Here is a 212,265-nt window from a genome sequence, read left to right on the forward strand (position 1 = left end):
GCAGCCTCATTTGCTGTCAAGTGGTTATTTTCCGAAGCTTTCAAAGTTTCCTCTGCAACTTCAACCACTTGCGCTGTCGATCTCTCGTCAGCTGGAGGCGAATTCTACAGCGTTACTCGCTGCTGTCAACACCTCTTTTTCAACTTCCTTTCGACTTCGATGACCTGAAGCAACTCACTGTCGAAAACTGCGTAACTCATTGTTTACCAAGGAGTTTTCCGTTTCGACTGCGCCGGAAGTGGGGCGAATTATAGGCCTCCAGAATCTGCCGTCAAGCTCTAATTTGGCTGACCTATCAATTACGTGCAGAAAACCGGAAGCAATCTATTTCCTTCTATATAGAAGGAGTCAGCGATCGCTACACCGAATGCTTGGGCAGCCCGATAGAAATCAAGGCTGCGAGCAGCACGAATGCGCTTGATATCCACAAGCACGCGCCCAGCCCATACACCTGATAAACCCAGCCGGAGAGCACCGTGCCGATCAGGCGCCCCATGGCGTTGGACATGTAATAAAACCCCACGTCCAGCGACACGCCGTCTTCCTTGGCATAGGACACGATCAGGTAGCTGTGCAGCGACGAATTCACCGCGAACATCGCACCAAAGACCATCAATCCGCCGAGCAGCACCGTCTGCTGCGACAAACCAGTGTTCAACCCGAGCGCAATGGCCGCAGGCAAGCCTGCCAGAGCCAGTGCCCACAGAAACGCCGCACGACCGTCCGGTACATGCCCACGTTTCTTGCCGGTGATGTTGGGCGCGAAGGACTGCACGATGCCGTAGCCAATCACCCAGGCTGCCAGGAAGCCGCCAACCTCCCAGAAGTCCCAGCCGAAGACACTGCTCAGGTAAACCGGCAACGCCACCACAAACCAGACGTCGCGGGCGCCGAACAGAAACATCCGTGCCGCCGAGAGAATATTTATCGCTCGGCTCTTGGACAGGATGTCACGAAACTTTGGCTTGGCTTTCGCTTTACCCAGATCCTTCTTCAGCAGGATCAGGCTGCAGATCCAGATCAACGCCAGGACACCCGCCATGGCCAGCAAGGCGCCTTTGAAGCCGATCAGTGCCAGCAAGGCTCCACCCAGAAAGAAGCCGACACCCTTGAGTGCATTCTTCGAGCCGGTGAGGATGGCCACCCACTGGTAGAGCTTGCCCTGCTGACCATCGGGAACCAACAGCTTGATCGAGCTTTTGGCACTCATCTTGTTCAGGTCTTTGGCAATTCCTGACAACGCCTGAGCGCCCATCATCCAAGGGATGGTCAGCAAGGCCGAGGGCACTGTCAACATAAGCAGCGCCGCGACTTGTATGCCCAGCCCGATGTTCATGGTCCGGTTCAAGCCCAACCGCGCGCCGAAATAACCACCCACCAGGTTGGTGATCACGCCAAACAGTTCGTAGAACAGAAACAATGCCGCGATTTGAAGCGGGCTGTAGCCCAACGCGTGAAAGTGCAGCACCACCAACATGCGCAGAGCGCCGTCGGTGAGGGTGAAGGCCCAGTAGTTACCGGTCACAAGCAGGTACTGCCGCACTTCCGGAGCGAGGGCTGACAACGTTTTCATGACCACTCCTCAGACTGCCAGACCGACCATTCTGGCCAGTTCGACGGTACGGTTGGCATAGCCCCATTCGTTGTCGTACCAGGCATAGAGTTTGACCTGGGTGCCATTGATAACCATGGTCGACAGCGCATCGATGATCGATGAACGCGGGTCGGTGCGGTAGTCGATGGACACCAGTGGACGCTCCTCGAAACCGAGGATGTCTTTCAGCTCGTTCTCGGAAGCGTCCTTGAGGAGTTGATTCACCTCCTCCACAGTGGTGGCTCGCTCGACCTCGAAGACACAGTCAGTCAGTGAAGCGTTGGCCAGCGGCACACGTACGGCATGACCATTGAGGCGTCCACGCAGCTCCGGGAAAATTTCGGCGATGGCGGTGGCCGAACCAGTGCTGGTTGGAATCAGGCTCATGCCGGAAGCGCGCGCACGGCGCAGATCCTTGTGTGGCTGATCGAGGATGCTTTGAGTGTTGGTCAGGTCGTGGATGGTGGTGATCGAGCCGTGACGAATGCCCAGCTTCTCGTGGATGACTTTCACCACGGGCGCCAGACAGTTAGTGGTGCACGAAGCGGCGGTGACGATTCGATGTTCATCTGGCTTGAACAACTGATGGTTGACGCCCATGACGATGTTCAACGCACCTTTTTCCTTCACTGGAGCGCAGACCACCACACGTTTAACGCCCTGATCCAGGTAAGCCTGCAACACCTCCACGGTTTTCATCTTGCCGCTGGCCTCGATCACCAGATCGCAACCCGACCAGTCGGTGTCGGCAATCGCTTTGTTCGCAGTGACCTTGATGCGCTTGCGGCCAATCACCACCTGATCGCCTTCTGCGCAGGCTTCGTTGTGCCAACGACCGTGCACAGAGTCGAAGTTGATCAGGTGTGCATGGGTTGCTGCATCACCGGACGGATCGTTGATCTGCACAAATTCAAACTCTGGCCAGTCCCAGGCAGCTCGCAGAGCGAGGCGACCGATCCGACCGAAACCATTGATGCCAACTTTGATAGTCATGTTGTTGTGCTCTGTATCTGTTGTCAGAGGGAGTTCAACTGCGTGTTGAACTGGCTGATGTATTCGATATGGACAGGGTGTTGAATGGCGCGTGGAAGGAGGAATCAAACGATCTGCCTTTAACAGCAGGCAAGTGCCCGCTCAGGCCGATCACCCATCTCATCAAGGCGTTTTGCATCAGGGCTTAACCAATGCTTGTTGTTTTCGAGCACCGTAGTCAGCACTTGATGAACCCAGTCCGGCAGATTTGGATGCAGCCGGTAATAGACCCATTGGCCTTGCCGACGGTCAGACAACAGGCCGCAGGTCCGCAGTTGCGCGAGGTGCCTCGAGACTTTTGGCTGACTCTCGTTCAACGCGCAGGTCAACTCGCAAACACACAGCTCACCTTCACGGGTGATGAGCAGCATCGTGCGCACCCGAGTATCGTCAGCCAGGCATTTGAAAACAGTGGTCGGTGTCAGATGGTCAGTCATATCGTTTCTCAGCGCTTGTTTTTGACCAAGACGAACATCTTGATGCGCTCATGAATTTCGTGGAGGGCATGACGGAAGTCCTCGGGTTGGTGCTGGTCACTGGCTCCTCAAAACTTCAGGCCAACGCCTCAACTGCTTCAGGTAACGAGAGGCAATCGGCTGCGGCCTTATCACACAAGGTGATGACGCAATCGAAACGCTCACCTCGGAATTCGTGTATCGACTTGCTGCGTAATCCTTCGCTACTCATACCGATATGTGAGAACACCCTGTGAGGCTTCAGCTCGTATATGGTTTTTCGAATATATGGTTTTCCATATATTAAGTAAAGGCGGTGGACGCCGATCCGCGAGCGACTCTTATCGAAGCGAAGGGCGCAAGATGGTTTTTCGACAGGGAAGCAGACTCCCCAATCAGAACTGATTGAGGTTGCGTATCGTTGGTAAATCGCGAAAAGCCACCCGCTATTGCACCCGCCCTGCCCCATGGACGCATAGCTGATAAATGATGAATGCTGGAGGTAGCGAATAATATGGTGTCCCAGGGCAGGTTCGAACTGCCAACCTTCCCCTTAGGAGGGGGATGCTCTATCCAATTGAGCTACTGAGACACAAATGTCTGCGAGGATACGCAGAGCGGTAGACGGCGAGCATGTTAACGGGCAAGCCTGCCTTTGTCATGTCGTCCGTGGGCTTTTTAAGTGTAGGCAGATGCTCCACTGAGCCGCGAAGTTTTACCGGGCAAACCAAGAAGCGACTCACTTCCCTTAATGACGGAAGCAGAAACGCCAGGTATTTACTGTTCGAGCGAGCCAGACGGTTCCGTCGCGGTCGACCCCGCCCCCCTCCCCCTCTAACAGATTATTTGCCATCCATCCTAAATAGGTCTCACTGCACACGCACCTCTAGTAAATCGGCCATTTGCCACTATCCTGTAAAAGGTAAGGAACAGCCGCATGACATGCCCTCAGATATTTCGACTTCGGCTGGAGGGCTGAGGACGCGGTCAGCGATACGGACCCAGACAGCTTTCCAAACCAGTCCGCATTTCTGATAATTGGTGCTGGCATAACGCCTTTATCCAGTTCAATATTTGTCACAGAATTGACGCCAATGATCTGGCTACTTTGAGGCATGATGCCAGCCTCTATCAATTCAGGTTGAACATTTGGCCATTGCGCTTGTCGTATCAGACATCCTGCGGCCAATCCCGAGAACCGCTCCCCTGAACTAACCGGTTAAATATATGCGCCCATTGAAACAGGCAATTTATTCCAGCCGTACGGCTGACAAGTTCGTCGTACGTCTGCCAGACGGAATGCGTGAACGCATTGCCGAGGTGGCTCGCAATCATCACCGCAGCATGAACTCCGAAATCATCGCGCGCCTTGAGCAAAGCCTTATTCAGGAAGGCGCACTGGGCGAAGAATTAAGCATGCGCCTGGACAGCCCAGAGCTCTCGTTACACGAACGTGAATTGCTGCAACGCTTCCGCCAACTCTCCCACCGCCAGCAAAACGCTCTCGTCTCACTCATTGCCCATGATGCCGAGATGGCTGCTGACGCCTCCTGATTCAAACACTGAAAGCTCAAGCCAGCCTGATCGCTGGCTTTTTTTTGCCTGAAATTCGGGCATAAAAAAACCCGCGGATGGCGGGTTTTTTTCTCGCAAGAAACTCAGAGCAGGAAGATCGTGGCCAGCCCGAGGAAAATGAAGAAGCCACCGCTATCGGTCATAGCCGTGATCATTACACTCGCGCCCATCGCCGGGTCGCGCCCAAGCCGCGCGAGCGTCATCGGAATCAAAACCCCCATCAACGCCGCAAGCAACAGGTTTAGGGTCATGGCAGCAGTCATCACCACTCCCAAAGACCAGCTGCCGTAAAGCAGGTAAGCAACAACGCCGATCACCCCACCCCAGACCACACCATTGATCAGTGCAACCGCCAATTCCTTGCGCATTAGTCGCGAAGTATTACCGGTGCTCACCTGATCCAGCGCCATGGCTCGAACGATCATGGTGATGGTCTGGTTACCGGAGTTGCCACCGATACCCGCCACGATCGGCATCAACGCCGCAAGCGCCACAAGCTTCTCGATGGAACCCTCGAACAGACCAATCACCCGAGATGCAACGAATGCGGTGATCAAGTTTATCGCCAGCCAAGCCCAACGGTTGCGCAGCGATTTCCAGACCGATGCGAAAATATCTTCTTCTTCACGCAGACCCGCCATGTTGAGAACTTCGTTTTCGCTCTCTTCACGAATCAGGTCGACCATCTCATCGATGGTCAGACGACCAATCAGTTTGCCGTTTTTATCGACCACTGGTGCGGAAATCAGGTCATAACGCTCAAACGCCTGGGCGGCATCGTAGGCCTCTTCGTCCGGATGAAAACTCACCGGGTCGCTGGCCATGACTTCAGAAACCTGCTTCTCCGGATCATTGACCAGCAAACGCTTGATCGGAAGCACACCCTTGAGGACACCGTCGTAGTCGACCACGAACAGTTTATCTGTATGGCCGGGCAACTCCTTGAGTCGCCGCAAGTAACGCAGAACCACTTCGAGACTGACATCCTCGCGGATGGTCACCATCTCGAAGTCCATCAATGCACCGACCTGCTCCTCGTCATAGGACAAAGCAGACCGTACGCGCTCGCGCTGCTGGGCATCGAGGGTTTCCATCAACTCGTGGACGACGTCTCGTGGCAGCTCGGAGGCCAGGTCAGCAAGTTCGTCTGCATCCATGTCCTTGGCAGCGGCCAGGAGCTCGTGATCGTCCATGTCGGCGATCAGGGTTTCACGGACCGAGTCGGATACTTCGAGAAGAATGTCGCCGTCGCGATCAGCCTTGACCAATTGCCAGAGTGTCAGACGATCGTCCAGCGGCAAGGCTTCAAGGATGTAGGCAACGTCGGCGGAGTGCAGATCATCGAGCTTGCGCTGCAGTTCGACGAGGTTCTGCCGGTGAACCAGGTTTTCGACCCGGTCATGATGCGGGCCTTCCTGGCGGTGAGTCAGGTCTTCAACCACTCGCTGACGCTGCAACAGCTCAACAACTTGAGCGAGGCGGTCCTGCAAGCTTTCCTGTGTTTTCTTTACTTCAATTTCAGACATAGGCGAACTCCACTCCCAGCAGTGGAGCACGCCGGAAGGATCAATCAGTCAATTCATGATTGGAAAAACGGTTTACTGAGTAACTACTGGGTAAGTCCATGGAGGTATTCCACAAGCCCCGGCGGGGCTGACGGGCGCAATGATACACCGCCTGACGGTTTTAAATGTTAAAAAATCGCGGCTGAAACAAGCGCTTGCAAGACAAACTTGAGCGCCGTCCTGATCCTTAAAAGTGCGACGACTCATCCTGAAAAGAAAACACACCACAGCGGAAAAATGTGGCGGCTACCCTTGAAGCCAACCGTCACGGAGGACGCTTGATGTCATCGAACACGCAGTTCTGTTTTCTTATTGCCCTGCTCTGCCCGCCCTGTGCGCTTGCCACGACCATTCACCGATGCGAGGCACCCAACGGGCATATCACCTACACGACGCTAAGCTGTGCGATCGGCGAAAGCGTTACGGCCCATGAAGTCCGCACACCAACAGCCGGCAGCGTGGCACCCACCCTCATGCCCGAAGCCGAATCTCGCGCAACTTCAGGCGTGAAGATTCAAGACAGAGATCCAACCGTTGTCGGTAAGACAGAAGACAAATGTGGAAGCCTGATCAGTGCGAGAGAGCGGCGCGAAGCCATTCTCAATCAACGGATTGTTGCAGGCATGACTCAGCAAGACGTTGAAAGTGCTCTCGGCAAGCCGAGCAAGATCAGTATTCGGAATTCGAGCACGAGCTATCGTTACGCAACCAAGCGAAGTCGTAGCGCCTACATAGAATTCGATGAGAGAGGATGCACGAAGGGAAAAGCCAAATCCCAGACGGCAAAAAGCCCGCATTAAATGCGGGCTTTCTGTTGTATGGTGCACTCGACAGGATTCGAACCTGTGACCGCTCGGTTCGTAGCCGAGTACTCTATCCAGCTGAGCTACGAGTGCATTTTGTGTTTTTAGACCAGACCACAACTGGTTGAAACAGAGTAGCTCACATCACTGCAAACAACTCTTAAATGGTGCACTCGACAGGATTCGAACCTGTGACCGCTCGGTTCGTAGCCGAGTACTCTATCCAGCTGAGCTACGAGTGCATTTGTTGCCGCGCATTATAGGCCGTCTAATCTCTATGTCAAACACTTTTTCTAGTAATTTCAACAACTTACCGAAGAAGCCAGATTACAACGTACTACGCAAATAATGGCGGAGAACGGGGGATTCGAACCCCCGACACCCTTTTGAGGTGTACTCCCTTAGCAGGGGAGCGCCTTCGGCCACTCGGCCAGCTCTCCGCAACACGGGGCGTATATTAACCAGCTTCTTCCCCGTTTGCAAACATAAAAAACGATAAAAATTAATGGCTTGGTTCTTCGTCCTTCTCTTTCTTGATGCGCAGGTAAATTTCCTCACGGTGGACAGCCACCTCTTTAGGCGCGTTCACCCCAATGCGCACTTGATTTCCTTTGACGCCGAGCACGGTCACGGTGATTTCGCCATCACCAATAATCAGGCTTTCTGCGCACCGACGAGTCAGAATCAACATACCTTTCTCCTCACGCCTTACATTTCAGGGACAACAGTCTGCAAAAAAAAGGCACTCGACCTACAACCAAAGCGGTCGTTGGCCTACATGCCTGAGTATTGACTAGCGCGAGCAAAAGAACAGCCTCGGGGTCACGCCATTCAAAAAAACAAAGGGCGCGGTCAGACCGCGCCCTTTGGCAAACGCATCACTCGCCCTGGCGGGCCGGTGCGTCCAGATCGAAAGCTGTGTGCAGGGCGCGCACAGCCAGCTCCAGATACTTCTCTTCGATCACTACAGAGACTTTGATCTCCGAAGTCGAGATCATCTGGATGTTGATGCTTTCCTTGGCCAGGGATTCGAACATGCGGCTGGCTACGCCTGCGTGAGAGCGCATGCCAACACCAACGATCGAAACCTTGGCGATCTTGGTGTCGCCAACGACTTCACGGGCACCGATCTCACTGGCGGTGTTTTCCAGAACGGCTTGCGCAGCCTGGTAATCATTACGGTGCACGGTGAAGGTGAAGTCGGTGGTGTTATCGTGCGCAACGTTCTGCACGATCATGTCGACTTCGATGTTCGCGGCGCTGATAGGGCCGAGAATCTTGAACGCTACGCCCGGGGTGTCTGGCACGCCACGGATGGTCAGCTTGGCTTCATCGCGGTTGAAAGCGATGCCGGAAATGATCGGCTGTTCCATGGTTTCCTCTTCATCAATAGTAATGAGGGTGCCCGGACCCTCCTTGAAGCTGTGCAATACGCGCAGCGGAACGTTGTACTTGCCGGCGAATTCCACCGCACGGATCTGCAACACCTTGGAACCGAGGCTGGCCATTTCCAGCATCTCTTCGAAGGTAATCTTGTCCAGGCGCTGTGCCACGGACACCACACGCGGGTCAGTGGTGTAAACGCCGTCGACGTCGGTGTAAATCTGGCATTCGTCAGCCTTCAGGGCTGCCGCCAGGGCCACGCCGGTGGTGTCGGAGCCGCCACGACCGAGGGTGGTGATGTTGCCGTGCTCGTCAACGCCCTGGAAACCGGCGACAACCACCACGCGACCGGCCTTCAGGTCGCCGCGGATCTTCTGGTCATCAATCTGCAAGATACGCGCTTTATTGTGCGCGCTATCCGTCAGGATCCGTACCTGGTTGCCGGTGTAGGACACCGCAGGCACGCCGCGCTTGATCAGCGCCATGGCCAACAGGGCAATCGTCACCTGCTCACCGGTGGACACGATCACGTCCAGTTCACGCGGAACCGGCTGGCCGTCGCCACTGATTTGCTTGGCCAGATCGATCAGACGGTTGGTTTCGCCGCTCATTGCAGACAGCACAACCACCAGGTCATCGCCGGCATCGCGGAATTTCTTAACCTTGTCGGCGACCTGCTCGATTCTCTCGACAGTACCGACCGAGGTGCCTCCAAATTTCTGTACGATCAAAGCCATTTCAAAGCCGCCTCTGCCCATGAAGGGCGCCCAAATAATCACTCAAACAGCGTTGCGGCCCGCCACTAGACTGCGAGCCGCAAGCACTGCCTTATAAACCCTGCTCTACAAACGGAACGGTCAGCGCCAGTGCCGCATCCAGTGCGCCGGCGTCAGTACCGCCGCCCTGCGCCATGTCTGGACGACCACCGCCCTTCCCGCCCACTGCCGCAGCGGCTTGCTTCATCAAATCACCGGCTTTGAGTTGGCCAGTCAGGTCTTTGGTTACGCCTGCAACCAGAACGACCTTTTCCTCATGGACACTGCCGAGCAGGATCACTGCGCGACCGAGTTTGTTTTTCAGCTGATCAACCAGCGCCAGCAATGCCTTGCCGTCCTGACCGTCCAGACGTACGGCCAGCACTTTCACACCTTTGACGTCCAGCGCTTGCGCCGACAGATCGTCGCCGGCCGCGCTGGCTGCCTTGGCTTGCAACTGCTCGAGTTGCTTCTCCAGCAGACGGTTGCGCTCCAGCACAGCCGACAGCTTGTCGATCAGGTTGTCGCGGCTGCCCTTGACCAGATTGGCCGCTTCCTTGAGTTGTTCTTCCGCCGCATTCAAGTAGGCCAGTGCCGCAGCACCGGTGACTGCCTCGATACGACGCACACCCGAAGCCACACCGCCTTCGCTGATGATTTTCAGCAGGCCAATGTCGCCGGTACGGTTGGCGTGGATACCACCACACAGTTCGACGGAGAAATCGCCGCCCATGCTCAGCACACGCACGCTGTCGCCGTACTTCTCGCCGAACAGCGCCATGGCGCCTTTCTGCTTGGCGGTTTCGATATCGGTTTCTTCGGTTTCAACTTCGGAGTTCTTGCGAATCTCGGCGTTGACGATCTCTTCCAGTGCTTTCAGTTGTTCAGGCTTGATGGCTTCGAAGTGGCTGAAGTCGAAGCGCAGGCGCTGACTGTCGACCAGCGAGCCTTTCTGCTGAACGTGATCGCCCAGCACCTGGCGCAATGCGGCGTGCAGCAAGTGAGTTGCCGAGTGGTTCAGCGACGTCGCGTGACGCACTTCGGCATCGACATGAGTCTCGACCGGCGCACCTACAATCAGGCTACCCGAGTCAAGCACACCGTGGTGCAGGAACGCACCGCCGGTCTTGGTGGTGTCGCGCACGTCGAAACGCGCAGCGCCAGCCTGGAGGAAGCCACAATCACCGATCTGACCACCGGATTCCGCATAGAACGGCGTCTGGTTCAGAACCACCACGCCTTCTTCGCCTTCATTCAAGACGTCGACCGATTGCCCGTCCTTATAGAGAGCAACGATCTTTGCCGAACCGCTGTGAGCGGTATAACCGGTGAACTCGGTGTCCACATCGACCTTGACCAGGCTGTTGTAATCCATGCCGAAGGAACTGGCAGAACGCGCACGGACGCGCTGGGCTTCCATTTCGCGCTCGAAGCCTTCTTCGTCGATGGTCAGGCTGCGCTCACGGGCGATATCGCCGGTCAGGTCCATCGGGAAGCCGTAGGTATCGTAGAGTTTGAACACGACATCGCCCGGCACCACGTCGCCCTTGAGCTCGGCCAGATCCTGCTCGAGGATTTTCAGCCCCTGCTCCAGGGTCTTGGCGAATTGCTCTTCTTCGGCTTTCAGCACGCGTTCGATGTGTGCCTGCTGGGATTTCAGCTCCGGGAAGGCTTCGCCCATCTCGGCGACCAGGGCCGCGACGATCTGGTAGAAGAAGCTGCCCTTGGCGCCCAGCTTGTTGCCATGACGGCAAGCACGACGAATGATCCGGCGCAGCACGTAGCCGCGGCCTTCGTTGGACGGCAGCACGCCGTCGGCAATCAGGAAACCGCAGGAACGAATGTGGTCGGCCACGACTTTCAGGGAGGCCTGAGCATCGTTGGTGCAACCGATGGCCTTGGCCGATGCGCTCAGCAGGCTCTGGAACAGGTCGATTTCATAGTTCGAGTGAACGTGCTGCAGCACGGCACTGATCCGCTCCAGGCCCATGCCGGTATCCACCGACGGTGCTGGCAGCGGGTGCAACACGCCATCGGCGGTGCGGTTGAACTGCATGAACACGTTGTTCCAGATTTCGATGTAACGGTCGCCGTCTTCTTCCGGCGAGCCCGGTGGGCCACCCCAGATGTCAGCGCCGTGATCGTAGAAAATCTCGGTGCAAGGACCGCACGGACCGGTATCGCCCATGGTCCAGAAGTTGTCGGAAGCGTACGGCGCACCCTTGTTGTCGCCGATGCGAACCATGCGCTCGGCTGGCACACCGATTTCCTTGGTCCAGATGTCATACGCCTCGTCATCGCTGGCATAGACAGTGACCCACAACTTTTCCTTCGGCAGGTTCAGCCACTTGTCGGAGGTCAGGAAGTTCCAGGCGTAGGTGATCGCGTCACGCTTGAAGTAATCGCCGAAGCTGAAGTTGCCCAGCATTTCGAAGAATGTGTGGTGACGAGCGGTATAACCGACGTTTTCCAGGTCGTTGTGCTTGCCGCCGGCGCGCACGCATTTCTGGCTGCTGACGGCGCGGGTGTACGCGCGTTTTTCCTGGCCCAGGAAGCAGTCCTTGAACTGGTTCATCCCCGCGTTGGTGAACAGCAGGGTTGGGTCGTTGCCCGGAATCAAAGAGCTGGAGGCTACACGGGTGTGGCCTTGCTCTTCGAAGAAGCGAAGGAAGGCTTCACGGATTTCTGCGCTTTTCATTAGGTTCTTCCACGGAGGCTGCGGCCAAAGGCCTGTTCGAAACGTCAACAGACGAAACGACGGCAAAGGGCCGCATTATATCGGCCCTGCGCGCGGGGTACAGCGTGTTTATACGATAGAAACGGTCAATTGGACGGCTAACGCTATCACTTACGTGAAAAGTCGACGAATGTCGCGACGACCTGCTCGATTTGTACTGCGCTGACGTCCATGTGCGTGACCATCCGCAGACGTGCGGCGGCGCTGAGCCTGACCCCGCGTTCGGCGGCAAAGGCCTTGATCGCCTCGGCCCGGTCACCCATGTTCACGTAAACCATGTTGGTCTGCACCGGCTCGACTTCATAACCCGCCGCGCGCAGGCCTTCAGCCAGCAATTGGGCGTTGGCGTGGTCGTCAGCCAGGCGCTGAACGTTGTTGTCCAATGCATACAAACCTGCCGCTGCCAGGATTCCGGCCTGGCGCATGCCGCCGCCGACCATCTTGCGCAGGCGCCGCGCCTTAGCGATCAACTCCGCCGAGCCGCACAACACCGAACCGACCGGCGCGCCCAGGCCCTTGGACAGGCAGACTGAGACGGAATCGAAATGCCGAGTGATTTCCTGGGCATCGACCCCCAACTTGACCGCCGCGTTGTACAACCGCGCGCCGTCCAGATGCAATTGCAGCCCGTGCTCGCGAGTAAAGCCGCGGGCCCGGGCCAGGTATTCCAGGGGCAGAACCTTGCCCTGCATGGTGTTTTCCAGCGCCAGCAGTCGGGTGCGGGCAAAGTGGAAGTCATCCGGCTTGATCGCGGCGGCGACTTGCGCCAGATCCAGCGAACCATCGGCTTGCACTTCCAGTGGCTGCGGCTGAATCGAGCCAAGCACCGCCGCGCCGCCCCCTTCGTACTTATAGGTGTGTGCTTGCTGGCCGACGATGTACTCGTCACCGCGCTCGCAATGGGCCATCAACCCCAGCAGATTGCTCATGGTGCCAGTCGGGACAAACAACGCCGCGGCAAACCCCAGGCGCGTTGCCAATTCAGCTTCCAGCCGATTGACCGTCGGATCTTCGCCATAAACATCATCTCCGGTGGCCGCGGTGGTCATCGCGTCGAGCATGCCGGCGGTGGGTTGGGTGACTGTATCGCTGCGAAGATCGATAACGCTCATGAATCTGGCCTCGGTTAGCAGGGGAAAATCCCTTTCAGGTAGGAATTACTGCGGTCACACCGCTGAATAATCAACCCTTGTGTAGGAAAAGGCTTCTTGAACCGACGAAAAAGTCGATAAGAATCATCAGATAGCAGCGATGCACAGGTGAGAAATATGTGTTAAAAACGCTGCGCCGCCAAACAATCTGGCGGCAAAACGTTCTCAGGGCGGGGTGCAACTCCCCACCGGCGGTAATTGCGCGCAATGCGCATAGCCCGCGAGCGCTTGGTGACAGCACGGCTTCGGCGGTGACTGGCGGCAAGGTCAGCAGACCCGGTGTGATCCCGGGGCCGACGGTCATAGTCCGGATGAAGAGAGAACGGGATTGTTACCGATGGGCCCTGCGCAGCATTCGTGCGAGCGCACGTACCCTGAAATCCCCTTCGATTCATAACGCCCTGTTTTTCACACAAACAGGAGTCAGAACATGCAACCCACCGCAATCGACAGCAAAAGCAAACACCATCAGGGCGAGCGCGTTGCGTTCATTCAGGCCTGCTGGCACAAGGATATTGTTGACCAGAGCCGTAAAGGCTTCGTCGCCGAAATGATTGCCCAGGGTTATCAGGAGTCCGACATCGATTTCTTCGAAGTCGGCGGCGCCTTTGAAATGCCCTTGCACGCCAAGTTGCTGGCCAAGACCGGCCGTTATGCCGGCATCGTCGCGGCAGCCCTGGTGGTGGACGGCGGCATCTACCGTCACGAGTTCGTCGCCCAGTCGGTAGTCAGCGGCTTGATGCAGGTTCAGCTGGAAACCGAAGTGCCGGTGTTCTCGGTGTCCCTGACCCCGCACCACTTCCATGCCGGCGAAGAGCACCACAAGTTCTTCTTCGAGCATTTTGTGCATAAGGGTCAGGAAGCGGCGAGGACTTGTGCGGATACATTGAAAAAAATACGAGCATTGCGTCGCACTGAACACCGCGCAGTAGCAGTTTAAGCACTGTAAAACCTGTGGGAGCGAGCCTGCTCGCGAAGACGGATTGTCAGTCAGCAATTATGTCGACTGATACACCGCTTTCGCGAGCAGGCTCGCTCCCACAATGTTTAGTGTTGTGCTCAGGCCAGGTTATCGTCGCTGGTCGGCACGATCAGGATGCCGGCGCGCAAGCCATTCTTCACCTTGGGGTTCGGGAAGATAATCCGGGCACCCTCCTCCTCGATGATCCAGCGGGTATTGGCGATGTCTTCCGCCAGCAAATACCCCACGTCCAATTCGGAAAAGTTCTCGATGTCCGCTGGCAGGTTCAAGCGGAAGCTATCGCTGTGCTTGATGATTTCCCGTGCCACGCTGAACAGTTGCAATCCGTCCAGCGCCGCCTCGGTCGACTCCGGCTCGTTGCCTTCGATGATTTGCTTGAGACGGTTTTCCAGCAGAGAGACGTTAACGCCGTCGTTCTGCCCGAACGGCCGCGCCTTACCCAGTTCGAGGGTAAAAGACTCTGCCCCGAGTTTGTCGTAGGTGTAGGAACTGAAAACGATGGACGGCTTGTTCTGCAGCAGCACCGCCTCCATGCCGGCGGCGCGCAGGCGGGCCAATTCCTGGCGCGAATGCTGGCGCCCTTCTTTCCAGGGGTACAACGCGAACTGCTCGATTTTCGAGCCGCGGATCGCGGTGTGCAGGTCGTAGTGCAGGCGCTGGCGATCCGGCAGGCTGAAGAAACTGGCGGCCAGCCGCTCGAGTTCACAAGCGCGCAAGGCTTCGGAGCCGCTGCTTTGTTCGTGACGGCCATTGAATAGCCGATTGACGTCCTGCTCGACGAAACGCTCGCCCTTGCGAATCGCTTCGGGGTTGCCGAACAGGAACAGAATACGGGCGCACGGCTTCAGATCGCCGCGAGCGATGTCATGCAACAACCGATCAAGCAATTCGATCGGCGCTGTTTCGTTGCCATGGATCCCTGCAGACAGCAGCAGATCCAGGCCATTGTCGCGCGCTTCGGGCGGCCGGACTTCCAGCGCACCCTCGCTCAACCAGCGCATGCGCACGCCTTCGACAGTCAGTTGAGTCTTCTCCGCCGGTTCGCGGCCGGCGAGGGTCAGTTCAAGCAGTTTGCCGAGGGCGAGCATAGAGCGGTTTCCTTAGTGATCGTGATTGCAATCCGGGCCGTGAACGTGGTCTTCGTCGCCGACTTCAGCCGGTTCCATTTCCAGTTGCAGACTTACCAGATTAGTCGCCAATGGGCGCAACAGCAGGTTGGCGTATTCGGCGTCGCCTTCTTCCACGTCCACGCCGATCAGCAACTGGCCGCGGCCATCGTGCTGGATCCACAGCTCTTTGCCTTGCCACATGACCGCGACGCGGGTGCAGGAGGTTTCCAATTGCGTGCCGTCGGTGTCTTCAAGGATCAGCTGCAGTTTGTCGCTCATGTAGTTACGCTCTCGTTTGAGATGAAGCGGCGCGCTGTCGTGTCCGACAGCGCGCCGTCGATCAATTGATCTGGAATGGATAAACCGCGCCCAGTTTAAGGATTTGCGTCAGTTCATCCAGTGCCGTCCGGCACTCAAGCAGCAATTGCGGGTCCGCGAGATCGTTTTCGGTCATGCGGTCGCGGTAGTGCTTGTTAACCCATTCGGTCAACGTGCCATACAACGGTGCCGTCATGATAACCCCTGGATTGACCGCCGCCAGTTCGGTTTCGTTGAGCGCGACGCGCAACCTCAGGCAAGCAGGGCCCCCGCCGTTCTGCATGCTTTGCTTGAGATCGAAAACCTTCACCTCGCGGATCAGGCCGCCGGAGCTGGTCAAACTCTGCAGGTATTGCCAGACACGCTCATTGCCACGGCATTCTTCCGGCACGATCAACAGCATGGAGCCGTCAGCACGCGACAGCAATTGGCTGTTGAACAGGTAGGACCGAACCGCGTCTTCGACAGTTACCGCGGAACGCGGCACACAGATCGACTGAAATTTCCCACCGACTTTGGCGAGTTTGCTCTGCAACTCAGCAAGCATCTGTTCGGTCTCGAGGAACGCGTCCTCGTGATAGAACAGCACTTCGCCGTTGCCGACCGCAATCACATCATTGTGGAACACGCCCTGATCGATCACCGACGGGTTCTGCTGGGCGTAGACCACACCGGCATCCTTCAAGCCGTGCAGGCGAGCGACGGCCTGGGACGCTTCAAGGGTTTGGCGTGCCGGGTACTTCTGCGGAGCCGGGTAGCGGGTGTCGAACGCGCTGCGGCCGAAGACGAAGAACTCGACGCCGGCTTCGCCGTATTCACGGCAGAAACGCGTGTGGTTGGCCGCGCCTTCGTCACCGAATTGCGCCACGGCCGGCAACGCGGCGTGGTGAGCGAAATGTTTCTGGTCGGCGAACATCGCCCCCAGCACGCGGCTGGTGGTCGGGTGTTCGATGCTGCGGTGGTATTTGCAATTGAGGTTGGCGGCCGTGAAATGCACGCGGCCATCCGCGGTGTCGGCACTCGGGCTGACGGTGGCAGCATTGGCGACCCACATGCTCGACGCCGAGCAACTGGCGACCAGCAACGGCATCGCTTCTTTGGCAGCGCGCTGGATCACTTCAGCGTCGGTGCCACCAAAGCCCAGGCGACGCAGAGCCGCCACATCCGGGCGTTCCTGAGGTGCCAGCACGCCTTGCTGAAAGCCCATGTCCATCAGCGCTTTCATCTTCGCCAGGCCTTGCAGGGCCGCTTCCTTCGGGTTCGAAGACTGCTGGCTGTTGCTCTGGGACGCGACGTTGCCGTAGGACAGGCCGCCGTAGTTATGGGTCGGCCCCACTAGACCGTCAAAATTGACTTCATAGGATTTCATCAGCGAGGCTCCACGAGAATCTGTTTGTTATAGGCATCAAGTAACTGTTCTTTGAGACCGCGTCGCGGCCATCGCGAGCAGGCTCACTCCTACAGGTTCGGTGGTGTTCACACTGTAGGAGTGAGCCTGCTCGCGATTCGGCACTACGCCATCTTCACGCCAGGCGTCAGGGCCGCTGGCAGGACCAGGTTCGGCGTTTCCAGCGAGGCCACCGGGTACGCGCAGTAATCCGCCGCGTAGTAAGCGCTGGCGCGATGGTTGCCCGAAGCGCCGACGCCGCCGAATGGCGCGCTGCTCGCGGCACCGGTCAGTTGCTTGTTCCAGTTGACGATACCGGCACGGCTTTCCAGCCAGAATTGCTGATAACGCGCTTCGGAGTCCGAAAGCAGGCCGGCGGCCAGGCCGTAGGCCGTGTCGTTGGCTTCAGCGATCGCCGCTTCAAAATCAGCGTAGCGGATCACTTGCAGCAATGGGCCGAACAGCTCTTCATCCGGGCGCTCGGCCACGGCGGTCACGTCGAGAATGCCCGGGGTCAGCAATGCGGCCTGGGCCTGGGGTTGAGTCATTTCCAGCAGCGCCACCGCGCCGTTGGCCAACAGATGCTCCTGGGCCTCCATCAGTGCCTTGGCCGCACCGAGGGAAATCACCGAACCCATGAATGGCGCCGGTTGCTGATCAAAAGCGCCGACCTCAATCGTCGAGCTGACGGCCACCAATCGCGCCAGCAATGCATCGCCCCAGGCACCTTGTGGCACCAGCAGGCGGCGTGCACAGGTGCAACGTTGACCGGCAGAAATGAACGCCGACTGAATGATGGTGTACACCGCGGCTTCAACATCGGCGACCTGATCGACCACCAGCGGGTTGTTACCGCCCATTTCCAGCGCGAGGATCTTGTCCGGACGGCCGGCAAACTGATTGTGCAGGTGATTGCCGGTGCGGCTGGAGCCGGTGAAGAACAGCCCGTCGATCCCCGGATTCGCCGCCAGGGCGATACCGGTTTCGCGGGCGCCTTGCAGCAGGTTCAGCACACCGGCAGGCAGACCGGCCTCGATCCAGCACTTGACCGTCAGTTCGGCGACTTTCGGTGTCAGTTCGCTGGGCTTGAACAGCACACTGTTACCGGCCAGCAGTGCCGGCACGATATGACCGTTGGGCAAGTGGCCCGGGAAGTTGTAAGGGCCGAAAACGGCGACAACACCATGAGGTTTGTGGCGCAGCACGGCGGTGGCGTCGCCCAGCGGGCCGCTCTTCTCGCCGGTGCGTTCACGGTAGCTCTGCACCGAGATCGCAATCTTGTTGACCATGCTGGTGACTTCGGTCGCCGCTTCCCACAGGGGTTTGCCGGTTTCCTCACCGATGGTGCGGGCCAATTCGTCAGCGTTGTTCTTCAAGGCTGCGGCAAAGGCTTCCAGAACCGAAATGCGCTCCTCCAGGGTCCGACGGGCCCAGCCCGGGAACGCCTGACGCGCCGCTTGCACGGCCGATTCAACCTGAGCGGCGGTGGCGCCTTCACCGGACCACAGCACTTGCTGGGTCACCGGGTTCAGCGACTGGAACGTTTCGCCCTGACCGGCCAGCCATTCACCTGCAATGTATAGCGACTTCATTATTTCGACTCCCGAGCTGCGGACAACGCCACGGCGCGCACTTGATCGCCAGCGTTGAGTTGAAGACGTTTGGCGGTCAGCGGGTCGACCACCAGAGTACCGGCGGCCAGACGTGCCGGAGCGGCAGTGATGCGGCAGTCTTCGCGCTTGCGGTTGTGAATGATGAATGGCGTGGCATCGTCACCCGGCGTGCCAACGGCCAGTACCAGCGCCTGGCTGTCACGCACGGCGCGGATCTTGCCGGTTTCGCATTCGATGGCCGGGCCGGCGTCGAAAATGTCGACGTAGCCCTGGTAGCTGAAACCTTCGCTCTTGAGCATGGCCAGCGCCGGCTCGGTATCCGGGTGCACCTGACCGATCACGTTGCGTGCATCCGGCGACAGGAAGCAGGTGTACAGCGGGAATTTCGGCATCAGTTCGGCGATGAACGCCTTGTTGCCCACGCCGGTCAAGTAGTCGGCCTGGCTGAATTCCATCTTGAAGAAGTGCCGGCCCAGGCTTTCCCAGAACGGCGAGCGCCCGGCGTCATCGGACACGCCGCGCATCTCGGCAATGATCTTGTTGCCGAACAGTTGCGGGAATTCGGCAATGAACAGCATCCGCGCCTTGGACAGCATGCGGCCATTGAGGCCACTGCGGTAATCGGCGTGCAGGAACAGCGAGCACAGCTCGGAGTTGCCGGTCAGGTCGTTGGCCAGGAACAGCGTCGGGATTTCGCGGTAGATGTTCAGTTCCTGGGACGCGCTGACGGTCAGACCGACGCGGAAGTTGTACCAGGGCTCCCGCAGGCCGACAGCGCCTGCGATGGCGGAAATGCCCACCACGCGAGCGTTGTCGTCTTCGAGCACGAACAGGTAGTCCGCATCGCCCCGCCCGGCTTCGCCACGGAAGGTCTTCTCGGCCCAGCCAACCCGATGGGCCAGACGCTCTTCGTTGGCCGGCAAGGTGGTCAGGCCGGTGCCGGTGCTGCGGGCCAGGTCGATCAGAGCGGGTAAATCGCTGCTGCGTACGGGACGAACGATCATGCTATCTCCTCAAACGGGCCGCCAACGCCACCCGCGAAACTTCGCTGCTTTGCAAGACTCTTTTCAGTCAGGCGTCAAACCGCTACCAGGCGCACGCTGGCACCTTCACCGACACCCAGGGCTTCGGCCGCTTCCAGGTCGAGAGTGACGGGTTTGCCCGGCGCGTAATCGAGCTCGAGCATGACCGCGCGGTAATCCTGCAACTGCGCGTTGGACACCAGGTACTGTCGACCGACACCTTTGACCGGCTCGCCGATTTTTACCGGCACCACGCGGCTCTGGGCGATCGAACGGATCCCCGAGACGCGGGCGTGCAGGGTCGGGCCGCCGTCGAAAATGTCGATGTAGTGATCGGTCTCGAAGCCTTCGCGCATCAGGATGTCGAAGGTGATCTGCGCCCGTGGATGCACCTGGCCCATCGCTTCTTGCGCGGAGTCCGGCAGCAACGGCACGTAGATCGGGTAATGCGGCATCAGTTCGGCCAGGAACGTACGGCTCTTCAGGCCGCACAGGCGCTCGGCTTCGGCGTAGTTGAGGTCGAAGAAGTTGCGGCCGATGGCATCCCAGAACGGCGAGTCGCCATTTTCATCACTGTAGCCGACGATCTCGGTCACCACGGAATCGGCGAAACGCTCCGGATGGCTGGCCACGAACAGCAGGCGGCCACGGGAATTGAGCTCGGCCCAGGGCGAACCCACCAGCTCGCGCTGTACGTAGAAACTGGTCAGCAAGCTGTTGCCGGTCAGGTCGTGGCACTGGGAGAGCACGTGAATCTTGTTATGAATTTTCAGCTCGCGGGAGGCGTGCACGAAGGTTTCATTACGGAAGCTGTAGAACGGCTCGGAATAACCGGCGGAAGCGACGATCGCCGAGCAGCCCACCAGTTTGCCGGTGGCCGTGTCTTCGAGGACGAAGAAATAGCTTTCTTCACCGTTGAAGCTCACTTCGGCAGCGAACGACGCTTCGCTCGCGGCGATCTTATCGCTCAGGCGTTCAACGTCATCCGGCAAGGAAGTGACACCAATCGGGCTGTCCGCAGCCAGACGCTGTACCTCGCCCAGATCAGCCATTTGCGCGGGGCGCATCACCAGCATGGTGTCACTCCTTTCTAAAACTCTTGAGGGAAAATAAGCCGGGCCTTTTGTAGGAGCGAGCCTGCTCGCGATGGTGTATCAGCCACATCGGTGTCGACTGACACACCATCGCGAGCAGGCTCGCTCCTACAGAAAAGCGGCCCGGCATAAAAATTGGGTTCGACGCCTGAACTGTCAGGCGTCGAAGGGACTATCAGGCTTGGGTCAGTTTTGCCGCAGCGCGTTCGAAACGATCCAGACCGGCATCGATATCGGCGTCTTCAACCACCAGGCTAGGCGCGAAACGGACCACGTCCGGACCTGCTTGCAACACCATCAGGCCTTCTTTCTCAGCGGCGTTGAAGATGTCCTTGGCCTTGCCTTTCCAGGCGTCGCTCAGCACGCAACCGATCAACAGGCCCAGGCCACGCACTTTGGTGAACAGGCCGTACTTCTCGCCGATCTGCTCCAGGCGAGCCTTGAACTTGTCGTGCTTGGCGTTGACGCCGGCCAGCACTTCAGGAGTATTGACCACGTCGACCACCGCTTCGGCGACCGCGCACGCCAGCGGGTTGCCGCCGTAGGTGGTGCCGTGGGTGCCGACGACCAGGTGCTTGGCCAGGTCTTCGGTGGTCAGCATCGCCGCGATCGGGAAACCGCCGCCCAGGCTCTTGGCGCTGGTCAGGATGTCCGGGATCACGCCGTAATGCTGGTAGGCGAACAGTTTGCCAGTACGGCCCATGCCGGTTTGCACTTCGTCGAAGATCAGCAGCGCGTTGTGCGCGGTGCAGAGTTCGCGGGCGCCTTGCAGGTATTCGAGTTCAGCCGGGATCACACCGCTTTCGCCCTGGATCGGCTCCAGCACCACCGCGCAAGTCTTGTCGGAAATGGCGGCTTTCAGCGCGGCCAGATCGTTGTACGGCACGTGGGTGATACCGGTGATTTTCGGACCGAAACCGTCGGAATACTTCGACTGGCCACCGACGTTCACGGTGAACAGGGTACGGCCGTGGAAGCTGTTGAGCGCGGCGATGATTTCGTACTTCTCGCTGCCAAAACGATCGTGACCGACACGACGGGCCAGCTTGAAAGCGGCCTCGTTGGCTTCGGCGCCGGAGTTGCAGAAGAAGGCACGCTCGGCAAAGGTGGCATCGATCAGCTTATGGGCCAGGCGCAGGGCCGGCTCATTGGTGAACACGTTGGACACGTGCCACAGCTTGTTGGCCTGTTCGGTCAAGGCGCCGACCAGCGCCGGATGCGCATGGCCCAATACGTTTACGGCAATCCCGCCGGCGAAGTCGATCAGCTCGCGACCGGACTGGTCCCAGACGCGGGAACCGGCGCCACGCACGGGAATGAAGGCGGCAGGCGCGTAGTTGGGAACCATTACCTGATCGAAATCGGCGCGTTGTACCGCAGCGTGCTCAACGGACATCGGAGTCTCCTGAAGAGAAAACACTCGCCTGAAACTGGCGAGCGATGGGGGGATTGTAAGGACAGTTTTCAGCCCGGCCTTGCCGCCAAGCGACAACTTCTTATAGCGCAAACCCCGGTTTTTCCCGGGTTTACGGCAATGCGACATATAGGGTCGCAAAGGCGCAGTTTAACTGGACCAGACAGTTAACGGCAGGCTTGGCGGGATTTGATTTACCGAGGCATCGCGAGATGCCGACAACGGCCGGACATCTATAAAGAAGAATGAGCGAAGGCTTTAACAGGTTATCCATGGCAATAGCGCCATGGATTGATCAGGCAGAAATCAGCCGCGCTCCGACGGCACCGACGACAATTCGAACGGGCTGCTGCTGCGTCGCTGGTTGCGATCTTCCCGCGGCGTGGCGCCGAAGAAGTTGCGGTAGGCGCTGGAAAAATGCGGCCCCGAGGAGAAGCCGCACGACAGGCCGATCTGAATGATCGACTTGCTGGTTTGCATCAACATCTGCCGGGCCTTGTTCAGGCGCAGTTCCAGGTAGTACTGGCTCGGCACACGATTGAGGTATTGCTTGAAGATCCGCTCCAGCTGTCGACGGGACACGCACACGTGCTGGGCGATTTCGTCGGTAGTCAGCGGCTCTTCGATGTTGGCCTCCATCAGCAGCACCGCCTGGGTGAGCTTTGGATGGCTGGAGCCGAGGCGATTCTGCAACGGAATGCGCTGACGTTCGCCGCCTTCGCGGATGCGCTCGACCACCAACTCTTCCGACACCGCACCGGCCAGTTCCGCACCGTGATCGCGAGCCAGCACCGCCAGCAGCAAGTCGAGCACCGACATGCCGCCGCAGGCGGTCAGGCGATCGCGATCCCAGTCGAACAGATGGCTGGTGGCGATGACTTTCGGGAAGCGTTCAGCGAAATCGTCCTGCCAGCGCCAATGCACGGCAGCACGGTAACCATCAAGCAAACCGAGTTGCGCCAACGGATAGACACCGGCGGACAAGCCACCAATCACGCACCCCGAACGCACCAGTTGTTTCAGCGCACTGCTGAGTGCCGGCGCCAGGGTGGTCGGTGGCTCGTCGGCGAGCAGGAACAGTTTCTGGAAATTTTCGAGCTTGCCGGTCCAGGCTTCGCCGGGCAATTGCCAGGCGTTTTCGGCCGGTGGTTCGGCCTGCAGGAATGACAGTTCGTAGACCACGTCCGGATGCACACGCTGGGCAACACGCAAGGCCTCCTCAGCCAGCGCAAGCGTCAGTGCTTTAGTGCTGGGCCAAATCAGGAAACCAATTCGATGGGCAGTCATGGGTGGGCGATCCGAAGCGAAAAACAGTGATGAAGGCATGGGCCAATGCTAGCCCGTAAAAGAACACAAATCGCAAAACCAGCAAAGATCGAATATAGGAGCTGGCTTGCCAGCGAAGGCGGCGTATCAGTCAACACTCATGGTGACTGACACTACGCCTTCGCTGGCAAGCCAGCTCCTACAGGGGATCGGGGCCAGCCTTTAGACTGCGAAGCATGCACTATCTCGGTGCATAACGGCAGTTCTGATTACTTCAGGCTGCCCGAGAGGAATTGCTGCAAGCGTTCCGATTGCGGGTTCACCAGCACTTCACGCGGGTTGCCGCTTTCTTCGACGACACCTTTGTGCAGGAACACCAACTGGTTCGACACTTCACGGGCGAAGCCCATTTCGTGGGTCACCACCACCATGGTCCGGCCTTCCTGGGCCAGGGCCTGCATCACTTTCAACACGTCGCCAACCAGCTCCGGGTCGAGGGCCGAGGTCGGTTCGTCGAACAGCATCACTTCGGGTTCCATCGCCAGCGCACGGGCAATGGCCACGCGCTGCTGTTCGCCGCCGGACATGTGACCCGGATAGGCGTCCTTGCGATGACCGACACCGACCTTGTTCAGGTAGTGCTCGGCTTTCTCACGCGCTTCAGCCTTGGACATGCCCAGCACGTGAACCGGCGCTTCCATGATGTTTTCCAGCGCAGTCATGTGCGACCACAGGTTGAAATGCTGGAACACCATCGACAGGCGCGAACGCATGCGTTGCAGCTGTTTCGGGTCGGCGGCCTTCAGCGCGCCGTCCTTGTTCGCCACCAGCTTCAGCTCTTCGTTGTTGAGCAGAATCTTGCCCGCGTGCGGCTGCTCCAGCAGGTTGATGCAGCGCAGGAAGGTACTTTTGCCGGAGCCACTGGAGCCGATGATGCTGATCACATCGCCAGCCGCCGCTTTCAGGGACACGCCCTTGAGCACTTCGTGACTGCCATAGCGTTTATGCAGGTCTTGGACTTCAAGTTTGTACATGCGGTCGGTTCTCACAAAAAGCAGTCAGTCAGTCGTTGAGCAAGCGCCCGTGACGCAGCGCTTCGCGCCCCGCCACCTTGGCCAGCCAGAAACCGGGTTGGGCATAACGCAGCCGTTCAATGGCAAACAGCACCCCGGACGTACCAGCACACACCGTGCTGACCCGATCCGCCAGCGGATCGATCACTTCAAAAATCTCATCGCCAGCATCAACCCATTCACCGGGTTTACGCAGAAAACTCACCACGCCCGGATGCGGCGCGAACAGCAATTCGGTGCCTTCGAACGGCAGGCCTTCGCAAGCGTCCTGCGCAGGTGCAGGCCAGTCGCCGCTGATCAGGCCCTGCTCGGCGAGGAACGCCAGAATGCCCTCGGCATGCGCCTCGGTCTCGAGGCGACCGGTGTCGGCCTGACCACCCAGTTCAATGGTAGTCGCCAGGCACGCCAGTGGAATCTGCGCGTCCGGGAACAAACGGGACAACCGCAACCACGGCAGCGAACAGGCTTCGTCGAAGGAGCTGCCGCCGGAATCTTCCGCCAGCAGACCGACCCGCACATTCAGGTGCGCGGCCAGCGAACGCCATTGCGGCCAGTGCTGCGGCAAGGCGTACATGTGCAGCGCCGCTTCACAATCGCAATGCAGGTCCAGCACCACATCGGCGGCGCAGGCATGGCTGAGCAGCACACGCTGCATGCCTTGCAACTGGCTGCTCGCCTCTGGCAAGGCCGCCAGATGATCACTCATGGCCTGGCGGATCAAACGGATGTTGGCGTGCGGGTCATCACCCAGATGCCCATCGAGTTGCGCGGCCACTGGCACGCTGAGTTCGACGAAATCCCGGTTGAAGTTCTTGCCGCTGCCCGCCTCGAAACGCCCTTGATGATTGCCCTGCAGCAACTGACCGAGGCCCAGTGGATTGGCCACCGGCACCAGTTCGATCACGCCGTTGAGCAAGCCTTGGGCTTCGAGTTCGGCCAGGCGCTTTTTCAGCGCCCAGGCCGTGCGCATGCCCGGCAATTCATCGGCGTGCAGGCTGGCCTGAATGTAAGCCTTGCGCTCGCCACTGCCGAAGCGAAACACCGAAATCTGGCGTTCGCTACCGAGGTGACTCCACGGCAAAGCATGATCGATGCGTTCCATATCAGTGCTTCCGCGGGGCCAGGTAGCCCAGCCAGCGGCGCTCGGCCAGTTTGAACAGCTTCACCAGAATGAAGGTCAGGCACAGGTAGAACACGCCGGCGGTGATGTAGGCTTCGAACGGCAGGTAGAACTGAGCGTTGACCGTGCGCGCGGCACCGGTGATGTCGATCAGGGTCACGATGGACGCCAGACTGGTGGTCTGCAACATCATGATCACTTCGTTGCTGTATTGCGGCAGCGCACGACGCAGGGCCGACGGCAACAGGATGCGCTTGTACATCTTGACCCGCGACATGCCCATGGCCTTGGCCGCTTCGATCTCGCCGTTCGGCGTGGCCCGCAGGCTGCCGGCGATGATTTCGGCGGTGTAGGCGCTGGTGTTGATGGCGAACGCCAGGCACGCACAGAAGGTCGCGCTGGACAGCCACGGCCAGAGGAAGCTGTCGCGAACGGTTTCGAATTGCGCCAGACCGTAGTAGATCAGAAACAGCTGCACCAGCATCGGCGTGCCGCGGATCACGTAGGTGTAGAGCCACGCGGTCATGTTGACCACCGCGTTTTTCGAGACGCGCATCAAGCCCAGCGGCAACGCACACAGCAGGCCGAAGAACAGCGACAGTGCGAGCAGTTTGAGGGTGGTCACCAGGCCGCCGAAGTACAGCGGCAAGGCCTCCCAAATGACGTTGTAGTCGAAGATCATAGATCAGCCGCCCTTACGCCTACCGAGTAGCGCTTCTCAAGGTGACGCAATGCCAGCAACGAGACACTGGTGATCACCAGGTACATCGCCGCCACTGCGAGGAAGAAGGTGAAAGGTTCGCGGGTGGCATCGGCCGCCTGCTTGGCCTTGAACATCATGTCTTGCAGACCCACCACCGAAATCAGCGCGGTGGCCTTGGTCAGTACCAGCCAGTTGTTGGTGAAACCCGGAATCGCCAGGCGAATCATCTGCGGTACCAGTACCCGGAAGAACACCTGGAAACTGCTCATGCCGTAAGCCATGCCGGCTTCGGCCTGACCCTTGGGGATCGCCATGAAGGCGCCACGGAAGGTTTCCGACAGGTAGGCACCGAAGATGAAGCCCAGGGTGCCGATACCGGCAGCCAACGGGTTCAGGTCGATGTATTCGTCAAAACCGAGCAGCGGTGCGACACGGTTGAGCAGGTCCTGGCCGCCGTAGAAAATCAGCAGGATCAGCACCAGGTCGGGAATACCGCGGATCACTGTGGAGTACAGATCGCCCAGCCAGGCCAGCCAGCGCACCGGCGACAGGCGCAGTGCCACGCCGATCAGGCCCAGAACAATGGCCAGGGCCATGGACGACAAGGCGAGCTGAAGCGTCAGCCAAGCGCCATCGAGGATGACAGCCCCGTAGCCTTTCAACATGATTCAGGTCCTCGAAAGTTGGGATGAAAAAATGGCGCAAACCTCAGAGATCCTGTTGCTTGCGCCATTTCGGACTTGTCGCCGGGACGTGTTACTTGCCGTAGATATCGAAGGCGAAGTACTTGTCCTGGATTTGCTTGTACTTGCCGTTTTCGCGGATGGCCGCGATGGCAGCATTGAGCTTGTCCAGCTCAGCCTTGTCGCCCTTGCGCACGGCAATGCCGACGCCGTCGCCGAAGTATTTGACGTCGGTGAACGCAGGACCGACGAAGGCGAAGCCTTTACCGGCGTCGGTTTTCAGGAAACCGTCATCCAGCAGCGTAGCGTCTGCCACGGTGCCGTCGAGGCGGCCGGCGGCCACATCCAGATAAATTTCGTTCTGCGAGCCGTACGGCTTGATCTCGGTACCCAGCGGGGCCAGGACTTCACGGGCGAAACGCTCGTGGATCGAACCGCGTTGCACGCCGATGTTCTTGCCCTTGAGCTCGGTCAGGTTGTCGCTGACCTGAGTGCCGGCCTTCATGACCAGGCGCGCCGGAGTGTTGTAGTACTTGTTGGTGAAGTCCACGGACTTCTTGCGATCTTCAGTGATCGACATGGACGACAGGATCGCGTCGATCTTGCGCACCTTGAGCGCCGGGATCAGACCGTCGAACTCTTGCTCGACCCACACGCACTTGACCTTCATCTCTTCGCACAGGGCGTTGCCGATGTCGTAGTCGAAACCCACGATGCTGCCATCCGGTGCTTTGGATGCGAACGGAGGGTAAGCCGCTTCAATACCGATTTTCAGAGGTTTTTCATCGGCGAAGGTTGGCAGGGACAGCACGGTGGACAGTGCCAGGGCGCCAAGCAGCACGAGTTTCTTCATCTTGGGACTCCATCGGAAAAGGGCTAAAACGGCAGAGTGAGCGACAGCCCAATATGCGAATGAGTGGAACCGGAAAGCGTTGCTGCGTCCTGCATTGCGTGTGCGAATTTTCAACACGGGCAACGACGAGCGAATGATCGGCATTCTAACGACAGGCCCGAAGCCGATATTTCTTCAATGCGACAACTAGTTACAGAAGCACCGAGAAAGCCGTTTGGGCACGTTGACAGCCTTGCAAAATCATGCAAGAGCAAAAGATGGCAAACCGATCTATGTAGCAAATTGCGGGCCTATTATTGGCAAACCCTTCTAATCCGGCAAGCGTAGCGTGGGGAGTTATTTTTTGAGCGTGCGAAATGCACCATTGCTGGCCGATGGCGTTTCGCAATGCCCCGACTCTGCGCGAGCGGTTACACATTCAGTTACTTGAAAGCAGATGGGTAACAGTGGGAAAGCGCCTACAGAGGAAGCCGATAATTATTGGCTGATGTTTATGCGGTGTCTGACAGGCCGTCATCGCGGGCAAGCCTTGCTCCCACGGAATCGGCGTCGTGCCCAAGATCGGCGAACAACACAAAACCTGTGGGAGCAAGGCTTGCCCGCGATGAGGCCAGAACTGCCAACACAAACCCCTCAGGCAATAAAAAACCCCACCCGACTCAACATCGGGTGGGGCTTCGATGACGCCAAACGCTACTTACGCAACATTCATCGTCTTGTGCGTATCAATCAAATGCTGCACCACACCCGGGTCCGCCAGGGTGGAAATATCGCCCAACCCGTCATATTCCGCGGTGGCAATCTTGCGTAGAATCCGCCGCATGATCTTGCCCGAACGGGTTTTCGGCAGCCCCGGCGCCCACTGGATCACGTCCGGTGAAGCAATCGGGCCGATCTCCTTACGCACCCAGTTCTTCAGCTCCAGGCGCAACTGCTCGCTGGTCTCTTCGCCGGCGATCAGGGTGACGTAGACATAGATGCCCTGGCCCTTGATGTCGTGCGGCACACCGACCACCGCCGCTTCGGCGACTTTCGGGTGCGCGACCATGGCGCTTTCGATCTCGGCGGTGCCCATGCGGTGGCCGGAGACGTTGAGCACGTCGTCCACGCGACCGGTGATCCAGTAGTAACCATCGGCATCGCGACGGGCGCCGTCACCGGTGAAGTACATGCCGCGGAAGGTCTTGAAATAGGTATCGACGAAGCGGTCGTGGTCGCCATACAGCGTGCGCGCCTGGCCTGGCCACGAATCGAGAATCACCAGGTTGCCCTCGGCCTCGCCTTCGATGATGTTGCCCAGGTTGTCCACCAGGGCCGGCACCACGCCGAAGAACGGACGCGCCGCCGAACCCGGCTTGAGGCCGTGGGCGCCCGGCAACGGGCTCATCATGTTGCCGCCGGTTTCGGTCTGCCACCAGGTGTCGACGATCGGGCAACGGGACTGGCCGACGTTCTTGTAGTACCAGTCCCAGGCTTCCGGGTTGATCGGCTCGCCGACCGAACCCAGCAGGCGCAGGCTGCTGCCATCGGCGCCTTCCACCGCGGCGGTGCCCGAAGCCATCATCGCGCGGATCGCCGTTGGCGCGGTGTAGAGGATATTGACCTGGTGCTTGTCGACGATCTTCGCCACCCGGGTGATGTCCGGATAGTTCGGCACGCCTTCGAACAGCAGCGTGGTCGCGCCGTTGGCCAGCGGACCGTAGACGATGTAACTGTGGCCGGTGACCCAGCCGACGTCGGCGGTGCACCAGTAGATTTCCCCCGGACGGTAGTCGAACACGCGCTCGTGGGTCATGGCCGCGTACAGCAAGTAGCCGCCAGTGGTGTGCTGCACGCCCTTCGGCTTGCCGGTGGAACCGGAGGTGTAGAGGATGAACAGCGCTTCTTCGGCGCCCATCTCTTTCGGCGCGCACACGGTGCCGGCCACTTTCATCAGGTCTTCGTACCAGATGTCGCGGTGCTGGTTCCACTTGATGTCGCCACCGGTGCGCTGGCAGACGATGACTTTCTGGATGCTGCTGGTTTCCGGGTTGGTCAACGCGTCGTCGACGTTGGCCTTGAGCGGGATCTTCTTGCCGGCACGAATGCCTTCGTCGGCGGTGATCACCACTTTCGAGCGGCAGTCGATGATGCGACCGGCCAGGGCTTCCGGCGAGAAGCCGCCGAACACCACCGAGTGAATCGCGCCGATCCGGGTGCAGGCCAGCATGGCGACCACGGCTTCGGGGATCATCGGCATATAGATCGTCACCACGTCGCCGCGGTGCACGTCCTGGCCGCGCAGGGCGTTGGCGAACTTGCAGACTTGTTCATGCAGCTCGCGGTAGGTGATGTGGCGGCTTTCGGCAGGGTCATCCCCTTCCCAAATGATTGCGACTTGATCGCCGCGCTCGGCCAGATGCCGGTCGAGGCAGTTGTAGGAAACGTTCAGGGTGCCGTCGGCGAACCACTTGATGTCGACATGGTGATCGTCGAAGGAGGTCTGTTTCACCGTGGTGAAAGGCTTGATCCAGTCGAGGCGCTTGGCTTGCTCGCGCCAGAAACCGTCCGGGTTGACGACCGACTGCTGGTACATGGCCTTGTAGGTCGCCTCGTCAGTCAGCGTATTGGCCAGGACCTCGGGACGAACGGGATACAGGGAAGCCGCACTCATCTTTCTTACCTCGGTGGAATTAGTTGTTTTTGTATGGCCCTCGTTTTAGCCGGGCCGGGCCTATAGAACCATTCGACGATGGTAGTAACAAGCCCATACAAATTGTCGTGAATAGCTCTAAACCGCCCACCGCCCCCTTGTAGGAGCGAGCCCTGCTCGCGATGGTCGCCAACGATTACGCGCCGAGCCTGACACCCCGCGGCGCCCTCAGGTTCATCGCGAGCAAGCTCGCTCCTACAGAGAAATAGAGGTTATTCAGGGATTGTTACAGGATCTGTCAAAGGTGTTTATCAAAACCACGTCTATATGAACGTATCCGCCCCCCCTAAAATCTGCCTCGCCAACCCGGCAACCTGAGTTAACCAAGTTACAGCCCCCACGAAGGCAGTTAACCCAAACCAAGTAGTTCAGCTCCACACGCAACCCCAAAAAGGTTGCGTGAACCCACTCGACCTTAGAAAGGTAAAACTCAAATGAAAGCTTTATTGGTTCTGGCCCTCAGCAGCGTGTGCGTAAGTGCCATGGCAAGCGAGGTCCCGACTGATGTCGCGCAGCAACAACCGCCCATTGAGGAATACACTTACTCGATGAATCTGGACATCGCCAAAGTGATCTCCATGAGCGAAGCCCCGAATGTTTGTGAAGTTGTGCCAATGAAAATGGAATACGAAGATTCCAACGGTCAACGGCATATCCTGCGTTACAGCGCGATGGGCAACGGTTGCTCTAACGGCTGATCCCTGCTTCACCCCTCCCCCGAAAAGGTTCGACCCACCCGCCGCGATCAGGCAGATGAAGCGCCGAACCTTACCAATCGAATATTTCGATTATTTTAAGCATTTATTTGCGCTTTTTAATCTAAATAGTTGGCGTAGTATCAGTCTCACCCAAGACAAACGACGCCCAAGAATCTGGAGCACTGACCATGAAAACCCAACTGATCCTCGCCCTGACCCTCTCCGTCCTGGCTGCCAACACCTTCGCTGCCGATGGTTACGACCGCACCGGCTCGGCCGCCTACACCAACGAAGCCTCTGTCGCTTCCGACGGTTACGACCACACCGGTTCAGCGTCCTTCGCAGCCGATGGCGCAGACCACGTTGGTGCAGGCAAACTCGCTGCCGACGGCTCTGATCACACTGGCGCCGCCCGCCTCGCTGCCGATGGTGCTGATCACGTCGGTGCCGCTCGCCTGAGCTGAGCCGCCTGTGCGACTTCATGGCCCGACTTCGGTCGGGCTTAGTTGTGTCTGGAGCCTGAGAAACCACTACAGAAACACAAGATGTAGTGAAAAAAGCCTTTTTTGGTTATTTCTTGAGCAAAAATAATCCAGGGCAAAAAATCAGGAAAAAAAATCTTTCCTCGCCAACATCGTTCAAAGCCCTGTAAACCCTCGCTCTGACCGAACAACGGTCGCCGTCGACCGATCCGCAAGCCATTTCGTCGCACCACAGCACGCAAAACTTCCCTATAATGCGGCCGTAAACGGGCCTGCAATATTCCCTTACAGGGAAGAAAAGCCAGTCTGAAGCCCCGCACAAGCAATCAAAGCTTGCTGCGCCCATCAGTGGCTCTCGGAACCCCGTACAAAATTCTGTTTGATGCCTGCGTATAGCTGCTGCAAAAAACGATTCCTTTAGATCCAACGCGGCCAGTAAGGCCGTGTGAAAAACCGACCTATTCATTTTCACACGGGCAACTGGCCCTCACGCAGGAGACGACACGTCATGCTGAGCTGGGACGAATTCGACAAAGAAGACACGGAAGTAGTGGCCAAGAGCGCCAACGCCGGCCACGCCACCGAAGCCAATATGGACCGTCTCGACAGCGCTGGCGGTGCCGCCGCCCTGGAAGCTCGCGCCGTGACCGCCTCTGACTCCGCTGCCGTGGCCCGCGCCAAGGCCGCCCTGGATTCGCTCGACGTGGCCGAAGGCCTTGCCGAACTCGAAGGCGCCTCCGCCCGTGTCGCCGTTGACGAAAAGCGCATGATCAACTGCCGCGCCGACCTCAACCAACTCGTACCCTTCAAGTACGACTGGGCCTGGCAGAAATACCTGGACGGCTGCGCAAACCACTGGATGCCGCAAGAAGTCAACATGACCGCCGACATCGCCCTCTGGAAAAACCCGGAAGGCCTGACCGACGACGAGCGCCGCATCGTCATGCGCAACCTCGGCTTCTTCTCCACCGCCGACTCCCTGGTAGCCAACAACCTGGTCCTGGCCGTGTACCGCCTGATCACCAACCCGGAATGCCGCCAGTACATCCTGCGCCAGGCTTTCGAAGAAGCGATCCACACCCACGCCTACCAGTACTGCATCGAATCGCTGGCCATGGATGAAGGCGAAATCTTCAACATGTACCACGAGATCCCATCGGTCGCGAAAAAAGCCACCTGGGGCCTGAAATACACCCGCTCGATCTCCGATCCGAAGTTCGAAACCGGCACCGTCGAAACCGACAAAGAACTGCTGCGCAACCTGATCGCCTACTACTGCGTCCTGGAAGGCATCTTCTTCTACTGCGGCTTCACCCAAATCCTCTCCATGGGCCGCCGCAACAAAATGACCGGCGTCGCCGAGCAGTTCCAATACATCCTGCGCGACGAATCCATGCACCTGAACTTCGGCATCGACGTGATCAACCAGATCAAAATCGAAAACCCGCACTTGTGGGATGCTGAAATGAAGGAAGAAGCTTCGCAGATGATTCTGCAGGGCACTCAACTGGAGATCGAATACGCTCGTGACACCATGCCTCGCGGTGTGTTGGGCATGAATGCGGCGATGATGGAGGACTACCTCAAGTTCATCGCTAACCGTCGTCTGTCGCAGATTGGTCTGAAGGAAGAGTATCCGGGGACGACTAACCCGTTCCCTTGGATGAGCGAGATTATGGACTTGAAGAAGGAGAAGAACTTCTTTGAGACTCGGGTTATTGAGTATCAGACTGGTGGGGCTTTGAGCTGGGATTGATTTCTGAGCTTGCCGTGATTTGACGATGTAAATCGACGAATCGAATTACAAAAGGCCCCGATCTGATCGGGGCCTTTTTATTGGGTAAGAAAACTCTTACTCATCTCGATGCGTGTAGGAACACTCGCAAGATCCGTCGCTATTTTCTGTAGGAATTTTCGTAGACAGGCGTGATGGCCACTCAGTATCGTCCGAGGGTTTTCCATCCTCGGCGACTGTATGAACGAAAAGAAAAAAGACAGCGACTGGAGTGCTTCTGAGATTAAGGCCGCTGTAGATGCCTATCTGAAGATGCTCGCGCTAGAGCTAAGCGGCCAGAAATTCGTTAAGACTGAAGAGAATCTTGCTCTGCGAGAAACGGCTTTGCCAACCCGCACCAAAGGCTCTGTCGAATTCCGGATGCAGAACATCTCTACTGTTCTAATGAAGATGGATCGGGAATTCATCAAGGGCTACAAGCCTGCCAAAAATGTCGGTTCTAATGTTGAGCAGTCAATTCGAGCAGTGCTCATTGAACGAGGCGTTCAGCCTGGTGACCCCAAAGCTCCAACAGCCGACGAAGAAGCCCTAGAACGTCGTGCTGCTGCGCTTCAAAAACAGAAGATAAAGGAACCGCCGAAAGGCATTAAGAGACCGAAGCGAGCGGCAAGCTCCCGTACGGTTTATGTGCGTGATCCCGAAGTGAGAGCTTGGGTTCGAAATGAAGCCGCAGGGCATTGCGAAGGCTGCGATGAGCCCGCTCCGTTTCAAAAGCTTGATTTACCTTATCTGGAAGTCCACCACGTTAAGCCGCTCGCCGAAAAAGGCTCAGATCAAGTCAGCAACGCGGTAGCGTTGTGCCCGAACTGCCATCGACGATGCCATCATTCCAATGACAGTGAGGCATTCACTAAATTTCTTTATAAAAAGATTGGACGGTTAACTCCCGAGTAACGACCACGTCGAACATTGTGGCGAGGGAGCTTGCTCCCGTTCGAGCATCAGCGACATTTCCCTGAGTCATTAGCGACCCGTCCTACAGCCACAAAATGTCCCGTTCGTTAACGTCGCGCAGCCCTATCCGGGGTTGCCGATGGACGAACACACAAGGACAGTCAGTGGCTCGCAACAAGCACATTCCCCTCATTAGAAACCCACCCTCCGGTGATGGGCATCACGTCACCTACCGCCCTATGACGGCCCGCGAACTGGCCGAGCGCGAGGCCCGGCAAAAAGACCACGAGGCCATGCTCGCCCGGCAAGACGCATACATGCGCAAGCGCCAGATCGTCGAGGCCGAACAAAAAACGGTTCAAGCGGGATGCGTCTTCGCTAAGTCCTGCAAGCTGCCGGATGCGGTCATCAACTACGCCAACCCTTCGGGCATGGTGCCCACCGACAGCCTTGAGGACTACGGGGAAATTGTCTGGCTCGGCGCTCGCGAGGTGGACGATGGCGGGCTGCTGAATCTGCAAACGATCAGCGGCTCGACCCTTTCGCTGGGTGCTGGCCGACTGGCGCGCCCCAGCCATTCAGGTCTTGCTAGCCATCGGCGCTGCGGCAAGCGCTGCCTTGGCCGGCCTGGTCGCGGTGTTCTGGACACCCAGCTTGGGCGATAGCGCCCTCTACTCCGAAGACCAACTACGCGCCCTCAAACAGGCCCGCACCCGCGTGCGTCTGCAAATCGAGCAACAGGCGGATGGCAGTCTGAAGGGCTACGGCTTCTACACCGGCAACAACCGCAACTGGGAAATGGTCGATGTCGTGCAGATTGGCATGCGTGGCAGCCAGTACGTTGCCGACCTCGGTGAAGGCATCGAACTGATCTGGACCCCGGCCGTCGACGGCGCCGACATTCTCGGCATTCCCAAACTGGAGGCCGCTCCACAGGCGCCGCATATCTGGGTTTTTCCGCCGACGAAGCAGGCTGACACCATCATCGTGAATCCGATTTATCCGCCTGAGTACAAGGACTTCATTCTTGTATTTCCAGCGGGGTCGGGGGTCAGGCCGGTTTATATTGTTGTAAGTGTTTCAGGCAGAAAACTACCCAATCCCGACCACGACTACCATTCGGCGCCAGAAACAGAAGAAATTACCGGTTTTCCGGGTTTGAACCAGGTGAAAGGCAAAACCCCCAAGCAAGGCGGTGGAGGCATCCGGGAGCGTTGGAGTGATGCAAAGGGTAGAAAAGTATATGAATGGGATTCACAGCATGGAGAGCTAGAAGCTTACCGCACAAGTGATGGAAGCCATTTAGGTTCCTTTGATCGTTTAACTGGTGAACAGATAGATCCCCCCAAGAAGAACCGCAACATTAGTAAGTACTTGTGAGGCTAAAATGGGGCTAAAAGTCCGATTGAATTGGTATGACAAAAAAACCGAAGTTTTAGAAGGAAAGGAATACTCGGCCGATCTTGGTGACGACGGCTCGATAATTGATGCTTTGGGTCTTATGGAAGAGCTTGAGATTTATGACGGTTGTTTCGATGTAAAAAATGCCTGGATACCCAAAATTCAACCCTTGTTTGATCACAAAATTGAGCCAAACACATTCGACTACCAAGTATCTTTTCGATACAGGAATACTTGGTGAAAATATTTCTGTATCACCTACTGGGCTATTGCCTAATCCTGAGTGCAGACGATTTGCGGATTGAAAAGGGCGTGGGATTTTCTACCCGGTGAGCTGGAGGCATATCGCGCAAGTGATGGTAGCGAGCATGCTCGCGAAGAACATGAACAATAACGCGTAGAACCATATACCCAGTGGTGACCTTTGGTTTTTTTCGCGAGCAAGCTTGCTCCTACAGGATGGGTAAGTATGTTGCGGGGGATTTTGCGATGTGTTGCAAAGAGTGAGTGCAACCCGCCCCGCCTCCCGCTATTAATACCCTTCCCCATCCCGGACCGAGCCCGCATGAAATTCGACCTCGCCTACTGCCTCAGCCTCGACAACAAGCTGTCGATCTATGACGTGCGTGATCTCAATTTCGACGAGACGATGGCGTTCGATTCCGCCCTGGAGCATTTCCAGTGCCCCAACGATGCCTGCCGCTTGGCGTTCGACGCGGCGAATGGGTTGGGGACGTTCAATGCCAAGAATGTGAATTACATGCGCACGCCGCATTTCAAGAATCTGCCGAGCACGCGGCATGTCGAGGGCTGTGCTTATGCAAGTCTGAAGGCGCCGGCGTCGGGTGTAGACGCAGAAGTAGATGATGGTCGTGAGGAGCATTTTCCGTCGGAGCTGTTGCTGACCCGGCGTCAGTATGTACGCAAGCCGCACGGCCCGGAGGTGACGGCGGACGTTGCGAGGGATGAGGCGCTAACTTCTCCAGCGACCAGTAGCGTCGAGCATCCCGCCCAGGATTCGACGCCGGACAAGACCAGCGTCTTCGCCCACCCCGTCGAGTGTTTTGTCTCGAACTTCGAGGACAAGGACCTGCTCAAGCGCATGCCGCTGAAGATCGGTGAGCACGCGGCAACCTACGGGGCGTTTTTCAAGAAGATCGAATATCTGCAGGACAACAAGGGGCTGATCTACTGGGGCCGGATCAAGGAAATCAAGGACTACACCCAGAGCTTTCGCATCGATTTCGAGAAGAAGGTCTGGTTCGAGAAGAAGCCCTACTCGGTCAATGTTTACCTGAGCAAGAAGCTGATCGACACCTACCGCAAGCGCAAGGCGTTTCTGGAAGAGATCAAGCATGCCATCGAGAGCAGGCGGGAGTTGTATTGCTTCTTCTATGGGGTGACACCCGAGTTGAAGCAGGTGCCGAGCAAGAAAAACCCCGAGCAGACGTTCGGGGTGTTCAGTGCCAACATTGAGAATCTGGATCACCTCATTGTACGGGAGGCGCCGGGGTTGGAGGGGACGTAACCGTCCGTCCGGCTGAAGGCACGGGATAGAGAAAATCAAAAAATCAATTTGCTCCCGGCTCAAAACAACTGTACAAAAACACAGTATATTTTGATCAACACCCCCGAGCCCGGAGAACACCATGGCCTCTCAAGCGATGAAAATCACCCTGGAGCGTATCGCCCTTTTCCAATTCACCCCGGCCCACTGCGCCCAGGCCCGAGCGATGCTGGGTTGGAGTGTAGAAGAGCTGTCTCGGGAGGCCGGGGTTTCAGTGGATGCCATTCAGCGTTTCGAGGCCAAGCGCGAGGTGCTGGATGTGACGCGGTTGACGTTGGCGTATCGGTTTGAGTCGGAGGGGTTGGTGTTCTTCCCGGGGTTTGCGCCGGGGCGGGGGATGAATGTGAAGGGGTCGACGCGGAATCCGATGGGGCGGGCGGATTTTGCGATGGTTGAGTGAAGCAATAGGTCATGGGCATCGACCCCTGTAGGAGCGAGCCTGCTCGCGATGGACGTTAACGATAACGCGGGCTTCCTGATTGAACGCGCTGCCCTCAAGTCCATCGCGAGCAAGCTCGCTCCTACAGGACCGTTTTATGCCCTCTCACTACGGCTTGAACGCCGGTGCCCGCCGCGCATGGGACACCTGCTCATAGCCATACGCCAACGCCAGAAGCCTGGCGTCGCTCCAGCGAGGTCCGAAGAAGTAAACCGAAGTGGGCACGCCGTCATCGTCTATACCGGAAGGCACCATGATGCCGGGATATCCTGCCAGCGGTACGACGTTCATGGCCGGTGAAGCGACGTCTGATACGAGGGCATCCAGTTGATGGGTTGCCAGTAATTGATCGATGGCAGCGGCATTTTCGCTTTGGATTTTATGCCAGAGCTGATTGTAGGTTTGCTCGTCAAAGACAACATTGCTGGCTGCGATCAAAGTATCCTGGTTATGACCTTCGGAGTTAGGGGCATTGAACAGCAGTAGATCTTCCAGTGTCTTGGCAGGAACGCCGGTTCGAGTCGCGAGGTAACGAGGCAAGTCTCGCTTGATCCCCATTTGCAACGCCTCCTCTACCCGTTCTGAAACCGGGTCGATCAATTCCACGGGAATCAACGTTGCACCTGCTGCCTGCATGAATTCCAACGCTTTAGAAAACTGCGGATCGATCAGGAGCGGCAAATTGCTGCGATCAAATTTAGCGGGGTAGCCGATTCGCCGCCCTACCAATACGTTAGGACGCAACAAGCTGGTGAAATCCACCGTTCTCAGGTTCTGCGGCTTTGGGACCGGATCGGCGGCATCGCTGCCCACCATGGCATTCAACAGGAGTGCAGCCTCGCGAACCGTGCGCGCCATCGGCCCGGGTGTGTCCAGTTTGCTAGTTACCGGAATGATGCCGCTCCGACTCAGCAGACCCACCGTGGGCTTGATACCCACCACACCATTCATGGACGCCGGGCAGCTGATCGAGCCAGAGGTTTCCGTTCCGACGGTCAGGGGTGCAAAACCTGCCGCGACGGCTGTGGCAGAGCCTGAACTGGAACCGCAGGGGTCGCCACTTAACAGGTGTGGATTTTTGGTTTGGCCGCCGCGCCCGCTCCAACCGCTGGTGAGTCCAGGATCGCGGAAGGCAGCCCATTCACTGAGATTGGTTTTTCCAAGAATCACCGCGCCCGCCGCCCGGAGGCGTTGCACGATGAAGGCGTCCTGCGCGGCGGGTTGCCCGACCATGGCCAGTGAACCGGCAGTGGTCTGCATTTGATCGGAGGTATCGATATTGTCCTTGAGCAATACCGGAATGCCATGCAGCGGCCCTCGGATGTAGCCGCCCTTTCGCTCCCGGTCCAGCGACTCGGCCATGGCCAATGCATCGGGGTTGAGTTCGATGATCGCGTTGATGGCCGGCCCGTTTTTGTCCAGCCTTTCGATCCGCTGCAATAAGTGCCGAACCAGCGTTACAGCGTTCAGTTGACCGCGATCCATCCGCTGATTGATTTCATCGACACTCAAATACTCCAGCCTGGTTTCGGGCGCGGGAGACTGCGCAGTGGCTGCACTCGCCGCCATCGAAATCAGGGCAATCCCGGCCAGCCGCTTCATGCAGCCGTTTAACGTTACGTCCATGTACAAATCCTTCTGACTGATTGCGAGTGAATGATTTCACCCGTTTTTCAGCCTACAGAAGCGGCCGAAATTATCCGTCATCACGACTCACCGCGACTCGTACGAAGGTTCGCCCCTGTTGGTAGTCGCCTTACCCGACGCTCTGTTGATCCTCGAACACCTGCTGCTCAACCGCCAACCACCACGCCCCGCCCCGCTGTGGATGCATCAGGTTGAAGGCCTCGCCCATTTGCGGCGTGGTAATCGAAACGCTGCGCTCCCAGGCCAGGGCCAGGATGCGGTCGAAGGGTTCGTACCAGGCGTGCATCGACAGGTCGAAGGTGCCGTTGTGGATCGGCAGCAGCCAGCGACCCTTGAGGTCGAGATGGGCTTGCAGGGTTTGCTCGGGTTGCATGTGCACGTGCGGCCACTCGACGTTGTAGGCGCCGGTTTCCATGAGGGTCAGGTCGAACGGGCCGTATTGTTCGCCGATACGTTTGAAGCCATCGAAGTAGCCGCTGTCGCCACTGAAGAAGATTCGCGTATCGCCGTCGATCATCACCCACGAGGCCCAGAGCGTGCTGTTGCCATCGAACAGGCCACGGCCGGAAAAGTGTTGAGACGGTGTGGCGACGAAGCGGATGCCTTCGACTTCGGTGCCTTGCCACCAATCCAGTTGCCGGACTTTGCTGGCGTCGATGCCCCATTTGATCAGGGTGTCGCCCACACCCAGCGGGGTGAGGAAATATCGGGTCTTGTCGGCGAGCTTCAGCACCGCCTGATGGTCCAGGTGGTCGTAGTGATCATGGGACAGGATCACTGCTTCAATCGGCGGCAATTGTTCCAGGCTGATGGGTGGCTGGTGAAATCGCTTCGGGCCGGCCCACTGCACCGGTGAGGCGCGTTCGGCGAAGACCGGGTCGGTGATCCAGAACTTGTCCCGCAGCTTGAGCAATACCGTGGAATGACCGAGGCGATAGACGCTGTGGTTCGGCGCGGCAATCAGTGCCGCTTGCGTCAGGGGTTGCACCGGGACCGGGGCGCTGGGGCGAGTATCACGCGGTTTGTGGAAGATCACGTTCCACAGGATGCGCAAGGTCTTGCGAAAACCTTCGCGCTTGACCGGCGCATGGTTGCGGTATTGCCCTTCTGTTCGACGAGAAGCTTCGGCTGTGTCAGCGACATCCGCCGGGGAAGTTGAGTTGGCCATGACTGAATGACTCCAGAAAAACCGCTCGTTTCACGATTTTCCGCTTGGGACGATAAATGGCCAAGGCACGCACGCATCAGCCGAACACTCTAGTTATCACCGCGCAGGATTAACAAAACATTACACTGCACAGTGTAGTTTCAAGGTTGCATCAAAGCCGTTCACAAGTAAACTACCGAGTGTAATTTTCTATCCACTCTGCCGAAGCCGCATTTATGACAGCTCCACAGCGCCTGACCGACCGAAAACGCGAAGCCATCATCCAAGCGGCGATTGCCGAATTCCGTGCCAACGGTTTCGAGATCACCAGCATGGACAAGATCGCCGCTACCGCCGGTGTGTCGAAGCGCACGGTGTACAACCACTTCCCCAGCAAGGAAGAGTTGTTTGCCGAAATCCTCAATCAATTATGGGCGCGGGTGACGGCCGAACAGGAAACGCCCTACCGCTCCGATTTGCCGCTGCGTGAGCAACTGCGTCCGATATTGGCGGCAAAGGTGCAAATGCTGGGCGATGACAATTTTCTCGACCTGGCGCGGGTGGCGATTGCGGCGGCTATCCATTCGCCGGAACGCGCGCAGAACATGGTGGCGCGTATGGGTGAACATGAAGAAGGCCTGACCGTGTGGATTCGCGCCGCCCAGGCTGATGGTCGCCTGAAAGCGGCCGCCCCCGACTTTGCTGCGCAACAGGTTCAGGGCCTGCTGAAATCCTTCGCCTTCTGGCCGCAGATTTCCATGGGTTTTCCGGGTCTGTCGGCCGAAATGCAGGGCACCGTGGTGGAGTCGGCGCTGGATATGTTTCTCGCCTGTTATCAAGTGCAATAAATGACAATTCTGGCCAAGTGATCGACCTGTCCGCCGTTCCAAATCAGACACGGCAATGTGTTTCTGAATGAAACTGGCGTCGGGGCTATAGTGAGCCTCTGTCCCAGCGTCATCCAGAGAGCATCATGACCAGCACGACCAGCGAAACCCAAGCCCCCGCCGCCGTCGATCACCTGCGTTTTCACCGTCCTCATGCCCACTTGGCCCCCACCTTCGGCAACGACAAATTTGCCCTGCGGGCAGAAGCCTTTGCGCGGTTCTTCGGCACCCCGACCTTTCTTGGCGCGCAAACGCTGATCGTGGTGGCCTGGGTGTGCCTTAATCTTTCCGGCTTCACCCACTTCGACGTCTACCCGTTCATCCTTCTCAACCTGGCATTCAGTCTGCAATCGGCCTATGCCGCGCCTTTGATTCTGCTGGCGCAAACCCGTCAGGCGGCGCGTGACAAAGCCCAGTCCGAAGCCGATGCGCAGCACCGCGAAGCGCTGGCGATTGCCAACAGTGAACGTCAGGCGCAAGCGGCGCAAAATACCGCGCAACTGCTTCAGCTGCTTGAGCAAAACACCCAACTGACACAAATGACCAAGGAACTGACCGAGCGTATCGAAACCCTGACCACGGAGATGCATCAGCATTTCGTACGCAAGGATCAGCCAAAGGCCTGAGTGGCCTCACGGCAGATTCGAGGCGGCGATTTGGTGTGGAAGCATCATCCGGAGCACAGTGAAATTCGGGAGCCGGGGCGGTCGACCTGGTATGCGCAGTGTCATACACGGGTGTGTCGGGTTGAGCGAGCCTGTGAGTTCAGTCTGTAGTTGATGGGGTGTTGTTGAGGCCGTCTTCGCGGGCAAGCCCGCTTCCACAGGGATCGGTGTCGTTCACAAAATTTGTATCCGACATATATCTCTGTGGGAGCGGGCTTGCCCGCGATGTCGCCAGAACAATCAACACAAATCCATCAGCCCCGCACCAAACTCCGCAGCGCCGTAATCTCCGGCACATCCCGCCGGTTCATGTACACCCGCAACGGTTCGGTGATGTTGATCCGGTCGTCGATGTTCTGATCCAGCAGCAGCTGAATCAACTCGCGCTTGAGGGTCATGGTGTGCTCGGGGCCGGCGACCCAGACGAATTCGCTGGTGGGGATGATGCCGTCGTCCGCCACGTCCATGCCGAAGGAATCTTCGCTAAAGCGGACGATGTAATGGCCAGTCTTGCGATTGAGTCCGACAAAGCCCTTGAGTTGGTCAGCCGCCTGGCAAATCAGCTGGGAAGTGATGCGCATGGTAAACCTCACACGATGTGATTTGTGGTTTACACGCAGGGCCAGCGAAAGGCTTTCCCTCTGCCGGGGAAATTGCCGGGGGCAAGCGTACTGCAAACGAGCCCACAAAAGCCCTGACGAACATCAGCTTCAAACAGGTTTATGTCGGTCTCGCGATAGCGCCGGCAACGTTCAGTTGTTAAAAGGGACGTCTTTGAAAACCATCGCGAAAGGATCTCGACCATGCCTGTCACCTTCACTAAAAACGCTCTGCTGCTGAGTCTGCTGCTCGCCCTCGGCCAGGCCCAGGCCGCCAGCGAGCCGGCCCCCTCGGCGCTGGCGACCCGATCGGGCATCCCGCACCCAGCCGTGATCGCCCACCGTGGCGCGTCCTTCGATGCCCCCGAATCCACCGCCGCGGCTTACAAACTGGCGCGAGATCTCGGTGCCGACTATCTGGAACTGGACCTGCAACGCAGCAAGGACGGCGTGCTGTTCGCCCTGCATGACAACAACCTGCAACGCACCACCGACGTCGCCCGCAAGTTCCCCGAGCGCAAGGACAGCCCCGCCAACGCCTTCACTATGGCCGAGCTGAAAACCTTGGATGCCGGTAGCTGGTTTAACACCGCTTACCCGGATCGTGCACGCGCTTCCTACGCTGGCCTGAACATCCTGACCCTCGATGAAATCATCGACATCGCCCAGGGCAATCCCCAGCACCAGCCGGGCCTGTACATCGAGACCAAGGAGCCGAAGCAATTTCCCGGCATCGAGCATGACCTGAAAGCGAAACTTCAGGAGCGTGGCTGGCTGATTCCGGTCGGTTCGGCATTGGCGAAAAGCGAGCCGGCGGTCGGTCAGGGACCGGGCAAGGTGATCCTGCAAACCTTCGAGAAGAGCAGCCTCGAACTGCTGCAAAAGGAAATGCCGCAGGTGCCGAAGATCCTGTTGCTGTGGGTCGGCGAGGGCAACATTGAACCTGCTTCGAAAGTCACCTTTGCCGAGTCCGGCGAGAAGGACAAAGCCGCCTACTACGCCAAACAAGAACCGAAAGACAAAGCCGAGTTCCAGCGCTGGGTCGACTACGCCAAGGCTCAGGGCGCGATCGGCACCGGGCCGTCTGCGGCGCTGACCCAGGGTGGCGATCAGAGTTACGCGGACCTGGTGCAACCGTGGATGAACCGGTACACCCATGATCAGGGCCTGCTGGTGCACGTCTATACCATCGACGATGCCGTGGATTATCAGAAGGTCATGGAGGCAGGGGTTGATGGGATCTTTACCAACCGCGCCAGTGAGTTGTTGAAGTTCTACAAGCGCCCGGCGGCGGTGAGTGTTGATCAGGTGTTGAAGAATAACGGGTACTGACCCGAGACCGAGGTGCCTGCATCGCGAGCAGGCTCACTCCCACAAGGGATCATTGGCATGCACAAAATTTGCGGCCAACCGGGATCACCTGTGGGAGCGGACTTGCCCGCGAAGGCATGGGTTCAGGCAACAGGGGATTTAAGGCTGAATTAAGTTGCCACGGATAACCTGATCCCACTTAAACAGCTCCCCCAGGAAAGACGCTCATGAAAACGTTGACTGCCCTGTTCGCGGTTGCAACCCTGACCCTCGCTGCCGGTCTCGCCCAGGCCGATGTACGAGTGGACGAAATTCCACAACTGGTCAAGGACGGCAAGATCAAGCCGCTGGAAGACCTGAACCAGATCGCGCTGCAACTGCATCCGGGCGCGACCATTACCAAAACCGAACTGGACAACCACTTCAACGGTTTCGAGTATGAAATCGAACTGCGCGATGCCCAGAATGTTGAGTGGGACGTGGACATCGACGCCGCGACCGGTAAGGTTCTGAAAAACCGGCAGGACAAATAAATCCGCTTCAACACCAGCCGCACGATGTTCCGATCGTGCGGCTTTTTTGCGTCAGAACAATTGATCAGGCGCTCAAGCGCGCCGTCACCTCGTTCAACTCCCCCGACAAGCCATGCAGATTGTTACTCGCCGCTTCGGTGCGCTGCACGTTGTCCAGGTTGGTACTGGCGATGCTGGTGATTTCGGTGAGGTTGCGCGAGATGTCTTCGGCCACCGAGGTTTGCTCCTCGGCGGCGGTGGCGATCTGGCGGTTCATGTCGCGGATGGCTTCCACGGCCAGGGTGATGCGTTCGAGCATGGCGCCGGCCTCGGTCACTTGCTGGACACTTTCTTCGCTGCGCGACTGACCACTTTCAATCGCCTGCGCGGCATCCACCGCACCGGTTTGCACGGTCTGAATGATCTGGTTGATCTCGATGATCGACGCCGCCGTGCGTTGCGCCAGGCTGCGCACTTCATCGGCCACCACCGCAAAACCGCGCCCGGCTTCACCGGCACGGGCCGCTTCGATGGCGGCGTTGAGCGCCAGCAGATTGGTCTGTTCAGCGATGCCGCGGATCACTTCCAGCACCTTACCGATACGACCGCTGTCGGTTTCCAGCTGACGGATAACCGTGGCGGTGTTGGCGATTTCGCCGCGCATCCGGGTGATGGTGTGAATGGTGCCCTGCATGACTTTTTCGCCCTGCTGCGCCGAATGGTCGGCGTCATCGGCGGCACGCGCCGCATCGGCGGCATGACGGGCGACTTCCTGCGCGGTGGCGGACATTTCGTTCATCGCCGTGGCCACCTGATCGGTACGGTTGAACTGCTCGTTGGTGCCAGACGCCATCAGGGTCGCGATCGCATTCAGTTCACCGCTGGCGCTGTCCAGATTCGTGGCGCTGCGCTGCAACCGGTTGAAGGTTTCGGCGAGAAAATCGCGCAGGGTATTGGCGGCCATCGCCAGTTTGCCCAGTTCGTCCTGACGGGTGCTGGCCACGCGCTCGGCAAACTTGCCCCGGCTGAGTTGCGCCACGTATTCGATCAGTTGGCGAATCGGCTCGACCAGGTTGCGGTTGACCAGCCACAGGCTCAGCAGGCCGATCAGCAGACCCGAGACCAGCATCACGATGATCCCCAGCATCACAGTGTTGTCGGCACTGGCGCTGATCAGCTTCGATTGCTCGGTGCCCTGCTTGCGCAACTCATTGACCAATTCGCTCATCTGATCGCTGGTCGCGCGGTCAACACCTTTGACCGCGGTGTCGCCCGCCGTCGGGTCGGCTCCGGCCGCCACGTAGGCATCACGGCCCTTCTGGTAGGCGACGCCCAACTGGCGATGTTCATCGCGCAGGCGCTCGATACGAGTCTTGAGTTGTGGCTCGATGTCCTTCTGCCCTGCCAGTTCACCGAGGATGCCCTGCACTTCGCGCTGGCGGTCTTCGAACTGCTTCCAGTATTTGTCTAGGTCCGCCGGTTGCTTGCCGCGCAACAGAACGTTTTTCCACTCTTGCACCTGCACCTTGAATTGCAGGTTGGCTTCGTCGATCAATTGCGAAGTGTGCAACGGTCCTTCGATCAGGTTGGCGTAGCGCTGCACGCCGCTGGAGAGAAAGTGAAAACAGGCCAGGGCAATCAACAGCATCGCGAACAGGCTGCCGCTCAACAGGGCGAGAATTTGCGCTCTCAAGGACTTTTGCAAAAGCATCGGAAGGTACTCGTGGCAGGAATGAGACACGCCCGGTGAAGGCGTGAAAGGTGTTCAAACATCCCTGTCTGCGGTATTGGCTTTTGGCCAAGGGCGCGCAACTTACCTCAAGCGGGATCGGCGTGCCAGAGCGGTTCTTTAGCTGAATCCGACCGCCGGTATGGCCGTTTTTTGCATTCACTTTGTCGTCACAAAAACGTCATGAAGCCTTGCGATGATGCGGCTCATGTGAACCTGCAATCCAGCGACAGGCGCCCTCCCTTGCGAGCCCTCATGAACCACAGCATCGATCAAAGCCATCGCGATCCGGATCTGTTCGGTCTGCTCTACGGCTTCAGTTTCCGCCCCGGCGAGCGCGGACGGGAGATCGACTCGGCCAGGGCGTTGCAATGCCTGCAACAACCGGACGACAGCGACGAATTCCTCTGGCTGCACCTGAACCTCGCCCATGCCGCGTGCGAGCGCTGGATGAAAAGCCATCTGGAATTGCCCGACGAGTTTTTCGAAGCACTGCACGAAGGTTCACGCTCGACGCGCATCGAACATGTCGATTCGGCATTGTTGGCGGTGGTCAACGATGTGGTGTTCAACCTCAGCAGCATGGTCTCGTCGGATGTCTCGACGCTGTGGGTGTGCGTGCGCAGTCGCTTGATCATCAGCGCACGCCTGCAACCGCTGCACTCGGTGGACAAGTTGCGCTCGTCGGTGAAGGCCGGCGAGCGCTTTCGCTCGCCCCTGGAGTTGCTGGTGCACCTGCTGCGCGATCAGGGCGAAGTGCTGACGCAGATCGTGCGCAAGACCAGCCTGAGCGTGGATCAGATCGAAGACGAGTTGCTGTCCTCGCGACTGTCCACCAACCGCGCCGAGTTGGGCGCCAACCGACGGGTGCTGGTGCGCCTGCAACGGCTGCTGGCGCTGGAACCGGGCTCGCTGTTGCGGCTGCTCAATCGCCCGCCGCCGTGGCTGCAAAAGGAAGACGTCAAGGAGCTGCGCAAATCCACCGAGGAGTTCGCGCTGATCATCAACGACATGACGGCGCTGAGCGAACGCATCAAGCTGTTGCAGGAAGAAATCGCCGCCAACCTCAACGAGCAGAGCAACCGCACGCTGTTCACCCTCACCGTGGTCACGGTGCTGGCACTGCCGATCAACATCATCGCCGGCTTTTTCGGCATGAACGTCGGCGGCGTGCCGCTTTCCCAGGATCCGGAAGGGTTCTGGATTCTGGTGGCGCTGGTGGCCACCTTCACCCTGATTGCGGGACGCTGGGCGTTTCGTAAGCGACGGGATTACTAAGCGAACACGATCCCTTGTAGGAGCAAGGCTTGCCCGCGATTGAGACGACGCGGTGCAACAGAATCACCGCGTTATCGTTCATCGCGGGCAAGCCTTGCTCCTACAGGGACGTCGTTGTATTCAGATCAATGGATCCACAAAAAGCCCAAACCCTGACCCAAAGCAGCCTACCTGTAACATTTCGCAACGATCATGTCGGATACCCCCTTCCCTCCAAAGGAATGTCCGGCATGGCTACGCCTTCCTTCTCCCCCGCCCAGGCACCCACCAGTAGCGGCAAACCGCAGTTCGATAAAAAACCCGGCCTGCTCACCCTCGTGGTGTTTTTCGCGGTGCTGGCCTTGGGGCTGTTGTTTACTGCCTACAGCCTGATGCACGACATGAACGAACTCGGCACCGTGGTGACCACCTGGACGCCGTTTCTGCTGTTGGGCGTGGCGTTGGTCATTGCCCTGGGCTTCGAGTTCGTCAACGGTTTCCATGACACCGCCAACGCCGTGGCCACGGTGATTTACACCCACTCGCTGCCGCCGAATGTCGCGGTGGTGTGGTCCGGGTTCTTCAACTTCCTCGGGGTGTTGCTGTCCAGTGGTGCGGTGGCGTTCGGCATCATCGCGCTGCTGCCGGTGGAGCTGATTCTGCAAGTCGGTTCCTCCGCCGGTTTCGCGATGATCTTCGCCCTGCTGATCGCGGCGATCCTGTGGAACCTCGGCACCTGGTGGCTGGGCCTGCCGGCTTCGTCGTCGCACACCCTGATCGGTTCGATCATCGGTGTCGGCGTGGCCAACGCGCTGATGCACGGGCGTGATGGCACCAGCGGCGTGGACTGGGCGCAGGCGACCAAGATCGGCTATGCGTTGCTGCTTTCACCCCTGGTCGGCTTCGGTTGCGCCGCGTTGTTGCTGCTGGCCCTGCGCGCTTTCGTCAAGAATCGTGCGCTGTACAAGGAGCCGAAGGGCAACACGCCACCGCCATGGTGGATTCGCGGCCTGTTGATCCTGACCTGCACGGGCGTGTCCTTTGCTCACGGCTCCAACGATGGACAGAAAGGCATGGGCCTGATCATGTTGATCCTGGTCGGCACGCTGCCGATGGCCTACGCACTGAACCGCACCATGCCCGCCGATCAGGCATTGCAGTTCGCCGCCGTGGCGGAAGTCACCCAGCAAGCGCTGGTCAAGAGTGCGCCACTGCCGGCCCCGGCCGATCCGCGCCCGGTGCTGTCCGACTACGTGCGCAGCAAGGAAGCGACGCCACAACTGGTGCCGGCGCTCGCCGCGCTGACCGGCAGCATCGGTGCGCAGGTCAAGAGTTATGGCTCGTTGTCGAAAGTCCCGGCCGAGGCCGTGGGCAACGTGCGTAACGACATGTACCTGACCAGCGAAACCATTCGCCTGATGGACAAGAACAAGGTCGGCAATTTCGACGCCGACACCAACGGCAAGCTGCAACTGTTCAAGCAGCAGATCGACAGCTCCACGCGGTTCATTCCGTTGTGGGTGAAGATCGCCGTGGCCATCGCTCTGGGCCTGGGCACCATGGTTGGCTGGAAACGCATTGTGGTGACAGTTGGCGAGAAGATCGGCAAGACCCACCTGACCTACGCCCAGGGCGCCTCGGCGGAAACCGTGGCCATGCTGACCATCGGCGCCGCCGACATGTTCGGCCTGCCGGTATCGACCACCCACGTCCTGTCGTCGGGCGTGGCCGGGACCATGGTCGCCAACGGCGGCGGCTTGCAGATGAAGACCATCCGCAACCTGCTGATGGCCTGGGTCCTGACCTTGCCGGCGGCGATCCTGTTGTCGGGGAGTTTGTATTGGTTGTTCACCCAAATCTTCTAAACGCTACACGACTTGTAGGAGCAAGGCTTGCCCGCGATAGCAATCTCAAGGACGCCATCGCGGGCAAGCCTTGCTCCTACAGGGTTTTGTGATGTTGATCAGATCGCGGAACGCACTACCTCCCCCAACCAATCCATGAACACCCGCACCCGCAACGGCAAATGCCGTTGCCGGGCATACAGCAGCGAGACCTCCATGGACGGCGCGTTGAACTGCGGCATCACCGCCACCAGCGCACCGCTGTGCAGGTACTCGTGCATGCCCATCCGCGGCGCCTGGATCAAGCCGAAACCGCCCAGGCATGCCGACTCATAGGCATCGGTGTTGTTGACCGTGATGCTGCCGGTCATCGGCAGTCGCTGCACCTTGCCGTCGACCTCGTACACGAAGCCTTCGGAGCGCGCGCCCAACACACCGACGTAATGCACCAGCCGATGCTGCGCCAGATCTTCCGGGCGCTCGGGCATGCCATAACGCTGCACATACCCGGGGCTGACGCAGTTGATCATGGCAAAGTCGCACAGGTGGCGGGCGACCACCGATTGATCCGGCTGCGCACCGACCCGCACCACGCAATCAAAGCCTTCGCTGAGCAAATCGACCCGACGGTCGGTGCTGCTGATTTCCAGCTCAAGCAGCGGGTGTCGCGCCATGAATTCCGGCAGGCGCGGCATCACCACGCGCCGGGCCAGGATGTTCGGCATGTCGATGCGGATCCGACCCACCAATGACGCTTCGTCCTGACGAAACAACCCTTCGATTTCATCCATGTGCGACAGCAAATCCTTGCTGCGCTCATACAACACCAGGCCATCCTGGGTCGCCTGAACCTTGCGCGTGGTGCGTTGCAACAGGCGCGTGCCGAGCAATGCCTCCAGCGCCTGCACCTGTTCGGACACCGTCGAGCGCGGCAACCCCAGACTCTCCCCGGCCAGGGTAAAACTCGACATTTCGCTGACCCGGACAAAAGTGCGCAACAGTTCCAGCTTGTTCATGGCCTGACCTTTTATTGTTCGGCTGTACCGACCAGTGATTCCGATTTCGCCATGTTTATCACCGACAACCGGATAAATAAACTTCCTCACATCAACAGCCACTGCTCCTGAGGAAGTCCCATGACCCGCAAAATCGCATTGATCACCGGCGCCAGTCGCGGCCTCGGCAAAAACGCAGCCCTGCACCTGGCCGCACAAGGCATCGACATCATCGGCACCTATCACAGCCGCGCCGACGAGGCCCAGGCACTGGTCGCCGAAATCGAAAGCCTTGGCGCTCGCGCCGCCATGCTGCAACTGGATGTCGGCCAGAGCGAACACTTCGCCACCTTCGGCACCGAGGTTGACCAGGTATTACGTACACACTTCGATCAAACGCACTTCGATTTCCTGATCAACAACGCCGGCATCGGCCTGCACGCGAACTTCGTCGACACCACGGTCGAGCAGTTTGATCTACTGATGAATGTCCAGCTGAAAGGGCCGTTTTTCCTCACCCAAACCCTGTTGCCACTGCTCAATGACGGCGGACGCATCATCAATGTGTCCAGCGGACTGACTCGCTTCAGCCTCCCAGGTTACGGGGCATACGCGGCGATGAAAGGTGCGATGGAGGTGTTGACGCGCTACCAGGCCAAGGAGCTCGGCGCCCGCCAGATTACGGTGAACATCCTGGCGCCGGGGGCGATCGAAACCGATTTCGGTGGCGGCGCCGTGCGCGATAACGCAGCCATCAACCAGTTGGTGGCGAGCAATACCGCGCTGGGTCGTGTCGGTCAGCCGGACGACATCGGCGCCGCGATTGCCCTGCTGGTGGCGCCGGGTAGTCAGTGGATCAATGGGCAGCGGGTCGAGGCGTCGGGGGGAATGTTTCTATAAGACCTCACTGCCCTTGTAGGAGCTGGCTTGTCGGGTCGCCGCATCGCAGCGAAGAGGCCGACACATCCAACAATCATGTCGGCTGACGATCCGTCTTCGCTGGCGAGCCAGCTCCTACAGGTCCTGTATTTTTCAGTGGATGACGTGCTTCCGCATCAGCATGCGCTCGCGCACCACGTCATACACCCAGTGGTAAACGTAGGTGTACGGCAGGAAAAACAGCAGCACGCCGATGTCCAACAGGAATGCCTGCCACAGGCTGATGTTCAGCCACCAGGCAATCAACGGTACGCCAAGGGCCACCAGGCCGCCTTCGAAAAACAACGCGTGCACCACACGGACCCAGGCGTTATGCGCAATGGCCAGGCGCTTGAGCACCCGGTCGAACAGGGCGTTGAACACCACGTTCCAGGCCAGGGCCAGGGCGGCAATGACGACGGTGACCACGCCCATTTCCATCATCGGCTTGTCCATGATCCAGGCCAGCAACGGGGTACAGATCAGGATGGCCAGCAGTTCGAAACCGATGGCCTGGAAAATACGTTCAGTGATGGATTTGTTGGCGCTCATGACCAGACTCCTCTGAGTGACTGTGGTTGCCATGGTCCGCCATCACACCGATACTTCATAACCAATAACCATCGATCAAGGCGATAGTTCATGGCCTCCCAGGAAGTGTTGCAGGCGTTTGTCCAGGCGGCGACGCAGGGTTCGTTTTCCGCCGCGGCGCGCAAGTTGGGCCGCAGCCAGTCGACCATCAGCGCCGCGGTGGCCAGCCTGGAAATCGACCTGAACCTGGTGCTGTTCGACCGCAGCAGCCGCAAACCCACATTGACCCCGGCCGGGCACGTGATGTTGCAACGGGCCGAGGACATCCTGGCCGCTACCAGCCGTCTGGAAATGAGTGCCAGCCAATTGTCTCAAGGGGTCGAGGCCAAGTTGACCGTGGCGCTGTCCGACACCTACCAGTCCGACCGTTTCGAAGCGTCACTCAGTGCGTTCGAGCAGCGTTATCCGGACCTGGAACTCGAGTGTCTGATCGCCGAATGCGACGACCTGGTGGCGCTGGTACAAAGCGGCCGGGCACAGGTTGCCTTCGCCGAAATGCAGGACAGCTATCCGCCGGACCTGGTCAATTCGACGGTGGACGAACGCACGGAAATCGCCCTGTTCGTATCACCCGCCCATCCCTTGGCCACGCTGGCCCACATCGATCAGGACGTGCTGCAACAGCACCGCGAACTGCGCCTGGCAACCATCGTCAATCCCTATGAAAGCCGGGCAAAGGGCCGTGTCTGGTCGGCGCCGAGCTACTTGATGCTGCTGGAAATGGCCCAGGGCGGATTCGGTTGGGCGCCGTTGCCGCGCTGGCTGGTGGAACGTTTCGGTCCGGGATCGCTGCAGGAACTGCAGGTGCGCGGCTGGCCGAAAACGGTGTCGGTGGATGCCTTGTGGTCGCGCCTGAATCCGCCGGGGCCGGCGGGGAGCTGGTTGTTGGGCAAAATGCTGGAATAGCGGTGTCTGTTCGGACGCCATCGCGGGCAAGCCCGCTCCCACAGTGTCCGAGTCGTACACAAAATATACGCACACCGCCGAACCTGTGGGAGCGGGCTTGCCCGCGATGAGGCCCGCAAGATCACATCATTCCAACGCCTTGAGCCGCCCCTCGATAAACCGCCGCTCCGGCTCTTGTTGTGTCAACTCAAGCGCCCGCTCATACGCCGCTCGGGCCTGTTCCACCCTTCCCAGCTGCCGACAAAATTCCGCTCGCGCCGAATGCGCCAGGTGGTAATCCAGCAGCTCACCGCGATCCAGTATCGCTTCGACCAACGCCAACCCCGCCAACGGACCGTCGCGTTTCGACAGTGCCGCCGCCCGGTTCAACTCGATCACCGGTGACGGCACGGCCCGCAGCAGCACGTCATACAGCCCGACGATCTGCGTCCAGTCGGTCTCATCCACCGACGGCGCTTCGGCATGCACCGCGGCAATCGCCGCTTGCAGGCAATACGGACCGAAGCGTCGGGTACCCAGCGCCCGCTCCACCAGTGCACAGCCTTCGGCAATCATCTCGCTGTCCCACAAGGTTCGATCCTGCTCATCCAGCAAAATCAATTCGCCAGTGGTGGAGGTCCTGGCCACCCGTCGCGACTCGTGCAACAGCATCAGCGCCAGCAGGCCCATGACTTCCGGTTCCGGCAACAGCTCCATCAATAACCGGCCGAGACGAATCGCTTCACGGGTCAGGTCCTCGCGGGTCACTTGCGCGCCGATGGACGCCGAGTAGCCTTCGTTGAACACCAGGTAAATCACCCGCAGCACGCTGTCCAGGCGTTCGGGCAACTCCGCCAGGGACGGCACTTGATAAGGGATTTTCGCATCGCGGATTTTCGCCTTGGCGCGCACGATGCGCTGGGCGATGGTGGCTGGCGCCGAGAGAAAGGCCCGGGCGATTTCTTCCGTGGTCAGGTCGCAGACTTCCCGCAAGGTCAACGGCACCTGAGCGTCTGCCGCCAAGGCCGGGTGGCAACAGGTGAAGATCAGGCGCAAGCGATCGTCTTCCACGTCTTCGTCACTCCAGTCGGCCTGCTCCAGCGCCTCCAGTTGCGCGATCAATAGTGGTCGCGAGGCGGCGAAGCGGGCGCGCCGCCGCAACACATCGATGGCTTTGAAACGCCCGGTGGACACCAACCAGGTACGCGGGTTGTCCGGAACGCCATCCTGCTGCCAGCGCTCGACCGCGACGAAAAACGCTTCGTGCAGGGCCTCTTCGGCGAGGTCGAAATCGCCGAGCAGGCGAATCAACGTCGCCAGAATGCGCCGCGACTCCTGGCGATAAACCTGCTCGACCCGCGCCTGTACCGAAAGCCCCGGCATCTCAAGGATTCAACTGGCGAACGGGGCGCACTTCGACACAGCCGACCCGGGCCGCCGGAATGTCCCCGGCGACCTGGATCGCTTCGTTCAGATCCCTGGCATCGATCAGGTAGAAACCGGCCAACTGCTCCTTGGTTTCAGCGAACGGGCCATCGGTGATCGACAGCTTGCCGTTGCGCATGCGCACCGTGGTGGCGGTCTGCACCGACTCCAGTGCCTCGGCGGCGACCATCCGGCCGCTGCCCTGGACCGACTCGGCGTACGCCATGCACTCTGAATCGTGCGGGCTTTCCGGCAGCGAATGCAGCAGGTGCTCGTCGCTGTAGACCAGACATAGGTATTTCATGGCGTTCTCCTGATCGAACGGAACAACTATGGTCGCAGATGGGCATTCTGGCGCGGCTTGCCGATCAACAGCCGGATAATCAAGGCTGCAGGTCGAACAGGGTCGCGCCACTGGTCATGTCGAACGGGGCCGACCAGTGTTCGTGGACGATCTGCCACAACCCGGCTTCCTGCCGATAGCACTGGGTAACACGCATCCAGCAGGCCTGGGTTTCCCCCTTCTCGTTGGTGCCGCCGCAATGTGCCAGAAAGTGGGCGAAAGCGATCTCCTGGGACGGTTCGATGGTCACTTCGTGGAACTCGAAAATGTGCGGCCCGGGGCACATTTCCATGCAGGTCTGCCAATGGGCCCGATAGGCTGGCTTACCCTTGAATTGCAAGGCCTTGACTGCGTCGAAAGAGACGATGTCCTCGGCATACAGGGCCATGACTTTATCCACGTCCTTGGTCATGACGGCCTGGCGATAGCTCTCGATCAGGTTCTGGATCTGGGTTTGTGAGTTCATGGTGGTTCTCCGTGGTTTTTATTGTGAAGACACCCTTAGTCGTCCGGCGATCCGGCAAATCGACAGACGAAATAAAAATAATCCACCCACGCAATATCGCTAGAATTCGAGACTCATTTTTGTTGGAAAAAGGACACTCCAGTGACAGCCCGACTCGTGCCTTACGAAAGCCTGAACGCGCTGCAGCGCCAACAGGTCGAGGCCATCGAAGTGCATCCGGATCAAATCAGGTTTTCCGGTGACATCCACGGTGCATTGCACACCTTGCTGTCCCGGCCAGGCCCCGGCGTCAAAGGCTTCGCCCTGCTGGCCGATGACATTCCCGTGGCCTTTTTGCTGCTCAAGCGCCCGCCGGTGCTGCCGGTCTGGGCCGACGAACACAGCGCCACGCTGCATGCCTTGCAGGTCGATCAAAAGGTTCAGGGCAAAGGCTATGGCAAGGCCTGTCTGCAAGCGCTGCCTGAAGCGGCCCGTGAGGCCTGGCCGGAAATCAGGGGGCTGGAATTGTCGGTGGATGCGGACAATGAATCGGCGATTGCCCTGTATGCCAAGTATGGATTTGTCGATAGCGGCGAGGCGTACAAGGGGCGGATCGGGTATGAGCGCAGGATGGGCCTGAGATTCTGAGATTCAACACAATCCATTGTAGGAATGAGCCTGCTCGCGATAGCGGNNCAGGCTCACTCCTACAGGGGATCTTCGTTGGGTTTAGAGATTGAGCACCATCTCATGCCACGCCATGCCGCCATGGTCGGAAGCGGAAGGCTTGATGTAGGCAAAGCCGAAACCGGCATACAACGGAATATGCCGTTCCTTACACATCAGATGAATCGTCGCCTTGCCCATGCCGCGCATGCGCTCGATAAACTCGCCCATCAGGCGCTTTGCCAGGCCCTGCCCCTGATAATCCGGATGCACCACCACCGACATGATCACCACGTGCGGGCCGGCCGGGTCGTGGCCGATCAGTTCCTTGAACGCCTCGTCCGACACTTCCACCTGGAACGCCGCGCCGGAGTTGATGAATCCGGCCACCACGCCGTCCACTTCGGCAACGATGAAACCCTCGGGCCAGGTGGCAATGCGGGTGGCGATTTTCTCCCGGGTCGCGGCTTCGTCGCCTTCGTAGGCAACGGTTTCGATGGCGTAGCAGCGGTCCAGATCGGCAGGCGTGACGTTGCGAATGACGGTGTTCATGGCAGCTCGGAATCGGCGGGGAAAGGCTGGGGATCTTAAATCAGCAGCGGCGTGACATCGAGAGGCGAATCCTTTGATGCGCCTCCCGACGCCGGGGTCATTGCTTGATCGGCATCCAGATTTCCAGCTTGCCGGTGTTCAACTTCGGGTTGAAGTCTTCGCTGTAGCGCTCGAATTCCGGGGCATCGGTCGCCGTGTACCCGGATTGCGGAAGCCAGGTGTCACAAATGTAGCGGAAGGTCTGCGGCAGGCTGGTCAATGGCCCTTTGTGCTCAAACACCGCGTAATACTGGGGCTGAATTTCTACCCAGCGGTAGGTATCGGGCAGGTCGTCGAGCTTGCTGATCTCGACCCCCGCGATGTAGTCAAAACCGCCCCTGCCGTCGAAGTTGTAACCGACGCCGTACATCACTTCGTTTTTCTGGCCCGGAATCTGCCCCAGATGGGGCATGAGCTTTTCCCAAAGGGCCGGGATGCGCGGAATAGTCTGCTGGGTGAACCGGTCGCCAACACCGGCAATCAGGAAAAAGTGCCCGTGTTCGAAGCGAGGTTCCGACAGTTCGAAGCCTTTTTGTTCATCCATGATGCAACTCCTGGAAGGAAAAAGTGGGTTCGGCTGGGAGTATAGAAGCAACAATCTACTCCAAACTGCCGAGATAGAGGGCTACAAGCCAGATACTGCTTGGGCTTTCGCCGTTTTCATTGTCCAGCTAAGTACAGCTAAATTTCGTGGTAGCCAGCAAAAAACAGTGGTAGAAAAAAGACAGTTACCACGAGGAGCGCCGCCATGAGCAAGCCCAACCTCACCGACCTGCAAGCTGAGAATGCCTCCGGCCCAGACGGACAGAGGATCAAAAAGCACATCCTCACCGACCCGGAAATTAGGAACTTCACCGGGCCTATCGGGAAGAAGATCAAGAAATACCACGTTGGTGACGGCCTCTATTTGTGGTGCATGAAAGAGGGTGGCCGCTGCTGGCGCTTCCGTTATTACCTTGACGGCAAAGAGCGCGGTATGGCGCTAGGAACGTATCCGAAGGTCAGCCTAGCTGACGCCAGAAAGGCCGTCGAGAAACAGCGCGAGATCCTAAAGGCTGGCACCGACCCGGCAGTGGAAAAGAGAAAGGCCAAGCAAACCGACAAACTGGCAAAGGAGGACACCTTCGAAGCGCTAGCCAAGGAGTGGTACGACAGCCGTTCGCACACATGGTCAAGCAAGTATGCCGCCGATGAGTGGACACGCCTTGAACAGCATGCGTTCCCTAACCTCCGCAAGCTGCCGGTCAGTCAGATCCAACCCCTCGACCTGATCGCCGTACTGCGCAAAGTGCAAGCCACCGGTGCCACCTCGTCCGCCTTCCGCCTGCTCTCAACCATCCGCCAGATCCTCGACTTTGCGATCAACAGCGGGCGGCTGGCCCACAATGTAGCCATCGGTCGTGAGGGCGCGTTGAAGGTTCACAAGCCTAAAAACCGCGCCCATGTCAGCCTTACAGAATTCCCTGATCTGGTGAAAGCGATTGCCACTTACGATCAGATCGGCACTCGCGAGGTTATGCTCGCGCTGCAATTGATTACGTTGGTTTTTACTCGTGCTAATGAATTGCTCCAGGCTGAATGGACGGAATTCGATTTCGATAAATTGCTGTGGGAGATCCCCGCTTCCAGAATGAAAATGGAAAAAACCTTGTTGGTCCCGTTAGCACCGCAAGTGGTGGCAATTTTAAAAGAGCTAAAAGCAATGCACCCGGACAGTAAATTTATTTTACCGGGACGCGACGGTAAAAAAGGACTGTCCATTAACGCTCTGCTAGGAGCGCTCGATTCGCTGGGGTATGGAAAAAAACAAACGGTACACGGCTTCCGCCACATCGCCTCTACGATCCTCAACGAAGCGCGCAATGGTGATGAAAGGTTGTTTGACGGCGATGCCGTCGAGGCCCAGTTGGCGCACACCAGCGGCGGCACTCGCGGTGTTTACAACAAAGCGAAGTATCTACCTGAAAGGAGAAAAATCATGGGCTGGTGGGCCGACTACCTTGATGAAATAGCTAGGAAAGGTGCCGTTGATAATTAAAGGGTATATCGATTGTGGAAAGCGTGGTTGGATTCACAAACCGTGCAAGTACAATGTAGGACACCGGGCAACGCAACGCACGCGCCTGTGCTCCCCAGCCTTTGAACGCGTGTGGCCCAGATAAAGAGTAAAGGTAAAGAGTAAAGGTAAAGAAGCGCGTAAAGGCGCGGTATCGCTGGGGATGCGACACAAGCTTCGATTGCGTAACGGATAGCGGCCATTGGTCGCTGAATCAGTTCTCGTGTCGGAGCTTTTTTATGTCCACGATTTCTTTCGAAGACCTCCCTGCTTGGGCCGTCATGCGCCTGCCTGTCGTTAAAGCTGTCACCGGCCTTAGCCGCGTTTCTATCTGGAACGGCGTCAAAGCTGGAACCTTCCCTAGACCTGTACAAATCGGTCCGCGCTGCGTTGGCTGGCGTGTCTCTGACGTCCGTGCGTTTTTGGAGTCGCTCACTTCCAAAAAAGAAATCGACGGCAACGTCCTCAAAGCGACTGCGGAAAAAGCCCGTCGCCGCGCCGAGAAAGCCGCAGAACTGATCTAGGGGGTGATGCTATGAGCCCTATCAGTAATGCACAGTTTCTCGGTGCCCTCTTCCATCCCAATGAGACGTGCTGGACCACCCACTTTCGCGAAAATCCCAGTGATGCCAACGGAGGGCACTGGGGCGGGCAATCCTGTCAGCCGGGGCAGACCGTCGATGCACCTGACCGGAACGCCTACTTCAGCGTGGCGAGCTTCAAAGCCAGTTCAACCGGACGGACTAAAGACAATTTCAGCAGCTTAGTCGTGGTGGTGCTGGATGATGCCCAAAAGTGCCCGCTGGTCCCTACCTGGCTGCTGCGCACGTCAGCCGACAAAGTACAGGTCGGCTATTGCCTGAGTGACCCCGTCGCTGACCTGGGGATTGCCAAGCGACTGCATGAACGGCTGGCGAAGGCAGGGCATATCCCCTTGGATCGCAACGGTAACAATCCTGTGCGCTATGTCCGGTTGCCGGTGGGAGTGAATACCAAGCGTGACCCGCCGTATGCCTGTCAACTGGAAGTGTGGCAGCCCGAGAAAACCTACAGCCTGAGCGAGTTGATCGAGGGACTGGGACTGGATGCTGCCTACATCCTGCATGGCAATTCAGAGGCGGCCCCAAAGCCGAGTGCCACCTTCGGCGGGGCTATCCCCGAGGGCGCCCGCAATTCGACCTTGACCAGCCTTGCAGGCACCATGCGGCGCAGGGGCATGGGTCGGGAAAGCATGGAGGCGGCCCTGTTGATAGAGAATGCCAGCCGGTGCTCCCCGCCGTTACCTGAAAGTGAAGTCGCCACCATCGCCCGCTCCGTCGCCGCGTATACCCCAGCGGATGTTCCAAGCGATCCCCGGTCCACCCCCGGTTCGTCCGGCCATGGTTTCGAGGCGCCGTACCTGTCTGCGCTGTGGGACGACAAGCTGGCCATCGACTGGATGATCAGTGGCGTCCTCGAAAACAAGGTCATTGCCGAAATATGGGGGCCGGCTGGCGCCTATAAATCGTTTACCGCGTTCGACATGGCCGTCGCCATCACCAGCGGCCAGGAATGGCACGGGCACAAGATCACTCGCCAAGGCCCGGTGCTTTACGTCCCCGGCGAAGGTGGGCGGCGGAATATCGTCCGGCGCTTGAAGGTGTTGTGCCAGGAGCGGGGGCTAGGACCACAGCAAATAAGAATCTCCAACATGCCGATGCTGCTTTCCAAGGCTGAGCAGTACGAGTTCCTGCGTGATGAAATCGCCAAATTCGATATTCCACCGGTGCTTATTATCATCGATACGTTGGCAAAGAATTTTGGCGGCAACGAAAATTCAGCCGAAGACATGGGTGCCTTTCTGGATAACCTCGGCAAGCTGTCCAGAGATTTTGAGGCGACGATATTAATCATTCATCACTGTGGTTATGACGGCACGCACTCGCGGGGTTCTTACGCCTTGCACGCCGGAGTAGACGTGGAATATCAGGCGATAGCTGATAAGCACACCAAAACTCTGATTCTTAAAAACGAAAAAATGAAAGATGCCGAGGAAGGCAAGAGCTTTTACTTCAATATAAAAGTGGTTGGACTGAAAAACGAATCGACTGGCGAAGTTATCAACGACGACGAAGGCAACGCGATTACCAGTATCGTTTTGCATACCAGCAGCTCGCAATACGCGGCGGCCAGAGACGCTTTCTTTAGCAAACATCAGGTCTTCAAAAGCACACGGGGCAGCAAGATCGAGAAACGCTTGCCGAAGGTACTGAAACAGGCGCGCTTTCACCCGGAATGCAGTGATCGGCAAATGGCACAGGTGGTCGACCCCGCAGTAGCGGACCATTCATGGGTGGGCACCATGCGTGCATTGATGCTGAGCGAAGGGCTGGTGGAAGGTGAACACTTCAAGCTGACCGAGGAAGGGGAACAGGCGGCGATCATGTTCGATTCTCTAGTGCAGTTGGTCGATGTGGCGAAGCAGATTTTCAAGAAGTGATGATTATATGAATCGTTATCTTCATATCGAAATGAGTGGATGGGCAGGCCATCCACCCCTACTGGATGGGCAGACCATCCACTGCCCATCCACAAGGGCTTTGAAATACCTGTTGGTGGGCCCTAGAACGCGGTTTGTAGGGTGGATGCCCAGACCATCCACAACCCATCCAGACCATAGTGGATGGTTGGGGGGTTCTGGAAGAACCCCACCCTCCACAGGCCAATTTTGACCTTTGAAAAGCCCCAACGGGAGGGACTGTGAATGAAACCAAAACTGCTGGTACATCCATCACAAGCCAGGACCATTAGTAACCCGGTGGAAGTCGAACGGCTACTGGCAATGGGTTGGCTCATTGGCTCACCAAAGCCCAAGACGCCGATGGCTGCCAAGATGCGCTCACTGCGCGCTCGCCGCAGAGCCGAGGGCTGGGTGAACCTGACGCTTTGGCTTTGTCCTGAAGACCATGAAGCTATCAGGGCCGCTCAAAGCCCCGGTGAAACCGTCGTGGAGACGATCACAAGGCTGTGTAAAAAACAGAGTTTGATGTAGCTGATAGCGATTGTGGACGTACAGACAATAGAAACTGGTGAGTTCCGTAATCGATCCAGAGCGTCTAGAGCGTACTTTCAAGGATGCAGGAATGGCCTAAAACCATACTTCCGCTGTTCTATCAGCAGCCTAAATGTGGAATTAAACGCTTTAAAAACAGACAGTTAGAGAAAGAAAACGTGGTAACTCACGAGATTGCTACCACTTCCAAACTGCTTATTGACCTACAAGTCAGCTTTATTGGGAGTGGTTGTAAGGCTCTACAGGACGCGCAGACGTCGAGGCTGCCAGATTCAGTGGGCACGATTCTAGAACGGCCCACACGCGACGACGCGGTCAGGACGGGGGTGATTGGAGATAGATGACATGATAATTGCACCAGTCCGGCACACAATTCTGGATCTTCATGAGTCGTATCGGGATTTCGTGTGGCACCCCAAAGGCCACAAAGTCTTCAACGGCATAAGACAGAAAAACGTTAGAGGATTCCGGTATGAAAGCCACTAGTGAATCGTCGGCACCTTACCAGACCGCGCTTGACTGGTCGGTCCCAAGCCAGTGGCAGCCCCAGCTTCGCGCTGACCTGAATGAACTCCAGGCGTACCGGACTGCTCAACAAGATCCTGCCAAGGTCGCCGCCAAGAAAGCGCGTGCGCTGCACGCCGGGTCTACTAAGTCCAGCCGCCTGCATGATGCGATAAACGCCATGGTCGAACAGCGCCGTCCACAACTGGAGAAATGGACCGGCAGTGACACCAGCCGCGCTTGCTGGCTGACAAAGCTGATCCATCCAGACGCCAAGTTGGATAGATCCGGTAGACCTTCGGGCTGGCGCACTGTTTACAACCACCTTAAAACATTGTCGTTTTAACTTTAGAACAGCAGCCTATTTACTTTTTGGGCCATACAACAACTTCGCTTCGCAGTATGGTTACTCCAGATAAACCAACTGGAGTTCCATCCATGTCCCGATCAGATGTCAGTACCGAACAGCGCCAGCCCGTCGTCTCTTTGTCCCCGAAAGACGTAAAGCTGCGCGAATCGGCGGGTAATGAGTTCCGTATCATCGTGCCCGCTGGTACTCCCGTTGAAAGACTAAGTGAATCAAGCTTCTACGCCGTTGTGGCCCATCAGTTTCATGCCAATGACGAACTAATTCTGATCGGTGCTGATCGTACTTTTTGGGCACGCTACTTGGTACTACAAGCCGGACAGGGCTACTGTGAAGTCTTCCAGCTTAGTTATAAAAAACTCCCTGCAATGCTCTGCTCAATCGGCGAACAACTCCCGTCCAATCATCGACTGGTGTACATGGGCAGTGAAGAGCTGTGGTCAGCGGTGCGCAATAGCGACGGCATCGTCATTATTAAGAATGCCATCAGCCAACAGGACTGCCTGCAACAACTGCTCCAGCATGCGAGCCTCAGAACATGAACAACGAGTTGATAAATCGTCACGTCCAGGCGGTCGCGATTCAGTTTATAAGCTATCGCGGAACCCTGGACGCGCTCGCTAATTTCGTTGCCCACTCAATAGGTGACAGTGCGGCAAACATGGCAGAACTGACCCATTATTTGGGCAAGGAAGCCACGCATAAAGATTTACTTAATTGGGATGTCGGCCTGTTTAAAAATACAGCCGGTGATTGGTCCTTAGTCTCTCTCGCCACGCCGCCGACTATCGAGGGAATGCGCTATCGACTGGAGCACTTCCCCACCAGTAATACGCAGTGCCGCTGGTGTCTGCAAGATGCCAAGCGTCTGGCGGATATCGACTTGGCCCCCGAAAAAGATATCCACGGCTTACCAGTGCTGCGCTCTCTGTTACATCCGGGTGGCTGCATGAAAGCGTGGCTAACGATGCGCAATCAAGTAGCTCGCGCCCAAACTAAGGAGTCCCTACTGTGAAACTTCCTCTACCGACTTATAAGAATTTCATAAACCTTTACGCTATTGGTGAGGCCTTGCACATGTTTGTGAATCAGATCGACGAAGCCATTAAAACCCTGACCGCCGATGGTGTGCAATTCCACACTAAAAACCACATGATCCAGCTGATCATGCGCGAAGCAAAAATGTTTCCGTGTGAAGAAAGTTTTAAAGATGTGGAAACTTATCTTGGCGATGGCGCCGATGCGCTGTTACGTGACTTCGGGGTAGCGCATCATGGCTAACGAAATCGATCTCTACGAAGGCGGTGAAGTCGGCCCGGTAAATGACCAGCCACTAGCACCCGCGCCAAGTCCTGACAGTACCGACATGACCCATCGCGAAGCCCTGCCGGACACGCCTGATGTTCCGGATGGCCAAATCCTTGATCCGCAGGCCTATCAAAACTGGGTGGACTCGGTCGGGGACCTTCCGGTGGGGCAGGCCGCTGAATACCTGCCCGGAATGCAATTGCCGGACGGTCGGGTGATCCGGGTCTTCGGCATGAGCGGCCCCCACCCCAACGCAAAACCTGCGCGGAAATCGGCCATGACCACGCTACTGGCGAGGGCGAAAAAATGAGCAATGACATAGATGCCTACAGTGATAATGACATTCAGCCGTATAACCCTGGCATGCCAGTGCTCGCGCCGTTGTCACCAAGTCCTGACACCTGGGGAACACTCACCAATCGCGAGATTGACGAGTATCAACGGCAGCCCCAAAGCCAAGGGCCAATGCTATGGGGCGCGGCCTTGCCTGCCGGAACCACGCCGCAACAGATAAATGCCGTACTAGGCGAAATTTCCGGGGTCTATTTATCTGATTTTACAAAACTTGGATATCCGTCCGCTCTAATCCATTCCAGCATCCAGTTCTTCACCGACAATGCGACGAAGGCACCGCAACAGGTTCAACGTCGACACTCCTTTACACTTCCAAAAGATCTGAGCAACGACTGGCTGGCGATCTTATTTGCTAATCACTTGCAAGGTCTGGCCGGGACGCAAGCGCAAAAGCAGCAGTTCCTTAATGCTTCGTTACAATGGCTGGATAAACTCAACGCCCGGTTAAACGCTCAACAAACTGGTACGAGCCAAGAGCCAAGGACGGCCCCCGCCTCCACTGAGGCTGTGCTCAATAGCCTTTCCGATGCGGACTACGCGAAAGTGGTCGCCATCAACAACAAGGCCCAAGCCGAAACAATGCAGAAGCTTGCAGCGAAATATGGCCAATATTCGGTACAACAAGTTGTCGAGATTGCGCAGAATCATCTGAACAGTCTACCGGCGAATGAGCGGGCGTACTTCGATCAGCTCTCGACTGGCGGAGTTGCACTGATGAACTGTGTTGAAACGCTCGAATTTTTATATAACGCCGCCATCGGTGCGAACAGTATTCCGAAAGATGGCGCCGGCATTGCCCATGAAATCGCTTCTTTTGAGGCGATGTTAAAGATCCCGAGCGAAAGACAAAAATACATGCGTGACCCTGCTATGCAGGCTCGTTTGCGTGAGCTGTATATGAGGCGTGGCTGATATGAAACCCGCCAATGTGAGAAAGATCGACAAGCAAATCGCTAAAGAGCAACGCCGTGTCGAGAAACGGCAAAAGGCTCGCAAACCCAAAGAGGGTAAATGAAATGACAGCCAGACCAGTAAACAGAGCAAGACCAAGTTACCGCGCCGACTGTAGTGTCGAGATCGCCAACGGTGCTTCCGTCTCCGACCTCATCAACTTAACCGGCCACGTCCTTAGTGCGGTACAGGTGAGTTCCTCTTGGACGACTGCTGTGCTCGGCTTCAAAGCGTCGATAGATGGGAGCACCGCCGTGATGTATGACGTGAAAAACTCCAACGGCGATTTCCTTACATTCCAAACTTCGGCCAGTCAGATTTTAGTCTTCGACCCTGCGACCTTGATCGGCTTGCAGAAAATCCAGTTGGTAAGTTGCACTACGGCTGGAGTAGCGGTGAACCAAGGCGCTCTTCGATCCCTGGTGTTATCACTGACACCGGCCTACTTTTAAGGGGAAAGACTGATGGACAATATTATTAGTGGCAGCAATTCGTTAATTCTGGACGGACGCACCCTACGTGATCAACTAACCCGTACCGGTGAACATCCAGAAATCTTACGCAAGCTTAACGATCTTGTGGACTTGTCTTATCTAGATTCCCCGCAAGCCGAAAAGCTGAAGAACCTCATTGCCAAGGTAAATTCAAAATGAGTCCTAAGTTAGCGTTAATCGCCAGACAGATGGAACGCCGGCAAAGCTTGGAACAAGCCCCCGCACCGGAAGGTCACGGCCTCGGTGCTGCCATCGAAAAACTGATCGCTGATGAGGTTGAAAGGCGCGTTGGTGAAGCGCTGGAAGAACGGGCAAAACAGCAACGTTTGGACCGTCAGTTCAATAAGCCACCGATGCCTACGGACTACAAGCAGATCCCACCGACGCCACGTACACCCGCGCCGAAGATCACGGAAGCAACAATCGAACGCGATGGTGCAGGATTAACGCGGGCCATCGTGGTTAACGGTCAGCGCTTTCTGGCGCAGCGGGACGGTGCTGGATTGCTGGTGCGGATGGTGAGCGACGATCTGGTCAGCGAAGTCACCTACAACGGCCAGCCGGTGCCAAGAAAATTATTCGGCAACACCCCGGAGTAACGACCATGGCCATGCTCTGGTTCACCCCTTTCAGTGATCAATACAGCGAAGCCGCCGCGTTGGCGCAAGCCTTGACCGATTGGATCGCCAAACAGCCGGCACAGCCACAGCAGCCGCTGAAGGTCTTGTTCGTCAAGTACGACGACGGCTCGCTGAGTGCAATGACAACGGAGCCGCTGATGAGGTTGGTGAAATGACCACGCGCATCAAGACCGGTGGCCGTAAACGCGGCTCGATAGATCGTGAAGAACGGAAAGTCCTCACGGACCTGATGGCTGGTGACTTGATGTACTGCTACGCCAAACTCGGGGGGCGTTCCTGGCTGCTGGAATACGCCAAAAATAATCCAAAGGAATTTATCCAGTTTGGGCTAAGCCGCTTATGGCCAGCGCCGCAAAAAAGTGAAGATCCCGAAGTGGTGAATAACAACACCCAAATCAATATCGACAACCTGAGTGAACTAGAAATCGCGCGCCGAATAGCGTTTGTTTTAGCAAAGGCCACGTACTCCAACCCTGCCATAGCACCGCATGTGATCGACATCACGCCTCAAGAAGCACCGCCTGAAGGCTACGCCAACCCAAACATGTGGACACCGCCTGTTGAGGCACCAGACATGCTGCCGGTGGACGAAGATCGGGCCCGTTGGGCCAGTGAGATACCGCTGACACCGCAGGAAAGGGCTGATCAAGCTTTGGTGCGAGAAACCAAACAGACGTCTATCGAGACTTACCGTGGCGGCAACAGTCTCGAGCAAAGCGGCCACGGCATGGCCCAACAACCTGTTGGTAAAGATCCGCGATCCGGGCCGAGGGATCGGATGTTGGCGGCACGGCGGCGCAGAGATTTGCTGTAAAAAGGCCGTCATTGCGACGGCCTTTTTTCGTTACAGGGCCAATCTCTCCTGCCGATTCCGTTGCAGATCCGCCAGCACCAGGGCACCGACATCTTGCATCAGGTGTGGGTCGAATAGGTCGTCTCCCCGGTCGTCAATCAGGCAGAAAGCCACGTTGCCGGCATGCGCTAGCATCAGCAGGCTATCGCCGTCTGGGAGCAGGATCAGGGCGTAGACATCACCGTAGGAGCTTTCAACAAGGGCTTGGCGAATTTGTTGGCGAGCTTGTGCATCGATATTCAGGATCATGGCGGGGCGCTCCTGTTTAGCCTGCATTTATCAAGCGCCCGGCAAGTGGGAATAAATCGGCGCATTTTTATTTTAGACCCACTCAAATCACCCAGTAGAAAAACCGACAGCAGGTGCCGCGCTGCTACTCAATTTCTTTCGTTATCGATTGGATTTTTACCGTAATTTTTAAGTCGCCGAATGGTTTGATGTTGTCCTGAATTCCGGTCACTAAGTTAGTTGAGGCGGCTTTAAACATACCCTGCATCAGTTTTAATCTGGCTTCCTTCATCTCCTGTATTTCAGTTAGCTTAAAATGAGGTAGTAGCGGGGTGTAAAGTTGATCTGCCAATTGAACTGGTCTTGGAAAACAGTTTGGGCTGTAGTATTCATCAACAACCCCCCAGACTCGAATAATAAAGTTAATAGTGCTTACGAAATCCGACCACTCTATGCCTATGCTGTTTGAGTTGTGTGCAACGGATTTATTGCGAAAATTCAAAAAGCGCTTAATTGATGGGTCTCTAGTGGCTTCATCTCTAGCAAACTGTGCAGTTATGTAATGAATTTCGTCAGAGTCAATTATGTTGGACTTCTTAATTTCATCGACATCATGTTTCCATATGTTGGCCAGCGAAAAGTCACCTTCATCATGATTGAATAGCTTTGCTAGCTCACAGCTAATCATAAACGTGATACTTACATTTATCAGGTTGTGAACATAATTATCTTGCGTTAAGAAGAATTTTGAATCTACTTCATTTATAGAGTGCCAAAACGTATAACTTTCCATAATCTGAAGAATGATTTTTTCAATTCCTCTAGGCAAATTCCCGCTTTGATAGTGCGGATCAGCTTTGAGCTTATTTAAATAATCAAGCTGGCCCTGGGTTTGACCAGTTGTATCATAGCCACCGTCAACGATTTCTTGGTTACGCTGAATTTCCTGATCGATTATTTCTTTATCGATGGTGCCGTACAGAAGAAGGATAAAATTATCTTTTATCTTTTCCATATTTTTGAAGTTGATGGCAGTGCAATTTTGCTTAAGGCTTATCATGGCTTATTTACTCTCGGAGAGTATTATTTTTTGGATGTGTACATGATGTATGTAGATTTATCTGTCGGGGTTGGGTGAGCTATTTTGATATATGGTTGTATCTTTGCCATTCTAGTCCTGTGTCTGTTCTGACTGCGTGGAAGTGATTGGTAAATGTTTTAAAGTGGTCTTCGTGCTTTATTTTGTTTGTTGTGTTTGGGTTGTGGTAAAAAACTAGCTCTTTAGTTGCTTTGTACATAACTGCGACTGCGCTTATGTATTTCATTCTATTTGTAAGTAAGCCGTTATGCCTCTTAATTTCTTTAAGGGTGCCATCTTGGGTTTGCATATATTCGGCTGTGCCAAGCATTGCGCTTTTTATGTAGGTTTCAAACAGCAAGTCCTTGGTGCAAAAATCGCGAGCGTCAAATAATACAACGATGCATATGTTGCCCTTGTTACCATAATCTCTGAGCTGGCCGGATGCGGATTTAATGCACTCCGAAACGCGAATAGAGCCTATGCTGTAAATTTCAACGGCTTTAGACTCTACTTTTTTTAAAATTGTTTTCTCAGAAGGATTCTCGTCAAGCTGCTTTATTTCCCAATAGCTCTTTTTACCGCCAATTATAACCTCATAGTCAGGTGTTCTATCTGCTGACTCGACAATTTTGGTATGAGGAATAGCTCTGTTAGAAAGTATGGCCTCAAATAAGATTTCGGATTCAGTCATGTCCATATGAGTTACACCTACTATTAGAAGCGCGAGAGCTAACGAGGGAAAACGCTACACGGGTGACGGTAATCGCACCGTCTGTGAAGGTAGCAGGACACCACCTATTTGCCACTGGTTTGTCGGCTCGTAGCAGCGCGCCTGAATCTGCACCGCGACAGATGCCGACCAGCGGCAGTGTGACCCTGAAGTAACCCCAACTAGAAACGACAAGGGCCTGCATCGCTGTAGGCCACCGTGGTAACTACTCGTGGTAAGCACTAAATGACCAATGGTTGAAATCTATAAAATTCAATAACTTAGATCGATACCGGGTCTGGGAGTATAGAAGCCAAACCCGATTCGCCCAGTTACAGGGCGTGCAACTGCTCGACGGCAGCGGCGCCGACGAACTCGTTGTAACCCGATAGGATCACGTATACCGCGAAATAGCAGAAGATCGCCGCAGATGCCATGTAGGAATAGCGCAGCAACTTGTCGCCGAGCAACTTGCCGCCGTGGCTCGCCACGAAGCACAGGCCGGCGGACCACAGCAATCCGGCGCAGAGAAACCCGCCGAGAAACAACGCCGAGCTGAGGGCTCCGCCACCGCCTGATCGGGCGATCAGCGTGCCACCCACCGCGGCGAACCACAGAATCGCACTGGGCGACGACATGGCGAGGAAAATCCCGCGAAAGAACTCCTTGCGGTGGGAGTTGTGGCCGACCTCGGGGGTCTCGGCCAGCAGCGCCTCGTGGTGGATCGCCGAATAAATCATCTTCGCCGCGAAGTACACCAGCAGCGCCGAGCCGCCGATCCACAACACCCAGCGCACGGTTTCGTATTGCAGCAAAACGGTCATGCCGGCCAGCGCCAGCACGGCATAGATCAGGTCGCCGACGCAGGTACCCAAGCCCAGGGCAAAGCCTTGAAAGTAGCCGCGCTGCATCGCCAGGGTGATCATCGCGATGTTGGCGACCCCGATGTCCAGGCACAGCGAAAGGCTCAGCAAGAAGCCACTGGTAAATTCCATCGACCCAATTCCTTCGGAAAAATTTGTTTACATGGAGGCTGGACAGTCTGCCACAGCTGCCCGTACATTCCGCCACAGGTCACCGCAGTGACCAGCGTCGCTCGGACGGTTCCGGGCGCTTACGTTATCGAGGCAACAATGGCCGAACAAGGTTCGCCGCGCCGCTTTGCGCGCATAGATCGACTCCCCCCTTACGTTTTCAACATCACCGCCGAGCTGAAGATGGCCGCCCGTCGTCGTGGCGAAGACATCATCGACTTGAGCATGGGCAACCCCGACGGCGCCACCCCGCCGCACATCGTCGAAAAGCTGGTGACCGTTGCCCAGCGCGAAGACACCCACGGCTACTCGACGTCCAAGGGCATTCCGCGCCTGCGCCGGGCGATTTCCAATTGGTACAAGGATCGTTATGAGGTCGACATCGACCCGGAAAGCGAAGCCATTGTCACCATCGGTTCCAAGGAAGGCCTGGCGCACTTGATGCTGGCCACCCTCGACCAGGGCGACACCGTACTGGTGCCGAACCCGAGCTACCCGATTCACATCTACGGTGCCGTGATTGCCGGCGCCCAGGTGCGTTCGGTGCCGCTGGTGCCGGGCGTGGATTTCTTCGCCGAGCTGGAACGGGCAATTCGTGGCTCGATCCCGAAACCGAAAATGATGATCCTCGGTTTCCCGTCCAACCCCACCGCCCAGTGCGTGGAGCTGGACTTCTTCGAACGGGTGATCGCCCTCGCCAAGCAGTACGACGTGCTGGTGGTGCATGACCTGGCCTATGCCGACATCGTTTACGACGGCTGGAAGGCCCCGTCAATCATGCAGGTGCCGGGCGCCAAGGACATCGCGGTGGAGTTTTTCACCCTGTCCAAGAGCTACAACATGGCAGGCTGGCGCATCGGTTTCATGGTCGGCAACCCGGAACTGGTCAACGCCCTGGCGCGGATCAAGAGCTACCACGACTACGGCACCTTCACCCCGCTGCAGGTCGCGGCGATTGCCGCACTGGAAGGCGATCAACAATGTGTGCGCGACATCGCCGAGCAATACCGGCAGCGGCGCAACGTGCTGGTCAAGGGCCTGCATGAATTGGGCTGGATGGTGGAAAACCCGAAAGCGTCGATGTACGTCTGGGCCAAGATTCCCGAAGCCTATGCCCATCTGGGCTCGCTGGAATTCGCCAAGAAACTGCTGGCCGAAGCCAAGGTCTGCGTCTCGCCGGGCGTGGGCTTCGGTGAGTACGGGGACGATCACGTGCGCTTCGCCCTGATCGAAAACCAGGACCGGATCCGCCAGGCCGTGCGCGGGATTCGCGGGATGTTCCGGGCGGATGGATTGGTGCAAAAAAACATCTGACGACACGTCACCCTGTGGGAGCGGGCTTGCCCGCGAAGGCGTCGTGTCAGTCGACATCAATGTTGTCTGACCCACCGCATTCGCGGGCAAGCCCGCTCCCACAGGTTTCATTGTTCAGCCTGGAAATTGCTCACCCACAAAAAAACCGCATCGCTGCGGTTTTTTTGTATCTAGCGGATCGCTTAAACGAACAACGACAACAACAGAATAAAGCCCAACCCCACCACCGACAGAATGGTCTCCATCGCCGTCCAGGTCTTGAACGTCTCTGCCACGGTCATGTTGAAGTACTGCTTGACCAGCCAGAAACCGGCATCGTTAACGTGCGACAGGATCAACGAACCGGCACCGGTCGCCAGCACCAGCAGCTCACGGTTAACCCCCGGAATCATCCCCACCACCGGCACCACGATGCCTGCGCCCGTAATGGTCGCCACCGTCGCCGAACCGGTGGCGATACGGATCACCGCCGCCACCAACCAGGCCAGCAGGATTGGCGAAATTTGCGCGGCGACAGCCATATGACCGATCACATCACCCACGCCGCTGGTTACCAGCATCTGCTTGAAGCCACCACCGGCACCGATGATCAGGATGATCGCGGCGGTCGGTGCAAGGCTGGCGTCCAGCCATTTGAGGATCTGTTGCGAGCCGATGCCCTGCTTGTAGCCGAAGGTGTACAGCGACAGCAGCAACGCGATCAGCAGTGCCGAAATCGGGTGACCGATCAGGTCCATGAAGGTGCGGAAGAAATTACCGTCCGGCAGCACCACATCGGCGAAAGTCTTGAGCAGCATCAGGAACACCGGCGACAGCACGGTGACCAGGGTGATGCCGAAGCTCGGCAGATCGGCTGAATCCGTCTCGCGCGCCAGTTGATCCACCAGTTCCTGGTTCGGATGACCGGGGATGTGCTTGGCGATGAACGTACCGTAAATCGGACCGGCAATGATCGCCGTCGGCAGCGCCACGATCAGGCCGTAGAGAATGGTCTTGCCGATGTCGGCACCGAACACGCCGATGGCCAACAGCGGACCTGGGTGCGGTGGCACCAGGCCGTGAACGGCGGACAGGCCGGCCAGCAGCGGGATACCGATCTTGATGATCGACACGCCGGTGCGGCGGGCGACGATGAACACCAGCGGGATCAGCAGCACGAAGCCGATTTCGAAGAACAACGGAATGCCCACCAGGAACGCGGCGAACATCATCGCCCACTGCACCTTATCCTTGCCGAAGGCGCGGATCAGGGTCTGGGCGATCTGATCAGCCCCACCCGATTCGGCCATCATTTTGCCGAGCATGGTGCCCAACGCGAGGATGATCCCGACAAACCCGAGCACGCCACCGAAGCCGTCCTGGAATGCCTTGATGATGGTGCCGATCGGCATGCCGGAGGTCAGCCCGAGGAAGGCGGCGGCGATGATCAGGGCAATAAAGGGGTGAAACTTGAACTTGGTGATCAGGACGATAAGCCCGATCACCGTCACCACTGCATCGAGCAGCAGGAACGTCTCGTGGGACATGCCAAACATTAGGGGTGTCTCCTGGTTGTTGTTGTTATTAAAGCGGGTAATTCGAAGGCCATAAGGACAGCGCTATCTCTGCAAGCAAAATTTAACCGGCGCGTTTCAGGCCGTGCTCGAGCCACCAGTGGTGCGCTTGCACGGCCAGCTCATCGACGCTGTGGGTCGACGCATCGAGGGCCAGGGTCAACGGCTCGCCGATGGGGGATTCGAGGGTGGCGAACTGGCTGGCGATCAGGGTCGACGGCATGAAGTGGCCAGGCCGATGGGAGACACGGTCGGCGGCGACTTCGGGGGTCAGTTCCAGGAACACGAAGCCCAGGCCCGGCAAGGCGCTGCGCAGACGTTCGCGATAAATGTGTTTGAGGGCCGAGCACGTCAGCACGGGGCGCTGGCCCGTGGCGTCGACACGGCGCAGTTCATCGCACAGGCTGTCGAGCCAGCCGGCACGGTCTTCATCGTTCAGGGGGATTCCCGCGCTCATCTTTTCGATGTTGGCGGCAGGATGGAAAGTGTCGCCTTCAATGGCAGTGGCGCCGCTGAGTTGGCACAAGGCCTCGCTGACGCACGTCTTGCCGCAACCGGCAACGCCCATGATGACCAGGGCGGTGATGGGATGATTCATGTAACACCTCAGCGCGCAGACAGCGCTACCTTTGCCAGTTATGACACTAGACCAAAAGCAGGAGTTGCCGACGCCTTTCTTGTCATTTTATGGGTTGCAGCAGGTTAAGTCTCAACGCCAAAAAGCGAGGATCAGGCGAACCCCCGCTCACGCATTTGCAGCTGCATCGAGACAGCGCTACCTTAGTGCCTTGAATTTTGTTTGGCAAGCCGTCGATGAACTCAACCAAGAACGATAAAAATACGCGCACCACTGGCCGCCCTACCCTCAACGAAGTTGCGCGCCTGGCCGGTGTCAGCCCGATTACCGCGTCCCGCGCCTTGCGCGGCGTCAGCACCGTGGCCACGGAACTGGTGGAAAAGGTGCAGAACGCGGCGCTTGAACTCAACTACGTGGTCAACTCTGCTGCCCGCGCCCTGGCCTCGGCCCAGAGCCACTCGGTAGTGGTGTTGGTGCCATCGTTGTCCAACCTGCTGTTCATCGACACCCTGGAAGCCATTCATCAGGTTTTGCGCCCCAAGGGCTTCGAAGTGCTGATCGGCAACTTCCATTATTCGCGCGACGAAGAAGAAAACCTGCTGCGCAACTACATGGCCTATCAGCCCCGTGGCTTGCTGCTCACCGGTTTCGACCGCACCGAAAGTTCGCGCCGGATGATCGAGGCGAGCAACATTCCCTGCGTGTACATGATGGAACTGGACAGCGCCGCCGGCCTCAATTGCGTCGGTTTTTCACAACTGTCTGCCGGCGAAACGGCCGCCGAACATTTGCTGTCCCGCGGCCGCAAACGCCTGGCCTACATCGGCGCGCAACTCGACCAGCGCACATTGTTGCGTGGCGAAGGTTACCGCCGCGCCCTGCAAAAGGCCGGTCTGTATGACCCGGCTCTGGAAGTGCTGACGCCGCGCCCGTCTTCGGTCGGCCTGGGCGGCGAGTTGTTCCTGCAGATGATGGCCAGTCATCCCGACGTCGATGCAATCTTCTTCGGCAACGACGACCTGGCCCAGGGGGCATTGCTCGAAGCCATGCGCTGCGGGATCAAGATCCCCGAGCAGGTGGCGATCCTCGGTTTCAACGACCTGCCTGCCTCGGCCCACATGGTCCCGCGCCTGAGCAGCATCAGCACCCCGCGCGAAGCCATCGGCCGTCGCGCGGCAGAGCAGATGCTGACGCTGATGGCCGGCAACACCGTGGCCAAGCCGGTGCAGGACATGGGGTTTGAGTTGAAGGTGCGCGAGAGTACCTGACCGCCCGTTTACTGTAGGAGCGGGCTTGCTGGCGAAAGCGGTGTGTCAGGCGCCATGCGTGTCGTTTGATGCGCCGCCTTCGCCAGCAAGCCGGCTCCTACAGGTCGGCGATCAATCCTGCGGGTCGAGATTATCCAGCGCCCGATTCACCGCCAGCTCGGCCAGCATGACAATCTGTGCAATCGCCAGTGCCGTGTTGCGATGGCTGCCCTCCAGAAAAGTAGCAAAGTCATTGGTCATGACACTCGCCGAGGCCAGCGATTCGCAGGCATGGGCCAGCAGTGTTTCATTATTGATGTCCGGAGCGATCTGGAACATGGGACTGGGATTGCGCGGGGGGTTTGGCGTGGGTTTGAACATGGCAATGCTCCTAGAGTGATGGAGCTGCCACAGTTCGCTGCTAGACGAACATAAGGTGGCAGCCGCGCGTGGGCTAGCAGACCAGGACTCTAGAACCCGGTAGACCCGAAGGTCTTCCCACGCACAGCCGCCATAACGTGAACCCATCACGAACGGTGGACGCCATGCGTCTAAAGTGTCCGGGCTGCTAGACCCGATCGCTGATTTTCAGCGACTCGGAACAATAGAACCCGGATACCAGACGCACAAGTCGGCGGATTCTGGCTTAGTTGTAGGCAAGGGTGCAAGAAATCGCCGCTTGCGGAAATCCTCTGAAACCCCTTGCCTACAGACCATTTTACGTACTTGAAGTCGACCGTTGGCAGGCTCACTATGATTTTCCGACGCCTTGATTCGCTGACGGAGTAGCAACATGGACCATGCACTGAAAATTCTTGGCAAAGCCTCGTCGATCAATGTCAGAAAAGTCCTGTGGACCTGCGAGGAACTGGGCCTTTCCTACGAGCGCGAGGATTGGGGCAGCGGATTTGGCTCGACCCACAGTCCCGAGTTCCTCAGGTTCAATCCCAACGCCCAGGTGCCGGTGATCATCGATGAGAACGGGGTGCTCTGGGAGTCCAACACCATTTGCCGCTACCTGGCTGGCAAGCACCACCATCATCACAATGAGCTGTTGCCTGTCGAGCCGGCCGCCCGCGCCGGGGTGGAGCAGTGGATGGATTGGCAGGCCACCGATCTCAATTCGTCCTGGAGCTACGCGTTCATGGCACTGGTGCGCAAAGACCCGGAGTTCCAGGACCCGCATCGCGTGGAAGTCAGCGTGCGTGGCTGGAACCAGAAAATGGGCATCCTCGAACATCAACTCGCGACCACCAAGGCGTATGTCGCCGGGGCCCGATTTACCCTGGCCGATATCGTCATCGGCCTGTCCGTCAACCGCTGGCTGATGACCCCCATGGAGCGTCCCGACTTCCCTGCCATCGATGACTATTTCAAGCGTCTGGCACCACAAACCGGATTTCTCAAACATTGCTGCAATGGCTTGCCCTGAATGCCACGTTTGCCGTTCGTCGGCAAACATCTGCCGATATTGCCCGTCGACATTTGCAAAATTTATCTCAACCAATTGATTTTTAAGGAGTTAATTTTAAGGCACAGTATTTGCTGAAAACACTGCACCGCCATCACCCACAAGGTCTGCTCATCATGTTGGTCAGTGCAAAATCAACCCTGGTAACACCACTCCCCAAACGTCCCGGCGAAGACCCGACCACCGAAGCCGCCGCCGGGCTTCAAAGTGCCATGGCCCAGGCGCTGCAAAACAATGTGCAGGCGCAAACCGCGCAAGCCAGCACGCAGGTCCAGGAATCCGCCACCGGGCAAGCCACGCAACAGGTCAGCGAAGCCACGCGGATCAGCGACAACGTCGATGAGGCGTTTGCCAAGACCCGCGTGAACCTGCAAGCCGTCAATGCGCCGCTGCCGGATGGGGTCAAGGATCGGATCAAGGATGGCTCGGCCACTTCCGAATTCAAGGAGTACATGAGCAAGACCCCGGAACAACGCATGCGCGATGCGGTTCTGCAAGAAATGGGGCTGACCCAGGAAGAGGTTGATCAAATGCCGCCGGAGAAGCAAAAAGCTGTGGGTGAGGAGATTGCCCAGCGCATGGAAGACAAGCGCCAGATTGCAGAGGCTGAGAAAGCCCGGGGCAGCGAAAAAACCGGTGCCCAGGTGGTGGATAAGTTCCTGGCTTCGCTCTGATCGGTGGCTACAACCCCGCACCTGTGGGAGCAAGGCTTGCCCGCGATGGCGATTTCACTGACGCTATCGCGAGCAAGCTTTGCTCCCACAAAAAAAGATCCGGTGACCTAGCAGCGTCAGTTCAACTGCAACGTCGAGTTGAACTGGCTGATCGCATCCACCACGTGCCGCGAGCCCTGCTGAATCTCCAGAATCACCTCCCCCGCCTCGTTCGCCAGTTCCACGCCGAGCCCGGTTCGACTCAGGCTCGACTGCATGCTCGACACTGCGCTCACCGATAAATCGTGGTTCTTGCGCACCACATCAACGATCTCCACCGTCGCCTGGCTGGTGCGCGCGGCGAGGCTGCGCACTTCATCGGCCACCACCGCAAATCCGCGTCCATGCTCGCCAGCGCGGGCCGCCTCGATGGCGGCGTTGAGCGCCAGCAGGTTGGTCTGATCGGCGATGCCCCGGATGGTTTGCACAATGGTGCCGATGATGTCGGACTGCTTGCTCACCGCATCGATGCTCAGCGCCGCTTCGTTCAAGTCTTTGGAGATGTCCTGAATGATCTGCACCGTCTGCTGCACCACCTCGGATCCCTTGCGCGCGCAGGCGTCGTTTTGCACCGAGGTGCTGTGGGCCGATTCTGCGGCAGTTTGCAGGGTGGTCATTTGGCTGGTGATATCGCTGGCGAACTTCACCACCTTGTACAGCCGCCCCTTGGCGTCGAACAGCGGGTTGTAGGACGCCTCCAGGAAAACCGTATGACCGTATTTGTCTTTGCGTTCGAAACGGTGCGAGTGATATTCGCCGCGATTGAGTGACGCCCAGAATGCCTTGTAGGCCGGCGACTCGGCTTCGGCACGGTGACAGAACAGGCTGTGGTGCTGCCCGATGACTTCATTGAGCGAGTAATGCATGGTCTTGAGGAAGTTTTCGTTGGCCGTGATCACCTTGCCGTCCGGGGTGAATTCGATCACCGCCATGGATCGCCCGATCGCCGCCAGCCTGCTTGCGTTTTCGTGTTCCTTGTTGACCCTGTCGGTGATGTCCGTGGCGACTTTGATCACGCTGCGCACCTGGCGATCAGGGCCATACACCGGCATATAACTGGCTTCGAGCCAGATTTCCCTGCCGCTTTTGTTCAGGCGCAAAAAGGTCCCGCTGACCGCTTCGCCACGGGCCAGATCACGCCACAATTTGGCGTACTCCTCACTGCGGTAAAAGGCTTCTTCGCAAAATATCCGGTGGTGTTTGCCGCGTACCTCGTCGGCGCCGTAACCCATGGCGTTGCAAAAGTTTTCGTTGGCATCCAGTACGAAGCCGTCGGGCGTGAACTCAATCATTGCCATTGAACGACTGACTGCAGCCAACTTGGCATTGGCTTCGGTCAGCGCACAACTGAAGCGTTCGATTTCCAGCAAGTCAGCCTTGTTATGCAGGTTGAACATGTTCGTTTCACCCCAAGCGCGGTCTTTTGATTAATGAAAGTAACGGTTCTTTCATATCCACCACTACGTTAGCGGGAACAGGTGCGCGCGCTCCCCCCCAAAAGAAGGAGACTTGTCAGGTCATTGTTTGATGTTGAATCGGAGGGTCCCTATTGCGACGTCCTCATCAAGGCATCCTTTTCTCGATAGCCCGGAGCCGGGCAAGCCCTAACGCGCTCATAAGAAAATTCCATTTAGCGTTTCGCTCCCTGTCGTTCCGTGTGGGTGCCTTGGCTTGCGCACTCTCGGCGGTCTCAATCCTTGTCATCCGATTGCGGCCGACATATTTAGTTACGAGTGAGCATAGACAGCGGTCCGGGCTTAGCAAGGCCACTAGTCGGCCACTATTCAGGACAAAATCGGTTCAGCTAGAGGTTTGCCTGGGCAGCGTTAGCCGTAGATTCGGTGCAAGCCGAAAAATCGCTTCGCGGGCAAGCCCCTTGCTCCCACAGGTACAGCGCAATCCCGTAGGAGCGAGCGGTACGATGGTCCGACTTGCCCGCGAAGGCTATTGACCAAACATCATTGAATTACAGACTTGCACTCACCTTGCTGGCCACCTCCCCCGGCACCCAACCCTTCCACACCTGCGGCTGCTCACGCAAAAACGCTTCGGCCACTTCACGGGGCTTCTGCCGTTTTTCGCTCATCTGCCCCAGGGTCTGATTCAACAGATCGATCGGCAAGTCGACCTTTTCGAAGAACGCCACCAGGTCTGGGTACTGCGCCTTGAACGGCGCGGACACGCCGATTGCCAGGCTGGCCGGCATCGAACGGGTGCCTTTGGGGTTCGGGTTGTTGGCATCGGCCAGGGTTTTCCAGGCTTCGGCATCGAACGGCGGTTCGTCGAGCTTCACCAGTTTGAAGCGCCCCAACAGCGGCGTCGGCGACCAGTAGTAGAACAGCACCGGTTTGCCGCGACGAATCGATGAGGCCACTTCGGCATCCAGCGCTGCGCCGGAACCGGTGCGGAAGTTGACGAAGCTTGCCGTCAGGTCGTAGGCCTTGAGTTTCTGGCTGTTGACGATCTCCGAGGTCCAGCCGGTGGGGCTATTGAGGAAGCGCCCGCGATTCGGGTCTTCGGGGTCGCGGAACACGTCCTTGTACTTCGCCAGGTCAGCCACGGACTTCAACTGCGGCGCCAACGGTTTGATGCCGCGCTCCGGGTCACCCTTGATCACGTATTCCGGCACCCACCAACCTTCGGTAGCGCCCTTGACCGTGTCGCCCAGGCCAAACACTTTGCCCTCCGCGGCGGCTTTGACCCAGGCCGGACTGCGCCCGGCCCACTCTTCACCGATCACTTGAATGTCATTTTTGGCCAGCGCCGCTTCGAGGCTGACGGTGCTGCCCGGCAAGGTATCGGTCGGGTAGCCATAACCTTTTTCGACGATCAGGCGCAGGATCTCGGTGATGAGGCTACCGCTTTCCCAGGTGATGTCACCGAAGTGGATAGGCGCGGCTTTTTCTGCCGCCGGTGCCTGGTTGGCCATCAGGCTCAGGGCCAGCAGCGAACTGCCGAGCAGGGTTTTGATCGATCTCATGCGGACCTCTTGTCAGTAAGGCGGTTCAGGAATTGATTGGCGCTGTGGCGGTCACACAAGGCCTGGGAGCGGGTCATGTAGACGCTGACCGAACGCAGGGAAATGCCCAGCTCGGCGGCGATTTGCGGGTAGGTCAGGCCGTCGACCCGCGACAACAGAAACGTGGCCCTGACCTTGCCCGGCAGGCGCGCCAGCGTACGGTCGAGGCCATGCAGCGCCTGGGTCAGTTGCGCCAGTTCTTCGGGCGAAGGCATTGAAGGTTGATCAACCTGTTGCAGTTGATCCAGGTGCCGGCGCTCCAGATCGTGGCGGCGCCACAGTTGATAAATCAATCGACGGGCGATGGTGGTTAGCAAGGCGCGGGGTTCGCGGATCGATACCGGCTGCGGCGCTTCGAGCAACTGCACGAAGGCTTCGGCGGCGATGTCCTCGACACTGGCGGCGGTGCCCAGGTAGTGGCGCAATCGAGCGCATAACCAGGGGTAATGGGCGCGGAACAGTCGGCCCACGTCATGGCGATGGGAAAGGTCGGTGCCGGACATAGTGGCTCCAGGGGTTAGGGGTCGCTGAATGTCCGGTCGTCCGGTGACGCGATCCTAGCAAGGAGCCTTATTCATTAATAATATTTAAAATTCATTTTTATATTCACTTTGGGAATATAAATTTGTGATGTTTGCGAGATTGCTTTCGCGGGCAAGCCTTGCTCCCACAGGACTGCGATGTGCCTGTGGGAGCAAGGCTTGCCCGCGATAAATCGTCCAGTCACCGCAACCTTTCGAAGCCCAACGCCTGCGCTTGCTGCTGGTAATCCAGAACGATCTGATAGTCGCTTTCACTGGCCGGCAACACTTCCCGCAAACCAAGCACCTCTGCCACCTCCGGCAAATCGCCCAACGCCTGATTCATCACCCGCCGAATCTCCTCAACCTGTTCATCACTGACACCCGCAGCGGTGATGTACGGCAACGTCGGGCTCAATGCACTGCGAGCGACAACCCGCAACCCGGCCACCTCCTCGGCGGCGTAACGGGCCAGATACGCGTAGGTCACACTGTCGATGGACGCCAGGTCGGCAAGGTCTTCGCGCAACCAACGCAGGCTTTCGCGGTGGCTGCCGCTGATACCGACCCGGGCAAAAAACTGCCCGTCCCGATGCAACGGCGCCAGTCGATGGCGCAACAAGTTCATGCCGCTGTTGGAGTCCTCGCCATTGATCACGCCACGGCTGCCATGAAAGTCCGGCAGGGTTCGCCGTGGATTGTCGACGCGACTGAGCAACAGACTGCAATGGTTGCCGTCGCTGCTGTCCGGCAGTTCGTAGCGTGGGCGCCCGAGGATCCGGACCTGGCCGCGCAACGCGGTCATCAGCGGATAGCCGCAGGTTTGCGTCAGGAGTAACTGCGGTGACAGCCAGAGGTCCATCAAAGACAAACCTTCAGCGTCGCGGCGGGTGACACCGAGTCGCTCGAGGATGCGCGTCAGCCAGCGCTCGTTGGCCTGGTGGATGGGTTCAGGGGCGACATACATCAGCAATTCGGCGAGGTGTTGAGTCATCAAGAAAATCCCATACAACGATGATCCCCCTGTAGGAGCGAGCCTGCTCGCGATGGCGGCGAGTCAGTCGACATCACTGGCGTCTGACACGACGCCATCGCGAGCAGGCTCGCTCCTACAGGGGAATGTGTTTGCAATCAGTGAAACGGATGCCGAGGGCTGTCGATCGCCTTCACCCCGTTCTCCCGCCACAACTGCCCATATCCCCGCACCAGAAACCCGCCGCTGCGCGCCAGCCATTGCTCGCGACGCGCGCGGTAGGCCCGTGGCAAGTCGTACCAGGGCAACCCCGGCAAGTCGTGATGCACCAGGTGCAGATTGAGGTTGAGGAACAGCCAACGCCAGGGCCACGCCGCTTCGTTGATCACGGTGCGCTGCTCCGGCGCCGTGTGCGGCCGATGTTCATAGTAGGAGCGAACCATTGCAACCGACAGCGCCGGCACACTGACCAGCAACAGGTAATGCCACACCGGCAATGCGCTGTAGCGCGCGATGAACAACAGCATCAGCCATGTCAGCGCACCATGGCTGAGCCACATCAGCCAGGCCCGGCGCTCACCGGTCTTGAGTCGATGCAACTCCTCCCGAGCCAGTCCCAGCAACGCCAGCGGCGCACCGAGCACGAAGCGGCCGAGCACGGTTTTGTTCAGCCAGTGCAGGCCCCGTTCGAACAGCGAACTGCCCTGCCATTGTTCGCTGCTCAAATAGCGGCTTTCCGGATCACGGCCCGGGATGGTCAGGTCTTCGTCGCGGTGATGCAGCAAATGGCTGTCGCGATACAGCGTATAGGGATACCACACGGCAAACGGCGCATAGCCGAGGACCTTATTCAGCGCCGGCCAGCGGGTCGGATGACCGTGCAGCAGTTCGTGCTGCACCGACAGCCAGAGCACCACCACGGGAATCAGCAACAGGGTGCTCCACCACAGGCCCAACGAATGGCTGTTCAGAACGATGGCGAACCAAGCGCCGTACACGCTGATCAACAGCAACCAGGTCGGCCACTCGGTGCGGGCGGTCAGGCGCTGGCGCAGGGTTTCGATGTCTTCTCGGTGGGCGTTATCGAAGTAATGGGGCATGGCGTTGCTCGGATCGGGGACCAGTCCCCTTCTGTGCAACGACACTGGGATTTCTTGCAGATTATTTTCAAATGACCGCTCCCATGCAGAGCGAGGGAGCGGCCCATCGGAGCAGGATCAATGCCCGAATACGTTCAACTTTTTGGCCTTTTTGTCGGCACGTTTTTCAATGGCGGTTTTCGCCGGTTTTTTCTTCAGCTCTTTTTTTGATTCCATACCTTTAGACATGATGCGTACTCCACTCGCGAGGGATGTGAGATCAGGTATACACCTATCCCGGCGTGCGCGTTCTTTTATAATCGCGCGCTTGCCCTCCAACAGTTTAGTCCTATGCACAGCACCCATTACGCCCAACTCGATGAGCCCCTGTGGCCGTTGATGAACAAGTTCTATCGCGCCCACCAATCGTCGATGAAAGCGGTACGCGACGCGCAACTGTGGGTCGCAAGGCGTGACGAGATCATCGCGGCGCTGTGTTTGCGCCCGGTGTCCGGGGGGCATTGGCTGACGGGACTGTTTGTCGATCCGGCCTGTCGCGAACAGGGTGTCGCCGCCGCGTTGATTGCGGAGGCGGTGAAAGGACTTGAGCTACCGGTGTGGTTGTTCTGCCATCCGGACTTGCGTGGTTTCTACGAACGTCGGGGATTCAGCTTCGACCCGCCGATGCCTTACGCCATGGTCGAGCGCTTGAGCCGTTATGCGCGCAGCAAACCGATGATCGCCATGGGCCTGGAACCGTTAAACCGGTGAAATAACCTTGGCCTGCAGGAGCCGGCTTGCTGGCGATAGATCCTGACCCTTGTGCTGATCAACCGGTCGCCATCGCTGGCAAGCCAGCTCCTACCGTTATCCGCGTCGTCAGTCATCCGCATTCGGATCAAGGTCCGGGAACATCACTTCGGTGAACCCGAACTTGCTGAAGTCGGTAATGCGCGACGGGTACAAGCGCCCGATCAGGTGATCGCATTCATGCTGCACCACCCGTGCATGGAACCCGGAGGCGATGCGCACGATGGGCTCGCCCTTGGGGTCGAAACCTTCGTAGCGGATCTGTTGATAGCGATCCACCGCGCCACGCATGCCAGGCACCGACAGGCACCCTTCGAAACCCTCTTCCATGATCGGGCTCAGCGGCGTGATCAAGGGGTTGATCAGGATCGTCTGCGGCACGGCATCCGCGTCCGGGTAACGCTCGCTGTGCTCGAAACCGAAGATCACCAGTTGCAGGTCGACACCGATCTGCGGTGCGGCCAGGCCGACCCCGCCAACGCTTTCCATGGTCTGGAACATGTCGTCGATCAGTTGCCACAACCCGGGGCTGTCGAACATGTCCGCCGGCACCGGTGGAGCGATGCGCAGCAGGCGCTCATCGCCCATTTTCAAAATTTCACGGATCATTTTATGACTTCGTCAGTGGGTGGCTTCACGGAGTGATCCCGGCCCAGCCCGGAAACGTGATGCTTCTCTTCATGGCCGGGACCGTGCTCACCGGCGACTTTTTCGCCAGGTTCTTTGCCTTCGCGCGACATGTGTTCGATCACCGCATTCATCTCGGCCCCGAGCAGCAGCACCGCGGCGGAAATGTAGAAGTACAGCAACAGCACGATGATCGCGCCGATACTGCCATACATGGCGTTGTAGTTGGCGAATTCCTTGACGTACAGGCCGAAGCCCAGGGACGCGATGATCCACACCACCACTGACAGCACCGAACCTGGCGTAATGAAGCGAAACTCCTGTTTGACGTCGGGCATGACGTAATAGATCAGTGCCACGGCGACCATCAGCAGGATCACGATCACCGGCCAGCGCGCGATGTTCCACAGCGTGACGATGAAGTATTCAAGACCTACTTGCGCCGCGATCCAGTTCATCACCTGCGGCCCCAGCACCATCAGCGCGGCGGCGATCAACAGCATGCCGGCGATGCCGACGGTGTAGATGATCGATAGCGGAAAACGCTTCCACGCCGGCCGGCCTTCAACCACATCGTAGGCGGCGTTCATCGCACTCATCATCAAGCGCACACCGGCCGAGGCCGTCCACAGGGCAATCACGATACCCACGGACAACAGTCCGCCCTTGGATTGCTGGAGCTGGTCGATCACCGGGTTCACCTGCTCCAGCGCCTGGGGCGGCAGCACCAGTTCCGATTGCACGCGCAACCAGGAAAAGAAGTCGGGCAAATGCAGGAAACCGATCAGGGCGATCAGGAACAGGATGAAGGGGAACAGCGAAAACAGCATTTGATAGGCCAGCGCCGAGGCATAGGTCGACATCTCGTCGTCGACGAACTCGGTGACCGTGCGCATCATCACACGGTGCAAAGGCAGGCCTCTCATGTCCGGGAAAATCATTCGCGTCTCCATTCGCCGCATTACAGGGTGGGTGGAATTGGTGCGTCTCAGGGGCCGTTTTCTTTCATCAAGGTAGCCTACCTGGCGACTTTGAAACAATTTCGTCGATCTAGTTCAGGCTGACACAAAAACGGCCATCCGTGGATGGCCGTTTCTTCCGCGCATTGAAGGCCGTATCACGCTTTATCGACACCTTTCTTAATCGCGTCCTTGGCTTTGCCGATGGCTTGCTGGGCCTCGCCTTTCCTTTCCTGAGCCTTGCCTTCAGCTTGCAGATTGGGGTTATTGGTGGCCTTGCCAACGCCTTGTTTGACGTTGCCAGCGGCTTCGTTGGCCATGCCTTTTACTTTATCGCCAGTGCTGCCCATGGTGTTTCTCCTGTGAACAATTCAATGAGAAAAGTCGTTACATGAGGTTGACCGGGGGCGTTTGCACGGAGTTTCATTTATTTTCACCCGGACATTTCATCGTTCAATGCAGGTTGGGCTTTATGTTTGCCCGGCAACCCCCGAGAATGCGCAACGTATTCAGGCCCTGGCGCTGAAGATCCAATCCCGTAGGAATGTTATGAAACTCGATAAAAAGCAGGCCATTGCCCGCAGAAATCAGGAACTCGGCGGTGCTGTGCTTGGCGTCAACAACTGCCACTTCACCGAACTGAACCGCAACCGCAACATCTGGTGGTTCGACATCCCGGTGTCGCGCCTGGCCGTTGGTCAGTACGAGTGGATTCACCTGCTGATGCACACCCCCGATACCGACGAACTGCTGCACCTGAAAGTGCCGACGGTGTTCCTGCGCGAGAAGCTCGAAGGCCTGGTGGTGCGTAACCAGGGCAAGCGCAAGGCGGCCCTGAGCCTGGAGCTGAGCGCCGACAAGGACTCGTACCTGCAGGACATGCGCCCGGCGGGCACCAACGTCAATTTCGCGCCGTTTCGCATGTAGGAGCGAGCCTGCTCGCGATGGACGTCAACGATGACGCGGACTGCCTGGATGTCCGTGTTGTCTGGGCCTATTTCGCGAGCAGGCTCGCTCCTACAGAGGATCGCGTTGCCAGCCGATCAACAAAAAGCCCCGCATGTGCGGGGCTTTTTTTGATCACACAGTCGCTTTCTTCGCGTTGAGCTTTTTCAGTTCTTCATCGCGCAATTCCCGACGCAGGATCTTGCCGACGTTGGTGGTCGGCAGTGCATCGCGGAACTCTACAGAGCGTGGGACCTTGTAGCCGGTGACGTTGGCACGCATGTGCGCCATCACCTGCTCCTTGGTCAGGGTCACGCCCGGTTTGGCGACGATGAAAATCTTGATCGCCTCGCCCGACTTCTCGTCCGGCACGCCGATGGCCGCGCATTGCAGCACGCCCGGCAGGGTTGCCAGCACGTCTTCCAGCTCGTTCGGGTACACGTTGAAACCGGAGACCAGGATCATGTCTTTCTTGCGATCGACGATGCGCATGTAGCCATCGGGCTGGATCAGCGCGATGTCACCGGTCTTCAACCAGCCTTCGCTGTCGAGGATTTCATCGGTGGCTTCCTGGCGCTGCCAGTAGCCCTTCATCACTTGCGGACCTTTCACACACAGTTCGCCGATTTCGCCCATGGGCTGTTCAGCGCCAGAATCACTGATGACTTTGCACAGGGTCGATGGAACCGGAATGCCAATGGTGCCGACCTGAATGTTCTGGATCGGATTAACGGTGGCTACCGGGCTGGTTTCAGTCATGCCGTAGCCTTCGCAAATGGCACAACCGGTGACTGCTTTCCAGCGCTCTGCCGCCGCCAGTTGCAGGGCCATGCCGCCGGACAGGGTGACTTTCATCGCCGAGAAATCCAGCTTGCGGAAACCTTCGTTGTTGCACAGGGCCACGAACAGGGTGTTGAGACCGACAAAACCGCTGAACTTCCACTTCGACAGTTCCTTGACCATCGCCGGCAAATCGCGCGGGTTGCTGATCAGGATGTTGTGGTTGCCGATCAGCATCATCGCCATGCAATGAAAGGTAAAGGCATAGATGTGGTACAGCGGCAGCGGCGTGATCAGGATCTCGCAGCCCTCATTGAGGTTGGAGCCCATCAGCGCCTTGCATTGCAACATGTTCGCCACCAGGTTGCGGTGGGTCAGCATGGCGCCCTTGGCCACGCCGGTGGTGCCGCCGGTGTATTGCAGGACCGCAACATCGCTGCTGGCCGGGTTGGCTTCGGCCACTGGCTGGCCGTGGCCCTTGCTCAATACGTCGTTGAACTTGACGGCTTTTGGCAAGTGATACGCCGGCACCATCTTCTTCACGTACTTGATCACGCTGTTGACCAGCAGACGCTTGAGCGGTGGCAGCAGGTCCGCCACTTCGGTGACGATGACGTGCTTGACCCCGGTTTTCGGCACGACGGCCTCGGCCAGGTGCGCCATGTTCGCCAGGCAGACCAGGGCCTTGGCACCGGAATCATTGAACTGGTGCTCCATCTCCCGTGCGGTGTACAGCGGGTTGGTATTGACCACGATCAACCCGGCACGGATGGCACCGAAGACGGCGACCGGATACTGCAGCACGTTGGGTAATTGCACGGCGATTCGATCGCCCGGTTGCAAATCGGTATGCTGTTGCAGGTACGCGGCAAAGGCACCGGACAATTCGTACAGTTCACCGTAGGTGATTGTCTTGCCCAGGTTGCTGAAAGCCGGTTTGTTGGCGAAGCGTTGGCAGGATTGCTTCAACACTGCCTGAATATTCGGGTACTCGTCTGGATTGATGTCGGCAGCAATTCCAGCTGGGTACTTATCCTTCCAAAAGTCTTCGTTCATGGAAGCCCACTCCTCAGCAACGCGAATTCAACACCGCATTTGATGCGATTATTATTGGTGTTTGTCTATAGGTGAGTCTGGCTTTTTACTAGGCCGAGAAGTCACAAAGCGCGCCGAGAGTAGCAGCTTTGAATAGGGTCGACTAGAGCCAAAAGCGGCCTCTACGGTCACATTTATGACTCAAGAATGGTAACCAGTCATTTTAGAGCAAAAAACCTATATATCGCTGAAAGCCCCGTAAAACGGGGCTTTCGCTTTAAACGCATCGCGGGCAAGCCTTGCTCCTACAGGTTTTGTGTCGCTCACTGCCTTGTGAACGACACCGCCCCTGTGGGAGCAAGGCTTGCCCGCGATCCGCGCGAAGCGCGGCCATTCACCGCTTATGCGATATCCCGCAACTCCCGCCGCAAAATCTTGCCCACCGGCGTCATCGGCAACGACTCACGCAAGACAATGTGCTTGGGCACTTTGTACGCCGTGAAGTTTTCCTTGCAGTACGCCTTCAGCTCTTCAAGGCTGACCCCCGCTTCACGGGCCACCACGAACAACTTCACCGCCTCCCCCGAACGTTCGTCGGGCACACCGATCACTGCGCAGTTGGCGACTTTAGGGTGAGCCATGACCACGTCCTCGATTTCGTTCGGGTACACGTTGAAACCCGAGACGATGATCATGTCTTTCTTGCGATCGACAATGCGCACGAACCCGTCCGGGTCAATCACCGCGATGTCGCCGGACTTGAACCAGCCCTCGGCGTCCAGTACTTCGTTGGTCGCCTCGGGTTTCTGCCAGTAGCCCTTCATGATCTGCGGGCCTTTGATGCACAGCTCGCCACGCTCGCCCAGCGGTTGTTCGACGCCCTCGTCGTTGATCACCTTGAGCGTGGTCCCCGGCACCGGCAGGCCGACCGTGCCGATGCGCGATTGATCGCCATAGGGGTTGGTGCAAGCCACCGGCGAGGTTTCGGTCAGGCCGTAGCCTTCGGTGATGCGGCAACCGGTCAACTGCTCCCAGCGCTCGGCGGTGGCCTTGACCAGCGCGGTGCCGCCGGAATTGGTGAGTTTGAGGCTGGAGAAATCCAGGGTCTTGAAATCCGGATGGTCCATCAGTGCAACAAACAGCGTGTTCAGCCCCAGCAGCGCCGAGAACCGCCAGTTTTTCAGTTCCTTGATGAAGCCACCGATGTCCCGCGGATTGGTGATCAGCACGTTGTGGTTGCCAGTCACCATCATGCACATGCAATTGGCCGTGAACGCATAGATGTGGTAAAGCGGCAGCGGCGCGATCATCACCTCCTGCCCTTCGCGCAGCAGCGACTGGCCGTCACTGGCAAACTGACTGAGGCAGGCCCGCGCCTGCTGCATGTTGGCCACCAGATTGCCGTGGGTCAGCATCGCACCCTTGGCCAGGCCGGTGGTGCCGCCGGTGTACTGCAATACGGCGATGTCTTTGAGTCCGGCATTCAGCCGCTTGATTGGCTGGCCCTTACCCAGACGCAGTGCACTCTTGAAGGAAATGGCCTGGGGCAAGGAATAAGCCGGGACCATTTTTTTGACCGTGCTCACCATAGTGTTGACCAGCCAGCCTTTGGCGGTCGGCATCAGGTCGCCCATTCTGGCTTCGATCAGGTATTGGATGTCGGTGTCGGTCAGCACTTCCTGGACTTTCTGGCCGAACATGTTCAGGTACACCAGCGCCCGGGCACCGGAATCCTTGAACTGATGACGCATCTCCCGCGCGGTATATAGCGGGTTGGTGTTGACCACGATCAGCCCGGCGCGCAAGGCGCCGAACACGGCGATCGGGTATTGCAGGACGTTGGGCATCTGCACCGCGATGCGATCCCCCGGCACCAGATCGGTGTGAGCTTGCAGATAACCGGCGAACGCTGCGCTGTAGCGTTCCAGTTCGGCGTAGGTCAGGGTGACACCCATGTTGCTGAACGCCGGGCGATCAGCAAATTTCTTGCAGGAACGTTCGAACACCTCGATAACCGACTTGTACTCAGCGACGTCAATGTCCAGGGGAACGCCGGCCGGGCGCTTGTCATTCCAGAAATCAGGTTGCATTGTTCTTGTCCTCTTTACCTGAGCCTATCCGGGGCCGCTTTTCTGTCATTTCTCTTTCTTGTTGCTCAAAAAGCAGAAAGCGAAAAGCGGAGCTTCACGGACACTAGCAGCTATGTCGAATCAGGCAAATATGCGGATGTGTGTCATAGATTTTGTGAATCTTGCTGCCGCGACGCGGCCTGATCAGGCGTCCCGCCGAAGATGCGCTATACACTGCAATCGGCTAACTGTAGGAGCGAGCTCGCTCGCGATGAACGACTGAACACCGCGGGGCGTCAGACTGCCAGCGTCTTCGTTGACGACCATCGCCAGCGAGCTCGCTCCTACCGTTGTGTATGAACAGGCACCCAGCAAAGGAACCGCGATGATCCACGATACATTCTGGCTGACCACCAGCGACCGCAGCCGTCTCTTCGTCAACCAGTGGTTGCCCGCTGACACCCCCCGGGCCGTGATCCTGCTGGCCCACGGCATGGCGGAACACAGCGCTCGCTACGGGCGCCTGGCAGAAAAGCTCTGTGCCCAGGGCTACGGCGTGTACGCCCCGGATCTGCGCGGACATGGCAAAACTGCCGAAAACGGGACGCTCGGCCATTTCGCCGACAACGACGGTTGGGCCAAAGTGGTGGGTGACCTGGCGTGCCTCAACCAGCACATCGGCCAGCAGCATCCCGGCACACCCATCGTGCTGCTGGGCCACAGCATGGGCAGCTATATCGCCCAGGGGTACCTGTTGCATCACAGCGCCAGCCTGCACGGCGCCATTCTCAGCGGCTCGAACTTCCAGCCCGTGGCGCTTTATCGCGCGGCCCGCCAGATTGCCCGTTTCGAACGTCTGCGCCAGGGCCCCAAGGGACGCAGCGCACTGATCGAGTGGCTGACGTTCGGTTCATTCAATAAGCCATTCAAACCGATACGCACCCAGTTTGACTGGCTCAGTCGCGATCCGGCCGAAGTCGACCTATACGCCAACGACCCCCTTTGTGGCTTCCGTTGTACCAATCAGCTGTGGATCGATTTGCTCGGCGGGTTGCAGCAAATCAGCAAAGCGTCCAATCTCGCCCAGATCGACCCGGGCCTGCCGTTGCTGGTGATCGGCGGCGAATGTGATCCGGTAAGCGAAGGCAAGCGTCTGAAAGATCTGGCCGGCGCCTTGCGCGAGGCCGGCAGCCGGAACCTGCAACTGACCGTTTACCCGCAGGCGCGGCACGAATTGTTCAATGAAACCAACCGCGATGAAGTGATCGCCGATGTGCTGGCCTGGATCAACCAGACACTGAGCAAACCCCGGCCACACCGAACCGAATAGTTTTTTTGTGAATTTTTTATTCGTCACAGGAATCGAGACAGATGACCCAGGTTACCAACACCCCCTACGAAGCCCTCGAAATCGGCCAGACCGCCAGTTTCAGCAAGACGGTCGAAGAGCGCGATATTCAGCTGTTCGCCGCGATGTCAGGCGACCACAACCCGGTGCACCTGGATGCCGAATACGCCGCCAGCACCATGTTCAAGGAACGTATCGCCCACGGCATGTTCAGCGGCGCGTTGATCAGTGCGGCAGTGGCCTGCGAACTGCCTGGGCCGGGCACTATCTACATTGGTCAGCAGATGAGCTTCCAGAAGCCGGTGAAAATTGGCGACACCCTGACCGTGCGTCTGGAAATCCTGGAAAAACTGCCGAAATTCCGCGTGCGCATTGCCACTCGCGTGTTCAACCAGCGTGATGAGCTGGTGGTGGATGGCGAGGCGGAAATCCTGGCGCCGCGCAAACAGCAATCGGTGACCTTGACCGAGTTGCCGGCGATCAGCATTGGCTGATTCGGCGCGCAATAAACTGTAGGAGTGAGCCTGCTCGCGATAGCGCCAGCCCAGTCAACATCAAAGTTGAGTGGCAGGCCGCCATCGCGAGCAGGCTCGCTCCTACGGGTGTTATTGGTGGGGCTTATGAACGTGCACGCGCCTGGTTACGCAGGGCTTTTACCTGATCGTGGTTACGTTGCACGCCGTGATACTGACGTTCAACGATGTCACGAATACCCACCAGGTTGTGTTTGTTGATTTTTTCCATGGCTTCGCGATAAGCCTTCAGCGCATGGTCTTCACCACGCTCGGCTTCGTTGAGCACAGCCTCTTCGCCCTTGCCGGTGAACATCGACTTTACGTCGACCCAGCGACGGTGCATGTCGCCGCTGACACTGGTGGATGTTTCCGGATCGCCACCCATCGAACGCACGGCACTTTGCAGTTCCGCGGCAGCCTTTGCACATTCGGCGGAACGTTGTACGAACAGGGTTTTGAGTTCAGGGTGTTTGATGTCTTCAGCGCAAGTCTTGAACCCTTCCTGACCGTCCTTGCTGGTTTCAATCAGGTCATTGAGTACAGAAATCGCTTCTTTATTCATATCGGTCATTTTTCAATTCCTTGCGGTTGATGAAAGATGCAATTAAACGATGCACCCTACATGCCAGCTTCTGACCGATAAATTAACCGTTATTTATCAAATAGTTAGATTCAATCAAAAAATCTGTATCCGTTTTTTTTGCATGATCTGTCAATTGGCCTGCATGCAGAATGCCTGTATTTTCCCGACCATTGAATCAAGACGACTGAGCCATGAACCCTGAAAAGCTCGAACTGCTGGTAACCCGTGAAATGCCCTTCGGCAAATATAAAGGCCGAATCATTGCCGACTTGCCGGGCCCGTACCTGAACTGGTTCGCCCGGGAAGGTTTCCCCCATGGCGAATTGGGCGGTCTGCTGGCGCTTATGCAGGAAATCGATCACAACGGCTTATCGGAACTACTCGAACCGCTACGCGCCAAACATGGCAAACCCGCGCCTCGCCACTGATTCACTCATCCCGCCCCTGATTGAGCAGCCCCATGCCCGATAACACCCGCCGCGCCCGTGATGAAGACTTCTGGCAAACCTTTGCCGACCGCTACGACCTGCAACCCGGCCCGATCAATCTGGAAAACGGTTACTTCGGACGTATGTCACGCACCGTGGTCGAGGAGTATCAGCGCAACATCGAACTGATCAACCGCGGCAATTCGGTTCATGTCCGTCAGCGTTTCGAACAGGGTGAAAGCCTCAAGATACAAGCGCAAGTGGCCGGGTTGATGGGTGTGCCTGCGCAGGCCGTCGCCCTCACCCGCAATGCGTCGGATGGCTTGCAGTCGCTGATCCGCAACTACAATCGCCTGCAACCGGGGGACCAGGTGCTGATTTGCGATCTGGAGTACGACACCGTCAAGGGCGCCATGCGCTGGCTGGCGAAACATCGCGGTGTCGAGGTGATCGAGATCGAACACCTGCACCCCGCCAGCTTCGACAGCTTGCTCGCCTCCTACCGTGAAGCCTTCGCCCGTTATCCGCGACTCAAGCTGATGGCCCTGACCCACGTCACCCATCGCACCGGCCTGGTGATGCCGGTACAGGCCATTGCCGCTGCCGCCAGGGAGCATGGCATCGATGTGATCCTCGACGGCGCCCACGCCCTGGGCCAGTTCGAGTTCAACCTCGATGACCTGGGTATCGCATTCGCTGCCTATAACCTGCACAAATGGATCGGCGCACCGCTGACCCTGGGCTTCCTGTACATCGCCCCCGAGCGCCTGCCTGACATCGACCCGGACATGGGCGAAATGCATTTCCCGATCACCGACATTCGCGCCCGCACACCCTACAGCACACCAAACATTCCCGCGCTGCTGACCCTGCCGCTGGTGCTTGAAGAGCATCACGCCATGGGCGGCGCTGCGGCCAAGGGATCGCGACTGAACTACCTGCGTAACCTGTGGGTACGTGAAGTCCGTGAACTGCCGGGCATCGAAGTCCTGACACCGGATGATCCGCGACTGTATTGCGGCATCACGTCGATGCGCTTTACCGCGCAGGATGATCAACTGGCGATGGTCGAGCGGCTGCTCAGCGAGTACAACCTGTTCACCGTGGTGCGCAGTGGTGCGGCGTGCGGCCCGTGCATCCGGATTACGCCGGGGTTGACCACCACGGCTGAGCACATGAAGCGGCTGACCACCGCCCTCACAGCACTGCGTTGACCTGTAGGAGCGAGCCTGCTCGCGATGGTCGTCAACGATGACGCTGGAAACCTGATACCCCGCGGTGCTCTCTGGTTCATCGCGAGCAGGCTCGCTCCTACAGAAGATCCCTGCCACACGCCGATCTCCTGTGGGAGCAAGCGGGCGGCGTTCCGACTTGCCCGCGATGGCGATTTCAATGACGCCATCGCGGGCAAGTCGGAACGCCGCCCGCTTGCTCCCACAGGATGTATTTTTGGGCAAAAAAAAACGGTGCACCGACCAAGCGCACCGTTAAAGCCGTAAAACACACAACTACGTGTCGGGTGAAGCGATCAGTCCAGCAGTGCCAAGGCCTCGGCGGTGCATTCCTGAATGCGGGCCCAGTCGCCGTTCTTGATCCATTCCGGATCAAGCATCCAGCTACCGCCCACGCACATGACGTTTTTCAACGCCATGTAGCTCTTGATGTTGGCAGGTCCCACGCCGCCGGTCGGGCAGAATTTCACCTCGCCGAACGGGCCGCCCAGGGCCTTGATGGCCGCAACGCCGCCGCTGACTTCCGCCGGGAACAGCTTGAAGCGGCGATAACCCAGGCCATAGCCTTCCATGATGCCCGAGGCGTTGCTGATGCCCGGCAACAGTGGAATCGGGCTGGCGACGCTGGCTTCCAGCAGGTCGCGGGTGATGCCCGGTGTGACGATGAACTGCGAGCCCGCCGCTTCGGCCGCAGCCAGCATGTGGCGATCGAGCACAGTGCCGGCACCGGTCACCAGTTCCGGACGCTGTTCACGCAGGATCTGGATGGCCTTGAGGCCGAACTGCGAACGCAGGGTCACTTCCAGGGCGGTCAGGCCACCGGCCGCGAGGGCATCGGCCAGTGGCAGGATGTCCTGCTCGCGGGCGATGGTGATCACCGGCAGGATTCGCGCCTTGGCGCAGAGGCTGTCGATCAGGACAACTTTATCCGCCATGGAAACGGTCGGGGATGGGTTTGTCATAGCGGCTGTTCCTTGGCTCATGGGCACCAGTAAATCTCTAACGTGGGTTGCAGAAATGCGCGCACCGGCATTTCGGCGACATCGTCACCGGCCAGCGCGAAACTCAGGGTGGTCAGCTTGGACTGACCGGAAATCGACAGGATTTTATGTTTGGCCGAAGCCAGCAGCGCACGACTCATGGTCAGGCGCTGATGCGGTACGGTCGGTGCCAGCATCGGGTAGCAGCGACGAGTGCCATCAGCCTGAAGGGCTTCGGCCAGGTTCGGGCTGCCGGGAAACAGCGACACCGTGTGGCCGTCGTCGCCCATGCCGAGCACCAGCACGTCGATCGCCGGCAATTCCGCCAGCAAGCGATCGGCGTGTTCGGCCGCCTGTTCCAGGTTGGCGCTGGCGCTGTACAGGCTCAGGAACTGCGCCTTGGCCGCGGGGCCTTGCAACAGATATTTCTTGATCAGGCCGGCATTGCTGTCGGCGTGTTCCACCGGCACCCAACGCTCGTCGGCCAGGCTGACCACCACGTTCGACCAGTCCAGCGCCTGCTTGGCCAGGTGCTGGAAAAACGCCACCGGGCTGCGGCCACCGGACACCACCAGGGTCGCGGTACCCCGGGCATCGATAGCCTCGCTCAGTTGTTTGGCCACGTTCAGTGCCAGGCCTTCGGCCAAGAGCACGGAGCTCTTAAACGAATGGGCGCTGACGCCCCGGGGTAGTTTCAAATCAGATATCGCCATACCACGACCTCCCGTCCCGCGTGATCAGAGCAATGGAACTCATCGGTCCCCAGGACCCTGCCGCGTACGGCTTGGGCGCATCACCGGATTTTTTCCACCCGGCGATCAACTGGTCACACCACTTCCACGCGGCTTCGATTTCATCTTTACGGACAAACAGGTTCTGATTGCCGCGCATCACTTCCAGCAACAACCGCTCGTAGGCATCGGGAATCCGTGCGCTGCGCCAGGTGTCGGAAAAATTCAGCTGCAACGGGCCGCTGCGCAGCTGCATGCCCTTGTCCAGGCCTTGATCTTTGGTCATCACGCGCAAGGAAATGCCTTCGTCCGGTTGCAGGCGGATAATCAGCTTGTTGCTGATTTGCAGGCGCTGCTCGGGAGCGAAGATGTAATGCGACGGTTCCTTGAAATGGATGACGATCTGCGACAGCTTTTGCGGCATGCGCTTGCCGGTGCGCAGGTAGAACGGTACGCCGGCCCAACGCCAGTTACGGATATCGGCACGCAGGGCAACGAAGGTTTCGGTGTCGCTCTGGGTATTGGAATTCGGTTCTTCCAGGTAACCCGGCACCGCCTTGCCTTCGCTGTGGCCGGCGATGTACTGGCCGCGCACCACTTGGGTGGTCAGGCCCTCCGGACTGATCGGCGCCAGTGCCTTGAGGACCTTGACCTTTTCGTCGCGGATGCTGTCGGCGGACAAATCGGCCGGCGGGTCCATGGCGATCAGGCAGAGCAGTTGCAGCAGGTGATTCTGGATCATGTCCCGCAGCTGGCCGGCCTTGTCGAAGTAGCCCCAGCGGCCCTCAATGCCGACCTTCTCGGCCACGGTGATTTCCACGTGGGAGATGTAGTGCTGGTTCCACTGGGTTTCGAACAGGCTGTTGGCGAAACGCAGGGCAATCAGGTTCTGTACCGTTTCCTTGCCCAGGTAGTGGTCGATGCGATAGGTGCGGTTCTCCGGGAAGTACTGCGCCACGGCGTCGTTGACCTTGCGCGAGGATTCCAGGTCCGAACCGATCGGCTTTTCCAGCACCACGCGGGTGTTTTCCGCCAGGCCGACCTTCGCCAGGTTCTCGCAGATCGCACCGTACACCGCTGCCGGCGTGGCGAAATAGGCAATGACCCGTTGCGCGCTACCGGCCAGCTCAGCCAGGGCCACATAGTCTTCGGCCTTGAGGAAATCGACGTGCAGGTAGCTCAGCCGCGCAAGGAAGCGCTCGACCACGGCCTCGTCCAGCTCTTTGGCACCGACGTAGCGGCGCAACTCGGAGGCAATGAACGCCAAATGCTCCTGCTCGCTGCCGGCCTCACGGGCCAGCGCGATGATCCGCGTGTCCTCGTGCAGCAGGCCTGCGCCATCGAGTTGATAAAGGGCAGGAAACAGCTTGCGCAAGGCCAGATCGCCGAGGGCGCCGAACAAGGCAAAGGTGCACGGTTCAACCGTAATCGAAGGCATGATGTTTGTTCTTTTATCAAGTTAAGCTACAAATACCTTTTTTCAAGGCATCACTCAAGGGAAAATGTAGTAATAACCACAACATTTTCGCAAAATACAGATTCCGAGTGGTGGTCGGTCGGAGCCATCAGTAGGATAGGCCACCGTTACGGGCCGCATCAAAGGCCCTTTTTGCATTAGCCGTGCGCTTATCGGCGCAGGTGAATCAAGGAAAACCATATGGACCGCGTGCGAAATCTCCTGGAGCAGATCCAGAATCGCCTTGAAGAGCTGAACAAGGCCGAACGCAAAGTCGCCGAGGTGATCCTGCTCAACCCACAGCAGGCCACCCGGTTCAGCATCGCCGCCCTCGCCCAGGCCGCATCGGTCAGCGAACCGACGGTCAACCGTTTCTGCCGTTCGTTCGGCGTCAGCGGCTACCCCGAACTCAAATTGCAATTGGCCCAGAGCCTGGCCAGCGGCGCGGCGTACGTCAGCCGCGCGGTGGAGGCCGACGACAATCCGGAAGCCTATACCCAGAAAATCTTCGGCAGCGCCATCGCGTCCCTGGACAGCGCTTGCCAGGCACTGGACCCGAACCTGATCAGCCGCGCCGTCGACCTGTTGATCCAGGCCCGGCAGATCCACTTCTTCGGTCTCGGCGCCTCAGCCCCCGTGGCGCTGGATGCGCAGCACAAGTTCTTCCGTTTCAACCTGGCCGTGACCGCCCACGCCGACGTGCTGATGCAGCGCATGATTGCTTCGGTGGCACACACCGGCGAGCTGTTCGTGATCATTTCCTACACCGGCCGTACCCGCGAACTGGTGGAAGTGGCACGCATCGCCCGGGAAAACGGCGCTTCGGTGCTCGGTTTGACCGCAGAGAACTCGCCCCTGGCCAAGGCCAGTACCTTGAGCCTGAACATTCCGCTGCCGGAAGACACCGACATCTACATGCCGATGACCTCGCGGATCATCCAGCTGACCGTGCTGGACGTACTGGCGACCGGCATGACCTTGCGTCGGGGCGTGGATTTCCAGCCACATCTGCGCAAGATCAAAGAGAGTTTGAATGCCAGTCGGTATCCGGTGGGAGACGAGTTCAACTGATCCGGCATTTCCATTGCCTGCTCGGGCCTCATCGCGGGCAAGCCTTGCTCCCACAGTGTCTACGTCGATCACAAGACCTGTAATCGCCGCTAAACCTGTGGGAGCAAGGCTTGCCCGCGATGGCGTCAGCGGCAACACCGCAAAATCATGCCCCCACCCGCGCCTGCAAACTCAAATGCGCCCGCTCCCCAGGCTTCAGGCACAGACTGTCAGTCCCGCCGCTCGCCGCTTCCACGCAGACGAATTCGGATATTTCATTCCAGCTCACACCCAGCAACGGCCGCGAGCCCGGATGCCAAACCACCGTGTCCGCCGTATCGCCGGTATCGATGCATAACGCCCGCTGCCAGGCGTGATCATTGAGCTGCAGTTCGCCGTCATGCTGGAACACCCGCTGACAGCCGCCATCGACGCGCAACTCACCTTCCTGCTGACAAACCTGCCGATTCAACTGGTCGTAACCTTGCGCGCCGTCGAGTCCAGACAGCGCTACCTCACCGACGTCACCAATACGCCAGTAAGCGTGCAACGCCTGACTCAATTGGCAGGGAAGGCTGTCGTGATGCTCGGTGCTCAAGCGCAGGTCCATGCGCTCCCCGAGGTGCGCATGCAGGTCCACTTGCCAGTCGCACAACTGAAGTTGCCAGTGCAGGCGCACGCCGTCGTTTTCACTGCTGCTGTCGATCAGCTTCCAGTCGAGCAAGCGTGCCCAGCCGTGGGAAGGCCAGGCATTTTCGCTCGGATGGCGGCCATACCAAGGCCAGCACACCGGCACGCCACCGCGAATGGCCCCGACCTGCGGCCACTTCGCCGCGCACCACAGCCAGGGTTTCTGGCCCTTGGGCTGGAAATGCAACAACTGCGCGCCCTGACGACTGAACACCGCCTGACACAGCGGATGATCGATCACCAACACGTCGCGCTTCTGATAGCGCTCCCATGCAAACACCGGCCGTTCGCGCAAGGATTTGAAGAAGCGTTGTAGCGGATGCTCAAGCATGTGCCACGGTCCTGAAAATCATCTTTACCTGGGTGCGCCACCCCAAAAAAAAGCGGACAGCCATGGCTGTCCGCAAAATGCGCACATAGAGAGGAGCTTATCGCAACAGCGTCAGAACACCGACTGAATTTTCAGGCCAGCGACCAGTGCGTTATCCACTTCATCCACACCGCCCGGGTGAGTGATGTATTGCAGGTTGGGACGCACGGTCAGCCAGTTGGTCACGTGGAAGCCGTAGTTGAGCTCGTAGTTGTACTCGGTCTCACGCAACGGGGAGAACAGTGGGTCCTCGTACTCGGTGACACCATTGGCAGCGTTGGTCAGCTCGGCGTTTTTCTTCACGTCATCGTTGACATGGATACGGGCGAAACCAATGCCGACGTCATCTTTGGGACGCGCATCGAACGGGCCCTTGTACACAAACATCAGCGACTGGTAGTTGTCGACGATGTTGGTGTCCTTGTCGTGGAACGTGGCGTTGGCGGCAACGCTCAGACCGCGGGACTTGTCACCGTTGTGGCTGGTCAGCTGTTGCTGCGCAACGAACCAGTAGCCGTGCTTGCTGTCGTGGCTGCGAAAGGCGTTGCCGGTGGTGGCCGCATCATTGCCGTTGTCGTCTTTGCGAACGTCGTCGGCGTTGGACGTGCTTTTGTAGTAACCGATACGGTACTCGCCCGGCAGGTTGCCAGGGTTCGGCAACCACACCAGTTCGACCGGCAAGACGGTGCCATTGGTCCCGCTGCCACTGAGCTTGAAGCCGTTGCCGTGCTCCAGTTGCGAGGTGTTCTGGTTGTACGCGCCGATCTGCGCATAGAACTCAGGCGAGATGTTGTACTTCACACGGATCGCGGCCTGGCTGACCGGCCAGTTGTACCAGATGTTGGTCGCCCAGTTACCCACCTGGGAGCCGCAGAACGCCAGGTTCTGGAACTCGCAAGGGAAGGTGTTGAAGTCTTCGCCTTCGCCGAAGTAACCGGCCTTGACGTCCAGTTTGCCGTCGAGGAACTGGTGCTTGATCCACAGCTGGGTCAGCCGGACCATGTGGCCACGGCCGAAGACTTCCTGGGAGGAACTCAAGGTGCCGGCACGCGGATCGCCGACGCGGTCATTGGAGATGTTCTCACCATTACGGTTGGTGAGCTGGATCTTGGCCTGGGTGTTATCCCACCCCAGCAGCTTTTGCAGGTCCAGCGCCGCGCCCAGGCCAAACTGGTCGGAGTAACGCGCAGTCTTGTCGTTGTTGAAACCGCCGTGAAGGTTGGCGCCCACCTCACCGACATAGTCCATCTTGATGTCGATACCCTGCTCGATCAGCCGGGTCCGTTCACCACCCCAATCACCGGTCATCCATTCGGAATCGGCGCTAAACGCATCAGCCGCGTGCACGCTACCGGCCAGCATCATGGCCGCAACGGCCGATAACTGGCAGATAAGCTGAGCGTTGTTGTTCTTCTTCATCCCTACATCCTCGTCTTATTGTTATTAACTGTTTTTATCTAACGCGGTTACATCCCCTGTGGGAGCCCACATTTTTTGATCTTCAGCGGCCTTTGAATTGGGCGACGTTGTCAGCGTGGCTCTCGGCTTTCGGCAGGCCGGCAGCCCCCAGGCGTTCACCGGTCTTGGCATCGAACAGCAGCACTTTCGCCGGATCGAATTGCAGGGTCAGGGTCTCGCCCACCGCCGGTGCAACGTCGGGCGCCAGGCGGCAGCAGACCTTGGTGTTGTTGAGATTGACGAACACCAGGGTGTCCGGCCCGGTCGGTTCGGTGACCTGCACCTCGGCGCGGATGGTCGGCAAACCGTTCGCCTCACCGTTGGCCAGGACAATCTGTTCGGGACGCATGCCGAGGATCACTTCGCGGTCTTCAAGACCGGCGTCCTGCATGCCCAGCGGCAATTCGCAACGGGCCTGGCCACTGTCGAGCAGCGCCAGCAGGCGACCGTCCTTGCGCTGCAAACGCAGCGGGATGAAATTCATTGGCGGCGAACCGATGAAGCTCGCCACGAACAGGTTGGCCGGGTTGTTATAGATGTCTTTCGGCGTGCCGAATTGCTGAATGATCCCGTCCTTCATCACCGCCACCTTGTCGCCCAGGGTCATGGCTTCGATCTGGTCGTGGGTCACATAGACCGTGGTGGTTTTCAAGCGCTGGTGCATCAGCTTCATTTCGGTACGCATCTCGACCCGCAGCTTGGCGTCGAGGTTGGACAACGGTTCGTCGAACAGATAAATCTTCGGCCGCCGCGCCAACGCACGGCCCATCGCCACCCGCTGTTGCTGACCACCGGAGAGCTGGCCGGGTTTGCGGTTGAGCAGGTGTTCGATCTGCAACAGCTTGGCGACGCGAGCGACTTCTTCGTCGATGTCGGCAGTCGGCATTTTGCGAATCTTCAGGCCGAAGGCGATGTTGTCCCGCACGCTCATGGTGGGGTACAGCGCATAGGACTGGAACACCATGGCGATGTCACGATCTTTCGGGCTCATGCCGCTGATGTCGGCGTCATCCACCAGGATCGCGCCGCCGCTGATGGTTTCCAGGCCCGCGATGCAGTTCATCAAGGTGGATTTGCCGCAACCGGACGGGCCGACCAGGATCAGGAACTCCCCGTCATCGATCTTCAGTTCGATGTTCTTCAGGGTGTCCGGCAAACCGGCACCGTAGGTCTTGTTGACGTTGCGTAATTCGAGAGTTGCCATGTTTCTACCCCTTGACCGCGCCGGACGTCAGCCCACGCAGGAAATACTTGCCAGCGAATATGTAGACCAACAGTGTCGGCAGCCCGGCGATCATCGCGGCGGCCATATCAACGTTGTATTCCTTGGTCCCGGTGCTGGTATTGACCAGGTTGTTCAGGGCCACGGTAATCGGCTGGGCATCGCCACTGGCGAACACCACGCCGAACAGGAAGTCGTTCCAGATCTGGGTGAACTGCCAGATCAGGCAGACCATCACGATCGGGATCGACATCGGCAGCAGGATCTTCCAGAAAATCGTGAAGAAGCCCGCGCCATCCAGGCGTGCAGCCTTGACCAGGGCATCCGGAATGCTCACGTAGTAGTTACGGAAGAACAGCGTGGTGAACGCCAGGCCGTAGACCACGTGCACCAGCACCAGGCCGCTGGTGGTGTTGGCCAGGCCGAACTTGCCGAGGGTGAACGAGGCTGGCAGCAGCACGGTCTGGAACGGCAGGAAGCAGCCGAACAGCAACAGACCGAAGAACAGTTGCGAACCGCGGAAGCGCCACATCGACAGCACGTAACCGTTCATGGCACCGATGAAGGTCGAGATCAGCACCGCCGGTACGGTAATTTTCACCGAGTTCCAGAAGTAGCCGCCCACCACATCCCAGGCCTTGATCCAGCCAATGCCGTCGATCACGGCCGGCCAGCTCAGCAGGTTGCCGGTGCGGATGTCTTCCGGGGATTTGAAGCTGGTCAGCAACATCACCACCAGCGGGATCAGGTACACCGCCGCCGCCAACAACAGGGTTGTGTAAATGGCGATCCGGCTGAAGCTCAGGCCGCGCTTTCCGAATTGATCAGTCATGGCGTTTGCCTCGCAGCTCGGAGTACAGGTACGGCACGAGGATGGTCAGCACGGCACCGAGCATCAGCATGGCGCTGGCCGAACCGATGCCCATCTGGCCACGGCTGAAAGTAAAGGAGTACATGAACATCGCCGGCAGGTCGGACGAATAACCAGGACCGCCAGCGGTCATCGCCGCCACCAGGTCGAAGCTCTTGATCGCGATGTGCGCAAGGATCATGAAGGCACTGAAAAACACCGGGCGCAGGCTCGGCAACACGATCTTCAGGTAAATGGTCGGCAGGCTCGCACCGTCGACTTGCGCGGCACGAATGATCGACTGATCGACACCGCGCAGGCCGGCGAGGAACATCGCCATGACAAAGCCGGAGGCTTGCCACACGGCGGCGATCACCAGGCAATACACCACGCGATCCTGATCCACCAGCCAGTCGAGACGAAAACCTTCCCAGCCCCAGTCCCGCAGCATCTTGTCCAGACCCAGGCCCGGGTTGAGCAACCATTTCCACGCAGTGCCGGTGACGATCATCGACAGCGCCATCGGGTACAGGTAGACGGTGCGGATGAAGCCTTCCTTGCGGATGCGCTGGTCCAGCAGCACCGCGAGGAACACCCCCAACACCAGGCTGATGCCGATGAACAGGCCGCCGAACAGCGCGAGGTTCTTGCTCGCGACCCACCAGCGGTCGTTGTCCATCAGGCGCATGTATTGCTGCAGGCCGACCCACTTGTAGCTCGGCATGAAGCTGGAATTGGTGAAGGACAGAATGAACGTCCAGATGATGTAACCGTAAAAGCCAACCAACACGATCAGCATGCTCGGCGCCAGTACCAACTTGGGTAACCAGCGTTGCAGCGCATCGAACGGTGAGGCTTTGCTGAAAACCGCCACAGAGCTCATCGGGATAATCCAGGTTTAGAGGAGTGAAACTGGCACGGTGCTCCCTTGTGGGAGCAAAGCTTGCTCGCGATAGCGGTGTAACTGTCGACATCTGTGTTGAATGTCAGTCAGCCATCGCGGGCAAGCCTTGCTCCCACAGGGATGCGGCGGTGTCAGGGATTACTGGGCCGCTTTGACCGCCGACGCCAGTTGGGCACTGGCCTTGGCCGGATCAGCGTCCTTGTCGTTCATGAAGTTGGTGACCACGTCGAAGATCGCGCCCTGCACGGCCAGGGAGGTGGCCATGTTGTGCGCCATGCTCGGTTGCAGGCCGCCGGTCTTGTCGTCCGCGATGAAGTCCTTCGCCGACTTCTGGGCACACTCGTCGAAACCGAGCTTGTCCATTTCGTTCAGCATGTCGTTACGCACAGGGATCGAACCCTTGTTCATGCTGAAGACTTTCTGGAAGTCGGTACCCAATGCGACCTTGGCCAGGTCTTGCTGGGCAGCGATGTCACCCTTGCGATCGGCCTTGAGCTTGAACACCGCCAGGGAGTCGATGTTGTAGGTAAAGGCTTTTTCGGTGCCCGGGAACGGCACGCACTCGTAGTCCTTGCCGGCGACTTTCTTCGCGGCGGTCCATTCGCTTTTCGCCCAGTCGCCCATCATCTGCATGCCGGCCTTGCCGTTGATGACGTCGGCGGCGGCGATGTTCCAGTCACGACCGGCGCGGTTCGGGTCCATGTAGCCGGTGATCTTTTTCAGCTCGGCGAACGACTTGGTCATCTCCGGGCCGGACAGGGTTTTCTGGTCCAGGTCGACCAAGGCTTTCTTGTAACCGTCGGCACCCATTACCGAGAGCACCACGTCTTCAAACACGGTGCTGTCCTGCCAAGGCTGACCGCCGTGGGCGAGCGCGATGAAGCCGGCGGCCTTGAGCTTGTCGCCAGCGGCATAGAACTCTTCGAGGGTAGTCGGGGCTTTTTCGATCCCGGCTTTCTTGAACACCTCAGGGTTGATCCACAGCCAGTTGACGCGGTGGATGTTCACCGGCACGGCCACGTAATCGCCTTCATATTTCACGGTGTCGGAGACTTTCTTCGACAGCAGGCCATCCCAGTTTTCCGCCTTGGAAACGTCTTTCAACGCGTCGGTGCTGAGCAGACCGGTGCTGCCCCACTCCTGGATGTCCGGGCCCTTGATCTGGGCAACGCCCGGCGGGTTGCCGGCGACGGCGCGGCTCTTGAGAACGGTCATGGCCGTGGAACCGCCACCACCGGCGACTGCGCCGTCCTTCCAGGTGAAGCCGTCTTTTTCGACTTGAGCCTTGAGGACATCGACCGCTGCCTTTTCACCACCGGACGTCCACCAGTGAACGACTTCAACGGAACCTTTGGATTCGGCAGCGAGGACACTGAGGGGGAGCGCAGACAGGGAAGCGAGAGAAATGACAGTAGCGAGGCGAGAAATCGCATTCATCTAGGAGCACCTTTCTTGTTGTTATGCATGCAAGTCTGTTGCTTGCGCTGCATAGGATTTTAAACAGGCGCCAACCCTTGGCAGGTAACGAAGGGACGCGCGAATGTCACCATATGGTTACACAGGAGCGCTCTGGGACAACGCTGCCAGAGCACTGGCCATGCTCGGCGCCAATGGCAGGCGCGGGATCAACAGGGCTTGCCAGGCGTGATAAAGATCCGGTTTGCCCGCCCATATATCGGCACTCGGGCGGTTCAACGGATCGAGTTCGTGGTGCCAGCTACCCTCGCAGCGGTCGATGAAATGACGGTCACAGAACTCCCAGAATAGTCGGTACCAGTGTTCGTATTGCGCATCGCCGGTGCGCTTGAGCAAGGCACTGGCAGCGGCGCTCGCTTCGCAATGAGTCCAGTGCAGGCGGTGGCGAACCACGGCGCGATTGTCCCAGTCGAGGGTGTAGACAATGCCCGGCGCACCATCGACGTCCCAGCCATGCAGGCAGTTTTGCTCGAAGAGTTTTTGCGCATCGGTGGCCAGCCAGCCCGGTGTGAGCATCCCGACTCGCACTCGCGCCGCTTCGAGGTGCAACAACAGCCGTGCCCATTCGAAACCGTGCCCAGGCGTGGTGCCGTACGGGCGAAAACCGTCGGCCGGGTTGTCGCGGTTGTATTCACGCAACGGCTGCCATTCGCGGTCGAAATGCTCGATCACCAGGTAGCCGTTGGGGGCCGCATGACCATGAATCACCCGTTCAACGATGCGCTGGGCCCGGCACAGCCAGCGCTTGTCGTCGGTGACATCGGCCAGTGCGAGAAAGGCTTCGGTGGCGTGCATGTTGCTATTGGCACCGCGATAGACTTCCTCTGCTGTCCAGTCACGGTTGAAGGACTCGCGCATCGCGCCCTCCTCCTCGCTCCAGAAATAACTGTCGATGATGTCGATGGCATCATCGAGCAAGGCTTGCGCGCCGGGACGTTGTGCGACCAGTGCGGAACTGGCGGCCAGCGCCACGAAGGCATGCAGGTAGGCGTTCTTGCCGGTATTGCCGTCACGGTGTTCGGCGACGGCGAACCAGCCACCGTGCAGCGCATCGCGCAACGGCCCGCGCAGGGCCTGGATGCCGTGATCCACCAGCTCGGCGAACCCCGGCAGGCCCTGGATGTGGGCCAAGGCGAAGCTGTGGGTCATGCGCGCGGTGTTCATGGTTTCGGCTTGCGCATCGGCCGGCAAACGACCTCGTTCGTCGAGATTGCCGAAGCCTTCAGGCAGCTTCGAAGCCTTGGCAAACGCCAGCAGGCGAATTCCTTCGGCGGCGAGCCATTGCTGATGGGCGGGTGCATTCAGCCAACTGCTGAAGGCGGGTTGGAAGGTGTGCATGGGGGGCCTTTTTTGTTGTTATGACTGAGGGGAGTCTAAACAACGGGCCGGGGCGGGCTTGTAACGAAGGGGGCGAGTTATGTCACCAACTTGTGACAATCGCCTTGAGGAGTGTGTCGGCTGGTCTGACGCCATCGCGAGCAAGCTTTGCTCCTACAGGTAAGCGCGCACAACTGTGGGAGCAAAGCTTGCTCGCGATGAACGATAACGCGGTATCGCTATTCAATACTGCGGGGCAACTGCAACGTCACCCGCAACCCACCCTCACGCAAATTCTGCAAACTCACTTCCCCCCCATGGCTATGGGCAATGTTCCGGGCGATCCCCAGCCCCAACCCATACCCCTGTTGCTGCCCGGCCAGACGGAAGTGTGGCTCGAACACCTGCTCCAGCCGCTGCTCGGGAACCCCCGGCCCTTCGTCGTCGACATGCAGCACGAACGCACTGTCGTCGTCATCGATGTGCAGGTGCGCGTTCTGTCCGTATTTCAAGGCGTTGTCGATCAGGTTGCCGATGCAACGCTTGAGCGCCAGCGGCTTGCCCGGATAAGCCGCCAGTGCCCGCCCCTGCTGGGTCACGCGGCCGTTGCCGTTCGGTGCCAGATAAGGTTCCACCAGACAATGGAGTACATGATTGAGATCCACCGGCTCGATGTTTTCGTGGATATCGGTGTCTTTCACGCATTGCAGCGCGCCTTTGACCAGCAACTCCAATTCGTCCAGATCACGGCCGAACTTGGCTTGCAGTTTTTCGTCTTCGAGCAATTCGACCCGCAGCCGCAACCGGGTGATCGGCGTGCGCAGGTCATGGGAAATCGCACTGAACAACTGGCTGCGCTCGGTCAGGTAGCGGCTGATGCGCTCGCGCATGGTGTTGAAGGCACGGCCGACTTCGACCACTTCACTGCCGCCGCCCTCGGCTACCGGCTCGACGTCGGCGCCCAGCGACAGGTCCCGCGCCGCCCGCGCCAGACGCTTGAGCGGACGGCTCTGCCAATGCACCAACAGGCCAATGAACAACAGCAGAAAGCCGCTGGTGAGCACGATGAACCACACCTGTTGCGCCGGCAGGCCTTGTTCTTCAAGACTGGTGTAGGGTTCGGGCAACAACGAGGCGATGTACAGCCATTCGCCGGGCGCCATCTGGATCTGCGTCACCAGCACCGGCGGGTTCACCGGTTCCAGCGTCAACGCGTAGTGCGCCCAGGAACGTGGCAGTTCGTCGAGTTTCAGGCCGCCATTGAAGATCCGCAGGTCTTCGGGACTGACAAAGGTCACCGAGATATCGGTGTCCTGGCCCAGGGATTGACGCAACACTTCATCCACCGCTTTGATCACCGCCGCCTTGCGCGGCGTGATCGGCAAGACTTCCATGCCCAGTGGTTTGTCGTTGAGCGTAACCACGAACCGCGTGCCGCCCATGCTGCGCAACTGATCGAGCACCAATGGCCGGAATGCCACCGGCAACGAACGGAAGTAGCTGACACTGGCGGTCATCGAATGGGCGAGGCTGCGGGCGCTAGTGACCAGGCCTTCAAGCTGCGTGGCGCGCAATTGCGACACCCAGATCACGCTCGACAACGCCTGGGCGAACAACACTGCCAGCAGGGTCAGCAGCAACATGCGCCCGAGCAGCGAGCGCGGCACCGGCACCCGTCGAGTCAGTTTGCGCAGGGACTCAGTGACCATTGCTGGCAATCACATTGGCGGCCAATTGGTAACCGCTGCCACGCACGGTGCGAATCAGCCGCGGCGGTTTTTCCGTATCGCGCAGGCGCTGGCGCAGGCGACTGACGGCCATGTCGACGATGCGATCGAGCGGCATCAGTTCACGGCCCCGGGTGGCGTTGCCGATGGTGTCACGATCGAGGATTTCCTGGGGATGATCGAGGAACAGTTTCAACAAGGCGAAATCGGCGCCGGACAGAATCACCTCTTCGCCATCGATGTGAAACAACCGGTGGCTGACCATGTCCAGCCGCCAGTCATCGAAAGCCAGCACTTCACCGCCGTTGCGCTCCTGGCCGAACTGGGCCCGGCGCAACAGGGCTTTGATGCGTGCCTGCAATTCACGGGGGCTGAAGGGTTTGCCCAGGTAATCGTCAGCACCCAGCTCCAGACCGATAACCCGGTCGGCCTCGTCGGAGCTGGCGGTGAGCATGATGATCGGCACCTGCGCTCGCTTGGGGTGCTGGCGAATCCAGCGACACAGACTGAAACCGTCCTCGTCCGGCAGCATCACGTCGAGGATCACCAGGTCGCTCGGCTGATCGTTCAACGCCTGCCGAAACCCGGCGCCATCGGGTGTGGTGCGGACCAGGAAACCGGCGCGGGTCAGGTAGGTGTCCAGCAACTCGCGTATCTCTTGATCGTCATCGACCAACAATATCGACTTGTTGACTGAGCTCACGGGGCGGCGTCCTTGTTGTTGGAATTGGGCGGATTATGCCTGATGGAGCGTAAATCTATGTTGTCTGTTCCGGCCCCATCGCGAGCAAGCTTTGCTCCCACAGGTTTCGCTGCAGCCCCTGTGGGAGCAATGCTTGCTCGCGATGAAGGCAACTCGGTCTTACATCTGGTCCAGCGCCACACCCGCGCCCACCAACCCGGAATACGGCGCCGTCACCAGCCACACCGGTATCCCCTTGAAGTAATCGCTCATGCAGCCCTTGTCGGCAAAGCACCGGGCGAAACCGCTTTCGAGGAAGAAATCGGCGAAGCGCGGAATCACGCCACCGACGATGTACACGCCACCGCGCGCGCCGGTGGTCAGTACGTTGTTACCGGCCACGCGACCGAGCCAGCAGCAGAACTGTTCGAGCACTTCCAGGGCAATCGGGTCGCCCGCCAGACCGGCAGCGGTGATCGCTTCCGGGGTGTCGAGCACTGGCGTGTGGCCGTCCACCGCACAGATCGCCCGGTAGACCCGAGGCAAGCCGCCGCCGCTCAACGCCGTTTCGGCGCTGACATGGCCGATCTCGTTGAAGATGTGTTGCCACAATTGAGTTTCACGCGGGCTGCTCAGCGGCAAATCGACGTGACCGCCCTCCCCCGGCAGCGCGGCAAAGCGCCTTTCGCCGAGGTCGAGCAAAGTACCGACGCCCAGGCCTGTGCCCGGACCGATCACCACCGCCGGGCGCAATGGCTCCGGCGTACCTTCGCAAACCACGCGAAATTCGCCCGGCTGCAAACGGGTCATGCCCAGGGCCATCGCCGAGAAGTCATTGACCAGCAACAGTTGCTCGACCTGCAAGGCCCGGCAGAAACCCTGCCGACTCAGGCGCCAGTGATTGTTGGTGAACTTGAATTCGTCGCCGCTGACCGGGCCGGCCACCGACAGGCACACCGAGCCGATCGAACCCGGCGCCAGCCCCAGCCCGCTCAGGTAAAGGCTGATCGCCTCTTCCGGGCTGGCGTGGTCGGCCGTCGCCAGTACCTGGACCGATTCCAGTTGCTGGCTTTTCCACAACGCAAACCGTGCGTTGGTCCCACCGATGTCACCGACCAAAGCCAGTTTCAATTAAGCGTCTCCAGGGCAGAAGTAAAGGCGCTGGCGCCCTGCTCCGCCGAGCTGAAGGCCATACGCATGAAACCGAACAGCTCGCGACCGGTGCCGATGTTGTTGCCCAACAATCCCTTGGCCGGCGTGCGCGCTGCGAATTCTTCGGCGTCCACCTTAAGCTCCAAAGTGCCTTTGACGCCATCGACGCGGATGATATCGCCCTCTTGCACCCGCGCCAAAGCGCCGCCCACATAAGCTTCGGGACTGACGTGAATGGCTGCCGGGATTTTCCCCGACGCGCCGGACATTCGCCCGTCGGTCACCAGTGCAACCTTGAAGCCGCGATCCTGCAGCACGCCGAGGAACGGCGTCATCTTGTGCAGTTCCGGCATGCCGTTGGAGCGCGGGCCCTGGAAGCGCATCACCGCGACGAAATCCTTCTCCAGCAAACCGGCCTTGAACGCGTCGGCCAGATCCTGTTGATCCTGAAACACCATGGCCGGCGCTTCGACGATCTGGTTTTCCACGGCCACGGCCGACACCTTCATCACACCACGACCGAGGTTACCTTCCATCACCCGCAAGCCGCCCTCTGGCGAGAATGCACGAGCGACCGGACGCAGGATGGTTTCATCGAGGCTTTCGGTCACGCCTTCGCGCCAGACCAGTTCGCCGTTATCGAGGAACGGTTCCTGGGTGTAGCGGCTCAGGCCATGGCCCAGCACGGTGTTGACGTTTTCGTGGAGCAGCCCGGCTTCCAGCAGTTCGCGGATCAGGAACGACATGCCGCCCGCGGCCTGGAAGTGGTTGATGTCGGCCTTGCCGTTCGGGTAGACGTGGCTCAGGGTCGGCACCACCTCGGAGAGGTCGGCCATGTCCTGCCAGGTCAACTGGATGCCCGCCGCCATGGCGATGGCCGGCATGTGCAGAGTGTGATTGGTGGAACCGCCGGTGGCGTGCAGGGCGACGATGGAGTTGACCAGCGAACGCTCGTCGACGATTTCGCCGATCGGCAGGTAGTTGCCGTTCTGCTTGGTCAGGCGCGTGACCTGGTGCGCGGCTTCGCGGGTCAGGGCATCGCGCAACGGCGTGTTCGGGTTGACGAAGGAAGCGCCCGGCAAGTGCAGGCCCATGACTTCCATCAGCAACTGGTTGGTGTTGGCGGTGCCGTAGAAGGTGCAGGTACCGGGGCTGTGGTAGGAGTTCATTTCCGATTCCAGCAGCTCTTCGCGGCTGGCCTTGCCTTCGGCATAGCGCTGGCGCACATCGGCTTTCTGCTTGTTGGAAATGCCCGACACCATCGGCCCGCCCGGCACGAAAATCATCGGCAGATGACCGAACCGCAACGCGCCCATCATCAGGCCGGGGACGATCTTGTCGCAGATGCCCAGCATCAGCGCGCCATCGAACATGTTGTGGGACAACGCCACGGCGGTGGACAACGCAATCACTTCACGGCTCGGCAGGCTCAGCTCCATGCCCGGCTCGCCCTGGGTCACGCCATCGCACATGGCCGGGGTGCCGCCGGCGAACTGGCCGACCGAGCCGATCTCGCGCAGGGCTTTTTTGATCAGCTCAGGGAAGACTTCGTACGGCTGGTGCGCCGAGAGCATGTCGTTATATGACGAAACTATTGCGATGTTGGCGGAGTTCATCATCCGCAGGCTGTTCTTGTCATCGCTGCCGCAACCGGCCACGCCGTGGGCGAAGTTGGCGCATTGCAGTTTCCCGCGCATGGGACCGTCGCTGGCCGCACCGCGAATCAGTGTCAGGTAAGCCTCACGCGTGGCGCGGCTGCGGGCGATAAGCCGTTCGGTGACCTCAAGGACGCGGGGATGCATGTGTAGAACTCCAGGCTAACGGATGTGGCGACCTGATTGTCTATGCTGATCAACAACCGTTGTCGATGGGATGACAGACGGCGTTTGTTGATCATTGGGACCAGTTGATTCAGGTCACTCGTTGTAGATTGAACAAAATATTGCCATTAAAAAGGCTTGTTTTCTATTTTTTTGCGAATAATCTTGTAATTCCAACAACAAAACGACGGCGGCGCTGACAAATGACTCTACGAATAGCAATCAATGGTTTTGGCCGCATTGGCCGTAACGTTCTGCGCGCACTCTATACCCAAGGCTATCGTCAGGATCTGCAGATCGTCGCCATCAACGATTTGGGGGACAGCGCGATCAACGCGCACCTGCTCAAGTACGACACGGTTCATGGCACGTTCGACGCCGATGTCCAGCATGATCAGGAAAGCCTCACGGTCAACGGCGACCGTATCTCCGTCAGCGCCATTCGCAATCCGGCCGACCTGCCCTGGGCCGCGGAAAAGATTGATGTGGTATTCGAATGCACCGGTCTGTTCACCGACCGCACCAAAGCCGCCGCGCATATTACGGCCGGCGCACGCAAAGTGATTATCTCGGCCCCGGCCAAGGGCGCCGACGCCACCGTGGTTTACGGGGTCAACCACGACATTCTGCGCCAATCGCACCAGATTATTTCCAACGCGTCGTGCACCACCAACTGCCTGGCCCCGGTGGCCCAGGTGCTCCACCGCGAACTGGGCATCGAAAGCGGTCTGATGACCACGATCCACGCCTACACCAATGACCAGCACCTGACCGACGTCTACCACGTCGATCCGTACCGTGCCCGTTCGGCTACCCAGAACATGATTCCGAGCAAGACCGGTGCGGCCGAAGCAGTCGGCCTGGTGTTGCCGGAACTGGCTGGCAAGTTGACCGGCATGTCGGTGCGCGTGCCGGTGATCAACGTGTCCCTGGTGGACCTGACCGTGCAGCTCAAGCGTGAAGCGTCGGCCGAAGAGGTCAACGAACTGCTCAAGCATGCCAGCCAGCACTCGAAGATCCTCGGCTACAACACCCTTCCGCTGGTCTCCAGCGACTTCAACCACAACCCGCTGTCGTCGATCTTCGACGCCAACCACACCAAAACCAGCGGCAAGCTGCTCAAGGTACTGGCCTGGTACGACAACGAATGGGGCTTCTCCAACCGCATGCTCGATAACTGCCTGGCGTTGTGTAACGCCGAATAAGCCTCGCCCCCCTTCCTGTAGGAGCGAGCTCTGCTCGCGATGGACTCAAGATCGCCGTGGGGTGTCAGGTTTCCCGCGTCATCGTTGACGACCATCGCGAGCAGGCTCGCTCCTACAAGTACGTATGATTTCCGGAGCAGCACCCGATGATCGGAATCACCTTTACCGAAAAGACCATCGCAGCGCGCAAGCGCATCGCCCTGGTCGCCCACGACCACTGCAAAGTGTTTCTGCTGGAATGGGCCGAGCGGCAGAAAGACAAGCTCGCGCAACACGAACTGGTGGCCACCGGCACCACGGGATTGTTATTGCAACAACGCCTCGACCTGCCCGTAGAGAGCATGATCAGCGGCCCGCTGGGCGGCGACCAACAGCTCGGCGGGCGAATCGCCGAGCAACGGGTCGACATGCTGGTGTTCTTCTGGGACCCCTTCGAACCGCAACCCCACGACCCGGACATCAAGGCATTGCTTCGCGTTGCGGCGGTCTGGAACATTCCGGTGGCGTGCAACGAATGCAGCGCCGACTACTTGCTCAGCAGTCCGTTGATGGATCAGGCGCACACGCACCGGATTCCAGATTACGCGACGTATTTGTCGGGGCGCAGTTAAGAAGCCGAGCGGGATGGGCCTGGGCAATCGGCCCTGAATTACACCGCGGTTTTTCTCGTTTTTTTCCGCTTTTCGGCACATTTTCCCCCGCAAACGTTCAACCATGACCGTTCGTCGGCATCGGCCTCATGCACCACATGCCGACGCCGATGTGCCATGAATGGCGCTGAATGGATTTGGCGTAACGAGTAGTTCCCGACTCCAGCCAACACCTCACCCATTCGCGAGTTCGCCCTATGTTCGACTCACTGTCCATCCGCCTGAAAACTGTCCTGCTCTCCGGTCTGTGCCTGCTCGGCGTAGTCACGTTGATCGTGGGCATGAACTTCTACCAGACCAACCAGAACGATGAATTGGTCAGCGCCTCCAGCCGCAAGATGCTCACCGAAAGTGTGCAAAACCTGTTGCAGGCCAAGGCGGCCGAGCAGTCGGTGCGGGTGCAGAAGACCTTCGGTGAGACCCTGACCGTGGTGACCGCGCTGGCGGATCAGATCAAGGACATGCGTGCCATGGCCGCCAAGCGCTCGCTCGAGCCCGGCGCCCTGCGTGAAGAGTTGAACCAGAGCCTGAAAACCGCTTTCGAGCGCAACGGCAAAGTGCTGGGTATCTGGCTGGCGTTCGAACCCAATGGCCTGGACGGCAAGGACAGTGAGTTCGTCAGTGACGCCGCCCGCCAGTCCAACGAGATCGGCCGATTCGCGACCTATTGGAGCCGTGCCGGGGGTGAAGCGCTCAACACGATCATGGTCGAAGAGGACATGACCAAAACCACCCTGAACCTCAGCGGCACGCCCTACAACGTCTGGTACACCTGCCCTCGGGACAGCAAGCGCACCTGTCTGCTCGACCCTTACGCCGATACGGTGGGCGGCAAGGAAGTGTTGATGACCACCATTTCCGTGCCGCTGCTGGTGGATGGCAAATCCATCGGCGTGGTCGGTATCGATATCGCCCTCGATGCCCTGCAAGCCGCGGCGGTCGACGCCCAGCGCGAGCTGTTCAACAGTGCCGGGCACATGTTGATTGTTTCCGGCACCGGTGTCATGGCTGCCTACAGTGTCGATGCAACGAAGGTCGGCAAAAGCATCGGCGATACTCTCGGCGCAGTTGGCAAGGACGCGCTGCAATTGCTGGGTGCCGGCGCACCGAAGGTGCTCGAACAAGGTGACCTGATCCGCGCGGTGTACCCGGTCAGCCCGATTGCCGACGCCAAGGCCTGGGGCGTGGTGATCGACCTGCCCAAGCAAGTATTGCTGGCCGACTCGGTGAAACTGCAGGCGGTGCTCGACGACGCCCGGCAAAGCGGCACGATCAAGGCAGTGGGTGTAGCGATCATCGCCGGGCTGATCGGTTTGCTGCTGATCTGGCTCACCGCCTCGGGCGTTACGCGGCCGATCAACAGCGTGGCCGACATGCTCAAGGCGATTGCCAGTGGCGACGGCGACCTGACCCAACGCCTGCACTACGGCAAAAAAGACGAACTGGGCGAGCTGGTCAGTTGGTTCAACCGCTTCCTCGACAAGCTGCAACCGACCATCGCGCAGATCAAGCAAAGCATCACCGACGCCCGCGGCACGGCCGACCAGTCTTCGGAAATCGCCCGCCAGACCAGCGAGGGCATGCAGGTGCAGTTCCGCGAAATCGACCAGGTTGCCACCGCGTCCAACGAAATGAGCGCCACCGCCCACGACGTTGCCAACAGTGCGTCGAACGCCGCCAATGCCGCCAAGGGCGCCGACCAGTCAGCCCGCGATGGCATGCAGATCATCGAGCGCAGTACCCGCGACATCAATCAACTGGCCGACGAAGTCAGCAAGGCCGTAAGTGAAGTGGAAGCACTGGCGGTGAACAGCGAGCAGATCGGTTCGGTGCTGGAGGTGATCCGCAGCATCGCCGAACAAACCAACCTGCTGGCACTGAACGCGGCGATTGAAGCCGCCCGTGCCGGTGAGAGCGGTCGCGGGTTTGCGGTGGTGGCCGATGAAGTGCGCAACCTGGCCAAACGCACCCAGGATTCGGTCGAAGAAATTCGCCTGGTGATCGAGCGCATCCAGTCCGGCACCCGCGGCGTGGTCGCCACCATGCATTCGAGCCAGACCCAGGCCCACAGCAACGCCGGACAGATCCAGCAAGCGGTCCAGGCCTTGAGCAAAATCAGCGACGCGGTCACCGTCATCAGTGACATGAACCTGCAAATCGCCAGCGCCGCCGAACAGCAAAGCGCCGTGGCCGAAGAGGTCAACCGCAACGTCTCGGCGATCCGCACCGTCACCGAAACCCTGACCGGACAGGCCACCGAATCGGCGCAGATCAGCAGCCAACTCAACAACCTGACGACCCACCAGATGAAACTGATGGATCAGTTCCGGGTGTAATGAACAACACAATACTGTAGGAGCAAAGCTTGCTCGCGATGGCGCCGGGTCAGGCCCCGCATGGTTGACTGTCACGACGCCATCGCGAGCAAGCTTTGCTCCTACAGGGGATTTCATCCGATCGACCCGGATTTTGATCTATGCTCGGGCTCTCGCTCCGGAGGGCCTTCGATGACTGATTTACTCACGTCCATTCAAGCCGCACTCGGCTTGCCGCACACACCAATCCCCTTCACTTCCACAGGTGCCCTGCCCTCGGCGTTTGCCGTCACGGACCTGGCCTGTGCCAGTATCGCCGTCGCCGGCCAGGCCATCAGTGAATTGTTGCACCAACGAACTGGACGCTTGCCCAGCCTCGAAGTCGACCGGCGCCTGGCGTCTTTCTGGTTCGCGAGTTCGATCCGTCCGTTGGGCTGGAGCGTTCCGCCACTGTGGGACCCCATCGCCGGTGACTATGCCGCCAAGGATGGCTGGATTCGCCTGCACACCAATGCCCCCCATCACCGCGCGGCCGCCGAATCGGTGCTGGGCGCCTGCGCTGACCGTGCAGGGATGGCGAGCAAAGTGGCGCAATGGGCCAAGAGCGATCTGGAGCAGGCCGTGGTCGATGCCGGTGGCTGCGCCGCCGAGATGCGCAGCCAGGAGCAGTGGCAGGTCCATCCACAAGGTCAGGCTGTGAGCGCCGAACCGTTGATTCAGTTCGCCGCCCACAATGGCCATAACACCAAACCCTGGCAGGGATCGGTGGCGCAGCCGCTGGCCGGGATCAAGGTGTTGGATTTGACCCGCGTACTCGCCGGTCCCGTCGCCAGCCGTTTCCTCGCCGGCCTGGGTGCCGACGTCTTGCGCATCGACCCGCCCACCTGGAACGAACCGGGCGTCATACCGGAGATGACGCTGGGCAAGCGCTGTGCTCGCCTGGACTTGCATGACACAACCGATCGCAGCGTGTTCGAAAGCCTGCTCAAGGACGCCGACATCGTGATCCACGGCTACCGCGCCGATGCTTTGGAAGGATTGGGGTACGGTGTCGGTGACCGGCAAAAACTGGCCCCCGGGCTGATCGACGTTTGCCTCAACGCCTATGGCTGGAGCGGCCCATGGCAGAATCGCCGCGGGTTCGACAGCCTGGTGCAGATGAGCAGCGGCATTGCCCAAGCAGGTATGCAGTGGAAAAAAACGGATAAACCGACGCCCCTTCCACTGCAAGCCCTCGATCACGCCACCGGGTACCTGATGGCGGCTAGCGCGATCATCTTGTTGGCAGAGCGCTTGCGCAGCGGACAAGGTGGTTCGGCACGGCTGTCGTTGGCGCGCACGGCGAAGTTGTTGATCGAGAATGGGACCGGTACCGGGCAGCCGTTGCGGGCAGAGGATGAAAGCGATCAGGGGATGCTGGTCGAACAGACACCTTGGGGGCCGGCGCATCGGTTGCAGGTACCACTGAAAATCACCGGTACGCCGTTGCAGTGGGCGATTGCCGCCTGCGAATTGGGCTCCCATCGCGCGCAGTGGTGGTGACCTTCCGGACGCCATCGCGGGCAAGCCATGCTCCCACAGTCGATCGTCTTCGCTCCTACTGTGGGAGCAAGGCTTGCCCGCGATGGCGTCAGTTCAATCAACACAAAAGCAGGGCCAGCCTCAATCCGACCGACTCAACGAAGTCCAAAGCAACTGCGCCGCATACCCCCGATACGGCCGCCACCCTTCAGCCCGCAACAACAACTGCCGCGCCGTCACGCCCGGCCCCTCAAGCGCTGTCAAGGCATTGATCAACCCCACATCCCCCGTGGGAAACCCATTCATCTCGCGCAACTGCCGCAGGGCAATGTATTGCGCCGTCCAGTCACCTATGCCGTACAAGGCCAGCAAGCGCGCCACACCGCCCTGCCGACCCGGCTCGAACAGCAACGGATCATCGAGCAATGCCTGGGCCACACCCGACAATGTGCGGCCACGGCTTTTCGGCATCCCCAGTGTTGCCAGGTCCGCTTGCGCCAACACCCCAGCCTCGGGAAACACGTGACTCAAGCCACCCTGCGGCGTGTTCAATGGCGCGCCATATTGCGCCACCAGCTTCCCCGCCAGTTTGATCGCGGCACCCACCGTAATCTGCTGGCCCAACACCGCGCGAATCGCCAATTCCAGTCCGTCCCAGGCCCCCGGCACACGCAGTCCCGGACGTTCGGCAATCAACCGCGCCAGCAGCGGATCAACCGCCAGATGCTGATGAATCGGGGGCAGGTCGGCATCCAGGTCAAACATCCGTCGCACTCGCGCGACGATCTCGGGCACGGCCGCCGGGTCGGGGAAGTCGAGTGTCAGCTCCAGTGAGTCCGCTGTCGCGGGCTTGATCGACAGGCTGCCGTGAGCACCTTTCAAGCCGATGCTGCGCGAGTAGACGCCGTCGACCACCGCCTCCATTCCGACAATTGCCCGCGCCGACAAAAAGCCGAGCATCGCCGGCCAGTCATAGGGTGGTTGAAATTTCAGTGACAGCTTCATAAACCCACGAGCCTTTTCATTCCCGGTGTGATTCGACAGCTCGGTGAATGTTACCCAAGATTTCACCAAACGCCCGCCCCAAGGCATACTTGCCACCCTCCGCACTCCAGAACCTGAAACCGCCCCATGCGTATCCACGTCAGCTTCATCGACCGCGTCGGTATTACCCAGGAAGTCCTGGCCTTGCTCGGTGGGCGCAATCTCAATCTGGATGCGGTGGAAATGATTCCGCCCAACGTCTATATCGATGCGCCGACCCTCAGTCCGGACGTCCTCGAAGAGCTGCGCGATGCGTTGCTCAGCGTGCGCGGCGTGCAGGCGATGACAGTAGTCGACATCCTGCCCGGCCAGCGTCGGCACCTGCAGCTCGATGCACTATTGGCGGCCATGACCGATCCGGTGCTGGCTTTAGACAGTGCCGGCAAGGTGCTGCTGGGCAATCCCGCGCTGATTGCCCTGTATGGCCGCGAACCGGCCGGTGAAAGCGTTGCCGACCTGTTCGGCGACCCGGCGCTGCTCGACACCCTGCTAGAACACGGCTTTCGCCTGCCTCTGCGGGAAATCACGGTGAACGGCCAGACGTTGTTGCTGGACGCCACACCGATCACTGACGCCGGCGCCCTGCTGACCCTGTATCAACCGAACCGCATCGGCGAACAGCTGTCGGCGCTGCACCACGACCACGCCGAAGGTTTCGATGCGCTGCTGGGCGAATCGCCGGTGATCCGCACGCTCAAGGTCCGCGCGCAACGGGTGGCGGCCCTTGATGCGCCGCTGTTGATCCAGGGTGAAACCGGCACCGGCAAAGAACTGGTGGCCCGGGCCTGCCACGCCATCAGTGCGCGGCACAGTTCACCGTTTCTGGCCTTGAACTGTGCGGCGCTGCCGGAGAATCTCGCCGAAAGCGAATTGTTCGGCTACGCCCCCGGTGCCTTCACCGGCGCACAACGGGGTGGCAAGCCGGGGCTGATGGAGCTGGCGAACCAGGGCACGGTGTTCCTCGATGAGATTGGCGAGATGTCGCCGTACTTGCAGGCCAAGTTGCTGCGCTTCCTCAACGACGGCAGTTTCCGCCGGGTCGGTGGCGATCGCGAAGTGAAGGTCAACGTACGCATTCTCAGCGCGACCCACCGCAACCTGGAAAAAATGGTCAGCGAAGGCCAGTTCCGCGAAGACCTGTTTTACCGACTCAATGTCCTTAATGTCGAAGTCCCGCCGCTGCGTGAACGCGGCCAGGACATTCTGCTGCTGGCCCGCTACTTCATGCAGCAAGCCTGCGCGCAGATCCAGCGCCCGGTGTGTCGCCTGGCGCCGGGCACTTATCCGGCCCTGCTGGGTAATCGCTGGCCGGGTAACGTGCGTCAGCTGCAAAACGTGATTTTCCGCGCCGCGGCCATTTGCGAAAGCAGCCTGGTGGACATCGGCGACCTCGACATTGCCGGCACGTCGGTGGCGCGCCAGAGCGACCAGGACATCGACAGCCTGGAACAGGCCATGGACGAGTTCGAAAAAAACCTCCTGGAAAAACTCTACGTCAGCTACCCCTCGACCCGGCAACTGGCGAGCCGCCTGCAAACCTCCCACACCGCGATCGCTCATCGATTGCGCAAGTACGGCATCCCCAACAAACCGTAAACGCTGATTTCCTCAACACCGCAGCTCCCTGTGGGAGCTGGCTTGCCAGCGATGGCGTCGGAACTTCAACATTTACGGTGACTGTCACTCCGCTATCGCGAGCAAGCCCGCTCCCACAGTGGCTTTGTGTTGCCTTCAGGTGTGCATCAAAAACGACCTCCACCTGTACTGAAAGCGCTACAGCGGAACGATATCGCTACACCCCTCCCCGATCACCGCCATGCAAGGCTTTGATCCACTTCAGCTTTTATCTTCACTTGCATCTGTAGCGATTTCGCTACAGCGAGGAAATCAACGGCCTCTTGAAATCATCGTATGTTGTTGATTTTTAACGATAAAAAAACTTTGGCCGTGTTCTTGCTTACTTACCTTTCATAAATCAGGGCAAATGCCCAAGCATTCAATCGCGTCCACCAGACGAGTCTGGCCCCTTAGGAGTTTTCCATGAGCGAATTGCGTTTTACTGAAGATCACGAATGGCTGCGCACCGAAGCTGACGGCACTGTCACAGTCGGCATTACCGCTTTCGCACAGAACGCACTGGGCGACGTGGTTTTCGTACAACTGCCGGGGCTGCAGTCCTACGACAAGGGCGCTGAAGCAGCCACCGTGGAATCGGTAAAGGCGGCCAGCGGCGTGTACATGCCTCTGGACGGTGAAGTGCTGGAAGTGAATCCGGCGCTGGACAGCAGCCCGGAACTGGTCAACGAAGACCCGCTGGGTGAAGGCTGGTTCTTCCGCTTCCAACCCGCTGACGCTTCGGCTGTCGCCAAACTGCTGGATCAGGACGCTTACGACCGTCTGATCAAAGCCCAAGCCGAAGCCTGAGGAGCACCGACATGACCCAGGTCAACCTGACTACCGCCAACGAATTCATCGCCCGTCACATCGGCCCGCGCGCCGGCGACGAGCAAGCCATGCTCAACAGCCTCGGTTTCGACTCCCTGGAAGCCCTGAGCGCCAGCGTCATTCCCGACAGCATCAAGGGCACCAGCGTCCTCGGCCTCGAAGACGGCCTGAGCGAAGCCGACGCCCTGGCGCTGATCAAATCCATCGCCAGCAAAAACCAGTTGTTCAAAACTTACATTGGCCAGGGCTACTACGGCACCCACACGCCGTCGCCAATCCTGCGCAACCTGTTGGAAAACCCGGCCTGGTACACCGCCTACACCCCGTACCAGCCGGAAATTTCCCAGGGCCGTCTCGAAGCGCTGCTGAACTTCCAGACCCTGATCAGCGACCTCACCGGCCTGCCGATCGCCAACGCCTCCCTGCTCGACGAAGCCACCGCCGCCGCCGAAGCCATGACCTTCTGCAAGCGCCTGAGCAAGAACAAGGGCAGCCACAAATTCTTCGCGTCCGTGCATTGCCACCCGCAGACCCTCGACGTACTGCGCACCCGTGCCGAGCCGTTGGGCATCGAAGTAGTGGTGGGCGACGAACTTGAACTGACTGACGTGACCCCGTTCTTCGGTGCACTGCTGCAATATCCAGCGAGCAACGGTGACCTGTTCGACTACCGCGAACTGACCGAACGCTTCCACGCCGCCAACGCACTGGTAGCGGTAGCCGCCGACCTGCTGGCCCTGACCCTGCTGACCCCACCGGGCGAATTTGGCGCCGACGTGGCCATCGGCAGTGCACAACGTTTTGGCGTGCCGCTGGGCTTCGGTGGCCCGCACGCTGCCTACTTCTCGACCAAAGATGCCTTTAAGCGCGACATGCCGGGCCGTCTGGTCGGCGTCTCCGTGGACCGTTTCGGCAAGCCGGCCCTGCGCCTGGCCATGCAGACCCGCGAACAGCACATCCGCCGCGAGAAGGCCACCAGCAACATCTGCACCGCGCAAGTGCTGCTGGCCAACATCGCCAGCATGTACGCCGTGTACCACGGCCCGAAAGGCCTGACGCAGATCGCCAATCGCGTGCATCACCTCACCGCGATTCTGGCCAAGGGCCTGAGCAGCCTCGGCCTGCAAGTTGAACAAGTCAGCTTCTTCGACACCCTGACCCTGAACACCGGCGCCAACACCGCCGCGCTGCACGAAAAAGCGCGCGCGCAACAGATCAACCTGCGCGTGGTCGATGCCGAGCGTCTGGGCCTGTCCCTCGACGAAACCAGCACCCAGGCCGACATCGAAACCCTGTGGAGCCTGCTGGCCGACGGCAAAGCGCTGCCGGACTTCGCCGCTGTCGCCACTTCAGTACAAAGCACCATCCCGGCCGCACTGGTGCGCCAGTCGCCGATCCTCAGCCACCCGGTGTTCAACCGTTATCACTCGGAAACCGAGCTGATGCGCTACCTGCGCAAACTGGCCGACAAGGACCTGGCGCTGGACCGCACCATGATCCCGCTGGGTTCGTGCACCATGAAACTCAACGCCGCCAGCGAAATGATCCCGGTGACCTGGGCCGAGTTCGGCGCCCTGCACCCGTTCGCCCCGGCCGAGCAAAGCGCCGGCTACCAGCAACTGACCGATGAACTGGAAGCGATGCTCTGCGCCGCCACCGGTTACGACTCGATCTCGCTGCAACCGAACGCCGGTTCCCAGGGTGAATACGCAGGTCTCCTGGCCATTCGTGCCTACCACCAGAGCCGTGGCGAAGACCGTCGCGACATCTGCCTGATCCCGTCGTCGGCCCACGGCACCAACCCAGCCACCGCACAAATGGCCGGCATGCGTGTGGTCGTCACCGCCTGTGACGCCCGCGGCAACGTCGACATCGAAGACCTGCGCGCCAAGGCCATCGAGCACCGCGAACACCTCGCCGCGCTGATGATCACCTACCCGTCCACCCACGGTGTGTTCGAGGAAGGCATCCGCGAAATCTGCGGCATCATTCACGACAACGGCGGCCAGGTGTACATCGACGGCGCCAACATGAACGCCATGGTCGGCCTCTGCGCGCCGGGCAAGTTTGGCGGCGACGTGTCGCACCTGAACCTGCACAAGACCTTCTGCATCCCCCACGGCGGTGGCGGTCCGGGTGTCGGCCCGATCGGCGTGAAATCGCACCTCACTCCTTTCCTGCCGGGCCACGCGCAAATGGCACGCAAGGAAGGCGCGGTCTGTGCGGCACCGTTCGGCAGCGCGAGCATTTTGCCGATCACCTGGATGTACATCCGCATGATGGGTGGCGCCGGCCTGAAACGCGCTTCGCAGTTGGCGATCCTCAACGCCAACTACATTTCCCGCCGCCTCGAAGAGCACTACCCAGTGCTGTACACCGGCAGCAACGGCCTGGTGGCGCACGAGTGCATCCTCGACCTGCGTCCATTGAAAGACAGCAGCGGCATCAGCGTCGATGACGTGGCCAAGCGCCTGATCGACTTCGGCTTCCACGCCCCGACCATGTCGTTCCCGGTGGCCGGCACCTTGATGATCGAGCCGACCGAAAGCGAATCCAAAGAAGAACTGGACCGCTTCTGCGACGCCATGATCCGCATCCGCGAAGAAATCCGCGCGGTGGAAAACGGCACCCTGGACAAGGACGACAACCCGCTGAAAAACGCCCCGCACACCGCGGCGGAGCTGGTCGGCGAGTGGTCGCACCCGTACAGCCGCGAGCAGGCGGTGTATCCGGTCGCTTCGCTGATCGAAGGCAAGTACTGGCCGCCGGTCGGTCGCGTCGACAACGTGTTCGGCGATCGCAACCTGGTTTGCGCCTGCCCGTCGATCGAAAGCTATCAAGACGCGTAAGAACTACGCTTAACCCTGTAGGAGCAAAGCTTGCTCGCGATGGCCGTTATGCGGTCTATCTGATGAACCGTGTCATCGTTCATCGCGGGCAAGCCTTGCTCCTACAGGTTCGGTGTGCTCCTCATAACAAGAAACCGGAGAACAACCATGTCGTTAAGCGTGTTCGACCTGTTCAAGATTGGCATCGGCCCCTCCAGCTCCCATACCGTCGGTCCGATGCGCGCGGCCGCGCGTTTCGCCGAAGGCTTGCGCCGTGAAGGGCTGCTGACGGCCACCACCTGCGTCAAGGTCGAGCTCTACGGCTCACTCGGCGCCACCGGCAAGGGCCACGGCAGCGACAAAGCGGTGCTGCTCGGCCTGGAAGGCGAACATCCGGATACCGTGGACACCGAAACCGTCGCCGCCCGCCTTCAAGCCATTCGCGGCAACGGGCGCTTGAACCTGCTCGGCGAACACAGCATTGCGTTCAACGAGAAAGAACACCTGGCGATGATTCGCAAGCCGTTGGCCTATCACCCTAACGGCATGATTTTTCGCGCATTCGACGCCGCGGGCCTGCAAATCCGCAGTCGCGAGTACTACTCGGTAGGCGGCGGTTTTGTCGTCGATGAAGACGCCGCCGGCGCCGACCGCATCGTCGAAGACGCTACTCCCCTGACCTTTCCCTTCAAAAGCGCCAAGGACCTGCTCAGTCACTGCGCCACCTACGGCTTGTCCATCAGCCAGGTGATGCTGACCAACGAAAGTGCCTGGCGTCCGGAAGCGGAAACCCGTGCCGGCCTGTTGAAGATATGGCAGGTCATGCAGGACTGCGTCGCCGCCGGTTGCCGTAACGAAGGCATTCTGCCCGGTGGCCTGAAGGTCAAGCGCCGGGCGGCCGCGCTGTATCGGCAATTGTGCAAGAACCCGGAATCGTCCCTGCGCGATCCGCTGTCGGTGCTGGACTGGGTCAACCTGTACGCCCTGGCGGTCAACGAAGAAAACGCCAATGGCGGGCGTGTCGTCACGGCCCCCACCAACGGTGCGGCCGGGATCATTCCGGCGGTGTTGCATTACTACATGCGCTTCATTCCCACGGCAAACGATGACGGGGTGGTGCGCTTTCTGCTGACTGCCGCGGCCATCGGCATCCTGTACAAGGAAAACGCCTCGATTTCCGGCGCCGAAGTCGGTTGCCAGGGTGAGGTCGGCGTGGCGTGCTCCATGGCGGCCGGGGCCTTGTGCGAAGTCCTCGGCGGCACGGTGCAACAAGTGGAAAACGCTGCGGAAATCGGCATGGAACACAACCTGGGCCTGACCTGCGACCCGATTGGCGGGCTGGTGCAAGTACCTTGCATCGAGCGCAATGCCATGGGTTCGGTCAAGGCCATCAATGCGGTGCGCATGGCCATGCGGGGTGACGGACAGCATTTCGTCTCCCTCGACAAGGTCATCCGCACCATGCGCCAGACCGGCGCCGACATGAAAAGCAAATACAAGGAAACCGCCCGTGGCGGTTTGGCGGTCAACATTATCGAGTGCTGATGTGCGCTCACCTGCATAAGCACTTTTTCAGGAGCTGAATATGTCCACCGAACAACTGTTGAAAACCCCATTGCACGCACTGCACATCGAACTGGGCGCGCGCATGGTGCCCTTCGCCGGCTATGACATGCCCGTGCAATACCCGTTGGGCGTGATGAAAGAGCACCAGCACACCCGTGATCAGGCCGGGTTGTTCGATGTTTCGCACATGGGCCAGATCCGCCTGACCGGCGCCAATGCCGCCAAGGCCCTGGAAACCCTGGTACCGGTGGATATCATTGACCTGCCGGTGGGCATGCAGCGCTACGCAATGTTCACCAACGAAACCGGCGGCATCCTCGACGACCTGATGGTTGCCAACCTGGGTAACGACGAACTGTTCCTGGTGGTCAACGCGGCTTGCAAGGATCAGGACCTGGCGCATCTGCGCAAACACATTGGCGAACAATGCACGATCGAGCCGCTGTTCGAAGAGCGCGCCCTGCTCGCCCTGCAAGGTCCGGCGGCGGTCACTGTGCTGGCACGCCTGGCACCGGACGTGGCGAAGATGACGTTCATGCAGTTCGCTCGCGTGAAACTGCTGGGTGTGGACTGCTTTGTCAGCCGCTCGGGCTACACCGGTGAAGACGGTTTTGAAATCTCCGTGCCGGCCGCCAGCGCCGAAGCCCTTGCCCGCGCCCTGCTGGCGGAGCCGGAAGTCGAAGCCATTGGCCTGGGCGCGCGCGACTCGCTGCGCCTGGAAGCCGGCCTGTGCCTCTACGGCCACGACATGAACACCGACACCACCCCGATCGAAGCCAGCCTGCTGTGGGCCCTCTCCAAGCCACGTCGTGCCGATGGCGCGCGTGCTGGGGGCTTCCCGGGCGCTGAAAGCGTATTCGCCCAGCAGCAGGGCGGTGTCAGTCGCAAGCGCGTCGGCCTTCTGCCACAGGAACGCACCCCGGTGCGTGAAGGTGCCGAGATCGTCAACGAAGCGGGCGAGATCATCGGAAGCGTCTGCAGCGGCGGTTTCGGGCCGACCTTGGGCGGTCCTTTGGCGATGGGTTACCTCGACAGCGCTTATATCGCTCTCGACACACCGGTATGGGCAATTGTTCGTGGGAAAAAGGTTCCTTTGCTTGTAAGCAAAATGCCATTTGTTCCACAACGCTACTATCGCGGCTGATTGACTGTTCCTATAAGTAACGCGGTTGCGTTAACAGTGCACTAATGTGTAACGCAACCGCCATAAAAGAGTGCATTGTTTGGCTCTAAGCTTCGATTATGAACTTTGCTTATAACGTTCGAAAACAATTGAACAAGCGTATCGAATAAGCAGCCACCATGGGCCGACAAACTGCCAGCAACCTGAGGAAATCCGGGGCTTGGCAGGGGCTTGTTTTTTCTCCCATAGTTGGCGTAGAGTTTGTTCACTGTGTTTGCATGGGTCGCTTGGAATCGTGACCTGGGCAGTAGCCTACAAGTTAGCTACATCCCGTTCGACGTCTTCTTACTCTCCTGCAACCAGCCCCAGTACTCTTTCATGAGAAGGAGACTGTCATTAATTTTAGCGTCAAAGGAAATAAGAAATGTCCCAACGTCAGAGCGGTACCGTCAAGTGGTTTAACGACGAGAAAGGTTTTGGTTTTATCACTCCAGAAAGCGGTCCGGATCTGTTCGTACATTTCCGCGCTATTCAGGGCAACGGTTTCAAGAGCCTGAAAGAAGGCCAGAAAGTGACCTTCATCGCCGTGCAAGGCCAGAAAGGCATGCAGGCTGACGAAGTACAAGCAGAAGCCTAATCTTCTGTTACGAAAAAGCCCCTGATGCTGACATCAGGGGCTTTTTTGTGCGCGCAAATCCGTAAAATGGTTTCTTTTTTCGCCGAGAGCCGCCATGTCGAAACACCTGCTTAACCCCCAGGGCGAATTTCCTGCCGCTGGCCTGGGTCGTCGTCTGGCCGCGATGTTCTATGACTTCCTGCTGTGCACCGCCCTGCTGATCGTCACCAGCGGCATTTACAAAATGATCCAGATGGCAATCATCGGCGAAGACAAAATGCGCACGCTCACAGAGGCCGGGGCGCTCGATGGCGACCCGCTACTCTCGACGGTGCTTCTGTTCGTGCTGTTTGGCTTTTTCGCCAAATTCTGGACCTGGTCCGGCCAGACCCTGGGCATGCAGGTCTGGTGCATCCGTGTGCAGAACGCCGACGGCTCCTCCATCAGCCTGTGGCAAGCGCTGTTGCGTTTCGTGGTGTCGATCGCCTCGCTACTGTGCGTTGGCCTGGGGTTCTTCTGGTCGCTGTTCGACAAGCAGAACCGCAGCTGGCACGACATGTATTCCAACACGCAGCTTGTTCGCATCCCAAAGAAGACCAAGTAATTCAGCCGTACAAAAATCACTGTGGGAGCGAGCCTGCTCGCGATGATGGCTTATCAGTCAACACGCATGTGACTGACAGACCGCTATCGCGAGTAGGCTCGCTCCCACAGTTTGCTACTCGCTGACAAATCTCAGGCGTTACCCGCCAACTTCATCCGTGCAGCCTGGGTAAAGTCCAGCATGCGCTTGAGCGGTCGAATCGCCTGAGGAACCAGCGCAGGATCGACAAAGATCTCATTCGCCCCCTCCTTCAAGCTCTTGAGCGTGCGCTCAAGGGTGTTCATCGCCATCCACGGACAGTGCGCGCAACTGCGGCATGCGGCACCGTTACCGGCCGTAGGCGCTTCGATAAACACCTTGTCCGGGCACAACTGCTGCATCTTGTAGAAAATGCCGCGGTCGGTGGCGACGATCAGGGTCTTGTTCGGCAGACTCTGCGCCGCCGCAATGAGCTGACTGGTGGAGCCGACAGCGTCTGCCAGTTCGATCACGGATGTCGGCGATTCCGGGTGCACCAGGATCGCGGCATCGGGATACAGCGCCTTCATGTCTTCGAGCTGCTTGGACTTGAACTCTTCGTGAACGATGCAGGCACCGTCCCACAGCAGCATGTCGGCACCGGTCTGGCGTTGAATGTAGGTGCCCAGATGCTTGTCCGGCCCCCAGATAATGGTTTCGCCGTTATCCATCAGGCTTTCGACGATCTCCAGCGCGCAGCTCGAAGTCACCACCCAATCCGCCCGTGCCTTCACCGCCGCCGACGTATTGGCATAGACCACCACCGTGCGCTCGGGATGCTGGTCGCAGAACGCGGAAAACTCGTCGACCGGGCAACCCAGGTCCAACGAGCACGTCGCCTCCAGCGTCGGCATCAGGATGCGTTTTTCGGGATTGAGGATCTTGGCGGTTTCGCCCATGAACTTCACACCGGCGACCACCACGGTCTTGGCCGGATGTGCATTACCGAAGCGGGCCATCTCCAGCGAGTCGGAGACGCAACCACCGGTTTCTTCGGCCAGGGCCTGAATGATCGGATCGCAATAGAAGTGGGCGACCAGCACCGCGTCTTGAGCCTTGAGCTCGGCAGCGATGGCGGCGCGGTAATAGGCCTCTTCGTCGGCTGTCAGCGGCTTGGGCTGCTTGGCGTCGAGGTGGGCTTGAACCAGAAGGCGTTCGGAAATCTGCGTCATGTTCGCAAGACCTGCAGGCGCATTCGCGCGAAAGTCGAGTATACACCCGGCTCCGGACCCATCAGGGTACCGCCGGGAAAGTGAGTATTCATCAGGCACGGACAGCGTTGAAGCTGCGCAAGGCTACAGAATATCCCGTGGATGCAAAAGATGATTCTGACCTGTGTCGTGCAGTGCTGCCCAAGAACCGGGCGGAGTTAAATCGCGGGCAAAAAAAAATCCGGAAATCCTCACTTTCGTGGGCCTTCCAGACTTTTAAAACAGCTTGAAAATGGTGGGTCGTGTGGGATTCGAACCTACGACCAATTGGTTAAAAGCCAACTGCTCTACCAACTGAGCTAACGACCCGCTGTGTGGTGGCGCGTATAATACTGATTTTTAAGGACTATTCAACACCTATTTTGAAATAAATCAAAAATAAGGTGTTGGGTCGCTGATTCCGGCCGCCGCAAAGCCTTCAGCACGCAGACGGCAGCTATCGCATTTGCCGCAGGCACGGCCGTTATCGTCGGCCTGATAGCAGGAAACGGTCAGGCCGTAATTGACCCCAAGCTTCACACCTGCCTGAACGATCTGCGCCTTGCTGAGGTTTTGCAGCGGTGCCTGGATACGGAAGCCATTGCCTTCCACACCCGCTTTGGTCGCCAGATTCGCCATGCGCTCGAACGACTCGATGAATTCGGGACGGCAGTCCGGGTAGCCGGAGTAATCCACGGCATTGACGCCGATGAAGATGTCCCGTGCGCCCAGCACTTCAGCCCAGCCGAGTGCCAGGGACAGGAATACCGTGTTGCGCGCAGGCACATAAGTGACCGGAATGCCCTCACCCAACTCTTCCGGAATATCGATGCTGCTATCAGTCAGCGCCGAGCCCCCCATTCCGTTCAGGTTGAGGCCGATTACCTTGTGTTCCACGACACCCAAGTCACGGGCAACACGTTCGGCAGCGTACAGTTCGGCGTGAGAACGCTGACCATAATCGAAGCTCATGGTGTAGCAGCTGTAACCTTCGGCACGTGCCATGGCGACGACAGTGGCCGAATCCAGGCCACCGGACAGCAGGATGACCGCACGTTTTTCCGCAGTGTTCAGTTGTTCCGTCATTTCAGCGCCCCGGCTCATCATTCCAAAGATATTTATGCAGCTGCAGTTGCAAACGTACTGGCAGGTTGTCCGCTACCACCCAGTCGGCCAGATCCCGAGCATTGAGGTCGTGATGGCTTGGCGAGAACAGAACCTCACCAGCGCGCTGGTCCAGACCATATTGAATCAGCTTGGAAACAGACCAGTCATAGTCTTCCCGCGAGCAGATGACAAATTTCACCTGATCGTTGGGCGTGAGCAGTTCAATGTTTTCGTAACGATTGCGATGCGCTTCTTTAGAGCCCGGGGTTTTCAGGTCGACGACGCGACTGACCCGAGGATCTACAGCCGATATATCGAGCGAACCACTGGTTTCCAGCGACACTTCGTAACCGGCATCACACAACCGCTTGAGCAAAGGAATGGCATTGGGTTGCGCCAGGGGCTCGCCGCCCGTAACGCAGACATAACGCGGGCGGAATCCGGCCACTTGCTCGAGGATATCGTCGAGCGTGCGAATGGTCCCGCCGGTGAACGCGTAGGCGCTGTCGCAGTATTGGCAACGCAACGGGCAACCGGTCAGGCGCACAAAAACCGTGGGCAGGCCGGCAGTCCGAGTTTCACCCTGCAACGAGTAGAAAACTTCGGTGATTCTCAATGTGTCTTGCATAGTCGCCACGGGCGTAACAGCTAAACAGGCTGTCCGCCTCCGTCAGGCACTTCAAGGAACCCCGGCAATGCGCAGATCCCAAAAAGCGTGTTTCAGAAAAAGGGTGTGAATTCTAACGAAAAAACCCGCGACAAGCGCGGGTTTCTTTGAAACGGGTCAAGCAGGCTTACATTTTCTGCAGATCGCGCTGGGCCAACTGAGCGGCGGAAGTGCCCGGATATTGGGAAACCACCTGCTGCAAAATGCCTTTGACCCGGTCGGTATGACCGAGGCGACGCTCTACATCAGCGAGCTTGTACAGCGAATCAGGCACCTTGGCGTGCTTGGGATAGAGCTGCGAAACCTTGGCAAATGCCTGACCTGCACCTTGCAGATCGCCTTTGGCCAGGTTCACTTCGCCCAACCAGTACTGGGCATTGCCCGCGTATTGGCTATTCGGGTATTTGCGCAGGAATGCGGAGAAAGCCTGGCTGGCCTTGTCGAAATCCTTGGCTTTGATCAGGTCGAAGGCAGCGTCGTAATAGAGCTTTTCCTTCGCCGGGTCAGCCGGTTCGCTACCCGCGGCAGGTGCCTGAGCGGCTGCCGCCCCCGCGGCTGCGCCTGCTGCTGCACCAGGGGCATTCAATTCGCCACCGGTGGAAGAATTTTCTGGAGTCGCGGCTGGTGCAACGCCCGATCCTATGCGCCGATCAAGATCCTGATATCGCTCCAGGTTCTCTTGCTTCATGCGCGCTACATCATTTTGCAGAACTTCGATCGCACCTTGCTGGCGCTCGATTTGTTGCTGCATTGATTGCAGTTGGTTGAACAGCTCGCCCTGTGCCGAGACAGGGGCCGAAACCCCTCCCCCGGCATAGGCGCCGTTCGTACCGTAACCCGCAGGCGGATAACTACTCCCGCTATTGTTATAGCCGGAGTTGTCCTCGACCACAGGAACCGCAGCCCACACCGCAAGCGGTGCGAGACTGAGAGCCAAAACAGTTACAGCACGACGGCACGTTCGCATGACGAATTACTTACGCAGTTCGACGCGACGGTTTTGAGCCCAGGACTGCTCGTCGTTGCCGGTAGCAACTGGACGCTCTTCGCCGTAGGAAACCAGTTCCAGCTGAGCTGGGGAAACACCTTGCAGTACCAGGTAGCGCTGAACGGCTTTCGCACGACGCTCGCCCAGTGCCATGTTGTACTCACGAGTACCACGTTCGTCGGTGTTGCCTTCCAGAACAACGCGAGCGCCGTTTGCTTTCAGGTCTTTGGCGTGAACGTCCAGAGCGCGCATGGCTTCTGGCTTCAGGTCCGAACTGTCGTATTCGAAGTAGAAAGTGGTGATAGCGCGCAGTGCAGCTTCTTCGCTCAGGGAGCCGTCAACTGCACCAGTGTTTGCGCCGTAACCAGCGTTTGGATCTACTGCGCCTTCACCGGCATTGTCGCCGCCTTTGGACGAGCAACCTACAGCTACAGCCATGGCGAGAGCCAGCGCAGCAAATTTACCAAACTTCAGCATTTCCATCGTGAAACTCCTAATGAACCCCAGTGTGTTAAGTAAAACGTATAGCGCCGCGTCAGTTCAGGAAAGGGGACCAGGAAGGTTCTCTGACTTCGCCTTGTGCGGTAGGAAGTGGGAGCCTTACGCGTCCATTGATGGACACGAGCATCAAGACTCCCCGGCCCTGCTGGCGGGTGGCGTAGATTACCATGGTGCCGTTGGGCGCAACAGTAGGCGACTCGTCCAGAGTGCTATCAGTGAGGATCTTTACACTACCGCGCTGCAAATCCTGAGCCGCCACTTTGAAATTGGTAAAACCGTCCTGGCGGTGAATCATCACCAGGGTCTTTTCGTCCGCCGACAACTTGGGGTTGGCGTTGTAGTTACCGACGAAAGTTACTCGCTCGGCACCGCCGCCACCGACGCTGGTTTTATAGATCTGCGGTTTGCCGCCACGGTCTGACGTGAAGTAGATGGTCGAGCCATCCTTGCCCCAGAACGGTTCGGTGTTGATACCAGGACCGTTGGTGACACGGGTGATCTGACGCGAACCGAGGTTCATGACATAGATGTCCGGGTTGCCGTCTTTCGACAGCACGAACGCCAGGCGATTGCCGTCCGGCGACCAGGCTGGCGCGCCGTTCAGGCCTTCGAAGTTAGTAATCTGTTCACGGCGACCGGTATCGATGTTCTGCATGAACACCCGTGGACGCTTCTGTTCGAACGAAACGTAGGCGATGCGCTTGCCATCCGGCGCGAAACGTGGCGACAGGATCGGCTCGCGCGATTGCAGCAGGGTCACGGCACGGGCACCGTCATAGTCGGAACGTTGCAGCGTGTAGCGAGTGTTCTTCTCGGAGAAACGCTCGGCTGTCACGTACAGCAGGCGAGTCGAAAACGCACCTTTGATACCGGTGAGTTTTTCGAACGACTGGTCGGCGATGTAGTGCGACATGTCGCGCAATTGATCGACGCCACCCGACACACTGCCGGTCAGCACTTGCTGCTCGGTAGCGACGTTGAACAGTGCATATTGCACCTGCAGGCGACCGCCCGCAGGAACAATGCTGCCCACCATGACGTACTGGGCGCCCAGCGCCTTGAAGTCACGGAAGATGATTTCGCTGGCCTGGCTTGGCTGGCTGATCATGTTCTGCTTTGGAATCGGCGAGTAGTAACCCGAGTTGCGTAGGTCGTTACCGATGATTTCAGCCATGTCATCCGGCAACACGCTGCCGCCCTGATTGCCGAATGGCACGACTGCAATCGGGGTGGCCCGATCACTGCCGCTGGTGACCAGAATGTTTTTCTCATCTGCCATCGCGATCCCTGCCATGCAGCAGATCACGACGAGCATTCCTCGAAGGAGGTTTCTCACGGGGCTAGATCCTCAGGTGTGAATGTCATCTTGAATGAACGATACGGAGCAAAATCGCTCGGCTTCATTCCCTGCATTTCTGTCAAACGTCCAATATTCTTCACTGCCGCTACGGCTGAAGCGTCAAACGGACCGTCGCCACTGGACTTGAGCACCTTGACCGAAGTCACCGTACCGTCCGGCAACATTCCGATTTGCAGCTGAACCGTCATGCCTTTGCGGGCCGAAGGTGGACGAGCCCAGCCTTCCGCTGCACGTAGTCGAATCAGGTCATCGAAACTGCCGGCGACTTCGTCACCTCGCTCATCGGCCAAGGCCTGCTGACGCTGCGGCGTGTCGGAAAGCAAATCTGCCAGGGCCTGAGCCTTTTTGTCTTCGGCGGACTTTTTCGCCGCGTCCTGCGATTTCTTCTTCGCAGCATCGGCAGCAGCTTTCTTCTTCGCTTCTTCGGCGACTTTCTTCTTCGCCTCCTCAGCTTCAGCTTTCTTCTTGGCGTCTTCCGCGGCTTTCTTCTTCGCGTCTTCGACGATCTTTTTCTTCGCTTCTTCAGCGGCCGCTTTCTTGGCCTCTTCTTCAGCAGCCTTCTTGGCTTCTTCTTCAGCTTTCTTCTTGGCTATATCAGCCAATTGTTTCTCTTCTGCCTTCTTGGCTTCGGCGGCCTTTTTCGCGTCGTCGGCTTTCTTGGCTTCATCAGCCTTTTTCGCCTCTTCCGCTTTCTTGGACTCGTCGGCCTTCTTGGCTTCCTCGGCCTTTTGAGCCGCTTCTTCTTTCTTTTGTTCCGCAGCCTTCACCGCTTCCTGCTCGACCTTCTTTTGTTCCAACTGCTCTTCTTCGGTCTGGCGCGCGGCGGATTTCTTCGCCTCACCCGCAATCTTCTGATTGGTCTGGGTGGTTGCCTGACTTTTGGACTTCAGCTGGTACAAGGTCGCCTGGACAATCGGCTTGGCCGGCGGCAGCTCCGGTGTGAAGGCAAAACTGACGAACAGCATGCCAAACACCAGCACGTGCAAGCCAATCGCCCAGACACTAGGCCAGAAGTAGCTTTCCGAGGCGGACGGCTCTCGCTGTTGCTGCATCAGGGCGCCTCGGTAATCAAGCCAACATTACCGACCCCGGCTTTCTGCAACCCGCCCATGGCACCCATGACCGCTCCGTAGTCGACGCTCTTGTCGCCACGAATGAAGACCTGGGTACGCTTGCCGCCTTCGTTGCCGGCGCGAATGATCTTGGTCACCGCGTCGGTCATCTGCGGCAGGGTCATGGCGCGATCTTGTTGCTTCTCTGTGTCGACTTCGCTGCCAAGGTTCCAGTAGTAGGTCTTGTCAGCCTTGATCGAAATGGTCAGGACCTGGGTGTTGTTGTCCTGCGGCAAGGCTTCGCTGGAAACCTTCGGCAGATCAACTTTCACGCCCTGATTGAGCATCGGCGCGGTCACCATGAAGATGACCAGCAGCACCAACATCACGTCGATGTAAGGCACCACGTTCATCTCGGCGACCGGCTTGCGCTTGTGTCGAGCTCGAGCGATTAAAGCCATTGGAAATTACCTGCTTATTCTTCGCTGGTGTGCACTTTGCGGTGCAGGATCGCCTGGAATTCGTCGGCGAAGGTGTAGTAACGGCTCAGCAGGGTTTCGCTGCGAGCAGAGAAGCGGTTGTAAGCGATAACGGCCGGGATGGCGGCGAACAGGCCGATCGCGGTGGCGATCAGGGCTTCGGCGATACCTGGCGCCACAGTGGCCAGGGTCGCTTGCTGGGCAGTCGCCAGACCGCGGAAGGAGTTCATGATGCCCCAGACGGTACCAAACAGACCGATGTACGGACTGACAGAGCCGACGGTGGCCAGGAACGGCAGGCTCTGCTCGAGCTTTTCTTCTTCGCGGGAAATGGCTACGCGCATGGCACGGGCAACGCCTTCCATGACCGCTTCCGGGTCAACACCTGGCTGCTGGCGCAGACGGGAAAATTCCTTGAAGCCGGCACGGAAGATCTGCTCGACGCCCGAATCCGGGTCCGGGTTGCTCCCAGCCTGACGGTAGAGTTTGGACAGATCGATGCCCGACCAGAAGCGCTCTTCAAAGCTCTCCAGGGCACGTCGACCGGCACGTATCAGATTGCTGCGCTGAAAGATCATGATCCATGAGGTCACCGATGCGGCTACCAGGGTCAGCATTACCAGTTGCACCACGATACTGGCATTGCTGACCAGGCTCCACATGGAGGAATGGTCGACGACGTTAGCTTCCACGCTTTATCTCCTGCTTTGAGTGTGTACCCGCGCCGCTCACGTCGGCGAAGGCCGCTCGTAGAGCTTCGGGAATGGCCCGGGGTTTTAAACTTTCAGTGCGCACACAGGCCACCAGAAACTGCCCTTCACAGAGCAGTGCATTATCCGTAGCCCGCCTGACCTGCTGCTTGAAGCGCAGGCTGGCCCGGTTCAATTCGATTACTTCAGCGCTTACCAGCAGCTCGTCGTCCAGTCGCGCCGGCGCGTGGTAGCGCGCTTCGCTGGAATGCACGACGAACAACAGGTCCTCCCCTGCCAGCTGCGATTGGGCAAAGCCCAGCTCTCGGAGCCGCTCGGTTCGAGCCCGTTCCATAAACTTGAGGTAATTGACGTAATACACGATGCCGCCCGCATCGGTGTCCTCGTAATAAACGCGACAACGATGTGCGAAAGGCTCAAGCCCGTTTTGCGCGCGCATACTCTAGTGCTTACTCCTCGGGTTGCCAATCCGGCCAGGCAACTGTTTTTCATTGTTCTGCGGCTTTCTCGCAAAAGTACGGTCCTGGGACAGCACAATGCCCGAAAAGTCAGCGCGCAAAAGTTAATTAATCGTCCACGGCATCGAGAAACTCGTCTACCACGGGCATCTCGCCCAATCGTGACGGAATGTTTAAACCGAAGTGCAGGTACGCATGCCGTGTCACCACTCGCCCTCGCGGGGTGCGCATGATGTAGCCCTGCTGGATCAGATAGGGTTCCAGCACATCTTCAATGGTGTGGCGCTCTTCGCTGATGGCTGCGGCGAGACTGTCGACCCCGACCGGCCCGCCATCGAATTTCTCGATCATGGTCAGTAGCAGACGACGGTCCTGGTGATCAAAGCCACGCTCATCGACATCCAGCAGATTCAGGGCCAGATCGGCAATCGGCTTGGTGATATGGCCTTTGGCGCGAACTTCGGCAAAGTCTCGCACCCGGCGCAGCAAGCGGTTGGCGATCCGCGGGGTACCACGGGCACGCCGGGCGATTTCGAAAGCGCCTTCCGGGTCCAGTGGCAATCCGAGAATGCTCGCCGAACGGCTGACAATCGTCGACAGATCGGCGTTGCTGTAGAACTCCAGGCGCTGGACGATCCCGAAACGGTCACGCAGCGGATTGGTCAGCATCCCCGCCCGCGTGGTGGCGCCGACCAGTGTGAATGGCGGCAAATCGAGCTTGATCGAACGCGCGGCCGGCCCTTCGCCGATCATGATGTCGAGCTGGAAGTCCTCCATGGCCGGGTACAGCACCTCTTCGACAATCGGCGAAAGGCGATGAATTTCATCGATAAACAGCACGTCATGCGGCTCGAGATTGGTCAGCAACGCCGCCAGATCACCCGGGCGCTCGAGGACCGGCCCCGAAGTGCTTTTGATCGAGACACCCATTTCCTGGGCGATGATGTTGGCCAGGGTGGTTTTACCCAATCCCGGAGGACCGAAAATCAAGGTGTGGTCCAGGGACTCGTTGCGCCCCCGGGCAGCCTGGATGAACAACTCCATTTGCTCGCGAACCGTCGGCTGGCCAATGTATTCGGCCAGGCTGACAGGACGAATCGCCCGGTCCTGGACTTCCTCGCGGTCACGGGGAGCACCCGTGGCGGCGATCAGACGATCAGCTTCAATCACTTAGATCATTCCCTTCAGGGCGCGACGAATCATGTCTTCACTGCTCAAGCCTTTCTCCTTGATCGCGGAAATCGCCTTGCTGGCTTCCTGCGGCTTGTAGCCCAGGGAAATCAGCGCGCTGACCGCATCGTTCTCGGCGGTATTGACCGGCGCAGGCCCGTCCGGCTGGTTCGGCACCAAGGCAAACATGGCTGGTACTGTTTCCCACGCCTTGAAGCGATCCTTGAGCTCCACCAACAGGCGTTCGGCGGTTTTCTTGCCCACGCCCGGTACCTTGGTCAGCGCCGAAGTGTCCTGGGATTGCACGCAACGAACCAGTTCGTCGACTTCAAGGCTCGACATCAAGGCCAGGGCCAGTTTCGGCCCCACACCATTGAGACGGATCAACTCGCGAAAAAAGTCTCGCTCGCGCTTGCCGGCGAAGCCATAGAGTAACTGCGCGTCTTCGCGCACGACCAAATGGGTATGCAATGTCAGCGGCTCACCGACCGACGGCAAGCGATAAAGCGTGGTCATGGGCACTTCAAGCTCATACCCCAGGCCGTTTACATCCAGAATCAGGTGCGGCGGCTGTTTCTCAGCCAGTGTGCCGCGCAAGCGTCCAATCACGTTACAGATCCTTGAGCGTTGGCCAGCACAAGGCCGGCGACTGACAGAGCAGGGATTGCGCGCCGACAAAACAGGCGCAAATCCCTCACCTCCTAAAATTGACTGCCGATGCTATCAGAGACGCAAGCGTCCGCCACGACTGCGTGCCGAACCCAGACCATGGGGTAACAGACTGGAACGGGTGTGGGCATGGCAAATGGCAATGGCCAGGGCGTCCGAGGCATCGATTTGCGGTTTGCTGGTCAGTTTCAGCATGTGCATGACCATCATTTGCACTTGTTCCTTGTTGGCGGCACCCGTGCCAACCACCGCCTGCTTGACCTGCGTCGCGGTGTACTCGGCAATCTCCAGGCTTTCCTCCGCACCCGCCACGATGGCGGCACCGCGGGCCTGCCCCAGTTTCAGGGCGGAATCGGCGTTGCGCGCCATGAACACCTTTTCGATACCCATGGTCACAGGCTTGTAGGTCTGAATGATCTCCCGCACCCCGCGATAGACAATCTGCAAGCGCTCATGCAGCTCACCGGCACCGGTGCGAATGCAACCGGAAGCCACGTACTCGCAGCCACGACCGGTATCGCGTACCACGCCATAACCGGTGATGCGCGAACCGGGGTCGATACCAAGAATTAAAGTCATAACGCCTGCAACGCTGATGCGAATATTCGAAGGAACTGTAGGAGCTGGCTTGCCAGCGAAGAGGCCCTTGAACTTGTGCAAGTCTTCAGGCTGTCTTCGCTGGCAAGCCAGCACCTACGAGGGCGTAGCATTCAACCTAGCTGCTGGGCCACCGATTCCGGGATATCCGCGTTGGAGTAGACGTTCTGCACATCATCCAGGTCTTCGAGCATGTCGATCAGCTTGAGGACTTTTTCCGCGCCTTCCAGATCCAGCTCGGCGCTGGTGGTCGGCAACATGACGATTTCCGCGTCATTGCCCTTGAACCCGGCCGCTTCCAAGGCGTTACGCACGGAATAGAACCCGGCAAACGATGTAAACACGTCGATGGACCCGTCTTCGTTGGTCACGACGTCATCGGCATCGGCTTCCATGGCCGCTTCCATCAACGCATCTTCATCGACGCCGGGCGCGAAGGAAATCTGCCCCTTGCGCTCGAACAGGTACGCAACCGAACCGTCGGTACCGAGGTTGCCGCCACACTTGCTGAACGCATGGCGGACAGCTGCCGCGGTACGGTTTCGGTTGTCGGTCATGCACTCGACCATCACCGCCACGCCGCCAGGGCCGTAACCTTCGTAGGACAGCTCAACCATATCGTCGGTATCGGCAGCACCGGCACCACGGGCCACCGCGCGATCAATGATGTCACGACTCATGTTTGCACCGAGGGCCTTGTCCAGCGCGAGGCGCAGACGCGGGTTGGAGCCTGGGTCACCGCCACCCTGACGGGCAGCGACGGTCAGCTCACGAATCCACTTGGTGAAAATCTTGCCCTTTTTGGCATCCTGACGTTCTTTGCGGTGCTTGATGTTCGCCCACTTGGAATGACCTGCCATAACTCGCTCCGAATTCTCTTTGAAACATTGCCCGCCACGCCATGATGCGCCAGCCGGCAAACAAAAATATCGACCCTATCCATAAAGAAAAGGCGCATCCGAAGATGCGCCCTTCAGGTCGGCCTTACTCGGCCTTAGGCGTTTCGCGCAGACGAATGTGCAATTCGCGCAATGCCTTGGCATCCACCTGACCCGGCGCCTGAGTCATGACATCCGCCGCGCTCTGGGTTTTCGGGAAGGCGATCACTTCACGGATCGACTGGGCGCCGGTCATCAGCATCACCAGACGGTCCAGGCCGAAGGCCAGGCCACCGTGCGGCGGTGCGCCGTATTTCAGCGCGTCGAGCAGGAAGCCGAATTTCTCTTCCTGTTCCGCTTCGTCGATACCCAGCAGACGGAACACAGTCTGCTGCATCTCTTTACGGTGGATACGGATCGAACCGCCACCCAGCTCGGTGCCGTTCAGGACCATGTCGTAGGCACGGGACAGCGCGGTAGCCGGGTTGGCTTCCAGCTCTTCCGGGGTGCACTTCGGTGCGGTGAACGGGTGGTGCAAGGCAGTGAAGCTGCCGTCGTCGTTTTCTTCGAACATCGGGAAGTCGACGACCCACATCGGTGCCCACTCACAGGTCAGCAGGTTCAGGTCGTGACCAACCTTGATGCGCAGCGCACCCAGGGCTTCGCTGACGATCTTGAACTTGTCGGCACCGAAGAACACGATGTCGCCATCGACCGCACCCACGCGATCGAGGATCACGTTCAGGGCAGCTTCAGGGATGTTCTTGACGATTGGCGACTGCAGGCCTTCGACGCCTTTGGCACGCTCGTTGACCTTGATGTACGCCAGGCCCTTGGCACCGTAGATGCCGACGAACTTGGTGTAGTCGTCGATCTTGCTGCGCGGCATGCTCGCCCCGCCCGGTACGCGCAGTGCAGTCACGCGGCATTTAGGGTCGTTGGCCGGGCCACTGAAGACCTTGAATTCAACGTCCTTGAGCTGGTCGGCAACGTCAACCAGTTCCAGCGGGTTACGCAGGTCCGGCTTGTCGGAACCGTAACGACGCATGGCTTCTTCGAAGGTCATGTGCGGGAACTCACCGAACTCCAGACCCAGCACTTCCTTGAACAGGTTGCGGATCATGCCTTCGGTCAGGCCAATGATGTCTTCTTCATTGAGGAAGCTGGTCTCGATGTCGATCTGGGTGAATTCCGGCTGGCGGTCGGCACGCAGGTCTTCGTCGCGGAAGCATTTGGCGATCTGGTAGTAACGATCGAAGCCGGCGACCATCAACAGCTGCTTGAACAGCTGAGGCGATTGCGGCAAGGCGAAGAACGAACCGGCGTGGGTGCGGCTTGGCACCAGGTAATCGCGGGCGCCTTCCGGGGTCGCACGGGTCAGGATCGGCGTCTCGACGTCGAGGAAGCCGTTCTCGTCCAGGTAGCGACGGATACTGGTGGTCATGCGCGAACGCAGACGCAGTTTCTCGGCCATTTCCGGACGACGCAGATCGAGGAAGCGATAGCGCAGGCGGGTTTCTTCGCCGACGTCGGAGTAATCGTTGAGCGGGAACGGCGGGGTTTCCGCTTCGTTCAGCACTTCCAGCTCGTAACCCAGCACTTCGATCATGCCCGACGCCATGTTGGCGTTGGTGGCGCCGGCCGGACGCAGGCGCACCTTGCCGGTCACTTTAACCACGTACTCGCTGCGCACACGGTCGGCGACGGCGAAAGTTTCAGCGCGGTCCGGGTCGAACACCACCTGGGCCAGACCGTCACGATCACGGATATCGAGGAAAATCACCCCACCGTGGTCACGGCGACGGTGGACCCATCCGCAAAGGGTAATTTCCTGGCCTTCCAGGCTTTCGTTCAGTTGGCCGCAATAATGGCTGCGCATCATGGTCGTGGTTTCACTTCTCGTAATTCGAAATTCGGTGGGAGGCCTTGCGATATCCGCTGCCGGATGATGCAAGAGCTCACGCGTGTCGTTCAACTCAGGTCACAACTCAGAGGCCGGGCCCTAGTCAGCTTTGTCGCCGCCAGCCAGGTTCTTCTTGGATCCGGTCTTGAAATCGGTCTCGTACCAGCCGGTACCGCTGAGGCGGAAACCCGGCATGGACAGCATCTTCTTGAGCTCTGCTGCCTGGCACGCAGGGCAGTCGACCAGCGGTGCATCGCTGATCTTTTGAATGGCTTCCAACTGATGACCACAGGAAGCACATTGGTAATCGTACATCGGCATGGGGGTTGTCTCGGCGATCAGATTGCTACCGCGCACGCTGGGTTTTGCGGCAAAGAGCGGGATTATATCCATTAAATGCAGCCTGTGCAGCCGTAAGACTGCACAGATCGACATGCTGCCCTTTCACTGCCGGGACGGAGCCATGGCCACACAACCGCCTTCCTTGAGGCTGTGAACGACGCAAACCACCCGCACCAGCCCAGTGAAATTCTTCACCCCGCCATGACGCAGATGCACTTCGCGATCCACGTAAGACAACAATGCACTGACCGAGCAACAATTAACCTTGGCCATTTCAGCCAGAATGTCCCAGTAAACCTGCTCAAGCCGCAAACAGGTCGCGAAGCCATTCAAGCGCACCGACCGGGACAAGGGCTGAGCCAGCCCCATATCGAACTCACTGACAAACGGATCAATCCTTGTGTTCTTGAGTGGACCGATCCTGACCTCCTTTCGACTGTTTTCATAAAACATACCGTTGACACTCCTTTGCCATCCCTGGTTTCCATAAGAGCTTGTTCGCTTATAGAACCGCGGGAGCAAAGTTATATCCAGATGACTTTTTGACCATCCACGTAGGAGAAGCCAACAACTGAAGGCAGATCATGGAGAGCGTCCTACGCCCGAACTTTCCCTACTCTGACTGGCGAAAATTCACTCAATAAACAGGTGTTTTTCGCGAGGGCAAGGACAACGCGCGAACAGCACCCGCAGGGCGTCATTCACCGGTCAAACATGGAGCCGGTGATGCTCCAATAAAAATTATGAGTCTTCAAATAAAGCACATAAGTGTCCGACAGCAGACACGAAAGTCTGTTGACGAAGGATTTGCGGTCCTGGCAATTCTGTCGCCGCGCCTCTGCCCTGGATACCACCTTGACCTGCGACAAATTGCCCCCGATGCACCGCTGGACTCCTTGATTTGAGTAGCCACAAGCTTTGCTGTTAAATAGGCAGTGTGTCGCTGGCGCCCATATTTTCCGGGCACTGCGCATAGGCTGATAATCGGGTACGTGCTCAACGCCTCTTATTGTTCTGAAGCGAACCGTGCCTCATCAGCTCTTCCTTGTGATCCGTCTTAACGTGAGTTACTCAAAATGTTGAAAATCGTCCACCTGCTAATGGGCGCAGCAGCCTTGCTGTTGTCCTTCATCCCTAGCCTGCGAACCGAAGCCGTACCGTACCTGCAACAACCCGATGCGCTGTACCTGGCCTTGTTCGGCCTGCTCAACCTCACCCTCGCTCCAGTGATCCCCAACTGGAACAAAGGCCCGCGCCATCAATTGCAAAACCTCGTCAGCGCGTTGCTGATCCTGGCTGTGGTTCTGCAAATCCTGACGCTGCTCGCACCGATGCCCGTCATTGCCGCTCAACCTGCCGTACTGTTCAGCCTGGTCGCAGCCCTGATCGCCGTTGTTCTTCATCTGGCAATCAGCTTCTACAAATCGTCTCCGGCCGCCGCCACGCCGAGCTATGACATGAGCAACCGCGATACCGGCACCGTCAAGTGGTTCAACACCTCCAAAGGCTTCGGCTTTATTTCCCGTGACTCCGGCGACGATATCTTCGTGCACTTCCGGGCCATTCGTGGCGAAGGTCACCGCGTCCTGGTCGAAGGCCAGCGCGTGGAGTTCTCCGTCATGAATCGTGACAAAGGCCTGCAAGCCGAAGATGTGATCGCCGCCCTGCCGCGACGCTGATTCGAAGCCGTAAAAAAACCGCGGACAGCCTGACTGTTCGCGGTTTTTTAATGCCTGCCTATTAGTAATGCGGCGGCGGTGCCTCTTCCTCGAAAGCCTCGAACTGACCAGCCATTTCTTCCTGGCGCTTGAGCAATGCAGCCATTTGCAACTGCAGGCGCTCAACCGCCCGCTGCTGCGCCGCCAGCACGTCATTCAATGCCTGGATGGTGTCATCCTGAAACGCCAACTGGCTTTCCAGATCGGTAACGCGTTCTTCCAGGCTCATGATTCAACCCTCCAGAAACGTGAAGTCATCGGTCAATACCAGACGCAGCCGCTCGCGAATCACGGCGATCTGCTCGGCCGTGTAAGGCCTGGCCGGGTGCTTGCCCCAAACCGGCGCCGGCCAGGCGGCGTCCTCTCTTTTGCGCACGATCACATGCATATGTAGCTGACTGACCACATTACCCAGCGCCGCGACATTCAATTTGTCCGCGTCGAACGAATCCTTGAGCGTTTCTGCCAACGCAGTCGTTTCCTGCCATAGCTGCTGCTGATCGGCGACATCCAACTGAAATATCTCGCTGATATCGTCGCGACGAGGTACCAGGATGAACCAGGGATAGTTCGAATCGTTGGACAACAGCAACCGACATAGCGGGAAATCACCGATCGGCAAGGTGTCTTGTTGAAGTCGTGAATCTAAAGCGAACACTGCGTGCACTCCCGCCAGGTCATCATTTTCAGCTTAGCGCCCCTCCATAGAGATCGCGCGCCAAGCGACAGGAAGGCAGCATACCTGCGAACGCAGACGCCTTCACGAGGAACCACGGTTCAAGCCTACCCACAGGACCGACAAGCGGCCACGCATCCGCCCCGAGATGTGACAACCACCGCCAAAACGCACCAATACGGCACCAGCACGGCCTGGAAAACCGCTTAAATGACCGACAGACAACGATTCGTTCAAACGTCGGAAAACGTCGAACTGTATGAATTCAGTACAGCGTTAAAAAATTTTTGCACCAAAACCGCACAGTGCGTCTACGCTGATTGCTTCGAACATCCGCCAATTACTCACTGGCGGGGTGAAGCGGTAACGTTTTTGGGTGTCACCTGGCGGTAACAATAGGGTCAACACGATGCAAGGAATGGCGTCAAGCCCAAATGCCAACAGGATGATCCCCCCGATTTTATGAGGCTTTTACGGCGTGAGGCAGCCATCAGAAAAAAAACACCGGTACTTTTCTGATTTGTGCACGTTTGTTGCATTCACACCCACATCGTCTATGAGGCATCGCTGGAAGTGAGAGCCTCAAGACTGAATAAAACAGTGGCAGGATAGCCCGATGGAGATTCAAACGTTTCACCAGGGACTCTTTTTAGCGATGCACCAGCCCCAAAAAACAGCACTAACGTTGTCGGCCCGGTTGCATCCAGGCTGTAAATTTGCGACATCTAGCAAGCTGTTTACGACAGGGTCGTAAAGATGCCGAAAGGTTAGATGCGCAAGTATCGCCAACATTGTCGGCGTGATATAAGTTTGCGCCGACACAAAAAGAAAGAGCCGCCCAGATAATAAAACAGGTGGGACGGCAGTACTCTTCTAAAACCAAAGGAGCAAATCACGATGCGCGTGATGAAGTGGAGCATGATCGCACTGGCAGTTGCAGCAGCAGCCAGTACTCAGTTGGCAGTAGCCGCACCTTTCGTAAGCGACCAGGCAGAAGCCAAAGGTTTCGTTGAAGACAGCAAGCTGGACTTGCTGGTTCGCAACTACTACTACAACCGTAACAAGAAAGACGGCGCAACCGACGACAGAGACTGGACCCAAGGGATCCAGGGCATGTTCAGCTCGGGCTACACCCAAGGTCTGATCGGTGTTGGCGTTGAAGCTTGGGGTCAACTGGCCATTAAACTGGACGGCTCCGACAAATATGCCGGCTCGGGCAACATGACCGTTGGCAATGATGGCGAAGTCAACAACAGCCAGGGCAAAGCCGGCGCTGCCGCCAAGTTCCGCATCTCCAAGACCGAGCTGAAAGTCGGCGACATGCAGCCAAGCACTGCTCCAGTGTTCGCTGTTGGCGGCTCCCGTATCCTTCACCAAACTGCCAGCGGTATCCAACTGCAGAGCAGTGAAGTCAAAGATCTCGACCTCGAAGGCGGCCACTTCTACTCGGCAACCAGCCAGGACAGCAACGCCCGTAACGGCGACCTGTGGGCTAACTACGCCAGCGTGCAAGCCAACTCCATCGACTACCTCGGTGGCAAGTACGGCATCACCCCGGACCTGAGCGTTTCGCTGTACGGCGCTAAACTGGAAGACATCTGGAACCAGTACTACGCCAACGCGAACTACACCCTGGCACTGGGTGGCGACAACTCGATCAACTTCGACGGTAACATCTACAACACCCGGGACACCGGTAGCGCTAAAGCAGGCGAAATCAACAACACCGCCTACTCGCTGGCCGCTGCTTACTCGTTCCTGAAAGCGCACACCGTCACCCTGGGCTTCCAGAAAGTGAATGGCGATACTCCGTTCGACTACGTCGGCGTGGGTAAAAACAACCGCGGTGGCGACTCGATCTTCCTCGCCAACTCCATCCAGTACTCTGACTTCAACGCCCCTGGCGAGAAATCGGTACAAGTCCGTTACGACCTGAAAATGGCCGAATACGGCGTACCTGGTCTGAGCTTCATGACCCGTTACGTGAAAGGTTGGGACATCGACGGTACCAACACTCCAGCGGGCAGCGCCTACACCGGCTTCTACGGTGAAGATGGCAAGCACCACGAAACCAACGTTGAAGCCAAGTACGTCGTTCAAACTGGCCCAGCTAAAGATCTGTCCTTCCGTATTCGTCAAGCATGGCACCGCGCCAACCACGACGACGACTTTGAAGGCAGCGTTGACGAGTTCCGTCTGATCGTCGACTACCCGCTGTCGGTTCTGTAATTGCCGAAAGTTAGTACGTTGCGATAAAAAAAGGCCCATCTTCGGATGGGCCTTTTTTGTTGCTTACTGCACCGCGGATTCCTGAACCACGCGAATAACCCGCTGTGGGAACGGGACATCGACACCGGCTGTTTTCAAACGATCACGGGATTGTTCGTTGAACATGAACATCACGTCCCAATAATCCGCCGTCTTTACCCACACTCGAAGCGAAAGAGTGATCGAACTGTCACCCAGATTAGAAACCACCGCTTGAGGTGCCGGATCGGCCAATACCCGTGGATCCTTGGCCAGCTCCAACAACACTTCACGGGCCTTCTGCAAGTCCGCTTCGTAATCGACACCGACATCAAACACCACCTTGCGAGTCGGCTGGCGGTTGGTATTGGTGATGATGCCGTTCGAGAGGTTACCGTTTGGCACGATGATGGTTTTGTTATCGCCAGTGCGCAGCACGGTGTGGAAGATCTGGATACTGTCGACAGTGCCGGCAACACCCTGGGCTTCGATCCAGTCACCGATACGGAAAGGCCGGAACAGCAGAATCAGCACGCCACCGGCGAAGTTCGCCAGGCTGCCCTGCAAGGCCAGGCCAATGGCCAGACCCGCCGCACCGATTGCCGCCACGAACGAAGTGGTTTCCACGCCAATCATCGAGGCCACGCTGACGATCAACAGGATCTTGAGGATGATGTTCGCCAGGCTACTGATGAAGCCTTGCAGCGCCAGGTCGGCGTTACGCAGCGCGATCAGGCCACCGAGTTTTTGCGTGACCTTGTTGATCAACCACCAGCCGATGCCCAGGGTGATCACTGCCAGCAGCACCCGGCTGCCGTATTCCATGATCATCGGGATCCAGGCCTGGGACACCCTGACCAGGTTATCTACTTCTGCATTCAAATCCATCTACGTTCTCCTGATTTCCGGCCATCCGGCACGCGAAAAATAAACGGTAGAAAAGATCGAGCCCTTATCACCGGGGTCAATCGTTTCTACCGTTGCTTGGGCCTCGGACGCCGAAAACGCCGAGAGGTTCCACGTCAGTCGCGGAAGTTGTTGAACTGCAGCGGCATACCGAATTCCTTGGCCCGCAGCGCCGCAATGGCTTCCTGCAGATCATCGCGCTTCTTGCCGGTGACGCGCACTTGCTCGCCCTGAATGGCGGCCTGGACCTTGAGCTTGGCGTCTTTAATGTGGGCGACGATCTTCTTGGCCAGCTCTTTGTCGATACCTTCCTTGAGCACGGCTTCCTGCTTCATCAGCTTGCCCGAAGCAAAAGCGTCCTTGACCTCAAGGCACTGCACATCGATCTTGCGCTTGACCAGGCAGAGCTTGAGGATCTCAATCATCGCTTCAAGCTGGAAATCGGCTTCAGCAGTCAGGTTGACGGTCAGGTCCTTTTCCTTGAACTCGAAGCTGCCTTTACCTTTCAGGTCATAGCGACGATCGAGCTCCTTGACGGCGTTCTCGACCGCGTTGGTGACTTCGTGTTTGTCCAGTTCGGATACCACGTCGAACGACGGCATGTAATCTCTCCAAATAAAAGGCGCACCCATGAAGCACGCCTGGCTTGCGGTAAAAATCCGCGCTGATTATAACGGGTCTTTCCCATCATTCACTGCGAGCCGTCCATGCGCGCGTTAAACAGAGCAAAAAGCTGATGGCCACCACCTGGCATATTCTGGGCGCCGGCAGTCTCGGCACATTATGGGCCACCCGCCTGGCCCGGGCCGGAGTGCCGGTGCGACTGATTGTGCGCGATGCCATGCGCTTGCAGGCGTATGAGGCGGTTGGCGGCCTGACGCTGGTCGAACACGGCGAAGCACAGCATTATCCGGTGCCTGCCGAAACACCCGACAGCCAAGCGCCCATCCAGCGCCTGCTGGTCGCCTGCAAAGCCTACGACGCTGAACATGCCGTGGCGCAATTGGCACCCCGCCTGGCCCCCGGCGCGGAACTGATTCTGTTGCAGAATGGCCTCGGCAGTCAGGACGCCGTGGCGGCGCAGGTACCCCAGGCGCGCTGCATTTATGCGTCCAGCACCGAAGGTGCCTTTCGCGATGGCGACTGGCGGGTGGTGTTTGCCGGTCACGGGTTCACCTGGCTGGGGGACGCCAGCCATCCCGTCGCCCCGATCTGGCTGGATGACCTGGACGCTGCCGGCATTCCCCACGAGTGGACCACCGAAATCCTGACCCGACTTTGGCGCAAACTGGCGCTCAATTGCGCGATCAATTCGTTGACGGTGCTGCACGATTGTCGCAATGGCGGTTTGCAGGAACATCATTGTGAAGTCGCCACCCTCTGCGGCGAACTGACCGAACTGCTTGAACGTTGTGGCCAGCCTGCTGCCGCCGAGAACCTGCAACAGGAAGTCGAACGGGTGATCCATGCGACCGCCGCCAACTACTCGTCGATGTACCAGGATGTCAGCCACCGACGCCGCACCGAAATCAGCTACCTGCTGGGCCATGCCTGCAAAGTCGCCGCCCGCCATCAATTGAACCTGCCGCACCTCACTCAGCTTGAGTCCAGGTTGATCGCCCGCCTGCACAGCCTTGGATTGCCCAGCGACTGAGCAGCGGCTACGCTGGCCACTTGTTCCTTTGTAGCGATAAACCTGATGCCATTGCGCCAGCGTCTTGAAAACCTTCCTGTCGGCCAGAAACTGCTGGCCGCCCTGTTGGTGCTGTTGACCACCGTCCTGCTGGTCGCCAACCTGACTTTTATCAGTGCCGCGTATTACATCTCCCAGGAAAGCATGGCGCCCCAGGCTCTGCAAACCATCGGCCGGCTGGTCTCCAATCCGGGCCTGATCTCCGAAGCCCTGGCATCACCGCAAAGCGCCCAGCGCCTGCTCGATGAACTCAACAGCTATTCACCGCTGCGTGCCGCCGCCTTGTATGACGGCAAGGGCGATCGCCTGGCGCAATTGCAACATGGCGATCATCTGAACCTGCCGGAGCGTTATCGGCATATGGAAGCCTGGCAAGCCACCGAGTTTCGCAGCAACCAGGTGATCACCCTGCCCCGTCCGGGCGCCGCCTCCGGACATCTACTGCTGGTGGCCAGCAGCGAACTGCCAATGGCGTTCTATACCGGGACCCTGACAGCCAGCCTCGGCATCCTGATCTTCAGTGTACTGTTGTGGCTGGTGATCGCCCGGCAAATCAAACGCCTGATCACAAGGCCGATTCATCAACTTGAAGAGCTGTCCCGGCAAGTGACCCGGGAAGAAAACTATGCCCTGCGCGCCTCCCGCGGCAACCACGATGAGATCGGCAGCCTCGCCGAAGCCTTCAACACCATGCTCTCGCGCATCGAGGCCCGGGAGCAGCAACTCAAACGGGCGCGGGACGACTCCCAGGCCGCTTTTGACCAGGCACAGGGCCTGGCCGAAGAAACCCGCCACACCAATCGCAAACTGGAACTCGAAGTCCAGGTGCGCAGCAAGATCGAGAAAAAACTCACCGGATTCCAGAATTACCTCAACAGCATCATCGACTCCATGCCGTCCGCGCTGATCGCCCTCGACGAACAGCTGTACGTGACGCAATGGAACCAGGAAGCCAGCGCCCTCTCCGGCACCCGCCTGGACGAAGCCCTGAATCAGCCGATTTTCCTCGCCTTCGAGCCGCTCAAGCCGTTTCTTCCGCAACTCAAGCAGACTGTCGAGCAGCACACGGTGGCCAAGATCGAGCGTGTCACCTGGGTCAAGGACGATGACGCCCGGCATTACGCCCTGACCTTCTACCCACTGATGGGCGGTGCCGGGCGTGGCGTGGTGATCCGGATCGACGACATCACCCAGCGACTGTCCCTGGAAGAGATGATGGTGCAGTCGGAGAAAATGCTCTCGGTCGGCGGCCTCGCCGCCGGCATGGCCCATGAGATCAACAACCCGCTGGGGGCAATCCTGCACAACGTGCAAAACATTCGCCGACGGCTGTCTCCCGATCTGCCGAAGAACCTCGAACAGGCTGAACAGGTCGGCGTCGAGTTGTCGACGGTCAACGACTACCTGCAAGCACGGGAAGTGCCGCAACTGCTCGATGGTATTCAACAGGCCGGCGCCCGGGCGGCGAAAATCGTTACCCACATGCTCAGTTTCAGTCGCCGCAGCACCCGGCAAATGGCCCCGTGCGACCTGCCGGCGCTGATCGATCAAGCGGTGGAAATCGCCAGCAATGACTTCGACCTGGCGATCGGTTTCGACTTCAAGGGCCAGGCCATCATTCGCCAGTTTGATCCTGCATTGGGCCCGGTGCCTGGCACGGCCAACGAACTGGAACAGGTGCTGCTCAACCTGCTGAAAAACGCCGCCCAGGCCATTCACCAGCGCGAAGACGACCGCGAGCCGGGGCGGATCATCCTGCGCACCCGACTCAATCCGCCCTGGGCGGAAATCCAGGTGGAGGACAACGGCATCGGCATGAGCGAAAGCGTGCGCAAGCGTACGTTCGAACCGTTTTTCACCACCAAGGAAATTGGCCAGGGCACCGGTTTGGGCCTGTCGGTGTCGTACTTCATCATCACCAACAACCATAAGGGTCAGATGGAAGTGCAATCAACCCTGGGCCAAGGCACCTGCTTCACCTTGCGCCTGCCCCTGGCGGGCACCCCGCTCGTCTCTCAAGAACTCAATCAGCTATCGAGGTAACTCATGGGCTTTCGCTTGTCGAAGATTTACACCCGCACCGGCGACAAAGGCGAAACCGGCCTGGGCGACGGTCGCCGCGTGCCCAAGGATCACCCGCGGATCGAGGCCATCGGCGAGGTCGATACGCTGAACAGTCAGGTCGGTGTACTGCTGGCCGGGCTGGCGGCAGAAAGCGCCGCGCATCCGGGGCTGAGGGAAGTGATCGAGGTATTGGCACCTTGTCAGCATCGGCTGTTCGACCTCGGCGGCGAACTGGCGATGCCGGAGTATCAGGCATTGAACACCGCAGAGATCGAACGCCTGGAAACAGCGATCGATGTGTGGAATGAAGAACTGGGCCCACTGGAGAATTTCATTCTGCCGGGGGGTTCGCCGCTGATTGCCCAGGCTCACGTCTGCCGCAGCCTGGCACGCGGTGCCGAACGCCGCTGCCAACAACTGAATGCGCTGGAACCGTTGGCCGGAGTGGGTTTGGCGTACATCAATCGGTTGTCGGATTTGTTGTTTGTCGTGGCGCGGGTGATTGCCAGGCGCCAGGGGGTTGCGGAGATTTTGTGGCAGCCGGCGGTGAAACCTCAGGCTTAGTGGTCGTTCTTCAGGACGCCATCGCGGGCAAGCCTTGCTCCCACAGGTTTTGTGTTGCCCACCACATTGATAGACGATGCAAAACCTGTGGGAGCAAGGCTTGCCCGCGATGGGGCCAGTAGTTACACCAGAGGATCAGGCCAGAACGCCCGAATCCCCGCCACACCCTGAGCACCTGCCGCCCAAGCCTTCTGGACCTCTGCCGGACCTACACCACCCAACAGGAACACCGGCTTGCTGAACCCCTCGATCAAGCTCGAAGCCTGCTCCCAACCCAGTGGCTGAGCCCCCGGATGCGTCAGGGTCGGCTGCACCGGCGACAAGGTCACGAAGTCCACGCCCATCTCCTCGGCCAGCGCCAGTTCCTCGGCGTCATGACAGGACGCTGCCAACCAGCGCGATGCGGGCAACGGTCGACCGGCGGCCGCGTATTTGCGCAACTGTGCCGAAGTGATGTGCCAGCCCGCGGACGGGAAATCGCCCAGCCACTCGAACGGCCCCTTGATCATCAGCTGCGCCTTGCCGGCACACAGGCCCACTGCATCCACCGCCAGATCGCGGTACTTGGGGTCGTAACCGTTCGGCGCGCGCAGCTGGATCAGCTTGATACCGCCGGCGATGGCTTTCTGAATTCCCCGCAACAAGGCCGGGGTTTCCAGGTTTTCGGGAGTGATCAGGTACTGCTCAGGCAAACGTGCAGCCGCAACGATTGGCCGGTTGGCCTCGGGGAACTCATAACCCGACAGGTCACGCGCCGACACCCAGGCCAATGGCTGTCCTTCGGCACCGTGAGGTTCGCCAGTAAACGCCGAGACTTCCCAGACATCCAGCAACACCTGCTTGTCCGGGTAATCGTGGCGGACCTTGATCAACGGGCGCGCGGCACTGACCGTAATACCCAGTTCTTCCTGCAGCTCCCGGGTCAGTGCGTTTTCTACCGATTCATCGGTCTCGACCTTGCCACCAGGAAACTCCCACAGACCACCCTGATGCTGTGTGTCGGCACGGCGGGCGATGAGAATCTTGCCGCTATTGTCACGGATAACGGCAGCCGCTACGTGTACTCGTTTCACCGCTCGATTTCCTCCAGTCCGGCCTTCTGCCAGGCCTTGAATGCCGGCCATTGGTAGAGGGTTTCAATATAGGCTTCGTCGATCGCGGGCAACTTCACCTGATAGGTACGCAGACGCACGGCAATCGGTGCAAAGAAGACGTCGGCCAGCGATACACGACCGAACAGATACGGACCGGTTTCGGTGGCTGCGGCGCGGCACTCGGCCCACAACGCCGACATACGCTCGATATCGGCCTGAACATCCGCCGGGACCGGCGCCAGCGGTGCGTCGTGGCTCAGGTCGAACGGCATGTTACCGCGCATGGCGAAAAAGCCGCTGTGCATCTGCGCACACGCCGAACGCGCTTGGGCACGGGCCGCGATGTCCTTGGGCCACAGCTGTGCGTCGGGAAATTGTTCCGCCAGGTACTCGGCAATCGCCAAAGAGTCGGCGATGGTGCCGTGTTCGGTCTTCAACAGCGGGACTTTGCCGGTCGGCGAATGCTTGAGCAGGCGCTCGCGGGTATCCGCTTGGTTAAGCTTGATCAGTTCTTCGGTATAGGCAGCGCCAGTCAGATCGAGGGCCAGGGCGCCACGCAGGGACCAGGAGGAAAGCAGTTTGTCGCCGATGATCAGGTGCAGGCTCATGTTCGGGACCTTTTGATGAGGTGGACAGGCCAAAATCTTTAGCGTCTGGTCATCCGTCATCGCGGGCAAGCCCGCTCCCACAGTGACCGCGCTGAACACAACATTTGTGTACGCCACTGAGCCTGTGGGAGCGGGCTTGCCCGCGATGGGATCGACGCGGTCTTACGTACGGTACTCGGCGTTGATCTTCACGTATTCGTGGGACAGGTCGGTGGTCCAGATGGTTTCGCTGCAATCGCCACGGCCCAGTTCGATACGGATGGTGATTTCTTCCTGCTGCATCACCGCTGCGCCCTGGGCTTCGGTGTAAGTCGCGGCGCGGGCACCACGGCTGGCGATGCACACTTCGCCGAGGAACACATCGATCTTGCTCACGTCCAGGTTCGGTACGCCGGCACGGCCAACGGCGGCCAGGATGCGGCCCCAGTTCGGGTCGGAAGCGAACAGTGCGGTCTTGATCAGCGGCGAGTGGGCTACGGTGTAACCGACGTCCAGGCACTCCTGGTGATTGCCGCCGCCATTGACTTCAACGGTGACGAACTTGGTCGCGCCTTCGCCATCGCGAACAATGGCCTGGGCCACGTCCATGCACACCTCGAACACCGCTTGCTTGAGCTTGGCGAACAGCTCGCCTTCGGCACGGGTGATTTCCGGCAGGGCAGCCTGACCGGTGGCGATCAACATGCAGCAGTCGTTGGTCGAGGTGTCGCCGTCGATGGTGATGCGGTTGAACGACTTGTTGGCGCCATCCAGCAACAGGTTTTGCAGCACGTCACGGGAGACTTTGGCATCAGTTGCAATGTAACCGAGCATGGTTGCCATGTTCGGACGGATCATGCCCGCGCCCTTGCTGATACCGGTGACGGTGATGGTCACGCCCTCATGCTGGAACTGGCGGCTGGCGCCCTTGGGCAGGGTGTCGGTGGTCATGATGCCAGTGGCGGCCGCTTCCCAGTTGTTGACCGACAGGTCGTCGAGGGCTGCTTGCAGCGCGCCTTCGATTTTCTCGACCGGCAGCGGCTCGCCGATAACACCCGTGGAGTACGGCAGCACCAGGCTGGCGTCCACGCCGGTCAGTTCAGCCAGTTTGGCGCAGGTGCGCTCGGCGGCGGCCAGGCCTGGTTCGCCGGTACCGGCGTTGGCATTGCCGGTGTTGGTCAGCAGATAACGCACCGGGCCTTGCACACGCTGCTTGGCCAGGATCACCGGAGCGGCGCAAAAGGCGTTCAGGGTGAACACGCCAGCAACTGTGGAACCTTCGGCACAGCGCATGACCACGACATCCTTGCGCCCCGGGCGCTTGATACCGGCCGAGGCGATACCGAGTTCAAAACCGGCAACCGGGTGCAACGTTGGCAAAGGACCAAGACCAACAGCCATGAATGCGCTCCTTTATAGATGATGTCTGCACCGCTTCAGCAAGAGCGGTGGTTTGAATGGTAAAACGCCGCGACGGCAGGAGCCGGTCGCGGCGCGGGTATTTCAGCGTATGAAACGGGTTTTACTGGATCTGCCCGTGGCAATGCTTGAACTTCTTGCCCGAACCGCAGTAGCACAGCTCGTTGCGGCCTAGCTTCTGCTCATTGCGAACCGGTGCGGCGGCGAGGGCCACATCGACCTCTTCGCCCAATGCTTCCGGCTGCTCCAGCCCAGGGGCTTCTTCGTGCAGGAACTGCATGCGCGCGGCCAGTGCTTCGGCTTCCTGGCGCAGGCGCGCCTCTTCTTCGGCCGGATCTTCGCGGCGCACCTGAACGTGCGACAGCACACGGATCGAATCGCGCTTGATCGAATCCAGCAGCTCGGAGAACAGCGTGAACGACTCGCGCTTGTATTCCTGCTTCGGGTTCTTCTGGGCATAGCCACGCAAGTGGATGCCGTGACGCAGGTGGTCCATGGTCGACAGGTGGTCTTTCCACAGGTCGTCCAGAACGCGCAGAACGATTTGCTTCTCGAAGGTGCGCAGCGCTTCGGCACCCGCCTGGTCTTCTTTCTCGTTGTACGCCGCCACGAGCTCCTGCATCAATTTCTCGCGCAGGGTTTCTTCGTACAGGTGATCGTCTTCGTCGAGCCATTGCTGGATCGGCAGCGCCACACCAAAGTCGCTCTGCAACGCGGCTTCCAGACCGGCCACGTCCCACTGCTCAGGCAGCGATTGCGGCGGAATGTGCGCACTGACAGTTGCGTTGAGCACGTCCTGACGGAAATCGGCGATGGTCTCACCGATGTTGTCAGCGGCCAGCAACGTGTTACGCATGTGATAGATCACTTTACGCTGTTCGTTGTTGACGTCGTCGAACTCGAGCAGTTGCTTACGAATGTCGAAGTTGCGGCCTTCAACCTTGCGCTGGGCTTTTTCGATGGCGTTGGTCACCATGCGGTGCTCGATCGCTTCGCCAGGCTGCATGCCCAGGGCCTTCATGAAGTTCTTCACCCGATCAGAGGCGAAGATGCGCATCAGGCTGTCTTCCAGCGACAGGTAGAAACGGCTGGAACCGGCGTCACCCTGGCGACCGGCACGACCACGCAACTGGTTGTCGATACGGCGCGATTCGTGACGCTCGGAAGCGATCACCTGCAAACCGCCCGATTCGAGCACTTGCTGGTGACGTTTCTGCCAGTCGGCCTTGATCTGGGCAATCTGCTCAGGGGTCGGGTTTTCCAGCGAAGCGACTTCCACCTCCCAGTTACCGCCCAACAGGATGTCGGTACCACGACCGGCCATGTTGGTAGCGATGGTCAGCGCACCCGGACGACCGGCCTGGGCGATGATCTCGGCTTCTTTTTCGTGGAACTTGGCGTTCAGAACCTTGTGTTCGATGCCTTCCTTAACGAGCAGGCTGGACATGTGCTCGGACGTTTCGATGGTGGCAGTACCCACCAGCACCGGGCGGCCAGCGGCCATGCTTTCCTTGATGTCATTGACGATCGCCGCGTATTTCTCGTCGGCGGTCAGGAACACCAGGTCGTTGTAGTCCTTACGAGCCAACGGCTTGTTGGTCGGAATAACGATGACCGGCAGGCCGTAGATCTGATGGAATTCGAACGCTTCGGTGTCAGCCGTACCGGTCATGCCGGACAGCTTTTCGTACAGACGGAAGTAGTTCTGGAACGTGGTCGATGCCAGGGTCTGGCTCTCGGCCTGGATGTTCAGGTGTTCCTTGGCTTCGATGGCCTGGTGCAGACCTTCGGACAAACGACGGCCCGGCATGGTACGACCGGTGTGTTCGTCGACCAGTACGACCTGACCGTCCTGCACGATGTACTCGACATTGCGATGGAACAGCTTGTGCGCGCGCAGGCCGGCGTAAACGTGAGTCAGCAGGCTCAGGTTGTGTGCCGAGTACAGGCTCTCGCCTTCAGCCAGCAGGCCGAGACGGGTCAGAGCGTCTTCGACGAACTGGTGACCGGCTTCGTTGAGCTCGACCTGGCGGGTCTTCTCGTCGACGGTGTAGTGGCCGGCCTTGGTGACTTCGCCTTCCACTTCTTCGACGTGCAACTCCAGCTGCGGGATCAGCTTGTTGATCTCGATGTACAGCTTGGAGCTGTCCTCGGCCTGACCGGAAATGATCAGCGGAGTACGGGCTTCGTCGATGAGGATGGAGTCGACTTCGTCGATCACGGCAAAATTGAGTTCGCGCTGGAATTTTTCTTCCATGCTGAACGCCATGTTGTCGCGCAGGTAGTCGAAACCGAATTCGTTGTTGGTGCCGTAGGTGATATCGGCAGCGTAGGCTGCACGTTTCTCTTCCGGCGGCTGGAATGGAGTGACCACACCGACCGTCAGGCCGAGGAACTCGTAGAGCGGACGCATCCAGTTGGCGTCACGGCGGGCCAGGTAGTCGTTCACCGTGACCACGTGCACGCCCTTGCCGGACAGCGCGTTGAGGTAAACACCCAGTGTTCCCACCAGGGTCTTGCCTTCACCGGTACGCATTTCGGCGATCCGGCCTTCATGCAAGGTCATGCCACCGATCAGCTGGACATCGAAGTGGCGCATTCCCATGACGCGCTTGCCCGCTTCACGGGCGACCGCAAAGGCTTCTGGCAGGAGCTTGTCGAGGCTTTCCCCTTTGGCGATGCGGGCCTTGAACTCATCTGTCTTGGCACGCAATTGATCGTCCGAAAGGGCCACCATTTGCTCTTCGAAGGCATTGACGAGTTGCACCGTCTTGAGCATGCGTTTGACTTCACGCTCGTTCTTGCTTCCAAAAAGTTTCTTTAACAAAGGCGCAAACATATCGGCAGGATCTTCCACACTAAAGGGATGGAGGGCGGCCCCGTGAGTCGCCCGAGCAGCCCTCATGGCCGCATGCGAACGAGCATTCTACCCGGAAACGATGGTGAGGAAAGTGGCGTTATTCCACGATGCTGGCACAGCGCTTTGACGGGGCTCACTTAAAATAGGGGCAAATTGCTGAACTTCAAGCCATACAGGGCAGAAGCTACTCGTTGATTTAATGGGTAAAGCGCGCGCAAAGCAATGGGTCGGGCGCATCCAGTGCTTTCTGCTACCATGGCGGCTCTGTTACTTCAGGTGTCTGATCATGGCATTTCGCCCTCTTACGGCCAGAGCACCCGCCGTCCTGCTTCGCGAAGCCAAGCCGCTCAAAGCCATACTCGGCCATGCCCAACGCCTGGGCCATCTGCAACGCCTGCTGGAAAGCCAATTGCAGCCCGCCGCTCGCGAACACTGCCATGTGGCGTCGTGGCGCGAAGGCAGTTTATTGCTGATTGTCACCGACGGTCATTGGGCCACCCGCCTGCGCTACCAGCAAAAGCGCCTGCAACGGCAACTGCAAATGTTCGACGAGTTCGCCAACCTCACGCGAATCCTGTTCAAAGTGCAGCCGCCCACCGTTCGGCAAGGCGCGGCCGGGCATACCATGGATTTGTCCAACGATGCGGCGGCGACCATTCAGGCCACGGCCGATGGCATCAGCGATCCGAATTTGCGGGCCGCGCTGGAGCGGTTGGCGGCGCATGCCAGACCCAAATCCTGACACAGCCCCCCCTGTGGGAGCGAGCCGGCTCCGGGCGGCGTTCCGACGAAAGCGGACTATCAGTCAACATATTCGTTGAATAGCAGACCGCCATCGCGAGCAGGCTCGCTCCCACAGTTTTTACGCTATCGGCGTTTGCTGCCACCCAGTAAAGATCCCATTAACCCCCGCACCAACTGCCGTCCCAATTGGTTCGCCGCCTGGCGCATCGCCGATTTCAGTGCCTGCCCGGCCGCCGTACCGAGAAACTCCCCGGCCTGCTCGGTGAAACTCGGCTCTTGCGGTGCCGGTTTGCCTGGCGCCGCGTCGGGCTCCGGCGCCAGCCCCTTGCGCCCCATCAGCACTTCGTATGCCGACTCACGATCGATCGGTTTGTCATATCGCCCCTTGAACGGCGAACCGGCGATCAGCACCGTGCGCTCGGTCTCGGTCAACGGTCCGATCCGTGATTGCGGCGGTGCCACCAACACCCGCTGGACCATCTCCGGCGTGCCTTTGTCCTGCAAGGTGCCGACTAATGCTTCACCGATACCGAGTTCAGTCAGAACCGACAAGGCATCGAACGCCGGGTTCGGCCGAAAGCCGTCAGCCACCGCCCGAAGGGATTTCTGTTCCTTGGCGGTGAACGCGCGCAAGCCATGCTGGATGCGCAACCCGAGCTGTGCCAGCACGTCATCCGGCAAATCACCCGGCGATTGGGTGACGAAATACACGCCCACGCCTTTCGAGCGGATCAATCGCACCACCTGCTCCAGACGATCCTGCAACGCCTTGGGGGTGCCGGTGAATAACAAATGCGCTTCGTCGAAAATCAGCGCCAGCAACGGTTTGTCCTCGTCACCACGTTCCGGCAACTGCTCGAACAGCTCGGCCAACAGCCACAGCAGAAAGGTCGCGTAGACTTTCGGCGCCTCATGTACCAGACGACTGGCGTCGAGCAAATGAATGCGCCCCCGCCCCTCGGCGGTCGGTTGCAGAATGTCTTCGAGTTGCAGCGCCGGTTCGCCGAACAGGGCCTCGGCGCCCTGCTGCTCAAGGGTCGCCAGGCGCCGCAACAGGGCCTGGCTGGAACCGGTGGTCATCAGCGCCGCATCGTCCCCCAGCAATTGCGGATTGTCCTTGAGGTGGTTGAGCAGTGCCTTGAGGTCCTTGAGGTCCAGCAGCAACAGGCCTTCGCGGTCCGCGACCTTGAAGGCGGCGTACAGCGCCGATTGCTGACTGTCGGTCAGTTCCAGAAGGCTGCCGAGCAGCAATGGCCCCATTTCGCTCAAGGTGGTGCGTAACGGATGACCGGACTGACCGTGTATGTCCCACAACGTCACCGGATACGCCGCCGGCTTGTAGTTCAGCCACGGCATACCGGCGATCCGCTCGGCGATCTTGCCCTGGGGGTTTCCCGCGGCGCCCAGCCCACACAGGTCACCTTTTATATCGGCGGCGAACACCGCCACGCCGGCATCGCTGAAGGCTTCGGCCATACGTTGCAAGGTGACCGTCTTGCCGGTCCCCGTAGCGCCTGCAATCAAACCGTGACGGTTGGCCAGGCGCATGGCCTGGGCAATCGGCTGCCCTGAAAGGTCGGCGCCGATAACAAGTTGCGATAAATCAGGCATTTGGTCACCCATGGTTAATCTTTGGTGCTGCACGGCCGATAGGAATGAGTACAAAGCAGACAGACACAACCTGGTCGGACATTTCCCTTAAGGAGCGATGGAAATATCACTTGCTTTCAACCTTGCTCATATTGCGTCCCTTTATAAAAGCACGCGATGGGCATTAAGACCTTAGCGGAACCCCAAGCCATGAACAAAAATCTACGTTTCAGCCATAAAATCCTGCTTGCCGCCGCCCTCATCGTCATTGCTGCCTTTGCCTCGTTCACGCTGTACAACGACTATTTGCAGCGCAACGCCATTCACAAGAATCTGGACAATTATCTGCAGGAAATGGGCAGAGTCACTGCCAACAATATCCAGACCTGGCTCAACGGGCGCAGCTTGCTGATTGAAAACCTTTCACAATCCGTTGCGCTGAATTCCGACGCCGACAACGTTTCCAAATTGCTGGTACAAAAAGCCGTGACTTCATCGTTCATGGGCGCCTACCTGGGCAGCAAGGACGGTTCATTCATCATTCGCCCGGACAGCAAGATGCCCGACGGCTACGACCCGCGCGCGCGCCCTTGGTACAAGAGCGCGCAAGGCACCAGCGGTTCGGCCTTGACGGAGCCCTATCTGGATCTGGCTTCCGGCCAACTGGTGATTTCCATCGTCAACAGTGTCATCAAGGACGGACAAAACATCGGTGTCGTCGGCGGCGACCTGAGTTTGCAAGTGATCGCCGACAGCCTCAACGCACTGGACTTCAACGGAATGGGTTATGCCTTCCTGGTCAGCTCGGACGGCAAGATCCTGGTGCACCCCGACAAAGCACTGGCGATGAAAACGCTCAAGGACGTCTACCCACAGGACACGCCTGCCATCAGCAGCGAAATGAGCGAAATCCAGGTTGACGGTAAAACCCGCATCGTGACTTTCACCCCGATCAAAGGGCTGTCGTCGGTCAACTGGTACATCGGTCTGTCCGTCGATAAGGAAAAAGCCTTCTCGATGCTCAGCGACTTCCGCACCTCGGCAGTCATTGCGACCATTATTGCCGTGGCGATCATCATCGCCCTGCTGGGCATGCTGATCCGCATCCTGATCCAGCCCCTGAACATCATGACCCGCGCCATGGCTGACATTGCCGATGGCGAAGGCGACCTGACGAAACGCCTGACCATCGTGAACAACGATGAGTTCGGCATCCTCGCCACTGCGTTCAACCGCTTCGTCGACCGCATCCACGGCTCGATTCGCGAGGTGTCTTCCGCCACCGGGCAAGTCAACGAAGTGGCGTTGCGGGTAGTGGCCGCTTCCAACTCGTCGATGTTCAACTCCGACCAACAAGCCTCGCGCACCAGCAGCGTGGCGGCGGCGATCAACCAGCTCGGCGCTGCCGCCCAGGAAATCGCCCGCAACGCCGCGCAAGCCTCGAATCAGGCCAGCGATGCCCGCAGCCTTGCAGAAGATGGCCAACAAGTGGTGGATCGCAGCATTGTCGCGATGAATCAGCTGTCGACCATGCTCAGCGCCTCCAGCACCAACATCGAATCGCTCAACAGCAAAACCGTGAACATCGGGCAGATTCTCGAAGTGATCACCAGCATCTCTCAACAAACCAACCTGCTGGCACTCAACGCCGCCATTGAAGCGGCCCGGGCAGGCGAAGCCGGGCGCGGGTTTGCAGTGGTGGCCGATGAAGTGCGTAACCTGGCACACCGCACGCAAGAGTCGGCGCAACAGGTGCAGACCATGATCGAGGAGCTGCAGGTCGGCGCCCGAGAATCCGTCAGCACCATGAGCGACAGCCAGCGCCACAGCCAGGACAGCGTGGAAATCGCCAATCTTGCCGGGGAGCGCCTGAGCAGCGTGACCCAGCGCATCGGTGAAATCGACGGCATGAACCAGTCGGTGGCCACGGCGACCGAGGAACAGACGGCTGTGGTGGAGTCGATCAACGTCGACATCACTGAAATCAACACGTTGAACCAGGAGGGTGTGGAAAACCTGCAATCGACACTGCGTGCCTGTGCCGATCTTGAGCAGCAGGCGGCGCGCCTTAAACAACTGGTAGGCAGTTTCCGTATCTAGCGCCTGAGCTGGCCCCTTCGCGAGCAGGCTCGCTCCCACATTTGACCGCGTTCTCAGGAACTACCCGGTTTAATGTGGGAGCGAGCCTGCTCGCGAATGCGGTCTGTAAAACCCCGCAAAACCTTGCTGACACCCCACCCACAAAACCCCAGCCGAACATCTATTCTTCATTAAGGTCAACCAAGGAGATCAACGGACCGGAGGGATGTTCATCGTGCATATCGCGGACATAACCATGTTCTACGCCCCTGCCAGCGGTGGCGTGCGCACGTATCTGGACGCCAAACATCATCGCCTGTGCACAAGGCCGGGCATTCGCCATAGTTTACTGATTCCCGGGCCATCCTTCGGCGAACAGGATGGCATCTACACCGTTCCTGCTCCCGCCCTGCCCTTCGGCAAAGGTTATCGCTTTCCGTTGCGTCTCGCGCCCTGGCGCAATGTCCTCCACGACCTGCAACCCAACCTGATCGAGGTCGGCGACCCTTACCTCACTGCCTGGGCCGCCCTGGATGCGCGCCGGCAACTGGATGTGCCGGTGATTGGCTTTTATCACTCGGACCTGCCGCTGCTGGTCAGCAACCGCATGGGCAACTGGTTCACCCCCAACGTCGAAGCTTATGTCAGCAAGCTCTACGGCAACTTCGACCGGGTGCTGGCGCCGAGCCGGATCATGGCTGACAAGCTGACCGGCCTCGGGGTCAAGAATGTTTTCGTGCAACCCCTGGGTGTCGACTTGCGAACGTTCCATCCCGAAGCACGCGATCCCGGCCTGAGGGCCGAACTGGGTCTCGACGAAAACACTCATCTGCTGATCTTCGCCGGGCGCGGTTCCAAGGAAAAAAACCTGCCGGTCCTGCTCGACTGCATGAAACGCCTGGGCCGACGCTATCACCTGCTGCTGGTGGGCTCGTCGATGCCGACCGCCGTGCCGGGCAATGTCACCGTCATCGATGAATTCCGGCCCGTCGCGCAAGTCGCCCGCCTGATGGCCAGTGCCGATGCATTACTGCATGCCGGCGATCAGGAAACCTTTGGCCTGGTGGTCCTCGAGGCCATGGCCTGCGGCATCCCAGTGGTGGCCGTGGCAGCCGGCGCGTTTGAGGAAATCATCAACGATCGATGTGGCGTGTTGTGTGCGCCAAACGATCCGCTGGCCATGGCCAGTGCCGTGCGCGGACTGTTCAGCCAGGGCAGTGCAGCCCTCGGCCAGCAAGCACGACGCCATGTCGAGCGGCATTACGCCTGGGATACCGTGGTCAACAGTTTGCTCGGCCACTATCACGCCGTACTCGGCAATCAATGGCCGCAGGCGGCCAATGGTTGAGCCCATGAATGCGCCCAGTCTTTTATTGGTGCTGCACGATGTCGCGCCGCAAACATGGGTCGATTACCAGCCCTTTGTCGAAGCCGTCGACGCGCTCGGCACTGTGCCGATGACCTGGCTGGTGGTGCCGGATTTCCACAAGTGCAACGCCCTGCAAGCCCATCCGGAATTTCGCCACCGGCTCGACGAACGGCTTGCCCACGACGATGAACTGGCGTTGCACGGCTATTTTCATTGCGATGACGGACCGATGGCGAGCAATCCCCGAGACTGGTTCATGCGCCGGATCTATACCCATGAAGGTGAGTTCTACAACCTGTCCCGGGAGGCCGCCCTTGCCCGTCTGCGCGCCGGTATCGACATGTTCCACCGTTATCAATGGCCGCTGCAGGGCTTCGTCGCTCCGGCCTGGCTGATGAGCGAAGGCACGCGCCAGGCCTTGCGCCAACTTCCCCTGGCTTACACCAGCGATGCACAACATCTCTATCGCCTGCCGGACTTCACAGCGGTCAATGCGCCTGGATTGGTCTGGAGTGCGCGCAGTGCCTGGCGCCGGGGCTTGTCGAAACTGGTCAGCGATCAACTCGAACAACGCTGGCGGCAGGCACCGGTCATTCGCCTTGGCTTGCACCCGGTGGATATGCGACACGAATTTTCGCGTACTTATTGGCTCAATACCCTCATGCGCCTGCTCGATGAAGGCCGGGTGCCAATGACCAAGGCGCACTGGCTGGCACAGCAAGGCGACCGCCGGGATCGTGCCGCATGAGCCGCGGGATTGTGTTGCTGATCGGCCTGTTCGCCGCAGTGCTGATTCCCTGGTTATTGGGCGGCAGCGAAACCTGGTCGCGACTGAACGCTTTTCCACTGAGTTGGCTGCTGGTCATGTTCGCCATGATCCTGCTGTGCTGGGTGGTGAATACCCTGCGCCTGCGTCTGTTGCTGGGGGACCAGCGCGCAAAGGTAAGCCCGGTGAAAAGTCTCGGCGTGGTGATGGCCGCCGAATTTGCCTACTGCGCCACCCCCGGCGGCAGCGGCGGACCACTGACCATCATGGCATTGCTGGCGCGCAACGGCGTGCGTCCGGCCAGAGGCAGTGCCGTGTTTGCCATGGATCAGTTGAGCGATCTGTTGTTTTTCCTTTGCGCGCTTGGCGCGATCCTGATTTATGCGCTGTTCCAGCACCTGAGCCAGCGCATGGAGTGGCTGCTGATTGTCAGTGCCATCTCGATGTTCGGCGGCCTGGTCTGTTGTGTCGTGGTGGCCCGCTATCACCGCTTGCTGATTCGGCTGAGCGGCCGATTGCTCAATCGCTTCAACGTCCAATCCACCACGCGTATGCGCTGGGCACGAAAACTCCTGCACTTTCTGGCGGCGTTTACCGACACCCTGAAGCTGCCCTTCCAGACGCTGATCACGGTGTTTGCCTTGACCTGCCTGCATTGGATCTTGCGTTACAGCGTGCTGTATCTGGCGTTGCGAGGGCTTGGCGCGGACTTGCAGTGGGCCTGGAGCTTTCTGATCCAGATGCTGTCACTGAGTGCAGGACAGTTCAGCCTGTTACCGGGTGGGGCCGGGGCGGCAGAACTGACGTCAGCGGCGCTGTTGGCACCCATGGTGGGAAAATCCACGGCGGCCGCGGCGATCCTGATCTGGCGGGCGGTGACCTATTACTTCTATCTTTTAGTGGGCGGGCCGGTGTTTTTGTTGATGCTGGGCCGACCACTGCTCAAGAAGCTGTTGAAACTCAAGCAAGCCTGATCATCAACCCCTTTGTAGGAGCTGGCTTGCCAGCGAAGGCGGCCTGACTGCCAACATAAATGTTGAATGTTATGGCCCCTTCGCCGGCAAGCCGGCTCCTACAGGTCATCGGGCTTATCGTCGGACTTTTCCTGCAACTGCTCCCACAACTCGGCAGCACCCGGAAACTCCGTGCCATCTTCCGCACTCATGTCATCCGGGTCGTACCGGCTCAAACAGCCCTCGCCCAACGTGGCGGGTGCTTTGGAAGTCGCTTTATCCAGTGGGTCGGCCATGGTGATTTCCTCAGTGCAGAAACGGCGAAGGGCCTGCAACGATTGAACGCCCAGGCCCTTCGAATTTCAACCGTGTCGTGACGGGATCAGAACACCACGGTTTTGTTACCGTGCACCAGCACCCGGTCTTCCAAGTGATAGCGCAGGCCGCGGGCCAGTACCATTTTCTCGACGTCGCGACCGAAACGCACCATGTCTTCAATGCTGTCGCTGTGGCTGACGCGCACCACGTCTTGCTCGATGATCGGACCAGCGTCCAGTTCTTCGGTCACGTAGTGGCAAGTGGCACCGATCAACTTCACACCGCGCATGGACGCCTGGTGGTACGGCTTGGCGCCGACGAACGACGGCAGGAAGCTGTGGTGAATGTTGATGACCTTGTGTGCATATTCGCTGCACAGCTCGGGCGGCAGGATTTGCATGTAACGAGCCAGTACGACCACTTCGGCATCGTGCTGTTTGACCAGGCGCGAGACTTCAGCGAATGCAGGCTCCTTGTCTTGCGGATTGACCGGCACGTGGTAATACGGAATGCCGTGCCATTCAACCATGCTGCGCAGGTCGTCGTGGTTGGAGATCACGCAGGCGATTTCACAGTCCAGTTCATCGCTGTGCCAGCGATGCAACAAGTCCGCGAGGCAGTGGGATTCGCGACTGGCCATCAGCACCACGCGCTTTTTCTGCGCGGTATCGGTGATGCGCCAATCCATCGAGAACTCTTCGGCAATCGGCGCAAACGCTTCGCGAAAGGCTTCGATACCAAAGGGCAGCGAGTCGGCGCGAATTTCGTGACGCATGAAGAACCAGCCGCTGAGATTGTCCGAGTGATGGCTCGCTTCAGTGATCCAGCCGTTATGTGACGCCAGAAAGTTACTGACTTTAGCAACGATGCCGACGCGGTCCGGGCAAGAGATCACCAGCCGAAAGGTGCGCATGAGGGGGAAACTCCAGAACTTCGCAAAGGCCGCCATTCTAGCGATTGCGCAGCAAAACTGCAGTATCGAATCATGCCAGGCCTTGCCCGACGGCCGGCGGTCAGGTTCTTTCAGCCCTCAAGGCTCTCGCCTTGGCAGTGTTGTTAACCCTCAAGCAGCATCTCAATTGTGAATATTTGCAGCGCAAGCTTCGAAGTATTTAACTGCTCATCCAATGTAGACCGAACTCATCGTACTTAAATTAAATAAACTCCGGTTTAATGTTTACTTGATGAAATACCCTGACTATTATTGCCGCACTGTCCCTGCCATCCCGTTTCCTGCATAAGGTAGTAATCATGTCCTTGATCAACGAATATCGCGCCACCGAAGAAGCTATCAAAGAGCTGCAAGCCCGTTTGAAGAACCTGTCCCAAGACGACAAACTGCAAACCGAGCTGGAGTTCGAAGGCAAACTGCGTACCCTGATGGGCGAATACTCCAAGTCCCTGCGCGACATCATCGCGTTGCTGGATCCGGAATCCAAAACCAAGGCACCACGCGGCGGCGCAGTAAAAACTACCGGCACCAAGCGTGCTCGCAAAGTTAAACAATACAAAAACCCGCACAACGGCGAAGTCATCGAAACCAAAGGTGGCAACCACAAGACTCTGAAAGAGTGGAAAGCCAAGTGGGGCGGTGACGTGGTTGAAGGCTGGGCTACCCTGCTGGGCTAAGCCACAGTGCTTGTTGCAGATAGATCTGCGACAAAAAATAACGCCAGCATTGCGCTGGCGTTTTTTTATGCCCGGAGTTTAGCCTCCGTTCGTTTTCGATTTCAAAGATTCAAACGTTTGCGCAAGTCCTGGATATACACCTGCCATTGCTCAAGCACCTCTTGCTGAAACGATGTCGCAGTAAGGGTCAATTGGGCTGCGGCCTCTATGAAACTTTCCAGGGTATTGGGCGCTCCCCACTCAGGGGCTGACAAACGTTTCTGACAGAATATTCGCCAGCGCTCTTGCTCGTCGAAACTCAACGTATCGGGAAAGTTGCGTGCGCGATATCGAAACAATAATTCAGGCAAACGTTCGTCATCGAAAGGCCAATGCGCTTGCGCTAATTGCTGCGGGTCGACCGTTCGGACTTGTTCGCATAGCCGTCGATCGCGGTCGCCGATAAAACCATCGTATAACTGCTGTTCAGGGTCCTCGCTGGAGGCAAACTCTTCGCGGGCGTAAATCCCCTGAACTTTATCTTGCCAGACTGTTGGCGCGTCACTTAGCCGCAGTGCACGCTGCTGATACAGCGCCATATCCAGCCCCAGGCGCTGCTGATCTTGCGGGCGAAGTACGGACAACGGTGCAACTACCGGACATTTATTGATGTGAATGAGTTTGAGCGGCACCGGTAATTCACCCTCCGCCAGATCATCGCGACGGGTGTACAAGCGCTGGCGCAGGGCTTCGGCGTCCAGGTCCAGCAGGCCCTGCGGATCGAGGTGCAGGTCACAGACAATCAAGGCGTTCTTGTTCTTCGGGTGCCATGCCAAAGGCAAAACCACGCCGACATAATGGCATGCCGCGGAAAAACGCCCGGACACATGGACCATGGGTTGCAGCAGGCGAATCTGATCCAGCACCTTTTGTTTGCTGCGCAACTGAAACAGCCAGTCATACAACTTCGGCTGTTTTTCCCGAATCAACCGCGCCAGGGCGATGGTGGCGCGAACATCCGACAGCGCTTCGTGGGCATTGCCGTGATCGATACCGTTGGCGGCCGTCAGGCGTTCGAGCTTGAGCGTCACCCGCCCCTCGTCATCCGTTGGCCAGGTAATCCCGTCAGGGCGCAAGGCATACGCGGCACGCACCACATCGATCAGGTCCCAGCGACTGTTGCCGCCCTGCCATTCCCGTGCGTAGGGATCGAAAAAGTTGCGGTACAGGCTGTAGCGGGTCATCTCGTCGTCGAAACGCAAGGTGTTATATCCCGCGCCGCAGGTGCCCGGAGCCGACAGTTGGGCATGCACCCGGGTCATGAAATCGGCTTCGCTCAGGCCTTGCTCAGACAAGCGGACAGGCGTAATGCCGGTAATCGCACAAGCCGCCGGGTGCGGCAGGATGTCGTCACTGGGCTGGCAATAGAGGTTGACCGGCTCGTCTATTTCATTGAGATCGAAGTCAGTACGCAGCCCCGCCATTTGCAGTGGGCGATCGCAACGGGGGTTGATGCCCGTCGTTTCATAGTCGTACCAGAAGATGGAGGTCACGGGCTAATCCTGAACTGAAGATCGGCGAAGTCTAGGCTTTCATGTCCTGCTCCGGCCAGCAATCTTGTCATTCAATCGCCCCTGCCTTATTACCGCGCAATACAGAGTTATGTCGTTTTCCCCGGCCAGACTGCTAGCATCCAGAGACGAGACAATCCCGATCAGGCCAGCCCATGTTCGAGACCACAGCACTGCCAAGGAAAGCGACGCTGTTCCCGCCACTGGATACGCGGTATCAGGTCGAAACGCCGGAAGGCATCGATTTGCCTCTGCGCCCGGCCGGGCTGATGGTTCGTGCGTTGGCGTTTTCCATTGATCTGGCGATGCGCGGCTTGATCCTCGGCGTGCTGTTCATCGTCCTGGCGATGCTGGGAAAACTCGGTGCGGGACTCGGCTCGCTGCTGATCTTCGTCGTGAGCTGGTGGTACATGGTGCTGTTCGAAGTCCTTAACCAGGGGCGCTCACCGGGCAAGCAATGGATGGGCCTGCGCGTGGTGCAGGACGATGGCACCCCCATTGGCTGGTCTGCGTCACTGTTGCGCAACCTGTTGCGCTTTGTCGACCTGCTGCCGTTCGGTTACTTCCTCGGCGCCATCAGTTGCCTGCAACACCCCAACTTCAAGCGCCTCGGCGACATCGCCACCGGTACCCTGGTGATTTACCGCGAACAGCCACTCACCCGACCGCAACTCCCACCCGCCCAGCCTCGTCGCCCGGCCTTTACTCCGACACTGGCCGAGCAACGGGCCATCCTCGGTTTCGCCGAACGCCAGGCTGAGCTTTCCGATGCCAGGGTCTATGAGCTGGCATCGATCCTTGCGCAGCCGCTGCGGGTTCCAGCGCCACAGGCCGTGGCGGAACTCAACGGTATCGCCCATGGCCTGTTGGGTCCGGCATGAAGCAAAGTCTTTTCGAACATCGGCACATGGCCGAATGGGAGCAATTCGAGGGTCTGCTGGAACGCCTGGAGCGCAACAGGAACGCCACCGGGGTCGAGGGTTTTCCCGGCGATTATCGGCGTGTCTGTCAACACCTGGCACTGGCGCGGGAACGCGGTTACAGCAGCTTTCTCATCGACTCGTTGCAGCAATTGGTCCTGCGCGGGCATCAACAGCTGTATCGCCATCGCAGCCGACCGGGCGCCCAATTGCTGGCTTTCGTCCTCGCGGACTTCCCCCGGCTGGTGCGCGAACAGTGGCGTTTCGTGCTTGCCGCCAGCCTGATGTTCTTCGGCAGCTTGATCGGCATCGCGCTGCTGGTTTATCTGTTTCCGGACCTGGTCTACAACCTGATCCCGGCCGAACAGGTCAGCGACATGCAAAGCATGTACGACCCCGACGCCGGTCACCTGGGGCGCTCGGCGGAACGGGCAGCCAGCGAAGACTGGGTGATGTTCGGCTACTACATCATGCATAACATCGGCATCGCCTTTCAGACCTTCGCCAGCGGTTTGCTGTTTGGCCTGGGCAGTGCGTTTTTCCTGTTCTTCAACGGCATGACCATTGGCGCGGTGGCCGGGCACCTGACACAGATCGGCTACGGGCACACCTTCTGGTCTTTCGTGATCGGCCATGGTGCCTTCGAACTGACCGCCATTGCCCTGGCCGGAGCCGCCGGCCTGCAACTGGGCTGGGCCTTGATTGCACCAGGGCGCCTGCCACGGGGCGAGGCCTTGCGCCTGGCGGCGCGCAAGAGTGTTTTGCTGATTTGCGGGGTCATGCTGTTTTTGCTGATTGCGGCGTTCATCGAGGCGTACTGGTCATCGCTGACGACACCGGCCCCCATGACCAAATACCTGGTCGGAACGACGCTTTGGCTGTTGGTTGCGGCTTATCTGCTGTTTGCCGGACGGGTCCACCATGCGCCTGAGTGACGCCAGTGTGGTGATCCGCCCGCGCCCCACCTGGGAAGCCATGGACCTCGGAGTGCTGTTGAGCCAGCGCCATCGGCGCCTGCTGATGACCAGCTGGGCCATGGTGACCTTGCCGGTCTTTGCGCTGCTGACCTGGCTGCTGTGGGAGTCCCCCTCCCTCGCCGTGTTCATTTTCTGGTGGTTGAAACCGGCCTTCGAACGCCTGCCACTGTACATCCTGTCCAAGGCACTGTTTGGTGAAACGCCCACATTGAAACAGGCGCTTTACCAATGGCCGCGACTGCTCAAGCCACAACTGCTGGCCAGCCTGACCTGGCGACGGCTGAGCCTGAGTCGCAGCTTCCTCCTGCCGGTGGTGCAGCTCGAAGGACTGGCCGGGGAGGCACGACAGCAGCGTCTACAAGTGTTGTTGCAACGCGACGCCAGCGCGGCTCGATGGCTGACGCTGATAGGTGTGCACCTGGAAACCGCCCTGTGGATCGGGCTGATGGTGCTGTTCTATCTGCTCCTGCCGCAACAGGTGGCCCTCGACTGGAACTGGCAGTCGCTGATGAGCGCCGCCACCCAGGACTGGCGCTGGCTGGAGCACCTGACCAATGCCTTCTATGCGTTGGTATTGGTGATTTGGGAGCCGATCTACGTGGCCTGCGGCTTCAGCCTTTATCTGAACCGGCGCACCGTGCTGGAAGCCTGGGACATCGAACTGGTGTTCCGTCGCCTGCGCCAACGCCTGAGCAGCGCAGCCGTCGCGTTATTGCTGGCGGTGATCCTGCTGATGCCGGCCGCAGAAAGTGTCTGGGCCACCGAGCCGGCCGTTACACCCGACAGCCCGCGGTTGCTGGAGCAGCCACTGACCAGTCAGGCCTCCCGGGACAGCATCAAGGCAATCCTCGATCAGCCGCCGTTTAAAAACAGGGAAACGGTCACCCGTTACCGCTTTGGTGCGGACAATGCCACGACCGAAACCCCGGAAGACGGCAACACACCGCAATGGCTCAAGGCGCTGTTCGAGCTGTTTGGCAGCCAGCGCTTCGGCGTCGTGGCCACGCTGATCGAGGCTTTGCTGTGGGGCACCGTAATCGCAGCCGCCGGCCTGTTGATCTGGCATTACCGCGACTGGCTACAGGCTTACGTCAGTCGTCGGCCAAACCCTGGAAAAAAAGCCGCGCGACCGCTGCCGCAACAGGCATTCGGCCTGGATCTCGACCGCGAAACCTTGCCCACCGACATTGCCACCAGCGCCGAAAACCTCTGGCAAACGCACCCCCGGGAAGCGCTTGGGTTGCTCTATCGCGCCCTGCTCAGCCACTTGCTGCACGACTTCGACATCGCACTGAAAGCCGCCGACACCGAAGGCCAGGTACTGGAACGCGTCGAAGAATTGCAACAACCGGCCTTGCTGGCCTTCAGCAAAAACCTGACCCGCCACTGGCAGAACATGGCCTACGGCCACCGACTGCCCCCCGCGCATTTGCAGCAGGAACTGTGTGACGGCTGGCGTGCCTTGTTCGGCCCAGGGGCAAGCCGTTGAGCCGGCGCGCCTGGCCAGTGATGCTCGGCGCTTTGATCGCCGTGTTGCTGGGTACGCTGAGTGTCTGGCTGTATCTCAAGGCCACGCCCTACCCGGTGGAAATCGATCACGGCCCCTCGCCGCAAGCCCAGGCCAATCCTTACCTGGCCGCCGAACTCTTCCTGCGCAAGCAGGGCCTGAACGTCAACCATGCCGACAGCCTCGACATCCTGCCCAGCCTGGAGCCGCATCGGCACAGCCTGTTGTTGCTGGGGGACCGCTACAACATGACGCCACGGCAGATCGATCAGGTGATGAACTGGACTAGGGCCGGCGGACGGCTGATGTTTGTCGCTCAGTCGTTGTGGGACGAAAAGGCCGGGCAAAGCAATGACCTGCTGCTCGACCGGGTACAGCTGCACCAATTCTTGAGCAAAGATCTGAAGGAACCGCCGCCGGACAATGAAAGCGATCCCTATCCGAATCTCACCAAGCTGTACCTGGAAAACGAAGACGCGCCGGCCTACGCCAGCTTCGATCCTGCGTTCCATCTGGAAGACCCGAAAAATCTGGCCCAGGCCTGGGCCAACAGTGGCAAGGCCACGCACATGATGCAGCTCAACCACGGTCTCGGTTCGATCATCGTGGTGACCGATGCCGACCTGTGGAAAACCCCGGCCATTGATCAGTACGACAACGCGTGGCTGCTCTGGTACCTGACGGCGGACACGAGCGTGACCCTGCTGTATGACACCGAACACGACAGTCTGTGGACACTGTTGCTGCGCAATTTCCCCCAGGCACTGGTCGCGTTGCTGGCCCTGATCGGCCTGGGTTTCTGGCATGCCGGTGTGCGCCATGGGCCAATGCAGCAACCGGTGCCGACTGCACGCAGGCAATTACAGGAGCACCTGCGTGCCAGTGCCGATTTCATGTTGCGCCGCAGCGGTCAGCACAACCTGCTTCAAGGGTTGCAGCAAGACATTCTGCGCCGTGTCCGTCGTCGCCATCCCGGTTATGACCAACTCGGCGTCGCCGAACAATGGCTGGTGCTTTCTCGCCTGACCGGCCAACCCACACGCGCTATCAGTCAGGCCATGGGCCCGCGACCGAAGCAGCGACTGTCCAGCGCCGAATTCAGTCGCCAGGTCGCCCATCTGCAAACCTTGAGGAACGCCTTATGAGTGAACCGATCAAGCCCGACGCCGCCAGTCACGCCGCGGCGCAACGGCAACGCGCCAGCCAGTTGGCGCAAGCCATACGCGGCGAACTGCAAAAAGCCGTGATCGGCCAGATCAATGTGATCGATGATGTGCTCACGGCATTGATTGCCGGTGGCCACGTGTTGCTCGAAGGTGTGCCGGGGCTGGGCAAGACCCTGCTGGTGCGGGCACTGGCGCGCTGCTTCGGTGGCGAATTCGCACGCATCCAGTTCACCCCGGACTTGATGCCCAGCGACGTCACCGGGCATGCGGTGTACGACTTGCAGAGCGAGCAATTCAAACTGCGCAAAGGCCCGCTATTCACCAACCTGTTGCTGGCCGACGAAATCAACCGCGCCCCGGCGAAAACCCAGGCCGCGTTGCTCGAAGCCATGCAGGAGCGGCAAGTCACTCTGGAAGGTCGTGCCCTGCCCATTGCGCAACCCTTCATGGTGCTGGCCACGCAAAACCCCATCGAACAGGAAGGCACTTACCCGTTGCCGGAAGCCGAGCTGGATCGCTTCATGCTCAAGGTACGCATGGACTATCCCGACGCCGGGCAGGAGTTGAACATGGTGCGCCAGGTCAGCCGCTCGACCCGCGCCGACATGCTCGACGTGCAGCCGCTACGCACGGTGTTGCAGGCCAAGGATGTGCTGGCCTTGCAGCGCATCGCCAGTGATCTGCCGCTGGATGACCAGGTACTCGATTACGCCGTGCGCCTGGCCCGCACCACCCGGAACTGGCCAGGCCTGACCCTCGGTGCCGGGCCCCGGGCCTCGATTGCACTGGTCCGTTGCGCAAAGGCACGGGCCTTGTTGCGCGGTGGCGAATTCGTGATTCCGGATGACATAAAAGGTTGTGCGCTGTCGGTACTGCGCCATCGCGTACGCATCGCACCGGACCTGGACATCGAGGGGCTGGAGGTGGATCACGTGCTGCGGCAATTGCTCGATCAAGTGCCGGCGCCGCGCCAGTGAAACCATCGCGCCTGCTGCTGCTCTGGCTGGCCCTGCTGTTGGCCATCGGCATCGTGCTGGGCACCATGCAGGCCCTGGACTTTGCGCTGCCGTCTTACCTGTCGCGAATCAATTGGGGTCTGCCGTTGGCGCTGCTCGCGCTAGCGCTGATCGATGCCATCCGCCTCAAACGCTTGCCCTCACCCCGCGTGCGACGGCACATGCCCGGCAGCCTGTCGCTGGGGCGCTGGGGGGAAGTACGACTGGAGCTTGAACATGACTTCGTTCAGCCACTGGACCTGAAACTCTTCGACCATGTACCGGACGGCCTGAGCTTTGAAAACCTGCCGCTGACGGTGTCATTGCAACCCGGCCAACGCAGCCTGAGCAGTTATCGCCTGCGCCCGCTCAAGCGTGGTCACTTCCGTTTCGAACAGTGCGAAGTCAACCTGCCAGGCCCGTTGGGCCTGTGGTCCGACAAACGCTTGCTGCATATAACTGACCAAACGCGCGTCTATCCCGACTTCGTCCGCCTGTATGGCGGCCAACTGTCGGCGGTGGATCACTGGCTCAACCAACTTGGCGTACGCCAACGTCAACGCCGCGGACAGGGGCTGGAGTTTCATCAACTGCGCGAGTTTCGCGAGGGCGACAGCCTGAGGCAAATCGACTGGAAAGCCACCGCCCGCCAACGTACGCCGATTGCCCGGGAGTATCAGGACGAACGCGACCAGCAGATCATTTTCATGCTCGATTGCGGCCGCCGCATGCGCAGCCAGGACGATGAGCTGGCGCATTTCGATCATGCACTCAACGCCTGCCTGCTGCTGAGCTACGTCGCGCTGCGCCAGGGCGATGCGGTCGGCCTGAGCACTTTTGCCAGCGATCAACCGCGCTACCTCGCACCGGTCAAGGGCAGCGGGCAACTCAATATTCTGCTCAACACCGTCTACGACCTCAGCAGCAGCCAGCGCAGCGCCGACTATCAAGCGGCCATCACCCAATTGCTCGCCCGACAAAAACGCCGGGCGCTGGTGGTGCTGGTGACCAACCTGCGCGATGAGGACGATGAAGAGCTGCTCGAGGCCGTCAAACGATTGGGCAAGCATCATCGGGTACTGGTCGCCAGTTTGCGCGAAAACGTGCTCGACCACCTGCGGGAATCACCGGTGCAGACCTTGCCCGAGGCGTTGGCCTATTGCGGCACGGTGGATTACCTCAATGCACGGGCTGAACTGCATGAGCGGTTAAGCGCCCACGGTGTTCCGGTGCTGGATGCGCGGCCCGCAGAGTTGGGTACGAAACTGGTGTCGCAGTATTTGAGCTGGAAGCGCAGCGGCAGTGCTTAGGCCGAAGCCGGCAATGTCTGAAAACTGAAGTACTGCTTCAACGCCCCCACCAGTTGCCCATACTCCGGCGGTGCCTGTTGCAGGCTGAACCCGGCGTCATAGTGGTGGGGGGTGGCGTCTTCATGGCACCACAGGCAGCACGCCCGCAGGTCAATAACCTGTTGGCAGCCATCGCTGGCCGGGATCTTCAGGCGCAAATCGAAGTCCGCGCCGATCATCATCGGCAACTGGCTGATCAGCATCAGCCCGTCTTCGGAGACATTGCCCAGATAGCCGATGGGTTTGTCGGTGATGCTGTTGAACACTTTCAGAAAATACGGCAGTTGATGCCGCTCGATCCGGCGGTCGGTGAACATGCTGAATTCGCTACGCAAGGCCCTTAAGCAGGACCGCACTAATGCTTCGGAACAGGCCCGCCTGCTGATACCCAGGCATAAACCGCCCGCTCTCCCCGATCCCGGTGCGACAGTCCATCAACCGCTGCCGCTTACGCCTGCCGATCACAGGTGTTACGTCAGTTTAGAAACAAGGCTCTAAACCGGTCTATTCGACTATAGCTCACCCCCGCCGGTCGGCCAGCTATGTAGGACGAGCAGCATCAGAACTGCGTCGGGCGCACCGCTGCGGCACTGCGGGTGGGGTAGTGACCCAGGCTCTGCAAGGTTTCCAGACGGGCGCGGGCGCGGTAGGCGTACTCGCTTTGCGGATACGAGGCGATGATGAATTGATAGGTCTGGGCGGCGTCGATGAACATTTTCTGCCGTTCCAGGCACTGACCGCGCATCATCGACACTTCCGGCCAGACATAAGGCCGCGCCCGGCTGTCGCGTTCGACCTTGGACAACTCGAGCATCACCTGCTCGCAATTGCCCCGGTCGTAGGCGCTGTAGGCATTATTCAAATGATGGTTCATGGCAAAACGGGTGCAGCCCGTCACACTGATAAGGGCAAGGGCGGCAATGAATACGAATCGCATGGGAATCTCCTGTCTTGAACGCTGTATCGACCCGAGGGCGCAAATCTTCAGGCCACCTGGCACAAAGTTGCGCGTTCAATAAAGAAAGAAAAAAGTAGTGCAAACGAACAATGACTACACCCCGAGACCATAGTAGCCTCACTCAGCGCTTGAACTCAGGAGTCTTTGCATGTCCGTCCGTCGTACCAAAATCGTCGCTACCCTTGGCCCGGCCAGTAACTCGCCGGAAGTTCTCGAACAGCTGATTCTGGCTGGCCTGGACGTCGCCCGCCTGAACTTCTCCCACGGCACCCCCGACGAGCACAAGGCTCGCGCGAAGCTGGTGCGTGACCTGGCCGCCAAGCACGGCCGCTTCGTCGCCCTGCTGGGTGACCTGCAAGGTCCGAAAATCCGTATCGCCAAATTCGCCAACAAGCGCATCGAGCTGAAGATCGGTGATCAATTCACCTTCTCCACCAGCCATCCGCTGACCGAAGGCAACCAGCAAGTGGTCGGCATCGACTACCCGGACCTGGTCAAGGACTGCGGCGTGGGCGACGAGCTGCTGCTCGACGACGGTCGCGTCGTGATGCGCGTCGACACCGCCACCGCCACCGAATTGAACTGCACCGTGACCATCGGCGGCCCGCTGTCGGACCACAAAGGCATCAACCGTCGCGGCGGCGGCCTGACGGCACCGGCCCTGACTGAAAAAGACAAGGCCGACATCAAGCTCGCCGCGGAAATGCAGGTCGACTATCTGGCCGTGTCCTTCCCGCGTGACGCAGCCGACATGGAATACGCGCGCAAACTGCGTGACGAGGCTGGCGGTACCGCCTGGCTGGTGGCGAAGATCGAACGCGCCGAAGCCGTGGCTGACGACGAAACCCTCGATGGCCTGATCAACGCATCCGATGCCGTGATGGTGGCCCGTGGTGACCTGGGCGTGGAAATCGGCGATGCCGAGCTGGTGGGTATCCAGAAGAAAATCATTCTGCACGCACGCCGCCACAACAAGGCAGTGATCGTGGCGACCCAGATGATGGAGTCGATGATCCAGAACCCGATGCCGACCCGCGCCGAAGTGTCCGACGTAGCCAACGCCGTGCTCGACTACACCGACGCCGTGATGCTTTCGGCCGAAAGTGCCGCTGGTCTGTACCCGCTGGAAGCCGTACAGGCGATGGCACGCATCTGCGTCGGCGCTGAAAAGCACCCGACCAGCAAGACCTCCAGCCACCGCATCGGCAAGGAATTCCAGCGCTGCGACGAAAGCATCGCCCTGGCCACCATGTACACGGCCAACCACTTCCCGGGCGTGAAGGCGATCATCGCGTTGACCGAAAGCGGCTACACCCCGCTGATCATGTCGCGCATCCGTTCCTCGGTGCCGATCTATGCATTCACCCCACACCGCGAAGCCCAGGCCCGCGCGGCGATGTTCCGTGGCGTGTACACCGTTCCATTCGACCCGGCCTCGCTGGCACCGAATGAAGTCAGCCAGAAAGCCATCGACGAGCTGGTCAAGCGCGGCGTGGTGGAAAAAGGCGACTGGGTCATCCTGACCAAGGGCGACAGCTACCACACCACCGGCGGCACCAACGGCATGAAAATCCTGCATGTTGGCGACCCGATGGTCTGAGTGACCGGTTGCTGAAAGACAAAAGCCCTGCCATGTGAATGGCGGGGCTTTTTGCTTTCTGATCCGGAAATTTTATTCGCTGGTCGGGCCTCATCGCGGGCAAGCCCGGCTCCCACAGTGATAGGTGGCGCTCACAAAACCTGTGGGAGCAAGGCTTGCCCGCGATGAGGCCAGCCCAATCACCGCAATATTCAATGCCTGTTGATAAACCCCGACAACGCCGCCATCGCCTCCGGCGAACGCAATCGCTGGGTAAACAACGCCCCCTCTTCTTCTATTACCTTGCGCAACAATTCCCGATCCGGAGCTTTCATCAACTGCTTGCTGATCCGCACCGCCTCAGGTGGCAAAGACTCAAAGCGCAGGGCCATCTCCCGAGCCTTGGCCAACGCCTCCTCGCCACTGCCCAAGGCTTCGGACGCAATGCCCCATGCCGCAGCCTGTTCACCGTTGAATCCTTCGCCCAGAAGCAACAGTTCCGCCGCTTTGGCCGGTCCGAGCAAGCGCGGCAGGAGCAGGCTGGAGCCGAATTCCGGGCACAGGCCAAGGTTGACGAACGGCATGCGCAAGCGTGCGTCACGGCTGACGTATACCAGATCGCAGTGCAGAAGCAGCGTCGTGCCAATCCCCACGGCAGCGCCAGCCACGGCGGCGATCACCGGTTTGCGGCATTCAAGCAGGTTGAGCATGAAGCGGAACACCGGGCTGTCGAGGTTGTTCGGTGGTTGCTGGATGAAGTCAGCAATGTCGTTACCGGCGGTGAAACACTCGCTGGAGCCCGTGATCAGCACGGCGTTGATTTCAGGGTCGCTATCGGCCTGCTTCAGCGCTTCGGCCAGATGGTTGTACATCGCACGGGTCAGGGCGTTTTTCTTTTCCGGGCGATTCAGGCGCAGCGTCAGCAGGCCGCGTTCGCGTTCAATCTGGATGGCATCGGTCATGGTCGGTCTCGCGTCTGGAATTCAGCGCTCAACCACGGGGCAGGAAAACATCGGCCAGCAGTTGATTGCGCGGCAGTCCCGCCAGATACAGGCGCCGGGCAAAGGCGTCGACACTGTCGGGGGCTCCGCAGAGTAGGGCCAGGGTTTGCCGGGAAACAAGCCGCAGTTGCGCCAAAACCGCTGGCAACTCTGCCGCGGTCCATAGCTCGATACTCAGGTTCGCACGGCTGGCGGCCATGGCCTGCAACGGCTTGGCCAGATAATGCTCATTGCCATCATGGGCCAGGTGAATGACGCGGATTGCGCCCCGGTGATCATGGCGCAACGCTTCGCGCAGCACACCGAACAGAGGTCCCAGTCCGGTGCCGGAGGCCATTAGCCACAATGGCCGATCATGCCAGTCCGGGTCGTAGTGCAAGGCCCCGCCGCGCAACTCGCCGAGGCGGATCGGATCGCCGATGTTCAGCTGACGCGCGGCATCACTGAATTCACCGGGCAAGCGACAATCGAGGTGAAACTCCAGGAAACGGTCGTCTTCCGGCAGGCTGGCCAGGGAATATGGTCGCGCCACATTACCCGCCCACAACACCAGATGCTGGCCGGCGCTGTAGCGCAACGGACGCTGCGGGGTCAGGCGCAAACGTAACACGCTGTCGCTCAACCAATCGACGGCCGCGACCTCGGCCGGGCGGCCGTCCTGTTGCGGGTCGAAAGTGTGCACCTGCAAGTCCTCGACCACCTGGCACTGACACGCCAGGCGCCAGCCTTGCTGGCGTTGCTCCGGACTCAAGGCATCGGGGCGGCTGTCGCTCGGCAGCCCATGCACACACTGCACCAGGCACGCATGACAACTGCCGGCGCGACAGCTGTAGGGCACTGCCACACCGTTCTGATTCAGGGCATCGAGCAAATTGCTGCCCACCGCCACCGACCAATGGCGGTCGCCGACGCGCAGCTCAGGCATCGACGTTTTCCCACGCCGCCGCGCAACGGTTGCGCCCGTCACGCTTGGCGCGATACAGCGCCTGATCGGCCCGCTGCAAGGCTTCGTCGAGATCGTCGCCCGGCTCCAGCAGGGTCATGCCCGCGGACAGGCTGAGATTGCGCACGTTCAGACCGATCAACTCGACATCGGTGAACGCGATGCGCAACCGCTCGCAGCACAGAGTCAAACTGTCGGCATCGCAGTCGGGCAGCAGCACCACGAACTCTTCGCCGCCGTAGCGGGCCAGGACGTCACCTTCGCGCAAGCAAGCGGTGGCCACGCCGGCAAAGGCTTGCAGCACTTGATCGCCAGCGGCATGACCGTGCAGGTCGTTGATGCGTTTGAAATGGTCGAGATCGATCAGCGCCAGGCCATGCATAACGCCGGTCTCCATGGCATTGAGCTCGCGGGAGGCCAGGCGCAGGAAATGCCGGCGATTAAACAGGCCGGTCAACTCGTCGGTGGCCACGAGGTCTTCAAGCTGGCGCATCATCCCGCGCAATGTGTCCTGGTGCGCCTGCAAGGCAAAACGGCGTTGACGCATGCGGTGGCGCGAGGCCTGGACATAACCGGCATAGAGCACCAACCAGACCAGCACGATCAACAGCACGCACACCTGCAACGCCGCCAGGGCCGGGTCGGGCAGCTGGAAGTGATAACCCTCCCACAGCGTGATCGCGCTGAAACTGAAAAACACCAGTAAGGCACATCGCAGGAATGAGCGACGGGACAGGTGGAACAACCCGAACAGCAGGATCAATACATAAAAAACCAGGAATGCCCCGCGCGCATCGTTCAGATGGGCAATCAGCCAGGTTTGCCAACCCAGCCCCAGCAACACCTGGGTTTCGGTCAGGCTGGGGTCGGCGAAGCGCAGGTTGCAGCCGGAATAGAATATTGCGAACAGCGTTGCCTGGCTGATCACCACCAGCGCGCTGCCAATGGCCACGCCCGATAGCGAGTCCTGAAAGTGACCGGTAAAAAACGCCAGCCACAGCAACAGCAGAGCCAGGGCATAGGTGCCGGCCGCGAGGGCAAAACGTTTGAGCAACAGTCGCTGGATGGCGTTATGGGTCAATCGTTGACTCACCGAATGAAAGGAGACTGATAGAGCGTCCTACTCTACAGACCGTATGTCACTTTAGTGGCGTGGCCGATAAATGACCATCGATTTTCTGGCCCCCACGCCCTTGTAGGAGCTGGCTTGCCAGCGAAGACGGCGTGTCAGATGACAACTGTATCGCCTGTCAGGTCGCTTTCGCTGGCAAGCCAGCTCCTACAAGGGGGTTATGCGTATCTATGCGACCAACGATTGACTACCGGCGCGTGTGCCCTTGAGCGAGGCGCGGTATACTGCCGCGCCTTTTTAGCGTCGCGCCAGCATGCCCGGCGTGCCTTGAAAGGTGCTTGCAACCGACCGATGCACCCAAGCTGCAAGCACCTTATTGAATGTTCCCGTCTTTTAGAGGAGCGCGACTCATGACCGTGATCAAGCAAGACGACCTGATTCAGAGCGTTGCCGACGCCCTGCAGTTCATTTCCTATTACCACCCCGTGGATTTCATCCAGGCGATGCACGAGGCCTACCTGCGTGAAGAATCGCCGGCAGCCCGCGATTCCATGGCGCAAATCCTGATCAACTCGCGCATGTGCGCCACCGGCCACCGCCCGATCTGCCAGGACACCGGCATCGTGACCGTGTTTGTCCGCGTGGGCATGGACGTGCGCTGGGATGGCGCAACCATGAGCCTGGACGACATGATCAACGAAGGCGTGCGTCGCGCCTACAACCTGCCGGAAAACGTCCTGCGTGCCTCGATCCTCGCCGACCCGGCGGGTGCTCGCAAGAACACCAAGGACAACACCCCGGCCGTTATCCACTACTCCATCGTTCCGGGTAACACCGTGGAAGTGGACGTGGCGGCCAAGGGCGGCGGTTCCGAGAACAAGTCGAAGATGGCCATGCTCAACCCGTCCGACTCGATCGTCGACTGGGTTCTGAAGACCGTTCCGACCATGGGCGCCGGCTGGTGCCCACCGGGTATGCTCGGCATCGGCATCGGCGGCACCGCCGAGAAAGCCGCGGTAATGGCCAAGGAAGTGTTGATGGAATCCATCGACATCCACGAGCTGAAAGCCCGCGGCCCGCAGAACCGCATTGAAGAAATGCGCCTGGAGCTGTTCGAGAAGGTCAACCAGTTGGGCATCGGCGCCCAGGGCCTCGGTGGCCTGACCACCGTGCTCGACGTGAAGATCATGGACTACCCGACCCACGCCGCTTCGTTGCCGGTGTGCATGATCCCGAACTGCGCCGCCACCCGTCACGCGCACTTCGTGCTCGACGGTTCCGGCCCGGCCTCGCTGGAAGCGCCACCGCTGGACGCCTACCCGGAAATCGTCTGGGAAGCCGGCCCTTCGGCCCGTCGCGTCAACCTCGACACCCTGACCCCGGAAGAAGTGCAGAGCTGGAAGCCGGGCGAAACCGTCCTGCTCAATGGCAAAATGCTCACCGGTCGCGACGCTGCGCACAAGCGCATGGTCGAGATGCTGAACAAGGGCGAAACCCTGCCGGTGGATCTGAAAGGTCGCTTCATCTATTACGTCGGCCCGGTTGATCCGGTGCGTGAAGAGGTGGTTGGCCCTGCCGGTCCGACCACCGCTACGCGGATGGACAAGTTCACCCGTCAGATCCTCGAGCAAACCGGCCTGCTGGGCATGATCGGCAAATCCGAGCGCGGCCCGACCGCCATCGACGCGATCAAGGACCACAAAGCCGTTTACCTGATGGCAGTGGGCGGCGCGGCTTACCTGGTGGCGCAAGCGATCAAGAAATCCCGCGTCGTGGCATTCGCCGAACTGGGCATGGAAGCGATCTACGAGTTCGACGTCAAAGACATGCCAGTGACTGTTGCCGTCGACAGCAAGGGCGAGTCGGTGCACATCACAGGTCCTGCCATCTGGCAGAAAAAGATCAGTGAAAGCCTGGCGGTAGAAGTGCAGTAAGCACCTCGACTGAACAAGCAAAGGCGACAGGGGTCATGCCCCTGTCGCCTTTTTTATTGCCCGACGCGTCCCCCCTGTAGGAGCGAGCCCGCTCGCGAAAAACGTCAGGACAATGCGGGGATTCAGACAACCCGCGTTTTCGTTGACGTCCATCGCGAGCAGGCTCGCTCCTACAAGGGCCAGTTCGCTCATGTTATCGTGCGGCCCCTTCGTATTCCTTGTGTAAGCCCTGCATGCTCTTGTCTTCCCGCTCCCTGCGCCTGGCGCTGTATACCGTGTTGATCATCGCCGGTGCCGCCCTCGCGGCCACCCTGGCCATGCGTCATACCGTGCGCCAATCCATGGTCGAAGACGCGGCCCGGGCCAACCAGCAATTGGCGCTGTACGCCACATCGCTGCACACCCTCATCGAACGCTACCGCGCCCTGCCCTCGGTACTGGCACTGGACCCGCAATTGCGCGATGCGCTCAAAGGACCGGTCAGCCCCGAGCAACAGGAGCTGCTGAACCGAAAACTGGAAAAGATCAACGGCGCCGCCGAATCCTCGACCCTGGAATTGCTCGACCGTACCGGCCTCGCCGTGGCCGCGAGCAACTGGCGCTTGCCCAGCAGTTACGTCGGCCACAATTATGGCTTCCGTCCCTATTTCAATCAGACCCGCACCCAAGGCACCGGGCGCTTTTATGCCGTGGGGGTGACCAGTGGAATTCCGGGTTACTTCCTGTCCAGCGCCGTGACCGATGACGACGGGCAGTTTCTCGGCGCCATGGTGGTGAAACTGGAGTTTCCGGAACTGGAACGCGAGTGGCGCCAGGGCAACGACACGCTGCTGGTCAGCGACGCCCGCGGGATCATCTTCATCGCCAATCAGCCGGGCTGGCGCTATCGCCACTTGAAACCACTGAACGACAGCGATCACGCCGAACTCAAGACCACCCGCCAATACGACAAGCAACCGTTGACGCCGCTTGAATTCCAATCGTTGCGCCGCTTTGATGACAACAGTGAACTGGCACGAGTCGAGGGTCCGGACGGCAATGCCGACTATCTATGGGAATCTTTGCCGCTGGCAGCCGAAGGCTGGACCCTGCACCTGCTCCGGCGCCCCCAGGTTGCCTTCGAGGACAGCCGCAACGCGGCACTCGCGGCAGCCGGATTGTGGCTGGCCCTGGTGTTTCTGTTGTTGTTTCTCAACCAGCGCTGGCGTCTGGCCAAACTGCGCCAGCGCAGTCGCGAGGAGCTTGAGCAACTGGTGGAAGAGCGTACCCGTGACCTGCGCACGGCCCAGGACGGACTGGTGCAATCGGCCAAACTCGCCGCCCTCGGGCAGATGTCGGCCGCCTTGGCCCACGAGATCAATCAACCGCTGACAGCCCAGCGCATGCAGCTGGCGACCTTGAGGCTGCTGCTCGATCACGGCCGGGTCGATGATGCCTACAAGGCGCTCAAACCCGTGGACGAGATGCTCACGCGCATGGCCGCCCTCACCGGCCATCTGAAAACCTTTGCCCGCAAAAGCCCTAGCGGCTTGCGCGAACGCCTGGACCTGGCGGCGGTGGTGGACCAGTCGCTGCAATTGCTCGACACGCGACTGCGCGACGAGCAGGTCAGCACGGTGCTGCACCTGACGCGCCCGGCCTGGGTGCGCGGCGATGCGATTCGCCTGGAGCAGGTGCTGATCAACCTGCTGCGCAACGCCCTCGATGCGATGCAGGACAAACCCTGCAAGCGCCTGGAAATCCGCCTCGAAGCCGACGAACAATTGTGGCGCCTGAGCGTCATCGACAACGGCAGCGGCATCTCGGAAGAGAATCTGCCCAAGGTGTTCGATCCATTCTTCACTACCAAACCCGTGGGCGATGGCCTGGGTATCGGCCTGGCGGTTTCTTTCGCTATCGTTCACGAATCGGGCGGGCGCCTGACGGCCGACAATCACGCCAACGGTGCAGTGTTCACCCTGACCTTGCCCATCGATCTGGAGGCCCATGGCTCATGCTCAATTCAGTGATGGTGGTCGACGACGAAAGCAGCATCCGCAGCGCCGTCGAGCAATGGCTGAGCCTGTCGGGTTTCGACGTGCAGTTGTTCAGCCGTGCCGATGAGTGCCTGGCACAACTGCCGAAGCATTTTGCCGGGGTGATTCTCAGCGATGTGCGCATGCCGGGCATGACCGGGCTGGAGCTGTTGGCTGAAGTGCAGCGACGCGATGCCGACCTGCCAGTGATCCTGCTGACCGGTCACGGCGATGTGCCCATGGCCGTCGACGCCATGCGCGATGGCGCCTACGACTTTCTGGAAAAACCCTTCAGCCCCGAAACCCTGCTCGGCAGCCTGCGCCGGGCCCTGGACAAGCGCCGGCTCGTCCTGGAAAACCGTGCCCTGCACGAACAGGCCGACAACCGCGCCAAGCTCGATGCCACGCTGCTCGGCGTATCCCGAAGCCTGCAAACCTTGCGCGGGCAAGTACTGGACCTGGCGGCGCTGCCAGTCAACGTGCTGATCCGTGGCGAAACCGGCAGCGGCAAGGAATTGGTTGCCCGCTGCCTGCACGACTTTGGGCCGCGCGCCGACAAACCCTTTGTCGCATTAAACTGCGCGGCCATTCCCGAGCAACTGTTTGAAGCCGAGTTGTTCGGTCACGAAAGCGGCGCGTTCACCGGGGCTCAGGGCAAGCGCATCGGTAAACTGGAATACGCCGATGGCGGCACCTTGTTTCTCGATGAGATCGAGAGCATGCCCCTGGCGCAGCAAGTGAAATTGCTGCGGGTGTTGCAGGAGCAGAAGCTGGAACGCCTGGGTTCGAACCAGAGCATTCGCGTGGATTTGCGGATCATCGCCGCGACCAAACCGGACCTGCTCGACGAAGCGCGGGCCGGACGCTTCCGCGAGGATCTGGCGTATCGCCTGAACGTCGCCGAACTGCGCCTGCCGCCGTTGCGCGATCGCCGCGAAGACATTCCGTTGTTGTACGAATCGTTCGCCCGCCAGGCTGCCGAGCGCCTGGGTCGTTCCTTTTCACCGTTGAGCGGGCCGCAATTGAGCCATCTGCTGAGCCACGACTGGCCAGGCAATGTGCGGGAACTGGCAAACGCGGCCGAGCGCCAGGTGCTGGGGCTGGGTGAACCCGTCCCAGCGGGTATCGAGCCCGGACAGTCACTGGCGGCACAGCAGGAAGCCTTTGAAGCGCAATGTCTGCGCGCGGCGTTGGCCCGGCACAAGGGCGATGTCAAGGCGGTGCTTGAGGAGCTGCAACTGCCTCGTCGCACCTTCAATGAAAAGATGCAGCGGCATGGGCTTACCAGGGAGATGTTCCTATAGCGTCTGATCGGGCCTCATCGCGAGCAGGCTCACTCCTACAATGGTACGGCGTACACAAATCATCTGTGGGAGTGAGCCTGCTCGCGATGAGGCCACCACACACAACATACCTCCCGAGCCGAATGAGCGACTTTCCGCTCATACGCAATCCAGAATAAGCGGATTCCCGCTCATCAACCCTTCAACACCCCTCTAGACCGGCCCTCTCCCTTTTGGCACAGCTCCTGCTATAGCCCCCGCAGGCTGCGTTTAACCGCGCTCCACAAAAACAATTAAACGAAGGATCCTTCAATGGATAACTCCAACGCCCTGCCCCTTGGGTCGGCTGCCGTGACGGCCAAACCAAGAACCACTGCCAGCCGCATCAAATCGATTTTCAGCGGCTCTGTCGGCAACATGGTCGAGTGGTATGACTGGTACGTCTATGCCGCCTTCTCCCTGTACTTTGCCAAGACCTTTTTCCCCGCCGGTTCCTCCACTGCGCAATTGATGAACACCGCTGCAATCTTCGCCGTGGGCTTCCTGATGCGCCCGATCGGTGGCTGGCTGATGGGCCTGTATGCCGACAAAGTCGGACGCAAAAAGGCGCTGATGGCCTCGGTGTATCTGATGTGCTTTGGCTCGCTGCTGATCGCGCTGAGCCCTGGCTATGAAACCATCGGCATCGGCGCGCCGATCCTCCTGGTGTTCGCCCGACTGCTGCAAGGCCTGTCGGTCGGCGGCGAGTACGGCACCTCCGCCACCTACCTGTCGGAGATGGCGACCAAGGAACGTCGCGGCTTCTTCTCCAGCTTCCAGTACGTGACCCTGATCTCCGGCCAACTCATCGCGCTGGGGGTACTGATCCTTCTGCAACAAACCCTGACCACCGAACAGCTGTATGCATGGGGCTGGCGTATCCCGTTCGCCATTGGCGCGCTGTGTGCCGTGGTCGCGCTCTACCTGCGTCGCGGCATGGAAGAAACCGAGTCGTTCACCAAGAAGGAAAAGGCCAAGGAAAGCGCGATGCGCACCTTGCTGCGTCATCCGAAGGAACTGATGACCGTGGTCGGCCTGACCATGGGCGGTACCCTGGCGTTCTACACCTACACCACCTACATGCAGAAATACCTGGTGAACACCGTCGGCATGAGCATTTCCGACTCCACCACCATCTCTGCAGCGACGCTGTTCCTGTTCATGTGCCTGCAACCGATCATCGGCGGCCTGTCGGACAAGATCGGCCGACGCCCGATCCTGATCGCCTTCGGCGTGCTGGGCACGATTTTCACCGTGCCGATCCTGATGACCCTGCACACCATCCAGACCTGGTGGGGCGCGTTCTTCCTGATCATGGCGGCGCTGATCATCGTCAGCGGCTACACCTCCATCAACGCGGTGGTCAAAGCCGAACTGTTCCCGACCGAAATCCGCGCCCTGGGCGTGGGCCTGCCGTATGCACTGACCGTATCGATCTTCGGCGGCACCGCTGAATACATCGCCCTTTGGTTCAAGAGCATCGGCATGGAAACCGGCTACTACTGGTACGTCACCGCGTGCATTGCCGTGTCGTTGCTGGTGTACGTCACCATGAAAGACACCCGCAAGCATTCGCGGATCGTGACGGACTGACAGGCATAAAAAAACGCGCAAAGGTGCAAGGCCTTTGCGCGTTCGTGTCAGATGAACCGTGGTGAATTCTTCGCTGGCAAGCCAGCCCTGTAGGAGCTGGCTTGCCAGCGAAGGCCGCGACTCGGTATATCAGGACAACTCAGGGGCCGCCTGTTTCCCGAACCTGTTCTGCGCGTACGAAGCCCCCGCAATCATCACTACCAGAACCCCCGCCAACACCAGCGACGAACCGATGGTGCCGAAATCCAGGCCGCCTTTTGCATGGGGTTTGGTCAGGAAATCGCCCAAGGTTGCGCCGAACGGTCGTGTCAGTACAAACGCCACCCAGAACAACAGTACCGACGAAATCTTCGTGAAGTATTTGAGCAGCACCACCAGCGCAATGGTCGAGCCGATCAGCAATGCGCCACCGGCAAAACCAAGCCCCGAATCATCGGCCAGGTAGTCCCCAAGGGCAGTACCCAGCGTGTTGGAAAACAGAATGGCCGTCCAATAGAACATCTCGCCGCGGAAGGTCTGGACCTTGGTCACGTTCAGCGAATCGCCACTGAGGCGCCAGGCCGCGAAAATCCCCAGCAAGATCGCAATCAGGATCATCGAGCCGGTGGCATAGCCCAGTTCAAGGGTGCGATCCATGAAGTCGGACATGGTGGTGCCCGCCGTGCTGGTCGACAGAATCACCAGCCAGTACAGCACCGGCTTGTAGGTTTTCGACATCAGTTGCGTGATCAATGTCAGCACGAACACGCTGATCAACAGCAGCGAACTGACGGCGTAACCGACATTGAGGGTCATCGACAGCAGGTCACCGGCGGTCTCACCCAAGGTGGTCGCACAGATTTTCATCACCCAGAACGCCAGGGTGATTTGAGGAAGTTTATTCATTGGGCAGTAGAGCTCCAGTGGTCATGACAAGCATTTTCTTCGGCTTATGCCGCGGGGGCGCAGACTGGAGCAAAGGCAGTGAAAAATGGGTAAGCGCTTTATGAAAATTCTGTCACACAGGCAAAAGAGCGGATTAATCACGAGTGAGGCGGTTATGCCCACGGGTAGAAATCAGCGGCGCGTCCTTGCACTATGGCTTCTCTCCGATTCAAGCCTTCAGGAAGATTGGTAATGCCCGACGACATCCACTACTACGAACCCGTCAATGGCCACGGCCTGCCCCACGATCCGTTCAACGCAATCGTCGGCCCGCGTCCCATTGGCTGGATTTCTTCACAGGATGCCAACGGCCGCTTGAATCTGGCGCCTTACAGCTTCTTCAACGCCTTCAACTACATTCCGCCGATCATCGGTTTTTCCAGCGTCGGGCGTAAAGACAGCCTGAACAACATCGAACAGACCGGTGAGTTCGCCTGGAACCTGGCCACACGGCCATTGGCCGGGCAGATGAACCAGAGCAGCGCCATGGTCGGGTCAGAGGTGGACGAATTCGAGCTGTCCGGACTGACCCCGGCTGCCTCGAAAATCATTGCGGTGCCACGGGTTGCCGAAAGCCCCGTGTCCTTCGAGTGCAAGGTCACGCAGATCATTCAGCTGCAGCGCGCAGACGGGGATGTGGTGCCGAGCTGGCTGATTCTCGGCGAAGTGGTCGCCGTGCATATTGCCAAGTGGCTGTTGAAGGATGGGATATACGACACCGCCGCGGCAGAACCGATTCTGCGCGGCGGCGGGCCAGCGGATTATTTCCAGCTCGGGCCTGAGGCGTTGTTCAAGATGTATCGCCCGAGGACGGGCAAGTAATTACCAGAGCAGGTCGGCATCTTCCTTGACGTTCTTGAGACGGGTCAGCTCTTTGGCGGCCGCCAGATCGGCATCATGGGCGGTCTTGAAAATCTGGCCTTCCAGCACCTTGTGAAAACGCGGGGCGCCGGAACCACCCAACGCTTTGACGGCAATGGCGGCATGGTAACCACCCTCGCCGGGTACTACGGCCGATACGGCTTCGAAGGTTTCAAAGGCTTTGCGTGCCATGTTGAGCATCCTGGCTGGTTGAGAATGCTGCCATTAAACCCTCAACCGGCCAGTTTGTGTACCGCTACCCCGGACTGGCCGAGGGCCTGCGCCGCCGACACCTCCTTGAAGGTGTGGAAATCCAGGCTGTTGACCACCAGCTCCTGCACCAGCTCGGCAAAAATCTCCATGGCCGGGGTACTGAAGTAGGCGGTCATGGCTGTTTGATTGACCCAGAAGCCGGACACCAGCCACAGCTCTGGATCGCACTGCGACTGTTGCAAGGCAAAGTTCAGGCAGCCTGGCGCCGCGCGGGACGGTTCGATCAGCGCGCTCAGGCGCACACCCAGCTCTTGCGAACGCCCGGCACGCGCTCGAACAAAGGCCATATGACTGACGGGGATTTGCTTTGACATGTTCAACCCTCCCGGGGAGTCGCGTGGCAGCCTGGGACGGGCTGCGACAGGATCAAAGGTTAAGGGCCGATTCGCCTGCGTCGTTAGTCGATTCCTGCCGGTGCGTTGCACAATCCTGCGAGACTGCAGTGTGGGGCTGTAACAAGGTGTAAAACGCTGTCACGGTACTGTCATACGAGTTTCAAGCAAGTTTTCCCGCCTGCTCTCTGCCTTGTCAGGGTGAAAAAACAACCCCGTGCAGAATCAGGCAAGCATTCGACAGAATGTGTCTACCGCTGCCGCTTGCACAAACATATGCTCTGCCCCACCACATCTGCCCTTGCGAGGATGCCTTGCATGTCGTCATTCGATCACTTTTCTCAACAGCAGCCAGACCCGCTGGATGCCGAGATGGAAAAGCAGCGCGCTGAACTGGCGGCAATCATTCGTCGCAACACCGGCGAAGATGGCAGTTATGCCACCGCCGTCGATTCGCTGTTCATGTCGCGCCACAGCCAAAACCACGATTTCGCCCCGGTGCTGGCGCAACCCGCGCTGTGCATCATGGCTCAGGGACGCAAGGAAGTTCGGCTGGTTGACGAGTATTTCAATTACGACCCGCTGAATTACCTGGTGGTATCGGTCTCGATGCCTCTTAGCGGTCGGGTGGTGAATGTCACGTCCGAGGAACCGATCCTGGCGGTGCGGCTGGATATCGATCCGGCGGAAATCACCGCGCTGATCGCCGATGCCGGCCCCATCGGTGTGCCGACCCGACCCACCGGGCGCGGCCTGTATGTGGAACGCATCGACACCGCGATGCTCGACGCGGTGCTGCGTCTGGCGCGGTTGCTCGACACACCGAAAGACATCGCCATGCTCGCGCCGCTGATTCGACGGGAAATTCTCTATCGGTTGCTGCGCAGCCCGCAGGGCCATCGGCTGTACGAAATCGCCATCGCCAACAGTCAGAGCCATCGCATCAGCCAGGCGATCAAATGGCTCAACGGCAATTTTGAGCAACCGCTGCGAATCGATGATCTGGCGAAGGAAGTGAACCTGAGCGTCTCGACGCTGCATCACCGTTTCAAGGCGATGACGGCGATGAGTCCATTGCAATATCAGAAGCAGCTGCGCCTGCAGGAGGCTCGGCGCTTGATGCTGGCGGAAGGGCTGGAGGCTTCGGCGGCGGGTTACCGGGTCGGCTATGAAAGCCCTTCGCAGTTCAGCCGGGAATACAGCCGGTTGTTCGGCGCGCCGCCGTTGCGGGATTTGGCGCGGTTGCGGTTGTCGGTCTAGCTAAGTTTTGTGTTGTATGTGCGGCCCTCATCGCGAGCAGGCTCACTCCCACAGTGGCTTGGTGTACACAAGACCATTGTAGGAGCGAGCCTGCTCGCGATGGGGCCAGCCAGTTAGGCACCAAGAACGCGGCACGCCTCCGCCGGCAAGGTCACCGACACCGGATGCCCGATGCTCAAGCCAATCCCCTGGCACGGCGTGCTCAGCGCGGTAAACGAAACCCCGGAACACTCAACCGTGGTCTCGATGGTCGCGCCGATATCACGCACGAACGTTACCTTGCCCAGCAAGCGGTTGCCCGCCGTTGCCTGCGCGGGCGACAGTTGCAGGTCTTCAGGGCGAATCAGCATCTTCACCTTCTCCCCGGCCGCAATACTTGTGCAGATCGGCACTTGCAGTGCATCGCCACCCGGCAGGCTGACCTTGCCGTTGCCCAGCGCGGTGGCCGGGAAGATGTTGCCGGAGCCGATGAAGTCAGCGACGAACTCGTTGGCCGGGTGCCGATAGATCTCGATCGGCGTGCCCACCTGCTGTACCCGATGCTCACCCAATACGACGACGATATCGGCCATGGTCATGGCCTCGCGTTGATCGTGGGTCACCATGATGGTGGTGATGTTCAGGCGCTGTTGCAGCTGGCGGATTTCCACCTGCATCGACTCGCGCAGCTTGGCGTCCAGCGCCGACAGCGGTTCGTCGAGCAGGAGGATTTTCGGGTTGTTGGCGATCGCACGGGCAATCGCCACGCGCTGGCGCTGGCCGCCGGAGAGTTTCGCCACCGGGCGATCGATCATCGCTTGGAGTTGGATCAGTTCCAGCAACTCCACCACTCGCGCCCGCTGATCAGCCTTGCTGACCCCGCGCAGTTTCAGCGGATAGGCAATGTTCTCGCCCACGGTCATGTGCGGGAACAGCGCCAAAGACTGGAACACCATGCCAAAGTTGCGCAGGTGCGCCGGGGTGTTGCCGATGTCCTCGCCGTCCAGGCGGATCTCGCCGTCGGTCAGGGTTTCAAGGCCGGCAATCATGCGCAGCAACGTGGTTTTGCCGCACCCCGAAGGGCCAAGGAAACACACCAGTTTGCCCTCGGGCAAATGCAGGTTTACATCCGTTACCGCGCAGGCCGAGCCGTAATGTTTCTCGACGTTTTCCAGAATCAGACCAGACATATGAATCACCTCAAGAAATCAGAACGAAACGCCGCCTTCACCCACCAACTTCTCCAGTGCCCAAATGAGCACGAAGTCGATCAGCACGATGAGCACGGCAAACGAGAATACGGTTGGGTCGAGCGACGACACGGTGCGGCTGTACATCCAGATCGGCACGGTCATCACGTCGATGGTGTAGAGGAAATAGGTCACGGTGAATTCGTTGAACGAGACGATGAACGCCAGCAGCATCCCCGCCAGGATTCCCGACTTCATCAACGGCACCACCACGTCGACAATCGCCCGCAGCGGTGAAGCACCGAGCATCTGCGCGGCCTCTTCGACTTCACTGCCGATGGAGAGCATCGCCGCCGTGCAGTTTTTCACCACGAACGGCAACGCGAGGATCACGTGGGCAATCACCAGCCGCGACGTGGTCATCTGGAACGGCAGGCTGTCGAACACCAGCAACAAGGCCAGGCCCAGCACCACCATCGGGAACACCAGGGGCAACGACATCAATTGCAGCGCCACGGCCTTGCCGCGAAATTCGCAACGGGTCAGCGCATAGGCCGCCGGCACCGCGATCAGCGTGGCGAAGACCATGGTCAGGCACGACACCATCAGGCTGGTGGTCATGGCCTTGCCCAGGCTCAGCACATCGCTGGCATCCGGCGACACGAAGGTGTGCCAGGCCGCCTTGTACCATTGCAGGCTGTAGCTGCTTGGCGGGAAGTCGAGGTTCGACGAGCCGCTGAAGGACATGACGATCATGGTCAGGATCGGCAACACCGCCAGCAGCAGGATGAAACCGGAAAGGATGCCGGCGAACTTGCCGGTTTCACCCGGCAGCAGCGACTGGCGCTTCTTGGTCAGGGAACTCATTGCGAAGCCTCCAGCATGCGCCGACGACGGCCTGTGATGTATTCGGACAAGGTCATGATGGCGAGTGTGGTCACGATCAACACCACACCGGCAGCGGATGCGGCGGGCCAGTTCATCAGCGGGGCGATCTGGTCATGCACCATCACCGCCAGCATCGGCACGCGACGGCCGCCGAGCAAAAGCGGTACGACAAAGCTGCTGGCGTTGTAGGCGAACACCAGGGTCGCACCGGTGATGATCCCCGGCAGGCTCATCGGCAACACCACCTGGCGAAACACCTGCAGGCGACTGGCGCCCAGGGTCGCGGCGGCTTCTTCGTAACTGCGGGCGACACCGCGCATGGCGCTGGCAATTGGCAGCACCGCCAGTGGGAAGGCGGTCTGCACCAGGCCCATCAACACGCCGTTCTGGTTGTAGAGGAGCATGATCGGACGCTTGATCAGGCCCAGGCCCATCAACGTCTGGTTGAGCATGCCGCCCGGGCCGAGGATCACCAGCCAGCCGTAGCTTTGCAGCAGCAGGTTGACCAGCAATGGCAGCAGCACCGCGGCCAGGAAAATCCGGCGCACGAACGGCGAAGTCAGCCGCGACATGGTGTAGGCCACCGGGATTGCCAGCAGCACCGCGATCACGGCGCTGATCAGCGCCAGGCGCAGGGTCAGCAGCAGGGATTTGAGGTAATAGGGTTCCAGCAATTGGGCATAACTGGCCAGGCTGAACCCGGACCATTCCGCGCCTTTGGTGCCCACGCTCATGCGCAGTACCAACAGGCTGGCGGCAATCAGCACGCCGAGAAACAGCATCGACGGCGAAAGGAAAAACCAGGCGCGCGCCGTGGGCGAAACACCCCGATTAGCGCGCACGGGGGCGACACTCACCGGATGGGTCAGAGGTTGGTGTTCCATAGCAAGGGTCTCGTCAATGGAAAGCAGCTGACAAACACGGGACTCGAAACTGCAGTGAACCCTGTGGGAGCTGGCTTGCCAGCGATGGCGATCTGTCATTCACATCTTTGCCGACACGAAGACCGTCATCGCGGGCAAGCCCGCTCCCACAGGAAATTGCAGTACCTGGAAGTCCGATATCAGGAAGAAAAGATTTCCGTGTAACGACGAATCCATTGGTCATGCACGGTGGCCAGGAAGGCGTTGTCGTGCATGATCGCTTTCTCGGCAATCTGTTCCGGCGTGAGGATGTACGGGCTCTTGCGCGCTTCGGCGGAGATGATCGCCTTGGCGTTGACCGGACCGTTGTAAATGTCCTCGGCCATTTTGCCCTGCACCAGCGGGTCCAGAGAGTGGTTGATGAAGGCGTAGGCCATGTCGGTGTCGCCAGGACGGTTCTTCGGCATTACCGAGAGCATCAGGTCGGTGTAGAAACCTTCCTTCATGCCGAAGGTGGCGCCCAGGCCGTAGTTCGGATCACGGATCTGTTTCGGGAAGAACGCGGGTGCGTACAGGCCACCCATGTCCAGGGAACCGGTGCGGAACAGTTCGGCGATCTGGTTCGGGTTTTCACCCAGGGTCACCACGCGATCTTTCAACTCGGCGAGTTTCTTGAAGCCCGGCTCGATGTTGTGTTCGTCACCACCGGCCAGTTTGGCGGCGATGATGATCAGGTCCATGGCCTCGGTCCAGTTCGGCGGCGGCAGGAAGATGTTCGGTGCCAGCTCGGCGTCCCACAGGGAAGCGTAACTGGTTGGCGCTTCTTTCTGGGTACGGGTGCTGTAGACCAGGCTGTTGCACCACAGCAGGTAACCGATACCGTGGCCATTGGCGCCGGTGCGGTATTTCTCCGGTACGTCGACCAGGTTGGGAATGCGGTTGAGGTCGGGTTTTTCCAGCAGGTTGGCGGCGGCCAGACCTTCGGCGCCGACGCCTGCCAGGGTGATGATGTCGTACTGCGGACGATCACCGCCGGCCTTCAGTTTGGCGACCATTTCCGAGGTGCTGCCGGTGCGGTCGGCGACGACCTTGCAACCGTACTTGTCTTCGAAGGTCGCAGCGATGTTGCGCAACGCTGCCAGGCCGGTGTCATCGGACCAGGTCAGCAGTTTCAGGGTCTTGCCGGCAAAGCGTGTATCGCTGGCGTTGGCCTTGATGAACGGCATGCTCATGGCCGCCGCGGCAACCGAGGCTACGCCCACGGTCTTGATGAATTGACGTCTGTTCAGATCGTGCTCGCCCATTACGGACTCCCTTTGTTTTTGTAGGTATGAGGCTGGTCGAAACTGTTGCATCCGCGCGGCCGGATCTGCTTGGAACCCCTTATTTACTGGGCGTTAGCTGAGCCGACGGGTTCATCCTGAGGTTGTGTAAAACACCTGACTATCGATAAAAACTCATTGAAGCCATGACGTGAGCGCATGCCTCAACACGAGGCATGCGCTCACCTTTTTCGTGCCTTCAGACAGCCCGAATCACGTGCTTGATTTCCTGGAAAGCCTGCAAGCCCCACGGCCCCAATTCGCGGCCGATGCTGCTCTGTTTGTAGCCACCCCAGGCGGTCTGCGGGAAGATCACCTGCGGCGCGTTGATCCACACAAGCCCCGCCTGCAAAGCGTTGGCGACGCGATCAGCGGCTTCGGCGTTGCGCGTGACCACACTGGCGACCAGACCGAACTGGCTGTCGTTGGCCAGGGCAATCGCTTCGGCTTCGGAGCTGAAACGACGTACGCAGATCACCGGGCCGAAAATCTCTTCACACCACAGCGCACTGTCCAGGGGCACGTCGGTGAACACCGTCGGCTGCAAAAAATATCCGCGTGGCAAGTCGGCGGGACGATTGCCACCGCAAATCAACGTGGCACCTGCACTGAGGCCGCGATCGATGTGACCGAGCACGCGCTGGTATTGCGCCTGATTGACCAGTGCGCCCATTTCCACGTTCGGGTCGAACGGGTCGGCCACGCGAATGGCTTCGGCGCGGGCCTTCAAGCGGCTCAGGAAATCATCGAACAGTTCATCGGCGACCAGCACACGGCTGGTGGCGGAACACATCTGCCCGGCGTTGAAAAAACCGCCACCGCAGGCCACTTCCACCGCCAGTTCGATATCGGCATCGGCCAATACCAGCAGCGAAGATTTGCCACCCAGTTCCAGGCTCACACCTTTGACGGTTTCCGCCGCGCGTTGCATGACCTGCACACCCACCGCGTTGCTGCCGGTGAAGGAAATCTTGGCGATGCGCGGGTCCGCCGACAGCGGCGCGCCAACGGCCAGGCCCGTACCGCAGACCACGTTCAACACACCGGCAGGCAAGCCAGCGTTTGCGATGATTGCCGCCAGTTCCAGTTCCGGCAGTGGCGTCACTTCCGAAGGTTTGAGCACCACGCAGCAACCCGCGGCCAGGGCCGGGGCGAGTTTCCACGCGGTGGTGACCATCGGGAAGTTCCACGGCACGATCAGGCCGACCACACCGCAGGGTTCGCGGCGCAGGCGCGCGCTGAAATCATCGCTTGGCAGCTCGACGGCGCTGTCCTGTTTCGCGTCCAGGCCTTCGGCCAGTCCCGCGTAGTACTCGAAGGTGGCGATCACGTCATCGACGTCGATGGCCGCTTCGAACTGTGGCTTGCCGTTGTTGCTCGACTGCAAGTGCATCAGGTGATCACGACCCGCCTGCACGCCCGCAGCGATTTTGCGCAGGATCGCACCGCGCTCGGCGCCGGTGGTTTTCGACCAGTCGGCGAACGCTCGGGTTGCCGCGCTGACAGCCTGATCGACCGCTTGCTCATCACCGCCGACGACCGTGGTCAGCAGCGCTTCGGTAGCCGGGTTGATCACGCGCAGGTGTTCAGTGCCGGCGGACCATTTACCATCGATGAACAGGCCGTCGAGCGTGGTTGGCAACGTCAAGGAGAAGCTCATTTCGACACCGCCTTGGTCCACGCAGTCTGATCGATTTCAATCAGGGTCGGGCCCTGGCGATCGGCGGCCACGCGCAAGGCTCGGCGCAGATGCTCGACGTCGCTGACCGCTTCGGCAGCGCAGCCCAGGGCCTTGGCGACACCGATGAAGTCCGGAGTGTAGATGTCCACACCAACCGGCTCGATGGCGCGGTTGACCATGTATTTCTTGATTTCTTCGTAGCCTTGGTTGTTCCACAGCAGCACGATCACCGGGGTGCGCGCTTCAACGGCGCTGGCCAGTTCCGGCAAGGTGAATTGCAGGCCGCCGTCACCGATCAGGCACACCACCGGCGGACGCGTACCGCTTTCCACGCTGCCACCGAGCCAGGCGCCAATTGCGGCCGGCAAGGCGTAACCGAGGGTGCCGTAGCCGGTGGACGAGTTGAACCAGCGGCGCGGGCGCTCAGGGTTGAACGTCAGGTTGCCGGTGTACACCGGTTGGGTCGAATCGCCGACGAATACGGCGTCCGGCAATTCGTGCAGCACGGTTTCCAGGAAGCGGGTCTGGGCCAGGGTCGGCGCATCCCAGGTGGCGGCCAGTTCTTCGCGCAGGCGGGCGGCACGCACCTGACCCCAATCGTTGCTGCGCTCGGCCAGCGACTTGTGGGACAACGCGCTGAGCAACGCCTGGGCGGCGTTGCGCGAGTCGGCCACCAACGCCACGTGCGGCGGGTAGTTGCGCACGGTCTGGTCCGGGTCGATGTCGACGCGCAGCAGTTGGCCTGGAATCTCGAAGCCACCGGCGAAGGTAACGTCGTAGTCGGTCTCGGCCAGCTCGGTACCGATGGCCAGCACCACGTCAGCCTCGGCGACCAGTGCACGGGTCGCGACCAGGCTCTGGGTCGAACCGATCAACAACGGGTGGCCGGACTCGAGCATGCCTTTGGCATTGATGGTCAGTGCGACAGGGGCGTCCAGCAGTTCAGCCAGTTCGGTCAGTTCGGCGGCGGCATCGATGGCGCCGCCACCGGCGAGAATCAACGGACGCTTGGCGCCGGCCAGCAACTCGGTCATGCGGCTCACAGCGGCTGGGGCCGCACCGGCACGGTCGATGTTTACCGGAACGCTGGCAAGCAGGTCGTCGGCGTTTTCAACCAGCACGTCCAACGGAATTTCGATGTGCACCGGACGCGGACGACCCGCCTGGAACAGCGCGAAGGCACGGGCCAACACGCCTGGCAATTCCGACGCCGACATCAGGGTGTGGGAGAACGCTGCGACACCGGCACACAGTGCGCTCTGGTTCGGCAGCTCGTGCAGCTTGCCACGACCGCCGCCCAACTGGCTGCGCGATTGCACGCTGGAGATCACCAGCATCGGGATCGAATCGGCGTAGGCCTGCCCCATCGCCGTAGTGATGTTGGTCATGCCAGGGCCGGTGATGATGAAGCACACGCCCGGTTTGCCGCTGGTGCGGGCATAGCCGTCGGCCATGAAGCCGGCGCCCTGTTCGTGACGCGGCGTGACGTGGTTGATGCTCGAACGGGCCAGCCCGCGATACAGCTCCACGGTGTGAACCCCGGGAATGCCGAACACCTGCTCGACCCCGTAACCTTCGAGTAACTTGACCAATACTTCGCCGCACGTCGCCATGTCATTGCCCTTCTTGTTCGATTGAGACGCCGGACCTGTGCAATGTTTATGATGGATTCGCAGGTCCAGGGATGGCCTCATTGGAACGGGCGACACGTAGCCGCAACAATGGATAAAAAGTCATACTAGCCATGTCTTCACGTCATACCTTGGATCCCAATGAAACGACTGCCTCCCCTGCCGGCGCTGCACACTTTTCTGATTACCGCGCAGTGCTGCAATTTCACCCGGGCCGCCGAGCAACTGCACATCACCCAAGGCGCAGTGAGCCGACAGATCGCCGGGCTGGAAGATCATCTGGGTTATGAACTGTTCATCCGTCAGGCCCGGGGGCTGGACCTGACCGCCGAAGGGCGGGAGTGGCTGCCGCGGGTCCAGCAGATTTTCGGCCTGATCGACGAAGCGGTGGAACAGATCGGCGAGAAGCGCGAAACCCTGCAACTCAAGGCACCGAGCTGTGTCATGCGCTGGCTGTTACCCCGGCTGTTGCAGTGGCAAAAGGAACGACCGGACGTGCCGGTGGAACTGACGACCACCGTCAAGCACGGCGTGGATTTTCATCGCGAGCAATTCGATGCGGCGGTGATGTACGGTGCGCCGCCGGACAGTGCCCTGGTGTCGTGCCTGTTGTTTGATGAACAACTGACACCCGTGTGTTCGCGGCCAATGCTGGAAGGGTCGTTGGCCCTGCAGACGCCGGCCGACCTGCAACAACACTTGTTGTTGCACCCCACCCGCGATGAACGGGACTGGAAAACCTGGCTGAAAGCCGCGGATGTGCACTTGACCAATGTCGGCAAGGGTCAGCATTTCGAAACACTGGACCTGGCCATGTCGATGGCGTCCCAAGGAACAGGCGTGGCGATTGGCGACTGGTCGTTGATCGGCGATGACCTGAATGCCGGGCGGTTGGTCATGCCTTTTGATTTGAAGGTGAAAACCGGGCTGTCGTATTACCTGGTATTCCCGGAAAAACCTGCACCTTCGCCGAAATTGCGCGAATTGACGGGGTGGTTGGTGGAGCAGGCGCAGTCGCGGTGAGCCCTGAAAAACTTCGCCGGCAAGCCGGCTCCTACAGGATTTGATCCCCTGTAGGAGCTGGCTTGCCAGCGAATGGATTCAAGCCGCGCCATCAATACCCGACAGTAAACCGCTGCCGCGAATGCTTCGGCGCTTCGACTTCATCCAGCATCGCAATCGCATAATCGGCAAACGTGATCCAGCTGCGCCCTTCACTACTCACCAGCAAATCATCCTTGCCGATCCGGAATTTCCCGCTGCGCTCGCCTTCGACAAACTCCGCCGATGGCGACAGGAAGGTCCAGTCCAGCTCCTTTTCCTGACGCAGGTTTTCAAGAAACACGGCACCGGCACCGGCCTCCGCCTTGTATGCCTCCGGGAAGCCTGCGCTGTCGATCACCCGAGTGCCGTCCGGCAACAACAGCGAACCGGCACCGCCCACCACCAGCAGGCGTTTGACCCCGGCCTGCTTCACCGGCCCGATTACGGCGGCGGCCGGCAGCGTCGAGAAATGCGCAGCGCTGATCACCACGTCATGACCGGCAATTGCCGCTTGCAACGCGGCGGCATCCAGCGCATCGACAGCCTGGCTCACCACACCGCTACGCGGAACGATCTTCGAAGTGTCGCGGGCGATGGCGGTGACGCTGTGACCGCGACGCAGGGCTTCTTCCAGCAGTTGGCTACCGGCACGACCGGTGGCACCGATGATTGCGATTTTGCTCATGACGTTCTCCAGTTGGATTTAGGTAAGTCAGTACAAATCAGGATGGTGAGGGGTTTCGCTAAATCCCCCCGCCACAGATAAATTCATTCACCCCACTTCATCTCGCCCTTGGCGACTTTGGCGCTCAGCTCAAGGGAGCTTTCTTCGCCCAGTGCCGGGAAGCGTTTTTTCATTGCGGCAATCAACGCCGCGGAATCCTTGGCCTTGGCGGTTTCTTCGTCGAAGGCCTTGATGTAATCGGCGGTGAACTGCAACGCCGCCAGGGACCGGGTGCTCTCGCCGAGGTAGTGTCCCGGCACGATGGTTTTCGGATGGAGCGTTTCAATCGAATGCAGCGTAGCCAACCAATCGACATGGGACTGCGGGGTCTGGGTGTCGGCCATCCACACGTGGATGTTTTCAGCCACGACCACACCACCCACCACGGCCTTGATCGATGGAATCCAGACGAAGCTGCGATCAGGTTGCTTGCCCGCCAGGCCCACCACCTGCAACTTCTGCCCTTCGAGGATCAGGCTGTCGCCCTTGAGCACGTCCGGCACGATGGTTTTGGCCGGTGCGTCAGCCCCCAACTTCGGCCCCCAAAACGCCCGTTTGCCCTCGACGGTCTGCTTGATGTGATCAACGGTTGGCTGCGAGGCGAGCACCTTGGCGTTGGGGAATGCAGCGGTCAGGGTGTCGAGGCCGAAGTAATAATCCGGGTCACCGTGACTGATGTAGATAGTGGTCAGTTGCTTGCCGCTGGCGCGGATTTTTTCCACCACCTGTTCGGCCTGGGACTTGCCGAATTGCGCGTCCACCAGGATCGCGTCTTTTTCGCCGCTGACCAGCACCGAGGTCACCGGGAAAATCGCCTTGTCGCCAGGATTGTAGACGTCCAGCGTCAGCGTCGATGCGCTGGCATGGGCGGCAAACCCGAGGGCGGTCGCCAGGAAAATGCGTTTGAGTGAGGTGAAGCCGATCATTTTTTACACCGTTGTCTGATAGGAGACCTGCTCTTCGTAGGAGCTGGCTTGCCAGCGATGGACGTCAACGATAACGCGTGCTTACCGGAAAAACGCGGCGCCTTGGCTTCCATCGCTGGCAAGCCAGCTCCTACAGGTGGAGCAGAGCTTAGTTGCATGGGTCAGTACAAAAAATGCGATGCTTGAACATAGTTTGTTTCTGAAAGCGGGCAAATCATGGATCGTCTACAAGCAATGCGGGTGTTCGTCACGGTGGTCGACCTCGGCAGCCAATCGGCCGCCGCCGATCATCTGGAGCTGTCGCGGCCGGTGGTTTCCCGGTACCTGGCGGAACTGGAAGACTGGGTCGGCGCGCGCCTGATGCACCGCACCACCCGCAGATTGAGCCTGACCGCCGCCGGCAGCGAAACCCTGCCCCGGTGCCGACAGATGCTGGAACTGTGCAACGACCTGCAAGCCGCCGTCAGCGAGCCGGACGAGGCACCCCGTGGCCTGTTGCGCATCAGCGTCAGCACCTCGTTCGGCCAGGCGCAACTGGCCGATGCCATGGCGGCGTACGTCAAGCGCTACCCCGGCGTCAGCATCGACATGCAGATGCTCGACCGCACGGTAAACCTGGTGGATGAGCGCATCGACCTGGCGATTCGCACCAGTAACGACCTGGATCCCAACCTGATTGCCCGCCAGCTGACGGTCTGTCGCTCGGTGATCTGCGCCTCCCCCGCTTACTTGCGCGAGCATCCAGCGCCGCAGCGGGTCGAGGATTTGAGCCAGCACAACTGCCTGACCCACTCCTATTTCGGCAAGAGCCTCTGGCATTTCGAACAGGACGGCGAGCAGATCTCGGTGCCCGTGCAAGGGAACATCAGCGCCAATGAAGCCAGCACACTGCTGCGCGCGGCCATGGCCGGAGCCGGGGTGGCGATGCTGCCCACGTATCAGGCCGGGGTGCATATTCACAACGGCGAACTGATCCGCTTGCTACCCCGGGCGGAACCGCGGCGGATGAACGTGTACGCGGTGTACGCCTCGCGCAAACACATGCCGGCGGCGTTGCGCAGCTTGCTGGATTTTCTGGTGGAGAGGTTTCCTGAAGAACCCGCGTGGGACGCCGGCCTGTAAACACCGCCCCTGTAGGAGCTGGCTTGCCAGCGAAGGGGCCCTGAAAAATGGTGCAAGATTCGAGGCCGCCTTCGCTGGCAAGCCAGCTCCTACAAGGGTAATCAGTGCTGGCAACTCACTGGCGCTGACCTATGCTCAAGGTAGTACCCAAGGGTATTCGTTCAGAGGTCTGCGCCATGAACATCAAAACAAGAAGGTACCTCGCCATTTTCATCACCTGTGCGGTGACGCTCGGGTTGTATGGCGCGGCAGCCTGGCGTGTGGAGCAGTTGCGCAACCTGCCCCGTGATTACGCCAGCTGCAATTTCGAGCGTTGCATTCCCCACAACGCCACGCTCAACGCCCTGCGCTGACGAATGCCGTTGGGGGATAGCTGATCAGGCCTGATTGTCCTGGTCGGCCTTCAAGCGGTCGCGAAAAGCCTTGGGCGAAATCCCCACCCGGCGTCGGAACAGGCGCGTGAAGTTGGTCGGATCCGAAAACCCCAATACGTCGGACATTTCATAAATGGTCATGCTGGTGTAGGTCAGCAAGCGCTTGGCCTCCAGCAGCTGCCGTTCGTGCATGATCTGCAACGCCGGTTGCCCCGCCAGCTCGCGGCAGGTGCCGTTGAGGTGGGACACTGAAATGCCCAGCCGATGAGCCAGATCCTCGACCTTGACGTGCTGGCGATAGGTCTCTTCCACCAGCTGAATGAAACCGTTGAGGTATTCCCGGGCACGCTGTGGCCGTTGGGACGCTGAACGTCGCTGGATCACCTGACGGCTGACCCACACCATGATCACGCTGACCAGCGAATGCATGAGCATTTCCCGCGCCGGTTGATGACCTGTGTATTCGGTTTGCAAGGCAGCAAACAGGCTGTTGAGGTACTCACTGTCCTTGCCGGCCGGGTAACTTTCGGCCTGGGCCAGGGCATTCACCGAGTTACCCAATTGCGCTTGCAGATGGGCGACCAGTGGCGCGGCCAGGGTCACGACGAATCCTTCGACGTCTTCGGAAAAACGATAGCCATGAATCGACAACGGCGGCATGACCAGAATCGACGGCTCATTCAGTTGCGTACGTTTGCCTTCGATTTCAAGCTCTGCCTGACCTTTGAATACGAAGAGCAACTGGCATAAATCGGCATGACGGTGGGGTTTGATTTCCCATTGATGTTCGCGGCTGCGTTTGGAGATGGTTTCACAGTGCAGCAAGTCCGGGGTCGGCCAATCCAGGCTTTCACCGTAGAGCTTGAACACCGGAATCGAAGGCACGTCAGGCTTGTTCATCACTTCAATCCAGGCCTCGGAATAGATGACGGGCGATAATCGCACCGATTGGCAGAATGTACAGGTATCGGCTCAGTTTTCACCTTCAATTGACAGACCCGCAAGGGAAAAATGCAAGCACTCGATCCATAAAAATCATTCACCGACCCTGGTCGCGTGGAGCTTGCGAGTCCTAAAAACAATGAAAATGCTGAAAACCCAAGTCGCCATTATCGGTGCCGGTCCCTCCGGCCTTTTGCTCGGTCAGTTACTGCATAAGGCCGGTATCGACACCCTGATTCTCGAACGCCAAACCCCGGATTATGTACTCGGTCGCATCCGTGCCGGCGTCCTTGAACAAGGCATGGTAGAGCTGTTGCGCCAGGCCGGTGTGGGTCAGCGCATGGAGGCCGAAGGTCTGGTCCACGGCGGTTTCGAACTGGCCCTCGACGGGCGCCGGGTGCACATCGACCTGCAAGCCCTCACCGGTGGAAAAACCGTGATGATCTACGGCCAGACCGAGGTCACCCGCGACTTGATGGCCGCTCGTCGGGAGGCTGGCGCGCAGACGATTTACCAGGCTGGCAATGTCGTTCCCCATGGCATGAAAACCGACGAAACCTACGTCACTTTTGAGAAGGACGGCGAGCTGTATCGCCTCGATTGCGACTACATCGCCGGATGCGATGGCTTCCATGGGGTGGCGCGGCAGTCGATTCCCGCCGAGTGCCTGAAGGTGTTCGAGAGGGTCTACCCGTTTGGCTGGCTGGGAATACTGGCCGACACCCCGCCGGTTCACGAGGAGCTGGTCTATGCCCGCCACGCGCGCGGTTTCGCCCTGTGCAGCATGCGCTCGGCGACCCGCACCCGGTATTACCTGCAGGTGCCTGCCGACGAAAAAGTCGAGGACTGGTCCGATCAGCGTTTCTGGGATGAGCTCAAGACTCGCCTCCCGGAGAAACTGGCGGAAAACCTGGTGACCGGGCCGTCCATCGAAAAAAGCATCGCGCCACTGCGCAGCTTCGTGGTGGAACCCATGCAGTACGGCCGAATGTTCCTGGTCGGCGACGCGGCGCACATTGTCCCGCCCACCGGTGCCAAGGGCTTGAACCTGGCGGCGAGCGACGTCAGTACCTTGTTCAATATCCTGCTGAAGGTGTACCGCGAGGGCCGTGTCGATTTGCTGGAGAAATACTCGGAGGTCTGCCTGCGCCGGGTATGGAAAGCCGAGCGTTTTTCCTGGTGGATGACCTCGATGCTGCACCGTTTCGAGGAGCACGATGCCTTCAGCCAGCGTATTGCCGAATCGGAGCTGGAGTACTTCATCGATTCCGAAGCCGGCCGGAAAACCATTGCAGAAAATTACGTCGGGCTTCCTTATGAGGCTATCGAATAGGCTGCTACCGACTTACACTGGCGAGCATCCCCGCTCGCCCATGCCCCTTGCGGGACCCTCACTGCCCGCAGGTTCTCCCGTGACCAATCTCAACCATCCAGAAACGTCCAAACCGGCCATTCGCAGCGTACTGGTCGCCCTGATGATGGCGATCTTTCTTGGCGCGCTGGACCAAACCATTGTCGCCGTGTCGATGCCGGCCATTTCCGCGCAATTCAAGGACGTCAGCCTGCTGGCCTGGGTGATTTCCGGCTACATGGTGGCGATGACGGTGGCGGTGCCGATCTACGGCAAACTGGGCGATCTGTACGGGCGGCGCAAGTTGATGCTGTTCGGCATGGGCGTGTTCACCCTGGCATCGCTGTTCTGCGGCATGGCCCAGAGCATGGAGCAATTGGTGCTGGCGCGGATTCTTCAGGGGATCGGCGCGGGCGGGATGATTTCGGTCAGCCAGGCGATCATTGGCGACATCGTGCCGCCGCGCGAGCGCGGCCGCTATCAGGGTTATTTCAGCAGCATGTACGCGGTGGCCAGTGTGGCCGGTCCGGTACTCGGCGGCTACATGACCGAATACCTGTCCTGGCGCTGGGTGTTCCTGATCAACCTGCCATTGGGGCTGGGCGCCTGGCTGGTGGCAAACCGCAATCTGGTGGGGCTGCCGATTCCGCAACGCAAACCGGTTATCGACTACCTTGGCACACTGCTGATGATTATCGGCCTGACCGCGCTGTTGCTCGGGATCACTCAGGTCGGCCAGGGACATTCATGGCGCAGCCGCGAAGTGTTCGGTCTGTTCGCTTGCGCGGTGATGGTGCTGGCGGTGTTCGTCTGGCATGAACGTCGCGCGCGGGAGCCGTTGCTGCCGATGCACCTGTTCGCCAACCGCAACGCCCTGCTGTGCTGGTGCACGATTTTCTTCACCAGTTTCCAGGCCATTTCGCTGATCGTGCTGATGCCGTTGCGCTTCCAGAGCGTCACCGGCGCCGGGGCCGACAGCGCCGCGCTGCATTTGCTGCCGCTGGCCATGGGGCTGCCGATTGGCGCGTATTTCGCCGGGCGTCGCACCTCGGTGACCGGTCGGTACAAACCGCAGATTCTCACCGGCGCGATCCTGATGCCGATCTCGATTCTCGGCATGGCCTTCAGCCCGCCCAACGCCACATTACTGAGCAGCCTGTTCATGCTACTGAGCGGCATCGCCGGCGGCATGCAGTTCCCGACTTCGCTGGTGGGGACGCAGAACTCGGTGGAACAGCGCGACATCGGCGTCGCCACCAGCACCACCAACCTGTTCCGTTCGCTGGGTGGTGCAGTGGGGGTGGCGTTGATGTCGGCACTCTTGCTGGCGTTATTGCAGGACTCGAGCTTCGCGCACCTGGCCGGCTCGTCGCTGATCAACGAAGGGCATTCGGGCAATGTCCTGCTGGACGGCCTCAACGCCGTACCGGGGGATGCGCAGAACGCCTTGCGCGCCGAATTGCTGTTGACCTTCCGGCATTTGCTGATGGTCAGTGCCGCGGTGTCCCTGCTGGGACTGGCCGCGGCGATTGCCATGCCGAACAGGTTGTTGCGGGGCCGGGAAGACAAGGTTCGGTAGCCAGACCGCGTCGCCTGCATCGCGGGCAAGCCCGCTCCCACAGGATTTGCACGGTCCTTGTGGGAGCGGGCTTGCCCGCGATGGACTCAAGAGCGCCGCGCTTATCCTGTCACCCCGCGTTTTCGTTGACGACCATCGCGAGCAAGCTCGCTCCTACAAATACCCGCCAGGTTTTACTGACGGGCGCGCAGTTGCTGTTGCAGGTTCTGGATCTGCGCCTGAAGGGTGTTGATATTGCGGGTGACCTGGCCACGGAAGGCGTCAAACTCGGCGATGTTGGCCGAGCTTTGGGAAGTCGCCGGGCGATTGTCCTGCTGGCTTTTGAGGATGACGACTTCCTGTTCCAGGCGATCGATGGCGGCGGTCGGGTTGCCTTGTTTCTTCAAGGCGGTGATGTCGGCGCCGAGGCTTTTCAACTGGGCGTCGAATTTTTCCGTGTCCGCCGGGGCGCTTTTCAGTGTGGCTACGTCACTGTTCAAGACTTTGACCTGAGCCTGCAATTGAATGGTGGCCGTCTGTTGCTCAGTGTTCTGGGCAGTGATCTGTGCCAGATGCTTGTCGAGCTCGGTGGTTTGCGCGGTCATCTGCGCCAGGCGCTTGTCCAGGTCCGAAGCCTGACCGGCCACGCCTTGTTGCTGTTTGCCCTGATCCTGCAGCTTGCTTTCCAGTTGCTTGATTTGCAGCTTCAAGGCTTCGCTGTCGCTGGTGACGTTGGTCTGGCTGGCCACAACCTTTCCGGAAATGTCCTGCAAGCGCCCCGCCGCTTCCTCACTGATGCGCGCGAAACTTTCCTGGGTCGCCACCAGTTGCTGCTCCATCAGCGAGATCTGCTGGAAGCTCCACCAGGCCAGGCCTGCAAATGCAAAGAACAACGCGCCCACCAGCGCCCACAACGGCCCGGTACTCGGGCTCTTGACCTTGACCACAGGTGTCGTGCGCGAATGCACGGAGGTACGCGCGGTGGGTACATAGTCATCGTCGTCGAGGCTGTCGGCACGCAGGCTCGGTACATCATCGAAGTCGTCGTTGGCATCGTTACGCATGGACATTGAGTCAACCTTTGTGAAACGGTGATGGCTTGATGCGGCGAGTATAACCCCCACAGTCGCACCGATTGACCCTCAACCCCCGAGTCGGTTCAGTGTGGGCGGTTCAGCGAATAGCCTGGGCCTTCCACCAACCGCAAAACTCATCGAGGGCGGTCCACAGGCTCACCTTCGGGTCGTAATCCAGATAATGCCGGGCGCGGCTGATGTCCAGGGTGAAATTTTTGTTCATGACCTGCATGCCCAGTCGCGACAGGGTCGGTTCCGGGCGACCCGGCCACAGCTTGCACGCGCCTTCGTTGAGGGCGGCGACGCTGTAGGCCAAACCGTAGGAACGGTAGCGCGTAACTTGTGGGACTTCCATGTTGCGCATGACGTAATTGACCACATCCCACAACGGGATCGGCGTTCCGTTGCTGATGTTGTAGGCCTTGCCCAAGGCTGAACCACTGGCCAGCAAACTGCTGAGCAACGCTTCATTGAGGTTTTGCACACTGGTGAAATCGACTTTATTCAGGCCGTTGCCGATGATTGCCAGGCGGCCCTTGCGCTGCATGTTGAGCAGACGCGGGAAAATGCTCATGTCGCCGGCACCGGTGACGAAACGCGGACGCAGTGCCAGGGTTTCGAGGCCGAATTCCTGGGCGCCGAACACTTTTTGCTCGGCCAGGTATTTGGTCGCGGCGTAGGGATGCTTGAAGCGTTTGGGCACCTGTTCTTCGGTCAGGCCCAAGTGATCGCGGCCATCGAAGTAGATCGACGGCGAGGACAAATGCACCAGGCGCCGAACCCGCTGCTTCAAACAGGCCTCGACCACGTTTTCGGTGACCTGGACATTGCCTTGGTGAAAATCCTGATAGCGCCCCCACAGGCCGACGGCGCCGGCGCAATGCACCACGGCCTCGACATCGGAACACAACTCGCGGGTGAATTGCGGGTCGCTCAAATCGCCCTGGATAAATTCGGCGCCACGCCGCACCAGATGCTCCACACCCTCGGCCCGGCGACCGTTGACCCGCACGTCCAGGCCTTGCTCCAGGGCGAAACGCGCAAAGCGCCCGCCGATGAAACTGCTTGCGCCGGTGACCAGAATTTTCATGTAGTGCTCCGAATATTTCTTTTTGCGTATTGCGTGAGGTCTTGACGCTGCCCGTCAGTTCAACGGCACCAGCCATTGCTTCGACGCGCGTACCAACTGATCGGTGAGCAGACCCAGCAACTGACCGCCATTGCGCCAATGATGCCAGTACAGCGGCACATCGATCGGTTTATCTGGCAAAAGCTCCAGCAAAGTGCCGCGTTCCAGTTGTTCGCGTACCTGTAGTTCCGGGACCAGCCCCCAGCCGAGCCCGGCTTCGGTGAGTCGGATGAAGCCTTCTGACGACGGGCATAAATGGTGTTCGAATCCGCCATCGACGCCCAAGGACGCAAGATAACGATGCTGCAGGAAATCATCCGGGCCGAATACCAGGGCCGGGGTTCGGGCCAACTGCCCGGCATGTACGCCTTGGGGGAAATGTCGGGCAATGAAAGCCGGGCTGGCCAATGCCCGGTAGCGCATCGCTCCCAGCAACACGCTGCGGGCGCCGGCCACCGGCCGCTCGCTGGCACACAGGCAGGCCGCCACTTCCCCTGCGCGCATGCGTTTGAGGCCGACGGTCTGGTCTTCGACGATCAGGTCCAGCAATACATGCTGATCCGCGCAAAAATCCCCCACGGCCTGCGCCCACCAGGTCGCCAGACTGTCGGCGTTCAACGCGATGCGCAGGCGTTCCGGCACACCTTCTTCGTCCAGCGCCGGCACCAGGCTCTGCAAGTCACGCTCAAGCAAGCGCACCTGCTGCACATGGTTGAGCAGACGCCGGCCAATCTCGGTTGGAGACGGTGGCGTACCTCGTACCAGCACCGGCTGGCCAACCCGCGCTTCAAGCAATTTGATGCGCTGGGAAATCGCCGATTGCGACAAACCCAGGACCTGCGCAGCCCGTTCGAAACCCGCCTGCTCGACCACCGCGGCCAGGGCAGAAAGCAATTTATAGTCGAACATCAGTTTTCCTAATGAGCGATCAGCATTATTGGTTTTTCTTATACAGCGATGTACCAGAGAATAGCCAGCAAGAACTCTTGAACAGGAAACACCGACATGGCTGGCGAAACTTCATTGGCAACGCTGCTACGCAGCATGAGCCCGCAACTCAATGCCGGCGAATACGTGTTCTGCACCTTGCACGACGGGCAATTGCCTTCAGGCCTGGACATCGTCGGCAGCTTCCGTGAGCAAGAAGGCCTGACGGTCATTCTTGAACGGTCCCACGCTGAACGGGCCGGTTTCAGTTTCGACTACGTCGCGGCCTGGATCACCTTGAACGTGCACTCGGCCCTCGAGGCCGTCGGCCTGACCGCCGCGTTTGCCACCGCACTCGGACAAGCCGGTATCAGCTGCAACGTGATCGCCGGCTATTACCACGACCATTTGTTCGTCGGCCAGGCCGACGCCGAGCGCGCGATGCAAGTGCTGCGCGACCTGGCAGCGAACGCGGAGTAACCCTCATGTGGCAAAGCTATGTAAATGGCCTGTTGGTGGCCTTCGGCCTGATCATGGCGATCGGCACGCAAAACGCGTTTGTGCTGGCGCAAAGCCTGCGACGTGAACATCACCTGCCGGTGGCGGCACTGTGCGTGATGTGCGATGCGATTCTGGTGGCCGCCGGGGTGTTCGGCCTGGCCACGGTACTGGCGCAGAACCCGACCCTGTTGGCGGTCGCCCGCTGGGGGGGCGCGGTGTTTTTGATCTGGTATGGCAGTCAGGCGTTGCGCCGGGCTTTTTCAAAACAAAGCCTGCAGCAGGGTGAAAATCAGACCGTTCGTTCGTTGCGGGCAGTGATGCTCAGTGCGTTGGCCGTGACACTGCTCAACCCCCATGTGTATCTGGACACCGTTTTGCTGATCGGCTCCCTTGGCGCGCAACAAACCGAGCCCGGCGCTTATGTGGTCGGTGCGGCCAGTGCCTCGTTGCTGTGGTTTTTCACGCTGGCACTGGGCGCCGCATGGCTGGCTCCGTGGCTGGCTCGGCCAAGTACCTGGCGAATCCTCGATCTGCTGGTGGCTGTCATGATGTTCGCTGTAGCGCTGCAACTGATCATGGCTGGCTGATTTATTCCAAAAGGCTCTGGAACCTCTATTCCACACAGTTGTTGCGTGGTTATGCCGCACCCCCGGTGCTATGATCCGACACCTGCGCCGCAAAGAGTATAAAACTCCCCGGCGCTTGTCTGGCCGCCCGTGATCGGCCTTGCGCCCACCGCAACTGACCTGATTAGGAGATCCACCATGGCTTTCGAATTGCCGCCACTGCCTTACGCACACGATGCACTGCAGCCGCACATTTCCAAGGAAACTCTGGAATACCACCACGACAAGCACCACAACACCTATGTCGTGAACCTGAACAACCTGGTGCCAGGCACCGAGTTCGAAGGCAAGACCCTGGAAGAAATCGTCAAGACTTCCTCGGGCGGTATCTTCAACAACGCCGCTCAGGTCTGGAACCACACTTTCTACTGGAACTGCCTGGCGCCAAACGCTGGCGGTCAACCAACCGGCAAACTGGCTGAAGCCATCAACGCTGCGTTCGGTTCGTTCGACAAGTTCAAGGAAGAGTTCAGCAAGACCTCCATCGGCACCTTCGGCTCCGGCTGGGGCTGGCTGGTGAAAAAAGCTGACGGTTCCCTGGGCCTGGCCAGCACCATCGGCGCCGGCAACCCGCTGACCAACGGCGACACCCCGCTGCTGACCTGCGACGTCTGGGAACACGCTTACTACATCGACTACCGCAACCTGCGTCCTAAGTACGTCGAAGCGTTCTGGAACCTGGTCAACTGGAAATTCGTGGCTGAGCAGTTCGAAGGCAAAACCTTCACCGCTTAAGCTCGATGTCAGTCAAAAAACCCGGCTTTTATGCCGGGTTTTTTTATGGGCCGGGTAATGAGCGAAGAGTTGTGGCGCTTGGTCGGCCGCCTTCGCGGGCGAGCCCGCTCCCACAGGGAATCGGTACATCCATGAAAATCAGGTCGGCTGTTCGGCCGTCATCGCTGGCAAGCCAGCTCCCACAGGGAATCGGTACATCCGCGAAAATCAGGTCGACTGTTCGGCCGTCATCGCTGGCAAGCCAGCTCCTACCGGGAATCGGTTTACCCACCAAAATCAGGTCGGCTGTTCGGCCGCCTTCGCTGCGATGCGGCGACCCGACAAGCCAGCTCCTACAGGGGAACTGGTACATCCGAGAAAGCCAGGTCGGCTATAAGGCCGCCTCGCGTTGCTTTGGCTTTTGATCTTCTTGCCACCTCGAGAGGCCGAGTGGAGG

The 212,265-nt window shown here is 59.2% G+C and carries 203 protein-coding genes, 5 tRNA genes, 6 pseudogenes and 1 riboswitch; of the genes and pseudogenes, 92 read left to right on the forward strand and 122 right to left on the reverse strand.

The window, feature by feature from the left end:
- Window positions 1–358 precede the first annotated feature (358 nt).
- The 5 genes and pseudogenes from arsJ to GPL81_RS06950 form a co-directional block, all read right to left on the reverse strand.
- Complete coding sequence (arsJ, locus tag GPL81_RS06935; protein ID WP_160106083.1) at window positions 359–1,573, reverse strand: organoarsenical effux MFS transporter ArsJ; 1,215 nt, start codon at window positions 1,571–1,573, stop codon at window positions 359–361.
- Between the two features lie 9 nt (window positions 1,574–1,582).
- The gene (locus tag GPL81_RS06940; RefSeq protein ID WP_160106084.1) at window positions 1,583–2,587 is read right to left on the reverse strand and encodes an ArsJ-associated glyceraldehyde-3-phosphate dehydrogenase; all 1,005 of its coding nucleotides are present in this window, start codon (window positions 2,585–2,587) and stop codon (window positions 1,583–1,585) included.
- 119 nt (window positions 2,588–2,706) lie between these two features.
- Complete coding sequence (locus tag GPL81_RS06945; RefSeq protein ID WP_160106086.1) at window positions 2,707–3,063, reverse strand: metalloregulator ArsR/SmtB family transcription factor; 357 nt, start codon at window positions 3,061–3,063, stop codon at window positions 2,707–2,709.
- An 8-nt stretch (window positions 3,064–3,071) separates the two neighbouring features.
- Window positions 3,072–3,304 (reverse strand): annotated as a pseudogene (locus GPL81_RS31360) (low molecular weight phosphatase family protein); the annotation flags it as partial.
- A 292-nt stretch (window positions 3,305–3,596) separates the two neighbouring features.
- Window positions 3,597–3,673 (reverse strand) — tRNA-Arg (locus GPL81_RS06950).
- Between the two features lie 635 nt (window positions 3,674–4,308).
- Between GPL81_RS06950 and GPL81_RS06960 the strand changes: the two genes are divergently transcribed.
- A complete protein-coding gene (locus GPL81_RS06960; RefSeq protein WP_003178899.1) occupies window positions 4,309–4,635 on the forward strand; it encodes an Arc family DNA-binding protein in 327 nt (108 codons plus the stop codon).
- A 104-nt stretch (window positions 4,636–4,739) separates the two neighbouring features.
- Here GPL81_RS06960 and mgtE read toward each other — a convergent pair whose 3' ends face one another.
- Window positions 4,740–6,182: a magnesium transporter gene (gene mgtE, locus GPL81_RS06965; RefSeq protein WP_096509451.1), complete on the reverse strand. Its 1,443-nt coding sequence runs from the start codon at window positions 6,180–6,182 to the stop codon at window positions 4,740–4,742.
- 320 nt (window positions 6,183–6,502) lie between these two features.
- Here mgtE and GPL81_RS06970 point away from each other — a divergent pair, with 320 nt between their 5' ends.
- Complete coding sequence (locus GPL81_RS06970) at window positions 6,503–7,021, forward strand: cell envelope protein SmpA (protein WP_160106090.1); 519 nt, start codon at window positions 6,503–6,505, stop codon at window positions 7,019–7,021.
- A gap of 19 nt (window positions 7,022–7,040) precedes the next feature.
- On the opposite strand, the gene GPL81_RS06975 is transcribed toward GPL81_RS06970, so the two are convergent.
- The 7 genes from GPL81_RS06975 to ltaE all read right to left on the reverse strand — a co-directional run bounded on the left by GPL81_RS06975 (window position 7,041) and on the right by ltaE (window position 13,011).
- A tRNA-Arg gene (locus GPL81_RS06975) sits at window positions 7,041–7,117 on the reverse strand.
- 72 nt (window positions 7,118–7,189) lie between these two features.
- Window positions 7,190–7,266 (reverse strand) — tRNA-Arg (locus tag GPL81_RS06980).
- 107 nt (window positions 7,267–7,373) lie between these two features.
- Window positions 7,374–7,464 (reverse strand) — tRNA-Ser (locus GPL81_RS06985).
- A 62-nt stretch (window positions 7,465–7,526) separates the two neighbouring features.
- The gene (gene csrA, locus GPL81_RS06990) at window positions 7,527–7,715 is read right to left on the reverse strand and encodes a carbon storage regulator CsrA (protein WP_002554426.1); all 189 of its coding nucleotides are present in this window, start codon (window positions 7,713–7,715) and stop codon (window positions 7,527–7,529) included.
- 187 nt (window positions 7,716–7,902) lie between these two features.
- On the reverse strand, window positions 7,903–9,144 hold the full coding sequence (locus GPL81_RS06995) for an aspartate kinase (protein WP_096509449.1): 1,242 nt from the start codon (window positions 9,142–9,144) through the stop codon (window positions 7,903–7,905).
- A gap of 91 nt (window positions 9,145–9,235) precedes the next feature.
- Window positions 9,236–11,860, reverse strand: coding sequence for an alanine--tRNA ligase (alaS, locus tag GPL81_RS07000; RefSeq protein ID WP_096509448.1), 2,625 nt, complete (start codon window positions 11,858–11,860; stop codon window positions 9,236–9,238).
- Window positions 11,861–12,006: 146 nt separating this feature from the next.
- Window positions 12,007–13,011, reverse strand: a complete 1,005-nt coding sequence (gene ltaE / locus GPL81_RS07005; RefSeq protein ID WP_160106092.1) for a low-specificity L-threonine aldolase — start codon at window positions 13,009–13,011, stop codon at window positions 12,007–12,009.
- Between the two features lie 196 nt (window positions 13,012–13,207).
- Window positions 13,208–13,378, forward strand: a riboswitch (FMN riboswitch).
- Between the two features lie 102 nt (window positions 13,379–13,480).
- Between ltaE and GPL81_RS07010 the strand changes: the two genes are divergently transcribed.
- Window positions 13,481–13,990, forward strand: a complete 510-nt coding sequence (locus tag GPL81_RS07010; protein WP_096509446.1) for a 6,7-dimethyl-8-ribityllumazine synthase — start codon at window positions 13,481–13,483, stop codon at window positions 13,988–13,990.
- A gap of 119 nt (window positions 13,991–14,109) precedes the next feature.
- Here GPL81_RS07010 and astE read toward each other — a convergent pair whose 3' ends face one another.
- The 14 genes from astE to acs form a co-directional block, all read right to left on the reverse strand.
- On the reverse strand, window positions 14,110–15,120 hold the full coding sequence (gene astE / locus GPL81_RS07015; RefSeq protein ID WP_096509445.1) for a succinylglutamate desuccinylase: 1,011 nt from the start codon (window positions 15,118–15,120) through the stop codon (window positions 14,110–14,112).
- A gap of 12 nt (window positions 15,121–15,132) precedes the next feature.
- Window positions 15,133–15,420 carry a hypothetical protein gene (locus GPL81_RS07020; protein ID WP_047532370.1) on the reverse strand — a complete coding sequence of 96 codons (288 nt, stop codon included), beginning with the start codon at window positions 15,418–15,420 and terminating at the stop codon, window positions 15,133–15,135.
- Window positions 15,421–15,481: 61 nt separating this feature from the next.
- Window positions 15,482–16,828 (reverse strand): N-succinylarginine dihydrolase, encoded by a 1,347-nt coding sequence (astB, locus tag GPL81_RS07025; RefSeq protein ID WP_160106094.1) that lies wholly within the window; start codon window positions 16,826–16,828, stop codon window positions 15,482–15,484.
- Window positions 16,829–16,971: 143 nt separating this feature from the next.
- Window positions 16,972–18,441: a succinylglutamate-semialdehyde dehydrogenase gene (gene astD / locus GPL81_RS07030; protein ID WP_178122577.1), complete on the reverse strand. Its 1,470-nt coding sequence runs from the start codon at window positions 18,439–18,441 to the stop codon at window positions 16,972–16,974.
- A complete protein-coding gene (gene astA, locus GPL81_RS07035; protein WP_160106098.1) occupies window positions 18,438–19,463 on the reverse strand; it encodes an arginine N-succinyltransferase in 1,026 nt (341 codons plus the stop codon). Before astA ends, astD begins: the two co-directional genes overlap by 4 nt.
- A gap of 74 nt (window positions 19,464–19,537) precedes the next feature.
- Window positions 19,538–20,557: an arginine/ornithine succinyltransferase subunit alpha gene (gene aruF, locus GPL81_RS07040; RefSeq protein ID WP_160106099.1), complete on the reverse strand. Its 1,020-nt coding sequence runs from the start codon at window positions 20,555–20,557 to the stop codon at window positions 19,538–19,540.
- Window positions 20,558–20,750: 193 nt separating this feature from the next.
- Complete coding sequence (locus tag GPL81_RS07045) at window positions 20,751–21,971, reverse strand: aspartate aminotransferase family protein (RefSeq protein ID WP_096509440.1); 1,221 nt, start codon at window positions 21,969–21,971, stop codon at window positions 20,751–20,753.
- Window positions 21,972–22,295: 324 nt separating this feature from the next.
- A complete protein-coding gene (gene argR, locus GPL81_RS07050; RefSeq protein ID WP_096509439.1) occupies window positions 22,296–23,276 on the reverse strand; it encodes a transcriptional regulator ArgR in 981 nt (326 codons plus the stop codon).
- 248 nt (window positions 23,277–23,524) lie between these two features.
- Window positions 23,525–24,289 carry an ABC transporter ATP-binding protein gene (locus tag GPL81_RS07055; protein ID WP_007943885.1) on the reverse strand — a complete coding sequence of 255 codons (765 nt, stop codon included), beginning with the start codon at window positions 24,287–24,289 and terminating at the stop codon, window positions 23,525–23,527.
- A 28-nt stretch (window positions 24,290–24,317) separates the two neighbouring features.
- On the reverse strand, window positions 24,318–25,430 hold the full coding sequence (locus GPL81_RS07060; protein ID WP_160106101.1) for a M14 family metallopeptidase: 1,113 nt from the start codon (window positions 25,428–25,430) through the stop codon (window positions 24,318–24,320).
- Window position 25,431: 1 nt separating this feature from the next.
- Window positions 25,432–26,130, reverse strand: a complete 699-nt coding sequence (locus GPL81_RS07065) for an ABC transporter permease (RefSeq protein ID WP_160106103.1) — start codon at window positions 26,128–26,130, stop codon at window positions 25,432–25,434.
- Window positions 26,127–26,816 (reverse strand): ABC transporter permease, encoded by a 690-nt coding sequence (locus GPL81_RS07070; protein ID WP_047532379.1) that lies wholly within the window; start codon window positions 26,814–26,816, stop codon window positions 26,127–26,129. The genes GPL81_RS07065 and GPL81_RS07070 overlap by 4 nt, the downstream gene beginning before the upstream one ends.
- A gap of 91 nt (window positions 26,817–26,907) precedes the next feature.
- Complete coding sequence (locus tag GPL81_RS07075) at window positions 26,908–27,687, reverse strand: ABC transporter substrate-binding protein (protein WP_160106104.1); 780 nt, start codon at window positions 27,685–27,687, stop codon at window positions 26,908–26,910.
- A 697-nt stretch (window positions 27,688–28,384) separates the two neighbouring features.
- A complete protein-coding gene (gene acs / locus GPL81_RS07080) occupies window positions 28,385–30,340 on the reverse strand; it encodes an acetate--CoA ligase (RefSeq protein ID WP_160106106.1) in 1,956 nt (651 codons plus the stop codon).
- A 473-nt stretch (window positions 30,341–30,813) separates the two neighbouring features.
- On the opposite strand from acs, the gene GPL81_RS07085 reads away from it, so the two are divergent.
- The 8 genes and pseudogenes from GPL81_RS07085 to GPL81_RS07120 all read left to right on the forward strand — a co-directional run bounded on the left by GPL81_RS07085 (window position 30,814) and on the right by GPL81_RS07120 (window position 37,616).
- Window positions 30,814–31,077 (forward strand): DUF2790 domain-containing protein, encoded by a 264-nt coding sequence (locus GPL81_RS07085; RefSeq protein ID WP_096509435.1) that lies wholly within the window; start codon window positions 30,814–30,816, stop codon window positions 31,075–31,077.
- A gap of 188 nt (window positions 31,078–31,265) precedes the next feature.
- Window positions 31,266–31,541 carry a hypothetical protein gene (locus GPL81_RS07090; RefSeq protein ID WP_160106108.1) on the forward strand — a complete coding sequence of 92 codons (276 nt, stop codon included), beginning with the start codon at window positions 31,266–31,268 and terminating at the stop codon, window positions 31,539–31,541.
- 526 nt (window positions 31,542–32,067) lie between these two features.
- The gene (locus GPL81_RS07095; RefSeq protein WP_020800276.1) at window positions 32,068–33,315 is read left to right on the forward strand and encodes a ribonucleotide-diphosphate reductase subunit beta; all 1,248 of its coding nucleotides are present in this window, start codon (window positions 32,068–32,070) and stop codon (window positions 33,313–33,315) included.
- Between the two features lie 219 nt (window positions 33,316–33,534).
- Window positions 33,535–34,248: an HNH endonuclease gene (locus tag GPL81_RS07100; protein WP_160106110.1), complete on the forward strand. Its 714-nt coding sequence runs from the start codon at window positions 33,535–33,537 to the stop codon at window positions 34,246–34,248.
- Window positions 34,249–34,412: 164 nt separating this feature from the next.
- A pseudogene (locus GPL81_RS07105) lies at window positions 34,413–35,628 on the forward strand (colicin E3/pyocin S6 family cytotoxin).
- Window positions 35,629–35,635: 7 nt separating this feature from the next.
- Window positions 35,636–35,890 carry a colicin E3-like toxin immunity protein gene (locus tag GPL81_RS07110; RefSeq protein WP_160106112.1) on the forward strand — a complete coding sequence of 85 codons (255 nt, stop codon included), beginning with the start codon at window positions 35,636–35,638 and terminating at the stop codon, window positions 35,888–35,890.
- A 324-nt stretch (window positions 35,891–36,214) separates the two neighbouring features.
- Window positions 36,215–37,177: a hypothetical protein gene (locus tag GPL81_RS07115; RefSeq protein ID WP_160106114.1), complete on the forward strand. Its 963-nt coding sequence runs from the start codon at window positions 36,215–36,217 to the stop codon at window positions 37,175–37,177.
- 121 nt (window positions 37,178–37,298) lie between these two features.
- Complete coding sequence (locus GPL81_RS07120) at window positions 37,299–37,616, forward strand: helix-turn-helix domain-containing protein (protein WP_160106115.1); 318 nt, start codon at window positions 37,299–37,301, stop codon at window positions 37,614–37,616.
- Window positions 37,617–37,763: 147 nt separating this feature from the next.
- On the opposite strand, the gene GPL81_RS07125 is transcribed toward GPL81_RS07120, so the two are convergent.
- Together GPL81_RS07125 and GPL81_RS07130 are read right to left on the reverse strand one after the other, a co-directional pair.
- Window positions 37,764–39,281: an amidase family protein gene (locus GPL81_RS07125; protein WP_160106117.1), complete on the reverse strand. Its 1,518-nt coding sequence runs from the start codon at window positions 39,279–39,281 to the stop codon at window positions 37,764–37,766.
- 130 nt (window positions 39,282–39,411) lie between these two features.
- Window positions 39,412–40,470 (reverse strand): MBL fold metallo-hydrolase, encoded by a 1,059-nt coding sequence (locus GPL81_RS07130; protein ID WP_096509421.1) that lies wholly within the window; start codon window positions 40,468–40,470, stop codon window positions 39,412–39,414.
- 215 nt (window positions 40,471–40,685) lie between these two features.
- On the opposite strand from GPL81_RS07130, the gene GPL81_RS07135 reads away from it, so the two are divergent.
- The 3 genes and pseudogenes from GPL81_RS07135 to GPL81_RS31370 form a co-directional block, all read left to right on the forward strand.
- On the forward strand, window positions 40,686–41,297 hold the full coding sequence (locus tag GPL81_RS07135; protein ID WP_096509420.1) for a TetR/AcrR family transcriptional regulator: 612 nt from the start codon (window positions 40,686–40,688) through the stop codon (window positions 41,295–41,297).
- Window positions 41,298–41,422: 125 nt separating this feature from the next.
- A complete protein-coding gene (locus GPL81_RS07140; RefSeq protein ID WP_160106119.1) occupies window positions 41,423–41,962 on the forward strand; it encodes a DUF1003 domain-containing protein in 540 nt (179 codons plus the stop codon).
- Between the two features lie 30 nt (window positions 41,963–41,992).
- A pseudogene (locus tag GPL81_RS31370) lies at window positions 41,993–42,112 on the forward strand (antibiotic biosynthesis monooxygenase); the annotation flags it as partial.
- Between the two features lie 143 nt (window positions 42,113–42,255).
- On the opposite strand, the gene GPL81_RS07145 reads toward GPL81_RS31370, so the two are convergent.
- The gene (locus GPL81_RS07145; protein WP_160106120.1) at window positions 42,256–42,582 is read right to left on the reverse strand and encodes a DUF2025 family protein; all 327 of its coding nucleotides are present in this window, start codon (window positions 42,580–42,582) and stop codon (window positions 42,256–42,258) included.
- A 222-nt stretch (window positions 42,583–42,804) separates the two neighbouring features.
- On the opposite strand from GPL81_RS07145, the gene GPL81_RS07150 reads away from it, so the two are divergent.
- Both GPL81_RS07150 and GPL81_RS07155 read left to right on the forward strand, forming a co-directional pair.
- On the forward strand, window positions 42,805–43,932 hold the full coding sequence (locus tag GPL81_RS07150; RefSeq protein ID WP_160106121.1) for a glycerophosphodiester phosphodiesterase: 1,128 nt from the start codon (window positions 42,805–42,807) through the stop codon (window positions 43,930–43,932).
- Window positions 43,933–44,138: 206 nt separating this feature from the next.
- On the forward strand, window positions 44,139–44,444 hold the full coding sequence (locus tag GPL81_RS07155; protein ID WP_160106123.1) for a PepSY domain-containing protein: 306 nt from the start codon (window positions 44,139–44,141) through the stop codon (window positions 44,442–44,444).
- A gap of 64 nt (window positions 44,445–44,508) precedes the next feature.
- Here GPL81_RS07155 and GPL81_RS07160 read toward each other — a convergent pair whose 3' ends face one another.
- Window positions 44,509–46,134 (reverse strand): methyl-accepting chemotaxis protein, encoded by a 1,626-nt coding sequence (locus tag GPL81_RS07160; protein WP_160106125.1) that lies wholly within the window; start codon window positions 46,132–46,134, stop codon window positions 44,509–44,511.
- A 273-nt stretch (window positions 46,135–46,407) separates the two neighbouring features.
- On the opposite strand from GPL81_RS07160, the gene GPL81_RS07165 reads away from it, so the two are divergent.
- Both GPL81_RS07165 and GPL81_RS07170 read left to right on the forward strand, forming a co-directional pair.
- Entirely contained in the window at window positions 46,408–47,430 is a 1,023-nt protein-coding gene (locus GPL81_RS07165; protein ID WP_160106127.1) for a transporter, read from the forward strand.
- 230 nt (window positions 47,431–47,660) lie between these two features.
- Complete coding sequence (locus GPL81_RS07170) at window positions 47,661–49,274, forward strand: inorganic phosphate transporter (RefSeq protein WP_160106129.1); 1,614 nt, start codon at window positions 47,661–47,663, stop codon at window positions 49,272–49,274.
- A gap of 98 nt (window positions 49,275–49,372) precedes the next feature.
- On the opposite strand, the gene GPL81_RS07175 is transcribed toward GPL81_RS07170, so the two are convergent.
- On the reverse strand, window positions 49,373–50,269 hold the full coding sequence (locus GPL81_RS07175; protein ID WP_160106131.1) for a LysR family transcriptional regulator: 897 nt from the start codon (window positions 50,267–50,269) through the stop codon (window positions 49,373–49,375).
- 120 nt (window positions 50,270–50,389) lie between these two features.
- Between GPL81_RS07175 and GPL81_RS07180 the strand changes: the two genes are divergently transcribed.
- Complete coding sequence (locus tag GPL81_RS07180; protein ID WP_160106133.1) at window positions 50,390–51,148, forward strand: SDR family NAD(P)-dependent oxidoreductase; 759 nt, start codon at window positions 50,390–50,392, stop codon at window positions 51,146–51,148.
- A 132-nt stretch (window positions 51,149–51,280) separates the two neighbouring features.
- Here the strand turns inward: GPL81_RS07180 and GPL81_RS07185 are convergent, their stop codons facing one another.
- A complete protein-coding gene (locus GPL81_RS07185; RefSeq protein ID WP_160106135.1) occupies window positions 51,281–51,718 on the reverse strand; it encodes a multidrug/biocide efflux PACE transporter in 438 nt (145 codons plus the stop codon).
- Window positions 51,719–51,808: 90 nt separating this feature from the next.
- Here GPL81_RS07185 and GPL81_RS07190 point away from each other — a divergent pair, with 90 nt between their 5' ends.
- A complete protein-coding gene (locus tag GPL81_RS07190; protein ID WP_160106137.1) occupies window positions 51,809–52,663 on the forward strand; it encodes a LysR family transcriptional regulator in 855 nt (284 codons plus the stop codon).
- Window positions 52,664–52,789: 126 nt separating this feature from the next.
- Here the strand turns inward: GPL81_RS07190 and GPL81_RS07195 are convergent, their stop codons facing one another.
- The 3 genes from GPL81_RS07195 to GPL81_RS07205 all read right to left on the reverse strand — a co-directional run bounded on the left by GPL81_RS07195 (window position 52,790) and on the right by GPL81_RS07205 (window position 54,876).
- Window positions 52,790–54,025 carry an RNA polymerase sigma factor gene (locus GPL81_RS07195; RefSeq protein ID WP_160106138.1) on the reverse strand — a complete coding sequence of 412 codons (1,236 nt, stop codon included), beginning with the start codon at window positions 54,023–54,025 and terminating at the stop codon, window positions 52,790–52,792.
- Window position 54,026: 1 nt separating this feature from the next.
- Window positions 54,027–54,371 carry a YciI family protein gene (locus GPL81_RS07200; RefSeq protein WP_121104691.1) on the reverse strand — a complete coding sequence of 115 codons (345 nt, stop codon included), beginning with the start codon at window positions 54,369–54,371 and terminating at the stop codon, window positions 54,027–54,029.
- Between the two features lie 79 nt (window positions 54,372–54,450).
- Entirely contained in the window at window positions 54,451–54,876 is a 426-nt protein-coding gene (locus GPL81_RS07205; RefSeq protein ID WP_160106140.1) for a YybH family protein, read from the reverse strand.
- 141 nt (window positions 54,877–55,017) lie between these two features.
- Between GPL81_RS07205 and GPL81_RS07210 the strand changes: the two genes are divergently transcribed.
- Entirely contained in the window at window positions 55,018–55,503 is a 486-nt protein-coding gene (locus tag GPL81_RS07210) for a GNAT family N-acetyltransferase (RefSeq protein ID WP_160106142.1), read from the forward strand.
- Window positions 55,504–55,584: 81 nt separating this feature from the next.
- Here the strand turns inward: GPL81_RS07210 and GPL81_RS07215 are convergent, their stop codons facing one another.
- Together GPL81_RS07215 and GPL81_RS07220 are read right to left on the reverse strand one after the other, a co-directional pair.
- Window positions 55,585–56,073: a GNAT family N-acetyltransferase gene (locus GPL81_RS07215; protein ID WP_160106144.1), complete on the reverse strand. Its 489-nt coding sequence runs from the start codon at window positions 56,071–56,073 to the stop codon at window positions 55,585–55,587.
- A 97-nt stretch (window positions 56,074–56,170) separates the two neighbouring features.
- Window positions 56,171–56,656, reverse strand: coding sequence for a GyrI-like domain-containing protein (locus GPL81_RS07220; RefSeq protein WP_160106145.1), 486 nt, complete (start codon window positions 56,654–56,656; stop codon window positions 56,171–56,173).
- Between the two features lie 204 nt (window positions 56,657–56,860).
- Between GPL81_RS07220 and GPL81_RS07225 the strand changes: the two genes are divergently transcribed.
- The 15 genes from GPL81_RS07225 to GPL81_RS07290 all read left to right on the forward strand — a co-directional run bounded on the left by GPL81_RS07225 (window position 56,861) and on the right by GPL81_RS07290 (window position 66,653).
- Window positions 56,861–58,150: a tyrosine-type recombinase/integrase gene (locus tag GPL81_RS07225; RefSeq protein WP_160106147.1), complete on the forward strand. Its 1,290-nt coding sequence runs from the start codon at window positions 56,861–56,863 to the stop codon at window positions 58,148–58,150.
- A 257-nt stretch (window positions 58,151–58,407) separates the two neighbouring features.
- On the forward strand, window positions 58,408–58,692 hold the full coding sequence (locus tag GPL81_RS07230; RefSeq protein WP_160106149.1) for a helix-turn-helix transcriptional regulator: 285 nt from the start codon (window positions 58,408–58,410) through the stop codon (window positions 58,690–58,692).
- An 11-nt stretch (window positions 58,693–58,703) separates the two neighbouring features.
- Complete coding sequence (locus tag GPL81_RS07235; RefSeq protein ID WP_160106151.1) at window positions 58,704–60,647, forward strand: AAA family ATPase; 1,944 nt, start codon at window positions 58,704–58,706, stop codon at window positions 60,645–60,647.
- A 264-nt stretch (window positions 60,648–60,911) separates the two neighbouring features.
- Entirely contained in the window at window positions 60,912–61,199 is a 288-nt protein-coding gene (locus GPL81_RS07240; RefSeq protein ID WP_160106153.1) for a hypothetical protein, read from the forward strand.
- Between the two features lie 493 nt (window positions 61,200–61,692).
- Window positions 61,693–62,070, forward strand: coding sequence for a hypothetical protein (locus tag GPL81_RS07245; protein ID WP_160106155.1), 378 nt, complete (start codon window positions 61,693–61,695; stop codon window positions 62,068–62,070).
- A 92-nt stretch (window positions 62,071–62,162) separates the two neighbouring features.
- Window positions 62,163–62,633: a hypothetical protein gene (locus GPL81_RS07250; protein WP_160106157.1), complete on the forward strand. Its 471-nt coding sequence runs from the start codon at window positions 62,163–62,165 to the stop codon at window positions 62,631–62,633.
- Window positions 62,630–63,106 carry a hypothetical protein gene (locus GPL81_RS07255; RefSeq protein WP_160106159.1) on the forward strand — a complete coding sequence of 159 codons (477 nt, stop codon included), beginning with the start codon at window positions 62,630–62,632 and terminating at the stop codon, window positions 63,104–63,106. The genes GPL81_RS07250 and GPL81_RS07255 overlap by 4 nt, the downstream gene beginning before the upstream one ends.
- Entirely contained in the window at window positions 63,103–63,372 is a 270-nt protein-coding gene (locus GPL81_RS07260) for a hypothetical protein (RefSeq protein ID WP_160106161.1), read from the forward strand. The genes GPL81_RS07255 and GPL81_RS07260 overlap by 4 nt, the downstream gene beginning before the upstream one ends.
- Window positions 63,365–63,709, forward strand: a complete 345-nt coding sequence (locus GPL81_RS07265; protein ID WP_160106163.1) for a hypothetical protein — start codon at window positions 63,365–63,367, stop codon at window positions 63,707–63,709. The genes GPL81_RS07260 and GPL81_RS07265 overlap by 8 nt, the downstream gene beginning before the upstream one ends.
- Window positions 63,706–64,665 carry a hypothetical protein gene (locus tag GPL81_RS07270; protein WP_160106165.1) on the forward strand — a complete coding sequence of 320 codons (960 nt, stop codon included), beginning with the start codon at window positions 63,706–63,708 and terminating at the stop codon, window positions 64,663–64,665. The genes GPL81_RS07265 and GPL81_RS07270 overlap by 4 nt, the downstream gene beginning before the upstream one ends.
- A gap of 56 nt (window positions 64,666–64,721) precedes the next feature.
- Window positions 64,722–65,156, forward strand: coding sequence for a hypothetical protein (locus GPL81_RS31210; protein WP_218585636.1), 435 nt, complete (start codon window positions 64,722–64,724; stop codon window positions 65,154–65,156).
- Window positions 65,157–65,168: 12 nt separating this feature from the next.
- Window positions 65,169–65,357 carry a hypothetical protein gene (locus tag GPL81_RS07275; protein WP_160106167.1) on the forward strand — a complete coding sequence of 63 codons (189 nt, stop codon included), beginning with the start codon at window positions 65,169–65,171 and terminating at the stop codon, window positions 65,355–65,357.
- A complete protein-coding gene (locus tag GPL81_RS07280) occupies window positions 65,354–65,797 on the forward strand; it encodes a hypothetical protein (protein WP_160106169.1) in 444 nt (147 codons plus the stop codon). The genes GPL81_RS07275 and GPL81_RS07280 overlap by 4 nt, the downstream gene beginning before the upstream one ends.
- Window positions 65,798–65,802: 5 nt before the next feature.
- Entirely contained in the window at window positions 65,803–65,994 is a 192-nt protein-coding gene (locus tag GPL81_RS07285) for a hypothetical protein (protein ID WP_160106171.1), read from the forward strand.
- Complete coding sequence (locus tag GPL81_RS07290; protein WP_160106173.1) at window positions 65,991–66,653, forward strand: hypothetical protein; 663 nt, start codon at window positions 65,991–65,993, stop codon at window positions 66,651–66,653. Before GPL81_RS07285 ends, GPL81_RS07290 begins: the two co-directional genes overlap by 4 nt.
- 30 nt (window positions 66,654–66,683) lie before the next feature.
- Here GPL81_RS07290 and GPL81_RS07295 read toward each other — a convergent pair whose 3' ends face one another.
- The 4 genes from GPL81_RS07295 to GPL81_RS07310 form a co-directional block, all read right to left on the reverse strand.
- Window positions 66,684–66,941, reverse strand: coding sequence for a hypothetical protein (locus tag GPL81_RS07295; protein ID WP_160106174.1), 258 nt, complete (start codon window positions 66,939–66,941; stop codon window positions 66,684–66,686).
- Window positions 66,942–67,065: 124 nt separating this feature from the next.
- A complete protein-coding gene (locus tag GPL81_RS07300; RefSeq protein ID WP_160106176.1) occupies window positions 67,066–67,980 on the reverse strand; it encodes a hypothetical protein in 915 nt (304 codons plus the stop codon).
- A gap of 79 nt (window positions 67,981–68,059) precedes the next feature.
- The gene (locus GPL81_RS07305; RefSeq protein WP_160106178.1) at window positions 68,060–68,698 is read right to left on the reverse strand and encodes a hypothetical protein; all 639 of its coding nucleotides are present in this window, start codon (window positions 68,696–68,698) and stop codon (window positions 68,060–68,062) included.
- A gap of 344 nt (window positions 68,699–69,042) precedes the next feature.
- Window positions 69,043–69,705, reverse strand: a complete 663-nt coding sequence (locus GPL81_RS07310) for a LysE family translocator (RefSeq protein ID WP_160106179.1) — start codon at window positions 69,703–69,705, stop codon at window positions 69,043–69,045.
- Between the two features lie 138 nt (window positions 69,706–69,843).
- On the opposite strand from GPL81_RS07310, the gene alaC reads away from it, so the two are divergent.
- Complete coding sequence (alaC, locus tag GPL81_RS07315; RefSeq protein ID WP_160106181.1) at window positions 69,844–71,058, forward strand: alanine transaminase; 1,215 nt, start codon at window positions 69,844–69,846, stop codon at window positions 71,056–71,058.
- A 182-nt stretch (window positions 71,059–71,240) separates the two neighbouring features.
- Here the strand turns inward: alaC and GPL81_RS07320 are convergent, their stop codons facing one another.
- Together GPL81_RS07320 and GPL81_RS07325 are read right to left on the reverse strand one after the other, a co-directional pair.
- Entirely contained in the window at window positions 71,241–72,593 is a 1,353-nt protein-coding gene (locus GPL81_RS07320; RefSeq protein WP_096509398.1) for a GntP family permease, read from the reverse strand.
- A gap of 82 nt (window positions 72,594–72,675) precedes the next feature.
- Window positions 72,676–73,209 carry a gluconokinase gene (locus GPL81_RS07325; protein ID WP_160106183.1) on the reverse strand — a complete coding sequence of 178 codons (534 nt, stop codon included), beginning with the start codon at window positions 73,207–73,209 and terminating at the stop codon, window positions 72,676–72,678.
- A 215-nt stretch (window positions 73,210–73,424) separates the two neighbouring features.
- Here GPL81_RS07325 and gntR point away from each other — a divergent pair, with 215 nt between their 5' ends.
- Window positions 73,425–74,456, forward strand: a complete 1,032-nt coding sequence (gene gntR / locus GPL81_RS07330) for an HTH-type transcriptional regulator GntR (protein ID WP_160106185.1) — start codon at window positions 73,425–73,427, stop codon at window positions 74,454–74,456.
- 111 nt (window positions 74,457–74,567) lie between these two features.
- Here gntR and GPL81_RS07335 read toward each other — a convergent pair whose 3' ends face one another.
- Window positions 74,568–74,816 carry a DUF6124 family protein gene (locus tag GPL81_RS07335; protein ID WP_160106187.1) on the reverse strand — a complete coding sequence of 83 codons (249 nt, stop codon included), beginning with the start codon at window positions 74,814–74,816 and terminating at the stop codon, window positions 74,568–74,570.
- A 412-nt stretch (window positions 74,817–75,228) separates the two neighbouring features.
- Here GPL81_RS07335 and GPL81_RS07340 point away from each other — a divergent pair, with 412 nt between their 5' ends.
- Together GPL81_RS07340 and GPL81_RS07345 are read left to right on the forward strand one after the other, a co-directional pair.
- Window positions 75,229–75,867 carry a glutathione S-transferase family protein gene (locus GPL81_RS07340; protein ID WP_160106189.1) on the forward strand — a complete coding sequence of 213 codons (639 nt, stop codon included), beginning with the start codon at window positions 75,229–75,231 and terminating at the stop codon, window positions 75,865–75,867.
- Between the two features lie 155 nt (window positions 75,868–76,022).
- Complete coding sequence (locus tag GPL81_RS07345; protein WP_160106191.1) at window positions 76,023–76,580, forward strand: hypothetical protein; 558 nt, start codon at window positions 76,023–76,025, stop codon at window positions 76,578–76,580.
- Between the two features lie 116 nt (window positions 76,581–76,696).
- Here the strand turns inward: GPL81_RS07345 and GPL81_RS31925 are convergent, their stop codons facing one another.
- The 6 genes and pseudogenes from GPL81_RS31925 to GPL81_RS07370 all read right to left on the reverse strand — a co-directional run bounded on the left by GPL81_RS31925 (window position 76,697) and on the right by GPL81_RS07370 (window position 82,232).
- On the reverse strand, window positions 76,697–77,236 hold the full coding sequence (locus GPL81_RS31925) for a methyl-accepting chemotaxis protein (protein ID WP_425502542.1): 540 nt from the start codon (window positions 77,234–77,236) through the stop codon (window positions 76,697–76,699).
- A 6-nt stretch (window positions 77,237–77,242) separates the two neighbouring features.
- A pseudogene (locus GPL81_RS31930) lies at window positions 77,243–78,016 on the reverse strand (PAS domain-containing protein); the annotation flags it as partial.
- A gap of 569 nt (window positions 78,017–78,585) precedes the next feature.
- Window positions 78,586–79,599 carry an ABC transporter substrate-binding protein gene (locus GPL81_RS07355; RefSeq protein WP_160106194.1) on the reverse strand — a complete coding sequence of 338 codons (1,014 nt, stop codon included), beginning with the start codon at window positions 79,597–79,599 and terminating at the stop codon, window positions 78,586–78,588.
- On the reverse strand, window positions 79,596–80,141 hold the full coding sequence (locus GPL81_RS07360; RefSeq protein WP_160106196.1) for a sigma-70 family RNA polymerase sigma factor: 546 nt from the start codon (window positions 80,139–80,141) through the stop codon (window positions 79,596–79,598). The genes GPL81_RS07355 and GPL81_RS07360 overlap by 4 nt, the downstream gene beginning before the upstream one ends.
- Before the next feature lie 220 nt (window positions 80,142–80,361).
- Window positions 80,362–81,153 carry a phosphate/phosphite/phosphonate ABC transporter substrate-binding protein gene (locus GPL81_RS07365; protein WP_160106198.1) on the reverse strand — a complete coding sequence of 264 codons (792 nt, stop codon included), beginning with the start codon at window positions 81,151–81,153 and terminating at the stop codon, window positions 80,362–80,364.
- Between the two features lie 137 nt (window positions 81,154–81,290).
- Window positions 81,291–82,232, reverse strand: a complete 942-nt coding sequence (locus GPL81_RS07370) for a fatty acid desaturase (RefSeq protein ID WP_160106199.1) — start codon at window positions 82,230–82,232, stop codon at window positions 81,291–81,293.
- Between the two features lie 330 nt (window positions 82,233–82,562).
- On the opposite strand from GPL81_RS07370, the gene GPL81_RS07375 reads away from it, so the two are divergent.
- Window positions 82,563–82,982 (forward strand): GNAT family N-acetyltransferase, encoded by a 420-nt coding sequence (locus GPL81_RS07375; RefSeq protein ID WP_160106201.1) that lies wholly within the window; start codon window positions 82,563–82,565, stop codon window positions 82,980–82,982.
- Window positions 82,983–83,090: 108 nt separating this feature from the next.
- Here the strand turns inward: GPL81_RS07375 and def are convergent, their stop codons facing one another.
- The 3 genes from def to GPL81_RS07390 all read right to left on the reverse strand — a co-directional run bounded on the left by def (window position 83,091) and on the right by GPL81_RS07390 (window position 84,957).
- Window positions 83,091–83,630, reverse strand: a complete 540-nt coding sequence (gene def, locus GPL81_RS07380) for a peptide deformylase (protein WP_160106203.1) — start codon at window positions 83,628–83,630, stop codon at window positions 83,091–83,093.
- Window positions 83,627–84,589, reverse strand: a complete 963-nt coding sequence (locus GPL81_RS07385) for a YihY/virulence factor BrkB family protein (protein ID WP_160106205.1) — start codon at window positions 84,587–84,589, stop codon at window positions 83,627–83,629. The genes def and GPL81_RS07385 overlap by 4 nt, the downstream gene beginning before the upstream one ends.
- Window positions 84,590–84,765: 176 nt before the next feature.
- On the reverse strand, window positions 84,766–84,957 hold the full coding sequence (locus GPL81_RS07390; protein ID WP_095193217.1) for a CsbD family protein: 192 nt from the start codon (window positions 84,955–84,957) through the stop codon (window positions 84,766–84,768).
- A 199-nt stretch (window positions 84,958–85,156) separates the two neighbouring features.
- Between GPL81_RS07390 and GPL81_RS07395 the strand changes: the two genes are divergently transcribed.
- Window positions 85,157–85,534 (forward strand): hypothetical protein, encoded by a 378-nt coding sequence (locus GPL81_RS07395; RefSeq protein ID WP_096509384.1) that lies wholly within the window; start codon window positions 85,157–85,159, stop codon window positions 85,532–85,534.
- A 153-nt stretch (window positions 85,535–85,687) separates the two neighbouring features.
- On the opposite strand, the gene fadD1 is transcribed toward GPL81_RS07395, so the two are convergent.
- Together fadD1 and fadD2 are read right to left on the reverse strand one after the other, a co-directional pair.
- Window positions 85,688–87,388: a long-chain-fatty-acid--CoA ligase FadD1 gene (gene fadD1, locus GPL81_RS07400; protein WP_160106207.1), complete on the reverse strand. Its 1,701-nt coding sequence runs from the start codon at window positions 87,386–87,388 to the stop codon at window positions 85,688–85,690.
- A gap of 380 nt (window positions 87,389–87,768) precedes the next feature.
- On the reverse strand, window positions 87,769–89,457 hold the full coding sequence (fadD2, locus tag GPL81_RS07405; RefSeq protein ID WP_160106208.1) for a long-chain-fatty-acid--CoA ligase FadD2: 1,689 nt from the start codon (window positions 89,455–89,457) through the stop codon (window positions 87,769–87,771).
- 364 nt (window positions 89,458–89,821) lie between these two features.
- Here fadD2 and GPL81_RS07410 point away from each other — a divergent pair, with 364 nt between their 5' ends.
- Both GPL81_RS07410 and GPL81_RS07415 read left to right on the forward strand, forming a co-directional pair.
- The gene (locus GPL81_RS07410) at window positions 89,822–90,766 is read left to right on the forward strand and encodes an alpha/beta hydrolase (RefSeq protein WP_160106210.1); all 945 of its coding nucleotides are present in this window, start codon (window positions 89,822–89,824) and stop codon (window positions 90,764–90,766) included.
- Window positions 90,767–90,807: 41 nt separating this feature from the next.
- Window positions 90,808–91,278 (forward strand): MaoC family dehydratase, encoded by a 471-nt coding sequence (locus tag GPL81_RS07415; RefSeq protein ID WP_096509380.1) that lies wholly within the window; start codon window positions 90,808–90,810, stop codon window positions 91,276–91,278.
- 124 nt (window positions 91,279–91,402) lie between these two features.
- On the opposite strand, the gene GPL81_RS07420 is transcribed toward GPL81_RS07415, so the two are convergent.
- Window positions 91,403–91,870, reverse strand: coding sequence for a ferritin-like domain-containing protein (locus GPL81_RS07420; RefSeq protein WP_096509379.1), 468 nt, complete (start codon window positions 91,868–91,870; stop codon window positions 91,403–91,405).
- A gap of 203 nt (window positions 91,871–92,073) precedes the next feature.
- On the opposite strand from GPL81_RS07420, the gene GPL81_RS07425 reads away from it, so the two are divergent.
- Entirely contained in the window at window positions 92,074–92,310 is a 237-nt protein-coding gene (locus tag GPL81_RS07425) for a DUF3820 family protein (protein WP_096509378.1), read from the forward strand.
- A gap of 32 nt (window positions 92,311–92,342) precedes the next feature.
- Window positions 92,343–93,524, forward strand: a complete 1,182-nt coding sequence (locus tag GPL81_RS07430) for an aminotransferase class V-fold PLP-dependent enzyme (protein ID WP_160106212.1) — start codon at window positions 92,343–92,345, stop codon at window positions 93,522–93,524.
- A 314-nt stretch (window positions 93,525–93,838) separates the two neighbouring features.
- On the opposite strand, the gene GPL81_RS07435 is transcribed toward GPL81_RS07430, so the two are convergent.
- From GPL81_RS07435 to zwf, 3 genes are read right to left on the reverse strand one after another with little or no spacing between them, the layout of a single operon-like run.
- A complete protein-coding gene (locus GPL81_RS07435; RefSeq protein ID WP_160106213.1) occupies window positions 93,839–94,504 on the reverse strand; it encodes a bifunctional 4-hydroxy-2-oxoglutarate aldolase/2-dehydro-3-deoxy-phosphogluconate aldolase in 666 nt (221 codons plus the stop codon).
- A 17-nt stretch (window positions 94,505–94,521) separates the two neighbouring features.
- Entirely contained in the window at window positions 94,522–95,235 is a 714-nt protein-coding gene (pgl, locus tag GPL81_RS07440) for a 6-phosphogluconolactonase (RefSeq protein ID WP_160106215.1), read from the reverse strand.
- A complete protein-coding gene (gene zwf, locus GPL81_RS07445) occupies window positions 95,222–96,691 on the reverse strand; it encodes a glucose-6-phosphate dehydrogenase (RefSeq protein WP_160106217.1) in 1,470 nt (489 codons plus the stop codon). The genes pgl and zwf overlap by 14 nt, the downstream gene beginning before the upstream one ends.
- Window positions 96,692–96,919: 228 nt before the next feature.
- On the opposite strand from zwf, the gene GPL81_RS07450 reads away from it, so the two are divergent.
- Window positions 96,920–97,780, forward strand: coding sequence for a MurR/RpiR family transcriptional regulator (locus GPL81_RS07450; RefSeq protein ID WP_170948639.1), 861 nt, complete (start codon window positions 96,920–96,922; stop codon window positions 97,778–97,780).
- Window positions 97,781–97,925: 145 nt separating this feature from the next.
- On the opposite strand, the gene GPL81_RS07455 is transcribed toward GPL81_RS07450, so the two are convergent.
- The 11 genes from GPL81_RS07455 to edd all read right to left on the reverse strand — a co-directional run bounded on the left by GPL81_RS07455 (window position 97,926) and on the right by edd (window position 111,409).
- On the reverse strand, window positions 97,926–98,780 hold the full coding sequence (locus tag GPL81_RS07455; protein WP_160106219.1) for a D-hexose-6-phosphate mutarotase: 855 nt from the start codon (window positions 98,778–98,780) through the stop codon (window positions 97,926–97,928).
- Window positions 98,781–98,891: 111 nt separating this feature from the next.
- A complete protein-coding gene (locus GPL81_RS07460) occupies window positions 98,892–100,238 on the reverse strand; it encodes a carbohydrate porin (RefSeq protein WP_160106220.1) in 1,347 nt (448 codons plus the stop codon).
- A gap of 82 nt (window positions 100,239–100,320) precedes the next feature.
- A complete protein-coding gene (locus tag GPL81_RS07465) occupies window positions 100,321–101,481 on the reverse strand; it encodes an ABC transporter ATP-binding protein (RefSeq protein ID WP_160106222.1) in 1,161 nt (386 codons plus the stop codon).
- Window positions 101,482–101,485: 4 nt separating this feature from the next.
- Window positions 101,486–102,331: a carbohydrate ABC transporter permease gene (locus tag GPL81_RS07470; protein ID WP_160106224.1), complete on the reverse strand. Its 846-nt coding sequence runs from the start codon at window positions 102,329–102,331 to the stop codon at window positions 101,486–101,488.
- The gene (locus GPL81_RS07475) at window positions 102,324–103,232 is read right to left on the reverse strand and encodes a carbohydrate ABC transporter permease (protein ID WP_096509369.1); all 909 of its coding nucleotides are present in this window, start codon (window positions 103,230–103,232) and stop codon (window positions 102,324–102,326) included. Before GPL81_RS07475 ends, GPL81_RS07470 begins: the two co-directional genes overlap by 8 nt.
- A 159-nt stretch (window positions 103,233–103,391) precedes the next feature.
- On the reverse strand, window positions 103,392–104,690 hold the full coding sequence (locus GPL81_RS07480; RefSeq protein WP_160106226.1) for an ABC transporter substrate-binding protein: 1,299 nt from the start codon (window positions 104,688–104,690) through the stop codon (window positions 103,392–103,394).
- Window positions 104,691–104,807: 117 nt separating this feature from the next.
- The gene (locus GPL81_RS07485; protein WP_160106228.1) at window positions 104,808–106,067 is read right to left on the reverse strand and encodes a D-mannose isomerase; all 1,260 of its coding nucleotides are present in this window, start codon (window positions 106,065–106,067) and stop codon (window positions 104,808–104,810) included.
- 218 nt (window positions 106,068–106,285) lie between these two features.
- Complete coding sequence (locus tag GPL81_RS07490) at window positions 106,286–107,713, reverse strand: ATP-binding protein (RefSeq protein WP_425502543.1); 1,428 nt, start codon at window positions 107,711–107,713, stop codon at window positions 106,286–106,288.
- Between the two features lie 31 nt (window positions 107,714–107,744).
- Entirely contained in the window at window positions 107,745–108,476 is a 732-nt protein-coding gene (locus tag GPL81_RS07495) for a response regulator (protein WP_160106232.1), read from the reverse strand.
- Between the two features lie 159 nt (window positions 108,477–108,635).
- On the reverse strand, window positions 108,636–109,586 hold the full coding sequence (locus GPL81_RS07500) for a glucokinase (RefSeq protein WP_160106234.1): 951 nt from the start codon (window positions 109,584–109,586) through the stop codon (window positions 108,636–108,638).
- Window positions 109,583–111,409, reverse strand: a complete 1,827-nt coding sequence (gene edd / locus GPL81_RS07505) for a phosphogluconate dehydratase (protein WP_160106236.1) — start codon at window positions 111,407–111,409, stop codon at window positions 109,583–109,585. Before edd ends, GPL81_RS07500 begins: the two co-directional genes overlap by 4 nt.
- A gap of 221 nt (window positions 111,410–111,630) precedes the next feature.
- Here edd and gap point away from each other — a divergent pair, with 221 nt between their 5' ends.
- The 5 genes and pseudogenes from gap to GPL81_RS07525 all read left to right on the forward strand — a co-directional run bounded on the left by gap (window position 111,631) and on the right by GPL81_RS07525 (window position 117,139).
- On the forward strand, window positions 111,631–112,632 hold the full coding sequence (gene gap, locus GPL81_RS07510) for a type I glyceraldehyde-3-phosphate dehydrogenase (RefSeq protein WP_096509362.1): 1,002 nt from the start codon (window positions 111,631–111,633) through the stop codon (window positions 112,630–112,632).
- Window positions 112,633–112,778: 146 nt separating this feature from the next.
- Window positions 112,779–113,243 carry a methylglyoxal synthase gene (locus GPL81_RS07515; RefSeq protein WP_160106237.1) on the forward strand — a complete coding sequence of 155 codons (465 nt, stop codon included), beginning with the start codon at window positions 112,779–112,781 and terminating at the stop codon, window positions 113,241–113,243.
- Between the two features lie 509 nt (window positions 113,244–113,752).
- Window positions 113,753–114,760 (forward strand): annotated as a pseudogene (locus tag GPL81_RS31935) (methyl-accepting chemotaxis protein); the annotation flags it as partial.
- Between the two features lie 102 nt (window positions 114,761–114,862).
- Entirely contained in the window at window positions 114,863–115,618 is a 756-nt protein-coding gene (locus GPL81_RS31940; RefSeq protein WP_372237755.1) for a methyl-accepting chemotaxis protein, read from the forward strand.
- A gap of 171 nt (window positions 115,619–115,789) precedes the next feature.
- On the forward strand, window positions 115,790–117,139 hold the full coding sequence (locus GPL81_RS07525) for a CoA transferase (protein WP_160106241.1): 1,350 nt from the start codon (window positions 115,790–115,792) through the stop codon (window positions 117,137–117,139).
- A 120-nt stretch (window positions 117,140–117,259) separates the two neighbouring features.
- On the opposite strand, the gene GPL81_RS07530 is transcribed toward GPL81_RS07525, so the two are convergent.
- Complete coding sequence (locus tag GPL81_RS07530; protein WP_160106243.1) at window positions 117,260–118,123, reverse strand: DNA-3-methyladenine glycosylase family protein; 864 nt, start codon at window positions 118,121–118,123, stop codon at window positions 117,260–117,262.
- A 126-nt stretch (window positions 118,124–118,249) separates the two neighbouring features.
- Between GPL81_RS07530 and GPL81_RS07535 the strand changes: the two genes are divergently transcribed.
- The 7 genes from GPL81_RS07535 to GPL81_RS07565 all read left to right on the forward strand — a co-directional run bounded on the left by GPL81_RS07535 (window position 118,250) and on the right by GPL81_RS07565 (window position 127,344).
- Window positions 118,250–119,758: a sigma-54-dependent transcriptional regulator gene (locus tag GPL81_RS07535; RefSeq protein WP_160106245.1), complete on the forward strand. Its 1,509-nt coding sequence runs from the start codon at window positions 118,250–118,252 to the stop codon at window positions 119,756–119,758.
- A 444-nt stretch (window positions 119,759–120,202) separates the two neighbouring features.
- The gene (gene gcvH / locus GPL81_RS07540) at window positions 120,203–120,586 is read left to right on the forward strand and encodes a glycine cleavage system protein GcvH (protein WP_160106247.1); all 384 of its coding nucleotides are present in this window, start codon (window positions 120,203–120,205) and stop codon (window positions 120,584–120,586) included.
- An 11-nt stretch (window positions 120,587–120,597) separates the two neighbouring features.
- Complete coding sequence (gene gcvP / locus GPL81_RS07545) at window positions 120,598–123,456, forward strand: aminomethyl-transferring glycine dehydrogenase (RefSeq protein ID WP_160106248.1); 2,859 nt, start codon at window positions 120,598–120,600, stop codon at window positions 123,454–123,456.
- Between the two features lie 147 nt (window positions 123,457–123,603).
- The gene (locus GPL81_RS07550; protein ID WP_160106250.1) at window positions 123,604–124,980 is read left to right on the forward strand and encodes an L-serine ammonia-lyase; all 1,377 of its coding nucleotides are present in this window, start codon (window positions 123,604–123,606) and stop codon (window positions 124,978–124,980) included.
- Between the two features lie 40 nt (window positions 124,981–125,020).
- Entirely contained in the window at window positions 125,021–126,145 is a 1,125-nt protein-coding gene (gene gcvT / locus GPL81_RS07555; RefSeq protein ID WP_160106252.1) for a glycine cleavage system aminomethyltransferase GcvT, read from the forward strand.
- A 403-nt stretch (window positions 126,146–126,548) separates the two neighbouring features.
- A complete protein-coding gene (locus GPL81_RS07560; RefSeq protein ID WP_007977299.1) occupies window positions 126,549–126,761 on the forward strand; it encodes a cold-shock protein in 213 nt (70 codons plus the stop codon).
- 94 nt (window positions 126,762–126,855) lie between these two features.
- The gene (locus GPL81_RS07565) at window positions 126,856–127,344 is read left to right on the forward strand and encodes an RDD family protein (protein WP_160106253.1); all 489 of its coding nucleotides are present in this window, start codon (window positions 126,856–126,858) and stop codon (window positions 127,342–127,344) included.
- A gap of 131 nt (window positions 127,345–127,475) precedes the next feature.
- Here GPL81_RS07565 and nadA read toward each other — a convergent pair whose 3' ends face one another.
- From nadA to GPL81_RS07655, 18 genes are all read right to left on the reverse strand, one after another.
- A complete protein-coding gene (nadA, locus tag GPL81_RS07570) occupies window positions 127,476–128,534 on the reverse strand; it encodes a quinolinate synthase NadA (RefSeq protein WP_096509351.1) in 1,059 nt (352 codons plus the stop codon).
- A 272-nt stretch (window positions 128,535–128,806) separates the two neighbouring features.
- Window positions 128,807–128,882 (reverse strand) — tRNA-Lys (locus GPL81_RS07575).
- A 63-nt stretch (window positions 128,883–128,945) separates the two neighbouring features.
- The gene (gene queC, locus GPL81_RS07580; RefSeq protein ID WP_096509350.1) at window positions 128,946–129,638 is read right to left on the reverse strand and encodes a 7-cyano-7-deazaguanine synthase QueC; all 693 of its coding nucleotides are present in this window, start codon (window positions 129,636–129,638) and stop codon (window positions 128,946–128,948) included.
- A gap of 1 nt (window position 129,639) precedes the next feature.
- Entirely contained in the window at window positions 129,640–130,287 is a 648-nt protein-coding gene (gene queE, locus GPL81_RS07585) for a 7-carboxy-7-deazaguanine synthase QueE (RefSeq protein WP_096509349.1), read from the reverse strand.
- A 166-nt stretch (window positions 130,288–130,453) separates the two neighbouring features.
- Window positions 130,454–131,293: a tol-pal system protein YbgF gene (ybgF, locus tag GPL81_RS07590; protein WP_160106255.1), complete on the reverse strand. Its 840-nt coding sequence runs from the start codon at window positions 131,291–131,293 to the stop codon at window positions 130,454–130,456.
- A 6-nt stretch (window positions 131,294–131,299) separates the two neighbouring features.
- Window positions 131,300–131,797 (reverse strand): peptidoglycan-associated lipoprotein Pal, encoded by a 498-nt coding sequence (gene pal / locus GPL81_RS07595; RefSeq protein ID WP_003178634.1) that lies wholly within the window; start codon window positions 131,795–131,797, stop codon window positions 131,300–131,302.
- Between the two features lie 52 nt (window positions 131,798–131,849).
- Window positions 131,850–133,130, reverse strand: coding sequence for a Tol-Pal system beta propeller repeat protein TolB (gene tolB / locus GPL81_RS07600; protein WP_172901656.1), 1,281 nt, complete (start codon window positions 133,128–133,130; stop codon window positions 131,850–131,852).
- Window positions 133,131–133,147: 17 nt separating this feature from the next.
- Window positions 133,148–134,227 (reverse strand): cell envelope integrity protein TolA, encoded by a 1,080-nt coding sequence (gene tolA / locus GPL81_RS07605; RefSeq protein WP_096509346.1) that lies wholly within the window; start codon window positions 134,225–134,227, stop codon window positions 133,148–133,150.
- Entirely contained in the window at window positions 134,227–134,679 is a 453-nt protein-coding gene (tolR, locus tag GPL81_RS07610; RefSeq protein ID WP_172901655.1) for a protein TolR, read from the reverse strand. Before tolR ends, tolA begins: the two co-directional genes overlap by 1 nt.
- A gap of 23 nt (window positions 134,680–134,702) precedes the next feature.
- A complete protein-coding gene (tolQ, locus tag GPL81_RS07615; protein WP_060539647.1) occupies window positions 134,703–135,398 on the reverse strand; it encodes a protein TolQ in 696 nt (231 codons plus the stop codon).
- Complete coding sequence (ybgC, locus tag GPL81_RS07620; RefSeq protein WP_095193174.1) at window positions 135,388–135,855, reverse strand: tol-pal system-associated acyl-CoA thioesterase; 468 nt, start codon at window positions 135,853–135,855, stop codon at window positions 135,388–135,390. The genes tolQ and ybgC overlap by 11 nt, the downstream gene beginning before the upstream one ends.
- A gap of 127 nt (window positions 135,856–135,982) precedes the next feature.
- Window positions 135,983–137,044, reverse strand: a complete 1,062-nt coding sequence (ruvB, locus tag GPL81_RS07625) for a Holliday junction branch migration DNA helicase RuvB (RefSeq protein WP_096509344.1) — start codon at window positions 137,042–137,044, stop codon at window positions 135,983–135,985.
- Window positions 137,045–137,653 carry a Holliday junction branch migration protein RuvA gene (gene ruvA, locus GPL81_RS07630; protein WP_096509343.1) on the reverse strand — a complete coding sequence of 203 codons (609 nt, stop codon included), beginning with the start codon at window positions 137,651–137,653 and terminating at the stop codon, window positions 137,045–137,047.
- Between the two features lie 114 nt (window positions 137,654–137,767).
- On the reverse strand, window positions 137,768–138,292 hold the full coding sequence (gene ruvC / locus GPL81_RS07635; protein WP_096509342.1) for a crossover junction endodeoxyribonuclease RuvC: 525 nt from the start codon (window positions 138,290–138,292) through the stop codon (window positions 137,768–137,770).
- A 131-nt stretch (window positions 138,293–138,423) separates the two neighbouring features.
- Entirely contained in the window at window positions 138,424–139,170 is a 747-nt protein-coding gene (locus GPL81_RS07640; RefSeq protein WP_160106257.1) for a YebC/PmpR family DNA-binding transcriptional regulator, read from the reverse strand.
- Between the two features lie 124 nt (window positions 139,171–139,294).
- Complete coding sequence (aspS, locus tag GPL81_RS07645; RefSeq protein WP_160106258.1) at window positions 139,295–141,070, reverse strand: aspartate--tRNA ligase; 1,776 nt, start codon at window positions 141,068–141,070, stop codon at window positions 139,295–139,297.
- A gap of 120 nt (window positions 141,071–141,190) precedes the next feature.
- Entirely contained in the window at window positions 141,191–141,412 is a 222-nt protein-coding gene (locus GPL81_RS07650) for an FmdB family zinc ribbon protein (RefSeq protein WP_096515216.1), read from the reverse strand.
- 123 nt (window positions 141,413–141,535) lie between these two features.
- The gene (locus GPL81_RS07655) at window positions 141,536–141,886 is read right to left on the reverse strand and encodes a ribbon-helix-helix domain-containing protein (RefSeq protein ID WP_160106260.1); all 351 of its coding nucleotides are present in this window, start codon (window positions 141,884–141,886) and stop codon (window positions 141,536–141,538) included.
- A gap of 623 nt (window positions 141,887–142,509) precedes the next feature.
- Here GPL81_RS07655 and GPL81_RS31700 point away from each other — a divergent pair.
- Window positions 142,510–143,112, forward strand: coding sequence for a cold-shock protein (locus GPL81_RS31700; protein WP_121104632.1), 603 nt, complete (start codon window positions 142,510–142,512; stop codon window positions 143,110–143,112).
- 61 nt (window positions 143,113–143,173) lie between these two features.
- Here GPL81_RS31700 and GPL81_RS07670 read toward each other — a convergent pair whose 3' ends face one another.
- Together GPL81_RS07670 and GPL81_RS07675 are read right to left on the reverse strand one after the other, a co-directional pair.
- On the reverse strand, window positions 143,174–143,380 hold the full coding sequence (locus GPL81_RS07670; RefSeq protein WP_095193165.1) for a SlyX family protein: 207 nt from the start codon (window positions 143,378–143,380) through the stop codon (window positions 143,174–143,176).
- 3 nt (window positions 143,381–143,383) lie between these two features.
- Complete coding sequence (locus GPL81_RS07675) at window positions 143,384–143,809, reverse strand: HIT family protein (protein WP_160106264.1); 426 nt, start codon at window positions 143,807–143,809, stop codon at window positions 143,384–143,386.
- 915 nt (window positions 143,810–144,724) lie between these two features.
- Here GPL81_RS07675 and GPL81_RS07680 point away from each other — a divergent pair.
- Window positions 144,725–146,056 (forward strand): OprD family porin, encoded by a 1,332-nt coding sequence (locus tag GPL81_RS07680; protein WP_160106266.1) that lies wholly within the window; start codon window positions 144,725–144,727, stop codon window positions 146,054–146,056.
- A gap of 63 nt (window positions 146,057–146,119) precedes the next feature.
- Here GPL81_RS07680 and GPL81_RS07685 read toward each other — a convergent pair whose 3' ends face one another.
- Together GPL81_RS07685 and GPL81_RS07690 are read right to left on the reverse strand one after the other, a co-directional pair.
- Window positions 146,120–146,962, reverse strand: a complete 843-nt coding sequence (locus GPL81_RS07685; protein WP_160106268.1) for a mechanosensitive ion channel family protein — start codon at window positions 146,960–146,962, stop codon at window positions 146,120–146,122.
- A gap of 134 nt (window positions 146,963–147,096) precedes the next feature.
- Window positions 147,097–147,582 carry a YajQ family cyclic di-GMP-binding protein gene (locus tag GPL81_RS07690; protein WP_096509333.1) on the reverse strand — a complete coding sequence of 162 codons (486 nt, stop codon included), beginning with the start codon at window positions 147,580–147,582 and terminating at the stop codon, window positions 147,097–147,099.
- A 134-nt stretch (window positions 147,583–147,716) separates the two neighbouring features.
- On the opposite strand from GPL81_RS07690, the gene GPL81_RS07695 reads away from it, so the two are divergent.
- The 3 genes from GPL81_RS07695 to GPL81_RS07705 are packed head-to-tail and all read left to right on the forward strand — an operon-like array spanning window position 147,717 to window position 151,301.
- Window positions 147,717–148,634, forward strand: a complete 918-nt coding sequence (locus tag GPL81_RS07695; RefSeq protein ID WP_160106270.1) for a putative 2-dehydropantoate 2-reductase — start codon at window positions 147,717–147,719, stop codon at window positions 148,632–148,634.
- A 45-nt stretch (window positions 148,635–148,679) separates the two neighbouring features.
- On the forward strand, window positions 148,680–150,716 hold the full coding sequence (locus tag GPL81_RS07700; RefSeq protein ID WP_160106272.1) for a sensor histidine kinase: 2,037 nt from the start codon (window positions 148,680–148,682) through the stop codon (window positions 150,714–150,716).
- A gap of 3 nt (window positions 150,717–150,719) precedes the next feature.
- Window positions 150,720–151,301 (forward strand): cob(I)yrinic acid a,c-diamide adenosyltransferase, encoded by a 582-nt coding sequence (locus GPL81_RS07705; RefSeq protein ID WP_160106274.1) that lies wholly within the window; start codon window positions 150,720–150,722, stop codon window positions 151,299–151,301.
- A gap of 122 nt (window positions 151,302–151,423) precedes the next feature.
- Here the strand turns inward: GPL81_RS07705 and GPL81_RS07710 are convergent, their stop codons facing one another.
- The 4 genes from GPL81_RS07710 to secA form a co-directional block, all read right to left on the reverse strand.
- The gene (locus GPL81_RS07710; protein WP_160106276.1) at window positions 151,424–152,374 is read right to left on the reverse strand and encodes a Nudix family hydrolase; all 951 of its coding nucleotides are present in this window, start codon (window positions 152,372–152,374) and stop codon (window positions 151,424–151,426) included.
- Window positions 152,371–153,003: a glutathione S-transferase family protein gene (locus tag GPL81_RS07715; protein WP_160106278.1), complete on the reverse strand. Its 633-nt coding sequence runs from the start codon at window positions 153,001–153,003 to the stop codon at window positions 152,371–152,373. Before GPL81_RS07715 ends, GPL81_RS07710 begins: the two co-directional genes overlap by 4 nt.
- A 162-nt stretch (window positions 153,004–153,165) precedes the next feature.
- Window positions 153,166–154,383, reverse strand: coding sequence for a bifunctional glutamate N-acetyltransferase/amino-acid acetyltransferase ArgJ (gene argJ, locus GPL81_RS07720; RefSeq protein WP_160106279.1), 1,218 nt, complete (start codon window positions 154,381–154,383; stop codon window positions 153,166–153,168).
- Window positions 154,384–154,504: 121 nt separating this feature from the next.
- Window positions 154,505–157,240, reverse strand: a complete 2,736-nt coding sequence (secA, locus tag GPL81_RS07725) for a preprotein translocase subunit SecA (RefSeq protein ID WP_160106280.1) — start codon at window positions 157,238–157,240, stop codon at window positions 154,505–154,507.
- A 307-nt stretch (window positions 157,241–157,547) separates the two neighbouring features.
- On the opposite strand from secA, the gene GPL81_RS07730 reads away from it, so the two are divergent.
- Entirely contained in the window at window positions 157,548–158,003 is a 456-nt protein-coding gene (locus tag GPL81_RS07730) for a DUF721 domain-containing protein (protein ID WP_160106281.1), read from the forward strand.
- 125 nt (window positions 158,004–158,128) lie between these two features.
- Here the strand turns inward: GPL81_RS07730 and GPL81_RS07735 are convergent, their stop codons facing one another.
- Window positions 158,129–159,616 (reverse strand): helicase HerA-like domain-containing protein, encoded by a 1,488-nt coding sequence (locus tag GPL81_RS07735; protein ID WP_160106282.1) that lies wholly within the window; start codon window positions 159,614–159,616, stop codon window positions 158,129–158,131.
- Window positions 159,617–159,949: 333 nt separating this feature from the next.
- Here GPL81_RS07735 and GPL81_RS31945 point away from each other — a divergent pair.
- From GPL81_RS31945 to gpgF, 5 genes and pseudogenes are all read left to right on the forward strand, one after another.
- Window positions 159,950–160,837: pseudogene (locus tag GPL81_RS31945) on the forward strand (HAMP domain-containing protein); the annotation flags it as partial.
- A 93-nt stretch (window positions 160,838–160,930) separates the two neighbouring features.
- The gene (locus GPL81_RS31950) at window positions 160,931–161,695 is read left to right on the forward strand and encodes a methyl-accepting chemotaxis protein (RefSeq protein WP_425502544.1); all 765 of its coding nucleotides are present in this window, start codon (window positions 160,931–160,933) and stop codon (window positions 161,693–161,695) included.
- Window positions 161,696–161,900: 205 nt separating this feature from the next.
- Window positions 161,901–163,022 carry an N-acetylglucosaminyl phosphatidylglycerol synthase gene (gpgS, locus tag GPL81_RS07745; RefSeq protein ID WP_160106284.1) on the forward strand — a complete coding sequence of 374 codons (1,122 nt, stop codon included), beginning with the start codon at window positions 161,901–161,903 and terminating at the stop codon, window positions 163,020–163,022.
- A complete protein-coding gene (gene gpgD / locus GPL81_RS07750) occupies window positions 163,015–163,791 on the forward strand; it encodes an N-acetylglucosaminyl phosphatidylglycerol deacetylase (RefSeq protein ID WP_160106285.1) in 777 nt (258 codons plus the stop codon). Before gpgS ends, gpgD begins: the two co-directional genes overlap by 8 nt.
- Window positions 163,788–164,783 (forward strand): glucosaminyl phosphatidylglycerol flippase, encoded by a 996-nt coding sequence (gene gpgF, locus GPL81_RS07755; protein WP_160106286.1) that lies wholly within the window; start codon window positions 163,788–163,790, stop codon window positions 164,781–164,783. Before gpgD ends, gpgF begins: the two co-directional genes overlap by 4 nt.
- Before the next feature lie 98 nt (window positions 164,784–164,881).
- Here the strand turns inward: gpgF and GPL81_RS31060 are convergent, their stop codons facing one another.
- Both GPL81_RS31060 and purU read right to left on the reverse strand, forming a co-directional pair.
- On the reverse strand, window positions 164,882–165,058 hold the full coding sequence (locus GPL81_RS31060) for a hypothetical protein (protein WP_178122576.1): 177 nt from the start codon (window positions 165,056–165,058) through the stop codon (window positions 164,882–164,884).
- 86 nt (window positions 165,059–165,144) lie between these two features.
- Window positions 165,145–165,993, reverse strand: coding sequence for a formyltetrahydrofolate deformylase (gene purU, locus GPL81_RS07760; protein WP_096509322.1), 849 nt, complete (start codon window positions 165,991–165,993; stop codon window positions 165,145–165,147).
- Between the two features lie 338 nt (window positions 165,994–166,331).
- Between purU and mvaT the strand changes: the two genes are divergently transcribed.
- On the forward strand, window positions 166,332–166,709 hold the full coding sequence (gene mvaT / locus GPL81_RS07765) for a histone-like nucleoid-structuring protein MvaT (RefSeq protein ID WP_007933316.1): 378 nt from the start codon (window positions 166,332–166,334) through the stop codon (window positions 166,707–166,709).
- A gap of 101 nt (window positions 166,710–166,810) precedes the next feature.
- Here mvaT and sbcB read toward each other — a convergent pair whose 3' ends face one another.
- The gene (sbcB, locus tag GPL81_RS07770) at window positions 166,811–168,241 is read right to left on the reverse strand and encodes an exodeoxyribonuclease I (RefSeq protein ID WP_160106287.1); all 1,431 of its coding nucleotides are present in this window, start codon (window positions 168,239–168,241) and stop codon (window positions 166,811–166,813) included.
- Between the two features lie 173 nt (window positions 168,242–168,414).
- On the opposite strand from sbcB, the gene GPL81_RS07775 reads away from it, so the two are divergent.
- Genes GPL81_RS07775 through GPL81_RS07800 form a run of 6 tightly spaced genes read left to right on the forward strand, consistent with a single transcriptional unit; the run spans window position 168,415 to window position 175,134 of the window.
- Window positions 168,415–169,140, forward strand: coding sequence for an RDD family protein (locus GPL81_RS07775; RefSeq protein ID WP_160106288.1), 726 nt, complete (start codon window positions 168,415–168,417; stop codon window positions 169,138–169,140).
- Window positions 169,137–170,114: a stage II sporulation protein M gene (locus GPL81_RS07780; protein ID WP_160106289.1), complete on the forward strand. Its 978-nt coding sequence runs from the start codon at window positions 169,137–169,139 to the stop codon at window positions 170,112–170,114. Before GPL81_RS07775 ends, GPL81_RS07780 begins: the two co-directional genes overlap by 4 nt.
- The gene (locus GPL81_RS07785; protein WP_160106290.1) at window positions 170,101–171,645 is read left to right on the forward strand and encodes a DUF4129 domain-containing protein; all 1,545 of its coding nucleotides are present in this window, start codon (window positions 170,101–170,103) and stop codon (window positions 171,643–171,645) included. The genes GPL81_RS07780 and GPL81_RS07785 overlap by 14 nt, the downstream gene beginning before the upstream one ends.
- Before the next feature lie 20 nt (window positions 171,646–171,665).
- Window positions 171,666–172,808: a DUF4350 domain-containing protein gene (locus tag GPL81_RS07790; protein ID WP_425502545.1), complete on the forward strand. Its 1,143-nt coding sequence runs from the start codon at window positions 171,666–171,668 to the stop codon at window positions 172,806–172,808.
- Window positions 172,805–173,806 carry an AAA family ATPase gene (locus tag GPL81_RS07795; RefSeq protein ID WP_160106292.1) on the forward strand — a complete coding sequence of 334 codons (1,002 nt, stop codon included), beginning with the start codon at window positions 172,805–172,807 and terminating at the stop codon, window positions 173,804–173,806. The genes GPL81_RS07790 and GPL81_RS07795 overlap by 4 nt, the downstream gene beginning before the upstream one ends.
- Complete coding sequence (locus GPL81_RS07800) at window positions 173,803–175,134, forward strand: DUF58 domain-containing protein (protein ID WP_160106293.1); 1,332 nt, start codon at window positions 173,803–173,805, stop codon at window positions 175,132–175,134. Before GPL81_RS07795 ends, GPL81_RS07800 begins: the two co-directional genes overlap by 4 nt.
- Here the strand turns inward: GPL81_RS07800 and GPL81_RS07805 are convergent.
- Window positions 175,131–175,490 carry a PilZ domain-containing protein gene (locus GPL81_RS07805; protein ID WP_160106294.1) on the reverse strand — a complete coding sequence of 120 codons (360 nt, stop codon included), beginning with the start codon at window positions 175,488–175,490 and terminating at the stop codon, window positions 175,131–175,133. The two genes, GPL81_RS07800 and GPL81_RS07805, sit on opposite strands and share 4 nt — an antisense overlap.
- A 242-nt stretch (window positions 175,491–175,732) precedes the next feature.
- Entirely contained in the window at window positions 175,733–176,110 is a 378-nt protein-coding gene (locus GPL81_RS07810) for a tetratricopeptide repeat protein (protein ID WP_160106295.1), read from the reverse strand.
- 169 nt (window positions 176,111–176,279) lie between these two features.
- Here GPL81_RS07810 and pyk point away from each other — a divergent pair, with 169 nt between their 5' ends.
- The gene (gene pyk / locus GPL81_RS07815; RefSeq protein ID WP_096509300.1) at window positions 176,280–177,731 is read left to right on the forward strand and encodes a pyruvate kinase; all 1,452 of its coding nucleotides are present in this window, start codon (window positions 176,280–176,282) and stop codon (window positions 177,729–177,731) included.
- 191 nt (window positions 177,732–177,922) lie between these two features.
- On the opposite strand, the gene GPL81_RS07820 is transcribed toward pyk, so the two are convergent.
- The 3 genes from GPL81_RS07820 to GPL81_RS07830 are packed head-to-tail and all read right to left on the reverse strand — an operon-like array spanning window position 177,923 to window position 180,735.
- Complete coding sequence (locus tag GPL81_RS07820; RefSeq protein WP_160106296.1) at window positions 177,923–178,672, reverse strand: enoyl-CoA hydratase-related protein; 750 nt, start codon at window positions 178,670–178,672, stop codon at window positions 177,923–177,925.
- A 28-nt stretch (window positions 178,673–178,700) separates the two neighbouring features.
- On the reverse strand, window positions 178,701–179,636 hold the full coding sequence (locus GPL81_RS07825; RefSeq protein ID WP_160106297.1) for an iron-sulfur-binding ferredoxin reductase: 936 nt from the start codon (window positions 179,634–179,636) through the stop codon (window positions 178,701–178,703).
- Entirely contained in the window at window positions 179,629–180,735 is a 1,107-nt protein-coding gene (locus GPL81_RS07830) for a GGDEF domain-containing protein (RefSeq protein ID WP_160106298.1), read from the reverse strand. Before GPL81_RS07830 ends, GPL81_RS07825 begins: the two co-directional genes overlap by 8 nt.
- A 401-nt stretch (window positions 180,736–181,136) precedes the next feature.
- Between GPL81_RS07830 and GPL81_RS07835 the strand changes: the two genes are divergently transcribed.
- The 4 genes from GPL81_RS07835 (at window position 181,137) to GPL81_RS07850 (ending at window position 187,590) form a co-directional block, all read left to right on the forward strand.
- Window positions 181,137–182,660 (forward strand): fumarate hydratase, encoded by a 1,524-nt coding sequence (locus GPL81_RS07835; RefSeq protein ID WP_160106299.1) that lies wholly within the window; start codon window positions 181,137–181,139, stop codon window positions 182,658–182,660.
- A 233-nt stretch (window positions 182,661–182,893) separates the two neighbouring features.
- Window positions 182,894–184,669, forward strand: a complete 1,776-nt coding sequence (locus GPL81_RS07840) for a sensor histidine kinase (protein ID WP_160106300.1) — start codon at window positions 182,894–182,896, stop codon at window positions 184,667–184,669.
- Entirely contained in the window at window positions 184,654–185,979 is a 1,326-nt protein-coding gene (locus GPL81_RS07845) for a sigma-54-dependent transcriptional regulator (RefSeq protein WP_160106301.1), read from the forward strand. The genes GPL81_RS07840 and GPL81_RS07845 overlap by 16 nt, the downstream gene beginning before the upstream one ends.
- Window positions 185,980–186,270: 291 nt before the next feature.
- Window positions 186,271–187,590: an MFS transporter gene (locus GPL81_RS07850; protein ID WP_121104586.1), complete on the forward strand. Its 1,320-nt coding sequence runs from the start codon at window positions 186,271–186,273 to the stop codon at window positions 187,588–187,590.
- Window positions 187,591–187,719: 129 nt separating this feature from the next.
- Here the strand turns inward: GPL81_RS07850 and GPL81_RS07855 are convergent, their stop codons facing one another.
- A complete protein-coding gene (locus GPL81_RS07855) occupies window positions 187,720–188,475 on the reverse strand; it encodes a COG4705 family protein (RefSeq protein ID WP_160106302.1) in 756 nt (251 codons plus the stop codon).
- A gap of 231 nt (window positions 188,476–188,706) precedes the next feature.
- Here GPL81_RS07855 and GPL81_RS07860 point away from each other — a divergent pair, with 231 nt between their 5' ends.
- A complete protein-coding gene (locus GPL81_RS07860; protein ID WP_160106303.1) occupies window positions 188,707–189,336 on the forward strand; it encodes a flavin reductase family protein in 630 nt (209 codons plus the stop codon).
- Here GPL81_RS07860 and GPL81_RS07865 read toward each other — a convergent pair whose 3' ends face one another.
- Both GPL81_RS07865 and GPL81_RS07870 read right to left on the reverse strand, forming a co-directional pair.
- Window positions 189,337–189,567, reverse strand: coding sequence for a hypothetical protein (locus tag GPL81_RS07865; protein WP_096509290.1), 231 nt, complete (start codon window positions 189,565–189,567; stop codon window positions 189,337–189,339).
- A 41-nt stretch (window positions 189,568–189,608) separates the two neighbouring features.
- Window positions 189,609–189,962: a putative quinol monooxygenase gene (locus GPL81_RS07870; protein WP_096509289.1), complete on the reverse strand. Its 354-nt coding sequence runs from the start codon at window positions 189,960–189,962 to the stop codon at window positions 189,609–189,611.
- Between the two features lie 336 nt (window positions 189,963–190,298).
- Here GPL81_RS07870 and GPL81_RS07875 point away from each other — a divergent pair, with 336 nt between their 5' ends.
- Window positions 190,299–191,240, forward strand: a complete 942-nt coding sequence (locus tag GPL81_RS07875) for an AraC family transcriptional regulator (RefSeq protein WP_160106304.1) — start codon at window positions 190,299–190,301, stop codon at window positions 191,238–191,240.
- A gap of 113 nt (window positions 191,241–191,353) precedes the next feature.
- Here the strand turns inward: GPL81_RS07875 and GPL81_RS07880 are convergent, their stop codons facing one another.
- The 6 genes from GPL81_RS07880 to GPL81_RS07905 form a co-directional block, all read right to left on the reverse strand.
- Window positions 191,354–192,409, reverse strand: a complete 1,056-nt coding sequence (locus GPL81_RS07880; RefSeq protein ID WP_160106305.1) for an ABC transporter ATP-binding protein — start codon at window positions 192,407–192,409, stop codon at window positions 191,354–191,356.
- Between the two features lie 18 nt (window positions 192,410–192,427).
- A complete protein-coding gene (locus tag GPL81_RS07885) occupies window positions 192,428–193,276 on the reverse strand; it encodes an ABC transporter permease (protein WP_160106306.1) in 849 nt (282 codons plus the stop codon).
- Window positions 193,273–194,181 (reverse strand): ABC transporter permease, encoded by a 909-nt coding sequence (locus tag GPL81_RS07890; RefSeq protein ID WP_160106307.1) that lies wholly within the window; start codon window positions 194,179–194,181, stop codon window positions 193,273–193,275. Before GPL81_RS07890 ends, GPL81_RS07885 begins: the two co-directional genes overlap by 4 nt.
- A 179-nt stretch (window positions 194,182–194,360) precedes the next feature.
- The gene (locus tag GPL81_RS07895; RefSeq protein WP_160106308.1) at window positions 194,361–195,464 is read right to left on the reverse strand and encodes an extracellular solute-binding protein; all 1,104 of its coding nucleotides are present in this window, start codon (window positions 195,462–195,464) and stop codon (window positions 194,361–194,363) included.
- Between the two features lie 217 nt (window positions 195,465–195,681).
- Window positions 195,682–197,130 carry an aldehyde dehydrogenase family protein gene (locus tag GPL81_RS07900; protein WP_160106408.1) on the reverse strand — a complete coding sequence of 483 codons (1,449 nt, stop codon included), beginning with the start codon at window positions 197,128–197,130 and terminating at the stop codon, window positions 195,682–195,684.
- Between the two features lie 8 nt (window positions 197,131–197,138).
- Window positions 197,139–198,776 carry a 5-guanidino-2-oxopentanoate decarboxylase gene (locus GPL81_RS07905; RefSeq protein WP_160106309.1) on the reverse strand — a complete coding sequence of 546 codons (1,638 nt, stop codon included), beginning with the start codon at window positions 198,774–198,776 and terminating at the stop codon, window positions 197,139–197,141.
- 159 nt (window positions 198,777–198,935) lie between these two features.
- Here GPL81_RS07905 and GPL81_RS07910 point away from each other — a divergent pair, with 159 nt between their 5' ends.
- Entirely contained in the window at window positions 198,936–199,817 is an 882-nt protein-coding gene (locus GPL81_RS07910; protein WP_160106310.1) for a LysR substrate-binding domain-containing protein, read from the forward strand.
- Between the two features lie 91 nt (window positions 199,818–199,908).
- Here the strand turns inward: GPL81_RS07910 and GPL81_RS07915 are convergent, their stop codons facing one another.
- Both GPL81_RS07915 and GPL81_RS07920 read right to left on the reverse strand, forming a co-directional pair.
- Window positions 199,909–200,523 carry an NAD(P)-dependent oxidoreductase gene (locus GPL81_RS07915; RefSeq protein WP_160106311.1) on the reverse strand — a complete coding sequence of 205 codons (615 nt, stop codon included), beginning with the start codon at window positions 200,521–200,523 and terminating at the stop codon, window positions 199,909–199,911.
- Between the two features lie 83 nt (window positions 200,524–200,606).
- Window positions 200,607–201,488, reverse strand: a complete 882-nt coding sequence (locus GPL81_RS07920; RefSeq protein WP_160106312.1) for an MBL fold metallo-hydrolase — start codon at window positions 201,486–201,488, stop codon at window positions 200,607–200,609.
- A gap of 216 nt (window positions 201,489–201,704) precedes the next feature.
- Here GPL81_RS07920 and GPL81_RS07925 point away from each other — a divergent pair, with 216 nt between their 5' ends.
- Together GPL81_RS07925 and GPL81_RS31065 are read left to right on the forward strand one after the other, a co-directional pair.
- Window positions 201,705–202,610, forward strand: a complete 906-nt coding sequence (locus tag GPL81_RS07925) for a LysR family transcriptional regulator (protein WP_218585637.1) — start codon at window positions 201,705–201,707, stop codon at window positions 202,608–202,610.
- 176 nt (window positions 202,611–202,786) lie between these two features.
- Window positions 202,787–202,963, forward strand: coding sequence for a hypothetical protein (locus tag GPL81_RS31065; RefSeq protein ID WP_172901564.1), 177 nt, complete (start codon window positions 202,787–202,789; stop codon window positions 202,961–202,963).
- Between the two features lie 24 nt (window positions 202,964–202,987).
- Here GPL81_RS31065 and GPL81_RS07930 read toward each other — a convergent pair whose 3' ends face one another.
- Window positions 202,988–203,884, reverse strand: coding sequence for a helix-turn-helix domain-containing protein (locus tag GPL81_RS07930; RefSeq protein ID WP_160106313.1), 897 nt, complete (start codon window positions 203,882–203,884; stop codon window positions 202,988–202,990).
- A 190-nt stretch (window positions 203,885–204,074) separates the two neighbouring features.
- On the opposite strand from GPL81_RS07930, the gene pobA reads away from it, so the two are divergent.
- Both pobA and GPL81_RS07940 read left to right on the forward strand, forming a co-directional pair.
- On the forward strand, window positions 204,075–205,259 hold the full coding sequence (gene pobA / locus GPL81_RS07935; protein ID WP_178122578.1) for a 4-hydroxybenzoate 3-monooxygenase: 1,185 nt from the start codon (window positions 204,075–204,077) through the stop codon (window positions 205,257–205,259).
- A 79-nt stretch (window positions 205,260–205,338) separates the two neighbouring features.
- Complete coding sequence (locus tag GPL81_RS07940; protein ID WP_160106315.1) at window positions 205,339–206,856, forward strand: MDR family MFS transporter; 1,518 nt, start codon at window positions 205,339–205,341, stop codon at window positions 206,854–206,856.
- A gap of 173 nt (window positions 206,857–207,029) precedes the next feature.
- On the opposite strand, the gene GPL81_RS07945 is transcribed toward GPL81_RS07940, so the two are convergent.
- The 3 genes from GPL81_RS07945 to GPL81_RS07955 form a co-directional block, all read right to left on the reverse strand.
- Window positions 207,030–207,905, reverse strand: a complete 876-nt coding sequence (locus tag GPL81_RS07945; RefSeq protein ID WP_160106316.1) for an ATPase — start codon at window positions 207,903–207,905, stop codon at window positions 207,030–207,032.
- A 103-nt stretch (window positions 207,906–208,008) separates the two neighbouring features.
- Window positions 208,009–209,001 carry an NAD-dependent epimerase/dehydratase family protein gene (locus tag GPL81_RS07950; RefSeq protein ID WP_160106317.1) on the reverse strand — a complete coding sequence of 331 codons (993 nt, stop codon included), beginning with the start codon at window positions 208,999–209,001 and terminating at the stop codon, window positions 208,009–208,011.
- Window positions 209,002–209,055: 54 nt separating this feature from the next.
- Window positions 209,056–209,949 carry a LysR family transcriptional regulator ArgP gene (locus GPL81_RS07955; protein WP_160106318.1) on the reverse strand — a complete coding sequence of 298 codons (894 nt, stop codon included), beginning with the start codon at window positions 209,947–209,949 and terminating at the stop codon, window positions 209,056–209,058.
- Between the two features lie 96 nt (window positions 209,950–210,045).
- Between GPL81_RS07955 and GPL81_RS07960 the strand changes: the two genes are divergently transcribed.
- From GPL81_RS07960 to GPL81_RS07970, 3 genes are all read left to right on the forward strand, one after another.
- The gene (locus GPL81_RS07960) at window positions 210,046–210,447 is read left to right on the forward strand and encodes an ACT domain-containing protein (protein WP_160106319.1); all 402 of its coding nucleotides are present in this window, start codon (window positions 210,046–210,048) and stop codon (window positions 210,445–210,447) included.
- Between the two features lie 5 nt (window positions 210,448–210,452).
- Window positions 210,453–211,055, forward strand: a complete 603-nt coding sequence (locus tag GPL81_RS07965) for a LysE/ArgO family amino acid transporter (RefSeq protein WP_096509271.1) — start codon at window positions 210,453–210,455, stop codon at window positions 211,053–211,055.
- 177 nt (window positions 211,056–211,232) lie between these two features.
- The gene (locus GPL81_RS07970) at window positions 211,233–211,829 is read left to right on the forward strand and encodes a superoxide dismutase (RefSeq protein WP_160106320.1); all 597 of its coding nucleotides are present in this window, start codon (window positions 211,233–211,235) and stop codon (window positions 211,827–211,829) included.
- Window positions 211,830–212,265 lie beyond the last annotated feature (436 nt).

The organism is Pseudomonas izuensis (assembly GCF_009861505.1).
Taxonomy (GTDB): domain Bacteria; phylum Pseudomonadota; class Gammaproteobacteria; order Pseudomonadales; family Pseudomonadaceae; genus Aquipseudomonas; species Aquipseudomonas izuensis.

Excerpts from the sequence above, each read along its gene's own strand:
- GPL81_RS07845 (WP_160106301.1), top strand. The coding sequence starts at position 184,654 with ATGCTCAATTCAGTGATGGTGGTCGACGACGAAAGCAGCATCCGCAGC.
- GPL81_RS07465 (WP_160106222.1), bottom strand. The coding sequence starts at position 101,481 with ATGGCAACTCTCGAATTACGCAACGTCAACAAGACCTACGGTGCCGGT.
- argR (WP_096509439.1), bottom strand. The coding sequence starts at position 23,276 with ATGACTGCCCATCGAATTGGTTTCCTGATTTGGCCCAGCACTAAAGCA.
- argJ (WP_160106279.1), bottom strand. The coding sequence starts at position 154,383 with ATGGCTGTTGGTCTTGGTCCTTTGCCAACGTTGCACCCGGTTGCCGGT.
- GPL81_RS07530 (WP_160106243.1), bottom strand. The coding sequence starts at position 118,123 with ATGAAGCTGTCACTGAAATTTCAACCACCCTATGACTGGCCGGCGATG.
- GPL81_RS07875 (WP_160106304.1), top strand. The coding sequence starts at position 190,299 with ATGTCGTCATTCGATCACTTTTCTCAACAGCAGCCAGACCCGCTGGAT.
- GPL81_RS07290 (WP_160106173.1), top strand. The coding sequence starts at position 65,991 with ATGACCACGCGCATCAAGACCGGTGGCCGTAAACGCGGCTCGATAGAT.
- queC (WP_096509350.1), bottom strand. The coding sequence starts at position 129,638 with ATGACGGAACAACTGAACACTGCGGAAAAACGTGCGGTCATCCTGCTG.
- GPL81_RS07730 (WP_160106281.1), top strand. The coding sequence starts at position 157,548 with ATGGCATTTCGCCCTCTTACGGCCAGAGCACCCGCCGTCCTGCTTCGC.
- GPL81_RS07460 (WP_160106220.1), bottom strand. The coding sequence starts at position 100,238 with ATGAAGAAGAACAACAACGCTCAGCTTATCTGCCAGTTATCGGCCGTT.
- GPL81_RS07775 (WP_160106288.1), top strand. The coding sequence starts at position 168,415 with ATGTTCGAGACCACAGCACTGCCAAGGAAAGCGACGCTGTTCCCGCCA.
- mvaT (WP_007933316.1), top strand. The coding sequence starts at position 166,332 with ATGTCCTTGATCAACGAATATCGCGCCACCGAAGAAGCTATCAAAGAG.
- gntR (WP_160106185.1), top strand. The coding sequence starts at position 73,425 with ATGAACTCAACCAAGAACGATAAAAATACGCGCACCACTGGCCGCCCT.
- GPL81_RS07960 (WP_160106319.1), top strand. The coding sequence starts at position 210,046 with ATGGCTGGCGAAACTTCATTGGCAACGCTGCTACGCAGCATGAGCCCG.
- GPL81_RS07550 (WP_160106250.1), top strand. The coding sequence starts at position 123,604 with ATGTCGTTAAGCGTGTTCGACCTGTTCAAGATTGGCATCGGCCCCTCC.
- GPL81_RS07195 (WP_160106138.1), bottom strand. The coding sequence starts at position 54,025 with ATGCCGGGGCTTTCGGTACAGGCGCGGGTCGAGCAGGTTTATCGCCAG.
- secA (WP_160106280.1), bottom strand. The coding sequence starts at position 157,240 with ATGTTTGCGCCTTTGTTAAAGAAACTTTTTGGAAGCAAGAACGAGCGT.
- GPL81_RS07455 (WP_160106219.1), bottom strand. The coding sequence starts at position 98,780 with ATGCTTGAGCATCCGCTACAACGCTTCTTCAAATCCTTGCGCGAACGG.
- GPL81_RS07915 (WP_160106311.1), bottom strand. The coding sequence starts at position 200,523 with ATGAGCAAAATCGCAATCATCGGTGCCACCGGTCGTGCCGGTAGCCAA.
- GPL81_RS07885 (WP_160106306.1), bottom strand. The coding sequence starts at position 193,276 with ATGAGTTCCCTGACCAAGAAGCGCCAGTCGCTGCTGCCGGGTGAAACC.
- GPL81_RS07325 (WP_160106183.1), bottom strand. The coding sequence starts at position 73,209 with ATGAATCATCCCATCACCGCCCTGGTCATCATGGGCGTTGCCGGTTGC.
- GPL81_RS07075 (WP_160106104.1), bottom strand. The coding sequence starts at position 27,687 with ATGAAGAAACTCGTGCTGCTTGGCGCCCTGGCACTGTCCACCGTGCTG.
- GPL81_RS07930 (WP_160106313.1), bottom strand. The coding sequence starts at position 203,884 with ATGAACAAGCCTGACGTGCCTTCGATTCCGGTGTTCAAGCTCTACGGT.
- GPL81_RS07100 (WP_160106110.1), top strand. The coding sequence starts at position 33,535 with ATGAACGAAAAGAAAAAAGACAGCGACTGGAGTGCTTCTGAGATTAAG.
- GPL81_RS07685 (WP_160106268.1), bottom strand. The coding sequence starts at position 146,962 with ATGGATTTGAATGCAGAAGTAGATAACCTGGTCAGGGTGTCCCAGGCC.
- GPL81_RS07365 (WP_160106198.1), bottom strand. The coding sequence starts at position 81,153 with ATGACTCAACACCTCGCCGAATTGCTGATGTATGTCGCCCCTGAACCC.
- GPL81_RS07475 (WP_096509369.1), bottom strand. The coding sequence starts at position 103,232 with ATGAGCTCTGTGGCGGTTTTCAGCAAAGCCTCACCGTTCGATGCGCTG.
- GPL81_RS07130 (WP_096509421.1), bottom strand. The coding sequence starts at position 40,470 with ATGGCCAACTCAACTTCCCCGGCGGATGTCGCTGACACAGCCGAAGCT.
- GPL81_RS07880 (WP_160106305.1), bottom strand. The coding sequence starts at position 192,409 with ATGTCTGGTCTGATTCTGGAAAACGTCGAGAAACATTACGGCTCGGCC.
- GPL81_RS07020 (WP_047532370.1), bottom strand. The coding sequence starts at position 15,420 with ATGAGCGACAAACTGCAGCTGATCCTTGAAGACACCGACGGCACGCAA.
- GPL81_RS07385 (WP_160106205.1), bottom strand. The coding sequence starts at position 84,589 with ATGATTTTCCCGGACATGAGAGGCCTGCCTTTGCACCGTGTGATGATG.
- GPL81_RS07735 (WP_160106282.1), bottom strand. The coding sequence starts at position 159,616 with ATGCCTGATTTATCGCAACTTGTTATCGGCGCCGACCTTTCAGGGCAG.
- GPL81_RS31925 (WP_425502542.1), bottom strand. The coding sequence starts at position 77,236 with ATGACCACCCTGCAAACTGCCGCAGAATCGGCCCACAGCACCTCGGTG.
- GPL81_RS07205 (WP_160106140.1), bottom strand. The coding sequence starts at position 54,876 with ATGAACTCACAAACCCAGATCCAGAACCTGATCGAGAGCTATCGCCAG.
- GPL81_RS07515 (WP_160106237.1), top strand. The coding sequence starts at position 112,779 with ATGATCGGAATCACCTTTACCGAAAAGACCATCGCAGCGCGCAAGCGC.
- ybgF (WP_160106255.1), bottom strand. The coding sequence starts at position 131,293 with ATGCGAACGTGCCGTCGTGCTGTAACTGTTTTGGCTCTCAGTCTCGCA.
- GPL81_RS07065 (WP_160106103.1), bottom strand. The coding sequence starts at position 26,130 with ATGATCTTCGACTACAACGTCATTTGGGAGGCCTTGCCGCTGTACTTC.
- GPL81_RS07125 (WP_160106117.1), bottom strand. The coding sequence starts at position 39,281 with ATGGACGTAACGTTAAACGGCTGCATGAAGCGGCTGGCCGGGATTGCC.
- GPL81_RS31700 (WP_121104632.1), top strand. The coding sequence starts at position 142,510 with ATGTTGAAAATCGTCCACCTGCTAATGGGCGCAGCAGCCTTGCTGTTG.
- GPL81_RS07650 (WP_096515216.1), bottom strand. The coding sequence starts at position 141,412 with ATGCCGATGTACGATTACCAATGTGCTTCCTGTGGTCATCAGTTGGAA.
- GPL81_RS07525 (WP_160106241.1), top strand. The coding sequence starts at position 115,790 with ATGACTGATTTACTCACGTCCATTCAAGCCGCACTCGGCTTGCCGCAC.
- GPL81_RS07905 (WP_160106309.1), bottom strand. The coding sequence starts at position 198,776 with ATGGCGACGTGCGGCGAAGTATTGGTCAAGTTACTCGAAGGTTACGGG.
- GPL81_RS07680 (WP_160106266.1), top strand. The coding sequence starts at position 144,725 with ATGCGCGTGATGAAGTGGAGCATGATCGCACTGGCAGTTGCAGCAGCA.
- GPL81_RS07280 (WP_160106169.1), top strand. The coding sequence starts at position 65,354 with ATGAGTCCTAAGTTAGCGTTAATCGCCAGACAGATGGAACGCCGGCAA.
- GPL81_RS07485 (WP_160106228.1), bottom strand. The coding sequence starts at position 106,067 with ATGCACACCTTCCAACCCGCCTTCAGCAGTTGGCTGAATGCACCCGCC.
- GPL81_RS07230 (WP_160106149.1), top strand. The coding sequence starts at position 58,408 with ATGTCCACGATTTCTTTCGAAGACCTCCCTGCTTGGGCCGTCATGCGC.
- GPL81_RS07375 (WP_160106201.1), top strand. The coding sequence starts at position 82,563 with ATGCACAGCACCCATTACGCCCAACTCGATGAGCCCCTGTGGCCGTTG.
- GPL81_RS07360 (WP_160106196.1), bottom strand. The coding sequence starts at position 80,141 with ATGTCCGGCACCGACCTTTCCCATCGCCATGACGTGGGCCGACTGTTC.
- gcvT (WP_160106252.1), top strand. The coding sequence starts at position 125,021 with ATGTCCACCGAACAACTGTTGAAAACCCCATTGCACGCACTGCACATC.
- pyk (WP_096509300.1), top strand. The coding sequence starts at position 176,280 with ATGTCCGTCCGTCGTACCAAAATCGTCGCTACCCTTGGCCCGGCCAGT.
- GPL81_RS07150 (WP_160106121.1), top strand. The coding sequence starts at position 42,805 with ATGCCTGTCACCTTCACTAAAAACGCTCTGCTGCTGAGTCTGCTGCTC.
- GPL81_RS07170 (WP_160106129.1), top strand. The coding sequence starts at position 47,661 with ATGGCTACGCCTTCCTTCTCCCCCGCCCAGGCACCCACCAGTAGCGGC.
- GPL81_RS07700 (WP_160106272.1), top strand. The coding sequence starts at position 148,680 with ATGCCATTGCGCCAGCGTCTTGAAAACCTTCCTGTCGGCCAGAAACTG.
- GPL81_RS07895 (WP_160106308.1), bottom strand. The coding sequence starts at position 195,464 with ATGGGCGAGCACGATCTGAACAGACGTCAATTCATCAAGACCGTGGGC.
- GPL81_RS07110 (WP_160106112.1), top strand. The coding sequence starts at position 35,636 with ATGGGGCTAAAAGTCCGATTGAATTGGTATGACAAAAAAACCGAAGTT.
- GPL81_RS06960 (WP_003178899.1), top strand. The coding sequence starts at position 4,309 with ATGCGCCCATTGAAACAGGCAATTTATTCCAGCCGTACGGCTGACAAG.
- GPL81_RS07435 (WP_160106213.1), bottom strand. The coding sequence starts at position 94,504 with ATGACAAACCCATCCCCGACCGTTTCCATGGCGGATAAAGTTGTCCTG.
- pal (WP_003178634.1), bottom strand. The coding sequence starts at position 131,797 with ATGGAAATGCTGAAGTTTGGTAAATTTGCTGCGCTGGCTCTCGCCATG.
- gap (WP_096509362.1), top strand. The coding sequence starts at position 111,631 with ATGACTCTACGAATAGCAATCAATGGTTTTGGCCGCATTGGCCGTAAC.
- GPL81_RS07285 (WP_160106171.1), top strand. The coding sequence starts at position 65,803 with ATGGCCATGCTCTGGTTCACCCCTTTCAGTGATCAATACAGCGAAGCC.
- GPL81_RS07785 (WP_160106290.1), top strand. The coding sequence starts at position 170,101 with ATGCGCCTGAGTGACGCCAGTGTGGTGATCCGCCCGCGCCCCACCTGG.
- GPL81_RS07300 (WP_160106176.1), bottom strand. The coding sequence starts at position 67,980 with ATGATAAGCCTTAAGCAAAATTGCACTGCCATCAACTTCAAAAATATG.
- GPL81_RS07370 (WP_160106199.1), bottom strand. The coding sequence starts at position 82,232 with ATGCCCCATTACTTCGATAACGCCCACCGAGAAGACATCGAAACCCTG.
- GPL81_RS07255 (WP_160106159.1), top strand. The coding sequence starts at position 62,630 with ATGAACAACGAGTTGATAAATCGTCACGTCCAGGCGGTCGCGATTCAG.
- purU (WP_096509322.1), bottom strand. The coding sequence starts at position 165,993 with ATGCGCACCTTTCGGCTGGTGATCTCTTGCCCGGACCGCGTCGGCATC.
- GPL81_RS07415 (WP_096509380.1), top strand. The coding sequence starts at position 90,808 with ATGACCCAGGTTACCAACACCCCCTACGAAGCCCTCGAAATCGGCCAG.
- GPL81_RS07535 (WP_160106245.1), top strand. The coding sequence starts at position 118,250 with ATGCGTATCCACGTCAGCTTCATCGACCGCGTCGGTATTACCCAGGAA.
- GPL81_RS07010 (WP_096509446.1), top strand. The coding sequence starts at position 13,481 with ATGCAACCCACCGCAATCGACAGCAAAAGCAAACACCATCAGGGCGAG.
- nadA (WP_096509351.1), bottom strand. The coding sequence starts at position 128,534 with ATGACGCAGATTTCCGAACGCCTTCTGGTTCAAGCCCACCTCGACGCC.
- GPL81_RS07425 (WP_096509378.1), top strand. The coding sequence starts at position 92,074 with ATGAACCCTGAAAAGCTCGAACTGCTGGTAACCCGTGAAATGCCCTTC.
- GPL81_RS07430 (WP_160106212.1), top strand. The coding sequence starts at position 92,343 with ATGCCCGATAACACCCGCCGCGCCCGTGATGAAGACTTCTGGCAAACC.
- GPL81_RS07945 (WP_160106316.1), bottom strand. The coding sequence starts at position 207,905 with ATGTCCATGCGTAACGATGCCAACGACGACTTCGATGATGTACCGAGC.
- GPL81_RS07220 (WP_160106145.1), bottom strand. The coding sequence starts at position 56,656 with ATGGATGAACAAAAAGGCTTCGAACTGTCGGAACCTCGCTTCGAACAC.
- GPL81_RS07860 (WP_160106303.1), top strand. The coding sequence starts at position 188,707 with ATGCCCGACGACATCCACTACTACGAACCCGTCAATGGCCACGGCCTG.
- GPL81_RS07390 (WP_095193217.1), bottom strand. The coding sequence starts at position 84,957 with ATGGGCAGCACTGGCGATAAAGTAAAAGGCATGGCCAACGAAGCCGCT.
- edd (WP_160106236.1), bottom strand. The coding sequence starts at position 111,409 with ATGCATCCCCGCGTCCTTGAGGTCACCGAACGGCTTATCGCCCGCAGC.
- GPL81_RS07165 (WP_160106127.1), top strand. The coding sequence starts at position 46,408 with ATGAACCACAGCATCGATCAAAGCCATCGCGATCCGGATCTGTTCGGT.
- arsJ (WP_160106083.1), bottom strand. The coding sequence starts at position 1,573 with ATGAAAACGTTGTCAGCCCTCGCTCCGGAAGTGCGGCAGTACCTGCTT.
- GPL81_RS07805 (WP_160106294.1), bottom strand. The coding sequence starts at position 175,490 with ATGTTCACCGACCGCCGGATCGAGCGGCATCAACTGCCGTATTTTCTG.
- GPL81_RS07810 (WP_160106295.1), bottom strand. The coding sequence starts at position 176,110 with ATGCGATTCGTATTCATTGCCGCCCTTGCCCTTATCAGTGTGACGGGC.
- GPL81_RS07870 (WP_096509289.1), bottom strand. The coding sequence starts at position 189,962 with ATGTCAAAGCAAATCCCCGTCAGTCATATGGCCTTTGTTCGAGCGCGT.
- GPL81_RS07320 (WP_096509398.1), bottom strand. The coding sequence starts at position 72,593 with ATGTTTGGCATGTCCCACGAGACGTTCCTGCTGCTCGATGCAGTGGTG.
- GPL81_RS07090 (WP_160106108.1), top strand. The coding sequence starts at position 31,266 with ATGAAAACCCAACTGATCCTCGCCCTGACCCTCTCCGTCCTGGCTGCC.
- GPL81_RS07185 (WP_160106135.1), bottom strand. The coding sequence starts at position 51,718 with ATGAGCGCCAACAAATCCATCACTGAACGTATTTTCCAGGCCATCGGT.
- GPL81_RS07275 (WP_160106167.1), top strand. The coding sequence starts at position 65,169 with ATGGACAATATTATTAGTGGCAGCAATTCGTTAATTCTGGACGGACGC.
- GPL81_RS07470 (WP_160106224.1), bottom strand. The coding sequence starts at position 102,331 with ATGACTGATCAATTCGGAAAGCGCGGCCTGAGCTTCAGCCGGATCGCC.
- GPL81_RS07215 (WP_160106144.1), bottom strand. The coding sequence starts at position 56,073 with ATGAACACCGTCATTCGCAACGTCACGCCTGCCGATCTGGACCGCTGC.
- GPL81_RS07045 (WP_096509440.1), bottom strand. The coding sequence starts at position 21,971 with ATGTCCGTTGAGCACGCTGCGGTACAACGCGCCGATTTCGATCAGGTA.
- GPL81_RS31950 (WP_425502544.1), top strand. The coding sequence starts at position 160,931 with ATGTTCAACTCCGACCAACAAGCCTCGCGCACCAGCAGCGTGGCGGCG.
- GPL81_RS07865 (WP_096509290.1), bottom strand. The coding sequence starts at position 189,567 with ATGGCACGCAAAGCCTTTGAAACCTTCGAAGCCGTATCGGCCGTAGTA.
- GPL81_RS07850 (WP_121104586.1), top strand. The coding sequence starts at position 186,271 with ATGGATAACTCCAACGCCCTGCCCCTTGGGTCGGCTGCCGTGACGGCC.
- GPL81_RS07160 (WP_160106125.1), bottom strand. The coding sequence starts at position 46,134 with ATGCTTTTGCAAAAGTCCTTGAGAGCGCAAATTCTCGCCCTGTTGAGC.
- GPL81_RS07950 (WP_160106317.1), bottom strand. The coding sequence starts at position 209,001 with ATGAAAATTCTGGTCACCGGCGCAAGCAGTTTCATCGGCGGGCGCTTT.
- GPL81_RS07965 (WP_096509271.1), top strand. The coding sequence starts at position 210,453 with ATGTGGCAAAGCTATGTAAATGGCCTGTTGGTGGCCTTCGGCCTGATC.
- gpgD (WP_160106285.1), top strand. The coding sequence starts at position 163,015 with ATGGTTGAGCCCATGAATGCGCCCAGTCTTTTATTGGTGCTGCACGAT.
- GPL81_RS07690 (WP_096509333.1), bottom strand. The coding sequence starts at position 147,582 with ATGCCGTCGTTCGACGTGGTATCCGAACTGGACAAACACGAAGTCACC.
- GPL81_RS07420 (WP_096509379.1), bottom strand. The coding sequence starts at position 91,870 with ATGACCGATATGAATAAAGAAGCGATTTCTGTACTCAATGACCTGATT.
- mgtE (WP_096509451.1), bottom strand. The coding sequence starts at position 6,182 with ATGTCTGAAATTGAAGTAAAGAAAACACAGGAAAGCTTGCAGGACCGC.
- zwf (WP_160106217.1), bottom strand. The coding sequence starts at position 96,691 with ATGCCTTCGATTACGGTTGAACCGTGCACCTTTGCCTTGTTCGGCGCC.
- GPL81_RS07795 (WP_160106292.1), top strand. The coding sequence starts at position 172,805 with ATGAGTGAACCGATCAAGCCCGACGCCGCCAGTCACGCCGCGGCGCAA.
- GPL81_RS07305 (WP_160106178.1), bottom strand. The coding sequence starts at position 68,698 with ATGGACATGACTGAATCCGAAATCTTATTTGAGGCCATACTTTCTAAC.
- alaC (WP_160106181.1), top strand. The coding sequence starts at position 69,844 with ATGGCCGAACAAGGTTCGCCGCGCCGCTTTGCGCGCATAGATCGACTC.
- ruvC (WP_096509342.1), bottom strand. The coding sequence starts at position 138,292 with ATGACTTTAATTCTTGGTATCGACCCCGGTTCGCGCATCACCGGTTAT.
- GPL81_RS31065 (WP_172901564.1), top strand. The coding sequence starts at position 202,787 with ATGAACATCAAAACAAGAAGGTACCTCGCCATTTTCATCACCTGTGCG.
- GPL81_RS07175 (WP_160106131.1), bottom strand. The coding sequence starts at position 50,269 with ATGAACAAGCTGGAACTGTTGCGCACTTTTGTCCGGGTCAGCGAAATG.
- astB (WP_160106094.1), bottom strand. The coding sequence starts at position 16,828 with ATGAAATCCTATGAAGTCAATTTTGACGGTCTAGTGGGGCCGACCCAT.
- fadD1 (WP_160106207.1), bottom strand. The coding sequence starts at position 87,388 with ATGAACGAAGACTTTTGGAAGGATAAGTACCCAGCTGGAATTGCTGCC.
- GPL81_RS07670 (WP_095193165.1), bottom strand. The coding sequence starts at position 143,380 with ATGAGCCTGGAAGAACGCGTTACCGATCTGGAAAGCCAGTTGGCGTTT.
- GPL81_RS07825 (WP_160106297.1), bottom strand. The coding sequence starts at position 179,636 with ATGCCTGAGCTGCGCGTCGGCGACCGCCATTGGTCGGTGGCGGTGGGC.
- GPL81_RS07925 (WP_218585637.1), top strand. The coding sequence starts at position 201,705 with ATGGATCGTCTACAAGCAATGCGGGTGTTCGTCACGGTGGTCGACCTC.
- GPL81_RS07115 (WP_160106114.1), top strand. The coding sequence starts at position 36,215 with ATGAAATTCGACCTCGCCTACTGCCTCAGCCTCGACAACAAGCTGTCG.
- GPL81_RS07310 (WP_160106179.1), bottom strand. The coding sequence starts at position 69,705 with ATGGAATTTACCAGTGGCTTCTTGCTGAGCCTTTCGCTGTGCCTGGAC.
- GPL81_RS07140 (WP_160106119.1), top strand. The coding sequence starts at position 41,423 with ATGACCAGCACGACCAGCGAAACCCAAGCCCCCGCCGCCGTCGATCAC.
- GPL81_RS07180 (WP_160106133.1), top strand. The coding sequence starts at position 50,390 with ATGACCCGCAAAATCGCATTGATCACCGGCGCCAGTCGCGGCCTCGGC.
- gcvP (WP_160106248.1), top strand. The coding sequence starts at position 120,598 with ATGACCCAGGTCAACCTGACTACCGCCAACGAATTCATCGCCCGTCAC.
- GPL81_RS07120 (WP_160106115.1), top strand. The coding sequence starts at position 37,299 with ATGGCCTCTCAAGCGATGAAAATCACCCTGGAGCGTATCGCCCTTTTC.
- GPL81_RS07910 (WP_160106310.1), top strand. The coding sequence starts at position 198,936 with ATGAAACGACTGCCTCCCCTGCCGGCGCTGCACACTTTTCTGATTACC.
- ybgC (WP_095193174.1), bottom strand. The coding sequence starts at position 135,855 with ATGCGCGCGCAAAACGGGCTTGAGCCTTTCGCACATCGTTGTCGCGTT.
- GPL81_RS07890 (WP_160106307.1), bottom strand. The coding sequence starts at position 194,181 with ATGGAACACCAACCTCTGACCCATCCGGTGAGTGTCGCCCCCGTGCGC.
- GPL81_RS07085 (WP_096509435.1), top strand. The coding sequence starts at position 30,814 with ATGAAAGCTTTATTGGTTCTGGCCCTCAGCAGCGTGTGCGTAAGTGCC.
- alaS (WP_096509448.1), bottom strand. The coding sequence starts at position 11,860 with ATGAAAAGCGCAGAAATCCGTGAAGCCTTCCTTCGCTTCTTCGAAGAG.
- GPL81_RS07970 (WP_160106320.1), top strand. The coding sequence starts at position 211,233 with ATGGCTTTCGAATTGCCGCCACTGCCTTACGCACACGATGCACTGCAG.
- aspS (WP_160106258.1), bottom strand. The coding sequence starts at position 141,070 with ATGATGCGCAGCCATTATTGCGGCCAACTGAACGAAAGCCTGGAAGGC.
- GPL81_RS07335 (WP_160106187.1), bottom strand. The coding sequence starts at position 74,816 with ATGTTCAAACCCACGCCAAACCCCCCGCGCAATCCCAGTCCCATGTTC.
- GPL81_RS07200 (WP_121104691.1), bottom strand. The coding sequence starts at position 54,371 with ATGAAATACCTATGTCTGGTCTACAGCGACGAGCACCTGCTGCATTCG.
- GPL81_RS07640 (WP_160106257.1), bottom strand. The coding sequence starts at position 139,170 with ATGGCAGGTCATTCCAAGTGGGCGAACATCAAGCACCGCAAAGAACGT.
- GPL81_RS07070 (WP_047532379.1), bottom strand. The coding sequence starts at position 26,816 with ATGTTGAAAGGCTACGGGGCTGTCATCCTCGATGGCGCTTGGCTGACG.
- GPL81_RS07410 (WP_160106210.1), top strand. The coding sequence starts at position 89,822 with ATGATCCACGATACATTCTGGCTGACCACCAGCGACCGCAGCCGTCTC.
- GPL81_RS07955 (WP_160106318.1), bottom strand. The coding sequence starts at position 209,949 with ATGTTCGACTATAAATTGCTTTCTGCCCTGGCCGCGGTGGTCGAGCAG.
- aruF (WP_160106099.1), bottom strand. The coding sequence starts at position 20,557 with ATGCTGGTGATGCGCCCCGCGCAAATGGCTGATCTGGGCGAGGTACAG.
- GPL81_RS07780 (WP_160106289.1), top strand. The coding sequence starts at position 169,137 with ATGAAGCAAAGTCTTTTCGAACATCGGCACATGGCCGAATGGGAGCAA.
- GPL81_RS07145 (WP_160106120.1), bottom strand. The coding sequence starts at position 42,582 with ATGCGCATCACTTCCCAGCTGATTTGCCAGGCGGCTGACCAACTCAAG.
- GPL81_RS07340 (WP_160106189.1), top strand. The coding sequence starts at position 75,229 with ATGGACCATGCACTGAAAATTCTTGGCAAAGCCTCGTCGATCAATGTC.
- queE (WP_096509349.1), bottom strand. The coding sequence starts at position 130,287 with ATGCAAGACACATTGAGAATCACCGAAGTTTTCTACTCGTTGCAGGGT.
- gcvH (WP_160106247.1), top strand. The coding sequence starts at position 120,203 with ATGAGCGAATTGCGTTTTACTGAAGATCACGAATGGCTGCGCACCGAA.
- GPL81_RS07820 (WP_160106296.1), bottom strand. The coding sequence starts at position 178,672 with ATGACCGATGCCATCCAGATTGAACGCGAACGCGGCCTGCTGACGCTG.
- GPL81_RS06940 (WP_160106084.1), bottom strand. The coding sequence starts at position 2,587 with ATGACTATCAAAGTTGGCATCAATGGTTTCGGTCGGATCGGTCGCCTC.
- GPL81_RS07270 (WP_160106165.1), top strand. The coding sequence starts at position 63,706 with ATGAGCAATGACATAGATGCCTACAGTGATAATGACATTCAGCCGTAT.
- GPL81_RS07480 (WP_160106226.1), bottom strand. The coding sequence starts at position 104,690 with ATGAATGCGATTTCTCGCCTCGCTACTGTCATTTCTCTCGCTTCCCTG.
- GPL81_RS31060 (WP_178122576.1), bottom strand. The coding sequence starts at position 165,058 with ATGGCCGACCCACTGGATAAAGCGACTTCCAAAGCACCCGCCACGTTG.
- GPL81_RS07235 (WP_160106151.1), top strand. The coding sequence starts at position 58,704 with ATGAGCCCTATCAGTAATGCACAGTTTCTCGGTGCCCTCTTCCATCCC.
- GPL81_RS07790 (WP_425502545.1), top strand. The coding sequence starts at position 171,666 with ATGCTCGGCGCTTTGATCGCCGTGTTGCTGGGTACGCTGAGTGTCTGG.
- GPL81_RS07265 (WP_160106163.1), top strand. The coding sequence starts at position 63,365 with ATGGCTAACGAAATCGATCTCTACGAAGGCGGTGAAGTCGGCCCGGTA.
- GPL81_RS07655 (WP_160106260.1), bottom strand. The coding sequence starts at position 141,886 with ATGTTTTATGAAAACAGTCGAAAGGAGGTCAGGATCGGTCCACTCAAG.
- GPL81_RS06970 (WP_160106090.1), top strand. The coding sequence starts at position 6,503 with ATGTCATCGAACACGCAGTTCTGTTTTCTTATTGCCCTGCTCTGCCCG.
- GPL81_RS07240 (WP_160106153.1), top strand. The coding sequence starts at position 60,912 with ATGAAACCAAAACTGCTGGTACATCCATCACAAGCCAGGACCATTAGT.
- GPL81_RS31940 (WP_372237755.1), top strand. The coding sequence starts at position 114,863 with ATGCAGGTGCAGTTCCGCGAAATCGACCAGGTTGCCACCGCGTCCAAC.
- GPL81_RS07155 (WP_160106123.1), top strand. The coding sequence starts at position 44,139 with ATGAAAACGTTGACTGCCCTGTTCGCGGTTGCAACCCTGACCCTCGCT.
- GPL81_RS07855 (WP_160106302.1), bottom strand. The coding sequence starts at position 188,475 with ATGAATAAACTTCCTCAAATCACCCTGGCGTTCTGGGTGATGAAAATC.
- GPL81_RS06995 (WP_096509449.1), bottom strand. The coding sequence starts at position 9,144 with ATGGCTTTGATCGTACAGAAATTTGGAGGCACCTCGGTCGGTACTGTC.
- GPL81_RS07250 (WP_160106157.1), top strand. The coding sequence starts at position 62,163 with ATGTCCCGATCAGATGTCAGTACCGAACAGCGCCAGCCCGTCGTCTCT.
- GPL81_RS07920 (WP_160106312.1), bottom strand. The coding sequence starts at position 201,488 with ATGATCGGCTTCACCTCACTCAAACGCATTTTCCTGGCGACCGCCCTC.
- ltaE (WP_160106092.1), bottom strand. The coding sequence starts at position 13,011 with ATGAGCGTTATCGATCTTCGCAGCGATACAGTCACCCAACCCACCGCC.
- pgl (WP_160106215.1), bottom strand. The coding sequence starts at position 95,235 with ATGGCGATATCTGATTTGAAACTACCCCGGGGCGTCAGCGCCCATTCG.
- GPL81_RS07095 (WP_020800276.1), top strand. The coding sequence starts at position 32,068 with ATGCTGAGCTGGGACGAATTCGACAAAGAAGACACGGAAGTAGTGGCC.
- GPL81_RS07560 (WP_007977299.1), top strand. The coding sequence starts at position 126,549 with ATGTCCCAACGTCAGAGCGGTACCGTCAAGTGGTTTAACGACGAGAAA.
- fadD2 (WP_160106208.1), bottom strand. The coding sequence starts at position 89,457 with ATGCAACCTGATTTCTGGAATGACAAGCGCCCGGCCGGCGTTCCCCTG.
- GPL81_RS07705 (WP_160106274.1), top strand. The coding sequence starts at position 150,720 with ATGGGCTTTCGCTTGTCGAAGATTTACACCCGCACCGGCGACAAAGGC.
- GPL81_RS07245 (WP_160106155.1), top strand. The coding sequence starts at position 61,693 with ATGAAAGCCACTAGTGAATCGTCGGCACCTTACCAGACCGCGCTTGAC.
- gpgS (WP_160106284.1), top strand. The coding sequence starts at position 161,901 with ATGTTCATCGTGCATATCGCGGACATAACCATGTTCTACGCCCCTGCC.
- astE (WP_096509445.1), bottom strand. The coding sequence starts at position 15,120 with ATGCTCGCCCTCGGCAAACTGCTTGAACTGACCCTCGCCGGCCGCGAA.
- GPL81_RS07395 (WP_096509384.1), top strand. The coding sequence starts at position 85,157 with ATGAAACTCGATAAAAAGCAGGCCATTGCCCGCAGAAATCAGGAACTC.
- tolA (WP_096509346.1), bottom strand. The coding sequence starts at position 134,227 with ATGCAGCAACAGCGAGAGCCGTCCGCCTCGGAAAGCTACTTCTGGCCT.
- tolB (WP_172901656.1), bottom strand. The coding sequence starts at position 133,130 with ATGCTCGTCGTGATCTGCTGCATGGCAGGGATCGCGATGGCAGATGAG.
- astA (WP_160106098.1), bottom strand. The coding sequence starts at position 19,463 with ATGATCGTTCGTCCCGTACGCAGCAGCGATTTACCCGCTCTGATCGAC.
- GPL81_RS07695 (WP_160106270.1), top strand. The coding sequence starts at position 147,717 with ATGGCCACCACCTGGCATATTCTGGGCGCCGGCAGTCTCGGCACATTA.
- acs (WP_160106106.1), bottom strand. The coding sequence starts at position 30,340 with ATGAGTGCGGCTTCCCTGTATCCCGTTCGTCCCGAGGTCCTGGCCAAT.
- GPL81_RS07835 (WP_160106299.1), top strand. The coding sequence starts at position 181,137 with ATGACCGTGATCAAGCAAGACGACCTGATTCAGAGCGTTGCCGACGCC.
- GPL81_RS07135 (WP_096509420.1), top strand. The coding sequence starts at position 40,686 with ATGACAGCTCCACAGCGCCTGACCGACCGAAAACGCGAAGCCATCATC.
- GPL81_RS06945 (WP_160106086.1), bottom strand. The coding sequence starts at position 3,063 with ATGACTGACCATCTGACACCGACCACTGTTTTCAAATGCCTGGCTGAC.
- GPL81_RS07190 (WP_160106137.1), top strand. The coding sequence starts at position 51,809 with ATGGCCTCCCAGGAAGTGTTGCAGGCGTTTGTCCAGGCGGCGACGCAG.
- GPL81_RS07355 (WP_160106194.1), bottom strand. The coding sequence starts at position 79,599 with ATGAGATCGATCAAAACCCTGCTCGGCAGTTCGCTGCTGGCCCTGAGC.
- GPL81_RS07345 (WP_160106191.1), top strand. The coding sequence starts at position 76,023 with ATGTTGGTCAGTGCAAAATCAACCCTGGTAACACCACTCCCCAAACGT.
- GPL81_RS07565 (WP_160106253.1), top strand. The coding sequence starts at position 126,856 with ATGTCGAAACACCTGCTTAACCCCCAGGGCGAATTTCCTGCCGCTGGC.
- GPL81_RS07055 (WP_007943885.1), bottom strand. The coding sequence starts at position 24,289 with ATGTACAAACTTGAAGTCCAAGACCTGCATAAACGCTATGGCAGTCAC.
- GPL81_RS07225 (WP_160106147.1), top strand. The coding sequence starts at position 56,861 with ATGAGCAAGCCCAACCTCACCGACCTGCAAGCTGAGAATGCCTCCGGC.
- csrA (WP_002554426.1), bottom strand. The coding sequence starts at position 7,715 with ATGTTGATTCTGACTCGTCGGTGCGCAGAAAGCCTGATTATTGGTGAT.
- gpgF (WP_160106286.1), top strand. The coding sequence starts at position 163,788 with ATGAGCCGCGGGATTGTGTTGCTGATCGGCCTGTTCGCCGCAGTGCTG.
- GPL81_RS07060 (WP_160106101.1), bottom strand. The coding sequence starts at position 25,430 with ATGGAACGCATCGATCATGCTTTGCCGTGGAGTCACCTCGGTAGCGAA.
- GPL81_RS07715 (WP_160106278.1), bottom strand. The coding sequence starts at position 153,003 with ATGAGCCTGCACCTGATCATCGGCGACAAACTGCTTTCCTCCTGGTCC.
- GPL81_RS07295 (WP_160106174.1), bottom strand. The coding sequence starts at position 66,941 with ATGATCCTGAATATCGATGCACAAGCTCGCCAACAAATTCGCCAAGCC.
- def (WP_160106203.1), bottom strand. The coding sequence starts at position 83,630 with ATGATCCGTGAAATTTTGAAAATGGGCGATGAGCGCCTGCTGCGCATC.
- GPL81_RS07840 (WP_160106300.1), top strand. The coding sequence starts at position 182,894 with ATGCTCTTGTCTTCCCGCTCCCTGCGCCTGGCGCTGTATACCGTGTTG.